The following is a 230,686-nucleotide window of genomic DNA, read 5'->3' as shown; positions in this document are numbered from 1 at the left end:
GCGCACCGGGCGTCGCGGCCCGGTCACCTTGGTCGCCTGCGGCGGCTACGTCGCGACGCTCATCTTGGTGTTCTCACTGCCGATCATCGCCTCGCCGTCGCAGTACGCGGTGGTGGCGACGCTGTTGTTGATCGCCTTCTCGACATCGCAGACCGCGATCAGTGTGATGCAATTCGCCCGCGCCTCGGAGATGAGCACGACGCCGCTTGAACTGAGCAGCCTGCTGTCGCTGTCCACCGTGGCGGCGCAAGTGCTGTCCGTGATCTGCTCCATCCTGGCACCGATGCTGGTGGTCTGGGCCGGCGGCGGCGCCACCGGCTACGCCGGCATGGCTGCGCAGCTGGGCGCGCTGGTGGCGATCGCCATCCTGATCTTTGTGTTTTCCACCCGCGACGTCCCGGTGCGCGCCACCGCGCCGGACGCCGCCGCGCTGTCGCTGACCGCCTCGCTGCGCGCCACCTCCGACAATCGCTCGTTCTTTTACCTGATCGCCTTCGTCGCCTGCACCAACGCCGGCGCCGCCGTGATCTTCGGCTTCCTGCCGTTCGCCAACCGCTATGTGCTGGGCGGCGACAACGGCAGCCTGGCGGTGCTGGAGGGCGTGCTGGGCATCTCGGTGCTGGTCGGCATGTTGTTCGCGCCCGGCTTCGTCAAGCGCTTCGACATCATCGCGTCCATGCGTAAATGCAACGTCGTGGTCGGCGGCATGATGGCGCTGTTGTTCGTCGCCAGCTTCGGACCGCTGTGGGGCACCTGGCTGGTGATCGCCGGCGTCGGACTGGCATCGGGCGTGATCGGCGTGTTGGTCCAGACTGCGACCCTGAGTTCCACCCGCACGCCGCTCAAGGGTGGCGTGGTGGTGGCGATCGGCTTCTACCTTGGCATCATGCTAGCCGGCATGAAGATCGGCAACTCCGCCGGCAGTTTCGCCTCCGGCCAATTGTTGGCGCTGATCGGATTCATCCCCGGCGGCGCAACGCAAGCGGACGCCACGCTGGTCTGGCTGCGCGCCGGCTATACCCTGCTGCCGCTGATGTTCGTGATCGCGGCCGGCTTGTTCCTGACACGGGTCTGGCTGCCGAAAGAGCAAGCCGCATCCGCACCGACGCTCGCCGCCGGCGCGGCCTGATTCCAACACATCATCCAGGAGAACCGGCTCATGCCACGTATTCGCATCACCGCAGCAACGCTGTCCTTCATCGCAGAAACTCATCCGGAAGCGCCGGCGACCGTCGCCGCGTTTCTACAACTGCTGCCGTACCAGCAAAAGCTCATTCACGTCAAATGGAGCGGTGAAGGTGTATGGGTGCCGCTGGGCGACTTCCAGCTGGGCGTGGGATTCGAAAACCACACCCGCCATCCATCGGCCGGCGACCTGCTGTTTTACCCCGGCGGCCACAGCGAAACCGAAATCATCCTGGCCTACGGCGGCTGCAGCTTCGCCAGCAAGATGGGGCCGCTCGCTGGCAACCATTTCCTGACCATCGTCGAAGGCCGCGAACAATTGAAGGAGCTCGGGCGCAAGGTGTTGTGGGAAGGTGCCCAAGACGTACGATTTGAACTGGAGTGAAAGACATGGAAACCTTGGCGGCGGGCATCGAGTGGCAACTGCGGGTCGACCTGGCGGCGGCTTGCCGGCTGGTGGCCTTACATGGCTGGGACGACCTGATCTTCACCCACCTTTCGGTGCGCATACCCGGCCCGGAACATCATTTCCTGATCAATCCGTACGACTTGATGTTCGAGGAAATGACCGCCTCCGCGCTGGTCAGGATCGACATGCATGGCAATGCCGTCGGCGCTACCGCCGCCATGGTCAATCCCGCAGGTTTCACCATTCATTCCGCCTTGCACATGGCGCGTGAGGACGCGCATGCGGTGATCCATCTGCACACCCGTTGCGGCCAGGCCGTATCGGCGATGCGCGACGGTTTGCTGCCGCTGACGCAGACCGCGATGATCGCCGCGCATGATCTCGCCTATCACGCCTATGAAGGCATCGCCACCAACCATGACGAACGCGCCAGGCTGGCGGCCGATCTTGCCGATCGCCACAGTATGCTGTTGCGCAATCACGGCACGCTGAGCGTTGGCGCCAGCATTGGCGCCGCGTTTCTGCGCATCTACCTGCTTGAGCGCGCGTGCGAGGCCCAGGTGGCGGCGTTAAGCGCGGGGCGCGAACATTTGCTGGATCCGGCGCCCGGCATCGCCGAGCTGGTGCGGGACCAAAGTCCCGCGCCCGCGATGGAGGCCCTGGCGGCGCGGCTGGCATGGCCGGCTCTGCGGCGCAAACTGGATCGCCACAACCCCGGCTACGCCGTTTGAATCTCGCGGCGGATATCGAGGAAAAGCGCTAAGCCACCATCGCTTCGACACGCAATGACCACGCCCCTGCGCGGCAAGCGAGACCACCAGGCGCGCAAGCGTATATCCCGGCAGTTGGCGTAGTGCCAAAAAAACCTGCCGCTTCGTCTAATGCTGAACATCACTTGCTTAGCCCATAAAGCTGACCTATAATCCTTTTAGCCCTAAGGGAAGAACCCTAAAACAATAAAAACCAACCAACTGGAGACGAAATGTCGATTGCCGAATTTGCCGCGCGTACCAAGCCGGACACCAACCACCAAGACGCCGGCGCCCGCGACCAGGCTGCGGACACCGCCTACCGCAAGGTACTGTGGCGGCTGATGCCGTTCCTGATGCTGTGCTACATCGTGTCGTTCATCGACCGCTCCAACATCGGCTTCGCCAAACTGCATTTCATCGCCGACCTCAAACTCAACGACGCCATCTACGGCGTCGGCGCCGGCATCTTCTATGTCGGCTACATCCTGTTCGAAGTCCCGAGTAACATCATGCTGCACAAGAACGGCGTACGCCAGACCCTGCTGCGCATCATGATCCTGTGGGGCATCTTCTCGACCGGCATGGCGTTCATGCAGAGCGCCAACCACTTCTACATCATGCGCTTCCTGCTCGGCGCCGCCGAAGCCGGCATGTTCCCCGGCATGCTGTTGTACCTCACCTACTGGGTGCCGCTGAACCGCCGCGCGCGCTTCAACGCCCTGTTCACCGCCTCGATTCCGCTGGCCGGCATGCTGGGCGGCCCGCTGTCGGGCTGGATCATGCACGCATTCGATGGCATGGCGGGCCTGAAAGGCTGGCAATGGCTGTTCCTGATCGAAGGCTCGCCAGCCTGCCTGCTCGGCGTGTTCGCCTGGTTCTACCTGCAAGACGGCCCGGCCAGCGCCAAATGGCTGACGCAGTCCGAGAAAGACATCATCGCCCAGGATCTGGCGGCCTCCGGCGCCGTCAAACGTGAAAAGGGCGAACATTCCTTCCTCGACGCGCTGCGCGATCCGAAACTGTACTGGCTGTGCGGCATGGGCATCGCGGTGCTGGTCAGCACCGGCGGCATCTTCTTCTGGCTGCCGACGGTGATCCGCAAGTCCGGCATCGACAACGTGATGACGATCGGCCTGCTGTCGGTGGTGCCGTTCGTGATCGCGCTGGTGGTCCAGTACCTGAACGCCCGCCACTCCGACCGCACTGGCGAACGCCGCTGGCACGTGGCCATTCCCGCCATTATCGCCGCCATCGGCTGGGGCAGCATGCCATCGGTGCAGGCCAGCACGCCGCTGTCGCTGCTGATGCTGACCCTGGCCACGGCCGGCACGCTCGGCCTGACCGGCCCGTTCTGGACGCTGCCGTCCTCCTTCCTGACCGGCAAGGCGGCCGCCGGCGGTATCGCCCTGCTCAGCTCCGCCGCCGGCCTCGGCAGCGTGTTCAGCCCGATGCTGGTCGGCTGGCTGTCGTCCACCACCGGCAGTCTGGCGATCGGCCAATACTACTTCGCCGCCTTGATGCTGTTCGGCGCGGTCACCCTGCTCATCGGCGTCAAGCCGGAAGCGCTGGTCAAGCCGAAACCGGCCCAGTAATTTATATCATTTATACGGAATCCTTCATGAGTGCTTTGACAGCGCAAGATCTGATCGGCGTCATCGGCGCCGGCGCGATGGGCAGCGGCATCGTCCAGGTGGCGCTCAACGCCGGGCACCGCGTGGTGCTGTACGACGCGGCACCGGCCGCCGTCGAACGCGGCATCGCCTCCATCGACACCGCCTACCGCCGCTTGCTGGAAAAGGGCAAGATCGACGCCGCCACCCACGGCGACCGCATGGCTCGTCTGAGCGCCGGAGCGCAATTGGCCGACCTGGCCGGCGCCAGGCTGGTGATCGAGGCGATCGTCGAAAACATCGACATCAAGGCGAGCGTGCTGGCCGAAGTCGAAGCGCTGTTGCCGGCCGACGCCATTATCGCCACCAACACCTCTTCGTTGTCGGTGACGGCGATCGCGGCCCGCCTGAAGCGCCCGGCACAGGTGGCCGGCCTGCACTTCTTCAATCCGGCCCCGGTGCTGCCGCTGGTCGAAATCATCTCCGGCAAGGCCACCGCGCCCGCCGTGGCCGACACACTGTTCGCCACCGCGCTGGCCTGGAAGAAAGTGCCGGTGCGCTGCGCCTCCACGCCGGGCTTCATCGTCAACCGCGTGGCCCGGCCGTTCTACGGCGAAGCCCTGCGCCTGCTGGGCGACCGCGCCGCCGACGTCGCCACCCTCGACGCCATCCTGCGCGACTGCGGCGGCTTCCGCATGGGCGCCTTCGAATTGATGGACTTGATCGGCCACGACGTCAACTACGCCGTGACCAAATCCGTCTACGACGCCATGTACCAGGACCCGCGCTACAAGCCGTCGCTGCTGCAAAAGGAGCTGGTCGACGCCGGATGGCTGGGCAAGAAAAGCGGCAACGGGTTCTATAGCTATGCGCCGGATGCCGCCAGGCCGGCGCCGACACTGGCGCAACCTGCGCCTGCGCCCACGGGTATCTTGGTCACCGGCACACTGGGCGTCACCGCCCCGCTGCTGACGCTGGCCCAGGAAGCCGGACTGGCCGTGCGCCACGACGCCGCTCCCGGCCCCGCGCTGTGGACCGTGGACGGCGTGACGCTGGCCCTGACCGACGGCCGCCCCGCCACCCAACGTGGGCTGGACGCCGTGTTCGACCTGGCCGGCGATTACGCCAAGGCCGCCACCATCGCCATCGCGCTGGCGGACCAGACGCCGGACGGCGCACTGGCCGCTGTCGCCGGATTCTTCCAGGCGCTCGGCAAGCAGGTCATCGTCATCGACGACGTGCCGGGGATGGTGGTGATGCGCACCGTCGCCATGCTCGCCAATGAAGCGGCCGACGTGGTCCAGCAAGGCATCGCCAGCGCCCGCGACTGCGATCTGGCGATGGTCAACGGCGTCAATTATCCACGCGGACCGCTGGCCTGGGCCGACGCGATCGGACCTGCGGTGGTGCACACCGTGCTGCTCAACCTCGCCGCCGGTTACGGTGAGGACCGCTATCGCAGCGCGCCGCTGCTGGCGCGCCGCGCGCTGACCGGACAACCCTTCCACGGAGCAGCGGCATGACCCAGGAAACCATAACACCGGTATCGTGGCAAACCGCCGACGGCGTCGCCGTGATCACGATCGACCGCCCGCGCCGGCGCAACGCGCTGAACCTCGAAGTCAAGCATCTGTTGACGCAGGCCGTGCTGGCGCTCGACGCCGATCCGGCGGTCCGCGTCATCGTCCTGACCGGCGCCGGCGGTTATTTCGTCGCCGGCACCGACATCGACGAGATGGCCGCAATGACGCCGACCAGCCACACGCTGGACGCCACCGACCAGGTGTTCACCACCCTGCGCGGCTGCCGCAAGCCACTGATAGCGGCGGTCGAAGGCTACGCGCTGGGCGGCGGCTGCGAACTGGCGCTGGCGTGCGACATGATCGTCGCCGCCGAAGGCGCCCGCTTCGGCCAGCCGGAAATCAAGGTCGGCATCATGCCGGGCGCGGGCGGCACCCAACGTCTGCTGCGAACCATCGGCAAATACCAGGCGCTGCGCATGATGCTGACCGGTGAACCGATCACCGCGCGCGACGCCTTCGCCTGCGGCCTGGTCTCGGAACTGTGCGCCGACGGCGCGGCGCTGACCCAGGCCATGGCGCTGGCGCGCAGCATCGTCGCCATGCCGCCGCTGGCGGTGCAGGCCATCCTCGACGTGGTGCAGATGGGCCAGGACGCGCCGCTGGACACCGCCCTGCTGCTGGAGCGCAAAGCGTTTCAATTGCTGTTCGATTCGGACGACCAGAAAGAAGGCATGCGCGCCTTCCTGGAAAAGCGCCCGGCCGAATTCAAAGGACGCTGAACCAGATAAAAGTCAAAAAACCAGTTCATCAACTTAATGGGTGATAATAGCAACATTGATGTTTCCCCCAATTGAGAGGATGTGATGAAAGCAGCTCAGGTCACGACCGCAGCAATCGATTTCAGTCGCAGCGCGGCGTCGCGTTATGTGCAGTTGGCCAGCCTGTTCCGGCGCCGGGTCGAATCCGGACAATGGCAGGTCGGCGAACAAATCCCGACGGTAGACGAACTGGCCGCCGAATGCCAGGTGGCCCGCGCCACGGTACGCCAGGCGCTTGACTTGCTGGAAGACGAGAAGCTGATCGCGCGCTATCGCGCCAAGGGCACTTTCGTCATCGGCAAGCCGCAGGAGCAGTTCTGGTGCGAGGTCGCGTCGGACTGGTCGGGCCAACTGATCGCGCCCGACGGCGTGACGATCGAGATCTTGACCAAGCAGGAACGGCTGGCGCCCAATCCGCCCGATCCGATGGTGGGCACGATGGCGCCGTTCTACCAGCACTGGCGGCGACGCCACTGGCGCAACGGCAAGCCGTATTACCTGGGCGACGTCTACATCGACGAGCGCCTGTGCGCAAGGATCGCGCCGGAATCGTTCGAGACCAAGACCTCGATGCGTATCCTGCGCGAGTTGCCGGGGCTGGAAATCGCCGAGGCGCACCAGACGCTGACGCTCGGTTCGGCCGATCCGGATCTGGCGGAGCTGCTGCAACTGCCGCTGAACGCGCCGGTGGCGCATGTGGCCCGGACCGCCGTGGACCGCGATGGCTGCCTGGTGTTTGTCGGACAAGGAATTTACCGGGGCGACGTGGTGCGCCTCGACATTAAACTGAAGTGACGGGAAGGGACACGCAGTGACCTCCCTGCCGTTACTTTTCATCGAATAACTGAGAAGGAAATGGCATGAAACTTCACTGGTCCCCCCGCTCGCCGTTCGTGCGCAAGGTCATGATCGTCCTGCACGAAACCGGCCTTGACGCCAGCGTCACCCGCATCCGTTCGGTGGCCGCGATGGCCACGCCCAACCCCGGCCTGATGGTCGACAATCCGATCAGCCAGATCCCCGCCCTGGTGCTGGACGACGGCACGCCGCTGTACGACTCGCCGGTCATCTGCGAATACCTCGACACGCTGCACAGCGGCGCCAAATTCTTCCCCGCCGCCGGCCCCGCGCGCTGGCTGGCGCTGCGTCGCCAGGCGCTGGCCGACGGCATGACCGCCATCCTGCTGCTGTGGCGTCAGGAACGCATGAAAACCGAGGCCCAGCAATTGCCCGAGTGGCTGGCCGCGTTCGCGGTCAAGATCAACGCCGGCATGGCCAGCCTGGAGCTGGAGGCCGAAGCGCTGGCGCGCGACGGTTTCGACATCGGCCACGTGAGCGTCGGCTGCCTGCTGTCCTACCTGGACTACCGTTTCGCCGATCTTGACTGGCGCGCCGGCTATCCGCAACTGGCGGCGTGGCATGCGAGCTTCGCCGCGCGCGCTTCCGCCGTCGCCACCATGCCGGACGACGCCCAAGCCTGACCGGCCGCCCGCGCCTTCAACTCATCCTCTTTACCGCATTCAGGAGTACATCATGGCTGGTCCGCTTTCCCATATCAAGGTGCTCGATCTGTCGCGCATCCTCGCCGGCCCGTGGTCGGGCCAGGTGCTGGCCGATCTCGGCGCCGATGTCGTCAAGGTCGAACGTCCCAAGGTCGGCGACGACACCCGTAGCTGGGGTCCACCGTTTCTGAAAGACGCCGAAGGCGTCGACACCCGCGAATCCGGCTACTACCTTTCCGCCAACCGTGGCAAGCGCTCGGTGACGGTCGACCTGAACACCGCCGAAGGCCAGGAAATCGTGCGCGCGCTCGCGCTGCAATCCGACATCCTGCTGGAAAACTACAAGGTCGGCACGCTGGCCAAGTTCGGACTCGACTACGCCTCGCTGAAGGCGATCAACCCGGGCCTAATCTACTGCTCGGTGACCGGTTTCGGCCAGGACGGCCCGAAGGCCGAAAACGCCGCCTACGACTTCATGATCCAGGCCATGGGCGGTTTGATGAGCGTGACCGGCGAGATGGACGACCTGCCAGGCGGCGGGCCGCAGAAAGTCGGCGTGCCCATCGTCGACCTGATGACCGGCATGTACACCTCGGTGGCTGTACTGGCCGCGCTGGCGCGCCGCGCCGAGACCGGCCTGGGCGATTATATCGACATAGGCATGCTCGACGTGATGGTCGGCTCGATCGCCAACCAGGGCATGAACTATCTGGTCTCCGGCAAGACGCCCAAGCGCAACGGCAACAAGCACCCCAACATCCAGCCGCAGGACGTCTTCGCCTGCGCCGACGGCTACATCGTGCTGGTGGTCGGCAACGACGGCCAGTTCGCCAAGTTCTGCGACGTAGCCGGCAAACCCGAATGGCCGCTCGACGAGCGCTTCGCCACCAACGGCGCGCGGGTGCGCAATCGCGGCGTGCTGCTGCCGATGATGGAGGCGCTGTTCCTGGAAAAGCCGATGGCCGCGTGGGCCACCGAACTGGATGCGGCCGGCGTGCCATGCAGCCCGATCAACACCATCCCGCAGGTGTTCGAGGACGAACAGGTCAAGCACCGCAAGATGCTGATCGAACTGCCCCACCCGACCGCCGGCAAGGTGCCGCAGATCCGCAGCCCGATGCGCTTCAGCGAAGCGGAACTTGAATTCAACAGCGCGCCGCCGCTTCTGGGCCAGCACACCAGCGAAGTGCTGGCGGAAATCGGCTTCGACGCCGACCGCATCGCCCAGCTGGCGCGCGACGGCATCATTTAAAAGAGACTAAACAATATGGCACGTATTTCCTTTCCAACGCCGGACACCATGAACGCCGAACAGCGCGCGGTGTACGACGACATCGTCAGCGGCCCGCGCGCGCGCCTGGTCGGGCCGCTGCGCGCGGCGCTGCACAATCCTAAGCTGGCCGACCGCTGGCAGAAAATGGGCGCCCTGCTGCGCTTCGGCACCAGCATCGCGCCACGCCACAGCGAACTGGCGATCCTGGTGACTGCGCGACGCTGGAACAGCCAGCTCGAATGGTATATCCACGCCGAAGCGGCGCAGAAGGCCGGCCTGCCGCAGAACATCATCGACGCCATGCTGGTGGCCGAAGCGCCGGTGTTTGCGGACGCCGGCGACGCCGCCGTCTACGAATACGCGCGCCAGCTGCTGCAACAGGGCGTGGTCGACGAACCGGCCTACCAGCGCGTGCTGGGCCTCTTCGGCGAAGCCGGCACGGTGGAGCTGACCGCGATCGTCGGCTACTACTCGATGGTCGCCATGACACTCAACGCACACCACATTCCATTGCCGGACGAAGGCGCGGTCGCGCCGCTGCATCCGGTCGCCGGCAACTCCGCGACGGTGCTGACATTGCTTCCGCAGGCGGCGGCATGAGCGCGCCCATGGAAACCGTCGCGCCGCGCATGCCCGGCGCGCCCGCTCACACTCTGCCGCCGGGCGCCTGCGACAGCCACGCCCACGTGTTCGGACCCTACGACCGCTTCCCGCTGGCGCACGCGTCGAGCTACGCGCCGCCGCTGGCGCCCGCCGCGCTGCACCGCGAAATGCTCGACACCATCGGCGCCGCGCGCGGCGTGCTGGTGCAGCCGGCGCCGTATGGCACCGACGCCTCGGCCCTGCTGGACGCCATCGCCCAAAGCGAAGGCCGCCTGCGCGGCATCGCGGTAGCCGATGAGCAAACCTCCGAAGCGCAATTGCAGGCGCTGTACGACGGCGGCGTGCGCGGCCTGCGCTTCGTCGAAGTGCGCGCGCCGAACGGCACGCCTTACGCCGGCAGCGTCGGTGTCCACCAGCTGCTGCAGATGGCGCCGGCGATGCGTCGGATCGGCCTGCACGCGCAATTGTGGGCGCCGATCGAGGCCTACGCCGATCTGCTGCCGCAGGTGCGCGCCGCCGGCGTGGAGGTGGTACTGGATCACATGGCCTGCATCAAGACCGAGCGCGGCGTGGCCGACCAAGCCTTCCAGGCGGTGCTGGAGGAGCTGAAGCAAGGCGGCGTCTGGGTCAAGCTGACGCTGTGCCGGGTCTCGACCCAGGCGCCGGGCTACCCCGACGCGCGGCCGTTCTTCGATGCGCTGCTGGCGGCCGCGCCGGAGCGCCTGCTGTGGGGTTCGGACTGGCCGTACGTCCGCATGGGCGACCAGTCGCCCGACGTGGGCGCACTGCTCGACCAGCTGGTCGAATGGGTGCCGGACGCCGCCACCCGCCAGCTGATCCTGGTCGCCAATCCCGCCGCATTGTACGGCTTCCCCGCCATGAAGGAATGAACATGACCGACTACACCCAATTGCAGTTCCGCCTCGAAGGCCACGTCGCCGTGCTGACGCTCGACAGCCCGCCGGTGAACGCGCTGACCCGCATCCTCAACGACGAACTGACCCACGCCCTCGACGTGATCTCGGAGACGGCGGATATCCGCGCCGTGGTGCTGACCGGCGCCGGCAAGGTGTTCTGCGCCGGCGCCGACCTGAAAGGCCGCGCCGAGAACATCAAGCATCCAGGCGACATGATGGCCCATGCGCGCCGCACGCGCGAATGCTTCCATGCGATCCGCGAATGCGCCAAGCCGGTGATCGCCGCCATCAACGGCGCCGCGCTCGGCTCCGGCCTGGCGATGGTGGCCTCGTCCGACATCCTGATCGCGTCCGAACGGGCGTCGCTCGGCCTGCCCGAAGTGGACGTCGGCCTGCTGGGCGGTTGCAGCCATGCGATGCGCCTGTTCAGCCACTCGCGCCTGCGCCGCATGGCGTTGACCGGCTACCGGGTCGGCGGCGAGGAACTGTACCGGCTCGGCATCGTCGAAGCCTGCACCGCGCACGACGACCTGATGCCGCAGGCGTTGGCGCTGGCCGCGACGATCGCCGCCAAGAGCCCGGTGTCGACCCGCATGAGCAAGCATACGCTCAACGTCATCGAAGATATGAGCCTGCGCGACGGCTACCGCTACGAGCAGGATATGACGGCGGCCATCGGACTGACCGAGGACGCGCGCGAAGCGCAGTTGGCGTTCAAGGAAAAGCGCACCCCGGTGTTCCAGGGTCGTTGAGTTCTTACCGCGGCAAGCCGGCGATCCATCCGATGATGGCGTCGGCCACCGCCGCCGGCTGCTCCGGAAACAGCGCATGACTCGCGTTGGGCACCAGCACCACGCTGGCCTTGCATCCCAACGCATCCGTGACTTCGCTGCGGCTGGCGGGCGGACGCCAGGGATCCTGAGCCGCTTGCAAATCCAATACCGGCGCATTCGCCGTCGCCGACCAGATTGAACGGGGCGGCACTTGCGCCGCGCTGCGGTAGGCGCCGGCCAAAGCTGGATACCAACCATCGAGCCAGGCGTGAGGATCTCTGCCGGGCGCGAAGAACGCCAGCCGCAGCGCGGCCAGGCGCACGATCTCCGGCATGGCGGCGTCCGCAGCGCAATCCAGCGCCGCCGGCAAGGCGGGATCGATCACCGCGCTCGCGGCGGCGGCCATGACCACGCCTCTCACCAATTCTGGATAGTTGCGGTCCGTTACGCGCGCCACGTAATGGCCGTAGGCATGGCCCACCACAACCGCGCGGCCACCGCCGAGAGTGCGCACGGTCGCCGCGACGTCGGCCGCCAGCGCGTGCAGCGTCAAGCCATCGAGACTGCCGCTGCTGGCGCCGATGCCACGCGGCTGCGGACGCAGCACCCGGTGCCCGGCCGCCGCGATGCGCGCAGCCACCACATCGAAATCATCGCTGCCACGTTGCGACGACGGCAGCAGCACCACCGCATCGCCCTCGCCTTCGACGATGACATCGATGCATCCGTCCACCATCACGCGTTCAGGCATAGCTCACGCCGCATCCCGCGCCGTCCGGCAGCGTGATGGCGCCATCGATGACGGGCAAGGCGGTGAACGGGTCGTCTTGCAGATGCAGGTGTTCGGACAGCTCGCAATCATAAGGCAGGTGCTTGATACATGCCGCCGCGTGCAGGGCGGTCGCCTGCAGCAGCGCCGGGCCGAACGTGGCGCCGACGCGGCAGGCTACGTGACCGCTCTCGCAGATCGCGACGGCGGCGGCGAAATTGCGCAAGCCGCCCAGTTTCGCGACTTTCAGATTGATGACATCGACCACGCGCTCGCTCACCAGGCGCAGCACATCGGCCACGGTCAGCGCGCTCTCGTCGGCTTCGATCGCCACCGGCAGCGTCGCCGTCAGCATTTTCAGCCCGGCCCAGTCGGCGGCCGGCACCGGCTGTTCGATCAGCGCGATGTCATGCCGCTCCATGCGCGCAAAGGCGGCGATCATCTGCTTGGCGCGATAGGACTGGTTGGGGTCCAGCGTCAGCCGCACTTCCGGCCCGACGGCGGCGCGCACTTCCGCCACGCGCTGCACGTCCTGCGCCGCATCGCCGGAGAGTTTGAGTTTCAGCTGACGGTAGCCCTGACCGGCCAGCGCGGCCGCGTGCGTCGCCATTTCTACCGGGGTCTTGATCGGCACGATGCGTGCCTGACGGACGCCTGTGTGCAACGCCCCGCCCAGCAGCACATGCAATGGGACGCCCAACTGGCGCGCCAGCAGATCGTGCAAGGCCATGTCGATAGCCGCCTTGGCGGAACTGGCGAAGCCGAGACGCGCATCGACCTCCCGCATGATCTGGCCGAGGTCGGCGGCGGATTGTCCGACCAGCGCCGGCAGCAGGAACGCCAGCGCGGCCTGCACGCCGGCGCCGACATCGGTAATGGCAGGGATCGCGTGAGCGTAGCCAAGACCGATCCGGCCGTCGTCATCTTCGAGCCGCACCACCCAGCCGTCGAGACGGGGCACGGTGGCGCGCGCGAATTTCCAGCTTGGGTCGCTGAGCGCCTGCCCGCAAGGCAGCACGGTGGCGGAAACGATATGCGTCATCAGAACAGGTGGCGCATGCCGAGGTTGAAGGCGCGGTTGCCCGAGCCGATATCGATCGCGGAATTCACCGTGTAACCGGCGCCGCTGTGGTTGTCGATATGGCCGTAAGCCACATACAGGTCGGTGCGCTTGGACAGATTGTACGAGTAGCCCACCGCCAGCAAGGTGGCGTCTTGATTGGGCTTGCTGCGATCGTCCTTGTGGACGGCCGACAGGATCACACGGCCCAAACCTACCGGCACGGTGGCGCCGATCAGTACGTCGTTGCTGGCGGTGCTGAGCACCGGCGCGACCTTGTAGCCGTAAGCGTTGGCGCTCGGCAGCTGCGCGCTGTTCAAGCCACGGTTGATGCCGTAAGCGAAGAACATCTTGACCGCTTCAAAGTCATAGTTCATCGCCATCAGGATGTTGCGCGCCGAGCCGCCGTTCTTGATGACGGCGGTGTCGTTGCTGCGCCAGGCATAGCCGAGACGTGCATTGAGCTTGCCCTCCGAGTAGCCAAGCGCGGCGCCGGCCGCGCTGCCCGCGCTGACTTCTCCGGCCACCTCGCCGGCGCCGTACAGCGCTTCGGCGAACACGCCATGCGACTTGGGCGTAACGTATTTGACCGAGTTGTTCACCCGGGCGCCCGAGTTGGCGAAGACCGCCGAGAACACTCCGGCCAGACCGGCCGCGAACGGATCGGCGACGCCGGCCATGATCAGGTAGTTCGGCGTGTACTGACGGCCCAGCGTGAGCGTACCGAGACGCTTGCTGGATAGCCCGACATAACCCTGGCGTCCGAACAGCAGTCCGCCCTGCCCCAGCGCGCCGGTATCGGCCTGGAAGCCGGATTCGAGCAGAAATATCGCGCTGTTGCCATCGCCAAGATCTTCGTAGCCCTTGAAGATGATGCGCGAGCCGTTTTCGACGCCGCTGGTGATTTTGTTGACCGAACCGGCCGCGCCGCCAGACTCATGGACCAAGCCCAAGTCGACCATGCCGGACATGGTCACGCCCGACTGGGCCGAGGCGAAGTTGGACATCGAAGCCATCGCGCCAAGCGCAAATACGAATTTTTTCAAGCTGTCTCCTTGTAAAGGTCATTATGCTGACCTATTGATTTTATGAGACTTTAGGCTGCTTGAAAGGGACTGTCAAGCGCAATATTTTTCGATGTGTTCTTTGCGCGCGCGAAGCCAAACGCCCCTTTCTCGCCGCCGGCGTGGAAGAAGACTCCGTTGTGAAACCGGTGCTGAAATATGTTACCGACCACATCACCGACCCGTTGAGCATCGACGATATCGCGGACGGCATCGGCATCAGCCGGCGATCTTCCGTTGAAGGCGCTTCCGCAGCGCCGACACACCGCTCGACCAAGCCGCATATCACGCCCCGCCCCAGGTGGTCGCACCCTCATGTCCCGAAATCGACCGTAATGGCCCCGAAACGATGCTGTTAGGAATTCTCTTTGCGCCGCTTCGCACAGATACTGAATTCATCGAGGCCCGGATTCATCCACAACATCCTGGGCTTCCAACGTACCGCCAAAAGGAAGGCTCATCATGATGCTGCAAACCCAAAAAACCTCGTTCCTCTTCGGGGACAATGTCCCTTACATCGAGGACCTCTACGAATCCTATCTTGCCGATGCCGGTTCGGTGTCCGACGAATGGCGCAGCTACTTCGGCGCGCTGCAAACGGCGCCGGCGGTCGACGGCAGCGACAAGGCCGATGTCGCCCACAATGTCGTGATCGACAAGTTCGCGGCGATGGCGCGACGTGCGCGGCCTTGCTTCGAGGGCGCCGCGATGGCGCTGGCGCGCAAGCAGGTCGCGGTGCAATCGCTGATCGCCGCCTACCGCGTGGTCGGCACCCGCCAGGCCGACCTCGATCCGCTGCGCTGGAGTCCCGGCCACCCGCTGGCGGAATTGACGCCGGCCTTCTACGGCCTGGACGAAACCGACATGAATGCCTCGTTCAGCACCGCCGACACCTACTTTTCCGACGCCGAGACGCTGCCGCTGAAAGAAACGGTGGCCGCGCTGCGGCAGACCTACTGCGGCACGCTGGGCGCGGAGTTCATGTATCTGGCCGACGCCGCGCAGCGCCAGTGGTGGCAGATGCGCCTTGAGTCGGCCAGGTCCAGGCCCAACCTGTCGGCCGAACACCGCCGCCGCATCCTGCAACGCCTGACCGCCGCCGAGGGCCTGGAAAAATATCTGCACACCCGCTACACCGGACAGAAACGCTTCTCGCTCGAAGGCGGCGAATCGTTGATCGTGCTGCTGGATGAACTGATCCAGTACGGCGCGGCCAATGGCCTTAAGAGCGTGATACTCGGCATGGCACATCGCGGCCGCCTGAACGTATTGGTGAATACAGTGGGCAAGCCGGCGCGTGCGCTGTTCGACGAGTTCGAGGGCAAGACCGCGCACCTGCTGCCGGCCGGCGACGTCAAATACCACAAGGGCTACAGCGGCAAGGCCGTCACGCCGGACGGCGAAGTCGACGTGGTACTCGCCTTCAACGCCTCGCACCTGGAAATCGTCAACCCGATGGTGCAAGGGATCGCCCGCGCCCACGCCGAGCTGCTGGGCGAGCACGGACAGCGCGCGGTACTGCCGGTCGAGATCCACGGCGACGTCGCGATCTCGGGCCAAGGCATCGTCATGGAAACCATGAACCTCAGCTACACCAAAGGCCACGGCACCGGCGGCACGGTGCACATCGTGGTCAACAACCAGATCGGCTTCACCACCTCCGATCCGAGCGAAACCCGCTCCACCTTCTACTGCACCGACATCGCCAAGATGATCGAGGCACCGGTACTGCACGTGAACGCGGACGATCCCGAGGCGGTGGTGATGGCGGTGCAGTTGGCGCTCGAATACCGCACCACCTTCGGGCGCAGCGTGGTCATCGACCTGGTCTGCTTCCGCCGCCACGGCCACCAGGAGCAGGACACACCGGGCATCACCCAGCCGCTGATGTACCGCTCGATCGCCGGCCATCCGGGTGCGCGCAGCATCTACGCGCAAAAGCTGGTGGCCGAACGATTGCTCACCGCCGAACAGGTGGCCGAATACGAGAGCGCCTATCGCGAGCATCTGGCGCGGCAGGCCGATGCCGAAGACGCGCCACACGTGGCAGCGCCGGCGGCGACTTCCCGTGCCGCCTACGTCGCGCCTCAGCTGGAAGACATCCGCCACCTGGCGCAAGCGCTCACGGTGGTCCCGGAGGCCTACACGCTGCACCCGTTGGTCGGCAAGGTGATCTCCGCGCGCCGCGAGATGGCCGCCGGCGCCAAGCCGCTGGACTGGGGCATGGGCGAACACCTCGCCTTCGCCAGCCTGTTGGCGCAGGGAGTGACCGTGCGCCTGAGTGGGCAGGATTGCGAGCGCGGCACCTTCAGTCATCGCCATGCGGTGCTGAACAACCAGAACCGGGCAGTCCGCCACGAAGGCAAGTACACGCCGCTGAACCATGTCGCGCCGAAGCAAGGCGTGTTCACCGTGAATAACTCCATCCTCTCGGAGGCGGCGGTGCTCGGCTTCGAGTACGGCTATTCCAGCGTGCGCGAGGACGCGCTGGTGATCTGGGAAGCGCAATTCGGCGACTTCGCCAACGGCGCCCAGGTGGTGATCGACAATTTCATTTCCGCCGCCGCCGCGAAATGGGGCCAACAAAACGGACTGACGATGTTCCTGCCGCATGGCCAGGAAGGCGCGGGCCCCGAGCACGCCTCCGCGCGATTGGAGCGCTATCTGCAACTGTGCGCGCAAGAGAATATCCAGGTGTGTCAGCCGACCACCCCGGCGCAACTGTTCCACATGCTGCGTCGCCAGGCATCGCCGCTGGACCGCAAGCCATTGGTGGTGATGACGCCCAAGTCGCTGCTGCGTCACGCGGAGGCCGTGAGCAGCCTGGAAGAACTGGCAAGCGGCGGCTTCAAGGAAGTGCTGCCCGATGCCGGCGCCGCAGCGCAAGACGCGGCGATCGAGAAGGTCATCGTCTGCTCGGGCAAGGTCTACTTCGACCTGGTCGAGCAGCGCCGCGCGAACAAGGCCGACAGCGTCGCGATCGTGCGGCTGGAACAACTGTACCCCTTCCCCGCCGCCGCGCTGGCGCAGGAGTTGGTGCGCTATGTCAACCTGCGCAAGGTGGTCTGGTGTCAGGAAGAGCCGCGCAACCAGGGCGCATGGAAGGTCATCGAAGAAGACCTGCGCACCGTGCTGCCACCCGCCGCCACGCTGCATGACGCCTGCCGCGAGGCCAGCGCCTCCACCGCGCCTGGTTACGCGTCGCTGCACCTGGAGCAGCAAGCGCGCCTGGTCGACAACGCGTTCGGCGCGTAGAACCCACATCCCTTTTTAGACGAGAACATCATGTCCATTTTAAAAGCAAACAACATCAACCACCTGGTCGGCGATTTCATGACACTGTACGAACAATGGGAAGACGTCCCGTCGCGCTTCGCGTGGGAGTCGCTACAAGCCTTGGCGCAGGAAGGCGCCCAAGCCTACAACGAGGGATATGGACCGTCGTTCCATATCCTGACCTTCGACGGCTACCCGCATGGCGAATTCCACGAGCGCTTCCTCGGCTATCTGCTGGACGCCGGTTTCGATCCCTTCAAGATGGTGCAGGACGCATCCGGCACAAAGCTGATTGCGGTCTTTGGACACACAGGCCTGGCGGAAGCCGCGCTGGATAATCCGTATTCGGCGCGGATGCAAGCGGCCCTGGAGCGCATCGCACCGGAGGAACTGGCCTTATGACGCCCTAAATCGCGGCAATTAGAATTGCCCTCACGGCGCGCGGTAGAACTCAATTTCAACGATGGACAGCACGCCCTTCGGCGTCCGGTTGGCGCCGGTATCGGTGATCGCCTGGTTGGCCACCTCGGTCAGCTTGATGGCGTTGCCCTCGTCCGCGGCGCCGTTCAGGGTCACCTTCACGCTGCTGCCGCGCCGGGGCTTGAGCGGCAGCGTGACATAGCCCAGGCTCTTCGGCGTCATGCCGTTGTAGACCTCGACCCCGTCCACCGCCACGCTGATCGGATAGCTGCGCTCGCGCCAGCCGGACAGCTTGAGGACGATTTCCTTCAGCGTCGCCGCCTCGGCCAACTCGTAGGTGATGGACGGCGCGCCCTCGCCCGGCCGGCTGGCCCAGGCGGTCGTCTCGTCATCGTCGTAGGACTTGCCCGCATCGGCGGCGTTGCTGGCCGCTTGCGCCGACTTCACCGGCACCGCCACCCGCGACACCGTGAACGACGGCGTCGCCGGCGTCGGCCCGCGCTCCAGATTCAGCGGCAAACCGTCCGACGGCAGCTGCGCGGCCAGCCCACCGTGCACCGCCACCGGCCGCGATTCCAGCGTCAGCGCGGCCGGCGCCAGACCGGCGGCGCTGGCGCGCAGCGTGATCGTGCCGGCCTGCGTGGTGCCGCGCAGCAGCACGCGATTCACGCCGCCCTCCACCGGCAGCTCGCGCGCCAGCACGAAGTTGTCCGGTCCCTGCGCGATACCGCCCCGCCATTCGGCCGGCCCCTGCACATCGAACTTCACGCTGTCCAGCGCCAACGGATTGCGGCGCCCTTGCACGTCCACCACCTCCACCTGCACCAGCGCCACGTCGGCGCCATCCGCTTGCAGGCCTTTCGGCGACACCGTCGACGTCAGCCGCAACGCGACCGGCGCTCCGGCCGTCTCCAGCACGGCTTCGGACACTTTCCGGCCGGCGGCGTCATAGCCGACCGCCTTCAACTCGCCCGGCTGCCACGCGACCTGATCAAGGCTGAACAGGAAGCGCTCGCTCTGGCGGCACTCGCCCAGCGGCTTGCCGTTCAGGTACAGCTCGACGCGCTCGGCGCTGGACACCACCGTCACCGTCTTCACGGTGCCCGGCGCATAGTTCCAGTGGCCGAGGATATGGCTGCGCTGCCGTTCGACATCGACCCAGCCGTCCCACATCACCTGATGCGCGTAGAAGCCGTCCTTCGGTATGCGCATGGCGTCCACTTCACCGCTGCGGCGATAATTCTCGGCGCCGCGATGGTGCGTATTACTGTCGGAGAAGATGATGTTCACGCCGCCGCTGGAAACGCGCGTGCCGGTGCCAGGCCTTTCGCGCCAGTAGTCGTACCAGCGCTTCACGTCCTCGATCGCGTGGCTGTCCTGATTGCGGTTGTAGGTGCTGGCATCCTGCCCCTTGTGCTGCGGGCCGTCGCCATCCCGATGGAACGGCGGCGTCAGATCGTCCCAGAACTTGCGCGCGCCCTCGTCGCGCGAATACTCCATCGCCCACATCGGGATGCGCGCGCTCTTATTGATATATAACATTTCGCCGCCATACTCGGCCACCGCCTGCAACGGCGCGCTGAGCATTTCCCGGCTGCCCGAGGCGCGGCCGCCGTAGGGATCGAAGCGGTCGCGCAAGTCCTTCATCTGCGCCATGTGGGCCTGGCTCACGCCCCGGTTGCCGCTCTCGTAGAATATGATGCTGGGGTTGTTGCGGTTGTAGATGATGGCGTCGCGCATCACCTCCAGCCGCTGCTCCCAGCGCCGCCCGCTGACATCGGCCTCCGAGTCGCCGGCCGGCATCGCCTGCATCAGGCCCAGGCGATCCAGCGATTCCACGTCCTGCTTCCACGGCGTGATGTGCATCCAGCGGATCAGGTTGGCGTTGCTGGCCAGCGCCAGGCCGTTGCTGTAGTCGCTGAGCCAGGCCGGCACCGACATGCCCAGCGCCGGCCATTCGTTGGAGGTGCGCTGCGCGTAGCCCTTCATCTGCAGCACCCTGTCGTTCAACCGGACCATGCCGTGGCTGAATTCGGTCTTGCGGAAGCCGGTGCGCGTGACGACACGGTCGACCGCCTTGCCGTCGACTTTGAGCGTGGTCTCGACGTCGTACAGATAGCCGTAGCCCCAGCTCCAGAACTTCAGCTTGCCGACCTTGGCGCTGGCCTTGGCCACGATGGTGGCGCCGGCGGCGACGCGCTGCGCCGGCGCTGCGAATCGCGCCACCTGCTTGCCGTCCGCGTCGCGCAACAGCACTTCATAGGTGAAGGTGGCGGCCGTCGCGCGCTCGTTGCGCACTTGCGATTCGGCGCTGATGGTGGCGCGCTGGCCGGTGATGTCGAATTCGCCGGCGTGAACATAGACGCCGGTCGTGCCCAGCGTCGAGTACAGCGGCAAGGTCTGGTACAGCTTGTCGGTCACGTGCAGGCGCACGTTCTTCGGCAGCCCGCCGTAGTTGGCGTTGAAGTTCTTGTCCGACCATTGGTAACGCTGGTCGGTGGCCGCTTCGCGATAGTCCCAGCGATTGTCGGTCCTGACCGCCACCACATTGTCGCCCGCGACCAGCGCGTCGCCCAGGTCGAAGCCGAAGGCGGTGATGCCGTTCTCGTGCAGCCCGAGGCGCTTGCCGTTGACGTACACCTCCGCCGCCTGGCGCGCACCCTCGAACTCGATGAAGACTTTCCGTCCACGCGCCGACGCCGGCAGCGTGAAGTGCTTGCGATACCAGGCGATGCCGGTGCGATGTTCGGTGATGTCCTTGGCGAACGCGTCGTCCTCGTTCCAAGCGCGCGGCAGCGTCACCGCCTGCCAGCCGCTGTCGTCGAAGCGGACCTGGGCGGCATCGGCAGGATCGGCCACCGCCAGGCGCCAGCCCGGATTGAAGTTGTAGACCTCGCGCGCGGATCCCGGGATGGCAACGATGGCCAGCGCCAGCGCGGCCAGGGCCAATGAAAGTTTTATCTTTAATCGCAAAAGTGATCCCCGGTTGGCTGGCGAAGCGCTAATATATTAGGTACGTACAGGATCGGCTACCCTGTAGGCCCATTCAATCATCACGTTGACTCGAGTCGTCAGCGGCCGGCGGTTGGCGCCAAGATCCCTTATGCTAATATACCAGCAGCCTCAGACAACTCCCGCACCATGAGCGAAACCACACTTCCCGGCAGCTTCCACCTCGACCGATCCCACAGCGTATCGTTGCAAGTCTATGAGCACCTGCGCGAATTGATCGTCACCTTGAGCCTGCCGCCGGGCGCCACTTTGTCGCGCGCCGAGCTGGCGGGCCACTTCAATGTCTCGGTCACGCCGGTGCGCGACGCGCTGTCCCGCCTGGACGAGGAGCGCCTGGTGGAGGTATTTCCGCAGCACGTGACGCGGGTGCGCGCGGTCGACCTGGAGTCGGCGCGCGAAGCGCACTTCCTGCGGCTGTCGGTGGAACTGGAGGTGGTGCATCTGTTGGCGCAGGAGCCGAACCCGGCGCTGGCGTCGCTGTTGCTGGGGCTGATCGCGCGCCAGCAGGAATATCTGAAGCGGGACGATCTGGCCAACTTCAGCGCCATCGACCTGGAACTGCACAAGACCATGTACCAGGCGGCCGGCATTCCCAATCTGTGGCAGCGCATCCGCTCCGGCAGCGGCAACCTGGACCGCTTGCGCCGCCTGCACCTGCCGGTCAACGGCAAGGCGCAATCGATCCTGCAGCAGCACACCGAAATCGCCTACGCCATCGCGCGCGGCGATCCGGTTCAGGCGCAGGCGTGGGTGCGCAAACACTTGTCGGGCACCTTGTCGGAACTGGACGCCCTGCGCAGCCGCTATCCCGACTTTCTGCTGCCGATTCAGTGATCGGCGCCGGCTAGCGCGACAGTGCGTTGGAAGGAATCGGCTTTTCCGACCTGAACGGCACCGCAGGCAGGCCGGCGCGATTCACCAGGTTGGGCTGCGCCGCCTCATGCCAGGCGAAGCGCACCGACACCGGCCTGTCAACCGCGCCGCTGCGGACGACGATGCCGGCGCCGTCGATGGTGGCCAGCGCCGGCTGAAACCGTCCATCGTCGCCGGCGATCTCGAACCAGTCGAGCGGCTTGCCGTCGCGCGACGCCAGCCCGTCCGCGTGATCGAATTTCAGCACCGCCTTGTCGCCGACAATCTCGATCGACCGATACGTCGGCCCGAACGGTTCGATGCCGCCCTGGCCATAGCTTTTCGCCAGCGCCAGATTGGCCAGCCGCAGTCCCACCGACCGCTTGTCGCGCGGGTGGATGTCGCGCAGGTCGTCGACCAGGTCGGTGGTGACGATCATGGCGGTGTTCGGGATCCGCAGCGCCTGCGCCTGCGCTTCCCACAGCATGGGCTCCGACTCGGCCCCGTGCAGCAGATGCGCGGGCCGCACCACCGAATACAAATGCGGCGCCACCTGCACGTAATAAAACGGGAAATCGGCCCGCCATTGCCGGCGCCAGCCCTCCACCAGCGCCGCCATCCGGGGCGTGTAGGCGGCGCCGTCGTCGTTGTCGATAATATTCGATTCGCCCTGATACCACAGCACGCCCTTGATGGCGAACGGCGCCAGGCCGGCGATCATGCCGTTGTATAGCACCGAATCGCCGGCCGGCGCCGCTGCTTCCTTACCGGTCGCCGGCGGCGTCCACAATTCGATCCGCGTGCCGCCCACGCTGGCGTCGATCAGGCCGACCGGCTGCTTCAACGCTTGCTGCACCCGCCGTCCGAAGTAATAGGCGGCGGCGGAGAAGCGTGACTCCACGATGGTCGCCGGCGAGCACCGCACCCAGCTTCCCTTGACATCGCCGGCCGGCTGCTTCTGCGCATTGCGCGCCACTTTGAATAGCCGTAGCTCGGGATGGTCGGCGGCAGCGATTTCCGCCTCGGCGCCGAAAGTCGGCAGTTGCCCCTTCTGTTCGCCCAAGGGCTTCTGCATATTCGACTGGCCCGACGCCAGCCACACCTGCCCCAGCAGCACGTCGGTGACGATCAGCTCGTTGCTGGCCCCGCGCACGCGCATCACGGTGGCGGCGGGCGCGGCATCGGCAAGATTGAATTCAACGCGCCAGTTGCCGTCCGGCGCGGCGCGGGTGCTTTGACTGTAGCCCGCCACTGTCACCGTCACCTGTTCCTGGGGCGCCGCCCAACCCCACACCGGGACGCGTTCCGCGCGCTGCAACACCATATGGTCGGAGAGGATGGCGGGCAGCCGGACCTCCGCCTTCAGGGAAAACGGGCACAGCAACAGGATGAGCAGGAGACGTTTCATATTGATATATTAGCGTTGCAGCCGCCCCCCTCGCGCATCAACTTGATGATTGTTTCGCCGGCCTCACCAATTCCTGAGAGTCCTCCGCAGCCTCGTAGTAATCACGAGATTGATTATAGGAACTCCAATACGCCACTAAAATATCAGTCGCTCATCACCTATAAATAAAACCTCTGGAGACCACATGACCACGATCGTTTACGCCACTGCGCTGGTAGCCGCAGCCGCAGTCGCCTTGCCCGCCGCCGCGCAACAAACCAGCGCCCCCAACGCGGAGGAAGGATTACAGAGCGTGGTCGTCACCGCGCAGAAGCGCGCCCAATCGATGCAGGACGTCCCTGTCGCCGTCAGCACGGTCGACGCGCGCGCGATCGAGAACCAGCAGATCGTCGACTTCAGCGACCTGACCCGCGTGTCGCCCGCGCTGACGATCAACCAGAATCCGAACAACAACAATATCTCGCTACGCGGCGTCGGCACCTTCGCCTACAGCCCGGGGATCGAATCGGCGGTGTCGGTCATCGTCGATGACGTGCCGGTGATCCAGCAACTGCAAGCGTTCTCCAACCTCAGCGACGTCGAACGGGTGGAGGTGCTGCGCGGACCGCAGGGCACGTTGTTCGGCAAGAACTCGTCGGCGGGCCTGATCAACATCGTCACCAAGTCCTCGGCCGAAGCGCTGGAAGGCCACGCCCAGCTCACCCTGACCAGCGACCATGAGCGCCGCGTCGAAGCCGGCTTGTCCGGTCCGCTGAGCGAACAGCTCGGCTACCGCATCAACGCCTACGCCGGCCAGCGGGACGGCGAAATCAGGAATCTGGCCAACGGCACCGACCTCAACGGTGACACCAACAAGGGCGTCCGGCTGCGCCTCGACTTCAACCCGTCCACCACCCTGCGCGGCAGGCTGATCGCCGACTACAGCAAGCGCAACATCGAAGGTCCGGTCACCACGCTGCTGGCGGTGCCGGCCGGCGCCAGCCAACAGAACAAGGCGCCGCTGGCGCCGGCGCTGGCCGGCATCCAGCCGGGCCCGGACAACCGCAACGTGCGCATGGACGACCCGGGGTTCTCCAACACCGAAAACAGCAGCCTGAGCGGCACGCTGAACTGGAAGCTCGAAGACCATACCCTGACCTCGGTCAGCACCTACCAGAAGTGGAACTACCGCTTCCTGACCGACTACGACGGCAGCACCGTCGACCTGCTGGCCGCGCTCACCAGCGGCGCGCGCCACGGCGGCGTGACCCAAGGCGGGCCAAGCAACGCCCACATGTTGACCCAGGAGCTGCGCCTCACGTCCAACGGCGAAGGCGTGTTCAACTACCTGGGCGGCCTGTACTACTCGAATTCCAAGATCGAACGGTCCTTTATCCGTGGCCCCGTGCTGTCGGTCGCCAACTGGAAAGCGCTGGCCGGCAACGAGAGCATGGCCGCGTTCGCGCAAGCGGACTACAAGCTGACCAGCGCCACCCGCATCAACGCCGGATTGCGCCTGAACCGCGAGACCATCGACGTCGATTACACCAACAGCGTTCCGGCCACGCCGGTCAACTACGTGGGCACCCACCGCGACGACGCCGCGACCGGCAAGCTGGCGTTGCAACACGACCTGGCGAAGGCGGTGATGATCTATGCCTCCTACGCCACCGGCTACAAGGGCGCCGGCTACGACATCTCCACCGGCTTCGACGCTTCGCGTGTCCGCCTGCCGGTGGCGCCGGAAACCTCCAAGGCCTATGAGCTGGGCGTGAAAAGCCGCTTCCTGCAGAATCGCCTGCAAGTCAACGCCACCGTCTTCGATACCGACTACGACGATTTCCAGGCCCAGTCCAGCCGGCTCGACCCGGTCACCAACCTGACGCAAAACGCCCTGACCAACGTCGGCAAGTTGCGCACGCGAGGCGTGGAACTCGAAGTGACGGGAAAACCGATCAATACCCTGCTGCTGGAAAGCTCGGTCGGCTACGTCGACGCGGTCATCAAGGACTACCCGCGCGCGAACTGCTATCCTGGCCAGACCGTGGCGCAAGGCTGCGTCGTCATCGGCAACGCGTCGGTGCAGGACCTGGCCGGCAAGCACCTGGCCAACGCCCCGCGCTGGAAACTCAACCTGGGCGGCACCTACAACTTCCCGCTCGGCGAGAGCGGCTACAGCGGCGTCGCCAACCTGAACTACCAGTACCAGTCGGCGGTGAACTTCGACCTGCTGAACAATCCGCTGCTGGAGCAAAAAGGCTACGGCATCGTGAACGGCAGCATCGCACTCAACGACCCCTCGCATTCGTTCAAGGTGACGCTGTACGTGAACAACCTGTTCGACAAGACCTACGCCTCCTTCATCGGCGACAACTACAACTTCTACAGCGGCTCGCACGTCCTGACGCAAACGCTGGCGCGCAACTCGCAGCGCTACGTCGGCCTGCGCGTGAAGTACGAGTTCTAACCGGCGGGCCGACGATGAAAAAGATCTTCTACGCGATCTTCACGCTGCTGCTTCTCGCGCTCGACTCCGCGCCCGCGTGGGCGGACGACCTGCGCCCGCCCTTGCTGCTGACCGGCTCTCTCCAGCGGGACAACCAGGAGTTGTCGGGCGCCTGGACCTATTCCAAGGATCTGTACCGCACCGGGCTCACCGACATCAACGGCTGGGTGGCCAAATCCCGCATGCAGCGTTACCGCGACGTCAACGTCGCGCAGGAAGAGGCCAAGGGCGGCGCCGGCTTTTTCGAGTTCGACATGGACCGTGGCCCCGTCATGACCATACCCGGCGCCTGGAACGCGGCGCAACCCGAACTGCGCTACTACGACGGCCTGATGTGGTTCCAGCGTAAGTTCACGCCGCGCGAGCTGAAAGGCGGACGGGCCTTCCTGCGCTTCGAGGCTGTCAACTACCGCGCCTACATCTACCTGAACGGCAAGGAAGTCGGACGGCACGAAGGCGGCTTCACGCCGTTCGTGGTCGAGGTCAGCGGCGCCCTGCGCGACGGCGAGAATCGCCTGACGGTCGGCGTCGATTCGCTGCACGACGCGCAGACCATCCCGACCCAGATCACCGATTGGGACCTGTACGGCGGCATCACCCGCCCGGTGCGTCTGATCTACACCCCGGCCACCTTCATCGACGACGCCACGCTGCACCTGGAGCGCGACGGCCGCATCGCCGGCGCGCTCCAGTTGAACGGCCCCAACGCCGGCGGGCAAACGGTGACGGTCAAGATCGGCAACCTCGCCAGCGCCAGTGTGACCACCGACGCGCAGGGACGCGCCGCGATCTCGCTGCCGGCGCCGCGCGGACTGCAACGCTGGTCGCCCGACAGCCCGACCTTGTACGACGTGCAGTTCGCGGCGAACGGCGACGTGCTGCGCGACCGCATCGGCTTCCGCACCATCGCCGTACGCGGCAGCCAGATCCTGCTCAATGACAAACCGATCTTCCTGCGCGGCGTCTCGATGCATGAGGAAGAGTTCGGCCCCAACCCGGCGCGCAACATGACCGAGCAGGCGGCGCGGGCATTGCTCACCGAGATCAAGCACAATCTGCATGGTAATTACGTGCGCCTGTCGCACTACCCGCATTCGGAAACCACGCTGCGGCTCGCCGACGAGATGGGCTTGCTGGTGTGGAGCGAAATCCCGGTCTACTGGACAGTCGACTGGGACAATCCCGCCGTGCTGCGCAAGGCGTTGTCGATGCAGGCCGAGACCGTGTACCGCGACCGCAACCGCGCCTCGGTGATTCTGTGGAGCGTGGGGAACGAGACGCCGGTGTCGGCGCCGCGCACGCGCTTCCACGCGGCCATGGCGGCCAACGTCCGCGCGCTGGATCCGACCCGCCTGATCAGCGCGGCGCTGCTGGTGGAGCGGCACAAGACCGGCAACGAAGACGTCACCACCATCCAGGATCCGCTGCTGGACCAGCTCGACGTCTTGGCGGTGAACACCTACGCCGGATGGTACGGCGACGACGCGCTGGCCGACCTGCCCGGCATGAAGTGGGACCTGCCCAAAGACCGCCCGCTGATCCTGTCCGAATTCGGCGCGGATGCGCTGGCCGGCTATCGCGATGCGGGCATGAAGAAATTCACCGAGGAATACCAGGCCGAGTACTACCGCAACACGCTGGCGATGGCCGCCAGGATCCCCACGCTGGCCGGCATGTCGCCGTGGGTACTGAAGGACTTCCGCTCGCCCCGGCGCGAACACCCGCTGTTGCAGAACGGTTGGAACCGCAAGGGCCTGTTGTCCGAGACCGGCGTCCGCAAGCAGGCGTTCGGGGTGCTGGCCGACTTCTACCTGCACATGGGCGGCAAGACCGGCCAGTAGAGCGCCCGGTCAGCGCTGGAAGGCGCCGATGTTCGCCCTGACGAACTGCTCCACGGTTTGCGGCGCCTGGCCGGTGATGTCACCGATCACGCAATCGACCCCGGAGAAGATGCCGTTCTGGTAATCGACCGCGATGGCCAGGAAATGCTGGATGATGTGGGCCGGCAGCTTGAACTTGTTCAGGTGCTCGCGGTACTCCTCCAGCGTGGCGGGGCTGTAGACGATGGGTCGGTCGAGGATGCGGCTCAGCTCGGAGGCAAGCTCCTTCTGGCTGAACTCCACCGGGCCGTACAGCGGGTAAGTCTTGCCGACGTGACCCGCCGGGTCGGTCAGGATGGCCGCGATCAGGCGGGCCTGGTCTTCGGCGGCGATCGGCGCATGGCGTCCTTCGCCGAGCGGCATGGCGATCCTGCCCTCTTCGACCAGCAGGCCGCGCACCCAGGGGAAGGTCAGCCATTCGCTGAACAAGGTCGGGCGCAGATGAACGGCGGGAACGCCCGACCAGTCCAGCACCCGTTCCGCGATCCAGTGGTCACGGGCGGCGTGGCTCTCGGAATCGTCGCGCGCGGAAATCTGCGACATGCTCACCACCATATCCAGACCGGCGCGCTGCGCGGCATCGGCGAAATACGCCGTGGCCTGGATAAAGCCTGGGCGTACCGGATAGCACAGGTAGGCGGCCGATACGCCGTCCACCGCCCGCAGCACGTCGTCGTGGTTCAGCAGGTCGCCGACAACAATCTCGGCGCCGGCCTGGCGCAACGATTCGCTGCGTTCGTCGATGCTGTGCACCATCGCGCGCACGGCATGTCCGCCTTTGAGCAGCTGGTTAATTGTGTGGACACCGGTTTTGCCGGTTGCGGCGGTAATCAGATATTTACGTTGTTGCATGGCGTTCCCTAACTGTGCATATGCACATAATTGTGTAAAAAAAATGGACCTTTTAAATCAGACTGAGACGCCGCCGAACATCGTCCAACAGCTCGGCAGCGTCGGCCGGATCGGACATGAGGCGTGACATGGTCATGGCGCCGACCATCGCCGCCATGGCGAACCCGGCGTCTGAACGGGCATGCGCCGTGCCCTCCTGGGCCAGGCTCCCGGCCATCACCGCCACCAGGTCGTCGAAGCCTTGCGCGGCGGCAGCGCGCGCGCGGTCGTCGGCGCGCACCAGTTCGCTGCCCATGCCGGCCAGCGGGCAGCCGCCGGCGCGGTCGTCGCGATGTTCCATCGACAGGTAGCTGTCGACGATGGACATGAAGCCCTGCCGGCCACCCGCCGCGGAATCCTCCTTGAAGCGCGCGACCAAGCCGTCGATGGCGCTGCTGCACGCCTCCGCCACCAGTTGGTCCTTCGATTCAAAGTGTTTGTAGAAACCGCCGTGCGTCAGGCCCGCCTTGGACATCAAGGCGATCAGCCCGGTCGCCGAAATGCCGTTGAGGCGGAACTCCTCCGCCGCGACATTCACGATGGTCTGTCGCGTTTCGGCTGCATCCGCCTTCGATTTCCTCATGATCTCCGACTCCGTTTGGCATTCAGTATTTGGATTATAGTTATAATCCAAATGAAGTCAAGGGCGAAATCAGGATTCGCCGCTGCCGGGCGCAAAGCGCTGCACGTAGTCCTTGGGGCTTAGCCCAATGCGCCGCACGAACGCCTTCCTCAGCACATCGACGCTGTTGTAGCCGCAGCGCCGCGCGATCTCTTCCAGCGACTGGCCGCCGAACTCCAGCGCCCTGCTCACCGCCTCCAGGCGGACATCCTCCACATATTTTGCCGGCGTCGTGTTCAGCTCGCGCTGGAAGGTGCGGATCAGCGTCCTTACGCTGGTCGCCATGTGGTCGGCCAGGATCTCGACGGTCAGGTCGGACTCCAGATGTTCACTGATCCACAGGCACAGCGCGTCCAGGCTGGAGCTGGGTGTTTGCTGCGATTGCAGCGAGACGCTGAACTGCGCCTGGCCGCCGGGCCGCCGCAGAAACAGCACCAGATTTTTCGCCACCGCCAACGCCGCCTCGTCGCCCAGATCCTCGCTGACCAGCGACAGCGCCAGGTCGATCCCGGCCGAGATGCCGGCCGACGTGTAGAGGTTGCCATCCTTGACCCAGATCGGCGCGGGGTCGACCCGGATCAAAGGATAGGCGTCGGCCAACTGTCGTGCCATGCCCCAGTGGGTGGTTGCCTTGCGTCCGTCCAGCAAGCCGGTCTCGGCCAATACAAAGGCGCCCACGCAGATGGAGCATATGCGCCGTATATGCCGCGCGCGCTTCCTGATCCACGCCACCGCTTCGGGGTTGAGGCGGTTGATGGCGGCGAAGCCGGTCGCGACGATCAACGTATCGATGGGTTTGCCGGACTCGCGCTCCTGCGCTAGGGTGCGGTGGCCGCGCAATTCGATCCCGGTTTCGCTTTCCAGATAGAGCTCGGCACCTGCCGATACCAGCTCGACCTGATACGGTTGGGCGGCCGTCTGGCTCAGGCGGTTGGCATAGGCGAAGACTTCCGCCGGGCCGATGACGTCCAGCGCATCAACCGGCGGCAGCCCCAGGATCACCACACGCTTTTTAGATTTCATCCTCAACTCCCATTTTATTTTGGCACAAATCATCGTAAAACAGTCATTTTAGCCAATTTGATTGTCCCTACAATGGGTTTCATCAACCAACCCTTTCCAGGAGATGCATCATGAGCGCACCAGTCACGATCGGCGGCATCATCGCACCGGACACCGCACTGACCCGCAAGGCGGCGGACCTCGTCACCAAGGTACACAACAAGGCGATGCAATACCACGTGCATCGCTCGTGGTGGTTCTCCGACTTCATCGGCAAGAAACGCGGCCTGAAATACGACCGCGAGGCGCTGTACCTGGCGTCGGTGCTGCACGATTTAGGGCTGACCGAACAATTCACGCGTGAGCACCGTTTCGAAGTCGACGGCGCCGACGCCGCCAGCGAGTTTTTGATAGCCAACGGCTATTCGGAGCGGAAAGCGGAACTGGTCTGGGATGCGATCGCGCTGCACTCCAGCGCCGGCATCGCCGAACGCAAGGCGCCGGAAATCGCCCTGCTGCACTTCGGCGCCCACGTCGACATCTTCGGCCTGCGCCTGGAGGAAATCACGCCGTCGCTGGTGGACGCCACGCTCGCGCTGTATCCCCGCCTCGGCATGAAGCAGGCGTTCCAGGCGGCGGTGGCCGAGGTGACCCGCAAGAAGCCGCACCACGCGCTGGGCACGGGTTTGGCGGACGTCGGCCGCCGCCACATACACGGCTTCGACTGCCCCAACATCTGCGACCTGATCGACGCCGCCCCGTTCGAGAGCTAAGCAGGCCACCACATGAACCCAGTCCTGGTCACCATCCTGCTGGCTACCACCTTGGCCGGCGTCGTCAGCATCACGGCGGCGGGCGTGCTTTCATTCACGCTGCTGTCCAAGGTGGTGGAACGCATGGCAAGCGTGTCGGTCGGCATCATGCTGTCGACATCCCTGCTGCATGCGCTGCCGGAAGCCTTTGAATCGCAGGCCAGCGCGCAAAGTCTGTTCGCCACGCTGCTGGGTGGTTTGCTGGCCTTCTTCCTGCTTGAGAAGGTCGCGATCCTGCGCCAGCCGGAAGCGCCACGGCACGGCAAAGCAGGATGGCTGATTCTGGTCGGCGACGGACTGCACAACTTCACCGACGGCATCATGATCGCCGCCGCGTTCCTGGCGAATCCAGGACTGGGACTGGCGACCGGCCTGGCCATCGTCGCGCATGAGATTCCAAAGGAGATCAGCGACTTCGTCGTACTGCTGAATGCCGGTTACTCGCGCCGCCGCGCCTATGTCTACAACTTGCTGGGTAGCTTGATGGGCGTGGCCGGCGGCCTGCTGGGCTATTACACGCTCGACCGCGCCAGCAGCCTGATCCCCTATGTACTTGTGTTTGCATCGTCCGGCTTCCTCTACATCGCGCTCAGCGACCTGATGCCGCAGATGCAGCGTCGGACGACGTTGCGCGAGTCGCTGCCGCAAGTGTTGCTGATCGGGGCGGGAATGGTGATCGCCTTGACCTCTTTTTTAACTAACTAACCAACTAATGGAGTAAGAAATGACGACTAACTACAGCGAATATGAGTTCCGCACCCAGCCATGGTTCGACCAGGATAACTTCGACGGCTTTAACTTCGCCATCCCGATGAAGACCATGGTCATCCACTGCTTCGACCCGCGTGCGGCCGAGATCCCGCAAGCGATCGCGGCGCACTTTCCGGACGAGGTCTACCCTGGTGAAAACGTGCTCGACGAAGCAGGTAACCGCATCGGCCACACACGCACCCTGTTCGCGGTGTCGAACGCCGGCGGCCGGGCGTTCTCGGCGCTGCAATCGGTAGCGACGATGGAGTACCTGTTCCACGTGCAGAACGTCATCGTGGTCCACCACTCCTTCTGCGGCGCGACCGGCTTCCGGCCGGAGCAACTGCTGGAACACTTCCACCACCACCATCACGCCGACCTCGCGCCGCTGATCGAACAAGGCAGCCAGGCCATCCTGAACTTCGAGGACTCGGTCAAGCACGATGTCGCGCTGCTGCGCAACAGCCCCGCCGTGCCGAAGAACGTCAAGCTGTACGGCTTCTTCTACGAAATGAACAGCGGCACGCTGACCGAGATCGTGCGCGATATTCCAGTTTGAATGCATAGCCTTTGGAGGACACGCTCATGATCGCAGGTATCACCATTCCGGACAGCCCCATCGCGCGTCAAGCCGGCGCGCTGGCGCGATCCGTTTCCAACGACGTGCTCTACAACCACGTCATGCGCTGTTACTTCTTCGGCATGCTGTTCGCGAAACAGGAAGGCACGCCGGTCGACGAGGAACTCATGTTCCTGTCGGCGGTGCTGCACGACCTGGGCCTCACCGACCACGCGCCGGGCCCGCACCGCTTTGAAATCGAAGGCGCGCTCGTCGCCCGCGAATTCCTGGTGGGGAAAGGCGTCTCGGCCGAGCGGGCGCAAAGCGTCTGGGACAACATCGCGCTGCACACCTGGGATATGAACCACTTCCGTGGCGACACCAGCCGGCTGATGCAGCTGGGCCTCGCCTATGAAGTCTCGGGCGGCCAGGGCGCCACGCTGGCGGCGGACGACGTCGCCGAAGTGCTCAAGCATTACCCGCGACTGCACTTCAAGCGCGAGTTCAACAACATGCTCAATCACGAATACGACACCAAGCAGCCCTATCCGCACTGGTTCCACATCTGCTCCCGCGTCGCCCACAACCGTGCTCCGCTGACGATCGTCGACGCGTCAACGGTGCTCGCTTGGGCGCCGTTCGACGAATAATCTCATCAGGATTAATATGACCACCCTATTCTCACCCTTCAAATTGGGCCGCTACACGCTGCCGAATCGAATCGTCATGGCGCCGATGACCCGCGCACGCGCGATCGATCTGCGCCCGAACCTCGACACCGCCATCTACTATCAGCAGCGCGCTTCGGCGGGCCTGATCATCAGCGAAGGCGTTCCCATTTCCGAGGAAGGCCGTGGCCAGGCATACACGCCCGGCATCTACAACCCCGCGCAGGTCGAGGCCTGGCGCAAGGTGACCCGCGCGGTGCATGAACGCGGCGGACGCATGTTCGCCCAGCTGTGGCATGTCGGCCGCGCATCGCATACCTCGCAACAGGTCGGCGGCCTCGCGCCGGTCGGCGCCTCCGACCTCAAGGGTGAAAACGTCTACACCTGGGTGGTGGGAGACGACGGCGTCGCCGGAATGGTGCCGCAGAGCCAGCCGCGCCAGCTGGCGACCGAGGAAGTGGCGCGGGTGACGAGCGACTTCGTGCACGCCGCGCGCTGCGCGCTGGAGGCCGAGTTCGACGGCATCGAACTGCACGGCGCGAACGGCTATCTGTTCGAGCAGTTCATCAACGCCAGCGTCAACAACCGAAGCGACCGATACGGTGGATCGATCGCGAACCGGCTGCGCTTCACCCTTGAGACGGTCGACGCGGTGGCCGCCGCCATCGGCGCCGACCGCGTGGGCATACGCCTGGCGCCGTTCGGCCGGTTCAACGATATGCGCCCGTTCGAACAGGAGCGCGAGACCTGGCTCGCGCTCGCCAGCGAGCTATCGAAGCGCAATCTGGCCTACGTCCACCTGTCCGATCAGGAGACGCTGGGCGAGCAAGGCATTCCGCAAGGATTTGTGGCCGAATTCCGCGCCGCCTACGCCGGCACGCTGATCCTGGCCGGCGGCTACGACAAACAGCGTGGCGTCGCGGCGCTGGACGCCGACAAGGCCGACCTGATCGCCATCGGCCGCGCATTCATCGCCAATCCCGACCTGGTGGAACGGATGCGGCACGACTGGCCGCTGGCGGAGCCCGACCGCGCGACGTTCTACGGCTTGGGCAATCACGGCTACACCGACTACCCAGCCTATCAGCTCACTCCGCAAGCCTGATCCAGCGCGAGCCCTGGCGGTTGCTCTCCATGGCCGCGTCCATAAACTTCAGGCCGGCGACGCCATCGTCCACATCCGGCATGCCGAGCGTCAGCTCCGGCACGGCCTGGGCGGCATCACTGGCGTGGATGCGCGCGGCGGCGTCGCGGTACAGTTGCGCGAACGCCTCCAGATAACCCTCCGGATGGCCGGATGGCACACGGGTCGCCGCGTCGGCAGCGGCGCTGCGCACCCGGCCGCGCGTCAGGCGCTGGGCGCTGCCGCCTTGCGGCGTCAGCCACAGCTCATTCGGATTTTCCTGCTCGAAGCTGAGGGCGGCCTTGGTCCCGTACACCCGCAGGCGTAAGCCGTTTTCGCAGCCTGTCGCCATCTGGCTGCTCCACAGCATGCCGCGCGCGCCGTTGGCGTAACGCAGCATCACCTGCACGTGGTCGTCCAGCCGGCGCCCCGGCGTGAACGCATGCAACTCGGCCAGGATCTCATTCGGCAGCATGCCGCTGACGTAGCCCGCCAGATGATACGCATGGCTGCCGATGTCGCCCAGGCAGCCGTTCGGCCCGGCGCGCAGCGGATCGTTGTGCCAATTGTCGCGCTGGTATTCCTCGCTCTGGTTGGCCGGCTCGGCCAGCCAGTCCTGCGGATACTCCACCTGCACCAGCCGCACCTCGCCGATCTCGCCCGCCGCCACCATAGCGCGCGCATGCCGCACCATCGGATAGCCGGCGTACACATGGGTCAGCGCGAACACCTTGCCGCGCTCGCGCGCCAGGGAGGCCAGCGCCACGCCCTCGGCCAGCGAAATCGCCAGCGGCTTGTCGCAGATGACGTGGATGCCGGCTTCGAGGAACGCCGTCGCCATCGGCGCGTGCAGGTAATTCGGCGTGACGATGGCGACCGCGTCGATGCCGTCCGGCCTGGCCGCCTCGGCGCGCGCCATGTCTCGGTACTCGGCATAGCTGCGCGCCGGATCCAGGCGCAGGCCGGCGGCGCTGGCGGCGGCCCGCTCGGCATTGCTGGACAGGCTGGCCGCGACCAGCTCATAGCAATCGTCCAGCCGCGCCGCGATGCGGTGCACCGAGCCGATGAAGGCGCCGTCGCCGCCGCCCACCATGCCCAGTCGTAGTCGTCGTGGTACGCTCATATCAGTTCTCCAGGCCCATCAGCGCGCGGACCTGTTGCAGGTCCGCGCCGCTGCCGGCAAAATCGTCGAAAGCCCGCTCGCCCACACGGATGATGTGGCTGCGGATGAAGTCCGCGCCTTCGCGTGCGCCGTCCTCGGGATGCTTCAGCGCGCATTCCCATTCCAGCACCGCCCAGCCCGGATAATCATACTGCGCCATCTTGGAGAAGATCGCCTTGAAGTCGATCTGCCCGTCGCCCAGCGAGCGGAAGCGGCCGGCCCGTTGCTGCCAGCCCTGGTAGCCGCCGTACACGCCCTGCCGCCCGTCGGGGCGGAACTCGGCGTCCTTGACGTGGAACGCCTTGATGCGTTGGTGATAAATGTCGATGAAGGCCAGGTAGTCCAGCTGCTGCAACAGGAAATGGCTCGGATCGTACAGGATGTTGGCGCGCTTGTGGCCGCCGACCGCCGCGAGAAAGCGGTCGAAGGTCACGCCGTCGTGCAGGTCCTCGCCGGGATGCAGTTCGTAGCAAAGATCCACGCCGGCATCCTCGAAGGCGTCCAGGATCGGCAGCCAGCGGCGGGCCAGCTCCGCGAACGCTTCCTCGACCAGTCCTGCCGGACGCTGCGGCCACGGATAAATGTACGGCCAGGCCAGCGCGCCGGAAAAACTGACGTGCGCCGCCAGCCCGAGCCGCCGCGAAGCGCGCGCCGCCAGCATCAGCTGATCGGTGGCCCAGGCCTGGCGCGCCGCCGGATCGCCACGCACGTGCGGCGCGGCGAAGCCGTCGAACAAGGCGTCGTAGGCCGGATGCACCGCCACCAGCTGGCCCTGCAAGTGGGTCGACAGCTCGGAAATCTGCAGGCCATGCGCGGCCAGCATGCGGGTCACGTCGTCGCAATAGGCCTGGCTGTCGGCGGCTTGCGCCAGATCGAACAGGCGCGGATCGCACGGCAGCTGGATCGCTTGATAGCCGAGGCTGGAGGCCCAGCCGGCCAGGTTCTCCAGACTGTCGAACGGGACGTCGTCGCCCATGAACTGCGCCAGGAAGATGGCCGGTCCCTTGATGGTTTTCATGCTGGGCTCCCGCTTAGTACGGCGAATCGGCGAAGTAGAACTGCTTGGCGTTGTCACGCGTAATCAGCACCGACGGGATGATGGTCTTGGCCGGCAACGCCTCGCCTTTCAGGCGCGCGGTGGCGGTCATCTTGATCGCATCGTAGATGAACTTCGGCGAATACGACACGTCGGCCTGGATCAGCTTGTCGCCGTCGATGATCTTCTTCACGGCGCTCTTGGAGCCGGCGCCGCCGAACACTTCCTTGATGTCGCTGCGCTTGGCTTGCTCGATGGCTTTGACCACGCCGATGGCCATGTCGTCGTCGGCCGCCCAGACCGCGTCGATCTGCTTGAAGCGGGTCAGGTAATCCTGCATGACCTTGAAGGCGTCGTCGCGGTTCCAGTTGCCGTACTTGGTGTCCAGCACCTTGATGCCGGGGTGCGCGCGCAGCTCGGCGTTGAAGGCTTCGACCCGTTCGTTGTCCAGCGTGCTCGGCATGCCGCGCAACACGACGATATTGCCCTTGCCGCCCATTTTCTTGCCCAGGTATTCCGCCGGCAGCTTGCCGAAGGCGGAGTTGTCGCCCGCCACGTAGGCGTTCTGCGCCGCCGGATTGGTCAGGCCCCGGTCCACCACGGTCACGTAGACGCCTTTGTTCTTCAACTGCGTCACCGGCTGCGTCAACGACGCCGATTCCAGCGGGAAGATCACCAGCGCGTTGATCTTGTTCACCACCAGCATGTCCTGCAGTTGGTTGGCCTGCTCCGGAGTGCTGCCGGCGGTCTTGATGATGATCTTCAAGGTCGGATTGGCCGCCTCAAGCTCCTTCTTGGCCTGGTTGGCCCACCAGACGATGCCGCCGGTGAAGCCGTGGGTCGCGGTCGGGATCGCCACGCCCAGCGTGATTTTCTCCGCCGAGGTCGCGGAGCCGGCGGCGAACGCCAGCAGGCAGGCGCCGACAATACGTTTGAATGTGATCATTGATGTTCCTTTGATTTAAAAAAATTAACGGCGGCCGCGCTGCATGTAGGCGACGGTGATGATGACCACGCCCTGCACGGCGGCGTTCAGGTGGACGCTGATGATGCTGGTCAGGTTGACGATATTGCCGATCACCGACAACAGGATGGCGCCGATGACGGTGCCGATGATGCGCCCGGAACCGCCCTTGAGCGAGGTGCCGCCGACCACGACGGCGGCGATCGCCTCCAGCTCCCACAGGATGCCGGTGGTCGGCGTGGCCGAACCCAGGCGCGGCACATACAGGATGGTGGCGATCGCCACGCAAACCCCCAGCAGCAGGTAGGTCAGCAGCTTGATCTTGTCGACGCGGATCGCGGCATAGCGCGCCACCTGCTCGTTCGAGCCAATGGCCTGCACATGCTGACCGAACGCGGTGCGGTTCAGGATCACGGCGCCGCCGGTCGCCACCAGCAGAAACACCAGCACCGGCACCGGCACGCCGAACAGGCTCTGGTAGTAGACCGGGCTGTAGACATCGGCCACGGTGCTGTCCAGCGTCAGCGCGCCGCCGTCGGACAGCCAGGTCAGCGTGGCGCGGAAGATGCCCAGCGTGCCGAGCGTGGCGATGAATGGCTCGATGCGGCCGCGCGTGACCAGCACGCCGTGCGCGCCGCCCAGGATTCCGCCGAGCAGCAGCGCCAGCGCGCAGCCCAGCAGCACCGTGGGTAGCGGCCCCAGCGGCTGCGCCGCGCCGGCCAGCGCGTTCATCATCATGATCATCGCGCCGGCGATCAGCGCCGCCATCGAGCCGACCGACAGGTCGATGCCGCCGGAGACGATCACGAAGGTCATGCCGACCGCGATGATGCCGATGAAGGCGGTGCGGGTCAGCACGTTCATCAGGTTGTCGATGGTGGCGAAGTCCGGGTTCAGCAAGCCGCCCGCGATGCACAGCAGGATCAGCGCGGCCACCGGGCCATAGCCCCGAAAACGCTCCAGCGACGGCTTGGGCAAAAGTACTTTAGTGGTGGGTGTCGGTTGCATGGGAAATCAATTCTTCTTCGGTGAGATGGTCGTGGTCCAGCATCGCTTGCAGCTTGCCGCCGTGCAGGATCGCGACGCGGTGGCACAGGCCGATCAGTTCAATCAGTTCGGACGAGATGACGATGACCGCCCTGCCCTCCGCCGCAAGGCGATGGATCAGCTGGTAGATATCGCGCTTGGCGCCGACGTCGACGCCACGGGTCGGCTCGTCCAGCACCACCACGCGCGGATCGCTGTGCAGGTATTTCGCCAGCGCCAGCTTCTGCTGGTTGCCGCCGGACAGCGCGCCCGCCTTGCAGTCGACGTCGCGCAGGCGGATGCCGAAGTCGGCGATCGCCCGGTCCAGCGCGGCGCGGCCGCCCTTCAGGTCCAGCCACGGCGTGGCGTCGCGCTCCAGCGTCATCATGGTGAGGTTTTCGCGCAGGCCGAGCTCGACGTGAAGGCCCTTGCCCTTGCGGTCCTCGCTCAGATAGGTCAGGCCGTGCAGCATGGCCTGGCGCGGGTTGCGGATATCCACCGGCACGCCGCCGATCTCGATCAGGCCGGCGGTGCGCGGACGCAGTCCGAGCAAGGCTTCGAAGGCTTCGGTGCGGCCGGCGCCGACCAGGCCGCCGAAGCCGAGGATTTCGCCGGCGCGCACCTCGAAGCTCAGCTCTCGCACCCAGCCGGGCACGCTCAGGCCCTCGACCTTGAGCAGCGTCCCCGCGTCCGGCGCGGGTGGCTGCTTGGCCAGGAACATGTCCGACACGTCGCGGCCCACCATCAGGTTGGCCATCTGGTGGCGGTCGATGTCGGCGGTCAGCGCGCGGCTGACGTAGCGGCCGTCGCGCATCACCACCACTTCATCGGTGTTCGCCTCCATCTCGTCCAGTTTGTGCGAGATGTAGACGATGGTGACGCCTTCCGCCTTCAGTCGCGCCATCAGCGCGAACAGCTTGCGCGTTTCGCCGGACGACAGGCTGGCGGTCGGCTCGTCCATGATCAGCAGACGCGCCTTGCGACTGAGCGCCTTGGCGATCTCCACCAGTTGCTTCTCGGCGACGATCAGATCGGCCACCCTGGTGTCGGGACTGATATCCAGTCCCACCTGTTCCAGGCAGGCGGCGGCGCCGGCGCCCATCGCCTTCAGATCCAGCAGCCAGCCGGCGCTCTGCTCATGGCCCAGGAAGATATTCTGCGTCACCGTCAGATGCTCGGCCAGGTTGAACTCCTGATGGATCAGCGCGATGCCCAGCGCCTCGGCCTGGCGCGCGTCGGCGAAGCGCTGTTCGACGCCGTCGACCAGCAACTGGCCGCTGGTCGGCGCCTCGTAGCCGGCCAGGATCTTCATCAGGGTCGACTTGCCAGCGCCGTTCTCGCCCAGCAGCCCGTAGACACGGCCCGGCTCCAGCGCGAAGTCGACCCCGTGCAGCACCCGCACCGGGCCGAACTCCTTGACGATGTGTTGAAAACGGACGGACAAACTCATGGCGCCCTTACTGCGCCGGCATCTTGGCCAACACCGCTTGCAGGCCGCGCATCGACGCCGCCACGGTTTCCAGCTGGCCCATGCCGTTCGGATATTCCTCCTGCTCGATGATGATCCACTCGGTGCCGCCGACGCTGCGTACCGCCTTGGTCAGGCCGGTCCAGTCGGTGCGGTCCTGGCCGATGATCGGCGTGCCGTCGGTGCCCTTGAAGAACTTGGCCTTGTAATGCGTGGTCACGGTGCGGCCCGGATACTTCTTCACGTACTCGACCGGGTCTTTGCCCGCGTAAGTGGTCCAGCCGACGTCCTGTTGCAGGATGAAGTCCTTGGGCGTATTTTTCGCCAGCAGATCCCAGTTGGTCTCGTTCTTGGCGCCCAGCATTTCCTGCTCATGGTTGTGATAACCCAGCTTCATGCCCTGCCCGCCCAGCTTGACCGACAACACGCTCAGCTGCTTGGCCAGATCGTTGGAACCCGCAACGCTGCCGCCGCGCTTGTCCATCGAGATGATGAGGCGGCTGCAGCCCAGCGCGCGGTAGAAGTCGGTGGTGGCCTTGAAGTTAGCGTCTTCCAGCTTATCCACGTGCATGTGGGCGCCGGCGCATTGCAGGCCGGTTTTCTTCATGAAGGCGCTCAGTCCCGCCGGATCGGCCTGGTACTTGCCGAACTCGCCCGCGAACTCGACGCCCTGGAAGCCCAGCTTGGCCAGCTTGTCCAGCGTGCCTTCGAAGTCTTGCTTGATCTCGTCCTTGACCGACCACAGCTGCACCGCCAGGCGCGGATTGGTGGCGGCCTGGGAGGCTGCCGCCGCCAACATCAGGATCATTGCCAGGGCGTTGCGTTGGTATGTTTTCATTGTTTTTCCTTAGAGTTTGCCAAGCTTGAGTTGTTCGACCGCGTAAGCGCAGGCGCGGGCGGTGATCGCCATGAAGGTCAACGACGGGTTTTGCCAGGCGCCGGAACACATGCTGGCGCCGTCGGTCACGAACAGGTTCGGCACGTCGTGCGACTGGTTGTGGCCGTTCAGTATCGAGGTCTTGGGGTCGCGCCCCATGCGCGCCGTGCCCATTTCGTGGATCGACAGGCCGGGCGCCCATTCCTCCACCGTCTTGTTGGATTTCTTGACGTCCTTGACGCCCAGCGACTCCAGGATGTTGGCGGCGGTGTCGGCCATGTCCTCGCGCATCTTGACCTCGTTGGCCGAATAGGTACAGTCGATGTGCAGCTGCGGCATGCCCCATTTGTCTTTCTTGGTCGGATGCAGGCTGACCATATTTTCATAGCGCGGCAGCATTTCGCCCTGGCCGGACAGGCCGAAGTGCCAGTCGCCGGGCTTGCGCAGCATGGCTTTGTAGTCCTTGCCGAAGCCGGGTTTGTAGCCGCGTTGCCAGCCTTCGCGCGTGGCGCTACCCGCCAGCGCGTAGCCGCGCAGGAAGTCGGGATGCTGATCCAGCACGTTGCGGAAGCGTGGGATGTAGGGTGCGGTCGGACGGCGGCCGGAGTAATAGTCGTTCTCGAAACCCTCGACGCGGCCGGACGCGCCGGAACCGAACAGATGGTCCATCAGGTAGTGGCCCAGCACGCCGGAGGAATTGCCCAGGCCAGTCGGGAAGGCCTCCGAGGTCGAGTTCAGCAAGACCTGCGTGCTGCCGAGCGTCGAGGCGCACAGGAACACCACTTTCGCGTGGAACTCGCGGGTTTCCATGGTCTCGGCGTCGATCACCCGCACGCCGGTGGCGCGGTTGGTCTTGGCGTCGTACAGCACGCTGTGCACGATGGCGTTGGTGGCGATGCTCAAGCGGCCGGTGGCGGCGGCCGCCGGCAGGGTCGAGCTTTGAGTCGAGAAATACGCGCCGAAGGAACAGCCGCGATGACACATGCTGCGCGCCTGGCAGGCGCCGCGCCCCATTTCCAGATGTTTCTCGGTCGGCTGGCTCAGGTTGGCGCAGCGGCCCATGATCATGCGGGCCGGCGCGAAGGCGGCGTCGAACTTCTTCTTCATCGCGGCTTCGACGGTGTTGAATTCGAAGGCCGGCAGGAATTCGCTGTCCGGCAGCACCGCCATGTTTTCCCGCGCGCCGCTGATGCCGACGTGGCGCTCGACGTGGCTGTACCAGGACTCCAGGTCCGCGTAGCGGATCGGCCAGTCGGTGCCGTGGCCGTCCTTGGCGTTGGCGCCAAAGTCGAGGTCGCTCCAGCGGTAGGACTGGCGCGCCCACATCAGCGACTTGCCGCCCAGCTGATTGCCGCGTATCCAGCTGAACGGACGGCCGTCCGGGGTGCTGTAGGGCATGTCGCGGTCGTTGTTGAAAAACTGCTTGGTGTGATCGTCGAAGGCGTAGCACTTGCGTTGTTCGGCGAACTGTTCCTGCGCCAGTTTTTCCTCGACCTGGCCACGGTTGGGCAGCGTCCAGTCGTCGACGCCTTCGCCAATGTAGTCCGTGCGGTGCTCGACCGGACGGCCGCGCTCGACCATCAGCGTGCGCAGGCCGCGCTCGCACAGTTCCTTGACGGCCCAGCCGCCGGTGATGCCGGAGCCGACCACGATGGCGTCGAATACTTCGGCGCTTTGCTTGATATAGGCGCTCATGTCAGATCGCCCAGGTGCGGGTGTTTTTGCGCAGCGGGACGTTGCCCTTGTAGCCTCCGGGCACCGGCAGATAGGCCAGCTCGCGCGTCGAGCCGGCTTCCGAGGTGTAATAGGCGAACAGGGTGTACGACTTCAAGCGACGGAAAAAGCGTTGGTCCTCGGCGTTGAACGGCGCCTTGCCCTCGTCGAGCGCGTGCAGCAGCGCGATACGCCGGGGGGACGGCAGCGCGCGGAAGCGTTTGCCGGTTTCAGCCAACGCCACCGCGTCGACGCGTTCCAGTCCGGCGATGAAGCCTTGCTGTTCCAGCTGGGTCGCGCAGGCCAGCAGCATGTGGTCGATGGTGCGGTGCGCGCCGACCGCCAGCGCGCCCGGCGTGTCGGTGGCGGGAATGATGTGCTCGGCCAGCACGCCGGTCAGCGCCAGCGCGTCGGCCGACAGCAAGCCCGCCACCGCCGGCGTTTTGCCGGCGGCCGCCAGCGCCGCCAGGGCGTCGCCGGATAAAGCCAGGCCGCACAGGCCGGCCATTTTGATGAGAGCGGATCTGCGTCCGTCGATCTCTCGTTGTGTTTGCAACATGTCTCCTCCAGGATTACTAGTGTCAACTACTCCTTCGGACCGCCCCCGCCCGCCCGGAGGCCAGCAGAGACAGCTGATACTGCTTGGGCGTGATGCCAACCACGCTGCGGAAAATCTTGGTGAAATAACTCTGGCCGCCAAAGCCGGTCTCGACCGCGACGCGCGCGATGCTCTGGGTGCCCGGCAACAAGCGGCACGCCTCGTGGATTTTCATGCGCAGGATGTATTGCTTGGGCGTCAGCGAAAAATGCTGCTTGAACTTGCGCTCGAAGGTCGACAGCGACATGCACGACAAGCTGGCGAGATGGTCGATGCCGATGTCTTCGGTCAGGTGCGCTTGCAGGTATTCGATGCAGCTCTTGAACACGTGGAATGGCGCGATGGCTTCCTGCGAGCGTTGCGCATCGCGGCTGAAGCCCTCGACGCCGACGATCTCGCCGTGACGGTCGCGCAGCGGCGCCTTGGTGGTGAACAGCCAGCTCAGCACGCCGTTGTTACCGTCCAGGACTTCCAGCTTGTTCTTGACGGGCGCGCCGCTTTCCATCACCTGCAAATCATCGGCGCGGATGCGGTCGGCGATATCGCGCCGGAAGAAGTCGTGGTCGGACTTGCCGATGATGTCCTTGACGCTGGAAAGGGAATGCTGCTCCTGCAACAGGCGGTTGCCCCATACAAACTGGCCGGCCCGGTTCTTGGCGAAATAATAAGTGTCCTGCAAATCGTCGAACAGGACGCTGGGAGTGGAGATGCCGTGACGAATGAAAAAATCGGCGCACTCGGAAGCGGACTCGGCCGGAGCCGCGCCGTTGCGGGCACGCGATTTTTGGTGGTTTTCCGTTGCAGGATCGGCGGTGGCCACCACCATGCCCATCCTGATCATCCTCGTGCTCATCGCAATTCGCCATTCGCTAGTCTGGCGAGAATGGTAGCATCGACAACACTGCCGAAGTAGTAAAAAATCGGAAAAATTTATAACAAAATCGGCAAGCCCCGAGAAACCAGTCAGTATCGGCCGATTGGCAAATACAAGTCGCGCTGATGCTGTCCTGCGCGTCGACGCAGATAATCATCCAGCGCGGCGAGGAAGCGCCGTGATTCCTGATCAGGCCTGGCGTTTGAGCTGAATGACTTTTGGCGCGCGATATTGTTCGATCAGCGCCGGCCATTCGGCATCGAGCCGGTCCAGCGCCGCCAGTTTGATGTGGCCGTAGCCGCGCACCTGGTCCGGCGTCTGCGCCAGCTTCAACGCCGCCTGCTTGTTATCGGCGCGCAGAGTCGCCGCCAGCTCATCCACCAACGCCAGATAACGCGCGCGCAGCAGGCGTTCGCGCCGGCGTTCCTGGGTATAGCCGAACACGTCCATCGGCGTGCCGCGCAGCGCCTTGAATCTGGCCAGCACGCCGAACGCCGGCAGCATCCATGCGCCGAAGGTCATCTTGGCCGGCACGTTCGATCCGGGCTTGCTGCGCGCCAGCAGCGGCGGCGCCAGATGGAAGGCCAATGTGTAATCGCCGTCGAACTGCGCCGCGATCAGCGCGCGGAACGCCGGGTCGGCATGCAGGCGCGCCACTTCGTACTCGTCCTTGTACGCCATGACCTTGAACAGATTGCGCGCAACCGCCTTCGCCAGCAGCCGGCGCGAGTCACCGCCTTCGATCTCGACCTCCTTGCGTTCGATCGCCGCCACCGCTTGCGCGTACCGCGCGGCGTAGCCGGCGTTCTGATATTTGGTCAGGAAATCGACCCGGTACGCGATCGTCTCCGCGAGCGACTTGGGCGCGGCGAACTGCACCACTTTCTGCGCCGGCTGGCTCAGCCGATCCAGCGCCGACGCATCGGCGGCCGCCAGCCGGCCCAGCATGAAGGCCCGCTTGTTCATGTCGACGGCGACGCCATTCAATTCGATCGCCCGCAGCAGCGCCGGCAGGCCGACCGGCACCAGCCCCGCTTGCCATGCAAAGCCCATCAGCAGGATGTTGCCGCCGATCGGATCGCCCAAAAAGCGCGCGGCGGTCGCCTGCGCGTCGAGCTGGCGCAGATTGCCCGCGCCGGCCGCCGCCGCCAGTTTCTCCAGCAGCCCTTCCTTGTTGATGGACGCATCGCGGTCGCGGGTGAATTCGGCGGTCGGAATCTCCCGCTCGTTGGCCACCACCATTGTGTGCCCGCGACGCATCACCGACAGACTGTCGGCCATCGCCGCCACCACCAGGTCGCAGGCGAACACCGCGTCGGCCTGTTGCAGGTCGATGCGCACCTGGTTCAGCCGCGCCGGCGAGGCGGCGACGCGCACATGCGACATCACCGCGCCGCCTTTTTGCGCGAAGCCCATGAAGTCCAGCGTCGAAGCGCCCTTGCCCTCCAGGTGCGCCGCCATGGTGATCAGCGCGCCGACGGTCACGACGCCGGTACCGCCCACGCCCGCCACCAGGATCTCGAACGGTTTGCCCAGCGCCGGCGCGGCCGGCACCGGATACGCCGCCAGCGCCCGCTCCAGATCGTCCAGCGACAGCTTGACGCCGGCCGGCTTCTTCAGCGCGCCGCCCAGCACCGACACAAAACTCGGGCAGAATCCTTCGACGCAGGAATAATCCTTGTTGCAGGACGATTGCTCGATCTGCCGCTTGCGGCCCAGCTCGGTTTCCAGCGGCAGGATCGACATGCAGTTCGACTGCACGCCGCAATCGCCGCAGCCTTCGCACACCGCCGGGTTGACCACCATGCGGCGCGCGGGATCGGGAAACACTTCCTTGCCCGGCTTGTTTTTCTTGCGCCGGCGCCGCTTCTCGGACGCGCAGGTCTGGTCGTACACCAGCACCGTCACGCCGGCGACTTCGCGCAGCATGCGCTGGATGGCGTCGAGTTCGTTGCGGTGATGGACGGTGACGCCGGCCGGCAGCACCACGTCCTCGTAGTTATCCGGCTGATCGGTGACCACCACCACTTTCTTCGCGCCCTCGCTGGTGACCTGCCGCACGATCTGCGGCACCGACAGGCTGCCGTCGACGGGCTGGCCGCCGGTCATCGCCACCGCATCGTTGTACAGGATCTTGTATGTGATGTTGGCGCGGGCGGCGATCGCCTGGCGGATGGCCAGCGAGCCCGAGTGGTAGAAGGTGCCGTCGCCCAGGTTCTGGAACACATGCGGCTCGCCGACGAAACGCGAGGAGCCGACCCAGCTGACGCCCTCGCCGCCCATCTGCGACAGGTAATTGGTGTCGCGCTTCATCCAGGTGGCCATGAAGTGGCAGCCGATACCGGCGTAGGCGCGGCTGCCTTCCGGCACGCGCGTCGACGTATTGTGCGGGCAGCCGGAACAGAAATACGGCGTGCGCTTGACCGCGTCGGCGCCGTTCGACAGCAGCTCGGCGGCGCAGAAATCCGGCAGCCTGCGCGCCAGCTCCAGTTGCGGAAACTTCGGCGCCAGCCAGCGCACCAGCGCCGGCGCGATGCGCGAAGGCCGCAACTCGCCCAGCGCCGACAACAGCGGATGTCCGTCGCTGTCGGTCTTGCCGATCACCTGCGGGCGCGTCGCCTGCGGCAGGTTGTAGAACAGGTTCTTGATTTGTTCCTCGATCACGGCGCCCTTCTCTTCGACCACCAGGATTTCCTTCAGGCCGGCGGCGAAGGCGAACAAACGGCTGCGCTCCAGCGGGAAGGTCAGGCCCGGCTTGTACAGGCGGACGCCCAGCCGCTCCAGCGATTCCAGCGTCAGGCCCAGCCGCTCGATGGCCTCGACCAGATCGAGATACGCCTTGCCGGCGCCGACGATGCCGATAACGGCGGCCGGCGCGGCCACCACCAGGCGGTCGATGGAGTTGGCGCGGGCGAAGGCCTGCACCGCCTCCAGCTTAGCCGCCAGCCGCTGCTCCAGCGCCAGTCCCGGCAGATCCGGCCAGCGGTTGTGCAGCCCGTCCGACGGTGCGACGTAGTCGGTGGGCGTGACGAAATGCGGCAACGGCGGCAATTCGACCACGGCGCCGCCCTCCACGGTTTCCGAGATCGCCTTGAAGCCGCTCCACGCGCCGGAGAAGCGCGACATGGCCCAGCCGTACAAACCGAACTCCAGATATTCCTGGATGTTCGCCGGGTTAATCACCGGCATGCTCCAGGCGATCAGCGCCCGTTCGCTCTGGTGCGGCATCGACGACGACACGCAACCGTGGTCGTCGCCGAGGATGACCAGCACCCCGCCATGCGGCGACGAGCCATACACATGCCCATGCTTCAAGGCGTCGCCGGCCCGGTCGACGCCGGGACCCTTGCCGTACCACATGCCGAACACGCCGTCGACCTTGCGGGTCGGATCGGCCTCCACCTGCTGCGAGCCCATGACGGCGGTCGCGCCCAGCTCCTCGTTGATCGCAGGCAGGAATTCGACTTGATGCCGTTGCAGCAGATCCTTGGCGCGCCACAGCTCCTGGTCGACCGCGCCCAGCGGCGAACCGCGATACCCGCTGACGAAGCCCGCCGTGTTCAGGCCGCTCATCTGGTCGACGATTTTCTGCATGCACAGCAGGCGGACCAGCGCCTGGGTGCCGGTCAGGAAGACCCGTCCGGTGGCGCGCGTCAGGTTGTCGTCGAGTGCGTAGTCGGGATCCGCCAGCGCCGGAGCGGCGGGCATGGGAATGGGAGCGTTCATGAAATTGCGGCCTCGTTATGTTCTTAGAGATGACAGGATATGTCGCCATAAGCGAAAAATTATTCCTATTTATCTCCACCACGAAGCTAGAATGGCAAGATCATTTCGAATATCACGGAAAATAATGAAAAACACTTCTCTTGATGCCGCCTCGGTAAAAATCCTCGCCGAACTGCAAAAAAACGGCAGGATTTCGTCCAATGAACTGGCGGAAAAAATCGGCATGTCGGCCAGTCCGTGCTGGCGGCGGCAGAAGGAGCTGGAGGAAAACGGCTACATCGTGCGCTACACGGCGCTGCTGGATCGCCGCAAGCTGGGCCTGGCGGTGGTGTGCCTGCTGCACATTTCGCTGTTGCGCCACGCCGAGGGCGTGGTCGAACAGTTCGAGGAGGCGATGCGGCTGCGGCCGGAAGTGATCGAGTGCTACGAGACCACCGGCTCGTCGGACTACATGGTGAAAGTGGTCGTGGCCGACATGGACGCCTACCACGACTTCCTGCACAACGTGCTGGTCAAGCTGAACGGCATCTCGCAAATCAACACCAGCGTCGCGCTGCGCGAAGTGAAGTACGACACCGCAATGCCGCTCTAGCGGATTTGGTTCGTTGCGCTTACTGGCTCAACGCTTGTTCCAACACCCCCAACGCCTCCTCCAGCAATGCGTCGGAGATGGTCAGCGGGAACAGGAAGCGGATCACGTTGCCGTAGACGCCGCAAGACAGCAACAGCAAGCCGTTGGCCAAGGCATGCGCCTGAACCTTCCTGGTGAACGCGGCATCGGCTTGTCCGCTGGCAGGATCGCGGAACTCGACCGCCACCATGGCGCCGACGCCGCGCACTTCGGCGATGTGCGGCACCTTCGCCGCCAACGCGCGGAGCCGCTCGCTCAGCCGCGTGCCCAGTTCGACGGCGCGCGCGCACAAGCCCTCGTCGTCGATCACATCCAGCACGGCGTGGGCGGCGGCGATGGCCAGCGGATTGCCGCCGTAGGTGCCGCCCAAGCCGCCCGGCGCCGGCGCGTCCATGATGTCGCTGCGGCCGCACACGGCCGACAGCGGCAGTCCGCCGGCCAGGCTCTTGGCCATCGTCACCAGATCGGCCGCCACCGCGTGGTGCTCCATGGCGAACAGCTTTCCGGTGCGGGCGAAGCCAGTCTGTATCTCGTCGGCGATCAGCACGATGCCGTGCTCGTCGCACAGTCGCCGCAGCGCCGACATCAGTTCGCGCGGCGCGACATGAAAGCCACCCTCTCCCTGCACCGGCTCGATGATGATCGCGGCGACGCGTTGCGGCTCGATGTCGCATTTGAACAGCGTTTGCAATGCGGTCAGTGCGTCAGCGGTGGTGACGCCGTCCAGCGCCGTCGGGAACGGCACGTGGTAGACCTCTCCCGGAAACGGTCCGAAGCCCTGCTTGTACGGCACCACCTTGCCGGTCAAGGCCATGCCCATCAGCGTGCGGCCATGAAAAGCGCCTGAGAACGCCACCACGCCGGGGCGTCCGGTATGGGCGCGGGCGATCTTGACGGCGTTTTCCACCGCTTCGGCACCGGTGGTAAAGAAGGCGGTTTTCTTGTCCCACTCGCCCGGCGCCAGCGCGTTGATGCGCTCGGCCAGCGAGACGTATTCCTCGTACGGCACGATCTGATAGGCCGTATGCGTGAAGCGTTCCAGCTGGGCCTGCACGGCGGCGATGACGCGCGGGTGGCGGTGCCCGGTGTTCAGCACGGCGATTCCGCTGGCGAAGTCGATGAAGCGCCGTCCTTCGACGTCCCACAGCTCGGCGTTGAGCGCACGCTCGGCGTAGAAGTCGCACATGACGCCGACACCGCGCGGGGTGGCGGCGTTTTTACGTTGCTGGATTTGTTCGTTGTTCATAGGTTTTCCTTGGTTGTGTAGGTTTAGACGCCGAGCCGGTCACGCAGGCTGTACCAATAGGCACCCAGCGCCGTCAATGGAACGCGCAGGCTGCGGCCGCCGGGAAACGGCAGGTGCGGCAAGCGCTCGAAGGCCGCGAAGCCTTCGGCCTGGCCGCGGATGGCGTCGGCCATCAAACGGCCGATCAGATGGGTGAAGGTGACGCCATGGCCGGAGCAGCCCTGCGAATAAAAGATGTTGTCGGACAGCTTGCCGACTTCCGGCAGGCGCGACAGCGTCAGCGAGAAATTTCCAGTCCACGCGTAGTCGATCTTGACGTCTTTCAGTTGCGGGAAGGTGCGCCACATCTTCGGCGCGATGACCGAGGCGATGTGCGCCAGGTCGCGCGCGCCGTAAATCACGCCGCCGCCGTAAATCATGCGCTTGTCGCCGGACAGGCGGAAATAATCGAGCAGATAGTTATTGTCCTCGACGCAGCAGTCGGCCGGCAGCAACTGGTCGGCCAGCCCGCCGAGCGGCTCCGTCGCCAGCACCTGGGTACCGCATGGCATCGACCGGCTGGCCAGCTTCGGTTCCAGGTCGCCGATGTAGGCATTGCATGCGACCACCACGAACCTCGCCCTGACCTGGCCGCCCGCCGTGTGCACCACCGGTTCGGCGCCACGCTCGATGCGGGTGACGGCGCTGAGTTCGTGGATCACGCCGCCGTTCCGCTCCACCGCCGCCGCCTCGCCCAGCGCCAGGTTCAGAGGATGGAAGTGCCCGCCCGAGGCATCGACCAGGATCGCGCGATAGCGGTCGGATTGCACGAACTTTCCGATTTCCCGTGGATCGTCGGTCAGCGTCAGATGCCGGTTGCCCCACTTTTCCCACAGCGCCTTGTGCTCCTCCAGCTGTCCCGCCTTCTTGCTGGTCATCGCCGCATAGACGCCGCCGTCCTTCAGATCGCATTGGATGTCGTATTTCGCCACGTTCGCGCGCAGCAGCGCGGCGCCTTCGAACATCATTTCGGCCAACGGCCTGGCCACCTCCTTGCCGTAGCTGGATTCGATGACATCGATGTCGCGCGAATAGCTGTGCACGATCTGGCCGCCGTTGCGGCCGGACGCGCCCCACCCCACCCGCGCCTGCTCGAGCACGACCACCTTGTAGCCGGCTTCGGTCAGGTGCAGCGCGGTGTTCAGGCCGGTATAGCCGGCGCCGACGACGCAAACGTCGCAGACGGTTTCGCCGAGCAGCGGCGGCCGCGACGGGGCCGGATTGGCGGATGCCGCATAGTAGGACTGGGCGTGCGAGGTGCTGGTCATTGTGAAATTATTCTTTCGGTCGAAAATGTGTCAGGATGAGCGCAGGGCCGCGCGCTGGCGGCACGCCGCGCCGAAGGCTTCGAACAAGCGCACCGACTGCGGATTGCCGGCCGCCTCCCATTCCGGGTGCCACTGCACCCCGAGCGTGAACTGGGCCAGGCCCGGCAGATGCACCGCTTCCACCACGCCGTCCTCCGCATAGGCGAGCGGCTCGACGCCGGCGCCGAGGCGGTCCAGTCCCTGTCCGTGCAGCGAGTTGACCGCGAACGCTGGCTCCCCGATCAGGTCGGCGAACCAGGTGCCGGGCACGGGCCGCACCTGGTGCGCGGCGCCGTATTGCACCTCCGGGGAGGCGTCCGGCGTTTCACGGTGGTCGGCGATGCCCGGCAGCGCGTACAGTTTCTGGTGCAGGTCGCCGCCGCGCGCCACGTTCAGTTCCTGCATGCCCCGGCAAACGCCGAAGAACGGCAGCCCCATCTCCAGCCCCAGCCGGATGATGGCGATATCGACCAGGTCCCGCCCCTGGTCGAGCTGCTTGTCGGGCGTAAGATTGTCCTGCGCGTACAGCACCGGATCGACATTGCTGCCGGCGCCGGTCAGATAAATGCCGTCGACCATGGACAGGTACTGGGCCACATCGTCCGTGCCGAAACAGGTCGGTATCAGCAGCGGCACGCAGCCGGACAGCTCCACCAGCGGGCGCATATACTTGTGGGTCATCACCTGATAGTCGTGATCGTTGCGCCGTTGCAGGCCCATCGACATCAGCACGACCGGCTTGGTGTTCGGCGCCATCATTGGTTCGACGGGAAGTTGAACACGGCTTTTTCCTGCACGCCGCTGGCCGGCCAGCGCTGCGTGATGGTCTTGCGGCGGGTGTAGAAGCGCACGCCGTCGGGGCCGTAGGCGCCGAGGTCGCCGAACAGGGAGCGTTTCCAGCCGCCGAACGAGTGATACGCGACCGGCACCGGCAAAGGCACGTTGATGCCCACCATGCCGACCTGGATATGGTCGGAGAAGTAGCGCGCGGCCTCGCCGTCGCGAGTGAAGATGCAGGTGCCGTTGCCGTACTCGTGGGCGTCGATGAGGTCCATCGCCTGTTGCAGCGTCTGCACGCGCACCACGCCCAGCACCGGGCCGAAGATCTCCTCCTGATAGATTTTCATGCCTGGCTTGACGTGGTCGAACAGGCACGGCCCAAGGTAGTAGCCGTCCTCGCAACCCGGCTCGACGGCCACGCCGCGCCCGTCCACCAGCAGCAGCGCGCCCTCGGACACGCCCTGCGCCACGTAGCCCGACACCTTGTCGAAATGTTGGCGCGTCACCAGCGGCCCCATGTCGACGCCGGCCGCCGTGCCGGGTCCCACCTTCATGGTCGCGATTTGCGCCTTCAGGCCGGCGATCACCGCTTCGGCCGTGGCGTCGCCCACCGCCACCATCAGCGGCACGGCCATGCAACGTTCGCCGCAGGAGCCGAAGGCGGCGCCCATCAGCGCGTTGACAGCGTTGCCGATGTCCGCGTCCGGCATGACGACGGCGTGATTCTTGGCCCCGCCCAGCGCCTGCACCCGTTTGCCGTGGGCGCTGCCGGTGGCATATACATATTCCGCGACCGGGGTCGAGCCGACGAAGCTGACGGCCTGCACGCGCGGATCGGAGAGCAGCGTGTCGACCGCCTCCTTGTCGCCGTTGACGACGTTCAGCACGCCCGGCGGCAAGCCCGCCTCGAACGCCAGCTGGGCGATGAACAGCGTGGAAGACGGATCGCGCTCCGAAGGCTTGAGCACGAAGGTGTTGCCGCAGGCGACCGCAAGCGGCCACATCCAAAGAGGCACCATCGCCGGGAAATTGAACGGCGTGATGCCGGCCGCCACGCCCAGCGGCTGGAACTCGCTCCACGAATCGATCGCCGGCCCGACGTTGCGGCTGTGTTCGCCCTTCAGCAGTTCCGGCGCGTAGCTGGCGTATTCCACATTCTCGATGCCGCGTTGCAGTTCGCCCATCGCATCGCTGAGCACCTTGCCGTGCTCGTTGGTGATGAGTTGGCAGATATGCTCCGCGTGCTGCTCCAGCAGCTGCTTGAGCTTGCTCATCACCCGCGCCCGCTTCAACGGCGGCGTATTGCGCCAGGCGGGAAACGCCCGATGCGCGGAGGCGATGGCGGCCTCGACGGTGGTCTTGTCGGCCAGTGCGACCCGCCGTTCGACGGCGCCGGTGGCGGGGTTGTAGACGTCCTGCGCGCGCTCGCCGCCGGAAATGAGTTCGCCGTCGATGAAGTGGCCGATGGTGTGTTTGTTTGGCATAGTCATATTGTCGAATGATAGATCAAGCGGTGGCGTTGAGGGCGTCGCCCAGGGCGTTGACCAGGGAATCGATCTCGGCGCGGCTGGCGATGAAAGGCGGCGCGAGCTGGATCGTGTCGCCGCCGCAACGCACGTAAAAGCCTTTTTCCCAACAGCGCCTGGCGATCTCGATGGGCCGGCGCGCCGGCTCGCCCGGCAGGGACGCGATCGTGACGCCCGCCGCCAGGCCGTAGTTGCGGATGTCTGCCACATGGCGCGCGCCGCGCAAGCCGTGCACCGCATCCTCGAAATGCGGAGCCAGCGCTTGCACCCGTTCGATCATGTTCTCGCCGACCAGCACATCGAGCGCCGCCAGAGCTGCCGCGCAGGCCACCGGGTGGGCCGAATAGGTATAGCCGTGCGCGAACTCCACCATGTAATCGGCGCCGCCGGCGTGCATGAAGGTGTCGTAGATATCCTTTTTGGCCAGCACCGCGCCGAGCGGCTGCGCGCCGTTGGTCACCTGCTTGGCCAGGTTCATGATGTCCGGCGTCACGCCGAAGGCCTCGGCCGCCGTGTAGGCGCCGATGCGGCCGAAGCCGGTGATCACTTCATCGAAGATCAGCAGGATGTTGTGCGCGTCGCAGATCTCGCGCAGCCGCCGCAGGTAGCCCGCCGGCGGAATCACCACGCCCGCCGATCCGGAAATTGGTTCCACGATCACCGCCGCGATGTTGGAGGCGTCGTGCAGTGCGATCAGATCAAGCAGCGCGTCCGCCAGCTCCACGCCGTGCTGCGGCAAGCCGCGCGAGAACGCGTTCTCCTTCAACAGCGTGTGCGGCAGATGATCGGCCTGTACGCCCTGCCCGAACAGCTTGCGGTTGCCGCCGATGCCGCCGACCGAGATGCCGCCGAAGTTGACGCCGTGGTAGCCCTTTTCCCGCCCGATCAGCAGCGTCTTGCTGGCCATGCCCTTGGCGCGCCAGTAGGCCCGCGCCATCTTCAGCGAGGTGTCCGCCGACTCCGATCCCGAACCGGTGAAGAACACGTAGTCCAGGCCGGCCGGCGTCAATTCCTTGAGCCGGTTGGCCAGCGCGAACGACAGCGGATGGCCATGCTGGAAGGCGGGCGAATAATCGAGCGTAGCGATCTGGCGGCCGACCGCTTGCGTGATCCGCGCGTTGCCATGGCCCAGCCCCGTGCACCACAGGCCGGACAGGCCGTCGAACACCTTGCGTCCATCCGAGTCGGTGTAATACGCGCCTTCGGCGGCCACAATCATGCGCGGCTCGGCCTTGAAGCTGCGGTTGCCCGAGAACGGCATCCAGTGCGCCTCAAGCCAGGCGGCGTCGGTCCGGTGCATCTCGTTTGTATCCATATTTTCTCCTTGCGATAAATGTTGTGCGACGGTCCTACAAGAGGTCCCGCATTCTGTGGTACAGCATGCCCAGCACCAGCGACGGCGTGCGCAAGGCCGCGCCGCCGGGAAAGCGCCGATGCCGCAGCCGCGCCAGCAGATCGAAACCGCCGGCCTGGCCCGCGATGGCGTCCGCCGCCAGCTTGCCCGCCATGCCGGTCAGCGCCAGGCCGTGTCCGGAGAAGCCCTGCAGGTAGTACACATTCTTGTCGACCCGGCCGAAGTCCGGGGCGCGGTTCATGGTGATGTCGACGAAGCCGCCCCAGGCATATGGCACCGCCAGGTCCGCCAATTGCGGGAACACCGCCAGCATGCGCCGCCGCATGCTGGCGGCCAGATTGATCGGGGTGGCGCCGCCGTAGCTGGCGCGGCCGCCGAACAGCACGCGGTGATCGGCCGTCGGGCGGAAATAGTCGAGCGCGAAATTGTTGTCGCACACGGCGGCGCGTTGCCGCACCAGCGCCGCCGCGCGTTCCGGGGCCATCGCCTCGGTGGCGATGATGTAGGTCCCGACCGGCATGATGCGGTCGCCGATGCCAGGCGCCACCGCCGTGCCGAATTCGTTCAGGTAGACATTCCCCGCCAGGACCACGAAGTCGCAGGCCACCTCGCCATGCGCGGTGCGCACCACAGGCTGCGCGCCGCGCTCGATGCCGCTCACCGGCGACTGCTCGTAGATGAGCACGCCGGCCGCTTGCGCCGCCCGTGCCAGCCCCAGGCAGTATTTGAGCGGATGCAGGTGCCCCGATTGCGAATCGAACACGCCGGAATGAAAGCGCTCGCTGGCGATCCAATCGCCGATGTCGCGCGCGCCCACGGTCTGCATTCGATAGCCGTAGCGGTGCGCCAGATGCTCCGCCGACTCGGCCAGCGCGCGCCCCTTGCGGGCATTGACGGCCAGGTGCAGGTAGCCGGGCGAATAGTCGCAATCGATCCCGTGGTCGGCTATACGCCGCTGCAACAGATCGAGTCCGTCCACCGATATTCGCCAGGCCTGCCGCGCGTCCTCGGCCCCGAGCTGTGCGCCGATCTCCTCGTCGTTGGCAAAGCCGACGATGACCTGGCCGCCGTTGCGGCCCGAGGCGCCCCATCCGGCGGCGCGTGCCTCCAGCACGGCGACCGACAGGCCGCGCGCGCGCAGTTCCAAAGCCGCCGACAGACCGGCCAGCCCCGCACCGACCACGCACACATCGACCTTTACCCGTCCCGCCAGCGGCGCGTTGACGGGCGGGCGAACCACGCTCGCCTCATAAAACGAGTGTTGCGTCAACGAGAAGTCGCGCTTGAGCAGCGTTGAGCCGAACATAAAAATCCTTGTCTTGGGTGTCAGCCGACCTGTATCCAGGTCGTCTTCAACTCCGTGTACTTGTCGAAGGCGTGCAGCGATTTGTCGCGGCCGTTGCCGGATTGCTTGTAGCCGCCGAAGGGCACCGTGATGTCGTCACCGTCGTACTGGTTGACATGCACAGTGCCGGCACGCAGCGCGCGCGAGGTCCGGATCGCCTTGCCCAAGTCCGAGGTCCACACCGCCGCCTGCAGCCCGTACGGCGTGGCGTTGGCCTGCCGCACCGCCTCGTTCACGTCGCTGAAGCCGAACACCGACAGCACCGGCCCGAAAATTTCCTCGCGCGCGATGCGCATGCCGGCGTCGACCTGGTCGAACAAGGCCGGCTCGATGTAGTAGCCGCCGCTGCCGGCGCGCGCCCGCGCTCCGCCGGCCAGCAAGCGCGCGCCATCCCGCTTGCCTTTGTCGATGTAGCCGAGCACCGTCTCCAGCTGGGTGGCGTCGACGATGGCGCCCATCACGCTGGCCTCATCCAGCGGGTCGCCCGGCTGGAACGACGGCAGCAGGTCCAGCGCCTTTTCAAGGAAGCGGTCCTTGATCGACTCCTCGACGAACAAGCGCGATGGCGCGTTGCAGCTCTCGCCCTGGTTGAAATAGATCGAGCCGATGGACGCCGCCACCGCAGCGTCCAGGTCCGGGCTATCGGCGCAGACGATATTGGCTGATTTGCCGCCCAGCTCAGTCCACGCGCGCTTCAGGTTGGAGCGGCCCGCCATCTGCAGTATCTGCTTGCCGACCCCGGTGGAGCCAGTGAAGCCGATGCAATCGACGTCCATATGCAGCGCCAGCGCGGCCCCGGCCTCATGTCCATAGCCTGGCAGCACGTTGAACACGCCGGGCGGCAGGCCGGCCTCCAGTGCTATCTCAGCCAGCCGCAAGGCCGTCAGCGGCGATTTCTCGGACGGCTTCAGCACCACGCTGTTTCCAGCCGCCAGCGCCGGCCCGATCTTCCACGCGGCCATGATCATCGGATAATTCCATGGCACGATAGCGGCCACCACGCCGACCGGCTCGCGGGTGATCAGCGCCAGGCTGCTCTCCGCCGTAGGAGCGATCTCGTCGTACACCTTGTCGACCGCCTCGCCGTACCAGCGCAGGCAGTCGGCGCTGGACTTCACATCCACGCTCAGGCTGTATTGAATCGGCTTGCCCATGTCCAGCGTTTCGAGCAGCGCCAGTTCCTCGCCATACTGCTGCACCAGGTCGCCGAAGCGGATCATGACGCGTTTGCGCCGCGCCGGCGCCATGCCGGACCAGCGCCTGTCCTCGAAGGCGGCGCGCGCGGCCGCCACCGCCAGATCCACATCGGCGCCGTCGCAGCGCGCCACCGCGCCGAGCAGACGGCCGTCGACGGGCGACAGATTGTCGAAGCGCTCTTCACCCTTGGCCCATACCCGCTCGCCGTCGATGAAGGCGCGACCGTCGATCGCCAGCGTCTGTGCTTTTTTATGCCATGTCATGCCGAGCTCCCTTCAATGTCAAACATGCAGCAACAGGTGCTCGCGTTCCCAGGGGCTGATCACGGTCATGAATTCCTGGTGCTCCAGATCCTTGATGGCCGAGTACACATCCACGAACCGTTCGCCCAGCACGCCGCGCAGCTGGTCCTCGGCGCGCAAGCGCTGCAGCGCTTCCGGCAAGCCCTGCGGCAATTCCACCTGCAAGTCGTAGGCGCTGCCGACCATCATCGGCGCCGGCTCCAGCTGTTCCGTCATGCCGAGGTAGCCGCAGGCGAGCGTGACCGCCAGCGCCAGATAGGGATTGGCGTCGGCGCCGATGATGCGGTTCTCGACGCGCCGGTCCTCCACCCCGGACTCCGGCACGCGGAATCCGACGGTGCGGTTGTCCATGCCCCACTGGATGTTGATCGGCGCGGCCGTGTGGCGCACGATGCGCCGGTAGGAATTGACATACGGCGCGACAATGGCCATGGCCGACGGCATGTAGCGCTGCAGGCCGCCGATGTAATGCTTGAAGATCGGCGCCGCCGAACCATCGGCCGCGCTGAAAATGTTGCGGCCGGTCTTAGTATCGACCACGCTTTGATGCACATGCATCGCCGATCCCGGCTCGCCGGCCATCGGCTTGGCCATGAAGGTGGCGTACATATCGTGCTTGAGCGCCGCCTCGCGCAAGGTGCGCTTGAAGAAAAACACCTTGTCCGCCAGGCTGAGCGGATCGCCGTGCAGGAAGTTGATCTCCATCTGGCCGGCGCCGATTTCATGGATCAGCGCATCCACGTCGAGATTCATCAGATCGCAGTAATCGTAGATGTCCTCGAACAGGGGATCGAACTCGTTGACGGCATCGATGCTGTAGACCTGGCGGCTGGTTTCGGCGCGGCCGCTGCGGCCGATCGGCGGCTTCAGCGGCAGGTCCGGGTCGATGTTTTTCGCCGTCAGGTAGAACTCCAGCTCCGGCGCCACCACCGGACGCCAGCCCCTGTCGGCGTACAACTTGAGCACGCGCCGCAGCACCGAGCGCGGCGCGAAGTCGACCAGCTTGCCGTCGGCGAAATAGCAATCGTGGATCACCTGCGCGGTCGGATCGGTGGCCCACGGCACCATGGTGATGGTGGTCGGATCGGCCTTGAGGATCATGTCGCGGTCAGTGGTCGAGATGGCGCGGTCGTAGCCGGGGTTTCCGGTCGGGTAGTTGCCGGTGACGGTCATGCCCAGCACAGCCTCGGGGATGCGCATGCCGCGCTCCTGGGTGAATTTGGCGCGCGGCAGGATTTTCCCGCGCGCGACGCCGGTCAGGTCGGGGACCAGGCACTCGATTTCCGTGACCCGTTTTTCATTCAGCCACTGGTCCATGTCGGCGTAACTAAAGTTTTCGCGAATTGCCATAAAGTCCCCTGATTTAAGCCTTGCTGTCCACCAGCGCCGCGCAGGCGCGCGCGCACAGCGTCACGCCTTCCCGTATGACGGATGCCCGCCAAGCGGGGTCGGACGGTATGAAAGCTTCCCGATATTCCGCCTGCGCCTGCTCGAAGGCGGCGCCGGTGGCAGCCTGGCGGCGCATCCACGCCATGCCCAAGTGGACGCGCTGCATGCGGCGCCGCTCCAGCGTACCGAACTCGATGGCGGTGGCGGACACCGCGCAGCCGGGCAGCACCTCGGCGAACGCCTGTATCATCAGACCCTGATAGGTCGCCAGCGCGGTGTGGGTGGAGCCGGCGCCGCTCAACGCCGCCTCGCCCCATATCGCGATGGCGCGTTCGCGGCCAGGGGTGCCGGGCGCGTCCTGGTTGATCATGAACGGCATGCCGTAGGGGCCGATGCCGGTGTGCAGGTCGGCCAGCACGCAGCGCTTGGCGTTGCCGAGGTGGCGTTGCAGCACCTGCCGCAACGCCAGGTTCGACCATTCCGATTGGGCGCCGCCGTAGAAAATACCGTCCGCATGCAGATACTGGCCGCCGTTGAAGGCGGTCGAAAACGCTTGCTCGCCGACCCGCGCGCGATAGGCGTCCATCGCGGCGAACACGCGCGCCAGTTCGGCCTCGCTCCAGTCTTCCAGCATCAATTGCGGATGCAGTTCGGCGTAGCCGCTGTTGACCGGCGCAGGCGACTGGAAATCGATGAAGTTGCGATTCAGGTCGACGTTGTTTTCGGTGCCGCGCTGCCAGTGGGCGAAGCCCCATGGATTGACCGCGTGTATCAGCAGCACGGCGGAGCCGGCCGGCAGCGTGCCCGGGCCTTGTTCCCGCAACCACGCCGTTTGCACGGCCGACCCGGCGTAGCCTTCGATGCCGTGGGTGCCGCTGGCGATCACCAACACATCCCGCGCATCCGGATCGCCGAAGCGCAGCGCATCCATCCACAACGGCGCGCCATCGGGGCCATCGAGAGGATGGCGCAGGCTGTCGATCCGGCCGCCGCGCAGTGCGGCGGCATCCAGCAAGGCGGCGCGCGCCTGTTGATAGGTGGCGGCGAAGCCGTCGATTGATTCGGCGGCGCTGGGCGTGCCGGAGTTGGTTTTTTGAGTCGTCATGCAGCCGATGTTAGGCGGGTCGGCAAGGACAGGCAATAGCCGTTCCGGGCTATTCGGCGTCGGTTAACTAACGTTGCGTGGGGGCCTGGTAGCGCGCCAGCGGATCGATGTCGGTGTCGGGTTCGGCGAACGGTATGCATTGAATGAACAGCGAAAACAGTTCGGCTTGCGAGCTCGTCTCAAGCTTGTGGTGAATGCTTTTGCGCTGGTTGCGGATGGTGCCTTCGGCCGTGTGCAGGCGCGCCGCCGTCTGCGCCGACGAGTACCCGCTGAGCATGTAGAACACCACCTCCCGCTCGCGCTTGGTGAGCAGCGAGGCGCCGAAATTGTCCATCGTCGACTGCACCTGCCGGTGCACCAGGCGGTCGGTCTCGCTGGGCGGCTGCGGCGTCGCCAATTGATGATGGCGGCGCATGGCGGCGAACAACAGCGGCAGCGCCAGGCGCACCCGGGGCAGCTCGGCGGCGCTGAACGGCGGACTGCCTTCTTCACGCCCGAGACAGAACGCGATCGAGTGGCGCTCGTCGATGCGCCACAGGATGTCGATGGTGTCGATCAGATGGGTGTTGTGGAAAAAGCAGCGGTAAAACTCGCTCTGATAAAAATCGTCCGGCACGTAGGAGGCCATCGCATACGCGCCATCGGCCTGCCCCCGCTGGAACATCTGGTAGACCGGATCGAGCGCGTAGGGGCCGTCGAGGTAGGCGGTTTCACGCGCGCCACGATGGCGCGCCGCGTCGGCCTGCACCGACAGGTAGCGCGGCCGCTGCTCGACCGAATAGGCCAGCACCACGCCCATCTCGGCGTCGACCAGGGTGCGCAGGAAGCCCAGGGCGGCGCTATAAAAGCCCGCTTGACCCACACCGCCGGCCAGCGCGGCGAGCCCGCAGATGCCCTCGATGTCGAATGTGAGTGTGGCGGCGGGTGGGAGCGCCGGATCGGAGGAATCGGGCGTCATGTCAGACTTGGTCATCGTATCGGTGTGGTAAGAATCACGCATGTCCCCGGCGGGATATATCTAATGCTTTCGTAACAGTTATAACATAGTTCCATGCGTTGCGGAATGCCCGGAGCGGGGCAAAACCGGACCTGACACTCTCTCAATAAAATGGAGTACCACATGGCCTTTAGTAAGTCATCCTCTCGCGGGGTTCGCCGTTTATCGATGCTGACGGTTGGTGCCGCCATCGGCATTTCCGCCACAGCGCAAACCTCGGCGCCGACCGATGCGCAGCCGGAGGCCAAGCCAGGCGTCGACCAGGTCGTGGTCACCGCCGCCAGGCGTTCGCAGCTGCTGAGCGATGTCGCCGGCTCGGTGACCGCCATGAGTGGCCTCAAGCTTGAACAACTGGGCATGGAGACGGCGGAAGATGTGTTCAAACTCAGTCCGGGGGTGCAGTTCAACAAAGGCAACGCGGACGGCGCCTTGTACAGCATCCGCGGCATCGGCACCAACACCTCGTCGGACAACGTTGTCTTCGGCCAGGCGCCGACCGGCATCTACATCGACGACATCCCGTTCACCGATCCCTACGTTTTCATCTCCTCGCCCGACATCGCGCCGTTCGACCTGGAACGGGTGGAGGTCCTGCGCGGCCCGCAGGGCGCGCTGTATGGCTCCTCGTCGCTGGGCGGCGCGGTACGCTACCTGTTCAACAAACCCAACCTGGACAACACCGAATTCAGCGTGATGAGCGGTTTCTCCAGCGTCGCCGGCGGCGGCAACGGCTACACCGCGAACACCATGGCCAACCTGCCCTTGTCCAAGGGCGTGGCGGCGCTGAGGATGGTGCTCACCAGCCGCAAGGACGCCGGTTATGTCGACAACCTCGGCACCGGCCGGAACGACATCAACGCCAACCGCGCAGACGCGGGCCGCGCCATCCTCGCTTTGAAGCCGATGCAGGGGCTGGACATCACGGCAACCTATATGACGCAGCGCAGCCGCCAGGACGGCACCAGCGCCGTCAGCCCTTCGGCCGACAGCCTGACCGTCGACACGCCCACCGACGCCCACGTCAAGTCCCGCGTGACGCTGGCCGACGTGCAGGTGAACTGGGAGCGCAACGGTCTGCGCCTGACCTCCATCACCGGCTACCAGACCAAGCGCCGCGACCAGGTCAACGACGTCAGCTATCTGCTGGTGCCGGACTTCACCATGTATGGCGGCATCGAGTATCCCAACGTCGACCGCGCCATCAACGACGAACCGCGTCATTCGAATTCGTTCACCCAGGAATTCCGCCTCGCCTCGGCGCATCCGGACCGGCTGGACTGGCTGATCGGCGCATTCCATCAGAAAGCGAATTTCTTCCGCGGCCAGAGCATCACGCTGCCCGGCGCCAACGATCCGGAGAACCTGCCCGGCGACGAATATTTCGCCACCGTGCGCACCGGTACGGCCGTTGAAAATTCGCTGTTCGCCGACCTGGACTGGAAAGCGACGCCGCAATGGTCGCTCGGCGCCGGGGCGCGCTACTTCAAGACCAAGGTCGATTTCGACCGCTCCAACTACGGCGCCCCGTTCACCCATTTCAGCGACAGCGACAACGGCGTCACGCCGAAATTCAGCACCCGCTATGCCTTTACGCCGGCCGTATCGGTGTATGCCACGGCATCGCGCGGCTACCGCTTCGGCGGCATCAACACGGTGGGGCTGCTGCCCTATAAGTCGGACTCGCTGTGGAACTACGAAACCGGCGTGCGGCTGCAGCCCAACCGCGATCTCAACCTCAGCCTGAGCGGCTTCGTGCTTGACTGGAAGGACATCCAGGTCTCCAGCGCCGACAGCAACGGCTTCGTCATCATCTCCAACGTCGGCAAGGCCAAGTCGACCGGGCTGGAAGCCACGTTCGGCTGGCGCGCCAGCCAGGCGCTGCGGATCAACGGCAGCCTGGCCTACACCGACGCCACGATCAGATCCGACTTCGTTTCCGCCTCCGGCGTCGCGGTCGACTCCGGCACCCGTCTGCCGGGCGTGGCCAAGCTGCAAACCACGCTTGACGGCAGCTACAACTTCGCCGGCCCGATGGACACGCAAGGCACCTTCACCACGGTGCTGCAGTATGTCGGTTCGCGCCGCGCGCAGATGGACGCCGGCCTGGTGCTGCCCGGCTATACCACCGCCGATCTGCGCCTGAACATCAGGAAAGACAATTGGGAACTGAGCGCCTACGTGCAGAACGCCGCCGACAAGCGCGGCCAGTCGTCGGCCGCGCTGAACTATTCCACCTATCTCAATCCCGGCACCGTCAACTACACCGAGTGGTATCCGATCCGTCCGCGCACCGTCGGCATGAGCTTGCGCTATGACTATTGAGGCAAGCGCGCACAAGGGCCGCATCAATCCGATGGCGACGCTGCTGGTGCTGACGCTGGTGAACGCGATGGCGCAGTCCGGCGGCACGCTGCTGGCGGCGGTGCTGCCCTTGATCAAGGACGAGTTCGGATTCTCGGACGGTCAGCTGGGGCTGTTGACCGGCTACGGCTCGGTGTTGTCGATGGCGCTGCTGGCCTTGCCGATCGCGCACTGGGCGGGACGCTACGGCGCCTCCACCATGCTGGCCGTCAGCATGATGGTCTGCGGCGTCGCCAGCGCCTTGACGGCCGGCTGCGGCGCGCTGTGGCAGTTGATCGCCACGCGCCTGGTGTCCGGCGTCGGTCCGGCGGCGGCCTGGCCGCTCGGCCAGGCGCTGGTGAGCGAACTGTATCCGCCCGAGCGGCGCGCCGGCGCCATGGCGACCTACACCGCCGGCGATTTCCTCGGCAACACGCTGCCGCTGGTGGTGGGCGGCTGGATCGCCGTCAAGTTCGGCTGGCGCACCGCTTTCATCAGTTTCGCGGCGATGATCGTGCTCACCGCGCTGCTGCAACGTTGGCTGGTGCCGAATCCTCCCATGATTTTGCCGACATCGGCGCCGGCCAAGGCCGCGGAAGCGACGCGCTGGAGCGCCGGCCTGCGCGCGCTGTGGCACGAGCGCGGCTTCGTGCAGATCACGCTCGGCTTTTCCTGGGCCTCGTTCGCGGTGTCGGGCCTGTCCAAATGGATGCCGAGCTTCTACAACCGCGAATTCGGCCTGGCGCCCGACGAGGCCGCGGCGTTCTTCGGCGGCGCCTACGCCGGCGGCGCGCTGATCGGACTGTTGCTGGGCGGCCTGCTCGGCAACCGCATCGGCGCCGACCGGCCCAACCGCATGCTGGCCTTTTGCATGGGAACCTATGCCTTGACCTTTCCCTGCATCCTCGGCGTGCTGTTCGCGCCCAACCTGAAGTTCGCCTTCGTGGCGCACGTCGCCGCCACGGTGTTCGGCGCCATGCCCAACGGACCGGTGCTGGCGATGCTGCACACCACCGTGCCGCGCCACCTGCGGGTGCTGGGCGCCTCGGTGTTCCTGCTGGTGCTGACCATGCTGGGCGACGGCGGCGGACCGCTGTTGATCGGCTTGTTCAGCGATCTGCTGCAACCGCGCTTCGGCAACGAATCGCTGAAGTACGCGATGCTGATCGTCAAGCTGTTCGGCCTGATGTTGTTCGTCCATTTGAGCCTGGCCTGGCGTAGCGCGCGAAACCAGCGCCGCCAGGACCTCGCCTCCCCTTTCACCATATTGAATCCGAAAGACACACTATGAGCGTGCCGCTGCACTCCGCCATTTTGCCGCAAGACCATTTCGACATAAAACTGCCTTCCGATCCGAAGATTTCCCCGGATGGCCGCTTCATCGCCTATACCCGCACCCGCGCCGATGTGGCCAGCGACAGCTGGATCGCCGAACTGGCCGTGATCGACCGCGAGTCCGGCGTCCGCCACGAATTGGGACCCGCCGGCCAGCCCTGCTGGGCGCCGGACAGCAAGCGCCTCGCCTTCGTCCCGGCCACGGAGGGAGCGCCGACGATCGCGCTTTGGCACGCCGGCACGCTGGCGCGCAGCGTGGTGGTCACGCTGCCGCAGCAAGCGGGCAACCTGTCCTGGTCGCCGGACGGCCGCCTGCTGGCCTTCGTGAGCCGTGTGGCCGAAGCGCCGGCGGCCGTCTCCGGTGTGGAGCCTGCGGCGTGGGAGCACCTGCGTACCCCGGCCTGGAGCGCTCCCGGCATCTATAGCGACCAGCTGGTGCGCCGGGTCGAAGGCATCGACGGCGAGATCGCCGACGGCTACCACCATATCTTCCTGCTCGACCTCGATACCGGCGCGACCCGGCAGCTGACCGATGGGCCTTACCAGCACGGCGGCCCGCTCACCGGCGTCACCAAAATGACGCTGGCCGGCCACATCTCGTGGACGCCGGATGGCCGCCACATCGTCATGTCGATGCAGCGCCCGGCGCCGCAGTCCGGCGTCTACGACCCGAAAACCACCATCGCCGCCGATGTCTACGAGTTCGCCGTCGGCGACGGCGCGGTACGCCAATTGACCGATTTCGGCGGCCCGGTGTGCCAGGCCAGCGTCTCGCCGGATGGCCGGTGGATCGCCTTCGTCGGCTTCCGCAACGAGATGAAGTCGTTCCACACCAACCTGCTGTACCTGATGCCGCGCGCCGGCGGCCCGGTGCGCGCCCTGCCCCATCCAGCCGAGATGGAAGTGCATCAGCAATTCCAGTGGCTGCCGGACAGCAGCGGCCTGCTGCTGCTGCTGCCGGACGCCGGCGACGGCTGCATCGCGCGGGTATCGCTGGACGGTGAATGGCGCACGCTGACGCGCGACGTCGGCGGTTCGGCCGCCAGCGGCTACGTGCTGTATCAGAAGGGATTTTCAGTCGCCCGCGACGGCCAGATCGCCTATCTGCGCGGCGCCGCCGCGCGTACCGACGAAGTGGCCGTGCTGGCCGCCGATGGCGGCGCCGGGCCGACGCTGAGCAACGAATCCGACTGGCTGGCGCAGCGCGCCGTGGCGCCGGTCGAGGCGATGTGGCTGGAGACCAGGCCGGGCGGTCCGCGCTGGCAGGCATGGATGCTGCGTCCCGCCGGCGCCCCCGCCGACGAGCAATTGCCGCTGATCGTCTGGTTGCACGGCGGGCCCTACCTGGCCTGGTGTCCGCATTTCGCACTGATCCCGCAAATCTGGGCGGCGCGCGGCTACGCGGTGCTGATGATGAACCCGCGCGGCTCGCTCGGCTACGGCGCGGCGTTCACGCAAGAACTGCAGCACGACTTCCCGGGACAGGACGACCTGCTGATCCTCGACGCCGTCGAGGCGGCGGTGGCGCGCGGCGGCATCGATCCGCACCGGGTGCACCTTGCAGGTGAATCGGCGGGAGGCGTGCTGACCGGCTGGCTGCTCGGCCACAGCCAGCGCTTCGCCTCGGCCTCGGTGATCTACGGCGTGCTGGACTGGACCAGCCAGGTGCTGGCGGTGGACCGGCCGGACTACTTCCCCTTCTACTGGCTGCCGGGCGCGCCGTGGAAGCCGGGCATGCAGGAACAATACTGGGCGCGCTCGCCGCTGTCGCTGGTGGACCGGGTGCGGACCCCGACGCTGGTGCTGTGCGGCGAGCGCGACTGGCGCACCCCGGTGGCGCAATCCGAGATGTACTACACCGCGCTTAAACTGTGCGGCGTCGACGCGGCACTGGTGCGCTACCCGGACGACAACCACAGTTTCGAATGGCACCCGAGCCATTGGATGGACCTGGTCGAGCAAGTCGACCGCTGGATGCGCGGGCATAGTCCTGCGCCGGCGGTCAAGCCATGAAGAAGAACTACATCAACGGCCGCTGGTCGGACGCCGTCAGCGGCGCCAGCCGCGGGATCGTCAATCCCGCCAACGGCGAAGTCATCGCCCTGGTGGCCGACAGCGGCGCCGAGGACAGCGCACTGGCGGTGGCCGCGGCCAAGGAGGCGTTCTACGGCGCCGGCGCGTGGCGCCGCATGAGCGGACCGAACCGGGCCGAGCTCCTGTATGCCGTCGCCGACACCATCAAAGCCAGGACCGAGGAACTGGCGCTGCTGGATACCGTCAACAACGGCAAGCCGCTGCGCGAGGCGCGCGCCGACGTCGCCGACGCCGTCGCCTGCTTCCGCTATTACGCCGGCCTGATCGGCAAGCCGCAGGGCGGCGTGTACGAGGTCGGCGACGGCTTCGGCGCCATGCATGCGTATTGCCTGCATGAGCCGATAGGCGTCTGCGCGCTGATCACGCCGTGGAATTATCCGCTGCTGATGGCGGCGTGGAAGCTGGCGCCGGCCCTGGCGGCGGGCAACTGCGTGGTGTTCAAGCCCAGCGAGCTGACGCCGCTTTCCGCCGTGCTGCTGTTTGAGATCTTCGACGCGGTCGGGCTGCCCGCCGGCACCGCCAACCTGGTGCTCGGCGACGGCCCCGGCGCCGGCGCGGCGCTGGCGGCCAGCCACGACGTCGACATGATCACCTTCACCGGCAGCACGCGCACCGGGCAAAGCATCGCCGCCGCCGCCGTCGGCAACCTGAAGAAGGTGGCGCTGGAACTGGGCGGCAAGTCGCCCAACCTGATCTTCGCCGACGCGGACCTGGAAGGCGCGGTCGAATGGGCGATGATCGGCATCTTTTTCAATCAGGGAGAGGTGTGTTCCGCCGGTTCGCGCATCCTGGTCGAAGCCAGCATCAAGCCGCGCTTCGTGGCGCGCCTGGCCGAACGGGCCAAGGCCATGACCATCGGCGACGGCAGGCATGACCCCGACATGGGCGCGCTGGCCTCGGAAGCCCAGATGAACAAGGTGCTCGCGGCGATCGGCGCCGCGCGGCAACAAGGCGCGACGCTTGTGTGCGGCGGCGAGCGCTATATTGAAGGCGACTGCGCGCGGGGATTTTTTGTGCGTCCCACCATCTTCGACGATTGCACCGGCGCGATGGACATCGTGCGCGAGGAGGTGTTCGGCCCGGTGGTGACGATCCAGGGCTTCACCACCGAGCAGGAAGCGATCGCCATGGCCAACGATACGCCATACGGCCTGGCCGGCGGCGTGTTCACCAGCGACGGCGCACGCGCGCTGCGCGTCATCAAGGAACTACGCGCCGGCGTCACCTGGATCAACTGCTACAACCCGACCTTCAACGAGGCGCCATGGGGCGGCTACAAGATGAGCGGATACGGCCGCGACCTCGGCGTGCACGGCATGGCCGAATACCAGCAGGTCAAGCAGGTCAACATCAATCTACAACCAGGCCCGGTCGGCTGGTATGCGCAGCGGTGAGTCTATCCATGCAAGCAACAGTCTTCGAACGTTCGCCCCCTACTCCGTCGGCCATCCGCTTCTCGCTTGAGGGCGCCGTCGACGGCTCCTTCTGGCTTGCCGACCTGCCGCCCCGTGAGCCCTTCCCGCCCTACCAGGGCGAGCACGAGGTCGACCTGGCGATAGTCGGCGGCGGCTACCTGGGCCTGTGGACCGCCATCCTGGCAAAGGAGCGCGATCCGCAGCGCGGCGTCGTCGTGCTGGAGGCGCGGCGCGTCGGTTGGGCCGCGTCCGGCCGCAACGGCGGTTTTTGCGAAGCCAGCCTGACCCACGGTGAAGAAAACGGCCGCAAGCGCTGGCCGGAAGAATACGCGCAGCTGGAGGCGCTCGGCTTGCGCAACCTCGACGAGCTGGAGGCCACCATCGCGCGCTACAACATCGATTGCGACTTCGAGCGCACCGGCTGCCTGACGGTGGCGGTCGAGCCGTACCAGGACGAGCAGTTGCGTGGAGAAGACTATCTGTCCATGGAGGCCATCCGCGCCGAAGTGAACTCGCCCACCTATTTGTCCGGCCAATGGGACAGGCATACCACCGCCATGCTCCACCCCGGCAAACTGGTGGCGGAACTGGCGCGCGTCGCCACCGGGCTCGGGGTACGGATCCATGAGCACTCCGCCGTGGACGCGATCGCACCAGCCAGCCGCGCCGATCAGGGGCGCATCCGCCTGAGGACGGCGGCCGGGTCGCTGTCGGCCACGCGCGTCGTCCTGGCGACCAACGTTTTCCCATCGCTGCTGCGCCGCTACCGGCTGCACACGGTGCCGGTGTACGACTATGTGCTGATGACCGAGCGGCTCAGCCCGGAGCAACTGCGCAGCATAGGCTGGCAACATCGCCAAGGCATCGCCGACATGGCCAATCAATTTCATTATTACCGGCTCAGCCGCGATAACCGTATCCTGTTCGGCGGCTATGACGCAGTGTACCGTTACGGCAAAGCGGTCGACGACGCCTACGATCTGCGGCAGGCATCCTTCGAGCGCCTGGCGAGCCATTTCTTCACCACCTTCCCGCAGCTCGACGGTCTGAAGTTCAGCCATCGCTGGGGCGGCGCGATCGACACATCGACGCGCTTCTGCGCCTTTTTCGGCTCCGCGCGCGGCGGCAACATCGCCCACGCGGCGGGCTTCACCGGACTGGGCGTGGGCGCCACCCGCTTCGCCGCCAACGTCCTGCTCGACAAGATCGACCGGCTCGACACCGAACGCACCCGGCTGCGCATGGTGCGCGAGATGCCGCCGCCGTTCCCGCCGGAGCCGTTCGCCTTTCTCGGCATCCAGGCCACGCGCTGGTCGATGGACCGCGCCGACCACAACGGCGGCAAGCGCAACCTGTTCCTGCGCGCCATGGACGCCGTCGGGCTGGGGTTCGACTCATGACGACCTTCTTCGAACTCGCGGGCAATCTGGTGGTGCAGGCGTCGGCCGTGACGCTCGATCATGCGTCGCCGCCGGCAGGCAAGATACTCGCCGGCGAGCCGCGTATCGGCACCGCCGTGCTTGGCGCCATGGGCGACTACGCGATCGGTGTCTGGGAGATCACGCCTAGCGTGACAACCGATATCGAAGCCGATGAATACTTCATCGTCCTGTCGGGCGCGGCGACGGTGAGCTTCGACGACGGCTCGCCCGCGCTGCGTTTGAGCGCGGGGTCGGTCGGGCGGCTGGCGGCCGGCACCGCCACCATCTGGAACGTCACCGAGACACTGCGCAAGATCTACATCGCCTAGCTATCAAAGAAAGAAACGGCATGATTCATTTCAAACAGAAGTTGCAGGATCCAACATTGCTGCGCCAGCAGTGCTACATCGACGGCGCGTGGCTCGACAGCGGCGCCACCCTGGAGGTAAGCGACCCGGCAAGCGGCGCCCCGCTCGGCACCATACCGGACATGGGCGCCGAGGAGACGGCGCGGGCGATCACCGCCGCCAATCTTGCCTGGCCGGCCTGGCGCAAGAAGACCGCCAAGGAGCGCGCCGCCTTGCTGCGCGGATGGCACGACCTGATGCTGCGGCACGCCGACGACCTGGCGTTGATCCTCACCACCGAGCAGGGCAAGCCGCTGGCCGAGTCCAGGGCGGAAATCGCCTATGCCGCCTCGTTCATCGAGTGGTTCGCCGAGGAAGGGAAGCGGGTGGCTGGCGAAACACTGGCGTCGCCATGGCCCGACCGGCGCCTGGTCGTCACCAGGGAACCGGTCGGCGTGTGCGCCGCGATCACGCCGTGGAATTTCCCGTCCGCGATGATCACGCGCAAGGCCGGCCCGGCGCTGGCGGCGGGCTGCTGCATCGTCGTCAAGCCGTCCGAGTTGACGCCCTACTCCGCGCTGGCCTTGGCGGTGCTGGCGGAACGCGCGGGCATTCCACCCGGGGTATTCAATGTCGTCACCGGCTCCGCGCACGCGATCGGCGGAGAGCTGAGCGCCAACCCGGCGGTGCGCAAGCTCAGCTTTACCGGTTCCACCGCCGTCGGCCGGATACTCATGGCCCAGAGCGCGGCCACGGTCAAGAAGGTATCGCTGGAACTGGGCGGCAACGCGCCATTCATCGTGTTCGACGACGCCGACCTGGATGCGGCGGTCGAGGGCGCGATCGCCGCCAAATACCGCAATTCAGGCCAGACCTGCGTTTCCGCGAACCGGCTGTATGTGCAGGACGGCGTCTACGACGCCTTCGCCGCCAGGCTGGCCGACGCGGTGCGCAAGCTCAAGGTGGGCGCTGGCACCGAGCCGGGCGTGACGCAAGGCCCGTTAATCGAGGAGAAGGCGGTGCGGAAGGTCGAGGCGCACATCGCCGACGCGCTGTCGAAAGGCGCCCGGGTGTTGGTCGGGGGGCGGCGCCATGCGCTCGGCCATGGTTTCTTCGAGCCCACCGTGCTGGCCGACGTGGCGCCGGACATGCTGGTGGCGACCGAAGAGACCTTCGGTCCGCTGGCGCCGCTATTCCGTTTCAAGGAAGACGCCGAGGTGGTGGCGATGGCCAACGATACCGAATTCGGTTTGGCCGCCTACTTTTATTCGCGCGATATCGGCCGCGTCTGGCGCGTCGCCGAAATGCTGGAAACCGGCATGGTCGGGGTCAATACCGGCATACTCTCGAATGAGATCGCGCCGTTCGGCGGCGTCAAACAATCAGGCTTCGGCCGCGAGGGTTCGCGCCACGGCATCGAAGACTACCTGGTCATCAAATACATTTGCCTGGGCGGCATCTGACCGGGGCGCTTGGGCAGCGACCGCTCCAAGCGTCCGCTAAGCCATCAAGGCGCGGCGCCTGGCCTCGGCCACCGCATCCTCGCGCTTGTTGACCTCGAGCTTGCCGAAGATGGATTTCAAGTGCTGCTTCACCGTTTCCGGCGACAGCATCAGCGTCTTGGCGATCATCTTGGTGGTCTGGTCCTTGGCCAGCTCGCACAGCACGTCCAGCTCGCGGGGCGTGAGTCCGGCGGCGGCGTTGGAGCGCACCCGGAAGCGCGCCTCCCATGCCGCAACCACCCGGCCGGCCCATGCCGCGGCCGGGCCGCCGTCCTGTTCCGCGACCAGGCGCAGCTGCGCCGCCAGGTCCGCGCCGAAGCCGAGGAACATCTGCACCGCGCCGCACTTGCCCGCCATCGACAAGGCCGCCAGCAGATCGGCGCGCGCAGCCGTCGCGTCGCCGCGAAGCCGCGCGACCCGGTTGCGCATCAATAGAGCGGTGATCTCGGCCAGCCTGAAGCCGCCGCTTTGCGCCAGTTCCAGCAGGGTCGCCGCGCACGCCGCCGCCGCGTCGACATCGTCCGCTTGCAGCCGCAGGAAAAAGCAGGCCCGCGCCAGCGCTTCGACTTCCGACCACGGCAGCGCGAACGGCTGGTGCGCCAGCCGCCAGGCCGCTTCCAGCTTGACGCTGTCGGCCAGCCGCAGCGCCTGCTCCACCGCGCCCGACGACAACGCGACTTCGATCTGCGCGGCGGCCGCCACCATGCCGAGGTGCGGCAGGCTTTCCTCGAAGGCGTACAGGCGCGCCGCTTCCAGCAATTCCAGCGCCTCGGCCGGCTGTCCCAGCGCCGCCGCGCACATCGCCGGGTCGACCATCAGGCCGATGTGGATCTCGAACATATTGAACGATTCGGACGGCATGATGGCGGCGAATTCGTCGCGCGCCCGCTCCAGCTCGCCGCGCTGGAACAGGATACGGGCTTGCAGCACCGTGGTGATCTGCCCCAGGAACTGGGTGCGGAAATTGACGAAATTGGCGTCCTGCCGCAGCAGGTCGTCGATGATGCGCTCCGCCAGCTCCAGCTCGCCGCGCGCGTAGGCATTGCGCGCCTGGTACATCCAGACGAAGGGCTGGGTGTTGCCGAAGTCGGCGTTGGCGTAGACGTGACCGATCTCCAGCGTGCGCCGCTCGCAGCGCTCGACCGGGCCGTAGCGGTGCAGCATGGTGATCTCGATCGCCAGGCACAGGCACAGCACCCGCGTGTCGGCGGCATAGCGGTGGCGCGCGATCTGCTTGGCGGAGGCGATCACCGGCCAGGGGAAGAACTCCACGCTTTGCTCGGAGCCGAGCAACAGCATCATGCAGCGCGCCATCTCCAGATCGAGCAGGATGCGCTCGTCCTGGCCGGCGTCGGCATCGCCGACCAGCCGTTCGATGCGGCCGAATTCGCTGGGATTGGCTTGTCCCAGCGCCACCTGCTGTCCCAATTGCAGCAAGCGCAGCCGTGGATGGCGCTGGATGGTGGTCGCCGGCAGCTGCTGCAACAGCGCCCGCACCCGCAACGCGCCTTCGTTGACCAGCAACAGGATGGCGCCGGCCTGTTCGATCATCGACGCCGCCCGGTCCAGCCGGCCGCCGGCCACCGCGTGCTCCACCGCCGCGTAGACCCGGCCGGTGTCGGCCAGATGCTGGGCGGCGCGCAGGTGCAGCTCGGCGCGCAGGCCGGGCCTGGACAATTCCAGCGTGTCGATCAGATAGTCGCGCAGCAGCGGATGCAGGCGCGCGTGCCAGTTCGATTCATCCACCACCACGATCGGCTTCAGCGCGTGCAGGCGCTGGATCAGGCCGAGACTGTCGTCGCGCCGGCGCACCGCGTTGGCGGCGGCGACGTCGATCGTCACCAACACAGCCACCTCGGCCAGGAAGGCGATGATGTCGGCGTCCAGCGTCGAGAACACTTCCTCGGCCAGATAGTCGAAGATCTGCCGGCGCGGCATCTTGACCCGCGCGTCGACCACCCAGTCGGCCTGCCAGCCGCCGGCCGCGCTCAGCCGCACCAGTTGCAGCGCGAACGGCCAGCCGTCGGCGTAGGCGGCGACCTGGTGCACCGCTTTGCCGGGCAGGTAATCCTGCAGCAAGGCGCGGGTTTCGTCAAAGCTGAAGCGCAGGAACTCGGCGTCGATCAGCCGCACCTTGCCGGCCAGCTGCATCCGGGTCAGCGGCAGATTCGGCAACTCGCGGCTGGCCATCACCAGGCTGACATTGGGCGGCGCCGCCAGCGCGATGGCGTCGATCAATTCGTCCACGCCGGGACACGACGCGGCCTCGTATTCGTCGAAGAAGATCGCCAGCGGTTCGGTGATGCTGGCCACCCAGGCCGCGACGTCGGCCACCAGCCGGCCGCTGTTGTGGCTGGCCAGCTGGCTGGCCGCCAGCGCCCCCAGCAGGCTGGCGCAGAAAATGTCCGGATCGCCGTCGCCCGCCTCGCAGTTGAGCCAGGCGGTGCGCATGCCGCGCTGCCCCAGCCGCCGCGCCAGTTGCGCCAGCAGCGTGGTCTTGCCGAAGCCGGCTGGCGCCACCACCACCGTCAGCCGCGCGGTGCTGGGCGGCGCCGACAGGATGCGTTCGATCAGGCGCTCGCGCCATACCGCGTCGTCGATGTGCACGATGGGCTGGAATTTGCGCGCCAGCGGCGCATCGCTGCGGACATCGTTCGGCGGGAGGGAATCGGTCATGGCTGGGCGTTGGCTATCTGTTTTCGAAATGTAACACAAACCATCTAAACCGTTTACGACGCCCCCGGTTGCGGCGGGTTTGTCGCCATCCCCCCCGAAAATCGGCCCCCCATCCCCCGCCGTTGGCGTTGCGCCGCGCTGCCGCCGCACGCACACTGTACTGAACAACAACGCCATTCAATCACCGGGAGCAGTCAGATGAAGCACTTGGACCGCAGCACGCACGATCGTCAGCCACGTCACTCCACCCCGCCGCCCGACGCCCGGCGACGACGCCTGAAGCCGCTGCCGCTGGCCATCGCGCTGGTGTTGGGCGGCGGCCAGGCCTGGGCCCAGACCGCGCCGGACGCCGCCGACGATGGCCAGCCCAAGCTGGAAACCATCGTGGTCAAGGCGCAGCGCCGTGCCGAACGCCTGCAGGACGTTCCGGTGGCGGTCAAGGCGTTCTCGGCGCAACAGATCGAGGACGCCGGCATCAAGAACACCGAAGACTTCATCGCCATGACGCCCAACGTCTCCTTCGATAACTCCTTCACCTACGGCAATTCCTTCGTCGTCATCCGTGGCGTCACCCAGGTCAACAACGCCGATTCGCCGGTGGCGGTGGTGGTCGACGGCGTGCCGCAGAACAACCAAAAGCAGCTGAAGATGAATCTGTTCGATGTGCAGAGCATCGAGGTGCTGAAGGGGCCGCAAGGCGCGCTGTACGGCCGCAACGCCATCGGCGGCGCGATCAACATCGAAACCAAGCAGCCGCGCGACAAGTTCGAAGGCTTCGCCGGCGTGGAGGTCGGCAACGGCGGCGCCAGGCAGGTGTCGGCGGGCATCGGCGGCGCGCTGGTTGAGGATCTGGTGATGTTGCGCGTGGTGGGCCAGAGCAAGCAGGCCGATGGCTTGATCGGCAACACCTACCTGAACCAGAAGGTCGACCAGCTCGACCACGACAACGCGGTGCGCGCCACGCTGACCGTCAAGGCGGCCAGGGACGTCAATCTCGATTTCCGCATCGGCGTCACCGACTTCGCCGCCGGCGCCGTGTGGGACAGCCAGATCAACCAGCCCGGCACCGCCGGCAACCCGAACGACATCCGCGACCCGCGCAGCAGCCTGCTCGGCAAGTCCGACGGCAAGACCACCGACGCCAGCTTCAAAGCCGAGATCGAGACCGGACTGGGCGTGATCAGCGCGATCACCGGCTACACCAAGCTGACCGAAAACTACCGCGGCGACATCGACTTCAGCAATCCGATCGACCATCCGGGCGGCTTTTCCGGCTTCGGCTTCCAGCTGGGCCAGGGCCAGAACCTGGAAACCCGGATGCTGAGCCAGGAGCTGCGCATCACCTCGCCGTCGCGCGAGCGCTTGCGCTGGATCGCCGGCACCTATTACCTGAAGACCAAGCGCACTTTGCAGACCCGCGCCTTCCTCGATACCGACGGCAGCTTCGACCAGTACAACGAGGCGGCCAAGCTGCTGATCAACAAGAACGAAAGCAACGACAACACCGCCTACGCCGGCTTCGGCCAGCTCGACTACGACCTGGCCGGCGACCTGACGCTGTCGGGCGCGCTGCGCTACGACCGCGACAACCGCGACCAGACCGACCAGGCCACCGGCCTGCACCGCAAGCGCGATTTCTCCAACTGGCAGCCGAAGCTGACGCTGACCAAGAAACTCAACCCGAACGCGCTGGCATACCTGACCTACAGCACCGGCTTCCGCTCGGGCGGCTTCAACGGTCCGGACCTGCCCGACTTCGGCGCCGAAAAGCTGGCCAACTACGAAGCCGGCGCCAAGACAACGCTGCTGGGCGGCCGGCTGATCCTGAACGGCGCGCTGTTCTACTCGAAGTCGAAGAACTTCCAGTATTTCTATGTCGACGCGCTGACCGCCTCGCAGGTGATCGCCAACATCGACAAGGTCGACATCAAGGGCGCCGACATCGACTTCCGCTACCTGCCGCTGCGCGAGCTGCAACTGGACGGCGGCATCGGCGTCACCGACAGCACGATCAAGGAAAACCGTGTCGAGCCCGGCAGCATCGGCAACCACACGCCGAAAAACACGCCGTTCAAGGCCACGCTCGGCATCCAGTACGGCGCCGCCGTCGGCGCCAACCTGAAGGGCATGGTCCGCTTCGATACCGAATATCGCGGCAAGAAGTACTGGCACGCCGACAACGTGGCCGTGTCCGATCCGCTGACGCTGCTCAACCTGCGATTCAGCATCGGCGAAGCCAAGGACCAGTGGCGCGTCGGCGCTTACGTGCGCAACCTGGCGGACAAGCGCTACTACGCCGACTACACCTCGGCCAATTATTCCGGCCTGAGCTACGGCGCCGGGCAGCCGATGGACATCGGCTCGCTGGCCCAGCCGCGCACCTTCGGCCTCGAGGCCAAGTTCCGCTTCTGACGTTTTCATCCCCGTGACCACAAGGACAGATCCATGTATCGAATAGGAATTGACGTGGGCGGCACCAACACCGACGCCGTGCTGATGCGCGACGGCCAGGTGGTGCAAGCCGTCAAGGCGCCCACCAGCGCCGACGTGACCGGCGGCGTGCTGCAGGCGCTGCGCGACCTGGTGCAAGGCGCCGGCGTCGAGTACGCGTCGCTGCGCGCCGTGATGATCGGCACCACCCACTTCACCAACGCCCTGGTGGAACGACAGCACCTGGCGCCGGTCGGCATGATCCGGCTGGCGCGGCCGGCCAGCACCGGCATCCCGCCGCTGTCGGGCTGGCCCGAGGACCTGCTGGCGGCCGGCCGCCTCGACTGCCGCATCGCTGGCGGCGGCTACGAATTCGACGGCGCGGTGCTGGCGCCGGTGCAAGGCGAGGAGATCCGCGCCATCGCCGCCGAGTTCGCGGCGGCGGGGATCCGCAACATCGCCATCTCCGGCGTGTTCTCGTCGATCAACGACGCCCAGGAACGCGAGGCGGCGGCGCATGTGCTGGCGGTGCTGCCACAGGCGCGCGTCACGCTGTCGTCAGAGATCGGCCGGGTCGGGCTGCTGGACCGCGAAAACGCGGCGATCCTGAACGCCGCGCTGGGCGACCTGGGCGAGAAGACCATCAACGCGCTGCGCGCGGCGTTGCGCGAAGCCGGGGTCGAGGCGCCGTTCTACATCACGCAAAACGACGGCACGCTGATGGACGCCGAACGCGCGGCGCGCTTCCCGATCCTGACGGTTGCCTCAGGTCCGACCAACTCGATGCGCGGCGCCGCCTTCCTGTCCGGCTGCAAGGACGCGATCGTGGTCGACATCGGCGGCACCACCTCCGACGTCGGCGTGCTGGTCAACGGCTTCCCGCGCCAGACCGGCACGGCGGTTGAAGTCGGCGGCGTGCGCACCAATTTCCGCATGCCGGACGTGTACAGCCTGGGCCTGGGCGGCGGCACGCTGGTGGCGGACGATTACCAGACCATCGGCCCGCACAGCGTCGGCTTCCGGCTGCGCAGCGAGGCGCTGGTGTTCGGCGGCCGCACGCTGACCGCGACCGACATCGCGGTGGCGGCGGCCGGCGGCATCGACGGCATCGGCGACCCGGCGCTGGTGGCCGATCTCGATCCGGCGCGGGTGGCGGCCTGCCTGGCGCGCATGCGCTGCATGATCCTGGCCGCGATCGACCGCATGCGCACCTCGGACCAGCCGCTGCCGGTACTGGTGGTGGGCGGCGGCAGCGTGCTGCTGCACGGCACGCTGGGCCAGTTCGAACTGCGGCTGCCGCCCCACTTCGCGGTCGCCAACGCGGTCGGCGCCGCCATGGCCCAGGTCAGCGGCGAGGCCGACCGGGTGCTGCGGCTGGCCGACATCGGGCGCGACGCCGCCATCGCGCAAGTGCGCGCCGAGGCCCAGCAGAAGGCGCTGGAGGCCGGCGCCACGGCGGACAGCCTGGAGCTGGTCGACATCGAGGACGTGCCGCTGGCCTACATGCCCGGCGACGCCACCCGGATTCGGGTGCGCGTGGTCGGCAACCTGCAAACGACAAGCTGAGAGGACCATCCATGCGTATCATAGAAGTGCAAGACCTGGAAGCGATCGCCCTGGGCGGCGCGGTGTACGGCACCGGCGGCGGCGGCGATCCCTATCTGGGCAAATTGCTGGCGCAGCACGCCATGCGGCTGCACGGCCCGGTGACGCTGATCGACGTCGACAGCCTGGACGACGACGCGCTGGTGATCTCGGTGGCCGGCATCGGCGCCCCCACGGTGCTGCTGGAAAAGCTGCCCAACCTGGAACAGGTGCTCAACAGCTTGGCCGCGCTGGAATCCTTCCTCGGCCGCAAAGCCACCGCGCTGATGTCGGCCGAGGTGGGCGGACTCAATTCGACCATTCCGTTCTGCGCCGCCAGCGTGCGCGGCCTGCCGCTGGTCGACGGCGACACCATGGGCCGCGCCTTCCCCGAGATCCAGATGACGCTGTGCACGCTGCACGGCATCGCCGCCTCGCCGCTGGCCCTGGCCGACGAGAAAGGCAACGCGGTGATGGTGGATGCGGTCAGCAACAAGTACACCGAGCGTTTCGTCCGTTCGATCACGATGGAGATGGGCGGCTCGGCGCTGGGCGCGATGTACTCGATGGACGGCAGGCAAGCCCGGCAGGCCGTGGTCCGCGGCTCGATCGGCAAGGCGCTGGCGACCGGCCGCGCCATCTTCGAGGCGCGCGCGCGCCACGCCGATCCGGTCCAGGCGGCGCTGCTGGCCACCGGTGGCTTCCTGATCCACACCGGCAAGGTGGTCGACGTGCAGCGCGGCACCGACGGCGGCTTTTCGCGCGGCCAGGCCCGCATCGTCGGCCTCGACGGCTTCGACGGCGAGGAACTGAGCCTGCTGTTCCAGAACGAATTCCTGCTGGCGCGGCGCGGCGAGCAGGTGCTGGTATCGACGCCGGACCTGATCGTGCTGCTGGACCTGGAGAGCGGCGAACCGGTCACCGGCGAACTGCTGCGCTACGGCCTGCGAGTGGCGGTGCTCGGCATTCCCTGCGTCAGCCAGTGGCGCAGCGCGGCCGGACTGGAGCTGGTCGGGCCGCGCTATTTCGGCTACGACGTCGACTACGTGCCGGTCGAGCAGCGCCACATGAGCCGCGACGAGACGGTCGCCTGAGCGGACCTCGCTTCCTTTCCTCACTTATTCCGGGACTCCCATGAACGACTCCTCACCCGCCGCGCCCATGCTGAGCTGGCTTGGCCTGGCCACCATCTGGTTCGGCGGCATGATCAGCATCCCCTCGCTGCTGATCGGCAGCACCCTGATCGCCGGCCTCGGCTTCTGGGACACGCTGCTGGCGGCCGCGATCGGCTGCGCCGTGGTGGGCACCTACATGAGCCTGGAAAGCATCGCCGCCGTCGAGCAGCGGCGCGACACGGTGGCGCTGGCCGCCAGCGCCTTCGGCGGCAGCGGCGCGCGCATCGTGGTCGGCCTGGCGCTGGGCATCTCGCTGCTGGGCTGGTTCGGCGTGCAAAGCGCGCTGGCCGGCGCCTCGGCCGCGCGCATCCTGCAGATCTCGCTGGGCTGGAGCGTGGCGCCGCAACTGGCCTCGGTGGCGCTGGGCCTGTTCATGATGCTGAGCGCCGCGTTCGGCTTCAAATGGCTCAAGTGGCTGAACTACCTGGCCGTGCCGTGCAAGATCGCGCTGGTCGGTTTCGCGGTGTACATGGCGCTCAAGGCGAACAGCTTCGCCGAGGTGGCCGCCTACCGCCCGGCGCCCGGCGCGCGGATGGACATGATGACGGCGGTCGGCATCGCCATCGGCTTCTTCGCCGTCGGCGGCGTGATCGCGCCCGACTATGCGCGCCACGCCAAAGACCGCCGCGCCGCCGTGCTGGGCTCGCTGCTGGGCCTGATGCCAGCCGCGCTCGGGCTGGCCGCCTGCGGCGCGATGCTGGCCATCTTCCAGCACACCTATGACATCGTCGACATCTACGCCCGGCTCGGCATGCCGCTGCTGGCGCTGTCGGTGCTCATCCTGGCGACCTGGACCACCAATGTGATGAACGCGTATTCGTCCGGGCTGGCCATCACCCAGGTGCTGGGCTGGCCGGACAGCCGGCGCCGCCTTGCCACGCTGCTGGCGGGCAGCGCCGGCGCGTTGCTGGCCGGCGCCGGCATCCTCGACAACTTCATGGGCTTTTTGATGGTGCTGACGGTGACGATCCCGCCGATCGCCGGCGTGCTGGTCGGCGACTACTGGCTGGCGCGCAGCTTCGTCCGCGACGGCCACCGCGCCTTCCGCTGGCAGGGCCTGCTGGCCTGGAGCTGCGGCGTGGCGGTGATGCTGCTGGCCAGCCATCCGCTGAAGAATGTGCTGGGGATCGTGGTGTCGGCATTGGCGTATTGGGCCTTCACCGCCCTGTCCCGCCATCGGACCCCGGGGCCGCTTCCGACCCGGCCCTGACTGCGCCGGCGGACTTAGCGGCCCGCCGCACCGGCCAACGGCCGCGCCGTCACCCCCTCCGAGGTAATGACCACCGGCCGGATCGTGCCATCCTCGTTGAAGTACAGATGCTCGATCGCCAGCTCGCGATGGTTGCCGTCGACCTCCGTCAGCGGCCGGCGGTGGTAGGCGATGTACCAGTCATCGGTGCCTGGGATGTTGACGATGGAGTGGTGGCCGGCGCCCTTGGCCACCTTGCTGTCCTGCTGCAGGATCTTGCCGATCCGCTTGAACGGCCCGAACGGCGACGAACTCATCGCATAGGCCACGCTGTATCCCGGCCCGGTCCACTCCCCCTCCGACCACATGAAGTAGTACATGCCCTTGCGCTTGGCCATGAACGGGCCCTCGACGTATTCCGGATCCGGCGTGATCTCCTTGAAGGTGCTGCCGTCCGCGAAGGGCTGCACACTGAGCAGGTCCGGCGCCAGCTTGACCACGTTGGCGTGCTTCCAGCCGCCGTAATACATGTAGAACTGCCCGTCGTCGTCCTTGAACACCATCTGATCGATCGGCTGGGCGCCATTGTGGATTTTCCCGACCAGCGGTTTTCCCAGCGCATCCTTGAACGGTCCCTGCGGCCGGTCGCTGACGGCCACGCCGATGCCGCCCAGCTGATCGTTGCTCTTGATGTCGTTGGCGCCGAAGAACAGATAATATTTTCCCTGGTGCTCGATCGCCGACGGCGCCCACACCGCATACGCCGCCCACGACACGTTCTCCACGTCGAGCACGTGCGGGTGCTTGGTCCAGTGCACCAGATCCGGCGACGAGAACGCATTGAAGAAGGTGATCTTGAGGAAAGGCGCCCAGATCAGCTGCGATTGCGCGCGCATGCGCTGCTGCTCGGGCGTGAAGCGCTGCGACACATCGGGCGTGCCGTAGTCGGCCGAATAGGTCGGATAGATCCAGTATTGTCCATTAAAGATACGAATTTCCGGGTCGGCATACCAGCCCGGGACGATGGGATTGGCCGCGTGCGGCGTGGCGGCCGCACCCGTGAGGCACAATAAAGCGACAAAACGGGATAAACAGTTTGTTTTTTTCTTCTTCAGCATCGACTTTAATCTCCGGATGTATGGCGGCGCACCTTGGATAGCCGAAATCCAACGCACAATCTCATCATGGAAAAACCACCGTCACGTTTGCTCAATAATACCCCAGCCCCGGACAACCGGCGTCCGACCTTGATCCGGCGTCGCGACATGAAGATGGCGCGCTCGCCGCACGCCTATGTGCGCGGCAATACGGCGCAATACTACGACTGGCTGCATTCGCTGCCGGGGCAACGCTTGCCGCGCGGCCCTGAGATCTGGATCTGCGGCGACTGCCATGTCGGCAATCTCGGCCCGGTCGCGGCGGCGGACGGCACCGTCCAGCTCCATCTGCGCGACTTCGACCAGACCACGATCGGCAATCCCACCCACGACCTGATCCGGTTGGGACTGTCGTTGGCGAGCGCGGCGCGCGGCTCCTCGCTGCCCGGCATCGTCACTTCGCACATGCTGCAGCATATGCTGCTCGGCTACCAGCGCGCATTTTTCCCCGGACATGAAGAGATTTTCGCCAAGCCGGCCGTGGTCAAGGCTTCCTTGCGCGAGGCGCAGCTGCGCTCGTGGAAGTCGCTGGCGCGCGACCGCGCCATCGATGGCCGTCACGCCATCCCGCTGGGCAAGAACTTCTGGCCGATCAGCCCGACCGAACGCGCGGCGATCGAAGAAATGTTCGCCGACCCGGCCATCCTGACCACCATCACCGGCAACGATGTGCCGGATACGACACAGCGGCCGGCGGTCGTCGACGCCGCCTACTGGGTCAAGGGATGCAGTTCGCTCGGCTTGCTGCGTTACGCGGTGCTGGTTGAATTCAACGGCAAGCGCCGGCTGCTGGACATCAAGGAAGCCGTCGCCGCCACCAGCCCGCGCTACCCCCGCGTCAGCATGCCCCGCGACAACGCCAAGCGCGTGCTGCAGGGCGCCAGCAGCCTGACGCCGGCTTTGGGCGGGCGGATGGTGGCGCGACGCTTCATGGAGCGCGGCATCTTCATCCGCGAGCTGATGCCGCAGGACCTGAAGCTGGAAATCGAACAACTGAGGATGGAGGATGCGGTGCTGACGGCCAGCTATCTGGCCTACGTCGTCGGCCGCGCGCACGCGCGCCAAATGGACGCCGGCACGCGCTCGATCTGGCTGACCGAATTGCTGGCCAACCCGGCGAAGTCCACCGGGACACCGCAGTGGCTGTGGAACAGCGTGGTCCAGCTGGTGGCCAGCCACGAGGCGGGCTATCTGGAGCATTGCCGCAAATACGCGCAGTCCGAGTGACGGGAATGTCCCGGCTTCCGCAACTCAGTCAACCGCTGAGTCGTCTGCGGCGGCCCTGCCGTCGTTATACAGCTTCAGACTCGCGCGTCTGCACAGCAGCTGTCGCAACTCACCAAGCTGACCGACCCCGAGCGCCGCCAGCAGGCCGGTGCACACCGCCAACTCGCAGGGCGACGCATCTTCGCACTGCAACGTGTTGAGTCTATCCAGCAACCGGATGGAGATCTCTATCTGCGACGTTTGCCCTATGGCGCTCACCATCAGCAATCCGGCATCCAGCGCCTGGTCGAAAACAGCCGATTCAATATGTTTTCCCGACATGCCAATCCCGCTCCTCGAATACAGATTAGCACAACTTTCCGGGAATTAAATTGAAGTTGCATGTCCGTGCCGAGGCCGCCACACATCGTTGCGGTATTAAGACATTGCTTGCGGCGGGCGGCGATCCAGCTCAGCTTTTTCCAGCGCGGCGGCGCGTTGACAGCACCTTGGCGATGGTCGCTTCCCGCACTTCCCGATGATGCGCGGGACTCGACAGCACTCGTAGAGCGGTCTGGTGTGCGACACCGGCATCGGACATGCGCTCGATGGCGGGACCGACGCCGTCGACGGTCGCGATCACCACTGCTTCGTCGATGACCTCAGCCGGTCCGTCTATTCTGCGCTCGTATTTTTCCCCATCCGCCGGGGTCGCGGTCTTTTTCGGAATCATTTTCCGCTCCTCAAACCACACAGTTTATTCCTTGCACATTTGCGCTCGGTGCGACAACTCACGCAATTCGGACTGCGCTGCCTATTTGCCGTGCGGCGGCGCGTTCTGACACAGCAGTTCGAAGCGCGTCAGCACCTCGTCGAACGCTCTGCGGGCGGCCGGCACCAGCCCGGCGATGTAGGTGAAGCCGTGCGTCAGGTGCGGGAATTCGATCAATTCGCACCGCACGCCGGCCTTGCGCAGGGAGGCGGCATACATGACGGCCTGATCGCGCAAGGGATCGACGCCGAGCACCACCACCAGCGCCGGCGGCAAGTCGGAAAAATCCGCGCTGGCCGACGGCGAAACGCGCCAGTCGGCGGCGGTTGCCCGCTGCACATACGCGTCCATGCACGCCTCCATCACCGCCGTGCGCAGGCCGGGATCGCGGTCGGCGAGATAGGAACCCGCCTTGCGCGCGCCGCCGCGCAAGTCCACCACCGGATACAGCAGCAGTTGCGCGCGCAACGCCGGCAGCGCGGCCGCCGGACGTCCCACCGCTTGGCGCGCCTCGTCGCGCAGCGCGATGGTGACGGCGGCGGCGAGATTGCCGCCGGCGCTGTCGCCGGCGATCACCACCCGCTCCGGATCGCCGCCGAGTTCGACGATGTGCGACAGCACCCACCTTGCGGCGGCCAGCGCATCGTCGTAGGCGGCGGGGAACGGCTGCTCCGGCGCCACCCGGTAGCCGCACGACACGACGATGGCGCCGAGGTGGTGGCAGATCTTGCGCACGGCGGGATCGGCCGTATCGAGATCGCCCACGGTCCAGCCGCCGCCGTGAAAATAGATCACCGTCATCGACGGCGCGCCGTCCGGACGATAGACGCGCACGCCAGCCGCGCCGGCGCGCTTGCCGATGCGATGCTCCTCGATTGTCTTGACCCAGGTGAGCGCGCCGGCCACGACGAACGACTCCGCCCTGGCCTTGTTGGCCGCGCGCGCCGCCGGCCAGTCGACCGGCGTTGGAAAATCATCCGGCAGCGAGCGTTGCAGGCGCAGCAGATCGGCATCCAGGCTCATAGTTGACCTCGCTTAAAAATGATAGCGCACACGCACGCCGACGGTACGCGGCGTCGGACCGGCGATGAAGCCGGGGCGGCGGATCGACCACGGACCATGCGCGTCGCCGAGGTTCTGGCCGTAGAGCTCGGTCTCATAGCGGACGCCGCGCAGACCGATATTGCCGTCGAACAGATTGAACTCGGCGGTGGAGGCGCCGCCCTGGTTGAGGCGCGAGGCGATCCGCGCGGCCGAGGCGTTGCTGTAGAACGCCCAGGCGGCATTGAGCGGCGTGGTGTAGCCGATGTCGACGCGCGCCGTGTACTTGGGCGTATTGATCAGCTGCCCGCCATCCCTGACCACCGCGCCGATACCCTGCGCCACCAGCGGATTGACGCGGTCGTAGGTCGACCAGTTGCGGTCGCCCGACAAGCCCAGGCTCAGGCCCTTCAACGGCTCCCACTGCAGGCTGAAGTCGAGCCCCTTCATGGTCGCGTCGCCCAGCGTGGCGTTGGCCGACAGGCCGATGCTGGTCGCCAACCCGGATTGAATATTCGTGTACAACAGCCGGTAGGCGTTGAATTCGTACGTCAGTCGGGAGCCGCGTAAGGCGCCCTTGATGCCGACTTCCAGGTTCTTCATGCGGTCCGGCGCCAGCGCCTGGTCGACGATGATGCCGTCGGCGCGCAGCGCCGCCACCTGCAATGGCGCCTGCACGATGCCGCCACGGAAGCCGGTGCCGGCGTTGAAGTAGACCGTCATATCGCGGTCGGGGTGATAGGCCAGGTTGGCGCGCCAGGTGGTGACGGCGGGCTTGGCGCCGCCGGTGGTGGTGCTCGGCGCCGGGGTGACGGTGGTGCCGAGGAAGCTGCGGTCGTCGCGGTAACGGCGCAAGCCCAGCAGCGGCACCAGCTTGCCGCCGAACAGGTCGTAGCTGACCTCGCCGAACACCGAGGTGTTGCGGGTGCCGATATTGGTCGAGCCGATGGTGTTGATGACCGGGACCTCGAAATCGACGTCATAGCCGATGTCGCTTTCCGCGTTATTGTAGTACAGCCCGCCGACCCAGTGCAGCGGCCCGGCGGCGGTGGACGCCAGCCGCAGTTCCTGTGTCACGCTGTGGCCCTTGAAGCGGTTGAACAGCCGGCCGTTGCCGACGATCGGCGCCAGCAGCCCCGACAGGTTGGACAAGTCGAAGCTGGTGTAGCCGGTCGCGCTGGTCAGGTTGGCGAAGCCGAGATCGTATTCGACCGACACGCCGTACAGGTCGTTGGAGGATTTCTCGTAGCCGTCGACGGCCCCGTAGTTGGCGAAGTACGCCGGCGACACCGACGCCATCTCCTGCGTGTAGTCCTGCTTGCCGCCGAAGTGCATGTATTGCAGGCGTACGCGCAAGTCTTCGTTGGGCAACCACAGCAGCACGGCGCGCGCGTCGCCCTTGTGCATCTTGTTGGCGTCGGTGGCGCGCGGCGCACCGGTCGGCGCGCCGGCGTACACGTCGGCCCAGCCGGCGCGGAAATCGCCGCCGCCGCTGAGGCGCAGCCCCAGTTTGCCCTCGATCAGCGGGATCGACACGGCGGCCGCCGCGCCGTAGCTGGCACCGCTCGATCCCTTGACGTTGGCGACATAGGTTTCGGCGTCGCCGGTGACCGCCTTCAGGCTCGGGTTCCTGGTGCGGAAGATCATGGTGCCGCCCATCGCGCCCTGCCCGTACAAGGTGCCGTACGGACCGCGCAGCACTTCGACCTGCTGGATATCCATCAGGCGCAGCGGCGGCGCGATCTGCAGGTTGGGCGTGACGAACGGCGTGTCGTCGACGTAGTAGCCCAGCATCGCATCGCCGGCGCCGCCGCCGCTGCCGGAGCCGCGGATCGAATAGGTGCGGTTGAATTCGCCGAGCTGCTCGCTTTGCGAAGCGCCGGGCACGGCGGTGATCAGGTCGTCGAGCTTGTACACGTTCTTGGCCGCAAGCTCCTTCCCGGAGAACGCCTGCACCGACATCGGCGCCTCGACCAGGATCTGCGGCTGTCCCTTGTTGGCGGTCACGTACACCGTCTGCGCGGCCGGTTCGGGATCGGCCGTCGCCGTCGTATCGGCCGCGTGGGCCGGGAAACACAGGGACAGCAGCGAGGCGCAGCTCGTCAGCATCGGTTTGGTGGTCATTTCCGTCTCCATCTTCTAAGCGTTATTGGTTCGCGCGTTGACGCGCGAAGAAATAATAGGCTGGCCGCCGCGCCGGCCCGCCCCCTTGATGGGGGGGCCGGCCACGGCGCGCCTACGCGAGAAGGGACAGGGAACGGGCGCGGATCACCGCCAGCTGGCGGTTGTTGACACCGAGCTTGCCAAACAAATTCTTCAGATGCCACTTGACCGTTTCCGGTCCGATGCTGAGGGTCTGGCCGATGGCTTTGTTGCTGAGGCCGCGCTCGATCAGCACCAGAATGTCGAGCTCGCGCTTGCTCAGCGATTCAAGCAAGGCCGGCGGCGCCGGCGCGGCCGCCTCCTCCGCGGCGGCGGGCGCCTGGCCGCAGGAGGCGATCAGGCGTTCCAGATAGTCGTCGGCGACGCCCGCCGCGCGGCCTTCGCCGCCGTCGCGCAGCAGCACCAGCATCGGCAGCACCCAGTCGCCGCCGTCGACCAGGCTGCGGCCCAGGCCGAGCTGCTGCCCGATCAGCAGCGCCTGCGCCAGCGCGGCGCGCGCCTGCCGGTCGTTGCCGGCCTGGCGCCGCGCGATGGCCAGCAACATGCAGGCGCTCAGCACATGCGGCCCCTTGGCGATCGCCACGATGTCGAGCACGATCGCCTCGAAGCCATCCAGGCTGTCCGGCGACAGCGTCGACACGGCCTTGTGAAAGGCCACGCCGACCGCCGCCAGACGCCCGCTGAGCCAGCGGGTCGAACGGATCTGGCCGCTCTGCGGCGTGCGCACGATGGCGTGCATGCGTTGCGCCAGCTGCGCCACGCGCTCCGGCTGCGACTGCCAGCACATGCGCATCAGCTCGATACTGGCGTGCACCTCCAGCCGCACCATGGCGCGTTCGATTGCAAACAGCCGCAATCCTTCGTTGAGTTCGATGGCGTTGGCGCGGTTGCCGCTCGCGTGGCGCGCCCACGACAACGCGTACACGCCCTGTTCCAGGAAATCGGTCAGGCCGACCTGCTCGATCAAGCCCATGCGGTTGGCCATCAGGATCTCGACCTCGTCGAAGGCGCCGCGCTCGTAGGCCAGGCGCGCCAACGGCACGCGCGCCAGCGCGGACGCCACCGATTGCGCGCCCAGCTCGCTGTCGGCTAGTTCCAGCGCGCTCAGCCATTGCTGCCTGGCCTCCTCGGGACGGCCCTCGCAGAACCAGTTCCAGCCGAACATCACCAGCTGGAAGGCGCGGCGGAAGGTGGTGACGCACGGCAGATAGTCGCGCGCCGCCGCAAAGTGGCCGCGCCAGGTGTGGTTGACGCTGCCGGCCACCTTGAGCACGTCGCACACCCATGGGCTGGCGACCGCCTGCGTGCCCTGCCACGGTGCCAGGATGCGGTCGATGCCGTCCGAATCGTCGCGCACATAGGCCAGGTTGGCGCGCACCGCCATCATGTCCATCGCCAGCGCGCCGCTGCCGTCCGCCAGCCTGGGCTGGATCGCTTCGATCTCGGCCAGCAGGGATTCGACCTGGTCCACCCGGCCGTTCAGCATCAGCGCCCACGCCTGCGCCAGCAGCAGGTGCACGCCGTGGCGATGCGGCCCCTGCGGCAAGCGGTCGATCAGGTTTTGCAGCGACAGGTAGTCGCCGTCGCGCACCAGCTCCATGGCGCAGCGCTCGGCGATCTCCAGCGCGCGCATCTCGTCGCCGGAAGCGATGGCGTGCCGCACCGCTTCGTTCCACAGGCCCTGGTCGGCGAACCAGGCGCAGGCGCGGCCGTGCAAGGCGCCCAGTTCGTCGCCGAGGCGGGTCTTGGCCTGGGCGCGCAGGAAGGCGCCGAACAAATGGTGGAAGCGGAACCACTGCCCCTGTTCGTCGAGCGGCAGGATGAACAATTGGCGCAACTCGATCTGCGCCAGCAGGCCGGCCGCGTTGTCGCCGCCCGTCAACGCGTTGCACAGTCCGGCGCAGAAGCGGTCCGAGACCGAGACCCGCAACATGAAATCCACCAGCTCCGGCGGCAGGCTGTCGAGCACTTCGCCGCGCAGGTAATCGCTGACCGAGCGCGCGTCGCCGCCGAAGGTGGCCAGCGTCTGCGCCAGCGTGCGCTTGCCGCGCAGCGCGATGGCGATCATCTGCAGCCCCACCACCCAGCCTTCGGTGCGGTCGTGCAGGGTCACGATGTCCTGGCCGTCGACCTGCTCGGCGCCGGCGCCCTGCATGAAATCGCGCACCTCGCCGAAGCTGAGCGCCAGCTCGAAGGCGCCGAGCTCGCTCACCTGGTCGGCGGCGCGCAGCCGCGTCAGCCGCATCGGCGGCACCGAGCGCGCGGCCAGCGCCAGCGAAAAATTGGCCGGCGCGCGGGCGATGAAATCGCTCAGCCAGTCGTGGATCTCCTGCGCCTCGACGAAATGATAGTCGTCGATGATCAGCACCAGCGGCTCCGGCCAGGCGTGGATCTCGTTGATCAGCGTGGTCTGCAAGTCTTCCGGGCGCACCCGCTGGCTGTAGCGGCTGGCCAGCTCGATCACCTCGTCGCCGATGCCGGGACAGACGCGATTGATCGCGGCGGCGACGTAGGCGATGAAAGTGAGCAGGTCGTCGCGGTCGTCGTGATCGAGGCTGAGCCAGGCGGCCTTGGTGCCGCCAAGTTGCAAGGCCTGGTGCCACTGCAACAGGCAGGCCGACTTGCCGAAGCCGGCGCCGGCGTGGATCAGGCTCAGGCGCGCGCGCGGCGGCACGCCCAGCAGCGTCAACAGGCGCGCGCGGTGCACCCAGCGTTTGCCGCTCGGCGGCGGCGCGATCTTGGTGCGCCGAAAAATAATTCCCGGTTCGGCCGGAAGCACGGACGTGGACATGGTGTTTGACATCGATATCATCTTGGTACAGCGCCTTGCCCACGGCGAGTCAGCATTAAACGAACGCTACGGCATTCGGCGAGAGGCGTCAAGTTGACTCGCAGTTACGGACTGTAGACCTCCCGCGCCGCCGAATCCCCCCCCATGCGTGGGGGGGTGGCGCAGGCGCACGCCATGTAAGGTTCAGTCATTCACTTTCAGGAAAACACACCATGAAGCAAACCGCATGCGTCGCGGGCGTCGCGATGATCCCGTTCACCAAACCCGGCGCCAGCGCGCCCTACCACGAGATGGGCGCCGCCGCGATCCGCCTGGCGCTGGCCGACGCCGGCATCGGCTACGCGTCGGTGCAGCAGGTCTACGCCGGCTATGTCTACGGCGACTCCACCTGCGGCCAGCGCGCCGTCTACGAAGTCGGCATGAGCGGAGTGCCGGTCTTGAACGTCAACAACAACTGCTCGACCGGCTCCAGTGCGCTGTTCCTGGCGCGCCAGGCGATCGAAAGCGGCGCCGCCGAATGCGTACTGGCGGTCGGCTTCGAGCAGATGCGGCCGGGCGCGCTGGAGACCCACTGGAACGACCGTCCCAGTTCCTTCGGCCGCTTCGACGACCTGTGCGAACAGATCGCCGGCGGCGAAGGCTTGCCGCTGGCGCTGCGCTATTTCGGCGGCGCCGGCGCCGAGCACATGCAGCGCTACGGCACGCCGATGGAAAGCTTCGCCAAGATCCGAGCCAAGGCCAGCCGCCATGCGGCGCACAATCCGATGGCGCTGTTGCGCAAGGTGGTCTCCACCGACGAGGTGATGCAGGCGCCTGTGTTGTGGCCGGGCGTCATGACGCGGCTGATGGCCTGCCCGCCCACCTGCGGCGGCGCCGCGGCCATCCTGATGTCGGAAGCGTTCGCCCGCAAGCACGGCGCGCGCAGCGACGTGCGCATCCTGGCCCAGGCCATGACCACCGACCGGCCCGCCACCTTCGACACCCGCTCGATGATCGACCTGGTCGGCTACCGCATGGGCGCCGAGGCGGCCGCCATGGTGTATGAACAGGCCGGCGTCGGCCCGGACGACATCGACGTGTGCGAGCTGCACGATTGCTTCGCCCACAACGAGCTGATCACCTACGAATCGTTGGGCTTTTGCCCACCCGGCGGCGCCGCCCAGTTCATCGACGACGGCGACAACACCTACGGCGGCAAAGTCGTGACCAATCCGTCCGGCGGCCTGCTGTCGAAAGGCCATCCGCTGGGCGCCACCGGCCTGGCGCAGTGCTACGAATTGACCCAGCAGTTGCGCGGCCGGGCCGACGCGCGCCAGGTCGGCGGCGCGCGGCTGGCGTTGCAGCACAACCTCGGCCTCGGCGGCGCCGCCGTGGTGACGCTGTACGGGAAGGAAGCGCGATGATCGACCGCAAACACATCGGCAAGATCCTGCCGCCGGCGGTGCTGGACATCGAAAGGGGACGGCTGCGCTTTTTCGCCAAGGCGATCGGCGAGACCAACCCGGTCTACCTCGACGAGCGCGCCGCCGTCGCGGCCGGCTATCCGTCGCTGCCGGCGCCGCCGACCTTCCTGTTCGCCGCCGAGCTCGACGCGGACACCTTCCTGCCGGCGCTGGTCGAGATGGGCGTCGACCTGGGCCGCGTGCTGCACGGCGAGCAGCAGTTCACCTATCTGGCGCCGGTGTGCGCCGGCGACACCGTCACCGTCCGCTCCACCATCGCCGACATCTACGACAAGAAGAACGGCGCGCTGGAATTCCTGGTCAAGGAATCGACGGTGAGCAACCAGCACCAGGTCACGGTGGCGACCATCCGCGCCATCATCGTCATTCGACACTAAGGACAGCCATGCACAACTCCCCCTTCGCCGGCGCCGTGGTCGGCGACCTGCTGCCGCCGCTGACGCTGCCGCCGCTGGACCGCGCCACGCTGGCCCTGTTCGCCGGCGCGTCCGGCGACCACATGCCCTTGCATATCGATACCGACTTCGCGCGCAAGGCAGGCATGCCGGACGTGTTCGGCCACGGCATGCTGTCGATGGCCTACCTCGGCCGCCTGCTGACCGGCTGGGCGCCGCAGGCGCGGCTGCGCCGGTTCGACGTCCGCTTCGCCGGCATCACCCACCTGGGCAGTATCATCACCTGCAGCGGCACGGTGGCCGCGATCAGCGAACAGGACGGCGAGGTGCTGCTGAAGGTGCTGCTGCAGGCGCGCACCGAGCACGGCGACGTCAAGACCATCGGCGAGGCGGTCGTCGCCCTGCCGGCCTGAATCCAACATCAACCCCTTTGAAAGCACGCATCATGAAAACACTGGACGGTAAAGTCGCCCTCATCACCGGTTCCGGACGCGGCATCGGCCGCGCCATCGCGCTCAAGCTGGCCTCGCACGGCGCGCGCGTCGTGGTCAACGACCTCGACCGGCAGCCGGCCGACGACGTGGTCGCCGAGATCCAGGCCGCCGGCGGCGACGCCGTGGCCTGCGTCGGCAGCGTCACGGCCACCGATTTCGCCGAGCGCTTCATCAAGACCGCCGTCGACCACTACCAGGGCATCGACATCATCGTCAACAACGCCGGCTACACCTGGGACAACGTGATCCAGAAGATGTCCGACGAGCAGTGGTACGCGATGCTCGACTGCCACCTGACCGCGCCGTTCCGCATCCTGCGCGCCGCCCAGCCGGTGCTGCGCGCGCTCAGCAAGGCCGAGGCCGAAGCGGGCCGCGAGGTCTATCGCAAGGTGGTCAACATCTCCTCGATCGCCGGCCTCGGCGGCAATGCCGGCCAGGCCAACTACGCCGTGGCCAAGGCCGGCATCACCGGCATGACCAAGACCCTGGCCAAGGAATGGGGCCGCATGAAGGTCAACGTCAACACCGTCGCCTACGGATTCATCCGCACCCGCCTGACCGAAGCCACCGCCGGCGCCAGCGCCAGCGTCGAGATCGAAGGCCGCGAGATCAAGGTCGGCATCAGCCCCGAGCTGGTCAAGATCATGGACGCGCAGATCCCGCTCGGGCGCGGCGGCACGCCGGAGGAGGCGGCCGGCGCGGTCTACCTGTTCTGCCTGCCGGAATCGAACTATATATCGGGCCAGACCCTGGTCTGCGGCGGCGGCTTTACGCTCGGCTAGCATCACACATCACCGGAGACCATCATGCTGGAACACTACCAACCCGCCTGGATGTCGGCGGAGCACACCCTGCTGGGCGACAGCGCGCGCCGCTTCACCGCCGAACACATCGCGCCCAACGACGAGCGCTGGCGCCAACAGCACCGGGTCGACCTGGAGACCTGGAAGACCGCCGGCGCGCTGGGGCTGCTGCTGGCCGACGTGCCCGAAGCCTACGGCGGCATGGGCGGCGACTTCGGCCACGAGGCGGTGATCTACCGCGAACTGACGCGCGCGGCCGAATTCGGCTTCACCGGCGGCCGCGCGGTGCACGCCATCGTGGCGCACTACATCCTGCACTGCGGCACCGAGGAGCAGAAGCACAGCTGGCTGCCGCGCATGGCGGTCGGCGAAGCCATCGGCGCCATCGCCATGACCGAGCCGGGCGCCGGTTCCGACCTGAAGGGCGTGCGCACCCGCGCCGAGCGGCGCGGCGACAAATACGTGATCAACGGCGCCAAGACCTATATCTCGAACGCGCTCAACATGGGCGTCCTGATCGTGGTCGCGAAGACCGATCCGCACGCGGGTTCGAAGGGCATGTCGCTGATCCTGATGGATCCGCGCGACACGCCCGGCTTCTCGGTCGGCCGCGTGCTGGACAAGGTGGGCATGCCGTCGCAGGACACCTGCGAACTGTTCTTCGACAATTGCGAAGTGCCGATTGAGAACGTGCTGGGCGGCGTCGAGGGCCAGGGCATGTATCAGCTGATGGGCCAGCTGCCTTACGAGCGCGCGGTGCTGGGCCTGATCGCCTCGGGCTACAGCGAGCGCGCGCTGGCGCTGACGGTGGACTACACCAAGGACCGCAGCGCCTTCGGCAAGCCGCTGTTCGAGCAGCAGAACAGCCGCTTCAAGCTGGCCGACATCGCCACCACGGTGGCCGTCGGGCGCGTGTTCAACGACTTCATCATCGGCCAGTGCATCGCCGGCACGCTGGATAGCGCCACCGCGTCGATGAACAAGGTGTGGAGTTCCGAGGCGCTGGGCGACGTGGTCGACCAGTGCGTGCAGCTGTTCGGCGGCGCCGGTTATATGAACGAGTATCCGATCGCGCGCATGTATGCCGACGCGCGGGTGATGCGCATCTTCGGCGGCGCCAACGAAGTGCTGCGCGAGCTGATCGCCCGCGACCTGTAGCCGCCATGCCGGCGCGCGGACGTGCCTGCGCGCCGGCCTTTTTCATCGCACGCGGCGCCCCTCGTTGCGCCAGAACGGTTCGCGCAGGCTGGTCTTCAGCACCTTGCCGGCGCCCGACAGCGGCAAGGCCTCGCGCAATTCCACGCTTTTCGGACACTTGTAGCCGGCGATCAGCTCGCGGCAGTGCGCGATCAGCTGCTGCGGCGTTGGCGCCCGGCCCGGCCGCGCCACCACCACCGCGTGCACCATCTCGCCCCAGCGCGCATCCGGGATCCCGATCACGGCGCACATCGCGACATCGGGATGCTTGGCCAGCGCGTTCTCGACCTCGGCGGAAAAAACGTTTTCGCCGCCGCTGACGATCATGTCCTTGACCCGGTCGACGATGAACAGATAGCCGTTCTCGTCCATGCAACCGGCGTCGCCGGTGTGCAGCCAGCCGTCGGCGGACAGCGCGAGCCGCGTTTCATCGGGTTTGTTCCAGTAGCCGCTCATCATGTTGGGGCCGCGCGCGACGATCTCGCCCACGCAGCCCGGCGCGACCGGATCGCCGCCGGCGTCCAGCACGCGCACCTCCACCGCCATGCCGGCGCGGCCGCAGGAACGCAGCAGGCCGGCGGCCGCGCCTTCCCTGCCGTGCTGCTCCGGGCCGAGGATGGTGACCACCGGCGACATCTCGGTCTGGCCGTAGGCCTGGGTCAGGCGCAGGCCGGGCAGCATCGTCAACAGGTCGCTCAATACCTGCTCCTGGATCGGCGAGCCGCCGTAGGCCAGGTAGCGCAGCGAGCCGAGCTTGGCGCGGCTGGCGTCGGGATGCTGTACCAGCATCTGGATCATGGTCGGCACCAGCAGCGTCGCCATCACGCCGTGGCGCGCGATCGCTTCGATCACCGCCACCGGATGGAAGGCGGGTACGATCACATGGGTGGCGCCCAGCAAGGTGGCGGCGTAGCCGAACGCCATGTCGGCCAGATGGAACATCGGCGCCGCGCGCAACATCACCTCGCCCGGCTCGCCCACCTCGCCGGCCATCAAGGCGATCTGGCTGCTCCAGAAGGCGGAATGGCTGAGCATGACGCCCTTGGGAAAGCCGGTGGTGCCGCCGGTATAAAAGATGCCGAACAGCTGGTCGCCGCCACGGCGCGCGTCGGCCAGCGGCGGCGCGGCGGCCAGCAAGGCCTCGTAGGACAGCATCCCCGCCGGCGGCTCGCCGTCGCCGGCGTACACCAGGTGGGTGATCGAGGGCGCCTCGGCCCGCAGCGCCGGGGCCATGGCCTTGAAGCTGTCGTCGACGATCAGGATCTTGCTGCCCGAATCGGCCAGCGCATACGCGTTTTCCTTCGCGCTCCAGCGGGTATTGCAGGGATTGAGCACCGCGCCGGCCCAGGGCACTGCGAACAGGTATTCGAGATAGCGATCCGAGTTCAGCGCCAGCATGGCGACCCGGTCGCCCTCCTCGACGCCGAGCAGGCGCAAGGCGCCGGCCAGGCGTGCGACGCGGTCGACGAACTGATCGACCGTCTGTTGCCGCTCGCCGTGGATGGTCATCGGGCGCTCGGGGAATTGCTGTAAATTGCGGTGTAATACTTGTGTTATGTACATGAAGGTCTCCTTGTCTCCGGCGCAAGTATAGGCAGGATGACCGGCGCGGCTCCCCCCCCGGTAGGGGGGCGGGGCCGGATCAGCGCGCTTCCGTCACACGCTCGACCGGCAGGATCTCGGGCACGCCCTCGAACTCGAGCCAGAAGCGCTCGCCCATGCGCCACACCCGGATCGCCGGGCAGCACAGGCGCAGCCTGCGGTGGCGCACCGCGCTCTGGCGCCACACCTGGCCGTTGGTCAGGCGGAACACCGTGGTGCCGTCCCAGCCGTGGCAGGTCCCGTCCAGATCGCTCTCCGTCACCAGATCCAGCACCGGGTGGCGCGCCCTCGCCTGCATGCGTTGCGCCATGCCTGGTCAGCGCGCCGGGGCCGGACGCACCGGCGTGAACACCAGGTCGGCGAAGTCGAAGCTGGTGTCGGTGTCGTCCGAGAGCGGCGCCAGCCGCATGCGCTCGATGCCGCCGTCAGGGTTCAACGAGAACGTCACGTAGGCGTCGGCGTTCAGGCTGCGCTCCTGCCAGCGGACGATGAAGGTGTCGTGCCGCAAGTGCTCCAGCTCGCCCGTCATGTCCGGGGTGCGGCTGAAGCTCAGCAGCTGCTTGCCGCCCACGGTCTTGACCACGGCGCCGCCATACCACGGGTCGCGGTACTCGCCGTCGTAGCCGGCCCGCGCCAGCGACGGCGGCGCCTTCGCGCCACCTTCGGGCTGGCCGCGCGCCGGCTCCTGCTCGCGCGACGCCGCCGCGGCCTCGCCGACCGCCGCGATCCAGTCGCTCGGCGGCAGGCCGAGATAGTGGTCCAGCAGCCGGTAGCGCAGCGCGTTCAGCGCCGGGCCGCTCTCGGCGTTGGTCATGATCGCGATGCCCAGCCTGGCCGACGGCGCCAGCACCACCATCGAATACGCGCCGAACTGCCAGCCACGGTGCGAGGCCAGCTTCACGCCCTTGTAGTCGTTCAGTTCGAAGCCCAGGCCGGAGGCCGCGAAGTTGGCCCGGGTGGCGGCCAGCTGCGGCTTCGGTTCGTTGACCCGGATCGGCGTCTGTGGCGTCCACATCTCGCGCGACTGCGCCGCGCTGAACAGGCGCCGCTCTTTGCCGTCCGCGCCCGGCGCAGCGAGCTTGCCGGCGTCGAGCAGCAGCGTCATCCACTTGGCGATGTCCTCGGCGCTGGTGCTGATGCCCATCGCCGCCGCCGCGTTCGCCATCGGCTGCCGCTTGACGACGCCGAGCTTGCCGTCGATGCTGGCGTGCGGCGCGGCCTGGTCGGCCACGCCGGCGCTCTCGGCCAGGCTGGTGGTGGTGCGGGTCATGCCCAACGGCGTCAGGATGCGCTCGCGCACCGCGTCGCCCCACGGCTGGCCGCGCTTCTCGGCGACGATCTTGCCCGCCACGATGTACGGCAGGTATTCGTAGGTGTAGCGGCTGCGGAAGCTGAACGCCGGCTTGATGTAGCGCAGCTGGTGGATGATCTCGTCGACGCTGAAGGTCGAACTCGGCCACCACAGCAGGTCGCCGGCGCCGACGCCCAGGCCGCTGCGGTTGCTCAGCAGGTCGCGGATGGTGATCTCGCGCGTGACATACGGGTCGTACATCTGGAAGTCCGGCAGATGTTTGGTGACCGGATCGTCCCAGCCCAGCTTGCCTTCGTCGACCAGCATCGCCAGCATCGCCGCCGTGAAGGCTTTCGAGTTGGCGGCGATCTCGAACAAGGTCTGGGCGTCGACCGGCGCGGCCTCGCCCAGCTTGCGCACGCCGAAGCCGCGCGCGACCATCACTTTGCCGTCCTTGACCACGGCGATGGCGATGCCCGGCACGTCGAACATCTTGCGCACGCGCTCGACGTCGGCTTGCAGTTCGTGCGGTACGGCCGACGCGACTTCGGCCGCCACCGGGCCGGCGCAGCCGAAGACGAGCAACAACGCGCAGGCGAGGCGCGTGGGAGAGCAAAGCTGCTGGCGTTGTTGCATGGTCTAGCGTCCTCTGAATGATGTCATGGGCGAATATTACTTTACCTTCAGAAGCGGTAGTTGACTTCCGCCCCCAGCGTACGCGGCGTGATCACGCCGGCCGCCAGCGGGTTGGCGTCGAGCGTCAGCGAGCGCGACTTAATATACGTCATGCCACGGCTGTTGCCGAGGTTTTTGCCGTACAACGACAGGCGCCAGGCGCCCCGCTCCAGGCCGGCGCTGAGGTTGAAGGTCTGGAAGGTCTGCACATCGACCGGCGCCCGGCCGCTGAAGTCCGAACGCCGCTTGCCGGTGTAGTCGACGCTGCCGCCGACCGAGGCCAGCCAGCCGGCCGCCGGTGTCCAGCGGTAGTTGGCGCCAAGCGAGGTGGTGATGGTCGGCACGAACGGCAAACGGTCACCGCTGAGGCCGCCTGCGGCGGGCGCGTCGTCGTCCAGCACCGCCCGGGTGTAGCCGCCGGTGGCGCGCAGCGACAGCCCGGACACCGGGTAAAAGATCAGCGACGCCTCGGCGCCTCGGCTGGTGGCCTCGCCGCCGTTGACGAAGTAGGCGTAGCCCCGGGCGCTGGTCTGGATCTGGATGTCCTTCCAGCGCGTGCTGAACAGCGCGCCCTCGAACGACACCTTGCCGCCGGCGAACACCGCCTTGTAGCCCACTTCGACGCTGGTCAGCGTGTCGGGTGAAAACGTCTGGCGCGCATCGACCACGGTGGCCGGCGGCACCGCGTTCGGACCGCCGGCGCGGTAGCCGGTGGCCATGCGCGCATACAGCACGTCGACCGGCGACGCCTTGTAGCTGGCGGTCAGCAGATAGGTCGATTTGTTGTTCTTGGCGCCCGAGTTGAAGCTAAGCGGCTCGCCCACCAGCAAGCCCTGATAGGCCTGCTGATACTGCTGGTCGTCCTTGCCGTGCCGCACGCCCGCCTGCAAATCGATGGCCGGCGTCAACGCATAGCTGGCGTTGGCGAACAGCGAATATTCCTTGTACTCGGAGACGATGGCGGCCCGGACGATCTCCGGCAGCGGATACGGCGCGCCGGTGGTGGTCGAGAACGGACGCGGCGTGGGGATCAGCGTATTGCTGTCCTCGTGGGTGAAGTACACGCCCGCCTCGTATTGCAGACGCTCGTCGAAGGCGTTGGCGCGCAGGCGCAGCTCCTGCGACAAGCGCCGGGTGCCGGCGGAATGATCGCCGACGATGCCGAGGTCGGGAATGCCGAAGCCGGCGCCGACGATGACGCCGAATCCGTAGGTGTTGTCGGTCGTGGTCTGGGTCTTGATCTTTTGCCAGGTGGTCGAGGAGACCAGGTCGAACGGCCCCACCTCGCCGTTCAGCGTGATGTTGGCGACGTCCAGATGGGCGTAGGAGCCTTCCGGCGCGAAGGTCTGCTGCTGGTACTTGCCGTACAGCGGCCGCAGAGTCTTGGCGTCGACGTCCTCCATCGCGGTGCCCTTCGCATCGACTTTCTGCGTCAGCGCGAAGGCGTTCAGCTTCCATTGATTGGTCAGCATCCAGGTGTAGGCGACGCGGCCGCCGGAGACCTTGGACTGGTTGATGTCCTTGCCGCCCCGGGTGGTGTCGATGAAGCCGGCATCGCTGCGGCGGAAGGCGGAAAAGCGCAGCGCCATCGTGTTGTCCGCGAACGGCACGTTGAGCGAGGCGCGCGCCGACGAACCGTTGCCGCCGCCGTCGACCTGGCTGCCGCCCAGCGTGACGCTGCCGCGCAGCTGGCGCAGGTCCGGCGGCGCCGTCACGTAGCGCACCATGCCGCCCATGGCGCCGGCGCCGTACAGCGTGCCTTGCGGGCCCTTCAGCACCTCGATGCGTTGCAGTTCGGCCGGATCGATGTCGGGCGTGATGGTGCTGCCCATGGTGTAGGCGTTGACCGAGCCGATCGGCGCCTCGTCGATGTAGAAGGCGGTGGTGGCGGCGGAATCGGCGACGCCGGTGGTGATGCCGCGCAGCGTCACCTGGGTGAAACCCTGACGGAACGACGAGATCGACAGGCCGGGCACCGAGGCCACGTAATCCTCCAACCGCACCTTGCCTTCGCGCGCCAGGCGCTCGGTGTTGATGCTGGCGACCGAGCCCGGCACTTCGAGCGCGGCCTGCTCGCGCTTTTGCGCGGTGACGATCACCTTGTCGATGGCCAGGTCGGCGCCGGCCTCCTGCGCCGCCGCCTGCGGGAACAGCGTGCACAGCATCGATGCGGCGGCCGCCGTGGCGGTCAGGTTGTAGCGGACAATCTTGTTCATGTGGGGTCTCCAGAATTTATAGTTATGGGTGAAAATTTACGAGCCCGGCGTGAACCGGTTGAGCCATTCACGCATCCGCGCGACGGTGGAATGCGCGAACGGTGACGACGGCGTCATCAGATAGCCGTGCAGCGCGCCGGTCTCGCAGGCCGAGGTCACCGTGCCGCCGTCGGCCGCCAGCTGGTCGGCGAACGCCTGGCCCGAGCCGCGCAGGCTGTCGAATTGCGCGTTGACGATGAACACCGGCGGCAGGCCGGCCAGCGAACCGAGTCCCGGAAAGGCGTACGGGTCGCTGAGCGCGGCGGGGTCGCCCACGTAGTTGAGACAGGCCGCCATCACGAAGTCCGCGTCGGCGAAGGCCTTGACGCTGCGCTTGCAGTGGGCCTCGTCCTCCGGCGCCAGCTTGGGCAGGACGGCGTGCAGCAGCGGATACACCAGCAGCAGCGACGCCGGCATCGGCCCGCCCTGGTCGCGCAGGCGCTTGGCGACGCCCGCCGACAGATTGCCGCCCGCGCTGCCGCCGCCGAGGTGGAGCGCGTCCGCGTCCACCCCCAGCATCTGGGCGTTGGCCGCCGCCCAGTTCCAGACGGCCAGCACATCGTCGGACGGCGCCGGATAGTGCACGCCGTTGAGCGCCTTGCGGTAAGTCATGGTCAGCACCGGGATCCCCTGCGACGCCAGCTCCAGCGCCACCCAGTTGGCTTCCGCGCAGTCGAGGCCGCCGCCGGTGAAGCCGCCGCCGTGGATCCACACCAGCGCCCTCGACACCGGCAGCGCCGGATCGCGGTACAGCCGCATCGGCACGCGGCCGGCGTCGGTGTCGAGGCCGAGGTCGGTGACCGTCACCGCTGCCAGCGCGGGAAAGTCCTCCTTCAACGCGGCCGGTATCGCGGCCCAGCCGAAATGCAGCGTGGGGTCGCAAATCGCCAGCGTGCGGAAGTAGTCGTGGAACTTCGGGATGGCGGCGTCGACGTGGGTGCGCATCATGCGGCGCCGCAGTTGCGCCGGCAGCAGCGTCAGCAGTTTGAGCAGATAACCCGCCAGCGCGAAACGCAAGCGTCCGCGCGGCGCCTTGACGGTCGGAGCGGTCGGAGCGGTCGCCATGGCCTAGCCCGCCGTCCGCGCCAGCGCGGCGATGATGCGCGCGTGTTCGCGACGGTCGATGCGGTACAGCAGCAGCACCGGCAGGATCAGCAGGAACAGCAGGCCGTGCGCCGGCCCCCACAGCATCCCCAGCAACTCGATCCCATCGGCCGACAGCTGCGCCGCGCCGCCCTCCGCCTGGACGCCCTTCAAGCCGGCCGCCGACAACATCACGCCCGCCAGCAGCGAGCCCAGCCCATTCGCCGCCTTGGTCGCGAAGATGAGCGAGCTGTAATACAAGCCCTCGCAGCGGGTGCCGAAGCGGTACTCATGCTCGTCGATGGCGTCGGCCACCATCGACTGCATGGTGATGAACAACAGCGACGAGCAAAAGCCGAACACCAGCGTCATGGCGCAGACCACGCCGATCGGCGGCACCGCCGCGAACCACTGCAGCTTGGCCAGCAGCGGGAACAGTCCCTGCACCACCGCCAGCGTGACGAAGCCCATTGCCATCGCGGTGCGTTTCTCGACCGCGCGCAACAGCAGCAGCGCCAGCGGTATGCCGAACAGGAAGCCGGCCTGCAGCGTCAGCACGGCCTGCTGCGTCTGCGCCGTGGTCAGGCGCCAGTAATACTGATAGGCGTACAGGTTCAGCGCTTGCAGGCTGCCGGCGATCACCAGGCAGAACAGGCAACTGAGGAACAGCACCACGAACGAGTGATTGCGGAACAACTCGCGCACATCGGTCACGATCGAGCCGCGCGGCGCCTTGGTCGACGCCAGCGCCGCGCCTGCCGACTGCGGCATCTTGCGCACGCCGAGCATGCAGGTGGCGCCGGTCACCAGCACCACCGCCGCCAGCAGCAGGCCCAGCCAGAAATAGGCGCCGGCGCTGGACATTTTGGCCGGCGTGTCGAAGATGTAGTTGAAGGCCGGCACCGCGCAGGCGACGGCGGCGACAAAGCTGAACAGCGCGCGATAGGCGGCGATGGTCGATCGTTCGCCGTAGTCGGTGGTCAGTTCGGCGGTCATCGCCGCGTAAGGCAAGGCGAACAACGAGGTCCCGACCCGCAGCACGATATTCACCGACAGCGCACAGGCGATGGTGAAGCTGCTTCCCCATCCGGTGGGCATGGCGAACAAGGCGAAGCCGGCCAGGCACACGATGGGCAGCGCCGCCGCCATGAACGGCAGCCGGCGCCCCCAGCGCGAGCGCAGGCGGTCCGACCATGAGCCGATCAGCGGATCGGCGACGGCGTCGACGCACAGCGAGATGAACAGGATGGCGCCGGCCGTCGCGGGGGCGATGCCGCAGACATTGGTCAGGTAGTACAGCAGGAAGGTGGCCGCGACGAAGGCCACCGCCGTCTCCACCGACTGGCCGCTGCCGACGATCATTTTTTGAAGCGTGCCGAGTCGCTGCCCTTGTATTACCGTCTCCGGGCGCGCACTTTTTTGTGGTTGGCTCATCAGTCGATTCCATCGCCGATCGCGGCGAACTTGGCGAAGCGCAGCAGCACCTCGTCGAAGGCGGTCGCCGCCGCAGGCACCAGCGCGGCGATGTACGAGAAGCCGTGGGTCAGGTGTGGAAATTCGATCACCTCGCAGGCGACGCCGGCCTCGTGCAGCCGCGCCGCATACTCGACGCCCTGGTCGCGCAAAGGATCGACCGTCAACACCACCATCATCGCGGGCGGCAGGCACGACAGGTCGTCGGCGGCCAGCGGCGACGCGCGCCAGTCGTCAAGGTGTTCGTCGCCAACATAAGCCGAGATGCACTCGCCGATCATCGGCGCCGGCAGCGTCGGATCCAGGTCGGCCAGGAAGGACGGCGCCTCGCGCGCCGCCAGACGCAGATCGACGCCAGGGTACAGCAGCAGCTGGCCGCGCAACGCCGGCAGCGGCGGTTGCAGCGTCGCGATCGCCTGCCGCCGTTCGTCGCGCAACGCGATCGTCACGGCGGCGGACAGGTTGCCGCCGGCGCTGTCGCCGGCGATCACCACGCGTTCCGGGTCGCCGCCCAGCGCCTCGATATGCGCCAGCACCCAGCGCGCCTGCGCCAGCGCGTCGTCATAGGCGGCGGGGAAGCGATGCTCCGGCGCGCGCCGGTAGGTGCAGGACACCACGATCGCCCCCAGGCCACGGCAGATCCTGCGCACGGTGGGATCGCTGCCGTCGAGATCGCCCAGGGCCCAGCCGCCGCCATGGAAATGCACCACCGTCATGGTGGGCGCGACTTCCGGCCGGTAGACGCGCACCTCGATCGGGCCCGCCGGGCCGCCGAAGCGATGCGTCTCGACCGACTTGACCGGGGTCGGGCCGCCCGCCCCCACCAGCATCGGCTCCATGGCCTTGCTGGCGGCGCGGACCGCCGGCCAGTCGATGGGGACTTCAAAATCGGAAGGAATCGCTTGCAGCACGCGCTGCAGTTCCGGATCTAAACTCATATGCTGCCTTTCACATTGATGGCCGAAGTTGCATCCAGGGCAAATGCCTGCATGCGTTAAGGAAATGATAGAGGTGGGGAGGAGCGGCTCCCCCCCCTTGATGGGGGGTCAGGCCAGGTCGCTGAAGCGCGGGGCGGCGTTGCCGAACAATGCGCCGGCGGCGTTGGAGGCGAAATTGGCGCGCGCCACGTTGTGCGGGTGGCGCGCGGCCTCGGCCAGGCTCAGGACCGGTGCGAAGCAGGCGTCGGTCCCCTCCAGCAGCTCGCACCACGCTTGCCGCGTGCGCTGCAGGAACAGCACCCGCAAGCGCCCCTTGAGCGCCGGCCAGGCGGCGCGGTCGAATTGCGCGGCGGGATCGATATCGGTGAGTTGCAATTTTTCCAGCAACAAGGCATAGAATGGCGGCTCGAGCGCGCCGATGGTGATGAAGCCGCCGTCGGCGCAGCGATACACGTCGTAGAACGGCGAGTCGTGGAACAGGCCGGCATTTTCACCGCCAAGCTGGCCGGCGGCCTCTGCCCATTGCGCAATGCCGCCGACCATGGCCATGATGTCGACGATGGCAGCGTCGACCACCTTGCCCTTGCCGGTGCGGCGCACCTCGAACAAGGCGCAGGCGATGCCGAACGCCAGCCCCAGCGCGCCGGCGCCGTCGCCGGCCACGGCCGGTGGCAAGATCGGCACCGCGCCGCGATGGGCGGACACCGCCAGCGTCCCGCTCAGCGCCGCGTAATTCAGATCGTGGCCGGCCGTTTGAGCCAGCGGGCCGCTCTGCCCCCAGCCGGTCATGCGTCCATACACCAGGGCGGGATTATGCAGCGCCAGCGCGGCCGGCCCGAGTCCGAGGCGTTCCATCACGCCGGGGCGGTTGCCCTCGATCAGGGCGTCGGCGCCGGCGGCCAGGCGCAATGCCTGCTCGCGTTGCGCGGGGTCCTTCAGGTCGAGCACGAGGCGGGTCTTGCCACGGCTCCATTCCAGGTCGGCGGCCCCGAATTGCGCCTGCAACTTGCTGGATGCCGGCCGGGCGATGACGGTGACCCGGGCCCCCATCCCCGCCAGCATGCGGCCGCACAGGGGGCCGGGGCCGATCGCCTCGAATTCGACGATGTTCACGCCGTGCAAAGGTCCGCTCATGGTGTTCCTTCGGTTCGCTTGACCAATGGCTATTTGGCTGGATTGGTTTTCAGGGACAGCACGCTGCCGTTGGCCGAGTACTGCATCCGGCGCGTCATGGACTTCGACAGCCGCCACGTGCCGGCGGTCTGGGTCCAGGTGTCGTCGGAGGTGGCGGCCAGTTCGAACGTCATTTTTTTACCGAGCAGGCTTTTGGTCGTCGTCACCAGCAAGCGCTGCACCACGTGCGCGGTCGCGCCGTCCAGCGTCAACGACACGACGGTGCTGTCGAGCTTTCTGTTGCCGTCCTCGGGGAGCGCGCCGATCTCCTCGAGTAACTTTCCGGCGGACCGTGGCTTGCCGGCGACGTCCTCGCCGTCGAAGTCGGGCGTCAGCATGGCGCTGACTTCGGCGGTGTTCCGCGCGTTCATCGCCGCATTGAATTTGGCGTACAGCGCGGCGAAGGTCGTGGCGGTGGCGGAAGCGTCGTCGGCGCCATGCGCGGTCAGGCAAAGGATGGACAACAGACAGGCCAGCGCGGCGTTTTTTACAGGCGTCATGATGGGGGGCGGCACCGCTGGCGGCATCCGCTGTTGCAGGGATCAGGCTTGCAGTCTAGCCGGCCGTTTCCGCGCAAAGCCCCCCAATACGGGGGGCTGCGCCTTCGACGCACGGAAAGCAAAAAGCTCGCCGAAGCGAGCTTTTATAGGCGGGGCGGTGGCCGCCCCTCTCTGCCGTGCGGCGCGCTACAGCGCGATATCCGGCACTTTTTTCGGTTCGACCGGTTGCCCGACGGGAGCGCTGCCTGCGACGACTCCCTCCAGACTCGGCGATGCTATCGCGAGTTGCAAGGTTTCGGCGGTGGTCGCCCACGTCGTCGCCAGCAGCTCCGGGTTCTCGTTGAGCTTTTTGCCATAAGATGGCACGATCTCGCGAATCTTGGACTGCCAGGCCTCGGACTTGACGCGATCCGGGAAGACCTTCTCCAGCAGCGACAACATGATCGCCGGCGAGGTGGAGCCGCCCGGCGACGCGCCCAGCAACGCGGACACCGAGCGATCCGCCGACACCACGACCTCAGTGCCCAGCTTCAGCACGCCGCCCTTGTCGGGCATGTTCTTGATGATCTGCACGCGCTGGCCGGCTTGCCACAAGCGCCAATCCTCGTCCTTCGCTTCCGGCATGTAGCGGCGCAACGCCGCCATCTTGTCTTCCCGCGACAACTCCAATTGCTGCGCGAGATACTTCACCAGCGCAAACTCGTGGGCGCCGACTTGAAGTTGCGGAATGATATTGGACGGCGTGGTGGCCTTCGCGATGTCGAAATACGAGCCATTCTTGAGGAATTTCGTCGACCAGGTGGCGAACGGGCCGAACAGCAGCACGGTCTTGCCATCCAGCACACGGGTATCCAGATGCGGCACCGACATCGGCGGCGAACCGGTATCCGCCAAGCCGTAGACCTTGGCCAGGTGGCGCGAGGTGATGGCGGGATTATCCGTCACCAGGAACTCGCCGCCGACCGGGAAGCCGCCATATTGCTTCGCTTCAGGAATGCCGGACAACTGCAGCAGCGGCAAGGCGGCGCCGCCGGCGCCGATGAAGATGTGGCGCGCATCGATGGTCTGGATCTTCGAGCTGTCCTTGATGTCGAACGCCGACACGCGCCAGGAGCCGTCGCCGTTGCGCGTGATCGAGCGCACTTCGTGGCCGGTGGTAATCTGGCTTCCCGCCTGGCGCAGATGCTGGTAGAACTGGCGGGTGATCGAGCCCAGGTTGACGTCGGTGCCGAGCGGCGAACGGGTGGCGGTCACCATCTCGTCCGGCTTGCGTCCCTCCATCATGATCGGAACCCATTCGGTGATCTTGGCCGGATCGGTGGTCATTTCCATGCCGGCGAACAGCGGCGATGCCTTCAACGCGGCGACGCGCTTGCGGATGAACTCGCGGTTCTCCTTGCCGAACACCAGATTCATATGCGGCGTCGAATTGATGAATTCACGCGGATTGCCCAGCACGCCCTTGCGCACCTGATGCGACCAGAACTGGCGCGAGATCTGGAAGTTCTCGTTGATGCCGATCGCCTGGGTGATATGCACTTCGCCCTTGTCGTCCATCGGCGTGTAGTTGAGTTCGCAGAGCGCCGAGTGTCCGGTGCCGGCGTTGTTCCAGCCGTTCGAACTTTCCTCCGCAACTTTATCCAGGCGTTCGAACACTTCGAAGGTCCACTTGGGTTCCAGCTCGGACAGATAGACACCGAGCGTCGCGCTCATGATGCCGCCGCCGATCAGCAGCACGTCGACCGAGCGATCCGCCTTGTCGGCACGGAACTGGCCGCCGAAGAATACCGAGTACCCGCCCCATACGGCAGCAGCGCCCACGGCGGCTCCGATAAACTTGCGTCGGGAGAAGCGCTTGCCGCCTGCTGTGTTGTTATTTGCTTGACTCATGGGGATTACCTTCAGAAGAAACTACTGTTTTGCGTTGATTAAGATTTTTTCCAACGCTTGTTTGAACGCCACTGCTTCCTGTTCGCTGAACCCGGTCAACAGCTTCCCATAGACCTGGTTGATGCCCTCGGTGATCGGCTGGTACAGCGCCGCGCCTTTCTCGGTGAGGGTGACATTGACTTGACGGCGGTCGACCAGGTCCCGCTCCTTGCGGATGATGTCCTTGGCCTCCAGCCGATCGAGCAACCGCGACATGGGACCGGCCTCGATCCCGGCCAGCTGGCAAAACTCGTTGACGGTCCGTGCGTTTCCCCGCATCGCGTTGATCACCACGACAAATTGCGACGCGGTCAGGTCGAGCGGCTGCATCTCTTTATCCAACGCCGAGAAAAGCGCATTGCGGACCTGGTTGATCAGGTAGCCGAATTGCCCGTTTTGCAGCTCTTTAAGTGTTTGCATGGGTTGAATTATATTTGCTTAGGCAAATATAATCAAGCCCGCCACGCGCAACAGGCAAGCGGTTGCGATGGATTGCCGCGCGCGATTGCATTTCACGCGCGACCGTATACGCTGTGAATTGGTCGCAGGCCCGGCGTGGCCTGCACACAAGCAACCCAGCATTGCATTGGCGCGAACCAGGGAGGCACCATGACAGCGATTGTGCGCATCGACGACGAAGTCATCGACACCGACAGTTTCATCCGGACGCTCAAGCTCAGCGGGCAGTTCGAGGGCCTGATCGAACAGCTGGTGCGCGACAAGCTGACAGTGCGGGCCGCGAAGAAACAGGGCTTGCAGCTGTCCCCCGATGCGGTCCAGGAGCGCGCCGACCAGTTCCGCCGCAGCCAGGGCCTGCACCGCGCCGCCGACATGAATCATTACCTCGACATACTTGGCGTCACGCTCGACGAATTCGAACTTTTCATCACCGACGGTTTGTACCAGGAAAAAATGATGGCCATCGTCTGCAGCGATGCGGCGGTCGAACAATATTTCAAACTCAACTCGCCCAAATTCGACAGCGTCGAAGTGAGCCATATCGTGCTCGATACGGAAGGCAAGGCGAAGGAGATGATGTCGGTGCTGGCCGACGACCCCGACAGCTTCGCCGAGATGGCGCGCGAACACTCGATCGGCGATGCCCGCGAGCGCGGCGGAATGATCGGCAAAATCCTGCGCGGCTCGCTCAAGGCCGACATCGAGGCGCGCGTGTTCAACGCGGTCGCGGGCGAGCTGCTCGGCCCCTTCGCCTCGCCCGACCGCTCGTTCTACGAAATCTTCGCCGTCAACGCGAAGTGTCCCGCCACGCTCGATGAGGACACCTCCGCCGAAATCCGCCGGCTGCTGCGCGAGGGCTGGTTGCAGGCACGCGCGCAGGAGCACCTGATCGAAGCCTGCCCGGCCAGGTAATCCCGGCGGCGCCCAGACATGGACCCACTACCGCAAACCCACCCTGTCGCCGAGTTCCTGGCGACGGTGGAAATCCTGTCGCCCTTCACACCCGACGAACTGGCGCGGATCGCCGATGCGGCCGAATCGCGTTTCTACGCCTTCGGCGACACCATTTGCAAGGCGGGCGAAGCGGCGGCCGGACTGTATGTGATCCGCTCCGGTTCCGTACGCGTATTCAGCGACGAGCACGGCAAGGAAGCGAGCATGGGCGTGCGCAAGGCCGGCGAAGTGTTTGCCGAGATCGCCATGCTGCGCGACCATCAACATGAAGTGTCGGCGCGCGCCTCGGTGAAGACCGAATTGCTGTTCATCGCCCGATCCGCGTTCGAACCGGAGCTGGCCCGCAATCCGGTCGCCTTGCAATTCATCAGCAATTACGTCGCGATCAGTTCGGCCGGCGGTCTGGTGGCGCGCCTGTTCGACCTGCGCGGCAAGGTGAGCCAGTCGGAACTCGAGGAGTTCGTGCGCAGCGTCGGCGTCAAGCGCATTGCGGCGGGAAAGGAAATCCTGCAACAGGACTCGCGCGACGATCGCCGCCTGTATGTGGTGCGGCAAGGGCAAGTGCGGGTGGTCTACCACGACGCCGGCAGCGAGTACGTGCTGGCCACGCTGGGTCCGGGTGAAATCTTCGGCGAGAAGGCATGCCTGATGCGCCAGGAACAGATGGCGTCCGTGGTCGCCACCACCGACACCACCTTGCTGGTGTTGCCGGAAAAGACCGCGCACGTCATCCTGGAACGCAACGAGAAGCTGCGCGAGGTGATCGAGGAGCGCATCCGCTTCGTCGAGCGCGAGCTGCACCGGCAAAAAAGACTGGCCGAACGGCGCAAGCGGCCATTGCTGCTCGACCTGCAATCGACGCCAGAGGGCGACGAAAAAATCCTCAAGCGCTTCGCGCTGGTCGAACAAGCCGAGGAAATGGATTGCGGCGCGGCCTGCCTTGCCATGCTGTGCCGGCATTACGGCATCAACATGACCTTGGGCAAACTGCGCGAACTGGCCAACGTCACGACTCAGGGCGCCACGCTCGACAGCCTGGCGCGCGCCGGCGAGTCGCTCGGCTTCAGCACGCGCGGCGTGCAGTGCACCTTCGACGCCCTGAAGGGCTTCGAACTGCCGTTCATCATCCACTGGGAAGGCTACCACTACGTCGTGGTGTACGGCATCTCGGCGCGCCAGGTGTGGGTGGCCGATCCCGCCGTCGGCTTCAAGAAGATGAGCGTGGAGGAATTCGAGCGCGGCTGGAGCGGCACCTGCCTGGTCTTCACGCCGGGACAGGAAATGGTCCAGCTGACCGCCGCGCGTTCGCCCTGGCTGCGCTTCGTCGGCTACCTGGCGCCGTACAAGACCATCTTGTGGCATCTGTTCCTCGCCACCTTTGTCATCCAGATGCTGGGAATTGTTCCCCCCATGATCATCCAGAACATCCTCGACGGCGTGGTGGTGCACCACAATGTCAGCCTGCTGCACCTGCTGATCACCGGCCTGGTCATCGCCACCGTGTTCACCCAGCTGATGTCGACGGTACGCGCCCACCTCGCGAACTACATGGTGCGCAACCTCGACTTCTCCATGATGTCACAGTTCTTCAAGCATACGATGTCGCTGCCCTACTCCTTCTTCGCAAAACGAAAGACCGGCGACATCATGGCGCGGTTCCAGGAAAACCAGACCATCCGCGCCTTTCTGACGGAGTCGACCGTCACCACCGTGCTCAACCTGCTGATGGTGTTCATCTATTTCACCATCCTGTTCCTGTACAACGTCAAGCTGACGCTGCTGCTGATCGGCTTCGTGATTCCGATCATGGCGGTGACGGTGGTGGCCACGCCGCGCATCAAGGACTACGCGCGCGAAGTCTTCACCGCCTCGACCGACGCGCACTCGTTCCTGATGGAGGCGCTGGGCGGCATCGAGACCATCAAGGGCATGGGCAGCGAGCGGCCGGTGCGGCTGAAATGGGAGAAAAAATACGTCAAGGCGCTGGAGGTGCAGTACCGTTCGCAATCGTTCAATATCCTGGTCGGCCTGGGCAGCCAGCTGCTGCACGCCGCCACCACCATCGCGATCCTGTGGGTGGGCGCCGACCTGGTGCTGGCGCGCGAACTCTCGATCGGCCAGCTGATCGCGTTCAATGCGCTGATGGGCAGCGTGCTGGCGCCGCTGATGGGCCTGGTGGGCCTGTGGAGCCGTCTGGCCGACGCCACGGTGGCGATGGAACGGCTCGGCGACGTGCTGGACATCGAACCGGAGCAGAAACCGGCGGACCTGGCCTCGCGCGTGGTGCTGCCCGACCTGCAGGGCGAGATCAAGCTCGACGGCATGTACTTCCGCTACGGCGACGGCGATACGCCCTATGTGCTGGAAAACATCAGCGTCGACATCAGGCCGGGCGAACTGGTGGCGATCGTCGGCCGCAGCGGATCGGGCAAGACCACGCTGGCCAAATTGCTGGTCGGTTTCTATCCGCCCACCGAAGGCAAGATCATCATCGACGGCTACGATATGAGCGTGATCGACAAGGATTACTATCGCGCGCAGGTCGGCTACGTCATGCAGAGCAACCTGCTGTTTTCCGGCACCATCGCCGAAAACATCGCCAGCGGCGACGACAGCCCGGATCGGCGCCGCATCGAAGAAGTGGCGAAGATGGCGGACGCGCACGCCTTCATCAGCAAATTGCCGCTGGGGTACGAGCAAGTCGTCGGCGAACGCGGCGTCGGCCTGTCCGGCGGCCAGGTTCAGCGGCTGTGCATCGCCCGCGCGCTCTATCACGATCCGCGTCTGCTGGTGTTCGACGAGGCCACCTCCGCGCTAGATACCCAGTCGGAGAGCAACATCATCGGCAACATGCAGGCAATCCTGGAGGGCCGCACCGCGGTCATCATCGCGCACCGGCTCAGCACCATCATGCGGGCCGACAAGATCATCGTGCTGTACGAAGGTGCGATCGCCGAAATGGGACGCCATGAGGAATTGCTGGAACGGCGCGGCATGTATTATGAACTGGTGCAGAAGCAATTGAGCGCGGCATGAAACTGTTCAACCAAGGCATTCCCCGTGGTTCCGCGATGTCGTATGCGGCGCTGCTTGAAAAGATTGAAATCCTGCGCTCGACCTTGCGCTGGGCCACGACGCTGCAACGCGACGATATCGAGAAGCTGCTGCGCCAGGCCAACGTGCTGCGCGACGATGTGATGCAGCTGTCGCACAAGGAGCGCTTCGTGCAGGCGGTCGGCGCCGAGCCGGGGCCGGCGAAGTCCACCGGGGAGCGGCGCCAGGCGCTGCTGGCGCGCAGCTTTGTGTTCGAAGGAACGTTCGGCGACAACCCCAGGTTGCTCGATGCGCTCGAGATCGCCGAAAAAGCCGCGCCCACCGATCTGCCGGTGCTGGTCGACGGCGAAAGCGGCACCGGCAAGGAACTGATGGCGAAGGTCATACACGCCAACGGCTCGCGCGCGGACAAGCCCTACATCTCGGTCAACTGCGGCGCCATCCCCGACAGCCTGCTCGAGTCCGAGCTGTTCGGGCACAAGAAAGGCGCGTTCACGGGCGCCGCGACCGATCGGCGGGGCAAGTTCGAGAGCGCCCACCACGGCACCATTTTCCTCGACGAGATCGGCGAGCTGCCCTTGCCGGGACAAGTCAAGCTGCTGCGGGTGCTGCAATCGCACGAGATCCAGCGAGTGGGCTCGGACGAAACCATATCGGTCGATACCCGGATCGTGGCGGCGACCAACAAGAACTTGCGCCGCCTGATCGAGCAAGGGCTGTTTCGCGAAGACCTGTTCTACCGGCTCAGCGTCATCCATCTCACCCTGCCGCCGCTGCGCGAGCGCAAGGATGAGATCCCCTTGCTGATCGCGTATTACTGCGACGAGGCGGCCGAAGCGCTGAAGCGCCGGCCGGTCAAGACCACGGCGCGGCTGCGGGACTTCCTGCTCGGCTACGCTTATCCGGGCAACATCCGCGAACTGCGCAACATCGTGTACCGCATGTCATGCCTTGCCGGCGAGACTGCGGACTTGTCGCATCTTCCCGAGGATATCCGCCCGGCCGCCGCACGTGGGCAGGTGCAGCCTGCCGCCGTCGCCCTGTCAATGAGCGAAGCGAAGCGCATCGCCAGCGACGAAGCGGAGCGCGCCTGCCTGGAACGGGGGCTGCAGGAAACCAGCGGCGCGGTCGCGGAGCTGGCGCGCCGCTGGGAGATGAATCGCTCGCACCTGCAGATCCTACTGAAAAAGCACGGCATGCATTCGAAGGATTTTCGCAAGGAGGCCTAGCCGCAAGCCGGCCGCCGATGGTTCACAGCGCCGGATTGAGCATCGTCTTGTCGCTGCAGACGTCGTCCGCCCGCGCGACCACCACCGAGATGTTGTCGCGCCCGCCATTCGCCAGTGCCTTGGCGATCAGCTCGGCCACCGCCGCGCCACAATCGCCTGTGGCCAGCGCGTCGGCGATGCCTTGCTCGTTCACCGGATTGCTGAGGCCGTCGCTACACAACAGGAACAGATCGCCATCGCGCACCGGCAAGCTACCATGTTCGATATCGATGGTGTCGGCGGCGCCCAGCGCCCGGGTGATACCGTTCGGCACCGGCGCATCGGCACGCAGCGCGGCGCCGCGCGCCCTGAGTTCCTCGGCCTGGCTGTGATCCCGGGTCAGCTGCTGCAACCGTCCGTTGCGATACAGGTAGATGCGGCTGTCTCCGGCCCACAGGTATCCCGCTTCGCCCCCGTACGCGAGCAGGACCACGACGGTGCTGCCCATCATCGTGACCTTGCGCGCCGCCGCCTCCGCGCGCAATTGTCCATTCACCGAGCGCAGCTGCTCAAGCGCAACGGCGATCGATTGCCGCAGGCCGGCCGGGCCGGCGGCCGGCAAGGTGTCGAGTGCGGCGATCACCATGCGGCTGGCGACATCGCCGTAGGCGTGGCCGCCCATGCCATCGGCGACCGCCCACAAGCCGCGTGCCGCATGCTCCAGCAAGCAGTCTTCATTGCGGCTACGCACCAGTCCAATATCGGTGCGTGCCGCCGACGTCCAGCGAAATTCGGGCTCGAATGTCATCCTCTGGCCTCGCGATCCGCTTGCCCCCTACTGCGGCTGAAAGCGATTGTTTACACTGCTTTCGTCGACCTTGACGGCGACGTCGGCATTCGATCCGGTGTTGAGCACCGAAACCATTTGGTACTGGTTGATCATCTGGTCCGCGTAATTATTGATCTGGTAGAAATTCACCACCGGCGCAAAGCTCGGCGCATCGGAGAACGGCGTGATCCAGCCGTAGACCCAGGGTGCGCCGCCGGCGCCGCGCAAGCGCGACATCGCCTGGCGGTCCAGGTCGCGATTGACGGATAGGTCGTTGATCGTAATGGTAGCCATATTGAACTCCCTCGCGTCGGCAGGAAAAAATGGAGGCCTGGGCAGGCCTCCTCAGTTTAGAACATCTTTGGGATGACTGCGCTGTTGAATCCTGTCTGCGCGGCCGCCAGGTTGACGGTCGGGCCGGTAAAGCCGGCGCCGATCGAACCGTTGTTGTTCAACACGTTGAGGTCCACGTCCTGAACCTGCACCAGGCTCTGGTTGATTTTCAGGTCGACGCTCACATCGCGTGCCCAGCCGTGGCCGCCGCGTACGGCGCACATTGCATGCTGGTCGAGGTCGGTCGTGCATGGCAGATCGTTCAGTGTAATGAGGGACATGATCATTCTCCTTTGGGTTAGCGGTGCGCGCATCACAGGCGGACGATGTTGTTCTGGCCGTTCTGCGACGTGGTATTGGTCGCGTGCACGCCGTCCAGGAATGCCGAGCCGTTGGCGGTGGCGGTCACGACGCTTTGCATTTGGACCAGCTCTTGCGTGGCGTGGATCGACGCATCGAAGCTTGGCGCGTAGGTCAGATCGCCGAGTTTGTAGTAAGGCGAGTTCATCGCGAAGCCGCCGCGGACAGTTGTCATGGCCTTCGCGTCCAGCGCTTCGTTGCGGGCCAGGTCTTTGATGAGGATGGTTTTCATGGTGATGCTCCTTAGGTTTGAGGTTGGTTGTCGAGGCATTTCAGTGCGCTCGCTTACCATTCAGCAGAAACCGTGCCACTCTCCCCTGCACCACGCAAACCTTTGAATTTCAAGGCTATTCTCGAATATCCCGGCTAGGCGACGAAGGATGACGGCGGCGGGAAGTTGGGACGGGTCCAACAGAAATTGAGTGACTGTTCGGCCGTGTGCAACTCCGCATGTGGTGCCGGCCATGGAAGCAAAAACGCCGTCCAGTGTGAACAGGACGGCGTGTGGGAGACGGTCATTGATTACTTCGGCGGCGGCCGTCTGGGCGTCGCCTTGGGCGCGATATTGACCAGGCGATTGATGCGCAAGGCATCGCGCCGCGTGACCGCTGCGCCCACTCGGAAGCGCGAGCCGCCGGAAATCTCCAGCATCGCCTGCCGGTCGAGTTCAACGTTTTCCTGCAAATCCTTGATGACGATAATTCCCATGATGACTCCTCCAAAGGCAATGGTCCGGCCGAGCCATTGGATGGCGTGGCCGGACCGTTGAGAACACGATCAGATAACATGGTAATCCTCGTGCCGCGCGACGCAAGCACCGAAGGCCCGCAAGCCTTCGGCGCCGCGCCGTCATCAGCCGAAGATGTTGTTCTGACCGGACTGCGACGTGGTGTTGGTCGCATGCACGCCGTCCAGGAAGGCCGAGCCGTTGGCGACGGCGTTGGTGACGTTCTGCATCTGCGCCAGGTTCTGGGTGGCGTGAATCGAAGAGTCATACGAAGGTGCGTACGACACATCACCGATCGTGTATTTCGGCGAATGCATCGACCAGCCGCCGCGCACTGCAGCCATTGCTTTGCCGTCCAGTTCTTCGGTACGGGCCAGGTCTTTGATGGTCAGGGATTTCATGGTATTTCTCCTTAAAGGGGCTTCAACGGCAGCGGTTAAAAATCAGAGGGCATGTCCGGACTTCCATTCTGCGGCGGCGTACTGCACATCGTAGCCGCCGAACGAGGCGCCGATGACGCCATTGTTGTTGAGCACGTTGACGCCCACTTGCTGCACCTGCATGAACTGCTGGTTGAGTGCGACGTTGACGTTCACGTCCGGCACGAAGCCGGCGCCGCCGCGCACCGACGACATCGTGGCCTGGTCCAGCGCAGTGCTGCGCGATAAATCCTGAATCTTGATCGACGACATGGTGTTCTCCTTGAACGGTAAGCTGCGATGTTTAGCCGATGATGTTGTTCTGGCCGTTTTGCGAGGTGGTGTTGGTGGCGCTCACGCAATCCAAGAAGGCCGAGCCGTTGGCGACCGCGTTGGTGACGTTCTGCAATTGCGCCAGGTTCTGGGTGGCGTGGATCGAAGAGTCGTACGAAGGTGCATACGACACATCGCCGATCGTGTATTTCGGCGAGTTCATCGACCAGCCGCCGCGCACTGCAGCCATTGCTTTGCCGTCCAGTTCTTCGGTGCGGGCCAGGTCTTTGATGGTCAGGGATTTCATGGTGTTTCTCCTTAAAGGTTTGGTTTGGGTTGGTGAGCATTTCGTTGCGCTCACTGGGTATAGAGCAGCTACCGTGCCAGCTTGCCGCGCACCTCGCAAGCCATTGATTTAAAAAGAAAAGCGCAATAAACCATTGGTATTTTTTAACTTCCACCAGCGTCGGTGGTTCGGTGCAATCCAACTGTTTTTTAAGCGCTGTTGGGGCTTCCCCAACGCGGTGTCTTTCTTCCTCCGACTTCAATGACGAAGCCAAAAGGTCCAGCCCAGCCATCCGGAGATGGCTGGGCTGGACCTTTTGCGGTGCGAAGAATCGCGGCGCTGCTTAGCCGATGATGTTGTTCTGGCCGTTTTGCGAGGTCGTGTTGGTGGCGCTCACGCAATCCAGGAAAGCCGAGCCGTTGGCGACGGCGTTGGTGACGTTCTGCACCTGTCCCAGGCTTTGGCTGGCATGGATCGACGCATCGTAGCTCGGCGAATAATCCACGTTGCCCACTTTGAAGCCTGGCGCCTGCAGGCACCAGCCGCCGCGTACTGCTGCCATTGCTTTGCCGTCCAGTTCTTCGGTGCGGGCCAGGTCTTTGATGTTCAGGGTTATCATGATGGTTCTCCAATGTAGAAAAATAAGGTTCAGGCTCAAGCGCCGAAGATGTTGTTCTGGCCGGACTGCGACGTGGTGTTGGTCGCATGCACCCCGTCCAGGAAAGCCGAGCCGTTGGCGACCGCATTGGTGACGTTCTGCAACTGCGCCAGGTTCTGGGTGGCGTGAATCGAAGAGTCGTACGAAGGTGCATACGACACATCGCCGATCGTGTATTTCGGCGAGTTCATCGACCAGCCGCCGCGTACTGCAGCCATTGCTTTGCCGTCGAGTTCTTCGGTACGGGCCAGGTCTTTGATGGTCAGGGATTTCATGGTGTTTCTCCTTAAAGGTTTGGTTTGGGTTGGTGAGCATTTCGTTGCGCTCACAGGGTATAGAGCAGCTACCGTGCCAGCTTGCCGCGCACCTCGCAAGCCATTGATTTAAAAAGAAAAGCACAATAAACCATTAGTATTTTTTAACTTCCACCAGCGTGGGTGGTTCGGTGCAATCCAACTGTTTTTTAATCGCTGTTGGGGCTTCCCCAACGCGGTGTCTTTCTTCCTCCGACTTCAATGACGAAGCCAAAAGGTCCAGCCCAGCCATCCGGAGATGGCTGGGCTGGACCTTTTGCGGTGCGAAGAATCGCGGCGCTGCTTAGCCGATGATGTTGTTCTGGCCGTTTTGCGAGGTCGTGTTGGTGGCGCTCACGCAATCCAGGAAGGCCGAGCCGTTGGCGACGGCGTTGGTGACGTTCTGCACCTGTCCCAGGCTTTGGCTGGCATGGATCGACGCATCGTAGCTCGGCGAATAATCCACGTTGCCCACTTTGTAGCCTGGTGCCTGCATGCACCAGCCGCCGCGTACTGCTGCCATTGCTTTGCCGTCCAGTTCTTCGGTGCGGGCCAGGTCTTTGATGTTCAGGGTTTTCATGATGGTTCTCCAATGTAGAAAAATAAGGTTCAGGCTCAAGCGCCGAAGATGTTGTTCTGGCCGGACTGCGACGTGGTGTTGGTCGCATGCACCCCGTCCAGGAAAGCCGAGCCGTTGGCGACCGCATTGGTGACGTTCTGCAACTGCGCCAGGTTCTGGGTGGCGTGGATCGAAGAGTCGTACGAAGGTGCATACGACACATCGCCGATCGTGTATTTCGGCGAGTTCATCGACCAGCCGCCGCGTACTGCAGCCATTGCTTTGCCGTCGAGTTCTTCGGTACGGGCCAGGTCTTTGATGGTCAGGGATTTCATGGTGTTTCTCCTTAAAGGTTTGGTTTGGGTTGGTGAGCATTTCGTTGCGCTCACTGGACATACAGCAGGGACCATGCCAGCGCGCGCCAGGTGGCCATGCCGACTTTCAAACCATTGATTTTTAAGTGAAATGCATGACAGACATTGGCAAGCCGACACGCCGCTGATGGGTCGCGAGTACGGTCATTCCCAACTGTTTTTGGAGCACTGTTTGCCCGCTCCCAACTCCCGCGCCGCGTTACGCGCGGTGGTCCTTGATCATCATGGTTTTCATGCTAGTCTCAACAAAGTGTGTCGGGATTTGAATGCGCGAAGTCGTTGCACGGGAGGGGACCCGGGAAGAGATGGACAATCTTACTCATGCCATTCGCCAGCTACAAAGCGGCGCGTTGGGGCGCACGGAATTTTTTGTCGAACTGGACCGCGCGCTCGCGACAGCGCCCGGCAGCGCCGTGCGCCTGCTCGAGGTGCTCAGCCAGGAACAGGCGCGCCTGCCCTTGTCGCCCGAACTCTACGAGGAAGTGCAGCACCATATCGAACGGACGATGCGCGCACGCCAGCGGGCCGAAGGCGACGATACCTTCGTGCGGACCAAGCCCGTGGACCCGGCCGCCTTCTCGCCGTCGCCGCGCGACGATCCCGACGACCCGCAAAGCGAGCCGGAACGCATGAAGGCGGTCGGCGACACGCTCAACGGCCGCTTCGTGCTCGAGGAGTGCATCGGCTTCGGCGGCATGGGCACCGTGTACAAGGCGCTGGACCTGCGCAAGCTCGAAGCGTCCGACCGCAAGCCCTACATCGCCATCAAGGTGCTGAACGTCCAGTTCCGTGGACACCCGAAGTCGCTGATCGCGCTGCAACGCGAGGCGCGCAAGGCGCAAACACTGGCTCATCCCAACATCGTCTCGGTCTATGATTTCGACCGCGATGGTCAGGTGGTGTATCTGACGATGGAGTACCTGAGCGGCAAGTCGTTGAGCCAGATGTTGCGCGCGCCGAACTTCGCCGGCCTGCCGCTGGCCGAGGCCATGCGCATCGTCGACGGCATGGGCAAGGCGCTGGCCTACGCCCACGAACGCGGCTTCGTGCACTGCGACTTCAAGCCGGGCAACGTCATCGTCACCGACAAGAACGTGGTCAAGGTCATCGATTTCGGCATCGCGCGCGTGTTCCAGAAAGCCGAAGAAGAAGTCGACGTCACGGTGTTCGACCCCGGCAGCTTGGGCGCGCTCACGCCTGCCTACGCCAGCCCCGAAATGCTCGAGCACCGCGAACCCGATCCGCGCGACGACATCTACGCGCTGGCGTGCATCACCTACGAATTGCTGACCGGGCGCCATCCCTACAACCGGATGTCCGCACTGCAAGCGCGCGCCTCCGGCATGAAGCCCGCACCGCCCGCACAGATCGGACGGGCCGGCTGGCGCGCCCTGAAGTGCGGCCTGGCCCTGGACCGCGCCACCCGCACCCCGACCGTGGCACGCTTTGTGAAAGAAGTCACCGACCAGGATCACGGCAAGCGAAGATTGACGCTGGCGGCGTCAGTCGGCGGCGCATGCGTGCTCGCCCTGGCGGGCGTGGCGGCGTGGCGCGATCTCGGGCCGGAGCGCGGCGGCGATGCGTCGCGGGCATCGCCGCCCGCGCAGCAACAGTCGGCCCCGGCGGCGGACTCGACGCCGGCCAGCACATCGGCCCCGGTTGCCGCGTCGCCGATCCCGACCAGCGACGCCGTGGCCACGGCCTTGGCGGCGATACCCTGCTCCGCGCTGCTGGCATCGGCCAACGGCAGCGCGCTGCGCGTCGAGGGCTACCTGGCCAAGGATGCCAACCGCGCGCGCCTGCGCGAGACGCTGACGGCCATCCCCGGCGTATCGACGGTGGCGCTGGATGTGCAGCCGGTGACGGAACCAAGCTGTGGCGTCATCAGCACCTTGGGACCGTACTGGGTGGCTCACCGGCGCGCCGGCGGCGGCGCCAGCATCCGCCTGGCGGTTCCGAACGCGCGCCCCGGCAACGTGCTGACCGAGGGCGACGCGCTGATGGTCGACATCACCACCGCCGGCGCCGACTCGTTCGCCGCAGTCGACTATTTCGAGGCCGATGGCAATGTCGTGCATCTGCTGCCCAACACCAAGGCGCGCGACAACCGCGCCCCCGCTCGCTACACCGCCACCATCGGCGGCCTTGGCAACTGGATGATCGGTCCGCCTTTCGGCAACGAGATCGTCGCGCTGGTCACGACTGCGGCGCCCCTGTTCGACACCCTGCGTCCCGAGACCGAGCCCGGCGCCGACTACCTGCGCGCGCTGGAACAGCGCCTGGCGCGCGCGCGCAACGGCGGCGGCGACATTGCAGTCGACTTTGTGCAGATCAGCACCCGCGCACGCAAGCGCTGAACCTATCGGCTATCCCGCGCGACCCGAAAACCGTTCTGACTATGGCGCACGCTGGCATCGTATTTGAACCGCGACGACGACACCATATAGGCCGCGCCTTCCCGCCACGAGCCGCCGCGTATCACGCGCACGCTGCAAGCGGGCGCATCCCACGCCTTGGCGTCGGACGGCGCGTCCTTGTACGAGTTGTGCCAGCAATCGGCAACCCATTCCCACACGCTGCCGCTCATGTCATACAAGCCCCAGGGATTCGGCGCGAAGCTGCCCACCTTGCCCGGCGCTTCGGCACGCCACGGCGACCCGCAATCCTTGCAGTTCGCCTTGCCTGCGGCCATCTGCTCGCCCCACCAGTAGCGCGTGCTGGTACCGGCGCGCGCCGCATATTCCCACTCCGCCTCGGTCGCCAGGCGGTAGGGCTTGCCGCTTGTGGCCGCCAGCCATTTGATGTAGACCTGCGCGTCGTCCCAACTGACGTCGCGCACCGGCGCGGCCGGCGACGGATTGGATGCGGCGGACAAGCGCGGACAAGCATTGGCATCGGCGCAGGCATTCCACTGCGCCACCGTCACCTCGTATTTGCCGATCGCGAACGGCGCACGCACCGAGACCGCATGCGCCGGCTTCTCGCTCACGTCGCTCGAATTGCTGCCCATGGTGAACGATCCCGCGGGAATGGATAGCAGAACCGGGCAAGCGGGGCAATCGGTGATCTCGGCGCCCGCCTTCGCAGGCGGCGCTGAGGCGGCGACGGCCGGCGCGACAACGGCCGGCGCCGCCGCTTTCGCTTCGGGCTTGGACGCGGGAACTGGCGCCGGTTCGCGCGCGGCCGTTGCCGGCGGCGTCGCTGGACCGCTCGCCTTGTTGGCTGCGGCAGGCTCGGCCGGCGTCGCACCTTTTGCCCCGGCGGCGCGCAGGCGGTCGATGCGCGCCTGCGCCAGCGCGACGAATTTCCCTTTCGGATAGGACTTGAGATACGCCTCGTAATCGCTGGCGTGGGTGCTGTCCTTGATCGACTCCCAGAACGTCATTTCGAATTGCTCGGCGCTGTTTTTCGGCACCACGCCGGCAAGCAACACGGGACGCTCCAAGCGGCCGGACTGCCCGCCGGCAAAGGCGCCGTTCGATGGCGCGGCGGTTGCCAGCGCGATGCAAGCGATGAGAAATTTATGTGCCACGACCCGCTCCCGGTGACCGCTGCAATCACGACGAATACGCCTTGTGGTTTCATACGGAGTGTGGCAGATTTAGGTCTACACAGTCGCACGATGTAATGAAATTATTCACGCAAATGGTTCTTGCCCGCAGACACGCGGGGAAAGGCGCCGCTATGCGCAACAGGATCTTACAAGCTGCATTGCTGGCCGCGTTGCTGCCGGCCGTTCCGGTCTATTCGGCGCGCACGCCGGCGGCGGAAAACGCCCAGGTGTATTTCATCTGGCCGTCCGACGGCGCGGTGCTTAGCGGCGGAAAGTTCTGGGTGCGCATGGGCTTGCGCAACATGGGGGTCGCGCCGAAAGGGACGGATGTGGCGCGCACCGGCCACCACCACCTGATCATCGATGCCGACCCGCCGGCGATGGACGAGCCGATTCCGAACGATCGCAACCACCTGCATTTCGGCGCCGGCGAGACGGAGGCGCGGGTCGAACTGCCGCCTGGTAAACACACGCTGCAGTTGCTGCTTGGCGATATGAATCACATTCCGCACGATCCTCCGGTGCAGTCGAAGAAAATCACCATCACCGTGCTGTGAGGCCGGCTTCGATCAAAAACAAGCAGGAACGAAGGGAGCATTCGATGCGCAATTCACTCGCAGCCGCAGCCATCCTTGGCGTGTTGTGGTCCGGCGCCGCACTGTCCGCCGCCGACGCGCCGCCCAACGCCTACTGCTACATCGGCTGGCCCAGCGACGGCGAGGTGATCGCCGCCGGCAAGCCATTCAAGGTCTGGTTCGGCCTGCGCTACATGGGCGTGGCGCCGAAGGGCGTGGCGTTCAAGCACACTGGCCACCATCACCTGCTGATCGACACCGACCTGCCCAACGCCGACGAACCGATTCCGAACGACCGCCAGCACCTGCACTTCGGCGCCGGCGAAACGGAAACGATGCTTGAGCTGCCACCGGGAAAACACACCTTGCAGCTATTGCTTGGCGACGAGAACCACGTCCCGCACCATCCCTTCGTCAAGTCGAAGAAAATTACGATTACCGTGAGATGACATGGACACGCCACTGGCAATCGCAGCGACCGGCAGCGCCGTTTCAGCCTATCTGGAACTGATCGGCACCGCGTCGGCCAAGCCGGTCGTGCTTCCGCTGCACGACGAGGCGGTGGTCGGACGCGATCCGCAGGACGCGCTCGCGTCCGACAAATTCGTGTGCGTACCGGAAGAAACCATCAGCCGTCGCCACGCGCGCATCCGCCGCCGCGGCGCCTGCTACTTCATCGAAGACCTGCATTCGCGCAACGGCACCTTCGTACGCGGGCAGCGCCTCGCACCCGGCGCCTGGCACCCGCTGCACGATGGCGACGAACTGTCGCTGTCGTCGGCGCAGATGGTGTTCCATTCGCTGGTGATTCCCGCGCGCGACAGCATGCCGCCGGTGATCACCAGCTCGGTCGATGCGACCCGCTACGCCGCACCGCACGACGCCCCGGCCAGCGCCGCGCCGAGCGACCTGGAAATCTCCGTGCTGCGCTTGCATGCGATGGCGCAGGTGAGCATCGCACTGGGCGCCGTGACCGACCGCGCCACCCTGATCGAACGGATCATGAATTTCATCTTCGACCTGTTCCCGGCGGCCGAACGCGCCTTCATCCTGCTCAAGGAAAGCGAGCGCGACCCGCCGAAGCCGGTCGCCGCGCGGCGCCGCGACGGCAGCATGCAGGATCCGGCCACGATCCGCATCTCGCACACCATCGTCGACGAGGTGCTGAACAAGAAGCGCGCGATCCTGTCGACCGATACCCTGTCCGACCGCCACTATTCCTCGCAAGACTCGATCGTCGCCCAGGCCATCCTGAGCGTGATGTGCGTGCCGCTGATTATCGGCGACGAGGTCCTGGGCCTGATCCAGGTCGACACCTCGACCGACCCGTTCGCGTTCAGCGCCGCCGACCTGGAGATCCTGACCGGCGTGTGTGCCGAAACCGCCGTCGCACTGAAGAATTTTCAGCTCTACGCCGACATCAAGGGCTTGCTGGACGGCTTTGTCAGCGCCTCGGTGCAGGCGATCGAGGAACGCGACCCGGTCACCGCCGGCCATTCCTTCCGCGTCGCCGAATACGCCGACCGGCTCGCATGCGCGCTGGACCGCTCGGACGATCACGAGCTACGCCGCATCACCTTCACCCGCGAGCAACTGCGCGAAATCCACTACGCCGCCCTGCTGCATGACTTCGGCAAGGTGGGCGTACGCGAGCACATCTTGCGCAAGGAGAAGAAGCTGCATCAGGCCGACATGCGCCTGCTCGAACAGCGCTTCCGTTACGCCAGGTCGTGCCTGGAACGGCAGGCGTGGCGCGAGCTGGTACAGCAGCATCTGCGGGAACAGCTGGGGCTCGATGAATTCCGCCGGCGCAAGGACGGCATCGAGCGCGACCTGCGCATCGAAGCGGCGCGGCTCGACGCCTTCTTCGCCACGATAGTCGCCGCCAACGAACCCGCGATCTCGGCGGGCGCCGCCGCGCCGCAGCTGCGGCCGATCCGCGAGTATGCATGCCACCACGCCGATGGCGAACCGTTCCATCTGCTGGACGACGACGAACTGGCGGCCCTGAGCATCCCGCGCGGCTGCCTGACCCCCGACGAACGACGCCAGATCGAAGACCACGTGGTCGACTCCTATTCATTCCTGATCCTGATCCCCTGGACCCGCGAGCTGGCGGGCGTGCCGGCGATCGCCCATGGCCACCATGAAAAACTGGATGGCTCCGGCTACCCGATGGGACTGAAGGGTAGTCAGATCAGCATCCAGACCCGCATCCTCACCATCAGCGACATCTATGACGCCCTGACGGCGCGCGACCGCCCCTACAAGCAGGCGGTGCCGGCGGAACACGCGCTCGACCTGATGGATGCGGAATGCCGCGCCGGCCACCTCGACCCGCGCCTGTTCAAGGTGTTTGTCGATTCACGAGGATGGGAGCCGCCATGCGCCGCTTGAGCACGCCGATCGCCTTGTTTGCCGCAGCGCTGCTGGCCGGCTGCGCCGACGTCAGCCAGCAACCCTACCAGCAGCCCACGGTGCCCGCCAAGGCCGGCTGGTCGCAGAGCCAGGCGCGGCCGGTCTCGGCCAGCGACACCATCACGGTCGATTGGTGGAAGCAATTCCAGGATCCCTATCTGAACGGGCTGGTGGACCAGGCCGCCAACGGCAACTTCGACCTCAAGGTGCTGGCCGCGCGGATCGGCGTGGCGGGCGCCGAGATCGGCGAAGCGCGCGCCGGCGCCCTGCCGACGCTGGACGCCGGCGCCGGCGCCAGCTTCGAAAAAAGCACCGGCCAGAATTTCCGCAAGCAATACAATCTCGGCACCCAGGTCAACTGGGATATCGACATCTGGGGCAAGGTGGAAAAAGGCGTGCAGGCCCAGACCGCCGAATACCAGGCGACCGAAGCCGAATGGCGCGCCGGCTACCTGAAGCTGGCCGCCGACGTCGCCACCACCTATTTCCAGATCCTGCAATTCGACGAGCAGATCGACCAGCAGCAGAACACCCTGGCCAAGAGCGAGCAAATCCTGTCGACCTACCGGACGATGGGCGGAAGCGGCTTGCTGCCGCAGACGCGCGTGATGCAACAGGGAGCCGAGGTCAACCGGCTATCGAACGACCTGATCGAATTGCGCCGCCTGCGCGCACTGGCCGGCAACGCGCTGTCCACGCTGGTGGCGGTGCCGGCCGGCGACTTCGTCGTGCCCAAGGGCTACCTGCAGCGACGCGTGCAACTGCCGCTGGTGCCGGAGGGGCTGCCCTCGCAGCTGCTCAAGCGCCGGCCCGACATCGTCGCCGCCGAGTACCGGGTACTGGTCGCCTACGAGCTGGTCGGCCAGGCCAAGCTGGCGCAGCTGCCTTCGATCAGCATGACCGGCCACGGCGGCACGGCCAGCTTCGCGCTGGGCAGCCTGCTCAAGTCCTTCACCGTCGGCCTGCTGCCGAGCATCAACTTCCCGATCTTCGATCCCAGCGTCAAGGCCCGCATCAAGACCAGCGAGGCGCGCACCCAGGTCGCGGAACAGCAATATCGCGCCACCGTGATGGCCGCCTTCGAGGAAGTCGAAAACGCGCTGGTCAACCTCGATGCCCACCGGCGCCAGCGCACCGAATTGCAACAGCAGGCCGAGCAGCTGCGCACGGTGTCGGTTCAGATCGAGGCGCAGCTCAAGGAAGGGCTGGTGTCGCAGCTGGATGTGTTCGAGTCCGAGCGCTCCCTGCTGTCGGCCGAACTGGCCTTGCTGGCGAACCATCAGCAGATCCTGTCGGACACGGTGACGCTGTACAAGGCGCTGGGCGGCGGCTGGGCACCGGTAGATGTGCGCCATGCGTCCGGCGATTGACAGCGATGGCGGCCATGGGATCGCCGAGGCCAAGCCCGCCGGAGACCGGCAGCGCATGATCGTGCTCCAGCCCATCGTTCCGGCCGATCTCGCCGAGATCCGCATCGACGGCAGCCTGTTCGCGGTCGGCCGCAGCGAAGCGCCGTTCGACACCTACCCCGCCGAGGTCGTGGCCGATCTGTCGCGCCGTCATGCGCGCGTCTTCTGCGAAGGCGGCGCGGTCTATCTTGCCGACCTCGACAGCAAGAACGGCAGCACCGTCAACGGCGTGCCGCTGCGGCAAACCATCGCCCGTCTCGGCGACGGCGACGAAATCGGCTTCGGGCGCGCCCTGTCGTTCAGGTTGAAACTGGTGGACGGCGGACCGGCGCCGCCGCCGACGGCCACGCTCGCCAGCCTGATGCTGCTTCCCGAGTCGGACGAGCACGGGCTGCAGCCGATCATCGTCACCGAATTTCCCTTCCTGATCAGCAAGACCGACCATGCCTTCGCCCGCTACCAGGACAGCTTTCCCCACCAGGTGAATTACCTGTCGCGGCGCCACGCGCACATCTTCCTCCAGCAGGGCCAACCGCAGATCGAAGACCTCGGCAGCACCAACGGCACTTTCGTCGATGGTGTACGGCTGGACGAACATGCCGTCGCGCTGGCGGAGGGCAATATCATCGCGTTCGGCGGCCATCATTTCGTCTACCGGGTCAGCGCCCAATGGGACGACCCCACGGTGGATCCGACCGTGACGCGCTACGCCCGCGCGGCCGCGCCGGCCATCGATGCCGACAAGACCACCTTCGTCGCGGCGGCCGATTCATTCCTCGACATCTTCTGTGTCGAGCCGGCCCCGGAACCCGAGCGCGATGACAGCGCCGAGCCCGCCGCCAGCGCACCATCGCATCCCAAAGGACAGCACGCGACCTTCCTCGCGGAATTGAGATCGCTCCTCGGCGGCGCCGGCGGATGGGTGCAGCGGGTCGCGCTGGCCGCGCTGGCCGCGCTGGTCGTCGTGTCGCTGGCGATGTACGTCTCCGGTGCGCCGGAGCGCGACGCGCAGCAAATGCTCGCCGACGGCGACTATGCCAAGGCAGCCGTGATCGCCACGGAAGCCCTGGCGCGCGATCCGGACAACGCCGCGCTGCGCAACCTGTCGACGCAGGCGCAACTGAAAGCCAACGTCCCGGCATGGGGCGCGTTGCTGAAGTCCCGCCAATTCGACCGGGCGGCGGCGGTGGTGGCGCGCATGCGCCAGTCGGCGCGCCAGAACGGCGAACTGCAAGCGCTGGTGGACGAGCTGGCGTGGATCGGCGACATCGAGAAATTCGTCGACGCGCGCGGCGGCGCGCAGGCGGCGTCGGCCGGCGCGGCCGACGCCGCCCGCATCAAGCTGATACTCAAGCAATGGGACGACAACACCGAACAACATCAACGCGCGTTTTCCACCATCTCATCGTACGTACCCGAATATCGCGACATTTATGCCGGCACGCTCAGCCACGTGCGCAAGCTGGCCTTGTCCGCCGGAGGTCTCGACCATGAACAAAAGTCTCCTTAAACCATTGACGACGGCGCTGGAGGACCACAGCGCCGAAGGCATCTCGATCCTGACGGCCGAACCGTGGCGCTTCACGCGGGCGGTGGTCTACACCATGGTCGCACTGGTGCTGGTCGGGCTGGCCTGGTCCTTCTTCGGCCACGCCGACGTGCTGGTCACCGCGCCCGGCACGCTGGTGCCCGCGTCCGAAGTGCGGCGGCTGTATGCGCCGATCGACGGCGAGCTGTCCAGCATCTACATCGCCGAAGGGCAGCCCGTGCTCAAGGGCGACGTGGTGGCCAGGCTGTATGCGCGCGGCGCGATCGAAGCGGCCAAGAACGCGCTCGAAGCACGGCTCAGGCTTGAGGACGCGGAACGCGAATGGAAGGAGTTCCCCGAAAAGAAGGCACTAATGGAACGCCGGGCCGCCGCGCTCAAGGAAGCCACCGAAGTTGAAGCGCGCCAGCATCAACGGCGCCTGGCGGAAGGCACCAGCAAAGTCATCGCGGGCCAGCAAGCGCAAGTGCAGGAGGCGCGCACCAATATGGACGACGCCAAGCGCGCGCGCGACGCCGCCAAGGACGAGGCCGACAAGTACGCGCGTCTGTTCGCCATGTCCGGTGGCGGCGGCGTGTCGCAGTTGCAGGTCGAAGGCAAGAAGCAAGCACTGCTGGCCGCCGAAAACGCGATGCGCGTCGCACAAGCGCGCTTCAGCGAATTGAGCGCACGGCAAAGCCTCGAATTCACCCAAGCCAAGTCGCAGCTGGAGACCAGCGGGCAGGAGCTGACCAAATTGCGCTTGCAGTCCGAATCGGCGGACCGGGAAGTCGCCAACGCCGAGGACAAGCTCAAACTGCAAGTGCAGACGGCGCGGCTGGTGGCGGACGCCGCCGCGCGCATCAAGTTCGAGAACATCGACAAGGACAACTTCCTGCTGATCGTCGCCCCGGTGGACGGCGTGATCACCGACGTGACATCGACCCAGCCCGGCGACAAGATCCAGGCCAACTCGCCGCTGGGCGGCATCGCACCGAAAGACGCGCGGCCGATCCTGAAAATCGAGATCGCCGAAAACGACCGGGGATTCCTGCGCGAAGGATTGGCGGTGCAAATCAAATTCAACGCGTTTCCTTATCAACGCTATGGGCTGATCAAAGGAACCTTGCAATTCATTTCGCCGGCCACAAAGGTGTCGGCGCTCAGCAAACAGGCGGTGTATGAGGGACGCATCGCGCTACAGCAAGATCACTACCGCATCGGCGATACCTCCTACCCGCTACGCTACGGCATGGCCGCCGTGGCCGAGATCGTAGTGCGCGAGCGCCGCATGATCGATCTGGCCTTGGACCCCTTCAGGCAGATCGGCGGTTAGCGGTCCCAATGCGCGCCGAAACGGAGATGCCACCAGCTCCAAAACAGCGTGGTCCGCTACTACTACGCCGTTTTCGCGCTGCTGGTGATAGTGTTGACTGCGGCACGCGTATGGGGCAAGCTGCGCGAACTCCGAGACCCACCGGCGTCCCGCAATGCCAGTCTGTACACCGTTCGCATGAAGCGACGCGCCGAATTAGCGGCAGTAGGCGCGCTGTTGGCCTTCATCGTGCCATATTTTCAGCAAGGACTGGCCTTCGACCTGCTGGTCGCTGACCAGCGCCTGCAGCGTATTGGTCCCATCAAGGAAAAAATCAACGCCGCGCTCCCTCCTGATTTTTGCCAGGCCCTACCCTACCGTCAGCTGGGGTGCGCAGCCGTCGCCAAGGATCTCGACCTGCTCGGCCGGAAAATTGCGTACGGACCCGAAGCCGACGTGGCTACAATCGTCGACAGGCTGAGCAACACGCTGCTCAACGGGTTCAGGATCAAACAAGATGAAATGATCCACGGCGAACTCGTCGGCGTCGTCCAGAGTCTTCACAGCCTCGTCATTGAAGGCGGGATTCTGCCGGCGCTGCTGCCCTTCCTGCAACTATTGTCGCTGCTGTTTGCCGGCTACGCCTTCTCGTCCAAGGTCGCGTTGGCTTGGCACGAAGTCGATAAGGAGAAAGCCAGGCAGAAGAAAGCGAAGCAAGAAGAAGCCGAGAAGGCCGAAAAAGAAAAGGCGGCCGCCGACCTGGCAGCGGAGCAAGCAACTGCCTTGTCAAGTGCCGCAGCAGTCACACTCGGCGAGGCTACTGCCGTCGTCGACGATCACGAATTGCAAGCTGCGACGTCATCCCACCAAGAAAACCACTGACCGATCCGCGCCGCGAAAGGACCGGCCTTGGTGTGCTGAACTACTGCGAATCGCCCTTGGCCATCTGGCCGAACACTTCGTCGCGCCGCACCCAGGCATGAAACAGCGCAGCACCAAGGTGCCCCAGAATGGTCAGGAAGAGCAGATATGCCAGCGCGCCGTGCAGCGGACGCAGCAAACCATATGCCTCCGCGCTATGCGGCACGATGGCTGGCAAGTGCATGCCGCCGAACATGGGGATCGGATAGCCGCCAGCCGACAACATCGCCCAGCCGATCACCGGCATCGCCAGCATCAGAGCGTACAACAGCCAGTGCGACGCATGCGCGGCGAATTTCTGGATAGCCGGCAGGTCGCTCGGCAGTGCTGGCGTCGGCCGGGTCAGGCGATTGACGAGGCGCACGATGGCCAGCAACAGAATCGCAATGCCCAGCGGGCGATGCAATGCCAGCAGTTGGGTCCGGTACTGCAGTGACACCACCATGCCGGCACCCACAAACAGCATGGTCACAATGGCGATGGCCATGGCCCAGTGCAGCAGCCGGGCAAGAAGATTGAAGTGCTGTGGGCGGTTCATCGGGCGCTCCCGTTCTGGCCAATAGGATGGGCGAATTTGCCTTCGCTGATCTCGCGTTCGCGGCGGTTGAAGGACACCGAGTACGCCGCAGAACGGGCATGCAAAATCGGATCCGCACTGCCGACAATGCCGTCCGGAAGTATCAAGGGGTCGAAATTAAGGTCGCGGCAAGGACCACTCGCCTGCTCTTCGGCATGCACCACGGTCAGGGTACCGATGGTGGTCTCCGGCCTGGTGTCGGGCCACGCCTTCGACGGATCCGTGATCGGATCGCCAGGCGCGGCGAATTGCACCACCATGTCCCAGATCAGCGGACGCGAGGCAAGGCGCCGGTCCAGGTCTTCCATCAGAAAATTGGGATCCGCCGCCTTCAGCTGCTCGGGGCTCATCGCCGCGAACGGCAGCCGCGGACGCATCGACCAGCGTACCATCCGGTCGGTACCGGCCGCGTCCGTCAAGCGGAAAGCGTTCACGCCGTTGAACCGCGTACTGCCCAGACTGTCCGACCGGGGCGCTGCTTTGGCCCAGGCCAGGAACGCGCCGATCTCCGGATTCGCGGCCAGCACCGCCTTCATCTTCTCCGGATCGGGCTTGCCTGTGGCGGGATCGGGTTTGCCGGCCTCGTTCATCGCCTGAAATGCCTGCGGCGTGGCTGTGGCAAAGAAAGGGAAACTGTTCATCGCGATGCGCCACTCCTGGCCGTCGTCCGTCTTGAGCTGCACGGCCATCCCGCGCACCGGCGAAGCGCCGTCCGGCGCATAGGGGTTGTTGGAGGAAGCGGAAAAGCGGCCGATGACGGCGATCGACGGCTGAGAGAACGCGCGGGCCTTCGACAGCTTGGCCGCGTCAGGAGTCGGCGCGAACGTACCGGCAAAGCAGACGCCCTTGCTATGCGCACGCCGGAATCCCTGAGCTTGAGCGCCCGAGGTCTCGGCGAAGTCCATCATTTTTTGTGGTGTCAGCTGATGGTTGCCGAACCAGCCACCCACCCACGCGAACAGCGCGGCGATAACGGCCAGTATTAAGGCAATAGGCAACAACAACAGCATGGAACCGCGGCGCGGATCGGGAGTGGGCATATCGGTCTGGCTTTCGTTGAGTTGATGGCTGGCGACAGGAATTGTGTTGTCAACAGGATCATAGCGCGTTTCCATCCCCGGCTACCCGATACCGGCGCATGAGTGCGCTAAAATGACCGCTGTTTTTAATAATGTAAAACTGATGAACGACGAAAAAGCCAGCTCTCACCGCCCTATTTCCGCCAGCGCCTTTTTGGTGCTGGCACTGAGTGTAAATATTCCCTTAGCACAAGCAACGGACTCACCGGAAGCGCCGCCGGCGGCGGAGGTGACAGAGGTCAAGCTCGACACGGTAACCGTGCGGCGCGGCGACCTGGAGCAAACGGTCGACGCCATCGGAAAATTGCAATTCCACCGGTTCGCGGATGCGAATGTCCAAGTCGCCGGCCAGATCAAAAATGTACTGTTTGCAGTCGGCGACGCGGTGCAGGAAGGCAAGCTGGTGATGGAGATCTCGCCTGCGATCCGCGCCAACCAGATGGAGACTAATCGCGCTCAAATGGCGCGGCTGCGGGCCGAACTGGCGGACCAACAGGCCCAGACCGACTTCGCCGAGTTGCAATTCAAGCGCCAGACACAGCTCAAGGCACAAAATGCCACCCGCGAGGAAAGCTTTGAATCGAGTCGCATGAGCTTGTCTTCGGCGCGCGCCCGGACGGACGCCATCAACGCGCAGATCCAACAGCTGGAGGCGACGCTGAAATTCGATGAAGAAAGCAGCCGGCACACGCAGGTGCTCGCGCCGTTATCGGGGACCGTGGTGGCGGTGAACGCGCGCCCCGGGCAAACGGTAGGCGTCGGCCAGGCGGGCTTGCCTTTGATGCGCATTGCCGATCTGTCGCAAATGACGGTCCAGGCACGCGTGGCGGAGATCGATGTGACGGGCCTGCGGCGCGGCATAACCGCCAACTTCCAGACGCCCGGTTATCCCGGCCGCACCTGGTCGGGCAAACTGCGCCAGGTGCTTCCGGTACCGGCCGAGGGAACGGGCGAGCAAGGCAAGCAGACTTTCTACAACGTTCTGTTTGAAGTCGATAATCCGCAACAGGAACTCATGAGCGGCATGACGACGCACGTGCAATTCATCGTCGCCCAGGCCAAGGATGCGTTGCTGCTGCCGGCCAATTTGCTTGGCACGCGTGATGCGGCGGGAATGTATCAGGTTTCTGTGGTGAACCTCGACCGGCGGATCGTGGCGCGTAAAGTGAAAATCGGCTTGCGCACCGCTCAGCAGGCACAGGTGCTCTCCGGGCTGGAGGCGGGCGAGCAAGTGCTGGTCGGTCCGGTGCCGGCACCGGCGCTGCAGCCCAAGCCAGCGGCGGCGGTGGGTAAGCCATGAGCCAACGCACTGCGCACTGCGGCTTGACTCTGGCTTGCGTACCGCGCGCGTCCATGCTGGCGGCGAGCCTCGCCGGCGTTTTGCTGGCCGGGTGCGCGCACAAGATTCCCGTGACTGAAGTGGTGCCGGCAGTTGAATTGCCGGCCGGCTGGTCGCAGGCCGGCAAGCCGGGCCAGCAGGCATGGCCGGATACCCACTGGTGGAAACGCTTCGGTAGCGACGAGCTGAGCCAACTGGTGCGCGAGGGGCAGGAAAGCAATCTGGAACTGGCCGCCGCGCTGTCGCGGGTTCGCCAGGCGGCGGCGCAGGCGCGGATTGCCGGGGTCGCGCTACTGCCATCCGTCGATGCCTACGCCGGCGCCAGCCGGGATCTGCCGCTCGCGGGCAATCACAACGCCAACGTTTCGTCGAGCGGCTTGTTGCAGGTGTCTTATGAACTTGATTTTTGGGGCAAAAACGCTGCCAGCGTTACCGCAGCCGAGGCATCTCTCCGTGCCAATTTCTACGATCGTCAGACCGTTGCCCTCACTGTCACCAGCGGTATCGTGTCGACTTATCTAAAACTGTTGTCGCTGCACGACCGTCTCGACGTGGCGCGCGAGAACGCCAGGACAGCGGAGCATGTGCTGTCGCTGGACGAAGCGCAGAGCAGCGTCGGTGCCGCCACGTCGGTCGACCTGGCACGTCAACGTTCCGCAGTCGCCAGCCAACATGCCGCCATCCCCGATTTGCTGCAGCAGCAGCGCGAGGCGCAATCCGCGTTGGCGATCTTGCTCGGCCGGTCGCCGCAAACTTTCAGCATCAGCAATAGCGGACTCGCCACCATCGGCTTGCCCGACGTGACGCCGGGCATGCCGTCCGAGTTACTATCGCGGCGCCCCGATATTCAGCGGTCGGAAGCGCTGCTGGCGGCCGCCAGCGCGAACATCGACGCAGCGCGCGCGGCATTGTTTCCCAGCATACGTCTGACTGGTTCGACGGGCACGCAAAGCAGCGCCTTGAGGTCGCTGCTCAACGCACAGAATTTGTTCGCGAATGTCGGGGCGTCGCTGGTAGCGCCGATTTTCGATGGCGGGCGTCTGCGGACCGAGCGTGATCTTGCCATCGAACAAAAACAGGAACTGGTGCAGACCTATCGCTCGACCGTCCTCGCAGCTTTGGCGGAAGTGGATACCGTGCTGGGCCAAATCAACAGTCTGGACGAGCAGCGTCGGTTGAAAGAGGTGGAACTGGAGCAGACACGTCTTGCGTTCAATTTGTCGGAGATCCGCTACAAGGCCGGAGCGGAAGACTTGATGACTGTGCTCGATACCCAGCGCAACCTGTCGGACCTGCAAAATGAGCTAGGACTACTGAAACTCAAACGCCTGCAAGCCACGGTGTCGCTCTACAAAGCTCTAGGCGGAGGCTGGCAGGCTGGCTGACCGCCGATGAATCTGCAAATGATGCGTTCAATGGCCTGCAGCATATGGGCCAGATAGTCCACAAAGCGCTGGCGGTCCCTGCTCAAACCATCAAAAGCCGCGAAAGCCAGCCTGTAGCATCACAAACTTCGAGCGACAATCGATCCCGTCGCATCAATGCGTCGCCAACAGATGTGTTATCAATGAACGATATCTCACAGGCGTTGGCTGAATACGGCCAAACTAGCGACTCTTTTGGAGGTTTAACGCCCTAATCGCCGCGCTTGCCCGGGCGTTCGTTTTCTGGGCCGGCTTCATGCAATATCAGGCGCTACGCGAAGCGCAACAAGACGCTGGCAGGCGCACAAAATAAAACGACAAGCCAAGGCGGCAAGCATGGTTGCCCAGCGCGCAGGCGATCCAAGACTTACCTGTTCTCGATGGGCCGGTCAGCCTGAACGCACCGAGTGCATCGATGCGGTCAGTGAGAACAGGTGGCGGCGTTGGTTAGTAGTTCTGCTAGCAACGGCGCATGCTTTTTTGTATGCACATGGCGTGGACTTCCGTGACATCGGCGGCATCTAATGCCCAGCATGCGACAAGCAGGGTCGCGGCGAGTTCCGCGTCCAGATCTTCTGGTTCTCTACCGACGGTACCGGCCAGAGCTGCACTAATCGACTCGGTCAATTCATCTCGGATGGCCCGAGCACGTGCCTTGAGTGTTTCGCGGGCGTTGATCGTCTCGATGAATTTCCTACTCCCGTCGAAGAAGCGAATATAGGACTGTCGTTCCCTAACGATGCGATGGGCAAACAGGCGAAGCGCCTCGAGCGGCGCAACATCGCGACCGCGGGTCTGCAACGCGGCGTACATGTCTATGCGTGCTGCCTCGTCAAGATCGAAAAACATGTCCTCCTTGCGAGCGAAATGGTTGAACACTGTTTTGCGGCCCAAGTCGGCGGCCTCCGCGTGGTCGAAGCCGCACTAAATTTAAACTAGAAAGGCACCGTCGCCATCGTCAAGATCGTCGCGCAATCTCCATTGAACGCCAGATCGACGCGCCAAGTTTGGTCAGGCGTCCAGTGCCGGGTGGAAAGCGTAATGACTGTCGACCGATCCGGTATGCCGCTGGCATCGAGCCGAAGCGGCGCAGCCAGCACTTCTTCAACCTCCCGCCGGTTCACGCAACCATTCAGCGTCAGGCGCAAGTAACCTGTTTCAGCAGAACCCTTTTTCTGCGAATTTGCGCGCCAGCGCATTTCGGCATGGTCTCCCACGGCTATGCAATCAGTATGGCCTTGCTGGTCCGCGCACTTTGCACTTCCCATTCCCGCAGCAAAATTCCGGTTGACCGAAAGTGGGTCGAATGGAGCTGGTTCTGCCATCCACAATACCGCCGCTTGTAAGGGTTGAGCCCCAGCATTAAGCGATATAGTCGCGGCAAAAGAAAGTAGACAATATGCGGAAAACATTAAGGTTGCTGAAAACTGGCGCATTGAAAGGCCCTTCACGTGAGTTCCGTGCTGCTGATTCCTACACTACCGACTTTTGGCCTACCGTACTCGTCGTACAGTCCGCTGGCAACGTTCGAGTTAAACGGAACTGCATTGACGACCACGTTATTCCAGCCCCAATCCCATCCGCCGCCATCACCTGGAATCATTTTCATGTTGTGATGAAGAATATACCGTCCTTTAAGCCGCCCGGCCCAAAATGAACGATCTCCGACGGCGATATGCTGTACGTTGATCATGCCCACGCCATCAACTGAGACCACTCTCTCCCACCCGCAACGCGTAACGTCTGCCTCATCGAATCGGACCGCAACAAACTCCCCCAGCAATTGCGATGGATTCCGCGTACCACAACTCCAACTGCTGAACGCAGGCTTTCCTCGTCTGCCAATTCCAACTCGTCGCCAACGTGGACTTCTCCAGCTGTTTTACCGCACGGCAGAATGGATTCAATTTCAACACATCCACCCGAGTAATCACCCGCCGAATCACCGTAAAACGCCGGTATGTAATTGGTCGGCTCCGGAGACCAGTTGCTCAGTGCACTATTTGCTGCAGCCTGATAGCCAGAGTCTTGCGAGAAATATGTACCGACTGTTTGCGCTGCCGTGCCGAAAACGTCAGCGGCTGTTGAATTAAGCGCGCTTGCGACCGCTGAGTTGGATTTCGAAAACAGGTCATTGATGTTAGAGATTCGCGTTACGCGGAAAGCTCCCCGTTATCGCGGACCTCAGCCGTGATACCAGCGCCAAATATCGACGATTCGCCCTCGCGGGGGAAGAACCATTGCTTGAACTCCGTGGCGGTTTGGACATAGCTGAATGCGATCGTGTCTCTGAAGTCGTATACCCAGCGGCCGACTTCGTGCACGAGTATTTCCGCGTACGCTTGATCGTATGAAACCCCGGTAACGTTAGCCGTGGCCTGCACATCGCGGTCAATCATGTGGATGGTATTTGTCGTCCTGTCGAAATGCGAATTTTGTGAAGTGGAACCATAAATTACCTGAACATGATTGCCGTCAACGACTAACACCTTCTGACCGGAATATTCTCTCCTTCGCCATACCATCACCCCGATAAAATCTCAATAAAATCAATAACTTGGCGAAGACCCCTTCCTAATTTAGACACGGGAAAAGGCGACGAATTTCCCGAAAATACCATCAGCACACCGACCGTTTGGGTCGGTAGAAATTATTGAGTAAATTCAGTCACTTAGAGCTAAAATGACCATCAGGTATACCATCACGAACTCGGCCGACGCTGATGGTATTCATTGCCTTCCATCATTACTTGCAAATCGTCGTACCATCATGATGGACCATCAAATCAGCTCGCTTGGCGTTGCATGAGCTTGCCAAAATCGGCGGCCCCAAAAAGAAAAAGCCCCTGAAAATCAGGGGCTTAATCTCATCCATTTGCCAGACAGCGCCAGCCGGCGCAGGCTACGGAATCATTCCCACTCGATTATTAACGTGGCACCCAAGCTATTGATTTAAATAAGAATTTCAAAAAGAGCCAACCGCAATACCATCAAAAATACCATCAATCGGGAGCGTGCGAGTACGTTCTGTAAAACCAGAAATTTACGCTCAAGCCAAGCTGGAAACGGCATCCTGTACCCGACCATACAGCCCGGGAAGATCGGTGTGAATGGTCGTCCATACAATCTCGTAATCAACCTTGAAATATCCATGGGCAACCGCGTTGCGCATCTGGTAAGCAAATGCGAGAGGCAATTCCGGATGCTGGGCTGCAAATTCTGGATAATGCCGTTGAACGTTATTACTGGCTTCACCGAGGATTTCCAAATTGCGTATCACCGCATCCTGTACCAGTTCGTTTTGAAGAAAGGCTACCTCATCCAGTAGTTCGGTATAACGGGTGATACGTTCAATTGCCTGCAGCATATGCGCCAGATAGTCCTCCAAGCGCTGTCCGTCCTTGCTCATACAGCGACGGCCTCGGCCAGGACAGCGGCGCGAAACTTCTCAGGTAGCGCCTTCGGCGTCAGTACATCAACTGGCACGCCTAGCAGTTGCAGCAGTTCATGCCTAATGGCGCCAATGTCAAACAGCGTCGTCTCGGGTGTCGGGTCGACCAGAATGTCCAGATCGCTGTGTTCGGTATCACGGCCTTGCGCCACTGAACCGAATACCCGAGGATTGCACGCGCGATACCGTTCCACGATCTTGCGGATCGCGGCGCGGTTGGCTTGAAAAGCGTCCGATGGTTTCATGACTGCGAGGAGTATCACTAGATGATGGATAAAGCCGATTGTAGCATCGGTAAAGCTTCGCCACCTGACTGCGACGCAATGAATCCAGACGCCCATCGCTTCATCACTAACTCAACAAGTGGTTCGCAGCAACGTCAATGAAAAATCTGAAAAACGGCTTTGCAGGCCGTTTATCATCTATAAAAATCAATGACTTAGAGGTTTGCCACACTTTTCACCGCACCAGTCCAATCTTTTTGAGCGTTTTGATCGCCGGCAAGCCTCAGCAATAAATGGCAGTATCTATCGCTCATTAGCAACTGAGTGTCTGCACCGCCCCTAACGGAACCGTGTCGCGAGTCGCGAGAATACTCCGCCAACACTATGCCTTGCGGCGCTCAGCCACTCTTCACAAGCGCTCAGCGTCTAGCCCGCTCTGACCTGCCCTCAGCAGTTCATGGAGCGGTATGGCGCGGAAAAGCGGCAGCAGGCGGAGTCGCTGTGCCTCGATGCCGCGTTCGACCTCCCCCAGAAACACGCCACACAGATCCACCAATTCATCCATCCGTTGGCCATTCAAGCCCACCACACGAATGTGCCAGCAACTGACATCGGTCAACCTTCTTCCGCCACCCGGTCGACGCAATAATTCAAGCGCAGCTGGTTGTATTCATAGCTGTTGACGGCACGGGCGACATGTTTGTCGCGGTAGGCCAACAGATAATCATGCACCTCCCGTTGTCGGGGATCGAGCAACCCCAGGACGGGTTGCCCAAGTCGAGCGCACACACCGATAAGGAGCGGCCGGCAGTATTTCACCACCATCGCGATGAACAGCGCATCCCCCATCGATTCGCAGGGGATAGACCAGATACCAATTGTCGCAGTTGACCAAGAGTGGGACAAGCGCGGTTGGCATCGGTCAGGACTTGCTAGGCACGCTGTAGTCGCCGCCTATCGCCTAGGCCACGCCTTGGTCGAACCGGCGTGCGGTAGTTTTCGCAGCGTCTGAAGTTCTCCGCGCCCCTACCCAACTATAACCTCACTGATTTGGTATACAGGCTTGATCGCCGTGAAATTCTGAATGTCGCCATTCAACTCCTCCGCGTGCTGCGCCAGGGCTTGTTCAAAATCCGCCACCGATTCGCTGAAAATATGACACATGCCGATATAGATAGGCGCACTGCCGGCAACGCCGCCCGACAGGCCCCTATCAATCGTGTATGCAAACCCTAGTCTTGCCTTCACCAGCGGCATATGGACGTTGCAATAGTAATCATGATCAAAACGTACACCAGGCTCGTTTGCATACATTACACTGACTTTAATCATCCTACTCTCCGGAAGGAGCGCCCTATTCGAGCGCTCCAGACATTGAAATTATTGCTTATAAACTGCGGCGAATTTCTTGGCGAAAGTTTCGATAGACGTGCCGGAATAGGTAGCCTTCGAACTCACGTAGTGCTCGAACAATCGGCCGCTATCGAGCGTCTCAAACATCTCGACGTAGTCGTTGGCGGCACCTTTCGCGAAGCCGTAGCTAAGCAACACGTTACGGAAGTCCTCTTTCGGTACGCGCAGCCATTTCAAGTCGGGAATGCCGATTTCTTTGCCGATCAGCGTGGCGATTTCGTCGGTGCCCGATTCATCGCTGACGATGTAGCGGAAAGAATGGCCCTTGATGCCGGCGGTCAGCGCTTGCGCCGCAGCGCGCGCGATGTCTTCGGGGTCCACCACAGTAAAGGTGCCGTCTGGGATCTCGAACATATTGCCCATGTGGCCGGCCGTCTTGATCAGATCAATCGACAACAGTAGGTTGGTGTAGAAGTAGCCAGCGCGCAGATGCAGGATATTGACGCCATCCAGCGTGTTGAGGACTTTCTCCGCCAAGCCCATGCCGCTGATGGCGCCTGCGTCGTCCAGACGATGGGCGCCGTAGCTACTCAGGAAGACGGCATTGGTCACGCCAGTGGCCTGAATAGCAGTCTTGAATCCTTCAGCGAAAACGATGCTCTCCTTTTTCTGATCGTCCGAATTCCACATCGGCGGCAGCATCAGATAGACCCCGTCGGCACCCTTGAAGGCGTCAGTGAGGAACGCCACATCGTGCAGGTCGCCGATCGCCGCTTTAGCGCCCTTGGCGACCAGCGCCTTTAAATTGTCCGGGTTGCGCCCAACCACGGTCACGTCATGCCCTCCCTGCAACAGCATTTCAGCCAATGGTTTGGAGACATTGCCCGCGCTGCCAGTAATTACGTATTTCATTTCAAGTCCTTTTTTGAGTTGCTGCAATATGCAGTTGAGGCCGATGTAGCGCGGACGCTTCCCGACCGAATGGAATCGGACTCGCGTCCGTCCTGATGAAGCGATTATGGCGATGGGATCGGCGTAGATAGATGCGCGCCATCCCACAAGACAATTTAATTAAACAAACAATCGCCCGCCGTCTGTGGATTCTCCAGCCGCGCAAAACGCAATCTGTCGACGCTCCGCGGTCAAGCGACGCCAGCGAAATCTGAAGCTTGGTACACCGGATAATCGGTGTAGCCAACATGAGTCCCTCCCCAGAATGCCTCACGGTCATATTCGTTCAGCGGCAAACGGTGCTGCAGGCGATACGGAAGATCAGGATTCGATGCGAAGAAGCGGCCGAACGCCACCAAGTCGGCATCGCCCTTGGCCACGATCGCCTCGGCACCATCACCGTTGAAGCCACCGGCCGAGATGATCGGACCACTGAAGGATTGACGCATGAACTCGGATGCCACCGGCAACTGGTGCTCATCCAGCGTTTCGACGCCCTTCACGCGCGGCTCGATGATGTGCAAATAGGCCAAGCCGAATTTGTTCAGCTGCTGCGCCGCGTAACTGAAGGTCGCCTCCGGATCCGAGTCGAAAATCGAGCCCCACTGCCCACTCGGCGACAGGCGCACGCCGACGCGGTCCGCACCCCATACGGAAACCAAGGCCTCGACCACCTCCAATAGAAAACGGGTGCGCTTTTCACGCGTGCCGCCGTATGCGTCGGTGCGTTTATTCGTGCCGTCTTGCAAAAAGGTATCTGCCAGATAGCCATTGGCCGAATGCAGCTCGACGCCGTCCAGGCCGGCGGCCTTGGCGCGGATGGCAGCGTTGCGGTAATACTCGATCACCATGTCGATCTCATCGACGTCGACAGCGCGGTGCGGAGAAGCGGGCACCCAGCCATCCTGCGTCAGCACGTTGGTCTCGAACGGCACCACCGATGGCGCGATCGGCAACGGGCCGCCGGTCAGGTCAACGTGCGACTGGCGGCCGTCATGGCCCAGCTGCATGAACAGCACGCCACCTTTAGCGTGTACCGCGTCGGCGATTTTGCGCCAACCTGGCATATGGCTGTCTTCGTAAATGCCGGGCGCGCCGAGGTAGCCACGGCTGTCATAGGAAACATGGGTCGACTCGGTGATGATCAGGCCTCCGGCAGAGGCGCGCTGCGAATAATATTCGACCATCAGATCGCTGGGACTGTCGTCCGGATTGGCGCGTAGGCGCGTCGTCGGCGCGTGCACCACTCGGTGCTGCAACGTGTAGCGGCCGAGCTGGAACGGCGAAAAAAGCTTGGACAAGGGGATACTCCTGTGTGGAAATGAGCAAATTGCCTTATCCAATAATAGGGACGCTTCCCCTCGCGATAAAGAGTCCACAGTTCCTAACATCCCGGACAACAATGGCTGCAATGCCAAGGATAGGTCCCGCCGCCTCTGAGTCAGAACATCGCCGCCGCATAGCGGCGGCGATGCCACCATGCTCATCACACGAAGCCGCTGCTAATACGCGCCACCCCAACCGCCCCCCAAAGAACGAATCAGTGCAACGGTGGTTTCGGCACGACTGCCACGCAGCTGCACGGCGCTGCGTTCCACCACGCTAAGGTTGCGCTGGGAGTCGAGCAGATCAAGATAGCTGGAACGGCCGGCGTCATACAGCTTCTGTGCGAGGACAGCTGAGCGGCGTGCGGAAGTGACAGCGCCTTCGATCTGTTCGGCCTGGCCAGCCAGAATGCGCAGGCCGGCGAGATTGTCCTCGACGTCTGCGAAGGCCACCAGCACGCTTTGGCGGTACGCTCCAACCGATTCCTCCAAGACAGCTTCGCTACGCCGAATATTGGCCTTGTTTCTACCGCCATCAATCACGGGCATCGACATAAGCGCTCCTAACACCCAGGAGCGACTGCTCCACCTGAACACATCGGCGAAGGTGTCGGACAGGCCACCGCCCTGTGCGCTGAGGTTGAGCGCCGGGAACATGACCGCCCTGGCCACGCCTATGCGCGCGTTTGCGCCCACCATGGCGCGCTGCGCGGCGACGATATCGGGACGGCGCTCGAGCAGCGTCGAAGGCAAACCCGCAGGAATCAGCGGCAGGAACGCGCCATCGAGCAAAGGATTCACATCGACGGCGAAATCGCTTGCCGGCTTGCCCAATAACACCGCCAGCGCGTGCTCGTTGGTGACTCGCTGCTTGCGTAGGCCGATGGTTTCGGCGCGTGAAGTGGACAGTTCCGTGAGCGCGCGGGACAAGTCGAATTCACCAATATCGCCGAGCTCGAAACGGCGCCGATTGACCTGCACACTCTTCTCCCGCAGGCTCACAGCCTCGGCCAGGGTGACTAATTCCGCATCCGTTTCACACAATCGGAAATAGGTGCGCGCCACATCGGCCTGAAGTGACAGCAACACCGACCGATACGTCGCCTCGCTGGCGGCGGCGTCGGCGGTCGCGGCGCCGACGCCCGACGCGACCCGGCCAAACAGGTCAACCTCGTAGCTGGCCGTCAGATTCGCTTGGTAGATGGTGCTTGGATTGACCTTGGCGCCTTTGGGGTAACCGAGCTCCAGCGGCGACGGTTGGCTGCGCCGCGCTCCCGCGTTGACGCCGACTTGCGGAATCCGGTCTGCCTTGGCGATACCGGCGATGGCGCGCGCCTGTTTCACGCGTGCCGCCGCCACGGCCAGGTTTTGATTGGCCATGGTGGCGGCGTCAATTAAGCCGCTCAGCGCTGGATCGTTGAAGGCCAGCCACCATTCGCCGCGCGGTTGTGCTTCGGCCGGCCGTCCCGGTTTCCAGCGCGTCCCATCGGCCGCCGTCATTTCGTCGGTCGCCGCACCTGACTCCTTGAATGCGAACGGCGTATCGACCGCAGGCAGTTTGAATTCCGGCGCCGCGCAGGCGGTGAGCATCAGCGCCGCCAGCAACGGCGTAACGCGTTTTGACATAGAAATAGTTGTCATCGTATTTTTCATGTTGGTGAACTTTTTACAAATCCCCGGCATAGGCGCCGGGGTGGTTGCCAACCGCGTGGCTACAGCGCGCCGGATTCCGCCTTCGGTCCGATGTGCTCCGCCGTGAGCTCGGCGAAGGCAGCATCGGTTTCGTCTATGCCATGTAAGTGCGGAGCATGACCATGTTTGTCGATCAGCCGCTTTGCGCCCCCCAGCCTGCGCAGCAACACATACAGCACTGGCACCAGCAGCAGCCCGAACACGGTCACGCCCAGCATGCCCGAGAACACGGCCACACCGATCGCATGCCGCATCTCCGCGCCCGCCCCGCTCGACGTCAGCAGAGGAATGACACCCATGATGAAGGCCAGCGATGTCATCAAAATCGGACGTAGTCGCAAGCGGCTCGCCTCAATTGCAGCCTGAACGATAGTCCGCCCCTGCATTTCCAGCTCCCGCGCGAACTCCACGATCAGGATGGCGTTTTTGGCGGACAGCCCCACCAGCACCATTAGGCCGATCTGCGTGAAAATATTGTTATCGCCGCCCGTCAGCCATACACCCAGCAGCGCCGCAAGAATACTGACAGGCACGATGAGTATGATCGCCAGCGGCAGCGTCAGACTTTCGTACTGCGCGGCCAGGACCATGAAGACAAGCAGCACGCTGATCGGGAACACCCACATGGCCGTGTCGCCGGCGAGCTTTTGCTGATAGGTCAGGTCGGTCCACTCCATCTTGATGCCCCTCGGCAGCGTCGCGGCGGCGATGCGTTCAATGGCCGCCTGCGCCTGGTCGGAGGAATAGCCCGGTGCGGGACCGCCGTTGATATCCGCGGCGGTGTAGCCGTTATAGCGGACCACCATTTCCGGACCGAAGGTCGGTTTGACTGTGACCAGTGAAGACAGCGGCACCATGTCGCCGTCGGCGTTGCGAGTCTTGAGCGCTCCGATATCATCGGCATCAGAGCGGAACGGCGCATCGGCTTGGACCCGGACCTGGTACACCCTGCCGAAGCGATTGAAGTCGTTCACATAGGTCGAACCCAGATACACCTGCATAGTTTCGAACACATCCGTCACTTTGACCCCTAGCTGCTTTGCCTTTACGCGGTCGAACTGCACATCCAGTTGCGGCACGTTGATCTGATAGCTTGAGAACAACGGCCCCAGCTCCGGCGCCTTGGCCGCCGCTTTGATAAAGGCATTGGTGGCGTCGTTCAATGCGGCATAGCCCAGCGAGCCGCGGTCTTCCAGTTGCAGCTTGAAGCCGCCCAGTGTGCCCAGGCCCAAGACTGGCGGTGGAGGAAATACACCGATATATGAGCCCTTTATCGCGTTGTACTTGGCCGACAGATTATCGGCAATCTGGTTAGCGGATACACCCAAGCGCTTACGTTCCTCAAAACTTTTCAAGATGACGAACATGATTCCGGTGCTGGACGAGTTGGCGAAACCGTTGATCGACAGGCCTGGAAACTGCGCCAGCGACTGGACGCCGGGCTCATTCATCGCGATCTCACCCATCTGGCGAATCACCGCCTCGGTGCGATCGAGCGAAGCGCCGTTCGGCAACTGGGCCATGGTGATGACGTATTCCTTATCCTGCGCCGGCACAAACCCGCCGGGAACCACTTTCCCCATCAGGATGGCACCGCCCAGCAAAACAACGTACAGCAGGATCATCGAAAACTTGCGTCCGATGACGGCGGTGACTCCCTTGCCATAAGCATGAGAGCCGCGATCGAACAAGGCGTTGAAGCGCCGGAAGAAGCCGCCAAGCACGCGGTCCATGGCACGGGTGAGCCAATCCTTCGGCTCATGATGCCCTTTCAACAGCAGCGCGGCGAGTGCTGGCGACAGCGTCAAGGAATTGAAGGCGGAAATTACCGTAGAGATGGCGATCGTCATCGCGAACTGCTTGTAGAACTGGCCGGTCAGGCCCGACATGAAGGCTAGCGGCACGAACACCGCCACCAACGTCAACGCGATGGCGACGATGGGACCGCTGACCTCGCGCATCGCCTGGTAGGTGGCCTCGCGCGGCGACAAGCCGATGGATAGATTGCGCTCGACGTTCTCGACGACGACGATGGCATCGTCGACCACAATACCGATAGCTAGCACCATTCCGAACAGCGACAACGCATTGACTGAATAGCCAAATCCCAATAATAGAGAAAACGTCCCGATGATGGAAATCGGCACGGCCAGCAAGGGAATCAACGATGCACGCCAGGTTTGCAGGAACAGGATCACCACCAACACCACCAACGCGATAGCCTCGATCAGCGTATGGATTACCGCGTCGATACTAGCGCGCACAAAGCGCGTCGGATCGTAGACGATGCGGTACTCCATGCCAGTCGGCATGTCGAGCTGCATCTCGGCCATCGCCTTATTGATGGCGGCGGCGATCTCCAGCGAGTTGGCACCGGGTTGTTGGAAAATCCACAGCGCGACCGCCTGCTGATTATTGATCAGAGCGCGCAAGCCGTATTCCGAGGTGCCAAGCTCGACCCGCGCGACATCCTTCAGGTAGGTCACACCGCCGTCGGACGAGGTGTTCAGCACGATGCCCTGGAATTCCTCCTCGGTCTGCAGTCGGCCTTGGGCATTGACGTCGAGCTGCAGCGGGACGCCGGGTGCTGGCGATGCGCCGATCACGCCGGCCGACACCTGCACGTTTTGCTCGCGAATCGCCCGGACCACATCTGTGGCGGTCAAGCCGTGCTGCGCTACTTTTTGTGGATCGAGCCAGACACGCATCGAATAGTCGCCAGAGCCCTTCAGCTGGACGTCGCCGACGCCAGGGATACGCGATAGACGGTCGCGGATGTTGATCAGCGCATAGTTACGCAGATACTTCATGTCGTAACGGTTGTTCGGCGAGGTGACGTGCACCACCAGCGTCATCGTCGACGATGCCTTGATGGTGGTCACGCCCAATCGCTGGACGTCTTCCGGGAGGCGTGGTATCGCCTGCGAGACGCGGTTCTGCACCAGTTGCTGCGCCTTGTCTGGATCGGTGCCAAGCTTGAAGGTGACGGTGGTGGTCATGTTGCCGTCGCTGTTGGCCTGCGACTGCATGTACAGCATGTCCTCGACACCGTTGATTTGCTCCTCGATCGGCGCGGACACCGTTTCGGCGATGACCTTCGGATTGGTACCTGGGAATTGTGCGTGTACCAGGACCGAAGGCGGAATGATCTCGGGATATTCCGAGATCGGCAGCTTGAACACGGCGATAATGCCGCCCAGTAGAATAAGCACCGACAGCACACCCGCAAAAATCGGACGGTCGATAAAGAACTTGGAAATGTTCATGTTATTTTTCTTTCTTGCGTGTTACGACGGATTTTTATCCGCGTTGGAGGGAGTGCCGCCGGTCATCGCCACCGTCTTCACCTTGACCTGTTCGTTCGGTCGCGCCCGCTGAAGGCCGTTGACGATGATCCGCTCGCCAGCGGTCAACCCAGATTCGATCACGCGCAGACCGTCATGCAAATTGCCGGTGCGCACTTCGCGGTACTGCACTTTGCCCGAGCGATCCACCGCCATGACGAATTTTTTGTCCTGGTCGGTGCCGATGGCGGCATCATCCACCATGATCGCGGCATGCGGAGTGCCACCACCCACCCTGACACGCGCGTACAGCCCCGGCAACAAGGCGCCGTCGGCGTTGTCGAATCGGGCGCGGACGCGGATGGTGCCGGACTTGGTATCCAAACGGTTATCGATGGAATCGACCTTCCCGCTGCGTGAGTAAGCCGCCTCGTCGGCCAAGCCCAGTTGCACCGGCACGTCGGCCTTGCCGCCATGGCGCAGGTAGCGCAAATAGGTCTGTTCATCGACCTCGAAGGCGGCGTAGACCGGTGAGACAGCAACGACCGTTGTGAGCAATGGTGCGTTGGCCCCGGCCGAAACAATATTCCCGATGGTCATTTCCGCGCGCGAAACGCGGCCCGACACCGGCGCCACGATTCGCGTGTACGCCAGATTGATCTGGGCAACCTCTAGCGCGGCCTGGGCCGCCTTCAAATTCGCCGCCGCCTCCTGCGCCGCATTGTGCGTCTGGTCGTAATCGCGCTTGGCGATGGCATTGTCGACCAACAGACGGTCGGCCCTGACCGCATCGGTAGCGCTATAGCCGCTGCGCGCCTGCGCCGCCGCCACCTGCGCCGCGGCGCGGTCCACCTCGGCCTTGTAAGGACGCGGATCGATGGTGAACAACGCCTCGCCCTTCCTGACAAAGGCACCATCGCTGAAGTGCACCGCGACGATGGTGCCGCCCACCAACGGCCTGATCTCCACCTTGTCGATGGCTTCGATACGCCCCGAATAGCCTTGGTAGTCGGTGATCTTGGACGCCACCACCTCGGCGACATCGACTTCCGGTGCGCTTGCGGTCGGAGCCGCTTGCGCTCCGGCGTCGGCGCCGTACATGACGGCGCCGGTGCCGGCGGCGCCGATAATCAACGCCACCGCCAAAGCGACAGCGCTACGCTTGTGTATGAAATGCATAATAAAACTCCTTAATATTGAGAAAGGCCCGTTTGCGGGGCAGGACGTAAAGGTCGCGCTCGCGCCAACCGCCTAGTGAAGAAAGCAGCGACATCGGCAAGGACTGCAGGATTGCTCTGCATGGCGTCGTGCGTGGTGGTTCGGTGACGCACAACTTCGGTTGGTACGCCGGCGGCGATCAGCGCCACCGCGTACTCCTCCGCCTCACGCCGCAGCGGATCGAGTTCCGCAGTGACGATGAAAGCCGCCGGTAGCCCCGCCAAACGATGCGATTCGAGCGGTGCCACATACGGATGCCAGCGCTGCAGCGGGTTGGGTAGATAGGCGCGGTAAGCACGTGCATATTTGCTAAGGTCGCGTTGATCGTTGTCGCTCGTCCCCTGAACGCCCCCGAAGAAGAAGCGGGTCATGCCGGGGTCCAGAAGCGGTGCTAGCAACGCCTGCGCGGAGATCGTCACCAATCGTCGGTCACGTGCCATGCTCGCCAAGCCGGTGGCGACATTGCCACCGGCGTCGTGGCCGGCGACACCGATGCGTCGCTTGTCGGCGCCATGGCCGCGGGCATTGGCGAAGGCCCAAAGCAACGCCAGGTAACCATCCTCCAGCGCTGCGGGAAAAGGAAACAGCGGCGCCAGCGAATAGGCCACAGTAATCACCCACGCGCCGGTATCTGTCGCGATAGCGCGTGCGGCAAGATCGGCCGCGCAAAGCGAACCGGCACAGAAACCGCCACCGTGAAAATACAGCACGATGGGCAGCATCCGCGCGCCGAGACACCGATAGGTGCGTAGCATGATCGGCTGCGCATAACCCGCTATCGACACGTCTTCAATGTGCAAGACCACATCCGGTTTCGCCGGCATAACTGTTTCAGGCGCTTGGCGCCTGCCCCACTGAGTTGCAATGGAATACAGTGTAGGGACGTGACAGCCTCAGATAAATGGCAAGAACGACGCAATACAATTCACTATTTCTAAATAATGAAAGGGTTCCGGGACCACCGGCGAAGCGCCGACGTCCCGTATAATCCGATGCTGGTGTCCGCGTCGCGTCGCGACGGCGCCGCCCCGAGCAGGAGTGCACGATGGACCGTTTGCAAGCAATGAAAGTGTTTATCCGTGTCGCCGAAAGTGGCAGTTTTTCGCGCGCCGCCGACATGCTATCGATCCCGCGCGCGTCGGCCACCATCGTCATCCAACAGCTGGAAGCGCACCTGAAAGTGCGCCTGCTACAGCGGACCACGCGCCGCCTCAGCCTTACGACTAGCGGCGCCGCCTACTACGAACGTTGCGTGCGGATCTTGGCGGATATCGACGACGCGGAAAGCGCCATCGACATGACGTCCCAGAGTCCCCGCGGCAAGCTGCGCATCGATATGCCGACCTTGCTCGGCAGGCTGATCGTCATGCCGGCGCTGTTCGAGTTCATGGCGCAGTATCCCGACATCGAACTGATGGTCGGCTTCGGCGACCGTCCCGTCGACCTGATCCAGGAAGGTGTCGACTGCGCCATACGCATCGGGGTTCTGCAAGATTCGACGTTGGTGGCGCGCCGTCTGGGCGACTATCAGGCGGTGACGGTGGCCAGTCCCGCCTACCTTGCCCGGAACGGCGTACCGTTGACGCTAGCGGACTTGGACAAACATGTCGCCGTCAATTATTTTTGGGGCCGCCACGGTCGCCTGATGGAGATGACCTTCGTCGTCGATGGCCACAGCACCAGCATGAAGATTCCAGGCGCACTCGCGGTCAACGACACGGATGCATACATGGCCGGATGCCTACGTGGAGCAGGCATCATCCAGGCACCGCTTTGTACGGCTGCGGAGTATCTGCAGTCAGGGGAATTAGTCGAACTTCTGAAACAATGGAAACCGATGTCGATGCCGATATCGGTCGTCTATCCACAACACCGCCACCTCTCGCCGACTCTACGCGTTTTTGTCGATTGGGTGGCGGAGCTGTTTGAAAACCATCCGCTGTTGCAGCAATCTGCACAGAAGCGCGCTGCCGCGAATAAAAAACCGCACGTGCGCAGCATCGCGGTGGCGGAGACGGCGGGCAGCTAGCGCCCTTGGCGAGGTGGTTCGATCGCCTTGCCGCGCCGGGGTATGGGACGCGCCGAATCCACCAGCAAAGGCTGTTGCGCCACCATTAGAGCGGCCTCGTCGGCCAATACATGGACCGCCTCATTGAGCACGATATCCTTGGTCTTCTTGGCCGCAGCTTCAGCCGCCAATTCGACAAATAAAGAACGCTCATCGCCTTGCAGGCCGTCGTCCGTACGATACTTCTCCCCCGCCATTTTTTCCCGCGATCGCAAGCGCGCGACCTGTTCATCGCGTTCCCTACGGCGGACCGTTTCGTTGAGCGAGATGACGTTCGCCTTCCTCAACTTGCCCTGCAATGCGAGGTCTTCTTCCAGATAGCGGTAGGCCTTGTCGGAGGCGGTGCGCGCCAGGTGCTGCCTATCGAGCGTCATAACGACAGGCGTCAGATCGCCGGCGGGCACGAATGGCAGCGGCTTCAGCGTAGTCCATGGTAAAGCGTTGTCGTAGCTTGACTCGCCGAACGTCTCGTCGTCCGCCAGCGGCAGCAGCCTGATGTCTGGCACCACGCCCTTTAATTGGGTGGTGCCGCCGTTCACGCGGAAGAATTGAGCGATGGTCATCTTCACCTCGCCCATACGCGGCTTCTGCCCCTGTCCGAAACGATCCAGACCGATCACGGTTTGCACTGTGCCTTTGCCGAAACTGGTGGTACCCAGTATCAGACCCCGTCCATAATCCTGGATCGCCGCCGCGAAAATCTCGGACGCCGATGCCGAACCACGATTGATCAGCACGCCCATCGGTCCGTCCCAGGCCATGCCGGGCTTGGTATCGCTGGAGACATTGATGGAACCGTCGGCATTTCGCTGCTGCACCACCGGCCCCTTGTCAATAAAGAGCCCGGTCAAATCGACCGCCTCATCCAGCGAACCTCCTCCATTATTGCGCAGGTCCATCAAGATACTGTCTACCTTGGCCGTCTTCAGCTCTGCCAACAGCACAGCGACATCGCGCGACGCGCTTTTGAAGTTCTTGTCGCCGTTGTGCCGCGCCTGGAAATCCTGATAAAACGCCGGCAGGGAGATAATGCCGATGCGGCGCTTGCCAGCGCCTTCACCTGACTCCACTATCGACTTCTTGGCCGACTGCTCCGCCATGGAGATGGTGTTCCTTACCAATGGTACCAGGATGTGTTTGCCATCCTGCCCCGCCTGCGCTGGTAGAACCTCCAACCGCACCGTCGAGTTCTTTTTTCCCCGCACCAGCTCCACGACATCGTTGATGCGCCAGCCGATGATCTCGGCAATTGGTCCTGAGGTTCCCTGCCCCACGCCGACGATGCGATCGCCGATATGCAGTTTGCCCGACCTCGCCGCAGGACTGCCGGGTACGATATTGCGGATCACGGTGTAATCCTCCCTGGTTTGCAGGGTACAGCCTATGCCTTCCAGCGACAGGCGCATGTTGAAGTCGAATGCCTCCGCGACGCGCGGGCCAAGGTAATTGGTGTGCGGTTCAACCGACACCGCATAGGCATCGATGAATATTTGGACCACATCCTCGCTGTCCATTTTGTGGATCCGAGTCACATAGTTATCGTAACGTTTAAGCAGTGTGTCGCGGATGGCCTTGTCGTTCTTTCCCGCCAACCGCAGCCTCAGCCAGTCGTTTTTCACCCATTTGCGCCATAGCTCATGCAAGCCCTCCTCGCCATCGGGCCAAGCCTCCTTTTCCCGATTCAGTTGAACGCTTTCGTCGACTGAAAAATCCAGATCCGTTTTCAGCATGCTACGGGCATAATCCATGCGTGCCTCGAAACGCTGTTGGTACAATGCGTATAGCGCAAAAGGAACCGCCAGATCGCCATGTGAAGTCGCCTCGCCAAGAGTGGGACTGCTTTTCAAGTAAAGATCAACGTCAGCTTGGGAAAACAGCAGCCGCTCCGGATCCAGAGCGTCGAAGTAGCGACGCATGATTTTCTCGGACATGGCCGCGTCCAGCGCCATGGGCCGGTAATGGTAGCGCGACAGGATGCGGGTGCTCCAGACAGCGGCGGCGGACGCCGACGCGTCCGGCGACAGCGTGACGCCGGGCCGCAGCGCGTCGCCCTGCGCCGCGCTCCAATGCATGCTCACCGCCAGTATCAAAGCGGGCATTAACGACTTTTTCATAAGCTTCCAATGAGTTCCCAAAAATCCTCCCGACTACACCGATGTATTCGTCCCGATCAATTTTGATGGGCGACAAGCCATGTGTCGATCGCCGGCAGACGTTCGCTGCGCACCTTGATGCGGTAGCGAATGCTGGCCATCGCCGTATCGACATTGCGCCGCGCCTCTTCAGGCAGATTGGCTTTTGCATAGGCGTCAAGCTTGCCAAGCATCGCCGGATCTGCCGTTCCTTCGGCCAAGCTTGGGAAGTAGCGAATCACGGCAGTGCTGTCGATCTTGGCGTTGACCTCGGGCAGATGCGCGAGCGCGAAGTCGAACGCCTGGTCCGGATGCAGTGCGGCGACCCGCAAGATCATTTGCGGACTGTTTGTGGCGCCAGGTTCATCGGTCAGGGCCAGCTCCAGCGCGAGTTTGGACAGACGCGGGTCGATAGACGACGACAGCAAGTCGTAGAACTGGTCCTTGATCAGCTGCGATGTCTCGGTGCGGGCCGCCGCATGCAGACCGTCCCAAGTCGCCGCATCTGCGTGGCGCGCAACCACGCGCAGAATGGTCTTGCGCAACGCCACCGGCACCGCTGTGGGGTCTTCGGCTCGGGCAGCGTAACGTCGGCGCGCCTCGGCGATGACCAGCGGATCGCCCAAGTCGCTGAGCGTGCCGATCAGGCTGGAGCGAAGGATCGCATACGGTTCCGGCTCGCCCTGTCGCGCGGTCCAGCCGAGCTGCGCCAACTTCGGCGCCAGGCGCGCGATCGCGTACGAAGCGAACTTCCGCTGGCGCGTCGGGTCGGCTTCATAGTGGTCATTGATCGCATCAAACACGCCGGCGATTTTGCTCCAGATCTGGGTGTCGGCGTCCAGCGGTGTGCCGCTCGCCAAATCGAGGAAGCTTGAAGCGTCTTGCTCACCAGCCAGTCCCAGCGACCAAGCGTCCGACATCAGTCCCAATTGGTCGATCGGCGCCAGGGTACCGAATGCAGTCGCCAACTCGGTGAAGGCGCGCTGCGCGTACAGTGTGCGGTAATAGCCACTCTGGCCGGAATTCACCAGCAGCGGGCCGCAACCATCCAGGTGCAACGTCACCTTGCCGTCGCTCAGTAACGCACGCATGGTCGCGCCGCCGATAGTCTGAACGACCACAGGCACCCGCCAGGACAGCGGCGCTTTCTGCGGTTGATCCTGGCTAAATTCCCCCTGCGTCAGCGTGACGGTGGTAGCGCCGTCGGCGCAGACAGCATCGCCCACACTGATCATTGGAATGCCCGGCTGTAGCGTAAAGTCGTGTGCAATGGCGGTTATCGGCTTGCCAGCCGCTCTTTCGACGGTTTTCCAGAGATCGTCCGATACTGTGTTGCCGTAAGCGTGATCCTTCATATATGCGCGCACGCCTTCGCGCCACGCATCCGGACCGACATACGCCTCGAGCATCCGTATCACCGACTCACCTTTTAAATAGGTTATGAAATCAAACGCGGAACTGGCCTGTTCAACAGTCTCGATATGCTGGACCACGGGATGGGTGGTGGCGATAGCATCGAGCTGCATCGCCGATTCGCGCACCCGGACGCTCGACATCGCGGTATTCCACTCAGGATGGAGCTTTGCCGTGGTACGGTTTTCCATCCATGAAGCGAAACCTTCGTTGAGCCATAGCTCATCCCACCATTGCATGGTCACCAGGTCACCGAACCATTGGTGCGCCATTTCATGCGCCAGCGTTTTAAATACCGACTGCTTGTCGGCTTGAGTCGAAATAGCGGGATTGAGCAACATCGCGTACTCGAAGGTGAAAATACCGCCCCAGTTTTCCATCGCGCCGAAAAACTGGCTGCGGCCGGGCGCCGCGACGTTATCTAGCTTCGGCAGCGGATAGCGCACACCGAAATAATCGTTGTACTCGGCGAGTACGGATTTCGTGGACTCCAATGCGAACTGCGCCTGGCTCAGCGCACCCTTTTGGGTGACGACGCCGATCTCGGTATCGTCGACCTTGGCGGTGGCGCGCTCAAATTGGCCAAGGCCAAAAAACAGAACATAGGTCGCCATCCTGGGCGTGGTGGCGAACGTAACGCGTTTACGTCCGTCCCCGAGGTCGATGCTGCTGGCGGCAGGCATGTTGCTGACGGCCATATCGCTGGTCGGCACGGTAACGTCGAGCGCGAACGTTGCCTTGTAGTTCGGTTCGTCCCATGACGGCACCACGCGACGCGCGTCGGAATTCTCAAACTGAGTGTACAGCGCCCGCTGGTGCCCCTCTTTATTGTCGTAGTCGAGCGAGAAAAGGCCGACCGGCTGGGTGCCGATCTTTCCCGCGTACTCGAGCGCCAACCGGTGACGGCCCCTGCCTACTGGTTTGGCGAAGGTGAAAGTAGCGATCTGCCGCGCGGTGTCAAGAACGATATTGCTGGCGATCACCGGCGATTGAGTGCCCTCATCCAGCAACGTAGCGCTGCTAAAAGCCAAGCCTGCGGCGTTGAGCGTAATGCTGCTGCTTAATTCCTTGAAGTCCAGCGTGATGACGGTTCTGGCGACGAAGGTACCGGCCTTGGCGTCCGGCGACAAGGACACCGCGTAATGGCTGGGTACGACATTGCGCGGTAGTTGCGTCGTAATCGGCGCGGCGGTGGGAGTGGCAGCGCTCGCGTAGGCAGCGGGGGCAGCGCACATTGCGATCATGATGGTTGCGGCGACGGAAATAATACTGCGATGCATTTGCTACCCTTTGCAAGAAATCAAATGAAAAAGATGCGACCGGTGCCTGTTCGATTGTGGCTGGGCGAAGCCATGCCGAAGCGGGCAAGGAATATTACTGGCAATGCGGATCAGGATTGATACGGCTCCGCTCCGCACTGTTCGGACAAAAAGTTCCATCGCTTCTTGTATACGTTTGACCGGGACCATGATCGCGTCACAGGCAATTTTCCCGGAAGTTCGCGGCGGCCTATCGCTGAGACCGCAGCGTCACCGCAGATAAATCAACGCCCCGTCCGCTTCAGCGGCCGGGGCGTTTTTCACCGACTCAACCCGCAGTGTTCGCGGCGGAAGCGGTCCGCAATCCGCGCCGCTGCACCATGGTCCGCAGCAGTACATAGAACACCGGTGTCAGGAACAGGCCGAACAAGGTGACGCCGAGCATGCCGCAAAATACAGCGACGCCCATGGCGTGCCGCATCTCGGACCCGGCGCCGTTCGAGTACACCAACGGCAACACGCCCATGATGAACGCGATCGATGTCATGAGGATCGGCCGCAGACGCAGGCGGCAAGCTTCTAATGCGGCCTCCACCACGGATCGTCCATGATCCTCCAACTCCCGCGCGAACTCCACGATCAGGATCGCGTTCTTCGACGCCAGTCCCACCAACACGAAGAGTGCGATTTGGGTGAAGATATTATTGTCGCCGTGGCTCAGCTTGACCCCGGTCAGCGCGCACAGGATCGACATCGGCACGATCAGGATCACCGCCAGCGGCAAGGTCCAGCTTTCGTACTGTGCCGCCAGCACCAAGAACACCAATAGCACGCACAACGGGAATACCAGGAACAGCGTATGCCCGGAGAGAATGTCCTGATATGCCAAATCCGTCCATTCGTATCCGATACCCACCGGCAGTACTTCGGCGGCAATGCGTTCCAGCGCCGCCTGCGCCTGACCGGTCGAAACGCCCGGCGCCGGGCTGGCGTTGAGGTCGGCCGCGACAAACGCGTTGTAGCGCTGCACCCGGTCGGGCCCATAGCTGTCGTCGACATGCAGCAACGACGACAGCGGAATCATCTCACCGGTAGTGCTGCGCACTTTTAACTGAGCGATCGCATCGGCACGGGAACGAAACACGGCATCGGCCTGGACCCGTACCTGATAGGTCCGGCCGAACTCGTTGAAGTCGTTGACATAGACCGAACCCAGGTTGACCTGCAGTGCCTGATAGATCGCCGCCAGCGGCACATCCAGTTGCTTGGCCCGGTCGCGGTTGACATTGGCGAACAGCTGCGGCACGTTGATTTGATAATTGGTGAAGATGCCGGCGAATTCAGGCGCTTTGCGCGCGCGCGCCAGCATGGCCTGGGTCGCCTTGTACAGTTCGTCGTAGCCGAGATTGCCCCGGTCCTCCAGCATCATCTTGACGCCCCCGATGCTACCCAGGCCGCTGACCGGTGGCGGCGGCACCATCAGGATCGACGCCTCCTGGATGCTGGTCATGCGCTTATTTAGCGTGGCGGCGATCGCCGCGCCGGAGCGCGCCGGATCGCGACGCTCCTCGAATGGATCGAGCAGGCTGAAGCTGACAGCCGAGTTGCTCGCCAAGGTGTAGCCGTTGATCGACATTCCGGGAAACTGCACCGCTTCCTTCACGCCGGGAACCGAAGCGGCGACCTCGGCCACACGCCTTACAACACTTTCGCTGCGGTTCAGGGTCGCGCCTTCCGGCAGGCGAACGATGCCCACCAGATATTGTTTGTCCTGCAACGGCACAAAGCCCGCAGGAACCAGCTTGAACATCACGGCGGCACCGGCGACCAGTACCGCGTACACCACCAGCGACGCGCCCTTGCGAGCCACCAGCCCGCGCACACCGTGTTCATAGCGAGTCGATGTTTTGCCGAACGCCCGGTTGAACCAGCGGAAAAAGCGGCCAAACATCAGTTCCATCACACGCGTTGCACGGTCCATCGGCGCATCATGCGGTTTGAGCAAGGCGGCCGCCAGAGCCGGCGCCAATGTCAGCGAACTGAACGCAGAAATCACTGTGGAAATTGCGATGGTCAGCGCGAACTGCTTATAGAACTGTCCCGACAAGCCAGGCACGAAGGCGATCGGTACGAACACGGCACACAGCACCAGCGCGATCGCGACGATGGGGCCGCTGACCTCGCGCATGGCCTGCAACGTCGCGTCGCGCGGCGACAGTCCGGCGGCGATGTTGCGCTCGACGTTTTCGACCACCACGATGGCGTCGTCCACCACAATACCGATCGCCAGCACTAAGCCGAACAGCGACAGGGTATTGATCGAAAAGCCGAAACCCAACATCACGGCGAAGGTGCCGACCACCGACACCGGCACCGCCAGCAGCGGAATGATCGAGGCCCGCCAGGTTTGCAGGAACACAATCACCACCAGTACGACCAGCGCGACCGCTTCCAGCAATGTGTGGATCACCGCCTTAATCGATTCGCGCACGAAACGTGTAGGATCGTAGACCACGCGATATTCCAGACCAGGCGGGAAGGATTTGCTCAACGCGTCCATCTTGGCGCGCACGTCTTGCGACAGTTGCAGCGCGTTGGCATTGGGCGCCTCGTAGATGGCGATGCCGACGGCGGTGCGATTGTTCAGCAAGGCGCGCATATCGTAGGAGTTCGCCCCCAACTCGATGCGGGCGACGTCGCGCAAGCGCGTTAGCGCGCCATCGGCCCCGGCTTTCAGGCTGATGGCACCGAACTCTTCGACCGTCTTCAACCGCCCTTGGGTCTTGACCGTCAGCTGGAAATCGCTGCCAGCGTTGGGCGAGGAACCGATCACGCCTGCCGCCACCTGCACGTTTTGCTCGCGGATCGCGGCCACGACATCGCCGGCGGTCAGGGCGCGCTGCGCCAGCTGCTGCGGGTCAAGCCAGACCCGCATCGCGTAGTCTCCCGAACCGCGCAACTGCACCTCACCCATGCCGGTGATGCGCGCGAGCTGGTCCTTAACGTTGATGACAGCGTAGTTGCGCAGGTACTGCTCGTCGTAGCGCTGGTCGGGCGAAACCAGATGCACCACCATGGTCAGGCTGGGCGAGCTTTTCACGGTAGTTACGCCGAGTTGGCGCACCTCTTCCGGCAACCGCGGTAAGGCGCGCTGGACCCGGTTCTGTACCTGGGTCTCCGCCTGCTCGACGTTGGTGCCTATTTTGAACGTGACGGTCAACGCCATCGCGCCGTCGGTGGTGTTCTGAGACGACATGTAGAGCATGTTCTCGACGCCGTTGATCTGCTCCTCCAGCGGCGTGGCAACGGTCTCGGCAATCACTTTGGGATCTGCGCCCGGATATTGCGCCCGCACCACCACCGAGGGCGGCACGACGTTTGGATATTCGGAGATTGGCAGCTGAAAGATGGACAGCAGGCCGGCCACGAAAATCACAATGGACAACACCGCGGCGAAGACCGGCTTGTCGACAAAAAACCTGGAGATGTTCATGGCTTGTTCTTCACTTCTATCATGTGGGCGAGCGTCGCGATAGCGATCTCGGCAGGTGTTTTACTGCCAATGGCGAGTCCTATCGGACCGTGCAGGCGAGCCAGTTGTGCATCGCTCAGGTCGAATTCCCGAAGCCGCTCGCGGCGGCGCGCGTTGTTGATATGCGAGCCGATCGCGCCAACGTAGAAAGCATCCGATTTCAGCGCCTCCATCAATGCCAAGTCGTCCAGCTTGGGGTCGTGGGTCAACGCGACAATGGCGGTGCGGGCGTCGGGGCGCATTTCCAATACCGCGTCGTCGGGCATGGTGTGAATCAGTTCGACCCCATCCACATGCCAGTTGTCGCGGTATTCTTCGCGCGGGTCGCACACTGTCACGCGATAGTCCATGCCACTCGCCACTCGCGCAAGAAAGCGCGACATGTCGCCGGCACCGATAATCAGCAGGCGCCATTGCGGGCCATGCACCAGCGTGAGGAGATCTCCGTCACGGCTGATTTGCGCGCCCGGCGCGGCGGGTGCGAGGTTCACCTCGCCGGTGGCCAGGTTCAGGCTGCGCGCCACCATCTGGTGCGCCGCCAGTTGCGCCAGTAACTCGCCGATACCGCTCGCCGCGCTCAGCGGCTCGATCGCCAACTCGATGGTTCCGCCGCAAGGCAGGCCAAAACGATGTGCCTGATCAGCGCTGATACCGTAACTGACCAGTTCCGGAGCCAACCGGGTCAATCCCTCGGCGCGCACCTTGGCGATCAAATCGTCCTCGATACAGCCACCCGAAACAGAACCGACAACGCTGCCGTCGTCGCCGACGGCGAGCAACGCGCCGGGCGGCCGAGGACTCGACCCCCACGTTTTAATCACGGTCACCAACTCGCAGCGCCTTCCCTCGGCCACCCAGCGCGCGCACGCGTGCAGCACGTCCATGTCCATACTGTCCATACATTGCCCTTTGCATGCCGGCCTGATTGCGCCAGCGATCCGCTCATCAAGCCGTACATGCTACGGGCTGACCGCGCGCGGGTAAATGGTGGCGAGGGCGCAACTTAGCGGACAGAATAGTCCGCAGTCGATTCCCAAGTGGGAACTGGAATGGCTGCGGCAACGCGTGGATGAAGTTTCGTCCGATTGCGGAAGTTGGAGTCCGAACAGTTCCTCTCCCCACACCATTTATATTGCCCCGACGCGGGCCTATATTGTCGGCAGGGCAAACAAAACGCAGCAGCGTACGTCGCTGCCCAACCTATCGTATCCAACCTGGAGTACCAAGAATGAACCAGCACCGCACCCTGAACTTCCCCGCCAAATCAACCTTCATGGCCCTGGCCGCGACCGCAGCAACGCTGCTGGCAGCGCCATCGTGGGCGGCGCCCACCCAGCTGCAAGAGCAGCAAAGCGTGGAAATCTCGGCCTCGCCCGACAAAGTCTGGGGCATCATCAAGAACTTCAACGACCTGACCTGGGTGGCGGTGGTGAAGGCATCGAACGCAACCAAGGGCAACACGATCGGCTCGATCCGCACCCTGGAAATGGGCGGACCGAAACTGACCGAGGAGCTGGTGCAGTACAACGCTTCCGCGCACAGCTACACCTACGCGATCCAAAACACTGCGGCCAATCAGCAAGTCGTTCCACTGAGTGACGTCAAGGCCACCATCAGTGTCGCGCCGGGTAAGGACGGTGGCAGCAAGGTGACCTGGCAGGCGGCCTTCCATCGCGTCGATCATTCCGACACCCCCGCCGCCGGTCATGACGACGCCGCCGCGAAACAGACGATGAACGGCGTGATCGGTGGCGGACTGGCCAGCCTGAAACAAAAAGCAGAAGTGAAGTAACACCGCGTCACCAGATTACGGGAGGCGGGCGTTTCTTCGCCGGCCTCCTTGTCCCATATTCGTATGCAAGGATTTCAGATGTCAAAATTAATGTCCGCCGTCAAACTCGGCAATATCGAACTGGCGCACCGCGTGGTGCTGGCGCCGCTGACCCGTATGCGCGCCGAAGCGAACGCCGTGCCGGGCGACCTCATGGCCGAATACTACGCACAGCGCGCCTCCGTATGTGGTTTGCTGATCGGTGAAGCCACCATCGCCGCGCCCAATGGCAACGGCTATTTGGGCGCACCCGGCTTGTATCATGACGATCAAATCGCCGGATGGCGCAAAGTCACCGACGCCGTCCACGCCAAGGGCGGCATGATTTTCCTGCAGCTATACCATGCCGGCCGCCAGTCCAACAGCCAGCTTCAACCCGATGGCGGTCGTCCCGTAGCACCCTCGGCGGTGGAACATGGCGGCATGGCGTACACCGAGTCCGGCTGGGTGCCGAATACCCCGGCGCGCGCGTTGGAGACCAACGAGATCTCGGCTCTGGTCGAAGCCTTCCGCCTCGCCGCCAAGCGCGGCCTCGCAGCCAACTTCGACGGCGTCGAAATCCACGCCGCCAATGGCTATCTGTTCGACCAATTCCTGCAAGACGGCAGCAATAAACGCACCGACATGTATGGTGGATCGTTTGAAAACCGCAGCCGTCTGCTGCTGGAGACCACAGAAGCACTGATCTCGGTCTGGGGTAGCGACCGCGTCGCGGTGCGCATTGGCCCGAGCGGGAACTGGGGCGATATGTCCGACAGCGATCCCGATGGCCTGTTCACCTACCTCGCCGCGCAGCTGGACAAGCTTAATTTGGCCTACTTGCACCTTATCGAACCACGAGTGCTGGGCAACGTCGACGACGAGACCAAGGACCAGAATCCGGTGGCGGCGCAGCTGATCCGCAAACACTATCGCGGCACCATCATCGCCGCCGGCGGCTTCGATGGCGCGAAAGCTGAGGCCATCGTGCAATCGGGCGATGCCGACCTGGTGGCTTTTGGACGGCATTTCATCGCCAATCCGGATCTGCCGGAGCGCCTGCGCAATCATTGGCCGCTGAACGACTATGACCGGGACGCGTTCTTCGGCGGCACGGCAGCGGGCTATACCGACTACCCGTTCTACCGCGCCGACGCGGCATAACGGAGCTGTCGTGAGCGCGCTGTTTTCCCCATACCAGCTGGGACGATTGGCCATGTCCAACCGGATCGTGGTCTCACCCATGTGCCAATATGTCGCCGAGGATGGCCGCGCCACCTCCTGGCACCTGGTTCATCTGGGAGGTCTGGCCGCGTCCGGAGCAGCCGCGCTCGTGATCGAGGCGACCGCCGTGGAGGCGGCGGGACGCATCACCCCGGGCGACCTCGGTCTGTGGGACGCCACCACAGAGGCGGCCCTGCGTCCGGTCGTCTCGGCCATACGCGGCGTATCCGGGATCAAAGTGATCCTGCAACTGGGCCACGCCGGCCGTAAAGCGTCCAGCGATGCGCCGTGGGATGGGGGCCGGCAGCTGGTTCCCGCCGTAGGTGGCTGGACGCCCAGCGCGCCCTCGGCCTTGCCGCATGAGGAAACCGAATTGCCGCCGATCGCGCTCGACCGACGCGGCATGCTGCGCATCCGAGACGCCTTTGTCGCCTCCGCCGTACGGGCGGTCAGCTTGGGCGTCGATGGCCTCGAACTGCACGCGGGACACGGGTACCTGCTGCACCAATTCCTCTCACCGCTGGCTAATCAACGTACCGATCGCTATGGCGGCTCCCTGGATAACCGCATGCGCTTCCCGCTGGAGGTGTTCGACGCCGTGCGGGAAGCATTGCCGCTCGCCATGCCGCTCGGCATCAAGCTGTCCGCCACCGATTGGATCGACGGTGGCTGGGACCTCGACCAAAGCGTGACGCTGGCGCGCGAACTGAAACGGCGCGGGGTCGATTGGATCAGCGTCTCGTCAGGCGGCATCTCACCCAAGCAGAACATCGTCGCCGGCCCTGGCTACCAAGTGCCCTTCGCGCGCCGCATCGGCATCGACGCCGGCGTTACCACCATCGCGGTGGGGCTGATCACGGAGCCTCGCCAGGCCGACGACATCATCGCATCCGGTGCCGCTGACTTCGTCGCGCTGGCGCGCGCCATGCTGTACGACCCGCGCTGGGCTTGGCACGCCGCGGCCGCACTAGGCGCCACCGTCGAAGCGCCCCGCCCCTATTGGCGTGCGGCGCCGGCCGCGCACGCGCAGCTGTTTCACAACACCCGCTTCGGCAGCCGCTGATGCGGCAGACCTTCACTCACCATTTAGGAAAATAATATGGTCACCCTGAACATCAATGGCAAGCCACGAAAATTCGATCTGACGGGCGATGTGCCCCTGCTGTGGGCACTGCGCGACGCCGCTCACCTGACCGGCACCAAATTCGGCTGCGGCATGGGGCTTTGCGGCGCCTGTACCGTTCACCTCGACGGCGAGCCGGTACGCTCCTGCCAGTTGCCAATTTCGGCTGCCGCCGGCAAGCACATCACCACCATCGAAGGATTGCAGGCGACCGAGATCGGCCGCGTCACGCAAAAGGCATGGCTCGACAGCGAAGTGGTGCAGTGCGGTTACTGCCAATCCGGCCAGATCATGTCGGCCGCAGCCCTGCTGGCCAAAACGCCGCACCCGACCGACAGCGAAATCGATGCCGCGATGGCCGGCAACATCTGCCGTTGCGGCACCTATCCGCGCATCCGCGCGGCGATCAAGCAGGCGAATTCCGCCAAAGGAGCATAAGCATGGCCATCCGTCACTTCATCACCGGCGCCGCCGAGGACACTCCTTCGCCGTCGCGCCGCGGCTTCTTGAAGGCCGCCGGCGCCGCCGGCGGCGCCTTGATGGTGGGCTTTTGGGCCTTGCCGGAATCGATCGCCGCCGGGATCAATCCCGCCGTCGATTCCTATGTCGCGAGCGCCTTCATCACCATCGGTGCCGACGACAGCGTCACACTCACCATGGCCAAAGTTGAAATGGGCCAGGGCGCCTATACCGTGCTGCCGATGCTGATCGCCGAAGAACTCGAGGTCGACCTCGACCGCGTTATCCTGCGTCATGCCCCGCCGGACGCCAAAGTCTATGGCCTGCCATTCGGCGACCAATTCACCGGCGGCTCGCTGACCATCCGCACCTTGTGGGAGCCAATGCGCCAGACCGGCGCCGCCGCGCGCATGGTGCTGATCCAGGCCGCCGCCAATGACTGGAAGGTCGACGTCGCAGAGTGCTACGCCGAACACGGCGCCGTGATACATCGCCCTTCCGGCCGCAGCGTGCGCTACGGTCAACTGGTGACCGCCGCTGCAGCCTTGCCGGTGCCGCAGAAGATCGTGCTGAAACCAGCCGACCAGTTCAAGCTCGTGGGCACGCCGGTCAAGCGCCTCGACGCCAAGGACAAAGTCAATGGTGTGGCACAGTTCGGCATCGACGTGCACTTGCCCGGCATGTTGGTGGCGTCGGTAGCCGCCAGCCCTGTGTTCGGCGGCAAGCTCAAGTCGGTCGATGACCGCAAGACCCGCAAAATGCATGGCGTGCGCCAGGTGGTGCGCCTGGATAACGCCGTCGCGGTGGTGGCGGACAACACCTGGTACGCCCGCAAGGGCGTCGAAGCCCTGAAAGTGGTTTGGGATGAAGGCGCTAATGCCAATCTCAGCACGGCGGACCTGCGCGCCCTGATGACGGCGGCGCTCAAAAAGCCGGGAGTGGTGGCGCGCAACGACGGCGACGCCCTGAAAGTACTGGCGTCGGCCGGGCAGACGATAGAACGCACCTACATCAATCCGATGCTGGCCCACGCACCGATGGAACCACTCAACTGCGTGGTGCATGTCGGTCCCGACAGCGCCGAAATTTGGGTCGGCACCCAAGCGCCGGCCCGCGCCCGCGACGCCGCCGCCAAGGTGTTGGGCATGGCGCCGGAAAAAGTCACCTTGCACAACCACTTGATCGGCGGCGGCTTCGGCCGGCGTTTGGAGGTCGATTACGTCGAGCAAGCGGCCGCGATCGGCCGGCAGGTGAAGGGCCCGGTCAAAGTGGTGTGGACGCGCGAAGAAGACATCCAGCACGACGTTTTCCGTGGCGTGTACGCGCATACGGTGTCGGCCAGCGTCAATGCCGAGGGCTTCCCGGTCGCGCTGTACCACAAGTTCGCCGGCCCCTCGAATTTGGCGCGCTGGGCGCCAGGATGGATGACCAAGGAAGGTGTGGACGTCGATGCGGTCGACGGCTCAATCAACTTCCCTTATTCCATTCCCAACATGCGCTCGGAGTTCCGCACCGAAGACGGCCCGGTGCCGACCGGCTTCTGGCGCGGGGTCGGCCCGACACGCAACGTGCCGACGCTTGAAAGCTTCATCGACGAGCTGGCATACAAGGCCGGCAAGGATCCGCTGGCGTACCGCCTGGCGATGCTGGATAAACATCCGCGCGCGCGGCATGTGCTGCAGCGGGCCGCAGAGCTGGCCGGCTGGGGGACGCCGCTGCCGAAGGGACAGGGGCGCGGCATTGGACTGCTGTACGCGTGGGACACCTACGTGGCGCAAGTGGTGGACCTAACCGTCAGCGACAGCGGTGAAATCAGCGTTCAACGCGTCGCCTGCGTGACCGATTGCGGTATTGCCGTCAATCCGGACACCGTAGTGGCACAACTGCAAGGCGGGATCAACTTCGCGCTGACCGCAGGCCTGTACAGCAATATCACCATCAAAAACGGCCGCGCCGAGCAAAGTAACTTCCACGACTATCGCCTGCTGCGCATCAATGAAGCACCGGCCATAGTGGTGGAAGTAGTCAAGAGCGGCGAATCCCCGGGCGGCATCGGCGAACCTAGCGTGGCCAGTCTGCTGGCCGCCTTCCTCAATGCCATCCATGCGGCCACCGGCAAACGGCTATATGAACTGCCCGCGACGCCAGAGCTGATACAGCAAAGCCGCGCGGCGTAAAAGAAGCGGTCCATCCGGACCGCGCAATGTCCTTTTAATTGGAGATTCAATGAGCAATCAAAGCGAGAACCCGACCATCAAACTAGGCGGTGACCTGACGGTGAGTCGCCTGGGCTACGGCTCGATGCGCAATACCGGTGCCGGCATCTGGGGCGACCATGCCGACCGCGACAGCCAGAAGCGGGTGCTGCAGCGCGCCGTGGAACTGGGCGTCAATTTCATCGATACCGCCGATAGCTACGGTCCAGGCAGCAGCGAAACCTTGATCGGAGAGGCGCTGCACCCCTATGCCAAGGGAACCATTATCGCCACCAAAGCTGGCTTGGTGCGTACCGGCCCGAATGAGTGGTTTCCCCTCGGCCGGCCAGAATACCTGGTCCAGCAGCTACATCTGAGCCTGCGCCGGTTGCGCGTGGAGACCATCGACCTTTGGCAGTTGCACCGTGTGGATCCGCTGGTGCCGATCGAGGAATCGTTGGGCCCTATCGTTGACCTGCAGCGACAGGGCAAGATCCGCCATATCGGTTTGTCCGAGGTGAGTGTCGCCGAAATCGAACGTGCGCGCAAGGTGGCCAATATCGTCTCGGTGCAAAACGAGTACAACCTCGGCAACCGCAAATACGAGGACGTGCTGGCGTATTGCGAAGAGCACGGTATCGCGTTCATCCCTTGGTTCCCAGTGGCGGCAGGCAGCCTGGCGCAAGCCGGCGGACCGCTGGACTCGCTGGCGGCGACGCACGGCGTGAGTGTCGCGCAACTGTCGTTGGCATGGCTGCTGCAGCACAGCCCCGTGTTGCTGCCGATCCCCGGCACGTCGTCCATCAAACACCTGGAAGAAAATATCAAGGCACAGGCGTTGAAGCTCTCGGCCGGGGAGTGGAAGGAAGTCGAGGCGCTGGCCCCTGCCATCAAGCCCTACTACTAGGCAATGGCGCGGTTCCCGCTGCCCGCCGTGCGGAGCATCTCGCTTCGCGCACAGGCGGAATCGGATCTTGCACGTGATCCAGATTGCCCCGAGGCTCTGGATGCCAAGCTAAATTACGCGTAGCCTTGCCCGACATATTGAGGCCGCGTACAAAAAAATGCACCGTCTGGCATCGGCGGGGCATCCTCCTGTCGGTTTCGCCGTGCATAGGGGTGAGAGCTAGTCCCATATTTCCGACAGGCGCACTCGGAACTTCGCGTAGATAGAATGCTTGCATCTGAATTGAATTATGACTATACTTTGAAAATACAGTCATAATTTAATTGAGGCGAATCATGCGGTATGAAAAAGGTCGGAAAGATGCCACGCGGCAGCACATCGTGCAGACCGCTTCACGTCGTTTTCGCGCCGAGGGTGTCGAAGCCGTTGGGCTGGCCGGGCTGATGCGCGACGCCGGCCTGACGAATGGTGCCTTTTATGTCCATTTCGACTCCAAAGAACATTTGGTGCAAGAGGTACTGGTGGACGCCCTGGATCGTCGACTCGAGGCAATGATTCAAGCCAAATCGCATGGCGCGGGGCTGGATGACGCGATTCGCGACTACCTCAGCCCGCGTCAGCGCGACCTGCCGGACCAAGGCTGCCCGACGGCCGCGCTGGCTGCGGAAATCGCCCGGCATCCCCACGAAACCCGCAAATTGTTCACCCAAAAAATCGACGATTTCCTCGATTTTATTGCTGATAATTTATCGGATGGCGATATCGAGGCCCGACGCGGGCAAGCTGCGGCGCTGTTCGGCATGATGGTGGGCACCCTTCAACTTGCGCGCGCGGTCAATGACGACGCGCTCTCGGACCGAATACTCGAAGGCGGTATCGCCGCCGGACTTGCGCTCATCGGCGCCGATTGAAGATCCTGATTGGCCGGCCTGCGTATATCAGGCGAGTTTCGGCCTTTTTTTTCATCCAATGACATTACGGTCATACTTCAATAACTGGGCCTCATATGCACCCGATAAACCGCCTCATCGCCAGCAAGAAACTGACCCTGTTCGCACTTGCGGCAGGCATTCTGATCGCCACGCTCCCGAACGCCCGCGCCGACTATACACCCCAGCAAACGGAAACACAGCAGACCGCCAAGACCCAGTTTATTGAAGCCAAGGGAGTGCGCTACGCATATCGTCGATTTGGCAAGGCAACTGGAATTCCGTTGGTATTTCTGATTCACATCCGTGGCACCATGGACGACTGGGATCCCGCGGTGATCAACGGGTTCGCACGCGACCGCCCAGTCATCCTGTTCAGCAACGCCGGCCTGGGCTTATCCGGGGGCGAAACGGCGGACACCATTGCCGGCATGGCCGCGCATGTGACGAACTTCCTTGACGGGTTAAATCTGGCCAAGGTCGACCTGCTCGGCTTCTCAATCGGAGGATTCGTCGCCCAGCAGGTCACGCTGGATCGACCGGATTTGATCCATCGACTGATCCTCGCGGGGACATCGCCGCAAGGCGGGGTGAACACTCAGGGCTTTTCTCCGGAAACGGCGAAACACGCGGGAATCGCCAATCCCAAAGTCGAAGACCGCCTGTATCTTTTTTTTGGCCAATCTGAGTCGAGCATGAAGGCCGGCTGGGAATTCGCCAAGCGCTGGAAGGAACGGAGCACCGACCTCGAACCGCCTGTGACCATGGCGCAGTATCAGCGCCAACTCAAGGCCGGCATCGCGTGGGGCGTGAAACAAGAGACACCTTACGCCCGACTGAAGGAGATCAAGCAGCCGGTGTTGATCGTCAACGGCAACCACGACGTCATGCTTGACTCCGTCAATTCCTATGTGATGTACCAGAATATCGCGAACGCCAAGCTGATCATGTATCCCGATTCGGGGCATGCCGCACTGTTTCAATACGCCGACCAGTTCGTCGAGGACGCCACACGCTTTTTGAACACTCCCGACCATTAATCGCTATCACTTCTATCGAGACCTATTCATGAACACTCTAACCGCTTCCTCCATCGCATCCGATTTTCAGACGGAAAAAACCCGGCTCTCCTTGTACTACCCGGTTTGCTATTTGCTGTTCGGCGGCCTCGCCTTGCTATTGATGCCCCATTTCTCGATGTCCTTGATGCTCTCGAACGGTGACTACGGCGACATCTTCCCACGCTACATCGGGACGATGAGCCTGGGCCTGGGCATATTGGTGCTGCAAATCGTGCGTCACCGGGTCGCTGCGCTGTACACCACGCTGATCTGGGTGCGGGTTGTATTTTGCGCTTGTTATATCTATTTTTACCAGCAGTCCGCAGATCCCTTTTTCTTGACGATGCTGGGCATGGTCGGACTAGGCGCCGCCGCCACTAGCGTCGCCTGGCTCAATCGCCCGAATCGCCGCACCTGAAGCACGTCCCCTTTCAACAACCATTTCCAACAAAGGCATGAACATGAACATTAAAGACTCCGTAATTCTTGTGACGGGCGCCAACCGCGGCCTGGGTCTGGCCTTGACCAAGGCGTTGCTGCAGTCGGGTGCGCGCAAGGTCTATGCGGCGGCCCGCGATCCAGCCACCATCACGCTGGCTGGCGTTCACGCCATCCGACTCGACGTCACCGACGCAGCCAGCATCGCCGCAGCGGTCGCGGCCTGCCCCGATCTGACGATACTGATCAACAACGCCGGCGTCGCCTTGCCCAGCAGTCTGCTGGGCGCCGATGCTGCACGCTTGGCGCGTCAACATCTGGACACCAATTTGTTTGGCCCACTTGAGCTGAGCCAAGCCTTCGCCCCGGTGTTGGCCAACAACAGGGGCGGCGCGATCGTCAATATCCTGTCCGTGCTGAGCTGGGTCACCATGCCGGGTAGCGCCGCCTACAGCATATCGAAAGCCGCCGCCTGGGCGATGAGCAACGCCCTCCGCACCGAACTGCGCGGCCAGAACACCCAAGTGCTGAGCGCACACATGGGGTATATGGATACCGACATGACGCGCGGACTGGACACGCCGAAGTCCGATCCGGCGGTCATCGCCGAGCGCATCTTGCGCGCGCTGGAATCGAATCAGCACGAAGTCCTGGCCGACGAGTTTACCGGCCAGGTGAAGCAAGGGTTGACGGCGCCACGCAGCGTCTATCTCGGCGCGGAATAAGGAGAGAACATGAAAACCATCGTCTTACGCGAACATGGCGCAGTGGACCGCTTGCTGCTCGAAGACACGCCGATCCCGCGGCCGGGACCGGGCCAGGTATTGATCAAGGTGGAGTCCGCCAGCGTCAACTACGCCGACATCGTACGCCGCCGCAACGACCCCTACCCTCTGCCCACAGTGCTGCCGGCGGTATTGGGCGGCGAGGTGGCCGGCACAATCGAATCCGTGGGCGACCCTACGATCTCGCTCGCCATCGGCACGCGTGTGTTCGCATTGCTGCCAAATGGCGGCGTCGGCGGATATGCACAGTATGCCGTAGCCGATCTGGCGAGCGTGATCCCTATCCCCGCCGAGCTGGACTTCGATAGCGCCTGCACCCTGGTGGTGGCGGGGGTGACCGCCTATCAGACCCTGAAACAGGCGGGGCGAATTCAACCTGGCGACAGTGTGTTCATCCCCGGAGCGGCCGGTGGCGTCGGTGCCTATGCCGTGCAGCTGGCGCGCCTGCTGGGAGCCGGTACGATCATTGCCAGCGCCAGCACGGCGGAAAAACGCGAACAGGCCCTGCGGCTTGGCGCTGACCACGCGATCGACTACACGGACGCCGATTGGCCACAACAGGTCCGCGCACTGACCAATGGCCGCGGCGCCGATGTGATCTTGGAAATGGCCGGCGGCACCTCATTCAACCAGAGTTTAAGCGCGCTCGCGCCATTCGGACGGCTGGTGGTCTACGGTACCGCCAGCCGCGAGCGGTCCAACTTGGTACCCCAGCAGTTGCTAGGGCCATGCCAGTCGGTGGTGGGCTACTACGTCGGCGCGTGGTTCGCGGGACAGCCGCAACGTTCGCTTGAAGCCTTCCATACCCTCGCCGGTTATCTCATCGACGGGCAGATCAACGTGGAAATCGGCGCACTGCTGCCGCTGCGTGACGCGGCCGTCGCGCACACCATCATCGAAAACCGCCAGGCGAGCGGAAAGATCGTATTGAAACCCTGGCTGGACTGACGAGGAAGCTATGATCGATATCAAGAAAAAATGGGCGCTGGTGACCGGGGCCTCGAGTGGAATCGGTGCCGAGTTCGCACGGCTACTGGCACAACGCGGGGCGAATCTGGTACTCGCCGCGCGCAGCACTCCGGCAATGGAAACGTTGGCCAATGAACTGCGCTCCCTGCATGGCGTCGACATCGTTGTCGAACCGATCGACCTGGCGCAGTCGGGCGCCGCTTCGGAATTATCGCGCCGGCTGGCCAGACAAGGTATCGTGATCGACATCCTCATCAACAATGCTGGTTTCGGCGTGTTTGGCGACTTTCATCAGCAGCCGATCGAACGTACACTCGAGATGCTGCAGTTGAATATCACCAGTTTGACCGAACTCACGCATTTGTTCGCCGCACAAATGGCAGATCGGGGTGGCGGCCATATCCTGCTGGTGGCGTCGATTCTCGGCTATCAAGCCACGCCCGGCTACGCCGCATACGCCGCCAGCAAGGCCTACGTGCTCCAGTTTGGCGAAGCGCTGCACGTCGAACTGGCTAGTCGCAATGTTTGCATCACGGTGTTGTCGCCGGGCGTGACACAAACCGCGTTTCTTTCAGTGTCGGGGCAGGCATCGACCAGGTTCCAGCGGGTGATGATGATGGCGCCGCACGCCGTGGCGGCGGAGGGCCTGGCCGCCTTGCTGGCGCGGCGGACCGTCATCATGCCGGGCTTCGCCAATCGCCTGATGACATTGATGAACAGAATCGCGCCGCGCGCGCTGCAAAGCCGCATTGCGGGTTTCCTAATGACGCACTGACGCGCCGCCCGCTCAGCCCAGGCCTAAAAACGTCCTCAAGCTGATTGGTTCGCGCCCGGTGACTTTGCTGAAACCGTCGGTAATCGCCGCCGTCGCATGGTGTCGAAAGGCACGGTATAGCGTCTTGCCGTAATCCGCGCTTTCATCGGGCAATCCGCGTTCGGCATAGGCCTGTGCCAATTGCTCTTCGCTGATCGGTGTGTAAGAAATTTTCCGGCCCTCTTTTTCACTGAGCAAGGCCGCCACTTCAAAATGATCCAACGCTTCGGGACCGGTCACAATGTATTCCCCACTCAATTCCTGGTGCAGTACTTCGGCGACGAAAAGTGCCGCGTCGGCGCCAGCAATAAGCGCGGACTTGCCATGGCCGGTGGCCAGTCGCAATTCGCCTTGCCTGACCATGGGGCCATAGAAGCCCGTGGTGTAGTTGTCCATGAAGAAGCCGGCACGAACGATGGCAAATGGCAATCCGCTGCCGGCGACTTTCCGCTCGATCTTTCTTATCGGCAGTGCTGCAAGCGTCTCGCCCGTCATGCCGGACAAATAATTACCAGAGAGATACACAATGCGCGCTAGGCCATGCTCGGCAGCCGCTTCGATCAACGGAACCAGTTTCTCGTATACGAGGCCGTCGAGCGGAGGGCCGATCAAGACCAGATAGTCGATGCCCTTGAACAGCGCAGGAAAATCGTTGACGCCGTCAGCGTCGTAGGCTCTGATTTCGACGCCCGTAGGCAGCGATAGCTGAGCGGGATTTCGCGAGGTCGCCACCACGTTATAGCCTTTGTTCAACAAGGCATGTACGCAATTTCTACCCGCGTTACCACTTGCGGCCGTGACCAAAACAGTATTCATAATTACTTTCCTTTCTTTAACCGGTAATACTTCGAAGACTGTACATACTCTATACCTCGCCCCCAAATAAGCCATAGCGGATCGGTTTCAAAACATAACCATTCGGTCAAATACGGAAAACATATGAATACAGTTAATCAATGGCTTAAAACCGTCCGTTCAGAAGACGCGATTTTTGCTCGCACTAGAATATCGGGCGGGTGGGGATTCGAGATGGAACGTCAAGATGCGATAACATTTCATTTTGTCGCCGAGGGGCACGCATATGTACAAGTCGAGACGCAGCCACCGATCATGCTGCACCCCTATGATTTAGTAATGTTTCCTCGCGGCGAGCCGCATAGAGTCATGCATTGCGAGGACGGAGCCACGATTCCATTGCGACAATTCATCGCCTCCGGCAATGATCTCTTTGGCACGCTGAGCGGCGATACTACGATCGTCTGCGGAACGGTAAGGGCGGCACGGATTGCAAAAATAGCGAGCCAAACATTGCCGCAAATGTTGATCCTGCGCGGCGGCCCTGAGCGTCAAGCACGCGCTATCCTGGAAACCCTGCGCCTGCTGGGCGATGAGATTGAAAGCGATGCGGGCGGCGACGAGATTGTGCTAAATAACCTGCTGTCCAATCTCTTCGTTTACGTACTGCGAACACAAGCTCCAGACGCTGCAAGGCTGAACGACGGTCGGCAGTCCCCAGCTGCAAGGAAGCAGATCCTACGCGCCGTTGAATGCATCCACAGCGATCCCGCCACGCCGTGGGACGTCGATGGTCTATCCGGAGTGGCGGGACTGTCGCGCACCCGCTTTATCAGGGAATTTCGCCAGTTGACCGGAAAATCGCCCCACCAATATCTACTGCATCGGCGCATGGAATTAGGAGCGCAGTTACTGGAGAACACGACGCTGCGCCTGGCCGAGATCGCCGTGCGGGTGGGCTACCGCTCCGAGTTCTCATTCAGCCGCGCCTTTAAGAAACTCTGCAAAGTATCACCGTCTCACCTCCGGGCGGGGCGCAATTTATTATTGCGGAACGATTTGTCGCAATAGAACGGACATAAGTGGCGGCTGCGGTGCTTATGCACGCGATTAAAATGGAAGTATAAAAATATTACCCATGTGCCAGTTGAGGTCATCCTTCCCCTAGCCTATTTTTATGAAAAAATAATATGAAACTTGCGAAAAAAATTCTTCAATCGGCATTTATCTGCGCCAGCATTCTTCCTTTGGCCCACGCTGAAATAAATTATGTACCACTGGAATTCCGGCAAGTCTCCGGCCTGAGGCCTTTTGTCTACGCCGAGATGAATCACCACCGTTTTCAACTGATGGTACACGCCCAGGCGGGCTTCTATGCGATGACTACCCACGCCAATGCCGCGCTGATCGGATTGAAAAATCTCGAGAACAAGGAGCAGTACGGTATCGTGGCACCGGGCAAGGTCAGCACCTTGGGGCGCTCCACCGAAAATCTGGCGCTGCTGGAGGTTGGCAAGGATTCAGTGACGAACGTGAAGCTTCTTGTCTTTGAAGTGCCGCAAACAGAAGGAGAGATGCATGGAATGCTGGGAATTCGATGGCTGCGCGATCGCAAGGTAATCATCGATTATGATGCCGGCCGCCTCGCTATTCCCAGCTCCCCGGCGGACACCGCCGCCGAGGACCAACGCTTGGTCGCTCGTGGATACGTTGGACACAAAATGCAATGGGACGGCGAGCGAGGCGGGTTTGTGATCACTGGAACCGTCAATGGCGTCCCCGCCCAGTTCGTGGTCAACTCGGTAGCCCAGAGCCAGCTGGATACGGAGTTCGCCGAACGCGCCAAGATCCAGGCTGGCCCCCAAATCTCCGAGTATGGAGGCCCCAAGGGTGCTGTAGGCAAAGTGTTTTTGAGTAAAAAACAAGTGCCAACCACTGTCGATGGTCAAGCCACGAACCCGTTCCAGCCCGAGATCTTTGACGCATACGCTTATGAAGGCTTGGCCAGGCCGCCGGCCGGCAGCCTGTCGCGCAATGCGACGATCGGGGCAGAGTTCATGCTGGCCAACCAGGCGATTATCGACTTCGGTAGCGAAATGCTGTTCCTTCCTACCCGCTGAGCGGTGATCATTCGCGCGCGGCGGGCAGTGTAGCCACCGCGCGCGAAACAGCCGGCGCGCGTGCGCCGGCTGCGCTGCCTGAATCACACCTCGACAATGATTTTACCGAAGTGCTGATTTTTCTCCAGATAGCGATGCGATTCGACCACATCGCCAAACTGGAACGTCTTGGCGATAATCGGCTTGAGTTTGCCGCTCTCGATGCCGGCAAAGATATAGTCCGCCGCGGCTTTTTGACGCACCGGGTTGGTCGTGATGCCGAACAGGTTGAAACCGCGAATCACCGGCTGTTTCAGAATGATGCTCAGCAGCGGCAGCGGGGTGGGTTCCTCGCTCAGCGCGCCGTAGACGAATAACGTCGCGCCTGGCGCCATTGCATCGATCAAGGTCGGGAAGTACGAACCGCCGACTGGCTCAAAGACCAGATCCGCGCCCTTTCCGCCCGTGATGCGCTGTACCTCGGCCACCAGGTCCTGCTCCTCGGTCGCGATCACGTACTGCGCTCCAGCGACGAGCAATTGTTCGCGCTTGGCGGAAGTACGCGTCAGCGCAATGGATACGCCGCCGGCCAGGTTGGTGACCTGGATAGCACCGAGGCCAACCGCGCTCGACGCTGCGGGAATCAAAACGGTCTGGCCTGCGGAGAGCGCCTTGCTTTCGACCAGCGCGCCGTATGGCGTCACAAACATATTCCATATTGCGGTCGCTTGGTTGAACGAGAGCGACGCGGGGAATTTGACCACCGCGTGGGCCGGCGCATTCACCAATTCACCGTACAGGCCGTAGTCGTTTTGCGAGAACGCGGGCATGGTGCTGACTTGGTCGCCGACGGTGATCCCCGTGACATCGGCGCCCACCGCCGCGACCACGCCGGATACCTCATAACCGAGACGCGCAGGAAGATTTACTTTCTCCACGTAGATGCCGGTGCGCCACATCGATTCCGCGCGGTTCAGTCCGATCGCCTTGACGGTGATCTGCACCTCGTGCGCGGCCGGCGCCGGAACCACGATGTCACTGATCGTCAAGACTTCAGGACCGCCATACTGAGTAAAACCAACAATTTTAGACATGCTATTTTCCAATCAAATAAGAATTCATAAAAAAAAAGAACAGGCGCTCGCGCGCTGTTAATCTTCAACACTAAGCGGCGAAAAACTGATTGGGTGGCCGTGGCAACCCCAGATTTTCACGCAGCGTTGTCCCCTCGTATTCGGTACGGAACAAGCCGCGCCGCTGGAGTTCCGGCACCACGAGATCAACGAAGTCATCCATTCCACCGGGGAGATAGGGGAACATCACATTGAAGCCGTCGGCGCCCTCCTCCATTAGCCATCGCTCCATCTCGTCGGCGATGCTTTGCGGCGTGCCAATCAATTCCAATAGACCGTAACTGCCTCCGACGCATTGCGCCAGCTGGCGCACAGTCATATTTCTTTCTCTCGCCATATCGACCAGCGCCTGGCGCGATCCCTTTCCGTCGTTGGTTTCCGGGATCGCAGGCAAAGGTCCATCCAGGTCAAATAGCGAAGCGTCCGTGCCTAGCCGTACGGACAGTGACGCAATGCCCGAAGCCGGATCGACCAATGCGTCCAACTGCTCCTTCTTGCGTCGCGCTTCTTCGACAGTGGCGCCGACAACGACAAAGGCCGCCGGCAAGACTTTGAGGTGATCGCGTTGACGGCCAAGCAGCACCATGCGACCTTTCACGTCGGCGTAATAAGCCTTGGCGTCACGCAAATTATTGGCGTTGGTGAACACGACTTCCGCCGTCTCGGCGGCGATCTGTCGCCCCGCATCAGACGCGCCAGCCTGGACGATCACCGGCCACCCCTGAATCGGACGGGCGATATTGAGTGGCCCGCGCACCGAGAAATGTGGCCCTTTGTGACTCAACACGTGCAGCTTCTCCGGGTCGAAATAGACTCCGCTTTCCACGTCTCGGACGAAGGCATCGTCGGCCCAGCTATCCCAAAGCCCAGTCACGACGTCGAAAAACTCACGCGCCCGCGCGTAACGACGACCATGTTCGACGTGTTGCTCCAAACTGAAATTAAACGCCTCGTGCGGATTGGCCGAAGTGACCAGGTTCCAACCAGCGCGACCGCCGCTAATGTGGTCCAGCGCCGCGAACTTGCGGGCCACATGGTAGGGCTCGTTATAGGTGGTCGACGCCGTCGCGATCAGTCCCAGCTTGCTGGTGACGGCGGCGAGCGCCGGCAGCAAGGTCAACGGGTCGAACGAGGTCACGGTGGCGCTGCGCTTGAGCGCCTCGATTGGCATGTTCAACACAGCCAGATGATCGGCCATGAACAGCGCATCGAAACGGCCGCGCTCAAGCGTCAACGCGGCTTGGCGATAATGCGCGAAGTTGAAATTCGCGTCGGGCCAAGCGCCAGGAAAACGCCAGCCACCGCCGTGAATCGAGGTCGGCCGCATGAACGCTCCCAAACGAAGTCGTCGATCCGTGCTCATGCTTCCCCCCGTGGCGCGGCCAAGGCCGCCATTCGGGGCGAAAAACGCAGCACCACAAGTCCGGTTAAAATTTCACGCATCAAATTCCCCTTGGATTAAACTTCCGGCGCCCGCCGAAGAAGGGCGCCGGCCGCGACACGGCAAACGACCGGTCGCGCCACAACCGATGCTTACTTGCTGGCCAGGAATTGCGTTACGTGTTTGACGAACTGTTCCGGGTACTGGTACTGCGAACCATGGTTGGCATCCGGATACAGGATCAGGGTGGCGTTCGGCAGATACTGCTGCAGATAGTAGGAGTTGATCGTTGGGACGATGATGTCGTTGCTACCGTTCACCACCAGCACAGGCTGCTTGATCTCCTTCAAGTAGGCGAACCGCTCGCCGACCGGTTGACCCCATTCGCCGATGGCGGCCATCTGGTTGGTCGCGACGCTGGCGTTGGGCTGCGTGTCGCGGTCTTGCTTGCGGGCGCGGTAGCGCTCAAGGAACTCCCGGCCCTTGGCTTGGCTGGCGGCCGACTGGGTGAAGAACACGTCAAGCCAGAGCTCATCCGCCACGGCGCGTTTCTTACCAAACACGGCTTGGGCCTCCGCCGACATGCCCTGCATGCCGTCGCCGTTACGTGGCGCGATACCCACCAAGATCACACGGCGCACCATCTCGGGACGCGCTTGCGCGACCAGCTGAGCGATGCCGCCACCCATCGAGAAGCCCAGGATGTCGATTTTCTTCAGGCCCAGCGCATCGATGAACGCGATGCCGTCCTTGGCCATCGCGCCGTAAGTGGTCGGCACTTCGCCCTCGCTGCTGGCGACGCCGCGATTGTTAAAGATGATCACCTCGCGGTCCTTGGCGAGGTTATCGACGACGGCCGGATCCCAGTTGTCCAGGTTGCCCGAGAAGTGCTGGAAAAACACCAGCGGCAGCGCGGCGCCGACCTTGCCGAAGCGACGGTACGCGAACTTCGTGCCGTCGACGTTGACGAACTGGGTATGGACGTCGACCGCGTGGCAGCTCTCGCAGGTTTTGGAGGCGGCGGCGTCCGAAGGGGTGGCGGCTTGGGTGGTGATCACACTGGCCATCAGCATGCATGCGGCATAGAACGATTTCATTTTTTTCCGATCAAATATCATGATAAAAACAGGCGGAGGATGTTCCGCCCTGTCCTTGGACTTAGTCAGCCAGGAATTGGGTGACGTGCTTGACGAACTGCTCCGGATATTGGTATTGCGAGCCATGATTGGCGTCGGGATACAAAATCAGCGTGGCGTTCGGCAAGTGTTGCTGCAGGTGGTAGGAATTAATGGTCGGAACGATGATGTCGTTGCTGCCGTTTACCACCAGCACAGGCTGTTTGATTTCCTTGAGGTAAGCAAAACGTTCACCCAGCGGCTGGCCCCACTCGCCGATGGCGGCCATCTGGTTCGGCATCACCGTGTCGTTGATCGGCACGTCGCGGTCAATTTTGCGCGCGCGATAGCGTTCGAGAAATTCGCGGCCCTTGGCCTGGCTCGCCGCCGACTGGGTGAAGAACACATCAAGCCAAAGCTCGTCGGCCACTTCGCGCTGTTTCGAGAACACCGCCTGCGCTTCCGGCGTCATGGATTGCATGCCGTCGCCATCACGCGGCGCGATGCCGACCAACACCACTCGGCGCACCAGATCGCCACGTTCCTGCGCCACCAACTGAGCGATACCGCCACCCATCGAGAATCCCAGGATGTCGACCTGTTTCAGGCCCAGCGCTTCAATGAAAGCGATGCCGTCTTTGGCCATCGCGCCATACGTAGTCGGGACATCGCCCTCGCTGCTGGCGACGCCGCGATTGTTGAAGATAATGACTTCACGATCCTTGGACAGGTTGTCGACGACGGCAGGATCCCAATTATCCAGATTGCCGGTGAAGTGCTGGAAAAAGACCAACGGCAGCGCCGCGCCGGCCTTGCCGAAACGGCGGTACGCGAACTTGGTGCCTGCGACATTCACAAATTGGGTAGGCGCATTTGCCTGAGTATGACTGTTCATAATTTTCCTCAATCAAGTTGATATTTAGGGGACTCCAGCGCCGCTGGAAACTTTCGCGGCGCCATCGGATGAGTAAATTATGTACGACCATATTATTTCGGTCAAGTAAAATATGGTTGTCCGTATTATTTCTTGAAGTTCAACTTTGAAAGCTATTGCGCCGTGTCTTCCCAGGCGGCGCGGCCGTCCAAGGGCGTCGCGGGGTAATTTCGCGTCGTTCAAAACATAGCGCGCGGTGATTGAGGATTTTTTTTCGCAAGTGTTCGGACTCCGCGAGGAGTCATGAGTGGCGCGGAAACCGCGATAATTTCAGTAACACGATTGCTGTTTGCAATAAACATGACTGTATCAGGAAAAGAAATGTTGTTAAATAACATGCAAACTCATCATATCAGCCACCCAATCAGCACCGGCGACAGGAGTAAGTTGCCCTCTTCACGCCCGCCGGCGGCCATGTGGGCCTCGGCAGCCTTAGTTGCTGCGGTATTTATGCTATCCAATTCGGCAACGCCGCTGTATGAGCATTGGCAACGCGAATTCGGCTTTTCCCCGGGAACGTTGACGCTGATTTTCTCCATGTATATCGTGGGACTCATCGGCAGCTTACTGTTCGCTGGGCAGATTTCCGATCGTTACGGACGCCGCCCTGTGTTGATTCCCGGATTGCTGATCGGTGCAATGGGTAGTTTATTGTTCGCCAACGCCGCTTCAGTCTTGACTCTGTGCGTGGCGCGCATGGCGAGCGGCGTTGCCGTCGGAGTCATTGTTTCGGCGGGCATGGCCGCCGTGGCCGACCTGGGCGGCGTGCAACACCGGCGGCGTGCGGCGCTGGCAGCCTCGGTCTCGATGGTGCTCGGCGCCGGCCTTGGCCCCCTATTCGCCGGAACCGTTGCCCACCTGTGCCGCGATCCGGCCTGGCTGGTCTTTACGATTGAATTTGTCATTCTATTATTGGCGCTGCTGCTGGCCTGCCTTCTGCCATTGCCACGGGTTCATTCCGCGCACGGCACCGGTGCACGTCTATGGGTGCCGACGATACCCCGGGTAAACCGCGCCCATCTGGCTTGCGGCATGGCCGTATTCGGCCCAGGGATCAGCGCCACCGCGTTCATGCTGGCGCTTGGCCCGACGTTACTGACAGAGTTGACTGGCGCGCATAATCCTTTGCTGGCCGGAGGCATAACTTGCCTGATGTTTTTCAGCGCCGCCTGCGTGCAGTTTTTTGTACGCGGACTGTCGCCACAAAGGATCCTCACCCTTGGCGCGATTAGCGTATTGTTGGCGATGTCGGCGTTATTGTTTTCCATCCAGATGTCCATGATGCCGGCGATGATCGCATCCGCGCTATTGGCCGGCGCTGGACAGGGACTTGGCCAGCTCGGCGGCTTCACTTTAATCAGCCTTCACGTCGCGCAGGCTCGTCGCGCTGAAGCGAACGCCCTGCTAAACATTGGCGCCTTTGGCTTGGCGGGTGTGTCGACAATCACCGCCGGATACTGGATCAATATTTATGGTCTATCCGTGGCGGTCACTTTGTTCTCGCTGGTGATGGCATGCCTTGGCGTCGCCGGGGCCTATCTGATCCCGAAGCTACTGGATCTTCCGCGTCCACAAGTTCGATCAACATAAATACGTCCATACATATTTATTTAAGCCATGATACTATGTTCGTACATACCAAATCCAGCCGTCCAATGCGTCGCGCGAAATTCCTTCATCAGTCATACCTCATCGTTGAATACAGAGCCACAAATGTCCAGATCGTCAAACCGTGAAAAAATTTTGGTCGAAGGTATGCGCGTCGTGCTTCAGCATGGCTTGGGCGGGGCAAGCGTGCGAGACATTGTGCAGGCGGCCGGTGTTCCCCAAGGCTCGTTCACCAATCATTTCGTGTCGAAAGAAGCATTTGGCCGGGAGTTGCTTGACATCTACTTCGAGAATATCCGCTCGGTGATTGACGACACACTACGCAACAACGCCGTGCGCCCTCTCACTGGGCTGCGTAATTTCATCAGCGCCAACCAGATGCGCTTGGAACGTGATGGCATGCAAAATGGTTGCTTGTCGGGAAACTTCAGCGCGGAGGCCATCGATCAAAGCGAAGGAATCAGGTTGCAGCTCATCGTCATTTTCAATGAGATCCGTAATTCGGTCGCGTATTGTCTTCGGCGCGCCGTCCGCGAAGGTGCAGTGCCTGTCGACATAGCCTGCGATGACTTGGCCGGCGCCGTTGTCGGGGGGCTGCAGGGCGCCATTCTCTTATCAAAGGTGCAGCGCAACGCGTCGGCGATCGAACAATTTGAATACGTGCTTTTCTCATTGGTACTCCAGCGCCCCGATTTGCTAACGAAGTCGCCCACTTGACAAAAACTATGTATGGATGTATTGTTTTCCCATGGCTAAACCAACAAATCGGGATAAGATCCTCAGTGAGGGACTGAAGGTTGTGCAACAGTACGGCTTCGGTGGCGCGAGTGTGCGCGACATCATACGGGCCGCCAATGTGCCCCAAGGGTCGTTTTCGAATCACTTCGAGTCGAAGGAAGCCTTTGGTGTAGAGATCCTGGATCTCTATTTTGCCGGTACGCGCGCAGTCCTGGACGACACGCTTTGTAATGACAATCTTCCCCCCCTAGCTCGACTGCATGCGTATCTGGATGCGAACAAGAACCGCCTGGACCGGGATGGCATGGAGAACGGCTGCCTGCTGGGCAACCTCGGTGGCGAGGCCGTCGACCATAGCGAATCCATCCGCCTCAGGTTGGCGGACATCTTTGCGGAGGTACGTCAGGCCTTGGTATATTGTCTAAACGAAGCCATCAGGCTCGGCGACGTGCCGGGATCTATGAATAGCGAGGATGTCGCGGAATTTATTGTTGGCGGCCTACAGGGCGCTATCCTCATGGGCAAGGTTCAGCGCAGCCCCGTCCCCGTTGAACGGTTCGAGCAGATTCTTTTCTCAATGATTCTGGGCCAGCCCACTTCTTTGACGTCGTTCGACGCCACCCACACCGCTGCGGCGTAGTAGTCCGATGCTGCCAAGTTGACAGGAACGCTGAGCGTTCCCGTTCTGCTTATCCCGATATTTTTGTCTCGGTAATCGAGTCCACGCGATCCGGATAGAAGGCGACGTGATCCTTTATCTCCGCCACGGCGGGATATGGCGACTCATAGGTCCACACCGCATTGAGCGCACGTTCGCCAGCGGCGGGAATGCTGTAATACGAACACTCACCCTTGTATGGGCAGTAGCTGGCATGGGCCGAAGACTCAAGCTGCGTCAAGTCCACGTCCTTGCGCGGAATGTACTGCACCGCCGGATACGCCGCCTCGCGCAAAGTCAACGCATTGATACTGTCGGCAATGATACGTCCGCCGGCGATTACCACCACCCGCGCCGTATTACGTTCAATCTCGATCGGGTGATCTGGACTTGGAATTTTGATGGTCTTGGTTTCCATTTTAGCTTTCTTCAGGTTGGATTGGTTTAAGGCAAAATACCGCGAATTCGGGAGCGCCGCTGAGCCACTGTCGCTCCAAACGCCAGCCTGCGGAATTGGCAAGCGCCTCGAATGATTCACGAGTGAATTTATGTGAGTTTTCGGTATGCAGCGATTCCCCGGCCTTGAAGGTGAACGGCAGCCCCGCCGCATTCACGATCTGACCAACTCGGCTCACCAGATGCATCTCCATCCGGTTGAACGCCGGATTCCACCGCGCGACGTGGTCAAAGGCGTCCAAATCGAAATCGCCGCCCAACTCACGGTTTATCCGCGCTAACAAGTTTTTGTTGAATTGTGCCGTCACCCCTTGCGCATCGTCGTAGGCGGCGACCAGGATGGCCTCGTCCTTCACGACGTCTGCGCCGATGATCAACATGCAGTCGGAACCCAACAGATGGTACGCGGATCTCAGGAACTCGACGGCCTGCTCCGGTAAAAAATTCCCGATAGTCGAGCCCGGGAAAAAACCGATCTTCGGCAACTGCGCCACTGCCGTCGGCAGCGACAACTCGGCGGTGAAATCCCCGGCGAGCGGCGCCAGAAGCAGGTGCGGATAATCGGCCGTCAGGCGCTCTACGGCCTTCGCCAACGCATCGGCGCTGATATCGATCGGCACATATGCGGCGATCTGTGGCGCGGCATCGAGCAGCAGGCGGGTCTTGTCGCTCGCGCCGCTGCCAAACTCGACCAGAACGCCGCCGTCCGGAATGCCGGCGGCGATCTCCGCCGCTATCGAGCGCAGCAGCGAGGTTTCGGTCCGCGTTGGATAGTATTCCGGGGTAACGCAGATCGCCTCGAACAAATCGGATCCAACGGCGTCATAGAAATATTTTGGCGAGATCGATTTCGGTCGGGCGGACAGCGCGGCGATAACATCGGCGGCAAACTCGCGATTGTCGGCGACCTCCACCGCATCGCTTCGCAGGTCGCGCGCCAGCCGGACGCTGGAGAACATCCAGCGCTGCTGAGGTCTATAGAAATTCCGATAGGTCGGCCGCACATGCTCCGCCGGAGTGACGCTGGCGCCACCGCGCAGCACCATCTGGCTACTCATGAATTTCCCATTGTATTCGCCGACGGCGCCGGGGCTGGCTCGGAATCCGGGATAGGCGGAGTACGCGCTTTGCGTCCACTGCCAACCAACGTCATCTTGCTGCTCCAGCACGCCGGCGATGGCGGCGACCTCCCATTCGGCTTCGGTAGGGAGCCTGGCGCCCGCCCACTCGGCATAGGCTGCCGCCTCGAAATAGCTGACGTGCATCACCGGTGCGTCCAGCTCGATGGGCTGCCGCCCCGCCAAGGTCATTTGCAGCCAGGTAGTGCCCCGCCGCTCCCAATAAAAAGGGGCCTCCCAACGCTGGGCCTGCACTTCGGCCCAGCCGTCGGCCAGCCACAAACCCGGACGCGTATAACCGCCGTCCCGAATGAAAGCCAGCCATTCGCCGTTGGTGACGAGACGGTCACTGATCTCAAAGCCTTGCAACCAGACAGGATGCCGTGGCGCCTCGTTATCAAAAACGAATCCGTCACCATTCGCGCCCTGCTCCCGCAGTCCCGGCGCCAACGTCCTGAAGCGGCCTTGCCGCCCCGGCGACGGGCGTGGCCAGCGCACGTCATAGGCCGGCCTCAGCGGCGACTGGCTGAACAGATGAAGCACATCCATCAACATCAGCTCCTGATGCTGCTCTTCATGGGCGAAACCCAATGTGACCAGCGCGCGCAATTCACTGCTTGGCATCATCCGCAACAGTGCCCGCATGTGAGTGTCGACATGCTCGCGATATTCAAAGACTTCATCTGCCGAGGGCCGGGTGATCAGACCGCGCTGCGGACGTGGCTGCCGCGGTCCCAACGCCTCATAGTATGAATTGAACAGAAACGCGTATTGCGGGTCGAATTCCACATAGCCCGGAGCATGATTAAGCAACAAAAACGTCTCGAAGAACCACGTCGTATGCGCCAGATGCCATTTGGCTGGACTGGCGTCCGGCATCGATTGCACCACCAATTCTTCTGCGCTGAGCAATCGCGCAAGCGCTTCGGAGCGAGAGCGAATCCGCGAGTATCGCCTCTGCAGATCTTCATCGGAATTGAAATCGGAATCGAGTGGTTGGGATATGCGTCGAGCGCTTACCAAGGGATTATTCATGATGGATTTATTTTTAATATGTACGAACAGAATTTGACGTGACGAACTCAAGAAGCCTATCGCTAAGTTTGATTGACAGCAAAAATACGGACGTACATAATAGCATACAATGAACAACACTTAGGCGCAACGCCAGCCCATGAAAAACCTCCCTACGCGCGACCGACTCCTGACCGAAGGACTGCGACTTATACACGAGCAGGGCTTCGGCAACACGACCATTTTTCACATCGTAAAGGCCGCAGGCGTATCCGCTGATGCCTTTGACGAACACTTCGCATGCAAGGAGGATTTCGCGTTGCAAGTTTTGGATGTCTATTTCGCCAACGGCCGCGCAACCGTTGATGCGACGCTGCGCAACGATGACCTCCCGCCGCTGGACCGGTTGCGCCAATACCTGGCGCTCAACTTGGCCCATCTGGATCGGGACGGCATGCGCAACGGCTGCCTCTACGGCAACTTCGCGGCGGAAGGTAGCGACTACAGCGATCTCATCCGTCATCGGATCACGGAAATTTTCGAATACGTCGCGCAGTCGATCAGCTACTGCTTGCGCGCGGCGGCGCAGACGGGAAAATTGCGCCCACGCCTTGAATACGACGAAGTCGCCAACTTCGCGGTCGCGTCGCTGCAGGGAGCAATTCTGCTGGCGAAGGCGCAGCGAAGTCCCGTCCCCGTGCTGCAATTTGAACGCTCGTTGTTTTCTTTGATATTGGCTTAGATCAACAGCACTCCCCAGGAGCCTCAAACCCGGCCGCCTCCGCCGCTACCCAACGTCTCCTCTGACAGGATGAGATGGCATTGAAATAAACTATGTACCTCCATATTTTATTTGACACAAGCAATACGGTCGTACATACTTATTGCAATGCGTAATGATACGCAGCCCACTCAAACTGACATTTAAGGATGTACATGAACAACCCCGCCACCACTCCAGTAGTACTGATCACCGGCGCATTGACCGGTATTGGACGCGCCACCGCTGTAGCCTTCGCCCGCGAAGGCGCACACCTTGTTGTTTCCGGTCGCCACGACGATGCTGGTCAAAAACTGGCGATCGAGCTGCGCGAGCTGGGCGCTCAAGCTGAGTTCGTCAAAGCCGATGTCCGCAACGACGACGAAGTACGCAACCTGGTCGATCAAACGGTGGCGCGCTTCGGCCGCCTCGACATCGCGGTCAACAACGCAGGCACCGAGGGTCAGCCGGGACCAATCACCGAGCAGACAGCTGACAAATTCGCCGCCACCTTCGACACCAATGTCTTGGGAGTTTTGCTTAGCCTGAAACACCAGCTGCGCGTAATGCAGCCACAGGGCAAAGGTAGCATTGTCAACATCTCCTCGGCATTCGGCAAAATCGGTGCACCCGGCGCCTCAGTGTACGCCGCCAGCAAGCATGCGGTTGAAGGACTGACCAAGTCGGCAGCATTGGAAAGTGTGTCGTTCGGCGTGCGCGTCAACGCGGTGGCGCCCGGCCCGATCCAGACCGGGATGCTGGATCGCTTCGCCGGCGGTGAGGAAGTGAAAAGCTATCTGGCTAACGGGCTCCCAATGAAACGCCTCGGCGAGGCCAATGAGATTGCCAATGCGATTATCTTCGTCGCATCCGATACGGGATCCTATATCACTGGCCAGTCAATCAGCGTTGATGGTGGCCGCACCGCGCTGTAATCAGAAACCCACGCCCGTCCGCAGTGAATCACTACGGACGGGCAATCGATTCAAACAGACAGCCAAAAAGTTACTTCGTCCTTTACGGATGTTTTTGTCCGATATCTTCGTCACTCGGGCCCATTTTTCTAACGTGCGAACTAGCCTAGTATTCCTCGCCTGAAGTCCCCGATATCGAAGTCAACTTTTTGGAGAAAATTTATGGTTAACACTATCACCAACCCCGGCACAGGCAATGCAAAAATCCGCGTCGGCATCATCGGCGCGGGCAACTGGGCCGAGTACGGGCATATCCCATCGCTCAAGCTGTTGCCGGATTATGAACTGACCGCCGTGTTCAGCCGGGACGACAACAAAGCCAAGGACCTGGCGCAACGCCACGGCTTCAAATATGCGGTGACATCGCTGAAAGAGCTTGTGGAACACCCGGAAGTCGACTTCGTCCTGGTTCTGACGCCGGCGCCGCAGCACGAGGAAGGCATTCGCGCCGCGATCGCTGCGGGTAAAGACGTCTATTGCGAGTGGCCGCTGACGCCCAAGCGCGCATTATCGGCAGAGCTGATGGAGCTCGCGGAAGAGGCCGGCGTCCGGCATATCGTAGGCCTTCAACGTCGCCTCGGCCCTGACTACCGTTACGTACGGCAGCTACTCGCCGACGGTTACATCGGTGACCTGCGCTCCGTTCGGCTGCACATCAGCGTCGAGTATTTCAAGCAGCTCCGCATGGCGGCACTGTATTACACCGTTCCAGAAGCAAACTTTTCCAGCCTGCTGTCCATTTACGGTGGTCATTTCCTTGACGTCTTGTTCACCCATTTTGGTTTCCCGGTCACGATGAACGCGCTGACGGTGAATCAGTTCAAGGAAATTACCATCGCGGAAACCGGTGTCACCCAGGCACACACTTCTCCGGACCAGGTTGTGCTGAGTGGCACCTTCTCCAATGGTGCTGTGCTCTCCGTGCACCTGGAAGCCGGCAAGCTGAATAACTATGGACTGCAGTTGGACCTCACAGGCAGCAAAGGCGACCTGAAAGTTTATAACTCTAGTAGTTTCGGCGACACGTTCAATGTCATTGAAGGCGCACAAGGCGAAGGCCAGCCACTGAAGGTACTTCGAGTGCCGGCTGAATATAACTGGCTGCCCGCGACTGACATGGGCGGCAGCGCCGTCGAGTTGGCCCACCTTTACGCGGCCTACGCACGCGACGTGCGGGAACGCACAGCGCTGGCCCCCACTTTCCGCGACGCGCTGAAGATGCACGACGTCATCGAGGCAATCGACGCGTCGAACCGCACCGGCACCCGAGTAACGCTTACGTAGTCACACCAGAAGACTGGCGCTGGTTAAGCCTAAGTCTTCTGGGCGTGCTCACAATTGATGCAAAAAGAGACCTAATTTATGGACAGTCTAAGTGGAATTTCGATATTCGTCAGAGTTGCGGAAATTCGCAGCTTCACCGAGGCTGGCCGCCTTTTAGGTGTTTCGTCGTCCGCAGTAGGGAAAAGTATCGCCCGCATCGAGGAGCGCCTGAAGGTCAGGCTATTCCACCGCAGCACGCGCAGCATAACGTTGACTACCGAGGGAGCATTGTTTCTCGATCGCTGCCGCCGCATACTTAGCGAGGTGGAGGCTGCGGAAAACGAGTTGTCGAACGCGGTCACTACGGCCAAGGGCAAACTGCGCATTAGCCTCCCACAACTGACCAGTTTTCTGATGCCCGTGCTCGAAAGGTTCATTGCGCAACATCCCGAGATTGAACTCGACATCGACTTGTCCGATCGCATGGTCGACGTCATCGAAGAGGGCTTCGATCTCGTGGTGCGAACCGGCGACCAGCCCGACTCGCGACTAATTTCCCGCCGCTTGGGAACATTTCCGCAAGTGCTCGTCGGGGCCGCGTCTTACTTCAAAAAACACGGTATTCCGAGGCGACCAGGTGAACTCAGTGAACATGCATGTCTACTACACCGCTTCCACGGCAGTGGAAAACTGGAGCCCTGGCCCCTACACTACCCCGACGGCGAATCAGTGCCAGTTTTACCGGTTGCCGCCATCAGCAACACCATAGAGGCGGTCAGTTATCTCGCACAGAAAGGGCGCGGGATAGCGCTCCTACCGATCTTTATGGTCAGTGACGGATTGGATAGTGGCGAGCTACTAACCGTTCTCGATGAATACATGGACCAGAACATCACCGTAAGTATGCTGTGGCCCGAGACGCGCTACGCGTCCCCTAAACTTAGGGTCTTCATCGATTACCTAGGTCAAAACCTGGGAAATTAATCAGACCTACATGTAGCGACTTGCATTCGAAAATCGACCGACCTGCGTACATCGGCTTTTTGGACCGAAATTAACAGCCTCCAGCGCGTACTTCAAACCCGAGATAACTGCGAATGAACCTGCAATCATCCGGATCGACCAGCATTACAGCGGCATGAACCGGAATTAATTGCGACTGGCCGGGCCACCGTGAGGCGAGCTTTAAATTGGCAGGCCGGCTGCCAGCATGCGTTCACGGATCTCGGCCGTGCGCTTCGGTTCGAGCTGTTTACAGAACATTGCGCGGATCTCCGCTGCTCTGGCGTCGAACTGCTCGGTCATGTCCTTGAGCCGGTAGCCGTGGCGCGCCAGGGTCGGCTCCAGATCGTCGAGTTGGCGCGACATGATCGTATTCACAAATTCTGCAGTGACGGTTTCTCTTCCGTCTGGTATCCCGCTTCGAGGGCCAAAGTCAGATGCAACTGAACCGTCAGGGCGTGCGTAGCTTGGCGGCCAACATGTCGATCGCTTCAGCTGTAAAAATATCGGCCGGCTCGGCCTCGCCGCCGGTGCTGGCGGCAAGCAGCCAATGGATGTAGTCGCGCTGGCTCCCAACAATGCCGTCCAGATTGAATACGTCGGTACAGTAGTCGATTTTTTCCATCGTCGGTCGGCGCAGGCCGTTACGCAGTTTGGGATGGCCAGCTAGGATGACCGACACCCGGCCGCCGACGTCCTCTACGACCTCCATAAGGCGCTTGAGGCCGATGAGCGTGTGGCCGTTCAAGTCGTGCGCTTCATCGATGAACATTGCAGCCGGCCGCTTGCCCTTTTTCACAAGCTCCTGCAACTCGCGCTCGCGCCGTTCTTCCTGTTTCGGGATCTGCACCTGCTTATCCTGCGACAGGTCGTAGTAGAGTGCTGCGATCAGGGTCGCCAGGGCGACTGGTCGGTTAGTCGAGCCAAGAGGAAGGCAGGGCATATGCGGAAACGAAACTAGCCCCACTCCCCTTCTTACGTGCCGAATGCAAAAAGGGCAGCCACAACGGCTGCCCTTCAACATACTGGAGCGGGAGAGTCTCGAACTCTCGACCTCAACCTTGGCAAGGTTGCGCTCTACCAACTGAGCTACTCCCGCTTGGAGTTTTGGAGCGAGGATCGGAGTCGAACCGACCTACACGGCTTTGCAGGCCGCTGCAAAACCGCAAAAAGGCCGCTTACTGACTCAATAACGCCTTGATCCAAATCGTGAACGCCATTAATAATTCAACGCCGAACACAAGGAAAATCCAATATTTTCCTTTAAATTCATGGACTTATGGCGGACTCCTCACTCCCACTCGATGGTCGCCGGTGGCTTGCCCGAGATGTCGTAGACCACGCGGTTGATGCCGCGCACTTCGTTGATGATGCGGTTCGACACCTTGCCCAGCAGCGCGTGCGGCAGGTGCGCCCAGTGCGCCGTCATGAAGTCCTGCGTCTGCACCGCGCGCAAGGCCACCACGTATTCGTAGGTGCGGCCGTCGCCCATCACGCCCACCGATTTAACCGGCAGGAACACGGCGAACGCTTGCGACGTCGCTTCGTACCAGTTGGTCGGCACGCTGTCCTGGTCGAAGCCTGGAACAACCACCGGCTCGTACGGCGTATTGCGCAACTCTTCGATGAAGATGGCGTCGGCGCGGCGCAGCAGGTCGGCGTAGTCCTTCTTGACTTCGCCGAGGATGCGCACGCCCAGGCCCGGACCCGGGAACGGGTGGCGGTACACCATGTCGTGCGGCAGGCCCAGCGCGACGCCCAGCTTGCGCACTTCGTCCTTGAACAGTTCGCGCAGCGGCTCCAGCAGCTTGAGCTTCATGGTCTCCGGCAGGCCGCCCACGTTGTGGTGCGACTTGATGGTCTGGCCCTTCTTGCCCTTGCCGGCCGATTCGATCACGTCCGGATAGATGGTGCCCTGCGCCAGCCATTTGGCGTTGACCAGCTTGCCCGATTCGACCTGGAACACTTCGACGAATTCGCGGCCGATGATCTTGCGCTTCTGCTCCGGATCGGTGACGCCGGCCAGGTGGCCCATGAACTGCTCTTCGGCGTCGACGCGGATCACTTTGACGCCGAGGTTCTTGGCGAACATGTCCATGACCATCTGGCCTTCGTTCAGGCGCAGCAGGCCGTGGTCGACGAACACGCAGGTCAGCTGGTCGCCGATGGCGCGGTGGATCAGCGCGGCGGCCACCGACGAGTCGACGCCGCCGGACAGGCCGAGGATCACGTCGTCGGTGCCGACCTGGGCGCGGATCTTCTCGACCGCTTCCGAAATGTAGTCGGGCATGTTCCAGTCCGATTTGCAGCCGCAGATCTCGTGCACGAAGCGGCCCAGGATGGCCTTGCCCTGCACCGTGTGCGTCACTTCCGGGTGGAATTGCACGGCGTAGAAACGCTTGTCCTCGTCGGCCATGGCGGCGATCGGGCAGCTCGGGGTGCTGGCCATCAGCTTGAAGCTCGGCGGCATTTCCAGCACCTTGTCGCCGTGGCTCATCCAGACCTTCAACATGCCGTGGCCTTCGTCGGTGACGAAGTCGTTGATGCCGTCGAGCAGCTTGGTGTGGCTGCGCGCGCGCACTTCGGCGTAGCCGAATTCACGCACCAGGCCGTTCTCGACCTTGCCGCCCAGCTGCGCCGCCATGGTCTGCATGCCGTAGCAGATGCCCAGCACCGGCACGCCCAGTTCGAACACGGCGTCCGGCGCGCGCGGCGCGTCGCCTTCCAGCGTCGAGCTGTGGCTGCCCGACAGGATCACGCCGGCGGCGCCGTAGTTGCGGACGAATTCGTCGCTGACATCGTACGGGTACACTTCCGAGAACACGCCGGAGTCGCGCACGCGACGCGCGATCAGCTGGGTGACCTGGGAACCGAAATCGAGAATGAGGATTTTAGAGTGCATGGAGTAAGCCGATGAAGATGAGAATATAGAAAAACGCCGGCGGTAAGCGCCGGCGTTGCAAGGGTCTTAGTCGCCGGAACGGTAGTTCGGCGCTTCCTTGGTGATTTGCACGTCGTGCACGTGCGATTCGCGCATGCCGGCCGAGGTGATCTCGACGAATTCCGCCTTGTTGCGCAGTTCGTCGATGGTGGCGCAGCCGCAGTAACCCATCGATTGACGCACGCCGCCGACCAGCTGGAAGATGATCGCCAGCACGCTGCCTTTGTACGCGACGCGGCCTTCGATACCTTCCGGTACGAACTTGTCGGCCTTCATGGTGGCGTCCTGGAAGTAGCGGTCGGCCGAGCCGTCCGACATCGCGCCCAGCGAGCCCATGCCGCGATACGACTTGTACGAACGGCCCTGGTACAGGATCACTTCGCCCGGCGCCTCTTCGGTGCCGGCAAACATCGAGCCCATCATCACGGTCGACGCGCCGGCGGCCAGCGCCTTGGAGATGTCGCCCGAGAAGCGGATGCCGCCGTCGGCGATGCAGGGCACGCCGGTGCCTTCCAGCGCTTCGGCGACGTTGGAGATCGCGGTGATCTGCGGCACGCCGACGCCGGCGACGATACGCGTGGTGCAGATCGAGCCAGGGCCGATGCCGACCTTGACCGCGTCCGCGCCGTATTCGACCAGCGCCTTGGCGGCGGCGGCGGTGGCGATGTTGCCACCGATGACGTCGACGTGCGGGAACTTGGTCTTGATCCATTTCACGCGGTCGAGGATGCCTTGCGAGTGGCCGTGCGCGGTGTCGACCACCAGCACGTCGACGCCGGCCGCGACCAGCAGCTCGATGCGCTCTTCATCCTTGGCGCCGACGCCGACTGCGGCGCCGACCAGCAGCTTGCCCTGCGAGTCTTTCGACGCCAGCGGGTGCTCGGTGGATTTCTGGATGTCCTTCACCGTGATCAGGCCGCGCAGTTCGAACGCATCGTTGACCACCAGCACGCGCTCCAGGCGGTGCTTGTTCATCAGGCGCTTGGCTTCGTCGCGGTCGGCGCCCTCGGCGCCTTCCTTCACGTACACCAGCTTTTCGCGCGGGGTCATCTTGGCGCGCGCCTCGGCGTCCAGTTCCTGCTCGAACCGCAGGTCGCGGTTGGTGATGATGCCGACCACTTCCTTGCCTTCGACCACAGGGAAGCCGGAAATACCATATTGCTCGGTCAGCTTGATGACGTCGCGGATCTTCATGGTCGGCGGAATCGTGATCGGATCACGCAGCACGCCGGCCTCGAAACGCTTGACGCGCGCCACTTCGCGCGCCTGATCCTTCGGATTCAGGTTCTTGTGGATGATGCCGATGCCGCCCTCTTGCGCCATGGCGATGGCGAGACGGGCTTCGGTGACCGTATCCATCGCGGCGGACAGCAGCGGGATGTTGAGGCTGATATTTCGGGTCAGGCGAGTCTTGAGGGACGTATCGGCAGGCAGAACGTTCGAGTACGCTGGGACGAGAAGCACGTCATCGAAGGTGAGTGCTTTTTGAAGTAGACGCATAGTATTTCCTATAGGCGCAAAGCGGCATTATACAGGAAGAAACGCTCAGCGTCGTAAACCTCCCCAAACTTCCTGCAGCCCGCCAAAACATTTCCACGAAGACATGACTAATATTGTTTTGACATTGCACAATACATTTTCTATAATCAACTCCATGCTAGCGCTGGCAACTATCCGGTTATCGCCTGGCTGACAATAAAGGGGATCTCACATGAAAAAAATAGCTTTGATGGCAGTGGTGGCGCTGGCAGCGTTCAGCGCCCAAGCGGATACGATCACCGGCCTGCACAACACCGGCTCCGGCACCGGCACCGACGACTATTACCTGGTCGACGGCCACGCCGCCTACATCACCACCAGCGGTTCGTTCCCGTTCGGCTACTGGACCGAGAACACCGGCACCTCGAAATGGCTGACGCCGACGTCGGCCCAGGGCGCGACCTTCGATCCATCGTCCGATGGCACCTACACCTGGACCCTGAACTTCAACCTGGGCGCGCAATACAACGCCAGCACCGCGTCGTTCAGCGGCCACTTCGGCGCCGACAATTCGGCGATCGCCTACCTGAACGGCGTCGAGATCGGCACCACCGGCGGCTTCGGCGCGGCCGACTTCAGCAGCTTCACGGCCGCTTCGGGATTCCATACCGGTAACAACGTATTCTCGGTGGTCGTCACCAACTTCGCCCAGAACGGCGGCAACCCGACCGGCCTGCGCGTGGAGTTCGATCAGTCGAGCGTCGCCGCAGTACCGGAGCCGGAAACCTACGCCATGCTGCTTGCCGGCCTGGGCATGCTCGGCCTCGCCGCGCGCCGCCGCAAAGCCAGGTAATTCCCGCCTCACCGACCACCTCCGAGCGGAGGTGGTCGCCCCGCCCTGTGCGTGTCCATTGACAGTTGCCGTAAATCATGGCGAAATCTGGTACACGAATAGGAGCGACACCATGACATCCCGAAGCAACACCGTTCCTCTGCGCGCCCTGGCTGGCGCCCTGCTGCTGGCCGCCTGTCCGCTGGTGCTGGCCCAGTACATGTGGCTGGATGACAAAGGCGTCAAGCAGCTCTCCGACCGCCCGCCGCCGCCCAACGTGCCGGCCAAGCGCATCCTGAAGGCGCCCGGCAAGCCGCTGTTCAATCCCAACGCGCCGGCGGAAGCCGAGACCGAGCCGGCGCCGGCCGCCGAACCGAAGCGCCCGCCGACGCTGGCCGAGCGCAACGCCGACTTCAACAAGCGCAAGACCGACGCCGCCGCCGCCGAGAAAAAGGCCGGCGAGGATGCCCAGCGCAAGGCCGATATCGCCGCCAACTGCGACGGCGCCCGCAAAAATCAGCTGGCGCTCGACCAGGGTGTCCGCCTCAGCAGCTACGACAAAAACGGCGAACGCGGCGTCATGACCGACCAGGAACGCGATGATTTGCGCAAAAAGACGCAGAAAGTTTTGGCTGAGTGCAAATAGCCACTCTCCATTCGGCGGCAAGCTGCCGTATGATATCGCTATCAATATCCCTGGATAAGTATTACTGATGACCAAGACACAAACGGGCAAGAGCCGCGCCAGCGGACGCATCACCCTGGCCATGGTGGCCGAGATGGCGGGCGTGGCGACGATGACCGCGTCGCGCGCGATCACCCAGCCGGACATGGTGTCGCAGGCGCTGCGCGACCGGGTCGACAAGGCCGTGGCCGAACTGGGCTACGTGCCCAACCGCGCCGCCCGCGCGCTGGCCTCGTCGCAGTCGAAGGTGATCGCGGTGCTGGTGCCGTCGCTGTCGAACGCGGTGTTCACCGAGGTGCTGGCCGGGATCCAGGACGCGCTCGACGCCGACGATTACCAGATCCTGATCGGCAATACCCGCTACTCCGACAAGGAAGAGGAAAAGCTGATCGGCACCTATCTGCAATCGAATCCGGACGGCATGCTGCTGTCGGGCCTGAGCCACAGCCCGCGCGTGCAGCAGATCCTCACCACCTCGCGCGTGCCGGTGGTGTCGATGATGGACATGTCGACCGATCCGACGCAGATGACGGTGGGCTTCTCGCAGTTCCAGGCCGGCCATGCGATGACGCGCTACCTGATCGACAAGGGCCACAAGCGCATCGGCTTCATCGGCGCGCAGCTGGATGAACGGACGCTGCGCCGCGCCGAGGGCTATCGCAAGGCGATGCAGGAAGCCGGCCTGGCCGACGCCAGGCTGGAGGTGATGGTGGCCGAGCCGTCCACCATCGCGCTCGGCGCCGAGCTGGTGGGCCGCATGCTGGCGCAGGCGCCCGATTGCGAGGCGATCTTCTGCTGCAACGACGACTTGGCGCACGGCGCCATTTACCAATGCCAGCGGCGCGGCATTCCGGTGCCGTCGCAGCTGGCCATCTGCGGCTTCAACGACCTGCCAGCTTCGGCATGGATGAATCCGTCGCTGACCACCATCGGCACGCCGCGCTACCGCATCGGTTTCGAAGCCGCGACGCTGCTGCGCGCGGTGATCAAGGGTGAGGATCTGCCGACCCGCCAGATCGACCTCGGCTTCACCTTGATGGCGCGCGAGAGCGCATAGACCCCGGGCTGCGGCTGCTGCGCCGCAGCATCAAATCTTGTTTACAAATTCCGCCAAGCGGTTACACTGCACCCAACACTGTTAGCGCTATCATTTAAGGCAATATGAGTAATCAACTGTGCTGGGTCATCATGGGCGTCAGCGGATCGGGCAAGAGTTCGGTCGGGCTGCAACTGGCGACGGCGCTGGGCGTCCCCTTCATCGAAGGCGACACCTTCCATTCCTACGCCAACGTGGCCAAGATGTCGGCCGGCGTGCCGCTGACCGACGCCGACCGCGCCGATTGGCTGCAGGCCCTGCACGGCCAGATCCACGAGGCGCGGCAACGCGGCGCGGGCCTGGTGCTGTCGTGCTCCTCGCTGAAGCGCCGCTACCGCGACCTGCTGCGCAGCGCCGATCCGGAACTGCGTTTCGCCCACCTGGCCGGCCCGCGCGAGACCATCGCCGCGCGCATGGCTGGACGGGCCGACCATTACATGCCAACCTCGCTGCTCGACAGCCAGTTGGCGGCGCTCGAACCGTTGCAGGCCGACGAAGCGGGCATCGTGCTCGACATCGCGCAGCCGACGGCGGAACTGGTGCGCGAAATTTTGAACTACCGGGCTCTCTCCGGGGTGGTACCGCCGCGCTGATACAGACAGCGCTCCGCCCCGTTCGGGCAGTGTGGCCTTGGTTGCACTGCCTGTTTTTACATGTGTTTGAAAGCGATCGTGGAAAAAAAACTCACCTGGCGTGAAAAAGTCAGCTACGGCGTCGCCGATATGGGCTTCAATTTTTATTGGACCAATATCGCGACCTTCCTGCTGATTTACTATACCGACGTCTTCGGCATCTCGGCCGCCGCCGCCGCCTCGATGATGTTCACGATCAAAATCATCAACGCCTTCACCGATCCGCTGATCGGCGCCGCCGCCGACCGCACCTCGACCCGCTTCGGCAAGTTCCGCCCCTACCTGATCTGGGTGCCGGTGCCGCTGGCCTGCGCCGCGATCCTGACCTACACCACGCCCGACCTGACGCACGACGGCAAGATCGTCTGGGCCTACTGCACCTATCTGCTGATGATGGTCTGCTACACCTGCATCAACATTCCGTACAACGCCTTGTCCGGCGTGCTGTCGTCGGATCCGCAGGAGCGCTCCACCGTCAACGGCCTGCGCTTCATCTTCGCCTTCGCCGGCGGCACCCTGGTCACCGCCGCCACGCCGGCGCTGGTGTCGTGGCTCGGCTCCGGCGACGACAAGCGCGGCTGGCAGCTGACGATGCTGGTGTGGAGCGTGTTCGCCTCGATCCTGTTCGTGCTGACCTTCATGAATACCCGCGAACGCATCCAGCCGGCGCCGACGCAAAAGTCCAACGTCTGGCAGGACATCCGCGACCTGTCGCAGAACCGTCCCTGGGTGGCGCTGTTCTTCCTGGCGCTGATCATCATGATCACCATCACGCTGCGCACCACCAGCGCCGCCTACTACTTCAAATACGTGGTCGGCCGGCCGGAACTGATGCAGGGCTTCGTCCCCGCCTACATGATCTCGGCCGCCGTCGGCGCCTCGCTGACGCCGTTCATGACCCGCTTCATCGACAAGCGCAAGCTGATGATGATCCTGATGACCATCACCGCCATCCTGTCGTCGGCCTTTTTCTTCGTGCCGAAGGACCAGGTCACGCTGATGTTCGCGCTGCAGATCGGCATGGGCCTGGCGCTGGGGCCGAAGTCGCCGCTGGCCTTCTCGATGTACGCCGACACCGCCGACTACAACGAATGGCGCACCGGCCGCCGCGCCACCGCGATGACCTTCGCCGCCGCCACCTTCTCGCAGAAGCTGGGCACCGCGATCGCGGTCGCGGTGATCGGCTGGCTGTTCACCCAGCTGGGCTACGTGGCCAACGTCACGCAGTCGGCCGGCTCGCAGGCCGGCATCCTGTGGCTGATGTCCTTCATCCCGGCCGCGTTCGCGGTGCTGGCGGTGATCATCATGTTCTTCTATAACCTCGACAACACCAAGCTGATTCAGATCCAGGCGGATCTGGAGGCGCGCAAAACCACTTAATAACGGAGATCGTTTCATGTTACGCCCCACCCACAATGGCGACCGCTACGAACTGACCAGCCCCACGGCGATGCCGCGCGCGGCGGGCTTCCTGTGGAACCAGAAGATGATGATACAAGTGACCTGCCGCGGCTACGCCACCGCGCAGTTCATGCAGCCGGAACCCGCCAAGTACGCCTACGCGCCGAACCTGGAGGCCAAGACTTTCATGCAGCCGGAGCAGAACTACTACGCGCATCATCCGGGCCGCTTCTTCTACATCAAGGACGAGGAAAGCGGCGAGCTGTTCTCCGCGCCGTACGAACCGGTGCGCGCGCCAGTCGACAGCTACACCTTCTCGGTCGGCAAAAGCGACATCGCCTGGACCATCGAGCACCTGGGCCTGCGGATCGAGCTGAATCTGAGCCTGCCGACCGCCGACGTGGTCGAACTGTGGTCGCTGCGCGTGACCAATCTGTCCGGCCGCGCGCGCAAGCTGAGCGTCTATCCCTACTTCCCGATCGGCTACATGTCGTGGATGAACCAGTCCGGCGAATACCGCGCGGACCTGGGCGGCGTCGTGGCCAGCTGCGTCACGCCGTACCAGAAGGTGACCGACTACTTCAAGCAGAAGGACTTCAAGGACAAGACCTACTTCCTGTGCGAGGAAGCGCCGCTGGCGTGGGAAGTACAGCAGATGGCCTTCGAAGGCGAAGGCGGCCTGCACGCGCCGTCGTCGATCAGCGCCGAACAAATGGGCAACAGCGACGCGCGCTACGAGACCCCGACCGCCGCCGTGCAATACCGCCTGGCGCTGGCCGCCGACGAAAGTCACGACTACCGCTTCATCTTCGGCCCGGCCTTCGACGACGCCGAGATCAAGGCGGTGCGCGCCAAGTACCTGAGCGCCGCCGCCTTCGCCGCAGCCAAGGCCGATTACGCCGGCTACATCGCCGGCGGCCGCGGATGCCTGCAAATCAACACGCCGGACCAGGAGCTGGACAACTTCGTCAACAACTGGCTGCCGCGCCAGGTGTTCTACCACGGCGACGTCAACCGCCTCAGCACCGATCCGCAGACCCGCAACTACCTGCAGGACAATATGGGCATGAGCTTCATCAAGCCCAGCGTGATGCGCGCCGCCTTCCTGCACGCGCTGTCGCAGCAGGAAGCCAGCGGCGCCATGCCGGACGGGATCCTGCTGATCGAAGGCGCGGAACTCAAATACATCAACCAGGTGCCGCACACCGACCATTGCGTATGGCTGCCGGTCGCGCTCAAGGTCTATCTCGACGAGACCAACGACTACGACATCCTCAACGAGGACGTGGTCGGCCACGAAAGCGGCATCGCACTGACCGTCTCCGAACGCGTCAGCAGCGCCATGGACTGGCTGCTGCAAGCGCGCGACCATCGCGGCTTGAGCTACATCGCGCAGGGCGACTGGTGCGATCCGATGAACATGGTCGGCTACAAGGGACGCGGCGTCTCCGGCTGGCTGACCGTGGCCACCGCCTATGCGCTGAACCTGTGGGCCGACATCTGCGAGAAAGCCGGCGCCAGCGCCTCGCTGGCCGAAAGCGCGAAGCACTTCCGCGCCGGCGCCAGCGCGGTGAACAAGGCCGCCAACGCGCATCTGTGGGACGGCGAATGGTTCGCGCGCGGCATCACCGACGACAACGTCACCTTCGGCATCAGCAAGGATGTCGAAGGCCGGATCTGGCTCAACCCCCAGGCCTGGTCCATCCTGGGCGGCGCGGCCGGCGAGGCGCAGCGCGCCAGCATGCTGACGCAGGTGGACCAGCAGCTGTCGACACCCTACGGCGTGCAGATGTTCGCGCCGCCGTTCAGCGCGATGCGCGACGACGTCGGCCGCGTGACGCAGAAGCATCCGGGTTCGGCGGAGAACGGCGCGGTCTACAACCACGCCGCCATCTTCTACATCTACAGCCTGTACACCATCGGCGAGAGCGAACGCGCCTATCAGCTGCTGCGCCAGATGATCCCGGGCCCGGACGAGGCCGACTACCTGCAACGCGGCCAGCTGCCGGTGTTCATCCCGAACTACTATCGCGGCGCGTACAAGGAATACCCGCGCACCGCCGGCCGTTCCAGCCAGTTGTTCAACACCGGCACGGTGTCGTGGGTCTATCGCTGCTTCATCGAGGGCCTGTGCGGCTTGATGGGCGACGGCGACGCGCTGCTGGTGAAGCCGCAACTGCCGAAGCACTGGGACGGCATCAAGGTGGTGCGCGAGTTCCGTCATGCCACGTTCAACGTATCGATCCAACGCGCCGACGTCGCCGAGATCCAGGTTTCATGCGATGGTAAACGTTTGACTGATGCGCGCGTCACCGGTATTGTGGCGGGCGGAGCATATGCGCTGGACGTTCTGATCCCGCGCTGACCGATCAATTCAAAATTATAAGGACACGGCAAAAGTATGAAGAAGCGTCTCTGGCTGTCATTGGCACTGGTTTATCCCCTCATGTTAACCGGCGCCGCGCACGCCGCGGACGACAGCAAGCCCTGGCTGAACGCCAGGCTGTCGCCGGACGCGCGCGCCGACCAGCTGGTCAAGGCGATGACGCTGGATGAAAAAATCCAGACCGTGTTCGCCTACTTTTCCACCGAGTTCACACCGAAGAAATTCGAGCAGCCGAAGGAAGGCCGTCCCGATTCGGCCGGCTACGTGCCGGGCATCGCCCGCCTGGGCCTGCCGCCGCAATGGCAGTCGGACGCCGGCGTCGGCGTCGCGACCCAGGCGGTGTCGAAGAAACCGTATGAGCGCACTTCCCTGCCGTCCGGCCTGGCCACCACCGCGACCTGGAATCCGCAACTGGCGTTCGCCGGCGGCGCGATGATCGGCAGCGAGGCGCGCAGCAGCGGCTTCAACGTGCTGCTGGCCGGCGGCGTCAACCTGATGCGCGAGCCGCGCAACGGCCGCAACTTCGAATACGGCGGCGAGGATCCGCTGCTGGCGGGCGTCATGGTCGGCGAGCAGATTCGCGGCATCCAGTCCAACCACATCATCTCGACCGTCAAGCACTACGCCGTCAACGACCAGGAGACCAACCGCAATCACGTCAACGTCAAGATCGACGACGCACCGGCGCGCATGTCGGACCTGCTGGCGTTCCAGATCGCGATCGAGCACGGCAAGCCGGGCTCCGTGATGTGCGCCTACAACCGCGTCAACGGCGACTATGCCTGCGAAAACGACTATCTGTTGAACCAGGTGCTGAAGCAGGACTGGGGCTTCCCCGGCTTCGTCATGTCCGACTGGGGCGCGACCCACTCGACCATCCCCGCCGCGTTGAACGGCCTGGATCAACAGTCCGGCTACCCGTTCGACAAGTCCGCCTATTTCAACGAGGCGCTGAAGGAAGCCGTGGTCAATCGCCACGTGCCGGAAGCGCGCCTGAACGACATGGTCAAGCGCATCACCCGCACCATGTTCGCCAACGGCGTCGTTGAGCATCCGGTGGCGGCGCCGACGTCGGCCAGCGCCGGCATCGACTTCGCCGCGCACGGCAAGGTGACCCAGGCGGATGCTGAAGAATCCATCGTCCTGCTGAAGAACTACGACAATCTGCTGCCGCTGAAAGCCGGCGTACGTTCGATCGCCGTCATCGGCGGCCATGCCGACGTGGGCGTGCTGTCCGGCGGCGGTTCGGCGCAGGTGTATCCGATCGGCGGCTCGGCGGTGCCGAACGAGGGTCCGACCCACTTCCCGGGTCCTATCGTGTACCACCGCTCGTCGCCGATGCAGGAGCTGGCGGCGCGCAGCAAGGCCAAGATCAGCTACAACGACGGCAAGGACCTGGCGGCGGCGGCCAAGCTGGCGGCGTCCAGTGATGTCGTCATCGTGTTCGGCAACCAGTGGCTGGCCGAGAGCTTCGATGCGCCGGACCTGAACCTGCCGGGCCAGCAGGACGCGCTGATCGCCGCCGTGGCCAAGGCCAATCCGAAAACCGTGGTGGTGCTGCAGACCGGCGGCCCGGTGGTGATGCCGTGGCTGCATAACGTCGGCGCGGTGGTGGAGGCCTGGTACTCGGGCACCAGCGGCGGCGCGGCGATCGCGCGCGTGCTGTCGGGCGAAGTCAATCCGTCCGGCCGCCTGCCGGCCACCTTCCCTGCTTCGGTGGCGCAGCTGCCGCGCCAGGTGATCGACGGCGACGGCAAGACCAAGGATGAAAACATCCTGGAAAAAGTCAGCACCGACTACAACATCGAAGGCGCGGCCATCGGCTACAAGTGGTTCGACCTGAAGGGCCACAAGCCGCTGTTCCCGTTCGGTTACGGCCTGTCGTACACCAGCTTCGCCTACTCGGACTTGAGCGCGAAAGCCGGCGCCGACGGCGTCGAAGTCAGCTTCACCAGCAAGAACACCGGCAAGGTCGACGGCAAGGCGGTCGGCCAGGTGTATGTGTCCAAGGTGGGCGGCGGCTGGGAAGCGCCGAAGCGTCTGGCCGGTTGGGACAAGGTCGCGCTGAAGGCCGGCGCCAGCGGCAAGTCGACCGTGCGCATCGATCCGCGTCTGCTGGGCATGTACGACAGCGCCAGCAAGACCTGGAAGGTCGCCGGCGGCGATTACGTCGTCACGCTGGCCGAATCGGCCGGTGCGACGCCGGCCGCAAGCGTCAAGCTGCATCTCGACGCCAAGACCGTCAACGTCAAGGGGCAGTAAGCCCTATTCGGGCGCCGACAGGGCCGCGAGCAGCGGCCCGTTGGCTTGCCTGGCGAGGCGCTTGACGGTGGCGTCGTCGAAGTATTTGGCGTACAGGGCGGGCAGCACCTGCTCGCTCACCATGGTCTTCAACGCCGCCGCATAGCGCATGCGCGCGGCGGTCGACACGGTTTTCTTCGACAGGTAGACGCCGGTGAAGCGCGGCGTCGCTTCCGGCAGCGTGATCACCGAGGTGCGGTCCTTCAGGTTCCCGCTTTTCAGATATTTGGTGTAGATCGGCGGCGTGGCCAATGTGCCGTCGGCGCGGCCCATTTCCAGCTTGCCGAACACCGTTTCGAAATCATTCACCACTTCCAGCCGGCCGGCGGCGGCCAGCAACGACAGCTGCGTTTCGACGGCGGCGTCGTAGTTCATGCCGCGCGTGACGTTCAGGCGTCCGGTGCCGCGCGCGACGAAGTCGCCCAGGCTGGTGTAGGGCCGACCGGGCGTGTTCGACAGCACCAGATCGTATTGCAGATAGGCGTATGGCAGGTAGCGGGCGTAGACATCGCGCTCGGGCGTGCGCAGCGCGGCCATCGTCATATCGATGCGTCCGGCCTCCAGCTCGACGAACAGGCGTTGGCGCGGAAACCACAGGAATTCGAACTTGCAGCCGGTGCGGCGCGCGATCTCGTTGACCACGTCGACCGAGATGCCGCCGATCTTGCCGTTCGCTTCGCGGAACGAGGAATAACCAAGGTCGCTCAGGCCAACGCGCGTGACGGGCGGGCATTCGGTGCCGGCGTGCGCGCCGGACAGGCTGACCCACAAACCGGCAATCACGACTATGCGGGTGTGCTTGCTACGTCTCATTTTGGTCTCGTGGTGGCGATGAAGTAAGTGTATCTTAGGTTGATCGTTCCCGGCGAGGAAGAGGCATTGCGGCAAGATCACTTTGCAACAATGCAAAGCGGCGCGGCTTGGAGGCGGCACAATATACACTGCCGCCAGGGGACCGATATGCGACTGACTCCAATCAAACAACTTGAACTGCAGCGCGCGCTCGCCGACGCGGGGGGCGAGGTCATCGTCCCACCGCCGGCACATGGCGTGGCGCCGTCGCTCGCACCGGCGGCCGACGCCGACCTGATGATCGTGCAGCGCCGCGACAGCGGCTGCATCCAATTCGGCTTCCCCTCGCCCGGGCGGACGCTGGTGCCGGAGGCCTGGCGCGGCGCGCAGTGGATCGTGCGGGCGGCCTTGCGCGCCAGGGAGCGGATGACGCAGGCCGCCATCGAGGCGGTCGAAGCGCACAGCAAGCCGGAAGGCCTGGTCAGCCTGCGACACGGCCCGGGCGCGCCGCAGGCGCCGGTCCCCGCTGCGGAGCTGGCGGCGGCGCGCGGCCGCAGGGTGCTGTTGCTGGTGCACGGCGTGTTCAGCTCGATCGAAGGCGCGTTCGCCGATCTGGCAGGCGACGCTGGGCTGCACGAGCTGCTGCGGCGCTACGACGGCCGTGTGTTCGGCTACAACCATTGGACCATCGCCAAGACGCCACAACAAAACGCGCTCGACCTGCTGGCGCACATCCCGGCCGACGCCGGCTGGGAACTCGATATCCTGTGCCACAGCCGTGGCGGACTGGTGGTGCGCTCGCTGCTGGCCGATACATCCGACGACGCGATGCTGGCCGCCATCGCACGTCAGCGGCGCGGCCGCATCACGCTGGTCGACAAGGTGATGTTCGTGGCGGCCGCCAATCAAGGCTCGCCCTTGGCGGAACCGGAACAATTGCGGCATTTCCTCAACGTGGCGGCGATGCTCGCATCCTTCAGCGGCGGCATGGCGCTGGACGTGGTGATCGGGCTCGCGCGGATGGTGGTGTCGCTCGGCTTCGATCGGCCCAGCGTGCAAGCATTGGCGAGCGGCTCGGCACTGGTCGCGGCCTTGAACCGCAGCGGCACCCTGCTGGACGGCGCACACACCGCATACGCCCGAGCCAATTTCGATTTCGGCGAATCGCCGCTGGAGCGCACCGGCGCCCTGATCAACCGCGCGCTGATGGCTTCGACCGACAACGACGTCGTGGTGCCCTACGCCACCGCGCTGCTACCCGACGCGCGCGACAACCATGTACTCAGCTTCGGGACGCCGCAGCACAAACAACACGAAGTCTGGCACACCGAATTCTTTAAGCAGGAGGCGCTGCAGCGTTTTCTGCTGCGGCATCTGGCTTAGGCTTGCGGCGGCGGCGGGCGTTTTTGGGGTCGGCGATCAGGGGGCGGTAGATTTCGATGCGGTCGTGCTCGCGCAGGACCGTGTCCAGCGTTCTTTTCTTGGCGTAGATGCCGACCGCCATCGCGGCCAGGTCGATACCCGGCACTTCCCGCAACACGCCGCTGAGCGCGATCGCCTGCTCGATGGTCGTGCCGGCCGGCACCCGCAGCGCGCGCAGGAATTGCGCCGCGTCGCTGGCGTAGCAGACCTCGATGTTGAAGGTCTCAGCTGCCATACACGGTTTCCGCCCGCTTGCAGAAGGAATCGACCATGCTGTTGGCGATCATGCCGAACACCGGCCCCACCAACTGCTCCAGAATCATGTTGGAAAACTCATAGTGCAGGTCCAGCTCGATCTTGCAGGCGTCCTCGCGCAACGGCTTGAAGGTCCAGACGCCGTCCAGGGTCTTGAAAGGACCGTCCACCAGCTTCATCTTGATCAAGGTGGACGGCGTGTTTTCGTTGGCCGTGGTGAAGCTTTGCTTGACGCCATGGTAGTTGATGCCGACGCTGGCGACCACCGTGTTTTCACCCCGCTCGCGAATGTCGACGCCCCCGCACCAAGGCAGGAATTTGGGATAGTCCTCGACCTTGGCGACCAGATCGAACATCTGCTGCGCGCTGTAACCGAGGAAAACTGATTTGTGTACTACTGCCATTGTCTAACCATTTGCTATAGTGTTGGATTATTGGCGTGCCTGGGCGCGCAGCAGTAGTTTAACCGATACCAACACATGACCATAGCCGACAACAAAAAAGCCTTTTTTGACTACTTCATCGAGGACCGCTACGAAGCGGGCATCGTGCTCGAGGGTTGGGAAGTCAAGGCCATCCGCGACGCCCGGGTGCAGATCAAGGAAGCCTACGTCACCATCAAGGGCGACGAGCTGTACCTGTTCGGCGCCCACATCAGCGCCCTGCCGACCGCCTCCACCCACATCAGCCCGGAAGCGGTGCGCACCCGCAAGCTGCTGCTGCACCGCTCGGAGATGGACAAGCTGATCGGCAAGGTGACCCGCTCCGGCTACACGCTGGTGCCGCTGAACCTGCACTACAAGGGCGGCCGCGTCAAATGCGAGATCGGCCTGGCCAAAGGTAAGAAAATGCACGATAAACGTGCCACAGAGAAAGATCGCGACGGCAAGCGCGAAGTCGCCCACGCGATGAAGACCAACGTCCGCTAGAAAACTGTTGCGCATGCTGTACACAACCCGGTCCCGCGCCGGGTTTTTTATGCGCCGGAGAATTTCTAACTAGAAACATCCATGCTAAACTGAGAGCAGGATGATTTTACATTCGCGGCCCGGCCATGGGCGCGGATCGGACAGTGACTTTTGACGACGAGGCAATGATGGCGCTGAAAACTGCAACGGCTTTGGTGGCCGGAATACTACTCGCAGGATGTGCGTCGCGCTACACGCCGACTCCGCTGCCGGCCAATTTCCCGGTCGCGAAGCAGGCCAAGCTGCAAGCGGCCGGGCACTGGGGCGTGATCGTCGACGATATCGAGAAACGCATCGTGGCCGAGCTCAAGAAAAGCCCGCCGCGTCCGGTGTTCATCGCCGAAGCGCGGGATCCGACGCCGTTCCAGCGCGCGCTGGCGACCCAGCTGACCACGTCGCTGGTCAACGACGGCCACACCGTCTCGCGCAGCCCCGCCGGCTCGCTGCGGGTCGATCTGGACGTGCAGGCGCTGACCTTCGCCGCCGACCGCCCGCAATACCGCAACCACGGCCAGCTGGCGTCGCTGGGCGCCGGCATCTGGACGACCCGCGACACGCCGGTCAAACTGGAAGTCGCCTCCTCCGGCGGCGCGCTGGACACGCGCGACACCTGGAACGCCCAGTTCGCGCCCGGCGAGACGCCGAAGACCGAGGTCATCGTCACCGTCTCGGTGTCGGACCAGTACCGTTACGTGGCGCGCAATACTTCCGCCTACTATGTGGCCGATACCGATCGCATGCTGTACGGCATCATCGATCCGCTGCCGCAAGAACCTCAATTGACCAGGATCTTCAAAGTCCGTGGAGACATGTAAATGATGCAATCCCTGGCCCGCGTCGCCCTGCTGGCATTGCCGCTGCTGTTGGCGGCCTGTTCCTCCACGCCGAAGAGCGACGAAGGCAATTACGCCACGATTTCCTCCAACCAGTTTATCGACGCCAACTACAAGGCGGCCGATTCGCTGATGCGCCAGCTCAGCGGCAAGCTGATGGCCGACAAGCCGCTGATCATGGCCACCATCGTCAATATCGATGCGCTGGAGCAGACCACCACCCTGGGCCGGCTGGTGTCCGAGCAGCTGTCGACGCGCCTGTCGCAAGGCGGCTTGAGCATGCTGGAGATGAAGTTGCGTAACAGCGTCTACCTGAAACGCAACCAGGGAGAGCTGATGCTGACCCGCGAGATCGGCGAAGTGGCCACCAGCCACAACGCGCAGGCGATCGTGGTCGGCTCCTATGCCGAGACCAGCGACATGGTGTTCATCAACGTCAAGGTGATCCAGCCGAACACCAACTTCGTCATGGCCGGCCAGGATTATGTGCTGGCCAAGGAAGCCATCGTCCGCTCGATGTTGCAGCGGAATTAAAGCAGCAGCGGCAGCACCTCGGTTGCCGACGCCTCCACTTTCAATCCGATCAGGTCGTCCGCCCGGGTTTTGCCCAGGTTGATGGCTGCGATCGGCTTGCCCGCCGCAGCCGCCAGCTTGCAAAAGCGGTAGCCTGAAAATACCATCAACGATGAACCGACCACCAGCAAGGCGTCGGCCTGCTCCTGCATGCGCAGCGCGGCGGCGGTGCGCTCGGCCGGGATATTGTCGCCGAAGAAAATGACGTCCGGCTGCAGGGTGCCGCCGCAGGCTTCGCAGGACGGCATGTGGAAATCCTGCAAGGCGTCCAGTTCGATTTCGGCGTCGCCGTCGGGCCGCGCTTCGGGGACGATTTCGCCGCCGGCGCCGCCGCTCGCGGCCAGCGCCGGATTGGCCGCCGTCAGCCAGGCCTGGATCGCGGCGCGTTCATAGCTGGCGCGGCAGTCGAGGCAGATCACGCCGTGGATGTTGCCGTGCAGTTCGATCAAGTTGCGGCTGCCGGCACGCTGGTGCAGGCCGTCGACGTTTTGCGTGATCAGCGCGGCGATGCGGCCGGACGCCTCCAGCTCGGCCAGCGCGCGGTGGCCGGCGTTGGGATCGGCCTGCGCCAGCGTCGGCCAGCCGGCCATGCTGCGCGCCCAGTACCGGCGCCGCACCGCCTCGGATTTGCGGAAATCCGGCCCCTGGATCGGCGTGCGGCCACGGCGGACGCCTTCCTTGTCCCGGTAATCGGGAATGCCGGAGGCCGTGCTCAGGCCGGCGCCGGTCAGCACCAGCACGCGCTCGTGGCGTTGAAGAAAGTCGTGAAGTTGGTCTAATTGAGGATTCATGGTGTGCATGGTAGCCGAATCCCGGTGTTAGCATGCAAGGCTCAAATAATTTCCGGATTTGTAGAACCGTTTGTAATCGGCAAGGTATTAACGGTGAACAATGGAGGATGTGGATGGCGTTGACGACCTCGGATCAGGATGAGGTGCAGTTGTTGGGCAGAATCGCTGCCGGGGATAAACACGCCTTCGAGGCGCTGTACCGGGCGTATTTTCCGCGTTTATCGCGCTTTATCGGCCGCATGACGCGCAGCGCGCCGCTGATCGAGGAAGTGGTGAACGACACCATGTTGGTGGTGTGGCAAAAGGCCGCCAGCTTCGACGGCAGTTGCAAACCGTCCACCTGGGTGTTCGCGATCGCCTATCGCAAAACGTTGAAGGGGCTGAAGGCCAGCGACGAGCCGATCGAGTCGGACGCCGCGCTGTACGAGGACGAGGCCGGCAACCAGCCGGAACAGGCGTTCGGCCGGCAACAGTTGCAGCACACCGTGGCCGCGGCGCTGGACCAGTTGCCGGTGGCGCAGCGGGCCGTCATGGTGCTGACCTATTATCATGACATGGCTTACGCCGATATCGCCGACATCGTCGAGTGCCCGCTGAACACGGTCAAGACCCGCATGTTTCACGCGCGGCACCGATTGAAGGATTTGTTGTGGAACGAAAGAGAGAGCAGTCAATGAACGGGCGCGTTTTTAGAATCGATATCCCGGCGCACCAGGCGGTGCAGGAATTGCTGCCGTGGTACGCGAACGGACAGCTGGCGCCGGACGAGGCGCGGCGGGTGCACGAACATCTGCAAGGCTGCGCGCAATGCCGCCGGGACCTGGAATGGGAGCACGGCATGCACGCCGAGGCGGCGCGGGCGCAGGACGAGACGCCGGCCGGGCTCGACATGGAAGCGGCGCTGGGGCGGCTGATGCCGGCGCTCGGGCCGCAGGAGCGCGACGGCGCGGCCGGTGTTCGCCAGTCGGCCGGGCAAGCGGCGCCTGACAGCAGCGGCTGGACCCAGGCCGACGGCCAGGCGCCTGAGCAGCCGGAAGCCGATGGCAAGCGCGCGACCGGCGTGCGATGGTGGCGCGCGGCGGCGGCCAACCAGCCTTCGTGGCTGCGCTGGGCGATGGCGGCGCAGTGGGTGGTGATCGCCGGCCTGGTGGCGCTGCTGGTGCGTCCGGGCGGCGAGCCGGCCGACTACCGCGTGCTCGGCTCGGGCGTGGCGGCGGGCGGCAACCTGGTGGTGGTGTTCCAGCCCAACACCAGCGAGCGCGAGTTGCGCCGCATCCTGCAGGCACAGAACGCCCGCGTCGTCGACGGCCCGACCGTCACCGACGCCTACCTGATCAACGTCCCGGCCGCCGGCCGCCACCAGGCGCTGCAATCGCTGCGCGCCGAGTCCGCCGTCAAGCTGGTCGAGCCGCTGGATGGAGGTAGCACGCCGTGAACACTTTCCGCATGCGCGTGGCGACGCTGCTGGCCTGCATGGCCTGTCTGGCCTGTGTGGCGGCGCTGGCCGTCGGCACGGCGCGGGCACAGGAGCAGCCGGCGCCCCGGCAAGCGCCGCCGGCCAGCGCTAGCCACGAGTCGGACGAGCATCAACTGCTGGTCATGCTGCGGCTGCCGGCGGCCCACTACCGGCCGGACGCCAGCTACGGCGGTCGCTACCTGGACGACAGCGGCCGCGCCGCGCGGCGCCGCCGCGCCGAGGAGCTGGCGCGCCAGCACGGGCTGACGCTGGTGGACGACTGGCCGATGCCGGTGCTGGGTCTCGATTGCTACGTGATGCGCTATCCCGACCACGAAAGCGCCGAGCACGTCATCTCGCTGTTGACCCGCGACGCGCAAGTGGAATGGGCGCAGCCGGTGGCACGCTTCAGCGGCATGGCGCAGGGCCAGGCACAGGAGCCGGCCAAGGCGGCCGCCGCCAACGCCGCCAATGCCGCCAACGCCTCCGCCGCCGAGCCGCTGTACCCGGTGCAACCCGCCGCGCGCTACTGGCATGTCGCCGAGCTGCACCGCTACACGACCGGCCGCGACATCAAAGTGGCCGTGATCGACAGCGGCATCGACGCCACCCATCCCGACTTGCAGGGGCAACTGGCGGTGAACAGCAACTTCGTCGACGCCGGACCGACGCCGCCCGAAAGCCATGGCACCGCCGTGGCCGGCATCATCGCCGCGCGCGCGGGCGGCGGCGGCATCGTCGGCGTGGCGCCGCAGGCGCGGCTGATGGGCCTGCGGGCCTGCTGGCAACTCCCCGACCAGGCCACCCGATGTAACAGCTTCACGCTCGGCAAAGCCATCAACTACGCGATATTAAACGGCGCCAAGGTCATCAACCTCAGCCTGTCCGGTCCGCCCGACAGGCTGTTGGACCGTCTGCTGGACGTGGCGCTGGAGCGCGGCATCGGCGTGGTCGGCGCGATCGACGCGCAGGCCGGCGGCCCGGCCTTCCCCGCCAGTCATCCCGGCGTGCTGGCGGTGGCCTCGCAGGCGCGCGGCGGCCAGGGCGCGGCCGGCGCGACGCTGCCGGAGCACCCGCTGCTGGCGCCCGGCAACGACATTCCCACCACCGCGCCCGGCGGCCGCTGGGCCTTCGTCAACGGCAGTTCCTATGCGGCCGCGCATGTGTCGGGCATGCTGGCCTTGTTGGGCGAATTGCAGCCGGGCGTGTCGCCCGCACAATTGCGCCGCCTGCTGCAACCGGCCGAAGCGCTCAACGCTGGTAACATCGACGCATGCGCCTCCATCTCCCGCCTCGTCCGCAATTGCGATTGCGCCCGCGCCTACTCGCAACGCGGCGCCGTTCCGTGAGCCCACCGTTGCGGGCGCTTGCCTGCCTGCTGTTGTTGCCGCCGCTGTACGCCGGCGCCCAGGTCGACCTGACCGGCAGCGTCTCGCTGCAATCGGAATACCGCTACCGCGGCCAGACCCCGGGCGGCCATGGCGCGGTGCCGCAGCTGACGCTCAATCTTGACGGCGCGGGCGGCTGGTATCTGGGCGGCTTCGCCAGCGCCGTCACCATCGGTGACCTGGACGGCTACAAGCTGCAAGGCTACGCCGGCTACGCGCAGCGGCTGCGCTCGGGCTGGAGCTGGGAGCTCGGTTGCAGCCACATCGGCTATACGCAGCTGCACGTCAACGACTTCCAGGAATGCTACGGCGGCCTGTCCGGCGAGCGCTTCAGCTCGCGGCTGTACTACGCGCCGCGCTACCTCGGCTACCCGGCGCGCGTGCTGTACGGCGAAGTCAACCTGTTCTACCCTATCCATCCCAGCTTCAACCTGATCGCCCACGCCGGCCTGCTGCACAGCCTGAGCGCCGGCGTCTGGCCCGGCATCCCCGCCAACTCGCGCTACGACGCCAGGCTCGGCGTCAGCATCCCGTTCGGCGACTGGACGCTGCAAGTGGCGCGCGAACACGGCCAGGACGACGGCATGCGCTACCGCGCCTATCCGGTGCATCCGTCCAAGGCCTGGAGCATGAGCGCGACTTATTCGTTCTGACTTTTGGAACCGCGCGGGCGCGGCAGGGAATTAACAGCGCATCAACCCGCCGATCCGAAAGGAGACCGCCATGCGCACCGTTCCATCCCTCATCATTGCCGCCACCCTGACCGCCTGCGGAGGCGGGGGCGACGACATGCCCGTCACGCCCACGCCGCCCGTGGTCAGCAGCACCCTGTTCACCAGCACCAGCCTGGTCGCCGACGCCGGCGCCGCCGCCGCGCACAGCGACGCCAAGCTTATCAACCCCTGGGGCATCGCCTTCAATCCCACCGGCTTCGTCTGGGTCGCCAACAACGGCAGCGCCAGCTCCACGCTGTACGACGGCAACGGCGTGCCGCAATCGCTGGTGGTGGCCACGCCCGCCGCGCCGACCGGCATCGTCTTCAACGGCGGCAGCGACTTCAAGATCAGCCAGAACGGCGTGACCGCCGCCAGCCCGTTCATCTTCGCCGGCGAAGACGGCAGCATCTCGGCCTGGTCGCCGACCGTCAACCGCAACAACGCACTGACTGCCGTCGCCGCCCCGGCCGCGCCGGTGGTCTACAAGGGGCTGGCGATCGCCGCCTACAACGGCGCCAATTATCTGTACGCCACCGATTTCCATAACAACCGCATCGACGTGTTCGACGCCGCCTTCCACCGGGCGACGCTGCCGGGCGGCTTCCAGGACAGCTCGCTGCCGGCCGGCTATGCGCCGTTCGGCATCCAGGCCATCGGCGACCGGGTCTATGTCAGCTACGCGCAACGGGCCGCCGCCGGCGATGACGACGTCAAGGGCGCGGGCCTGGGTGCGATCGATGTGTTCGATACTGCGGGCAAGCTGGTCAAGCAGCTGGTGCGGGGCGGCGCGCTGAATGCGCCGTGGGGCATGGCGATGGCGCCGTCCAACTTCGGCACCTACAGTGGCAAGCTGCTGGTCGCCAATTTCGGCGACGGCAAGATCAACGCCTACGACCCCGAAACGGGCGCCTTGAGCGGCACCCTTGGCAAGGCCGGCGGCGCGGCGCTGGCGATCGATGGCCTGTGGGGCATCGCCTTCGGTCCCGGCGTCAACAGCCAGCCGACCAATACTCTGTTCTTCACCGCCGGCCCGGGCGACGAAGCACATGGCCTGTATGGACGGATTGATATGATGTGATGCAACAAAGATCAGAAAGTGACAAATGTCTCTGGTGGATGCTCGATTGCCAATATACAATTTGCATGTCTTTTGAGAAATGCAATTTTCCAATCAACAACAACACCGGGATGCCAAAATGAAAACCACGAAAATGATCAAATCCGTCATCGCCGCCGCCCTGCTGGCCGCCGGCAGCGCCTACGCCACCCCGGTGGTCAACCTGATTCAAAACGGCAGCTTCGAAGACAAGACCCAGGCCAACGGCACTTGGGACATCTACAGCGGCCTGGACCATTGGACCGCCGCCGCCCCAACCGGCGTCGAAGTGCGTCACAACGTGGTCGGCACGGCAGCGGACGGGGTCAACTTCGTCGAACTGGACACCTATGCCAATAGCTCGATCACCCAGGCGTTCCAGACGGTGGCGAGCCAGAAATACACGCTGACCTTCCAGTTCCAGAACCGCGACGGCGTGGCGACCTCGTCGCAAGGGCTGGATGTCAGCTGGGGCGGCACCACCTTCGCGTCGGTGGACAGCCTGCTGTACGGCAACTGGGAAACCCGCAGCTACACGCTGATCGGCAACGGCACGATGCAAGCGCTGACCTTCAGCGCCCACGGCAGCAGCGACGGCCTGGGCACCTCGCTCGACAACGTCTCGGTGACGGCAGCCGTGCCGGAACCGGAAACCTACGGCATGATGCTGGTGGGCCTGGCCGCGATCGGCTTCGTCGCCCGCCGCCGCAAAGCCGCCAAGTAAGTGAATGGCGGGGTCAGTTCCGGCAACGTGCCACAGGCTCAACCGTAGCGATCGCTACGGTTGAGCCTGTGGCACGTTGCCGGAACTGACCCCGCCCTACAGCCTGGCGCGCAGGTCTTCGACCGAGGCGCGCCAGGCTTCGTAGTGCTCGCTGTCTTCCCATAGCGCGCGCAGCTCGGAGTCGTCCGACAGGATGCGCTCCAGCGCGCGCGACGCCTTATCCGCCAGATCGGCGCGCGGCTTGGCCTTGGCCTTGCGCGCGTCCACCCATTCGTCCACCAGCGCGCTGTCCTCGCCGCGCTCGCCGCCCTTGCCTTGCAGCCGCGCCAGCACTTCGATCGCCACCAGCGCTTCGGCCGCGAACGGCGCCTCCAGCTCGCCGGCGCCGGCGTCCAGCGCGGTGTCGAGGGTATCCTCGATCGCGTCCATATTGCTCGTCTCGTGCAGATCCTGCGCCCAGTCCTGCGCGTAGTCGTTGCCGAAAGCGTCCACCGCCCATGTACCCATGCCCTGCTCCTTATGCTTTGGCGGGCTTGACCAGCGGCGCGTCTTTTTGCGACTTCACCACTTGCATCGCGGTCGCGATCAGGCCGCTCATCTCGCCCAGATTGGCCGGTATGATAATCGAATTATTGGTCTTGGCCAGCTGGCTGAATGCGCCGACGTATTGCTCGGCCACCTTCAGGTTGACCGCGTCCTCGCCGCCCGGCTCGCGGATCGCGGCGCCGACCTGACGCAGCGCGCTGGCGTTGGCTTCGGCCAGCGCGACGATGGCGGCGGCCTGCCCTTGCGCGCGGTTGATCGACGCCAGCTTGTCGCCTTCGGAGCGGGCGATCTGCGCCTGGCGTTCGCCGTTGGCGATGTTGATCTGCTCCTGCTGGCGGCCTTCCGAGGCGGCGATCAGCGCGCGCTTCTCGCGCTCGGCGGTGATCTGCGCCTGCATCGCGTGCAGGATCTCCTTCGGCGGCGTCAGATCCTTGATCTCGTAGCGCAGCACCTTGACGCCCCAGTTGGCGGCCGACTCGTCGATGGCGTTGACGATGGCGGTGTTGATGTGGTCGCGCTCTTCGAAGGTCTTGTCCAGCTCCATGCGGCCGATCACCGAACGCAGCGTGGTCTGCGCCAGCTGCGTGATGGCGGCGATGTAGTTCGACGAGCCGTACGAAGCGCGCATGGCGTCGGTGATCTGGAAGTACAGGATGCCGTCCACCTGCAATTGCGTGTTGTCCTTGGTGATGCAGACCTGCGGCGGCACGTCCAGCGGGATCTCTTTCAGCACGTGCTTGTAGGCGATGCGGTCGACGAACGGGATCACGATGTTCAAGCCCGGCCCCAGCGTGGCGTGGTACTTGCCCAGCCGCTCCACCACCCAGGCGTGCTGCTGCGGGACGACGTTGATGGTCTTGAAGACAAACACCAGCGCCAGGATGAACAATATAAAGGTGACGTTGCCGAAACTGATATCCATGAATGCTCCCCGTGTGATTGATCTTAAGCCGCGACGATCAGGCGGCTGCCGCGCACTTCGCGTATCGTGTACTGCCCCGGCGCAGGCGTAGCCCCCGGCTGGAGTTCGACGTCCCACAGCGCGCCGCGATACATGACGCGCGCCGCGCCGTCCTGCCACGCCGGCACGTTGACGGTCTGGCCGATGTCGAGATTGACGTTGGGATCGCGTCCGGCGTCGCTGCGCGCGGCGACCAGTTTGCCGAAGCGGCTGCGGCGCAGCAGCACGGTGGCGGCGACGCCGATCACGGCGGCCGTCAGCGTCTGCGTCGCCAATCCAAAGCCCAGCAGCGCGGCCAGCACGCCGGCGCCGAGGCCGATGGCGATCATCAACAGGTAGAAGGTGCCGGTGAACAGCTCAAAGATCACCGTCACGCCGGCGGCGGCAAGCCAGTAGCTCCAGTCAGCCATGATGTACTCCTCTCGTTTGAAAATGCAAAAACCCCCGCGTCCCGGTGCGGGCTGCGAGGGTTTTTACTGCGGGGCAGATGGTTTTGATAGAGTTATTTGCAACTAAATTCGATAACTCCAGTCTAAACCATTTTCCGCTTGCGTCAATACTTTATTATTTTTGCAGCGCCGCCAGCTTCTGCCAGGTGTCGATTACCGAGTCCGGATTCAGCGACATCGATTCGATGCCCTGCTCCATCAGCCACACCGCGAAGTCCGGGTGGTCCGACGGCCCCTGGCCGCAGATGCCGATGTACTTGCCGCGCTCGCGGCAAGCCTTGATCGCCAGCGACAGCAAGGCTTTCACCGCCGGGTCGCGCTCGTCGAAGTCGGCCGCCAGCAAGGCCATGCCGGAGTCGCGGTCCAGGCCCAGCGTCAGCTGGGTCAGGTCGTTGGAGCCGATCGAGAAGCCATCGAAATGGTCGAGGAACTCGTTGGCCAGGATGGCGTTCGACGGCACTTCGCACATCATGATCAGACGCAGGTCGTTTTCGCCGCGCACCAGGCCGTTCTTGGCCAGCAGGCCGACGACTTTCTCAGCCTGGCCCAGGGTCCGCACGAACGGCACCATGATCTCGACGTTGGTCAGGCCCATGTCGTTGCGCACGCGTTTCATGGCCAGGCATTCCATCTCGAACGCGCCGGCGAAATCGGCCGCCAGGTAACGCGCCGCGCCGCGGAAGCCCAGCATCGGGTTTTCCTCGTCCGGCTCGTAGCGCGAACCGCCGATCAGCTTCTTGTACTCGTTGGACTTGAAGTCCGACAGGCGCACGATCACCGGCTTCGGCCAGAACGCGGCCGCGATGGTGGCGATACCCTCGGCCAGCTTGTCGACGTAGAAGGCTTTCGGCGAGGCGTGGCCGCGCGCGACCGACTCCACCGCTTTCTTCAAGTCGGCGTCGATGTTCGGGTATTCGAGAATCGCCTTCGGGTGCACGCCGATGTTGTTATTGATGATGAACTCGAGACGCGCCAGGCCGACGCCGGCGTTCGGCACCGACTGGAAGTCGAACGCCAGCTGCGGGTTGCCGACGTTGAGCATGATCTTGGTGGCCAGCTTCGGCAGTTCGCCGCGCGCCACTTCCGAGACTTCGGTTTCCAGCAGGCCGTCGTAGATCTTGCCTTCATCGCCTTCGGCGCAGGACACGGTGACGAAGGTGCCGTCCTTCAGCACTTCGGTGGCGTCGCCGCAACCGACGACGGCCGGCACGCCCAGTTCACGCGCGATGATCGCCGCGTGGCAGGTGCGGCCGCCGCGATTGGTGACGATGGCCGAGGCGCGCTTCATCACCGGTTCCCAGTTCGGGTCGGTCATGTCGGCGACCAGCACGTCGCCCGGCTGCACGCGTTCCATGTCGGCCGGATCGTGGATCACGCGCACCGGACCGGCGCCGATCTTCTGGCCGATGGCGCGGCCGGAGGCCAGCACCGTGCCGGACGATTTCAGCTTGAAGCGCTGCTGCACGTCGGTCGCCTTCTGCTGCGACTTGACGGTTTCAGGACGCGCCTGCAGGATGTACAGCTTGCCGTCGCGGCCATCCTTGCCCCACTCGATGTCCATCGGACGGCCATAGTGGTTTTCGATGATGACGGCGTACTTGGCCAGCTCCACCACTTCCTCGTCGTTCAACGAGTAGCGGTTGCGCAGTTCGACCGGGACGTCGACCGTCTTCACCGAGCGGCCGGCCTTGGCCTCGTTGGTGAATTCCATCTTCAGCAGCTTGGAGCCGATGTTGCGGCGGATGACAGGCGATTTGCCTTTTTCCAGCATCGGTTTGTGGACGTAGAATTCGTCCGGATTGACCGCGCCCTGCACCACGGTCTCGCCCAGGCCGTAGCTGGAGGTGACGAACACCACGTCCTTGAAGCCGGACTCGGTGTCGATGGTGAACATGACGCCGGCCGCGCCCAGGTCGGAGCGGACCATGCGCTGCACGCCGGCCGACAACGCGACTTCGGCGTGGGTGAAGCCCTTGTGCACACGGTAGGAGATGGCGCGGTCGTTGTACAGCGACGCGAACACGTGCTTCATCGCGTCCAGCACGTTCTCGATGCCGACCACGTTGAGGAAGGTCTCCTGCTGGCCGGCGAAGGACGCATCCGGCAAATCTTCGGCGGTGGCCGAGGAGCGCACAGCGAACGACATCTCGGTGCTGGAATCGGCCACCAGTTTATCGTAGTAGGTCTTGATTTCCTCGGCGAGGCGCGGCTGGAACGGCGTTTCGACGATCCACTGGCGAATCTCGGCGCCGGCCTGCGCCAGCGAGCGCACGTCGTCGATGTTGAGGTCCGCCAGACGGTCGGCGATGCGCTCGGCCAGCGGCTTGCCGCCGTCGATGCTGAACGACAGGAAGTCGCGGAACGCTTGCGCGGTGGTGGCGAAGCCGCCAGGCACGCGTACGCCCGCCTCAGCCAGTTGGCTGATCATTTCGCCCAGGGAGGCGTTCTTACCGCCGACCGATTCGACATCGGTCATGCGCAAGTGTTCGAACGATGCGACATAGACCGCGTCGGCTGAATTTTCCTGCTGCTGCTCCTTCAATGCTGCGTTAGACATAGTGACACCTTTTTGATGATAGAAATCTTCCAGCGAGGCGCAGACTTGTTTCTTGTTATTCTGGTCGTCGTGCAGCACAATCTTACCTATGGCGATCATTCTACAGCCTGTTGCTCAAATTGACGATTCACAATCCTGACAGGCTCCTCTACATGACTCAAGAACAACGACCCTCCCTGCCGAGCGCGGCCCGCACCGTGTTTTTCGTCTCGGACGGCACCGGCATCACGGCTGAAACCTTTGGTCACTCGGTGCTGACCCAATTCGAACTGCGCTTCCGCCAGGTGCGGCTGCCGTTCATCGATACGCTGGACAAGGCGCACGACGCGGTGCGCAAGATCAACGAGGCGTTTGCTACCGACGGTCAACGGCCGATCATCTTTTCCACCCTCGTGAAAACCGAGTTGTCGGACGTCATACGCGCCTGCAAGGGCATGTATATGGACATGTTCCAGACCTTTGTTGCACCACTGGAACAGGAACTGGGGGTCAAGTCGACCCACACCATTGGGCGTTCGCACAACATCGTCGACAGCGAGGAATACAAGAACCGCATCGAGGCGATCAACTTCTCGCTGGCGCATGACGACGGGCAGTCGCACAAGAACCTGTCGTCGGCCGATGTGATCCTGGTCGGCGTCTCGCGCTCGGGCAAGACGCCGACCAGCCTGTATCTGGCGATGCAGTACGGGATCAAGGCGGCCAACTATCCGCTGATTCCGGACGATTTCGAGCGCGGCCGCCTGCCGTCGTCGCTGTACGAGTTCAAGTCGAAGATATTCGGATTGACGATCACGCCGGAGCGGCTGTCGGAGATCCGCAACGAGCGGCGCGCCGGCAGCAAGTACGCGGCGCTGGAAAACTGCCGCTACGAGGTCAACGAGGCGGAGATGATGATGAAGCGCGAAGGCATCCGCTGGCTGTCGTCGACCACCAAGTCGATCGAGGAGATCTCCACCACCATCCTGCAGGAGATCAAGCCGAACCGACGCGAATATTAAAAGAAGTGCTGCCAGTCGGCCAGCCAGGCCGGGAATTCCTCCAGCGGCATCGGCTTGGCGATGTAATAGCCCTGGGCGTAGGTGCAGCCCAGGCCTTGCAGGAAGTCCCAATCCTGTTTGGTCTCGACGCCGACCGCGACCGAGCGCCGGTCCAGGCTGCGCGCCAGGCCGAGACAGGAGCGCAGCACGGTGCCGATGGCCTGCTTCTTGGAGGCGCCGTCGACGAAGCTGCGGTCGATCTTCAGCTCCGAGAACGGGATGCGCGCCAGCAGCTGCAGGTTGCTGCGGCCGGTGCCGTAGTCATCGATCGCCAGGCCGAAGCCCTTCATCCGCAGCCGCAGCAGGCGCTCCAGGAAATGCGGATCGGTGGTCAGCACCGCCGACTCGGTCATCTCGAAGGTTATATAGTCCGGCATGATGCGATGCCGCGCCAGACACGCCCCGATCTGGTCCATGAACTGCGGATGCGCCAGCGTGCCCTGGTCGACATTGATCGAAAACGAAATCGGTATCCCCTGGTCGTGCAGCGTGCGGCAGGCGGCGACCGATTTTTCGATCATGCTCCAGTCGAGGAAATCGATACGCTTGTTCTCCTCCAGCGCCTGCATGAACGAGGCCGGGCCGAGCACGCCGTACAGCGGATGGCGCCAGCGCGCGAACATCTCCAGGCCTTTGACCTGGCCGGTCTCCAGCTCGATCTTCGGCTGGAAGAAGGGATCGAACTCGCGCGCCTGCAAGCCCTGCCCCACTTCGGCGAACGATAGCGGCTTGTCGGCCGCGCGCGCGGCGGGCTTGTCTGCGGGCGCCACGTAATGGGTGATCAACGCTTCGAGGCGGGCGCCGATCACCGGCTTGCCGATCGCGCCCAGCACGTTGATGCCATAGGCGTCGGCCATGCTTTCGACCGAGAACAGCACCGCATTGGTCTGCGCGCCGACGATGATGATGCCGGCGCGGCAGCGCGCGTCGGCCAGGCGGCGGATCAATTCCAGCGCGTCCATGCCGGGCAGGGCCAGGTCGATGATGGCGATGTCCACGGCGGGCGTGATGCCGGCGCTGAAGTGGCGCAGCGCGGTGTGGCCGTCCGGCGCCTGCGTGATGCGGCCGACGCCGAGGTGCACCAGGATATCGGCCAGCGCGTGGCGTTGGACCTGATCCCCCTCGGCCACCAGAAAGTGCAACTGCGCGATATCCATGTACGGCTCCAATGACAGATTAAGCTTGATTCTGCCTTACTTGTTCGAAAAAGCATACCGCCGCGCATGCGGCGACGTTCAGCGACTCGACCTGGCCCAGATGCGGAATCACCACCTGGTGGGTCGCCATCGCCAGCAGGTCGTGCGCCACGCCCTGCCCTTCGTGGCCGAACAGCCAGGCCACCGGCTGGCGCAGGTCGACGTCGTACAGGCGCTGCGTGGCGTAGCCGCTGGTGGCCAGCGTCTGCACCCGGGCTTCGCGCACCAGCGCGGCCAGGTCGACGTTTTCAAAGATATCGAGCACGAAGTGCGCGCCCATCGCCGCGCGCAGCACCTTCGGCGACCAGCAGAACGCCGAGCCGGCGCTGCAATACACCTGGGTGATGCCGGCCGCCGCCGCGCTGCGCAGGATGGAGCCGACGTTGCCCGGATCCTGCACGCCGTCCAGCAGCACCGCCGATACCGACAACGGAGCGGTCACGGCGCGCTCCGGCGTGGCGATCAGGAACATCACGCCGACGCCGTGTTCGACCTGGCTGACGGCGTTGTACAGCGCGTCCGGCAGTCCCAGCACGTGCGCATGTTTCGCTTCGAGCTGGCCGACGATGTCCATCACTTCGGGATTGAGCAGCGCCGATTCGCTGACCACGCATTGCTCCGGCATGCCGCGCAGTTGCAGATACGATTCGCACAGGTGGACGCCGTCGAGCAGCGTGCGGCCGGCCTTGCGGCGCGCCGACGAACTGCCGGCCAGCTTGACCAGTTCCTTGTATTGCGCGTTGTCGCGCGAGGTGATGGTCTTCACAGGCTCACCTCCAGCAGCGCGCGCACCGGCGCGAACGAACGGCGGTGCACCGGCGACGGTCCGTGCTCGCGCAGGCGCTCCAGGTGCAGCGCGGTGCCGTAGCCTTTGTGCTGGTCGAAGCAGTACTGCGGATACAGGGTGTGCAGGTTCACCAGCGCGGCGTCGCGCGCGGTCTTGGCCAGGATCGACGCGGCGGAAATCGCGTCGACCTTGTCGTCGCCGCCGATGATGGCGATGCTCTGGATCTTCATCACCGGGCAGCGGTTGCCGTCGATCAGGGCCAGCGTCGGCACGGTCTTCAGCGCCTCGACCGCGCGCCGCATCGCCAGCATCGACGCCTGCAGGATATTGAACTTGTCGATTTCCTCTTCCGACGCCTCGGCGATGGCCCAAGCCAGCGCGTGCGCCTTGATCAGCGGCGCGAGCATATCGCGCTTGGCTTCGGTCAGCTTCTTCGAGTCGCGCAGGCCTTCGATCGGGCGCGAGACGTCGAGGATGACGGCGGCCGCGAACACCGGGCCGGCCAGCGGCCCGCGCCCCGCCTCATCGACGCCGCAGATGATTTCATCGAGCGAGGATGGCAGGTCGTCGAACAGGCCGGATTGTTGGTTTTTCACGTTGATACTCTTATCTGTTAATGACGCGCAGCACCGCCGCCGCGCTCTCCACCGCGCTGTTGCGCAGCAGGCTGTGATGCATGTCGGTGAAGCGCTGCGCCAGCTGCAAACGGTGCGGCACGTCGCTCAGCTGCTTCCACATCGCGTCGCACAGCGCTTGCGGATTGGCGGCGTCCTGCAGCAGCTCCGGCACCAGGAACTCGCGCGCCAGGATGTTCGGCAGGCCGATCCACGGCTGGTAGCCGAAGTGGCGCAGGATCTGCCATTCCAGCGCCATCATGCGGTAGGCGATCACCATCGGCTTCTTGAACAGCGCCACCTCCAGCGAGGCCGTGCCGGACGCCACCAGCACCGCGTCGGCGGCGGCGATCGCGGTGTGCGACTGGCCGTCCAGCAGCTGGATCTCGACGTCCTGCAGGCCGGCTTGCGCCACCAGCTCCAGGAAGTAGGCGCGCTGACGCTCGCCGGCCATCGGCGCGACGAACTTCAGCGAACGGTCGCGCTGCTTCAGCAGCTTGGCCGCGCCGACGAAGGCCGCCGTGTTGTACTTCAGTTCCGACATGCGGCTGCCCGGCATGATGGCGACCACGTTGGCGTCGTGCGGCAGGCCGAGCGCGGTGCGCGCGCCCAGCTCGTCCGGCACCATCGGCACCAGCTCGGCCAGCGGATGGCCGACATAGCTGACCGGCACGCCGGCCTGACGGTAGATCTCTTCCTCGAACGGGAACACCACCAGCATGTGCGACACGGCCCGGATGATCTTCTTGATCCTGCCGCCGCGCCAGGCCCAGATCTGCGGTCCGATGTAGTGAATGGTCGGAATCCCGGCCGCCTTCAGCTGCTCTTCCAGCCCGAGGTTGAAGCCCGGGTAGTCGGCGCCGATGAAGGCCGCCGGCCGCTCCGCCAGCAGGCGGTCACGCAGTTCGTTCTGGATGCCCTTGATTTCGCGATAGCGCGGGATCACGGCCAGCAGGCCGCGCACCGTCAGCTTGTCCATCGCGTAGTGCGATTCGAAGCCCTGCGCCATCATGTGCTCGCCGCCGATGCCGTGGAAGCGCGCGTCCGGCAAATGCGGCCGGAGGCCCGACAACAGCCGCGCCGCCAGCAGGTCGCCGGACGGCTCGCCGGCCACCAGCGCGATCGAGGCCGGCAAGTTAGCGGACGATGCCACGGCTGGCGGTGCCGAGGAAGTCGCGCATGGCACGGATGTGCAGCGCCACGTCGGCCGGGCTGGACTCTTCTTCGGCGATCAGCGCCGCCTTGGCCTCTTCCAGCGTCAGGCCGGAACGGTAGATCAGCTTGTACGCGGCGCGGATGCCGTTGATCTGCTCGCGCGTGAAGCCGCGCCGTTTCAGGCCTTCGATGTTGACGCCGTGCGCCTGCGCCGGATTGCCGTTCAACAGCACGAACGGCGGCACGTCCTGCGTCAGCGAGGTGCTCATGCCGACGAAGGCGTGCGCGCCGATCTTGCAGAACTGGTGCACGTTGGCGAAGCCGCTCATGATCACCCAGTCGCCGATCTCGACGTGGCCGGCCAGCTGCGCGTTGTTGGAGAAGATCGTGTTGCTGCCGACCTGGCAGTCATGCGCCAGGTGGACGTAGGCCGAAATCCAGTTGTCGTTGCCCAGCGAGGTCACGCCCTTGTCCTGCACCGTGCCGGTGTTGAAGGTGCAGAACTCGCGGATGGTGTTGCGGTCGCCGATGGTCAGGCGGGTCGGTTCGCCGGCCCACTTCTTGTCCTGCGGCGCGGCGCCGATCGACGAGAACTGGAACAGCTTGTTGTCGCTGCCGATGGTGGTGTGGCCTTCGATCACCACGTGCGGACCGACCACGGTGCCCGAGCCGACGACGACATTGGGACCGATGACGGTGTACGGGCCGACTTCGACGCTTTCGTGGAGTTCGGCCCGAGGGTCGACGATGGCGGAGGCGTGGATCTTGGCCATGATTACTTCCCTGGCGCCTGACTGGCGTCGGCGACGTTACGGATGGTGCACATCAGTTCCGCTTCGACCGCGACCTGGCCGTCGACGCTGCCGACCGCCTTGTATTTCCAGATGCCGCGCGCGTTGCGCAGGATCTCGATGTCCATCTTCAGCTGGTCGCCGGGGCCGACCGGGCGCTTGAAGCGCGCGTTGTCGATGCCGACGAAGTAGACCACCGAATTCTCGTCCGGCTTGATGCCCATGGTCTTGAACGACAGCAGCGCCGCAGTCTGCGCCATCGCCTCGATCATCAGCACGCCCGGCATCACCGGCTTGTGCGGGAAGTGGCCGTTGAAGAATTCTTCGTTGACGGTCACGTTCTTGATGGCGGTGATGGACTTGCCCTCTTCGTACGAGAGCACGCGGTCGACCAGCAGCATCGGATAGCGGTGCGGCAGGTAGGACTTGATCTCGCAGATGTCCATGGTCTTGATGTCGGTAGTGGTCATGATTCGTCTTCAGTTCGTGTTTTAATGGTTTTTTCCAGCGTGCGGATTTTCTCGCGCATGGCCGGCAGGTTGCGCACGATGGCGGCCGATTTTTCCCAGTCGGCGTTTTTCGCCAACGGATAGAAGCCGGTGTACTGGCCCGATTCCAGGATGGAGCGCGACACCATGCTGCCCGAGCCGACGTGCACCTTGTCGGCGATGGTCAGATGGCCCAGCACCATGGCGGCGCCGCCGAAGGTGCAGTACTTGCCGATCTTCGCGCTGCCGGCCACGCCGACGCAGCCGGCCATCGCCGTGTGCGCGCCGATGTGGCAGTTGTGGCCGATCTGGATCTGGTTGTCCAGCTTGACGCCGTCCTCGATGATCGTATCGGCCAGCGCGCCGCGGTCGATGGTGGTGTTGGCGCCGATGTCGACGTCGTCGCCGATCATCACGCGCCCGGTCTGCGGGATCTTGATGTAGACGCCGCCCTCGTTGGCGAAGCCGAAACCGTCGGTGCCGATCACCGCGCCGGAATGAATGATGCCGCGCGCGCCGATCTGGCAATACGCGTGGAAGGTGACGTTGGCGAACAGCTGGGTGCCGTCGCCGATCACCGCCTCGCGGCCGATGAAGCAACCGGCGCCGATCACCGCGCCCTCGCCGATCACCGCGCCGTCCTCGATCACCGCGCGCGGGCCGACGTGGGCGCTGGCCGCGACCTGCGCGCTGTCGGCCACCACCGCCGTGGCGTGCACGCCGGCCGGCGGCACGATCGCCGTCAGCGCGGCGAAATACTGCGCCGCGCGGGCGAAATACACGTAGGGGTTGTGGGTGACGATGCGCGCGCCGGCGTAACCGGCGGCGATATAAGCGTCGTCGGCGGCCGACACGATCAGTGCCGCCGCCTGGCTTTGCAGCGCCTGCGCGCGCAGTTTGCTATTGCTGAGAAAGCTGATGTGCGAAACGCCGGCGTCCGTCAATGGCGCGATCCCGGTCACTTCCAGGTTCGCGTCTCCCATCAACTGCCCGCCCAAGCGTTCGACCAATGCTCCTAGTCGAGTGCCCATCGGGGGTCCAATCTATGTTTATTTATCTTTGTCCAACGCCGCCAGGACCTTGTCGGTGATGTCGATGCGCGGGCTGGCCCACACCGCGTCCTGCAACACGATATCGAAGCCTTCCACGCTGGCCATCTGCTTGATGATCTTGGTGGCTTTTTCCGAAATCGCCTGGCGCTCCTCGTTGGTGCGCTGGTTCAGATCCTCGCGGAACTCGCGCTGGCGGCGCTGGTATTCCTTGTCCAGCTCAAACACGTCGCGCTGCCGCTTGATGCGGTCCGGCTCGGCCAGCGTCGGCGCGTCCTTCTCCAGCTTTTCCGACGCCGTTTTCAGGCGCAGCCCCATGTCCTGCATGGCTTTCTCGCGGCTCTTGAATTCCTCGGCCAGCTTCTCGCCGGCCAGCTTGGCCAGCTTCGATTCGTTGTAGATGCGCTCGGGACTCAGCCACGCGATGCGCGACGCCGAGGTCTGGGCCTGCACCGGCGCCAATGAACACCAGCCCAATGCAAGCACGGCAAGATATTTGGACACGCTAGCGGATGCAATCTTCAACTTATTTCTCCGAGGCAAAAAATGGTCATTCAACACCGGCATCAGAAGCCGCTACCCATCTGGAACTGGAAGCGTTCCAGGCGGTCGCCTTCCTTGACGTTCAAAGGCTTAGCATAACTCAACTTGAGCGGACCGACCGGCGAAATCCAGCTGATGCCCAAGCCTGTCGCGTAGCGCAGCTCGGAATAACGCATCTTCTGGCCTTCCTGGTAGACCTGGCCGCCGTCGAGGAAGGCGAACCAGCGCAGGCTGCGGTCCTGGCCGGAACCCGGGAACGGCATCTGCAGCTCGGCGTTGCCGATCAGGCGCGAGGAGCCGCCCAGCGCATCCTGGTACACCGGATCGACCGCGCCCAGCGAGGAGCTCAGGTAGCCGCGCACCGAACCGATACCGCCGCCGTAGAAGTTCTTGAACACCGGGTACTTGCTGTTGCCCAGGCCGTGGCCGAAGTCGATCTCGCCCTTCAGGGCCAGCGTCACTTTCGGGAACAGCGGCTTGTACCACTGGTGCTCGTACACGGCGCGGTAGTATTTCTGCTCGCCGATGATGTCGAGTTCGATGTTGGCGCGCTGGTAGCGGCCGATGGTCGGCGTCAGCGCCGAGTCGCGGCTGTCGCGCGCCCACGCCGCCGTCAGCGGCACGGCGTTGGTCGAGGCAGTGCCGATACCGTCGGCGCGGCCGGTGATGGTCGACACGTATTCGCGGAAACGGGTCGGCGAGGTCTGGTCGGTGGTGATCTTCGAACGTTCCAGGCCGATGCCGAAGAACACGGTGTCCACTTCCGAGAACGGCACGCCGTAGTTGATGCGGCCGCCCTGCTGCTTGATGGTGTAGGAACCGATGTTGAGCGCCGGCGGCTGCTGCGTGCGCAGATAGATCTCGTAGCCGCGCGACACGCCGTCGTCGGTGTAGTACGGGTCGGTCTGCGAGAACGAAATGGTGCGGCTGTACTTGGACGTGTTCAGCTCTAGGCCGACGGTGGTGCCGGAACCGGCGAAGTTGGCCTGCTGGACCGCCGCCTGGAACGAGAACTTCTCCGACTGCGAGAACGCGCCGCCGATCTGGAAGTTACCGGTCGGTTTCTCGACCACGGTCAGGTTGACGTCGACCTGGTCGGAGGTGCCCTGCGCTTCCGGCGTGTCGACGGTGACGTCCTTGAAGTAGCCGAGGCGGTCGACGCGGTCGCGCGACAGCTTGATCTTGTTGGCGTCGTACCAGGACGACTCGAACTGGCGGAACTCGCGGCGGATCACTTCGTCGCGGGTGCTGGTGTTGCCGGCGATGTTCATGTGGCGCACGTAGGCGCGTTTGCCCGGATCGATGAAGAAGGTGAACGCCACTTCGCGCTTGGCGCGGTCGATGTCCGGGTTGGCGTTGACGTTGGCGAAGGCGTAGCCGAAGGTGCCGAGGCGGTCCGAGATCAGCTTGTTGGTCGCGGTCAGGCGCGCGCCGGAATACACCTCGCCGCGGCGCAGCAGCACCAGCGTGCGCAGCTCCTCTTCGCGGCCGAAGGTCTCGCCTTCGAACTTGATGTCGGAGACCTTGTACTTCTCACCCTCGGTGATGTTGATGGTGATGTAGATGTCCTTCTTGTCCGGCGTGATCGACACCTGGGTCGATTCGATGTTCATCTCGATGTAGCCGCGGTCCAGATAGAAGGACTTGAGCGACTCGATGTCGCCGGTCAGCTTGGTCTTGGAATACTGGTCGGCCTTGGTGTACCAGCTGAACCAGCCGCCGGTGTTCAGGGCCAGCTGGTCGCGCAGTTCCTTGTCGGAGAATACCTTGTTGCCGACGATGTTGATCTGCTTGATCTTGGCGACTTCGCCCTCGTCCACCGTGAAGGTGATGTTGACGCGGTTGCGCTCGATCGGGGTGACGGTGGTGACCACCTTGACGCCGTACAGGCCGTGCGACAGGTACTGGCGCTTGAGTTCCTGCTCGGCGCGGTCGACCGACGCCTTGTCGAAAATCTTGGCTTCGCCGACGCCGATGTCCTTCAGCGCCTTGACCAGGATGTCCTTCTCGAATTCCTTGGTGCCGACGAAATCCACTTTGGAGATCGACGGACGTTCTTCGACCAGCACCACCAGCACGCCGTTGTCGGCTTCCAGCTTGACGTCCTTGAAGAATTGGGTGGCGTACAGCGCCTTGATGGCGATGATCGACTTGTCGTCGTTGAAGGTCTCGCCGACGCGCACCGGCAGATAGCTGAACACCGTACCGGCTTCCGTACGCTGGATCCCCTCGACGCGGATATCTTTGATGACGAAGGGTTCGATGGCCATGGCGCGGCCGGCGCACAGCGCCAGGACAGCGGCGCCGATCAGGCTACGGCGAAAGGAAGGTGAAGTGATACGGTCAGAATATAATTTCATTGGGGTTATTCAATGGCTAAATCAACGAGAACTACACAGTACTGCTACAGCAGCCGGGCGACGTCATTAAACACCGCCAGCAGCATCAAGGTCAGTAATAAACCCATGCCCAGGCGTTGCGCTATTTCGCCTACGCGCTCCGGCACAGAACGCCCAGTTAAAACTTCCAGCGAATAATACAGCAAATGCCCCCCATCCAGAACGGGAATCGGTAGTAAATTCATCACGCCGAGACTGATGCTGATGAAGGCGATAAAGCTCAAATAGCTGGCCACGCCCATCCGTGCGGTCTGGCCGGCATAATCGGCGATGGTGATCGGTCCGGTGACGTTCTTCAGCGAGGCTTCGCCGGTGATCATCTTGCCGATCATCTTGAGCGTCATGGCGCAGGTATCCCAGACGCGGACCACGGCCTTGCCGACCGCCGCCACCGGGGACGATGGCACGCTGATCATATCCGGCTGCAAAGCGACGTAAGCGCCGATCTTACCGACTGTTACAGTTCCTTTAGCCGTTTTTGCTTGTTCCGCCTGCGGCGTCACCGCCAGCGTCATCGGCTGGCCGTCGCGCCGCAGCGCGATCTGCAGCGTCTTGCCGGCCGAGACGCGCATGATGTCGATGAAGGCGATGCCGTCGGCGACGGCCGCGCCGTCCACCGACAGCAGCAGGTCGCCGGCGCGCAGGCCGGCGCGTTCGGCCGCGCCGCCCGCCACCACCTGCTGCACCAGCGGCGCCGGACGCGCCACCGCGATGCCCAGCTCGGACGGCACGTCGCCCTCCAGGTTCAGCGTCGCCAGCGCGGACGCCGGCAGCACGAAGGTGAAACGGCCCTGGCCCGCGCGCTCGACGGCGACGCGGGCTTCGGTCTTGTCGACGGCGGCCTGGATCAGCTGCCAGCGCAGCTCCGACCACACGCCGACCGGCTGGTCGTTGATGGCGGTGACCACGTCGCCGCCACGCAGGCCGGCGCGCCACGCCGGCGTGGCGTCGGCCGCGACGTCGACGCCGCGCAGCGCGATCCTGCTGCTCGGTTCTTCGACGCCGTGCATGTACAGGCCGGTGAACAGGATGATCGCGATCAGGAAGTTGGCCAGCGGGCCGGCGGCGACGATGGCGATGCGCTTCCAGACGTTCTGCCGCGTGAACTCGCGCTGCAGTTCGGCCGCCGGCAGGGCCGACAGATCGCCTTCGCGCGCGTCCAGCATCTTGACGTAGCCGCCCAGCGGCAGCGCCGAGATGGCCCATTCGGTTTGATCGGGGCCGACGCGGCGCGACCACACCACCTTGCCCATGCCGACCGAGAAGCGCAGCACCTTGACGCCGCACCAGCGCGCCACCAGGTAGTGCCCCAGTTCGTGGAACACGATCAGGGAGCCCAGGCAGACCACGAAGGCCAGGACGGTTTGCAGGAAGTTCATCTGGACAGTCCGGCGATATGGGTGTCGGCGGCGGCGCGCGCGGCGGCGTCCTGCGCCATCACCGCTTCGATGCTGTGCGCCGCGCCGTGCGGCAGCGCATCCATCACGTGCGCGATCACGCGGTCGATCTGGCGGAAGCCGATCTTCAGGTCGAGGAAGGCCTGCACCGCGACTTCATTGGCGGCGTTCAGCAGCGCGGGCGCGGTGCCGCCGGCGCGCAAGGCGTCGAAGGCCAGCGCCAGGCACGGGAAGCGCTTGAAGTCGGGACGTTCGAACTGCAGCGTCGCGATCTGCGTCAGGTCCAGCTGCGCCACGCCGGAGGCGATGCGCTCCGGGTAGGCCAGCGCGTGCGCGATCGGGGTGCGCATGTCCGGGTTGCCCAGCTGCGCCAGCACCGAACCGTCGACGTAGGACACCATCGAATGGATCACCGATTGCGGATGGATCACCACTTCGATCTGCTCGGCCGGCGCGCCGAACAGCCAGTGCGCTTCGATCACTTCCAGGCCCTTGTTCATCATCGTGGCCGAGTCGACCGAGATCTTGCGGCCCATCGACCAGGTCGGGTGCTTGCAGGCCTGGTCGGGCGTGACCGCGTCCAGCGTCTCGACGTCGCGCGTCAGGAACGGGCCGCCGGAGGCGGTCAGCAGGATCTTGGCGACACCGGCGCCCTGCTCGCGCACCGCCGGCACCTTGCCGCCGAACTGCGGCATGCACTGGAAGATCGCATTGTGTTCGCTGTCGATCGGCAGCAGCACCGCGCCGGCTTCGCGCGCGGCGTCGATGAACAGCTGGCCGGACATCACCAGCGCTTCCTTGTTGGCCAGCAGGACCTTCTTGCCGCCGCGCGCCGCGGCCAGCGTCGGCGCCAGGCCGGCGGCGCCGACGATGGCGGCCATCACGGTGTCGACTTCGGGCGCGCTGGCGATGGCGCACAGCGCGGCTTCGCCGTAATCGACTTCGGTGGCGACGCCGGCGGCGCGCAGCAATGCCGTCAGTTGCGCGGCGCCGGCGGCGCTGCCGACCACGGCGCGCGCCGGACGGAATTGCACGCACTGCGCGGCCAGCTCTTCAACCCGGGTTTGCGCCGACAGGGCGTAGACCGAATAGCGCTCGGGATGACGGGCGAGCACGTCCAGCGTGGACACGCCGATCGAACCGGTGGCGCCAAGGATGGTGATGCGTTGCATAGTGATTTCTTTCAGAGCCAGGTATCAGAGCCACGCCCCGATCAGGGCCGCCAGCGGCAGCACGGGGATCAAGGCGTCGATACGGTCAAGCACGCCGCCGTGGCCCGGCAGCAGGTTGCTGCTGTCCTTGATCGCGGCGCGGCGCTTGAGTTGGGATTCGAACAGGTCGCCGATCACCGACGCGGCGACCACGACCAATAGTGCCAGCAAGGTCAGCGCCCAGCCGAAGCGGGCCTGCAGCTTGTAGGCGAAGGTGTCTTGCAGCCATGGCGCGGTGTCGTGCGCCAGCAGGATCGAGAGGGAGGCGATGACCAGCACGGCGACGCCGCCGCCGATCGCGCCTTCCCACGATTTGCCCGGCGAGATCGTCGGCGCCAGCTTGCGCTTGCCGAAGGCCTTGCCGGAGAAGTAGGCGCCGATGTCGGCGATCCACACCAGCACCATCACCGACAGCAGGTACAGCGGCGATTGCAGGTACAGGCCGACGATGGCGAAGAAGCAGGCGAAGATGGCGAAGCTGAAGGTGATCGCCATCGACCAGTTGGCCGCGCCCTTCAGCGGCGGCAGGCCGAGGCCCAGCGACGGCGCGTAACGGATCAGCCACAGCAAGGCGGCCACGCCGTACAGCGCGGTGACCGCGCCCGGCTTGGCCGAGTACATCAGCACCACGAACAGCACCGCGGCCAGCACGCCGGCGACGCGGGCGGCGGTCGCGCCCAGGCCGAACAGGCGCGCGCCCTCCCAGATGGCGGCGCCGACGAACAACGTGACCACAAAGGCGAACGCTGGGAAATAGTTGAAGAACAGGACCGGCAGCAACACCGCCAGCAAGATCACAGCGGTAATAATCCTAGTTTTCAGCATCAGGTTTTTTTCTCGGCCAGTTGCGCGCCGGTGCGGCCGAAACGGCGTTCACGGTGCTGGTAGGAGGCGATCGCCTCGTCGAGGCACTCGATGGAAAAATCGGGCCAGTAGGTGTCGGTGAAGAACAGTTCCGTGTAGGCCAGTTGCCACAGCAGGAAGTTGGAGATGCGCTGCTCGCCGCCGGTGCGGATGAACAGGTCGGGCTCGGGCGCGTAGGCCATCGCCAGGTGCGGCGCCAGTTGCTCCTCGCTGAAGTCGGTGGCGCCGGGGTGGGCGGCGACCATCTTCGCCACCGCCTGCATGATGTCCCAGCGGCCGCCGTAGTTGGCGCAGACGGTGACGGTCATGCGGGTGTTGCCGGCGGTCTTGCGCTCGGCGGCGGCGATCATGGTTTGCAGCTTGGCGTCGAAGCGCGACAGGTCGCCGACGACTTTCAAGCGGATATTGTTGGCGTGCAGCTTGGCCACTTCGCGGTCGAGCGCGGTCACGAACAGGCGCATCAGCAGCGACACTTCCTCTTCCGGACGGCGCCAGTTTTCCGAGCTGAAGGCGAACACGGTCAGGTATTCGACGCCGCGGCGGGCGCAGGCCTCGACCACGGTGCGCACCGCTTCGACGCCCTTGACGTGCCCGGCCACGCGCGGCAGGAAGCGCTTGGTCGCCCAGCGGCCATTGCCATCCATGATGATGGCGACATGGCGCGGCACGTTGGGCGCGTCGGGAACCTCGGTGGTCGAA

Annotated in this window: 206 protein-coding genes, 2 tRNA genes and 1 pseudogene (2 of these 209 cut by a window edge); 94 read left to right on the top strand and 115 right to left on the bottom strand. The window is 64.0% G+C overall.

Annotation, left to right across the window (positions count from 1 at the left end; all coding sequences use genetic code 11):
• From GW587_RS13300 to GW587_RS13245, 12 genes are all read left to right on the top strand, one after another.
• Positions 1-1,129, top strand: the 3' portion of a protein-coding gene (locus tag GW587_RS13300) for an MFS transporter (RefSeq protein ID WP_166103470.1). 221 nt of this gene lie to the left of the window's left edge; only the last 1,129 of its 1,350 coding nucleotides appear in the window; the start codon falls outside the window, past its left edge; the stop codon is at positions 1,127-1,129.
• A 30-nt stretch (positions 1,130-1,159) separates the two neighbouring features.
• Positions 1,160-1,570: a DUF3830 family protein gene (locus GW587_RS13295; protein ID WP_166103467.1), complete on the top strand. Its 411-nt coding sequence runs from the start codon at positions 1,160-1,162 to the stop codon at positions 1,568-1,570.
• 5 nt (positions 1,571-1,575) lie between these two features.
• The gene (locus tag GW587_RS13290; RefSeq protein WP_166103465.1) at positions 1,576-2,325 is read left to right on the top strand and encodes a class II aldolase/adducin family protein; all 750 of its coding nucleotides are present in this window, start codon (positions 1,576-1,578) and stop codon (positions 2,323-2,325) included.
• Positions 2,326-2,576: 251 nt separating this feature from the next.
• The gene (locus GW587_RS13285) at positions 2,577-3,938 is read left to right on the top strand and encodes an MFS transporter (protein WP_166103463.1); all 1,362 of its coding nucleotides are present in this window, start codon (positions 2,577-2,579) and stop codon (positions 3,936-3,938) included.
• Between the two features lie 26 nt (positions 3,939-3,964).
• Complete coding sequence (locus GW587_RS13280; protein ID WP_166103460.1) at positions 3,965-5,479, top strand: 3-hydroxyacyl-CoA dehydrogenase; 1,515 nt, start codon at positions 3,965-3,967, stop codon at positions 5,477-5,479.
• Complete coding sequence (locus GW587_RS13275) at positions 5,476-6,258, top strand: enoyl-CoA hydratase-related protein (RefSeq protein ID WP_166103458.1); 783 nt, start codon at positions 5,476-5,478, stop codon at positions 6,256-6,258. The genes GW587_RS13280 and GW587_RS13275 overlap by 4 nt, the downstream gene beginning before the upstream one ends.
• 84 nt (positions 6,259-6,342) lie before the next feature.
• Positions 6,343-7,092, top strand: coding sequence for a GntR family transcriptional regulator (locus tag GW587_RS13270; RefSeq protein ID WP_166103456.1), 750 nt, complete (start codon positions 6,343-6,345; stop codon positions 7,090-7,092).
• A gap of 65 nt (positions 7,093-7,157) precedes the next feature.
• Positions 7,158-7,778, top strand: coding sequence for a glutathione S-transferase family protein (locus tag GW587_RS13265; protein ID WP_166103454.1), 621 nt, complete (start codon positions 7,158-7,160; stop codon positions 7,776-7,778).
• Positions 7,779-7,830: 52 nt separating this feature from the next.
• Positions 7,831-9,051 (top strand): CaiB/BaiF CoA transferase family protein, encoded by a 1,221-nt coding sequence (locus GW587_RS13260; protein ID WP_166103452.1) that lies wholly within the window; start codon positions 7,831-7,833, stop codon positions 9,049-9,051.
• A 15-nt stretch (positions 9,052-9,066) separates the two neighbouring features.
• On the top strand, positions 9,067-9,672 hold the full coding sequence (locus GW587_RS13255) for a carboxymuconolactone decarboxylase family protein (RefSeq protein WP_166103451.1): 606 nt from the start codon (positions 9,067-9,069) through the stop codon (positions 9,670-9,672).
• The gene (locus tag GW587_RS13250) at positions 9,669-10,565 is read left to right on the top strand and encodes an amidohydrolase family protein (protein WP_166103449.1); all 897 of its coding nucleotides are present in this window, start codon (positions 9,669-9,671) and stop codon (positions 10,563-10,565) included. The genes GW587_RS13255 and GW587_RS13250 overlap by 4 nt, the downstream gene beginning before the upstream one ends.
• Before the next feature lie 2 nt (positions 10,566-10,567).
• Positions 10,568-11,344, top strand: coding sequence for an enoyl-CoA hydratase/isomerase family protein (locus tag GW587_RS13245; RefSeq protein WP_207393472.1), 777 nt, complete (start codon positions 10,568-10,570; stop codon positions 11,342-11,344).
• A gap of 4 nt (positions 11,345-11,348) precedes the next feature.
• On the opposite strand, the gene GW587_RS13240 is transcribed toward GW587_RS13245, so the two are convergent.
• Genes GW587_RS13240 through GW587_RS13230 form a run of 3 tightly spaced genes read right to left on the bottom strand, consistent with a single transcriptional unit; the run spans position 11,349 to position 14,240 of the window.
• Positions 11,349-12,116 (bottom strand): alpha/beta fold hydrolase, encoded by a 768-nt coding sequence (locus GW587_RS13240; RefSeq protein ID WP_166103445.1) that lies wholly within the window; start codon positions 12,114-12,116, stop codon positions 11,349-11,351.
• Positions 12,109-13,176: a mandelate racemase/muconate lactonizing enzyme family protein gene (locus GW587_RS13235; RefSeq protein WP_166103443.1), complete on the bottom strand. Its 1,068-nt coding sequence runs from the start codon at positions 13,174-13,176 to the stop codon at positions 12,109-12,111. Before GW587_RS13235 ends, GW587_RS13240 begins: the two co-directional genes overlap by 8 nt.
• Positions 13,176-14,240: a porin gene (locus tag GW587_RS13230; RefSeq protein ID WP_229259430.1), complete on the bottom strand. Its 1,065-nt coding sequence runs from the start codon at positions 14,238-14,240 to the stop codon at positions 13,176-13,178. The genes GW587_RS13235 and GW587_RS13230 overlap by 1 nt, the downstream gene beginning before the upstream one ends.
• Before the next feature lie 480 nt (positions 14,241-14,720).
• Between GW587_RS13230 and GW587_RS13225 the strand changes: the two genes are divergently transcribed.
• Positions 14,721-17,513 carry a 2-oxoglutarate dehydrogenase E1 component gene (locus tag GW587_RS13225; RefSeq protein ID WP_166103442.1) on the top strand — a complete coding sequence of 931 codons (2,793 nt, stop codon included), beginning with the start codon at positions 14,721-14,723 and terminating at the stop codon, positions 17,511-17,513.
• A 30-nt stretch (positions 17,514-17,543) separates the two neighbouring features.
• Positions 17,544-17,936 carry a hypothetical protein gene (locus tag GW587_RS13220; protein WP_166103439.1) on the top strand — a complete coding sequence of 131 codons (393 nt, stop codon included), beginning with the start codon at positions 17,544-17,546 and terminating at the stop codon, positions 17,934-17,936.
• A gap of 30 nt (positions 17,937-17,966) precedes the next feature.
• Here the strand turns inward: GW587_RS13220 and GW587_RS13215 are convergent, their stop codons facing one another.
• Positions 17,967-20,903, bottom strand: coding sequence for a glycoside hydrolase family 2 protein (locus tag GW587_RS13215; RefSeq protein WP_207393471.1), 2,937 nt, complete (start codon positions 20,901-20,903; stop codon positions 17,967-17,969).
• A 192-nt stretch (positions 20,904-21,095) separates the two neighbouring features.
• Between GW587_RS13215 and GW587_RS13210 the strand changes: the two genes are divergently transcribed.
• Entirely contained in the window at positions 21,096-21,800 is a 705-nt protein-coding gene (locus GW587_RS13210) for a GntR family transcriptional regulator (RefSeq protein WP_166103437.1), read from the top strand.
• A 10-nt stretch (positions 21,801-21,810) separates the two neighbouring features.
• Here the strand turns inward: GW587_RS13210 and GW587_RS13205 are convergent, their stop codons facing one another.
• On the bottom strand, positions 21,811-23,226 hold the full coding sequence (locus tag GW587_RS13205; protein ID WP_166103435.1) for a sialate O-acetylesterase: 1,416 nt from the start codon (positions 23,224-23,226) through the stop codon (positions 21,811-21,813).
• Positions 23,227-23,410: 184 nt separating this feature from the next.
• Between GW587_RS13205 and GW587_RS13200 the strand changes: the two genes are divergently transcribed.
• Positions 23,411-25,672 carry a TonB-dependent receptor gene (locus GW587_RS13200; protein ID WP_229259429.1) on the top strand — a complete coding sequence of 754 codons (2,262 nt, stop codon included), beginning with the start codon at positions 23,411-23,413 and terminating at the stop codon, positions 25,670-25,672.
• Positions 25,673-25,686: 14 nt separating this feature from the next.
• Positions 25,687-27,552 carry a glycoside hydrolase family 2 protein gene (locus tag GW587_RS13195; RefSeq protein WP_166103432.1) on the top strand — a complete coding sequence of 622 codons (1,866 nt, stop codon included), beginning with the start codon at positions 25,687-25,689 and terminating at the stop codon, positions 27,550-27,552.
• A 9-nt stretch (positions 27,553-27,561) separates the two neighbouring features.
• Here GW587_RS13195 and GW587_RS13190 read toward each other — a convergent pair whose 3' ends face one another.
• The 3 genes from GW587_RS13190 to GW587_RS13180 all read right to left on the bottom strand — a co-directional run bounded on the left by GW587_RS13190 (position 27,562) and on the right by GW587_RS13180 (position 30,127).
• Positions 27,562-28,443: an NAD(P)H-binding protein gene (locus GW587_RS13190; RefSeq protein ID WP_166103429.1), complete on the bottom strand. Its 882-nt coding sequence runs from the start codon at positions 28,441-28,443 to the stop codon at positions 27,562-27,564.
• 52 nt (positions 28,444-28,495) lie between these two features.
• Positions 28,496-29,020: a TetR/AcrR family transcriptional regulator gene (locus tag GW587_RS13185; RefSeq protein ID WP_371875587.1), complete on the bottom strand. Its 525-nt coding sequence runs from the start codon at positions 29,018-29,020 to the stop codon at positions 28,496-28,498.
• 114 nt (positions 29,021-29,134) lie between these two features.
• The gene (locus tag GW587_RS13180) at positions 29,135-30,127 is read right to left on the bottom strand and encodes a GlxA family transcriptional regulator (RefSeq protein WP_166103424.1); all 993 of its coding nucleotides are present in this window, start codon (positions 30,125-30,127) and stop codon (positions 29,135-29,137) included.
• Between the two features lie 110 nt (positions 30,128-30,237).
• Here GW587_RS13180 and GW587_RS13175 point away from each other — a divergent pair, with 110 nt between their 5' ends.
• Genes GW587_RS13175 through GW587_RS13155 form a run of 5 tightly spaced genes read left to right on the top strand, consistent with a single transcriptional unit; the run spans position 30,238 to position 34,000 of the window.
• Positions 30,238-30,879, top strand: coding sequence for an HD domain-containing protein (locus GW587_RS13175; RefSeq protein ID WP_166103421.1), 642 nt, complete (start codon positions 30,238-30,240; stop codon positions 30,877-30,879).
• Between the two features lie 12 nt (positions 30,880-30,891).
• Positions 30,892-31,623: a ZIP family metal transporter gene (locus GW587_RS13170; protein ID WP_166103418.1), complete on the top strand. Its 732-nt coding sequence runs from the start codon at positions 30,892-30,894 to the stop codon at positions 31,621-31,623.
• Between the two features lie 19 nt (positions 31,624-31,642).
• The gene (locus GW587_RS13165; RefSeq protein ID WP_166103415.1) at positions 31,643-32,227 is read left to right on the top strand and encodes a carbonic anhydrase; all 585 of its coding nucleotides are present in this window, start codon (positions 31,643-31,645) and stop codon (positions 32,225-32,227) included.
• Positions 32,228-32,253: 26 nt separating this feature from the next.
• On the top strand, positions 32,254-32,877 hold the full coding sequence (locus GW587_RS13160; protein ID WP_166103412.1) for an HD domain-containing protein: 624 nt from the start codon (positions 32,254-32,256) through the stop codon (positions 32,875-32,877).
• 16 nt (positions 32,878-32,893) lie between these two features.
• Complete coding sequence (locus GW587_RS13155; RefSeq protein WP_166103410.1) at positions 32,894-34,000, top strand: alkene reductase; 1,107 nt, start codon at positions 32,894-32,896, stop codon at positions 33,998-34,000.
• On the opposite strand, the gene GW587_RS13150 is transcribed toward GW587_RS13155, so the two are convergent.
• From GW587_RS13150 to GW587_RS13105, 10 genes are all read right to left on the bottom strand, one after another.
• Positions 33,984-35,141: a Gfo/Idh/MocA family protein gene (locus GW587_RS13150; protein WP_166103407.1), complete on the bottom strand. Its 1,158-nt coding sequence runs from the start codon at positions 35,139-35,141 to the stop codon at positions 33,984-33,986. The two genes, GW587_RS13155 and GW587_RS13150, sit on opposite strands and share 17 nt — an antisense overlap.
• A gap of 1 nt (position 35,142) precedes the next feature.
• On the bottom strand, positions 35,143-36,198 hold the full coding sequence (locus GW587_RS13145; protein WP_166103404.1) for a sugar phosphate isomerase/epimerase family protein: 1,056 nt from the start codon (positions 36,196-36,198) through the stop codon (positions 35,143-35,145).
• A 13-nt stretch (positions 36,199-36,211) separates the two neighbouring features.
• Positions 36,212-37,162 (bottom strand): substrate-binding domain-containing protein, encoded by a 951-nt coding sequence (locus tag GW587_RS13140; RefSeq protein WP_166103402.1) that lies wholly within the window; start codon positions 37,160-37,162, stop codon positions 36,212-36,214.
• Positions 37,163-37,186: 24 nt separating this feature from the next.
• Positions 37,187-38,188 (bottom strand): ABC transporter permease, encoded by a 1,002-nt coding sequence (locus tag GW587_RS13135; protein ID WP_166103399.1) that lies wholly within the window; start codon positions 38,186-38,188, stop codon positions 37,187-37,189.
• Positions 38,166-39,656, bottom strand: a complete 1,491-nt coding sequence (locus GW587_RS13130; protein WP_166103397.1) for a sugar ABC transporter ATP-binding protein — start codon at positions 39,654-39,656, stop codon at positions 38,166-38,168. The genes GW587_RS13135 and GW587_RS13130 overlap by 23 nt, the downstream gene beginning before the upstream one ends.
• 7 nt (positions 39,657-39,663) lie before the next feature.
• A complete protein-coding gene (locus GW587_RS13125) occupies positions 39,664-40,512 on the bottom strand; it encodes a sugar phosphate isomerase/epimerase family protein (protein ID WP_166103395.1) in 849 nt (282 codons plus the stop codon).
• A 9-nt stretch (positions 40,513-40,521) separates the two neighbouring features.
• Positions 40,522-42,246: a GMC oxidoreductase gene (locus tag GW587_RS13120; protein WP_166103393.1), complete on the bottom strand. Its 1,725-nt coding sequence runs from the start codon at positions 42,244-42,246 to the stop codon at positions 40,522-40,524.
• 1 nt (position 42,247) lies between these two features.
• On the bottom strand, positions 42,248-42,823 hold the full coding sequence (locus GW587_RS13115; RefSeq protein ID WP_166103390.1) for a gluconate 2-dehydrogenase subunit 3 family protein: 576 nt from the start codon (positions 42,821-42,823) through the stop codon (positions 42,248-42,250).
• Positions 42,824-42,845: 22 nt separating this feature from the next.
• Positions 42,846-43,715, bottom strand: coding sequence for an AraC family transcriptional regulator (locus tag GW587_RS13110; protein WP_166103387.1), 870 nt, complete (start codon positions 43,713-43,715; stop codon positions 42,846-42,848).
• 210 nt (positions 43,716-43,925) lie between these two features.
• Entirely contained in the window at positions 43,926-47,462 is a 3,537-nt protein-coding gene (locus GW587_RS13105) for an indolepyruvate ferredoxin oxidoreductase family protein (RefSeq protein ID WP_166103385.1), read from the bottom strand.
• Positions 47,463-47,586: 124 nt separating this feature from the next.
• Between GW587_RS13105 and GW587_RS13100 the strand changes: the two genes are divergently transcribed.
• On the top strand, positions 47,587-48,054 hold the full coding sequence (locus GW587_RS13100) for an Lrp/AsnC family transcriptional regulator (protein ID WP_166103382.1): 468 nt from the start codon (positions 47,587-47,589) through the stop codon (positions 48,052-48,054).
• A 19-nt stretch (positions 48,055-48,073) separates the two neighbouring features.
• Here GW587_RS13100 and gabT read toward each other — a convergent pair whose 3' ends face one another.
• From gabT to GW587_RS13050, 10 genes are all read right to left on the bottom strand, one after another.
• Positions 48,074-49,339, bottom strand: coding sequence for a 4-aminobutyrate--2-oxoglutarate transaminase (gene gabT, locus GW587_RS13095; RefSeq protein ID WP_166103379.1), 1,266 nt, complete (start codon positions 49,337-49,339; stop codon positions 48,074-48,076).
• Between the two features lie 23 nt (positions 49,340-49,362).
• A complete protein-coding gene (locus GW587_RS13090) occupies positions 49,363-50,646 on the bottom strand; it encodes an NAD(P)/FAD-dependent oxidoreductase (RefSeq protein ID WP_166103375.1) in 1,284 nt (427 codons plus the stop codon).
• A gap of 30 nt (positions 50,647-50,676) precedes the next feature.
• Complete coding sequence (locus GW587_RS13085) at positions 50,677-51,444, bottom strand: gamma-glutamyl-gamma-aminobutyrate hydrolase family protein (RefSeq protein WP_166103373.1); 768 nt, start codon at positions 51,442-51,444, stop codon at positions 50,677-50,679.
• On the bottom strand, positions 51,441-52,955 hold the full coding sequence (locus GW587_RS13080) for a CoA-acylating methylmalonate-semialdehyde dehydrogenase (RefSeq protein WP_229259428.1): 1,515 nt from the start codon (positions 52,953-52,955) through the stop codon (positions 51,441-51,443). Before GW587_RS13080 ends, GW587_RS13085 begins: the two co-directional genes overlap by 4 nt.
• Before the next feature lie 16 nt (positions 52,956-52,971).
• Complete coding sequence (aptA, locus tag GW587_RS13075) at positions 52,972-54,306, bottom strand: omega-aminotransferase AptA (RefSeq protein WP_166103367.1); 1,335 nt, start codon at positions 54,304-54,306, stop codon at positions 52,972-52,974.
• A gap of 34 nt (positions 54,307-54,340) precedes the next feature.
• On the bottom strand, positions 54,341-55,651 hold the full coding sequence (locus GW587_RS13070) for an NAD(P)/FAD-dependent oxidoreductase (protein WP_166103364.1): 1,311 nt from the start codon (positions 55,649-55,651) through the stop codon (positions 54,341-54,343).
• Between the two features lie 20 nt (positions 55,652-55,671).
• Positions 55,672-57,150, bottom strand: coding sequence for an aldehyde dehydrogenase (locus GW587_RS13065; RefSeq protein WP_166103361.1), 1,479 nt, complete (start codon positions 57,148-57,150; stop codon positions 55,672-55,674).
• An 18-nt stretch (positions 57,151-57,168) separates the two neighbouring features.
• The gene (locus GW587_RS13060) at positions 57,169-58,539 is read right to left on the bottom strand and encodes a glutamine synthetase family protein (protein WP_166103359.1); all 1,371 of its coding nucleotides are present in this window, start codon (positions 58,537-58,539) and stop codon (positions 57,169-57,171) included.
• A 13-nt stretch (positions 58,540-58,552) separates the two neighbouring features.
• Positions 58,553-59,683 (bottom strand): M14 family metallopeptidase, encoded by a 1,131-nt coding sequence (locus GW587_RS13055; RefSeq protein ID WP_166103358.1) that lies wholly within the window; start codon positions 59,681-59,683, stop codon positions 58,553-58,555.
• A gap of 67 nt (positions 59,684-59,750) precedes the next feature.
• On the bottom strand, positions 59,751-60,656 hold the full coding sequence (locus GW587_RS13050; protein ID WP_166103356.1) for a helix-turn-helix transcriptional regulator: 906 nt from the start codon (positions 60,654-60,656) through the stop codon (positions 59,751-59,753).
• Between the two features lie 192 nt (positions 60,657-60,848).
• Between GW587_RS13050 and GW587_RS13045 the strand changes: the two genes are divergently transcribed.
• From GW587_RS13045 to GW587_RS13015, 7 genes are read left to right on the top strand one after another with little or no spacing between them, the layout of a single operon-like run.
• Entirely contained in the window at positions 60,849-63,002 is a 2,154-nt protein-coding gene (locus tag GW587_RS13045; RefSeq protein ID WP_166103354.1) for a TonB-dependent receptor, read from the top strand.
• The gene (locus tag GW587_RS13040; protein ID WP_166103353.1) at positions 62,992-64,311 is read left to right on the top strand and encodes an MFS transporter; all 1,320 of its coding nucleotides are present in this window, start codon (positions 62,992-62,994) and stop codon (positions 64,309-64,311) included. The genes GW587_RS13045 and GW587_RS13040 overlap by 11 nt, the downstream gene beginning before the upstream one ends.
• Positions 64,308-66,368: an alpha/beta hydrolase family protein gene (locus tag GW587_RS13035; RefSeq protein ID WP_166103351.1), complete on the top strand. Its 2,061-nt coding sequence runs from the start codon at positions 64,308-64,310 to the stop codon at positions 66,366-66,368. Before GW587_RS13040 ends, GW587_RS13035 begins: the two co-directional genes overlap by 4 nt.
• Positions 66,365-67,843 (top strand): aldehyde dehydrogenase family protein, encoded by a 1,479-nt coding sequence (locus GW587_RS13030; protein WP_166103350.1) that lies wholly within the window; start codon positions 66,365-66,367, stop codon positions 67,841-67,843. Before GW587_RS13035 ends, GW587_RS13030 begins: the two co-directional genes overlap by 4 nt.
• An 8-nt stretch (positions 67,844-67,851) precedes the next feature.
• Entirely contained in the window at positions 67,852-69,264 is a 1,413-nt protein-coding gene (locus tag GW587_RS13025) for an NAD(P)/FAD-dependent oxidoreductase (protein ID WP_166103348.1), read from the top strand.
• Positions 69,261-69,614 carry a cupin domain-containing protein gene (locus GW587_RS13020; RefSeq protein WP_166103347.1) on the top strand — a complete coding sequence of 118 codons (354 nt, stop codon included), beginning with the start codon at positions 69,261-69,263 and terminating at the stop codon, positions 69,612-69,614. The genes GW587_RS13025 and GW587_RS13020 overlap by 4 nt, the downstream gene beginning before the upstream one ends.
• Positions 69,615-69,634: 20 nt before the next feature.
• Positions 69,635-71,095, top strand: coding sequence for an NAD-dependent succinate-semialdehyde dehydrogenase (locus tag GW587_RS13015; RefSeq protein ID WP_166103344.1), 1,461 nt, complete (start codon positions 69,635-69,637; stop codon positions 71,093-71,095).
• Positions 71,096-71,131: 36 nt separating this feature from the next.
• Here GW587_RS13015 and GW587_RS13010 read toward each other — a convergent pair whose 3' ends face one another.
• Positions 71,132-73,810, bottom strand: coding sequence for a helix-turn-helix transcriptional regulator (locus GW587_RS13010; RefSeq protein ID WP_166103342.1), 2,679 nt, complete (start codon positions 73,808-73,810; stop codon positions 71,132-71,134).
• 198 nt (positions 73,811-74,008) lie between these two features.
• Between GW587_RS13010 and GW587_RS13005 the strand changes: the two genes are divergently transcribed.
• Genes GW587_RS13005 through GW587_RS12990 form a run of 4 tightly spaced genes read left to right on the top strand, consistent with a single transcriptional unit; the run spans position 74,009 to position 80,209 of the window.
• Positions 74,009-76,222 (top strand): TonB-dependent receptor, encoded by a 2,214-nt coding sequence (locus GW587_RS13005; RefSeq protein ID WP_166103340.1) that lies wholly within the window; start codon positions 74,009-74,011, stop codon positions 76,220-76,222.
• Positions 76,223-76,255: 33 nt separating this feature from the next.
• Positions 76,256-77,806: a hydantoinase/oxoprolinase N-terminal domain-containing protein gene (locus GW587_RS13000; protein ID WP_166103337.1), complete on the top strand. Its 1,551-nt coding sequence runs from the start codon at positions 76,256-76,258 to the stop codon at positions 77,804-77,806.
• Between the two features lie 11 nt (positions 77,807-77,817).
• Positions 77,818-78,918, top strand: coding sequence for an S-methyl thiohydantoin desulfurase family protein (locus GW587_RS12995; RefSeq protein WP_166103335.1), 1,101 nt, complete (start codon positions 77,818-77,820; stop codon positions 78,916-78,918).
• A gap of 40 nt (positions 78,919-78,958) precedes the next feature.
• Positions 78,959-80,209 carry a cytosine permease gene (locus GW587_RS12990; RefSeq protein WP_166103332.1) on the top strand — a complete coding sequence of 417 codons (1,251 nt, stop codon included), beginning with the start codon at positions 78,959-78,961 and terminating at the stop codon, positions 80,207-80,209.
• A gap of 14 nt (positions 80,210-80,223) precedes the next feature.
• Here GW587_RS12990 and GW587_RS12985 read toward each other — a convergent pair whose 3' ends face one another.
• Positions 80,224-81,258 carry a glycoside hydrolase family 43 protein gene (locus GW587_RS12985; protein ID WP_229259427.1) on the bottom strand — a complete coding sequence of 345 codons (1,035 nt, stop codon included), beginning with the start codon at positions 81,256-81,258 and terminating at the stop codon, positions 80,224-80,226.
• Positions 81,259-81,372: 114 nt separating this feature from the next.
• On the opposite strand from GW587_RS12985, the gene GW587_RS12980 reads away from it, so the two are divergent.
• Entirely contained in the window at positions 81,373-82,572 is a 1,200-nt protein-coding gene (locus GW587_RS12980; protein WP_166103326.1) for a DUF2252 family protein, read from the top strand.
• 24 nt (positions 82,573-82,596) lie between these two features.
• Here GW587_RS12980 and GW587_RS12975 read toward each other — a convergent pair whose 3' ends face one another.
• The 5 genes from GW587_RS12975 to GW587_RS12955 form a co-directional block, all read right to left on the bottom strand.
• Positions 82,597-82,893: a hypothetical protein gene (locus GW587_RS12975; protein WP_166103323.1), complete on the bottom strand. Its 297-nt coding sequence runs from the start codon at positions 82,891-82,893 to the stop codon at positions 82,597-82,599.
• A gap of 130 nt (positions 82,894-83,023) precedes the next feature.
• Positions 83,024-83,284: a hypothetical protein gene (locus GW587_RS12970; RefSeq protein ID WP_166103321.1), complete on the bottom strand. Its 261-nt coding sequence runs from the start codon at positions 83,282-83,284 to the stop codon at positions 83,024-83,026.
• Positions 83,285-83,365: 81 nt separating this feature from the next.
• The gene (locus GW587_RS12965; protein WP_166103318.1) at positions 83,366-84,346 is read right to left on the bottom strand and encodes an alpha/beta hydrolase; all 981 of its coding nucleotides are present in this window, start codon (positions 84,344-84,346) and stop codon (positions 83,366-83,368) included.
• A 12-nt stretch (positions 84,347-84,358) separates the two neighbouring features.
• Positions 84,359-86,488 (bottom strand): TonB-dependent receptor, encoded by a 2,130-nt coding sequence (locus GW587_RS12960; RefSeq protein ID WP_166103316.1) that lies wholly within the window; start codon positions 86,486-86,488, stop codon positions 84,359-84,361.
• Positions 86,489-86,600: 112 nt separating this feature from the next.
• Positions 86,601-89,318, bottom strand: coding sequence for a winged helix-turn-helix domain-containing protein (locus GW587_RS12955; protein ID WP_166103313.1), 2,718 nt, complete (start codon positions 89,316-89,318; stop codon positions 86,601-86,603).
• Between the two features lie 212 nt (positions 89,319-89,530).
• Here GW587_RS12955 and GW587_RS12950 point away from each other — a divergent pair, with 212 nt between their 5' ends.
• The 5 genes from GW587_RS12950 to GW587_RS12930 are packed head-to-tail and all read left to right on the top strand — an operon-like array spanning position 89,531 to position 93,631.
• Positions 89,531-90,721: a lipid-transfer protein gene (locus GW587_RS12950; RefSeq protein WP_166103311.1), complete on the top strand. Its 1,191-nt coding sequence runs from the start codon at positions 89,531-89,533 to the stop codon at positions 90,719-90,721.
• Positions 90,718-91,158, top strand: a complete 441-nt coding sequence (locus tag GW587_RS12945; RefSeq protein ID WP_166103308.1) for a MaoC family dehydratase N-terminal domain-containing protein — start codon at positions 90,718-90,720, stop codon at positions 91,156-91,158. The genes GW587_RS12950 and GW587_RS12945 overlap by 4 nt, the downstream gene beginning before the upstream one ends.
• 8 nt (positions 91,159-91,166) lie before the next feature.
• Positions 91,167-91,589 carry a MaoC/PaaZ C-terminal domain-containing protein gene (locus GW587_RS12940; RefSeq protein WP_166103306.1) on the top strand — a complete coding sequence of 141 codons (423 nt, stop codon included), beginning with the start codon at positions 91,167-91,169 and terminating at the stop codon, positions 91,587-91,589.
• A 32-nt stretch (positions 91,590-91,621) separates the two neighbouring features.
• Positions 91,622-92,452: an SDR family NAD(P)-dependent oxidoreductase gene (locus tag GW587_RS12935; RefSeq protein ID WP_207393470.1), complete on the top strand. Its 831-nt coding sequence runs from the start codon at positions 91,622-91,624 to the stop codon at positions 92,450-92,452.
• A gap of 24 nt (positions 92,453-92,476) precedes the next feature.
• Complete coding sequence (locus GW587_RS12930) at positions 92,477-93,631, top strand: acyl-CoA dehydrogenase family protein (RefSeq protein WP_166103303.1); 1,155 nt, start codon at positions 92,477-92,479, stop codon at positions 93,629-93,631.
• Positions 93,632-93,673: 42 nt separating this feature from the next.
• Here the strand turns inward: GW587_RS12930 and GW587_RS12925 are convergent, their stop codons facing one another.
• The 11 genes from GW587_RS12925 to GW587_RS12875 form a co-directional block, all read right to left on the bottom strand.
• On the bottom strand, positions 93,674-95,233 hold the full coding sequence (locus GW587_RS12925; protein WP_166103300.1) for an acyl-CoA synthetase: 1,560 nt from the start codon (positions 95,231-95,233) through the stop codon (positions 93,674-93,676).
• Between the two features lie 79 nt (positions 95,234-95,312).
• Positions 95,313-95,534 (bottom strand): hypothetical protein, encoded by a 222-nt coding sequence (locus GW587_RS12920; RefSeq protein ID WP_166103297.1) that lies wholly within the window; start codon positions 95,532-95,534, stop codon positions 95,313-95,315.
• Between the two features lie 54 nt (positions 95,535-95,588).
• Positions 95,589-97,199 (bottom strand): serine hydrolase, encoded by a 1,611-nt coding sequence (locus GW587_RS12915; RefSeq protein WP_166103295.1) that lies wholly within the window; start codon positions 97,197-97,199, stop codon positions 95,589-95,591.
• Between the two features lie 47 nt (positions 97,200-97,246).
• Positions 97,247-99,454, bottom strand: coding sequence for a TonB-dependent receptor (locus tag GW587_RS12910; protein WP_166103292.1), 2,208 nt, complete (start codon positions 99,452-99,454; stop codon positions 97,247-97,249).
• A 36-nt stretch (positions 99,455-99,490) separates the two neighbouring features.
• Positions 99,491-100,558: an alpha/beta hydrolase gene (locus GW587_RS12905; protein WP_166103290.1), complete on the bottom strand. Its 1,068-nt coding sequence runs from the start codon at positions 100,556-100,558 to the stop codon at positions 99,491-99,493.
• A gap of 3 nt (positions 100,559-100,561) precedes the next feature.
• Positions 100,562-102,010, bottom strand: a complete 1,449-nt coding sequence (locus tag GW587_RS12900; protein ID WP_166103287.1) for an MFS transporter — start codon at positions 102,008-102,010, stop codon at positions 100,562-100,564.
• Positions 102,010-102,987 (bottom strand): alpha/beta hydrolase, encoded by a 978-nt coding sequence (locus GW587_RS12895; protein ID WP_166103284.1) that lies wholly within the window; start codon positions 102,985-102,987, stop codon positions 102,010-102,012. The genes GW587_RS12900 and GW587_RS12895 overlap by 1 nt, the downstream gene beginning before the upstream one ends.
• Positions 102,988-103,095: 108 nt before the next feature.
• A complete protein-coding gene (locus GW587_RS12890) occupies positions 103,096-104,121 on the bottom strand; it encodes a CaiB/BaiF CoA transferase family protein (RefSeq protein WP_166103282.1) in 1,026 nt (341 codons plus the stop codon).
• A gap of 29 nt (positions 104,122-104,150) precedes the next feature.
• Positions 104,151-104,660 carry a nuclear transport factor 2 family protein gene (locus GW587_RS12885; protein WP_166103279.1) on the bottom strand — a complete coding sequence of 170 codons (510 nt, stop codon included), beginning with the start codon at positions 104,658-104,660 and terminating at the stop codon, positions 104,151-104,153.
• Between the two features lie 186 nt (positions 104,661-104,846).
• Positions 104,847-106,550 (bottom strand): malate dehydrogenase (quinone), encoded by a 1,704-nt coding sequence (gene mqo, locus GW587_RS12880; protein ID WP_166103277.1) that lies wholly within the window; start codon positions 106,548-106,550, stop codon positions 104,847-104,849.
• Positions 106,551-106,571: 21 nt separating this feature from the next.
• A complete protein-coding gene (locus GW587_RS12875) occupies positions 106,572-107,009 on the bottom strand; it encodes a MarR family winged helix-turn-helix transcriptional regulator (protein WP_166103274.1) in 438 nt (145 codons plus the stop codon).
• A gap of 189 nt (positions 107,010-107,198) precedes the next feature.
• Here GW587_RS12875 and GW587_RS12870 point away from each other — a divergent pair, with 189 nt between their 5' ends.
• The 3 genes from GW587_RS12870 to GW587_RS12860 are packed head-to-tail and all read left to right on the top strand — an operon-like array spanning position 107,199 to position 112,285.
• The gene (locus GW587_RS12870) at positions 107,199-107,960 is read left to right on the top strand and encodes a peptidylprolyl isomerase (RefSeq protein WP_166103272.1); all 762 of its coding nucleotides are present in this window, start codon (positions 107,199-107,201) and stop codon (positions 107,958-107,960) included.
• Between the two features lie 18 nt (positions 107,961-107,978).
• Positions 107,979-111,038, top strand: coding sequence for a peptidase domain-containing ABC transporter (locus tag GW587_RS12865; protein ID WP_166103269.1), 3,060 nt, complete (start codon positions 107,979-107,981; stop codon positions 111,036-111,038).
• Complete coding sequence (locus GW587_RS12860) at positions 111,035-112,285, top strand: sigma-54 interaction domain-containing protein (RefSeq protein ID WP_166103266.1); 1,251 nt, start codon at positions 111,035-111,037, stop codon at positions 112,283-112,285. The genes GW587_RS12865 and GW587_RS12860 overlap by 4 nt, the downstream gene beginning before the upstream one ends.
• Before the next feature lie 22 nt (positions 112,286-112,307).
• On the opposite strand, the gene GW587_RS12855 is transcribed toward GW587_RS12860, so the two are convergent.
• The 12 genes from GW587_RS12855 to GW587_RS12800 all read right to left on the bottom strand — a co-directional run bounded on the left by GW587_RS12855 (position 112,308) and on the right by GW587_RS12800 (position 117,336).
• On the bottom strand, positions 112,308-113,072 hold the full coding sequence (locus GW587_RS12855) for a PP2C family protein-serine/threonine phosphatase (RefSeq protein ID WP_166103263.1): 765 nt from the start codon (positions 113,070-113,072) through the stop codon (positions 112,308-112,310).
• A 27-nt stretch (positions 113,073-113,099) separates the two neighbouring features.
• Complete coding sequence (locus GW587_RS12850) at positions 113,100-113,387, bottom strand: hypothetical protein (RefSeq protein WP_166103260.1); 288 nt, start codon at positions 113,385-113,387, stop codon at positions 113,100-113,102.
• Between the two features lie 56 nt (positions 113,388-113,443).
• A complete protein-coding gene (locus GW587_RS12845) occupies positions 113,444-113,707 on the bottom strand; it encodes a hypothetical protein (RefSeq protein ID WP_166103258.1) in 264 nt (87 codons plus the stop codon).
• 32 nt (positions 113,708-113,739) lie between these two features.
• Positions 113,740-114,018: a hypothetical protein gene (locus GW587_RS12840; protein ID WP_166103256.1), complete on the bottom strand. Its 279-nt coding sequence runs from the start codon at positions 114,016-114,018 to the stop codon at positions 113,740-113,742.
• Between the two features lie 290 nt (positions 114,019-114,308).
• Positions 114,309-114,494: a hypothetical protein gene (locus GW587_RS12835; RefSeq protein ID WP_166103253.1), complete on the bottom strand. Its 186-nt coding sequence runs from the start codon at positions 114,492-114,494 to the stop codon at positions 114,309-114,311.
• A 144-nt stretch (positions 114,495-114,638) separates the two neighbouring features.
• Positions 114,639-114,914, bottom strand: coding sequence for a hypothetical protein (locus GW587_RS12830; protein WP_166103251.1), 276 nt, complete (start codon positions 114,912-114,914; stop codon positions 114,639-114,641).
• Between the two features lie 42 nt (positions 114,915-114,956).
• Positions 114,957-115,205 (bottom strand): hypothetical protein, encoded by a 249-nt coding sequence (locus GW587_RS12825; protein WP_166103248.1) that lies wholly within the window; start codon positions 115,203-115,205, stop codon positions 114,957-114,959.
• Between the two features lie 31 nt (positions 115,206-115,236).
• Positions 115,237-115,512: a hypothetical protein gene (locus tag GW587_RS12820; RefSeq protein ID WP_166103246.1), complete on the bottom strand. Its 276-nt coding sequence runs from the start codon at positions 115,510-115,512 to the stop codon at positions 115,237-115,239.
• 322 nt (positions 115,513-115,834) lie between these two features.
• Positions 115,835-116,110 (bottom strand): hypothetical protein, encoded by a 276-nt coding sequence (locus tag GW587_RS12815; protein ID WP_166103243.1) that lies wholly within the window; start codon positions 116,108-116,110, stop codon positions 115,835-115,837.
• A gap of 35 nt (positions 116,111-116,145) precedes the next feature.
• Positions 116,146-116,424: a hypothetical protein gene (locus GW587_RS12810; protein WP_166103238.1), complete on the bottom strand. Its 279-nt coding sequence runs from the start codon at positions 116,422-116,424 to the stop codon at positions 116,146-116,148.
• Positions 116,425-116,746: 322 nt separating this feature from the next.
• Complete coding sequence (locus GW587_RS12805) at positions 116,747-117,022, bottom strand: hypothetical protein (protein WP_166103241.1); 276 nt, start codon at positions 117,020-117,022, stop codon at positions 116,747-116,749.
• A gap of 35 nt (positions 117,023-117,057) precedes the next feature.
• On the bottom strand, positions 117,058-117,336 hold the full coding sequence (locus tag GW587_RS12800) for a hypothetical protein (RefSeq protein WP_166103238.1): 279 nt from the start codon (positions 117,334-117,336) through the stop codon (positions 117,058-117,060).
• A gap of 344 nt (positions 117,337-117,680) precedes the next feature.
• Between GW587_RS12800 and GW587_RS12795 the strand changes: the two genes are divergently transcribed.
• On the top strand, positions 117,681-119,732 hold the full coding sequence (locus GW587_RS12795; protein ID WP_166103236.1) for a serine/threonine protein kinase: 2,052 nt from the start codon (positions 117,681-117,683) through the stop codon (positions 119,730-119,732).
• 2 nt (positions 119,733-119,734) lie between these two features.
• Here GW587_RS12795 and GW587_RS12790 read toward each other — a convergent pair whose 3' ends face one another.
• Entirely contained in the window at positions 119,735-120,907 is a 1,173-nt protein-coding gene (locus GW587_RS12790; protein WP_371875586.1) for a formylglycine-generating enzyme family protein, read from the bottom strand.
• A 152-nt stretch (positions 120,908-121,059) separates the two neighbouring features.
• Here GW587_RS12790 and GW587_RS12785 point away from each other — a divergent pair, with 152 nt between their 5' ends.
• From GW587_RS12785 to GW587_RS12755, 7 genes are read left to right on the top strand one after another with little or no spacing between them, the layout of a single operon-like run.
• Positions 121,060-121,485, top strand: a complete 426-nt coding sequence (locus GW587_RS12785) for a DUF4399 domain-containing protein (RefSeq protein WP_166103233.1) — start codon at positions 121,060-121,062, stop codon at positions 121,483-121,485.
• Positions 121,486-121,529: 44 nt separating this feature from the next.
• Entirely contained in the window at positions 121,530-121,952 is a 423-nt protein-coding gene (locus GW587_RS12780; RefSeq protein ID WP_166103231.1) for a DUF4399 domain-containing protein, read from the top strand.
• 1 nt (position 121,953) lies between these two features.
• On the top strand, positions 121,954-123,900 hold the full coding sequence (locus GW587_RS12775; RefSeq protein WP_166103228.1) for an HD domain-containing phosphohydrolase: 1,947 nt from the start codon (positions 121,954-121,956) through the stop codon (positions 123,898-123,900).
• A complete protein-coding gene (locus GW587_RS12770; protein ID WP_371875585.1) occupies positions 123,876-125,291 on the top strand; it encodes an efflux transporter outer membrane subunit in 1,416 nt (471 codons plus the stop codon). The genes GW587_RS12775 and GW587_RS12770 overlap by 25 nt, the downstream gene beginning before the upstream one ends.
• Complete coding sequence (locus tag GW587_RS12765) at positions 125,275-126,840, top strand: FHA domain-containing protein (protein WP_166103223.1); 1,566 nt, start codon at positions 125,275-125,277, stop codon at positions 126,838-126,840. Before GW587_RS12770 ends, GW587_RS12765 begins: the two co-directional genes overlap by 17 nt.
• Positions 126,821-128,191 (top strand): beta-barrel domain-containing protein, encoded by a 1,371-nt coding sequence (locus tag GW587_RS12760; protein ID WP_166103221.1) that lies wholly within the window; start codon positions 126,821-126,823, stop codon positions 128,189-128,191. Before GW587_RS12765 ends, GW587_RS12760 begins: the two co-directional genes overlap by 20 nt.
• Positions 128,192-128,239: 48 nt before the next feature.
• Positions 128,240-129,052, top strand: coding sequence for a hypothetical protein (locus GW587_RS12755; RefSeq protein ID WP_166103218.1), 813 nt, complete (start codon positions 128,240-128,242; stop codon positions 129,050-129,052).
• Between the two features lie 40 nt (positions 129,053-129,092).
• Here the strand turns inward: GW587_RS12755 and GW587_RS12750 are convergent, their stop codons facing one another.
• Positions 129,093-129,629, bottom strand: a complete 537-nt coding sequence (locus tag GW587_RS12750) for a cytochrome b (protein WP_166103215.1) — start codon at positions 129,627-129,629, stop codon at positions 129,093-129,095.
• On the bottom strand, positions 129,626-130,783 hold the full coding sequence (locus tag GW587_RS12745; protein WP_229259425.1) for a catalase family peroxidase: 1,158 nt from the start codon (positions 130,781-130,783) through the stop codon (positions 129,626-129,628). The genes GW587_RS12750 and GW587_RS12745 overlap by 4 nt, the downstream gene beginning before the upstream one ends.
• 67 nt (positions 130,784-130,850) lie before the next feature.
• Here GW587_RS12745 and GW587_RS12740 point away from each other — a divergent pair, with 67 nt between their 5' ends.
• Positions 130,851-132,047, top strand: a complete 1,197-nt coding sequence (locus GW587_RS12740) for an efflux RND transporter periplasmic adaptor subunit (RefSeq protein ID WP_166103212.1) — start codon at positions 130,851-130,853, stop codon at positions 132,045-132,047.
• On the top strand, positions 132,044-133,471 hold the full coding sequence (locus GW587_RS12735) for an efflux transporter outer membrane subunit (protein ID WP_229259424.1): 1,428 nt from the start codon (positions 132,044-132,046) through the stop codon (positions 133,469-133,471). Before GW587_RS12740 ends, GW587_RS12735 begins: the two co-directional genes overlap by 4 nt.
• Positions 133,472-133,774: 303 nt before the next feature.
• Here the strand turns inward: GW587_RS12735 and GW587_RS31845 are convergent, their stop codons facing one another.
• The 7 genes from GW587_RS31845 to GW587_RS12700 form a co-directional block, all read right to left on the bottom strand.
• Positions 133,775-133,903 carry an ATP-binding protein gene (locus GW587_RS31845; RefSeq protein WP_207393486.1) on the bottom strand — a complete coding sequence of 43 codons (129 nt, stop codon included), beginning with the start codon at positions 133,901-133,903 and terminating at the stop codon, positions 133,775-133,777.
• A gap of 66 nt (positions 133,904-133,969) precedes the next feature.
• Positions 133,970-134,359, bottom strand: coding sequence for a hypothetical protein (locus GW587_RS12725; protein WP_166103210.1), 390 nt, complete (start codon positions 134,357-134,359; stop codon positions 133,970-133,972).
• 86 nt (positions 134,360-134,445) lie between these two features.
• The gene (locus GW587_RS12720) at positions 134,446-134,961 is read right to left on the bottom strand and encodes a hypothetical protein (RefSeq protein ID WP_166103207.1); all 516 of its coding nucleotides are present in this window, start codon (positions 134,959-134,961) and stop codon (positions 134,446-134,448) included.
• Positions 134,958-135,203, bottom strand: a complete 246-nt coding sequence (locus GW587_RS12715; RefSeq protein ID WP_166103205.1) for a hypothetical protein — start codon at positions 135,201-135,203, stop codon at positions 134,958-134,960. The genes GW587_RS12720 and GW587_RS12715 overlap by 4 nt, the downstream gene beginning before the upstream one ends.
• 460 nt (positions 135,204-135,663) lie before the next feature.
• Entirely contained in the window at positions 135,664-135,999 is a 336-nt protein-coding gene (locus tag GW587_RS12710; RefSeq protein WP_166103202.1) for a hypothetical protein, read from the bottom strand.
• 559 nt (positions 136,000-136,558) lie between these two features.
• Positions 136,559-136,918 carry a HepT-like ribonuclease domain-containing protein gene (locus tag GW587_RS12705; protein WP_166103199.1) on the bottom strand — a complete coding sequence of 120 codons (360 nt, stop codon included), beginning with the start codon at positions 136,916-136,918 and terminating at the stop codon, positions 136,559-136,561.
• Positions 136,915-137,205 carry a nucleotidyltransferase family protein gene (locus GW587_RS12700; RefSeq protein ID WP_166103197.1) on the bottom strand — a complete coding sequence of 97 codons (291 nt, stop codon included), beginning with the start codon at positions 137,203-137,205 and terminating at the stop codon, positions 136,915-136,917. The genes GW587_RS12705 and GW587_RS12700 overlap by 4 nt, the downstream gene beginning before the upstream one ends.
• 137 nt (positions 137,206-137,342) lie before the next feature.
• Between GW587_RS12700 and GW587_RS31645 the strand changes: the two genes are divergently transcribed.
• Entirely contained in the window at positions 137,343-137,477 is a 135-nt protein-coding gene (locus GW587_RS31645; protein WP_267878079.1) for a hypothetical protein, read from the top strand.
• 322 nt (positions 137,478-137,799) lie between these two features.
• Here the strand turns inward: GW587_RS31645 and GW587_RS12695 are convergent, their stop codons facing one another.
• From GW587_RS12695 to GW587_RS12660, 8 genes are all read right to left on the bottom strand, one after another.
• Positions 137,800-138,033 (bottom strand): hypothetical protein, encoded by a 234-nt coding sequence (locus tag GW587_RS12695; RefSeq protein WP_166103194.1) that lies wholly within the window; start codon positions 138,031-138,033, stop codon positions 137,800-137,802.
• Between the two features lie 177 nt (positions 138,034-138,210).
• Positions 138,211-138,516, bottom strand: a complete 306-nt coding sequence (locus GW587_RS12690) for an EthD family reductase (RefSeq protein WP_166103191.1) — start codon at positions 138,514-138,516, stop codon at positions 138,211-138,213.
• Between the two features lie 48 nt (positions 138,517-138,564).
• Positions 138,565-139,449 carry an NmrA family NAD(P)-binding protein gene (locus tag GW587_RS12685; protein WP_166103188.1) on the bottom strand — a complete coding sequence of 295 codons (885 nt, stop codon included), beginning with the start codon at positions 139,447-139,449 and terminating at the stop codon, positions 138,565-138,567.
• Between the two features lie 230 nt (positions 139,450-139,679).
• Positions 139,680-140,789: an alkene reductase gene (locus GW587_RS12680; RefSeq protein WP_166103186.1), complete on the bottom strand. Its 1,110-nt coding sequence runs from the start codon at positions 140,787-140,789 to the stop codon at positions 139,680-139,682.
• A 201-nt stretch (positions 140,790-140,990) separates the two neighbouring features.
• Entirely contained in the window at positions 140,991-142,466 is a 1,476-nt protein-coding gene (locus GW587_RS12675) for an efflux transporter outer membrane subunit (protein WP_229259423.1), read from the bottom strand.
• 59 nt (positions 142,467-142,525) lie between these two features.
• Complete coding sequence (locus GW587_RS12670; protein WP_166103183.1) at positions 142,526-145,771, bottom strand: efflux RND transporter permease subunit; 3,246 nt, start codon at positions 145,769-145,771, stop codon at positions 142,526-142,528.
• Positions 145,772-145,792: 21 nt separating this feature from the next.
• A complete protein-coding gene (locus GW587_RS12665; RefSeq protein ID WP_166103180.1) occupies positions 145,793-146,968 on the bottom strand; it encodes an efflux RND transporter periplasmic adaptor subunit in 1,176 nt (391 codons plus the stop codon).
• Positions 146,969-146,979: 11 nt separating this feature from the next.
• Positions 146,980-147,831, bottom strand: coding sequence for an alpha/beta hydrolase (locus GW587_RS12660; RefSeq protein ID WP_166103178.1), 852 nt, complete (start codon positions 147,829-147,831; stop codon positions 146,980-146,982).
• A 221-nt stretch (positions 147,832-148,052) separates the two neighbouring features.
• Here GW587_RS12660 and GW587_RS12655 point away from each other — a divergent pair, with 221 nt between their 5' ends.
• Positions 148,053-149,036, top strand: coding sequence for a LysR family transcriptional regulator (locus GW587_RS12655; protein ID WP_166103176.1), 984 nt, complete (start codon positions 148,053-148,055; stop codon positions 149,034-149,036).
• On the opposite strand, the gene GW587_RS12650 is transcribed toward GW587_RS12655, so the two are convergent.
• The 4 genes from GW587_RS12650 to GW587_RS12635 all read right to left on the bottom strand — a co-directional run bounded on the left by GW587_RS12650 (position 149,033) and on the right by GW587_RS12635 (position 158,310).
• Positions 149,033-151,189 (bottom strand): carboxy terminal-processing peptidase, encoded by a 2,157-nt coding sequence (locus tag GW587_RS12650; RefSeq protein WP_166103173.1) that lies wholly within the window; start codon positions 151,187-151,189, stop codon positions 149,033-149,035. The two genes, GW587_RS12655 and GW587_RS12650, sit on opposite strands and share 4 nt — an antisense overlap.
• 56 nt (positions 151,190-151,245) lie before the next feature.
• Entirely contained in the window at positions 151,246-153,900 is a 2,655-nt protein-coding gene (locus GW587_RS12645) for a M1 family metallopeptidase (protein ID WP_166103170.1), read from the bottom strand.
• Between the two features lie 307 nt (positions 153,901-154,207).
• Positions 154,208-157,372, bottom strand: a complete 3,165-nt coding sequence (locus GW587_RS12640) for an efflux RND transporter permease subunit (protein ID WP_166103168.1) — start codon at positions 157,370-157,372, stop codon at positions 154,208-154,210.
• Positions 157,369-158,310, bottom strand: coding sequence for an XdhC family protein (locus GW587_RS12635; RefSeq protein ID WP_166103164.1), 942 nt, complete (start codon positions 158,308-158,310; stop codon positions 157,369-157,371). The genes GW587_RS12640 and GW587_RS12635 overlap by 4 nt, the downstream gene beginning before the upstream one ends.
• A 329-nt stretch (positions 158,311-158,639) precedes the next feature.
• Here GW587_RS12635 and GW587_RS12630 point away from each other — a divergent pair, with 329 nt between their 5' ends.
• From GW587_RS12630 to GW587_RS12575, 12 genes are all read left to right on the top strand, one after another.
• A complete protein-coding gene (locus GW587_RS12630) occupies positions 158,640-159,203 on the top strand; it encodes an SRPBCC family protein (RefSeq protein ID WP_166103162.1) in 564 nt (187 codons plus the stop codon).
• A 78-nt stretch (positions 159,204-159,281) separates the two neighbouring features.
• Complete coding sequence (locus GW587_RS12625) at positions 159,282-160,385, top strand: alkene reductase (protein WP_166103159.1); 1,104 nt, start codon at positions 159,282-159,284, stop codon at positions 160,383-160,385.
• Between the two features lie 10 nt (positions 160,386-160,395).
• A complete protein-coding gene (locus GW587_RS12620; RefSeq protein WP_166103156.1) occupies positions 160,396-161,508 on the top strand; it encodes an NADH:flavin oxidoreductase/NADH oxidase in 1,113 nt (370 codons plus the stop codon).
• A gap of 36 nt (positions 161,509-161,544) precedes the next feature.
• A complete protein-coding gene (locus GW587_RS12615) occupies positions 161,545-162,006 on the top strand; it encodes a (2Fe-2S)-binding protein (RefSeq protein ID WP_166103154.1) in 462 nt (153 codons plus the stop codon).
• Positions 162,007-162,008: 2 nt separating this feature from the next.
• On the top strand, positions 162,009-164,204 hold the full coding sequence (locus tag GW587_RS12610) for a xanthine dehydrogenase family protein molybdopterin-binding subunit (protein ID WP_166103151.1): 2,196 nt from the start codon (positions 162,009-162,011) through the stop codon (positions 164,202-164,204).
• Positions 164,205-164,253: 49 nt separating this feature from the next.
• Positions 164,254-165,129 carry an aldo/keto reductase gene (locus GW587_RS12605; protein ID WP_166103149.1) on the top strand — a complete coding sequence of 292 codons (876 nt, stop codon included), beginning with the start codon at positions 164,254-164,256 and terminating at the stop codon, positions 165,127-165,129.
• A gap of 335 nt (positions 165,130-165,464) precedes the next feature.
• Positions 165,465-166,040, top strand: a complete 576-nt coding sequence (locus GW587_RS12600) for a TetR/AcrR family transcriptional regulator (RefSeq protein ID WP_207393468.1) — start codon at positions 165,465-165,467, stop codon at positions 166,038-166,040.
• 95 nt (positions 166,041-166,135) lie between these two features.
• Positions 166,136-167,098, top strand: a complete 963-nt coding sequence (locus GW587_RS12595) for an alpha/beta fold hydrolase (RefSeq protein WP_166103147.1) — start codon at positions 166,136-166,138, stop codon at positions 167,096-167,098.
• 28 nt (positions 167,099-167,126) lie between these two features.
• Entirely contained in the window at positions 167,127-167,537 is a 411-nt protein-coding gene (locus GW587_RS12590) for a hypothetical protein (RefSeq protein WP_166103144.1), read from the top strand.
• 43 nt (positions 167,538-167,580) lie between these two features.
• Positions 167,581-168,282 (top strand): SDR family oxidoreductase, encoded by a 702-nt coding sequence (locus tag GW587_RS12585; protein WP_166103142.1) that lies wholly within the window; start codon positions 167,581-167,583, stop codon positions 168,280-168,282.
• A gap of 9 nt (positions 168,283-168,291) precedes the next feature.
• On the top strand, positions 168,292-169,290 hold the full coding sequence (locus tag GW587_RS12580) for a quinone oxidoreductase family protein (protein ID WP_166103140.1): 999 nt from the start codon (positions 168,292-168,294) through the stop codon (positions 169,288-169,290).
• Between the two features lie 10 nt (positions 169,291-169,300).
• Complete coding sequence (locus GW587_RS12575; protein ID WP_166103138.1) at positions 169,301-170,086, top strand: SDR family NAD(P)-dependent oxidoreductase; 786 nt, start codon at positions 169,301-169,303, stop codon at positions 170,084-170,086.
• A gap of 12 nt (positions 170,087-170,098) precedes the next feature.
• Here the strand turns inward: GW587_RS12575 and GW587_RS12570 are convergent, their stop codons facing one another.
• Positions 170,099-170,941 carry an NmrA family NAD(P)-binding protein gene (locus tag GW587_RS12570; RefSeq protein ID WP_166103135.1) on the bottom strand — a complete coding sequence of 281 codons (843 nt, stop codon included), beginning with the start codon at positions 170,939-170,941 and terminating at the stop codon, positions 170,099-170,101.
• A gap of 123 nt (positions 170,942-171,064) precedes the next feature.
• Between GW587_RS12570 and GW587_RS12565 the strand changes: the two genes are divergently transcribed.
• Both GW587_RS12565 and GW587_RS12560 read left to right on the top strand, forming a co-directional pair.
• Positions 171,065-171,991: an AraC family transcriptional regulator gene (locus tag GW587_RS12565; protein WP_166103132.1), complete on the top strand. Its 927-nt coding sequence runs from the start codon at positions 171,065-171,067 to the stop codon at positions 171,989-171,991.
• A gap of 119 nt (positions 171,992-172,110) precedes the next feature.
• Complete coding sequence (locus tag GW587_RS12560) at positions 172,111-173,040, top strand: hypothetical protein (protein WP_166103130.1); 930 nt, start codon at positions 172,111-172,113, stop codon at positions 173,038-173,040.
• A gap of 83 nt (positions 173,041-173,123) precedes the next feature.
• Here GW587_RS12560 and GW587_RS12555 read toward each other — a convergent pair whose 3' ends face one another.
• The 4 genes from GW587_RS12555 to GW587_RS12540 form a co-directional block, all read right to left on the bottom strand.
• Positions 173,124-174,113, bottom strand: coding sequence for a zinc-dependent alcohol dehydrogenase family protein (locus GW587_RS12555; RefSeq protein ID WP_166103127.1), 990 nt, complete (start codon positions 174,111-174,113; stop codon positions 173,124-173,126).
• Positions 174,114-174,183: 70 nt separating this feature from the next.
• On the bottom strand, positions 174,184-175,515 hold the full coding sequence (locus GW587_RS12550; RefSeq protein ID WP_166103124.1) for an LLM class flavin-dependent oxidoreductase: 1,332 nt from the start codon (positions 175,513-175,515) through the stop codon (positions 174,184-174,186).
• A 170-nt stretch (positions 175,516-175,685) separates the two neighbouring features.
• Positions 175,686-176,630 carry an alpha/beta fold hydrolase gene (locus GW587_RS12545; RefSeq protein WP_229259421.1) on the bottom strand — a complete coding sequence of 315 codons (945 nt, stop codon included), beginning with the start codon at positions 176,628-176,630 and terminating at the stop codon, positions 175,686-175,688.
• A 61-nt stretch (positions 176,631-176,691) separates the two neighbouring features.
• Entirely contained in the window at positions 176,692-177,543 is an 852-nt protein-coding gene (locus GW587_RS12540) for an alpha/beta fold hydrolase (protein WP_166103121.1), read from the bottom strand.
• 282 nt (positions 177,544-177,825) lie between these two features.
• Between GW587_RS12540 and GW587_RS12535 the strand changes: the two genes are divergently transcribed.
• From GW587_RS12535 to GW587_RS12525, 3 genes are all read left to right on the top strand, one after another.
• Entirely contained in the window at positions 177,826-179,172 is a 1,347-nt protein-coding gene (locus GW587_RS12535) for an MFS transporter (protein ID WP_207393467.1), read from the top strand.
• A gap of 123 nt (positions 179,173-179,295) precedes the next feature.
• Entirely contained in the window at positions 179,296-179,907 is a 612-nt protein-coding gene (locus tag GW587_RS12530; RefSeq protein WP_207393466.1) for a TetR/AcrR family transcriptional regulator, read from the top strand.
• Between the two features lie 31 nt (positions 179,908-179,938).
• Positions 179,939-180,568: a TetR/AcrR family transcriptional regulator gene (locus tag GW587_RS12525; RefSeq protein ID WP_207393465.1), complete on the top strand. Its 630-nt coding sequence runs from the start codon at positions 179,939-179,941 to the stop codon at positions 180,566-180,568.
• Between the two features lie 49 nt (positions 180,569-180,617).
• Here GW587_RS12525 and GW587_RS12520 read toward each other — a convergent pair whose 3' ends face one another.
• The 3 genes and pseudogenes from GW587_RS12520 to egtB form a co-directional block, all read right to left on the bottom strand.
• On the bottom strand, positions 180,618-181,004 hold the full coding sequence (locus GW587_RS12520; protein ID WP_166103113.1) for a DUF427 domain-containing protein: 387 nt from the start codon (positions 181,002-181,004) through the stop codon (positions 180,618-180,620).
• Between the two features lies 1 nt (position 181,005).
• Positions 181,006-181,956: an L-histidine N(alpha)-methyltransferase gene (gene egtD / locus GW587_RS31840; RefSeq protein WP_371875590.1), complete on the bottom strand. Its 951-nt coding sequence runs from the start codon at positions 181,954-181,956 to the stop codon at positions 181,006-181,008.
• Positions 181,957-181,968: 12 nt separating this feature from the next.
• A pseudogene (gene egtB, locus GW587_RS31835) lies at positions 181,969-183,165 on the bottom strand (ergothioneine biosynthesis protein EgtB); the annotation flags it as partial.
• A 169-nt stretch (positions 183,166-183,334) separates the two neighbouring features.
• On the opposite strand from egtB, the gene GW587_RS12510 reads away from it, so the two are divergent.
• The 4 genes from GW587_RS12510 to GW587_RS12495 all read left to right on the top strand — a co-directional run bounded on the left by GW587_RS12510 (position 183,335) and on the right by GW587_RS12495 (position 187,155).
• The gene (locus GW587_RS12510) at positions 183,335-183,916 is read left to right on the top strand and encodes a TetR/AcrR family transcriptional regulator (protein ID WP_166103107.1); all 582 of its coding nucleotides are present in this window, start codon (positions 183,335-183,337) and stop codon (positions 183,914-183,916) included.
• A gap of 194 nt (positions 183,917-184,110) precedes the next feature.
• Positions 184,111-184,869 (top strand): SDR family NAD(P)-dependent oxidoreductase, encoded by a 759-nt coding sequence (locus tag GW587_RS12505; protein WP_166103105.1) that lies wholly within the window; start codon positions 184,111-184,113, stop codon positions 184,867-184,869.
• Positions 184,870-185,070: 201 nt separating this feature from the next.
• A complete protein-coding gene (locus tag GW587_RS12500) occupies positions 185,071-186,192 on the top strand; it encodes a Gfo/Idh/MocA family protein (protein ID WP_207393464.1) in 1,122 nt (373 codons plus the stop codon).
• Positions 186,193-186,270: 78 nt separating this feature from the next.
• Positions 186,271-187,155, top strand: coding sequence for a LysR family transcriptional regulator (locus GW587_RS12495; protein WP_166103102.1), 885 nt, complete (start codon positions 186,271-186,273; stop codon positions 187,153-187,155).
• A 201-nt stretch (positions 187,156-187,356) separates the two neighbouring features.
• Here the strand turns inward: GW587_RS12495 and GW587_RS12490 are convergent, their stop codons facing one another.
• The 6 genes from GW587_RS12490 to guaB all read right to left on the bottom strand — a co-directional run bounded on the left by GW587_RS12490 (position 187,357) and on the right by guaB (position 191,614).
• Positions 187,357-187,539, bottom strand: coding sequence for a phosphoribulokinase (locus GW587_RS12490; RefSeq protein WP_229259420.1), 183 nt, complete (start codon positions 187,537-187,539; stop codon positions 187,357-187,359).
• Between the two features lie 85 nt (positions 187,540-187,624).
• On the bottom strand, positions 187,625-188,023 hold the full coding sequence (locus GW587_RS30990) for a hypothetical protein (RefSeq protein ID WP_207393463.1): 399 nt from the start codon (positions 188,021-188,023) through the stop codon (positions 187,625-187,627).
• Between the two features lie 176 nt (positions 188,024-188,199).
• Positions 188,200-188,269: transfer RNA gene (locus tag GW587_RS12485), tRNA-Gly, on the bottom strand.
• Positions 188,270-188,283: 14 nt separating this feature from the next.
• Positions 188,284-188,352 (bottom strand) — tRNA-Cys (locus tag GW587_RS12480).
• A 112-nt stretch (positions 188,353-188,464) separates the two neighbouring features.
• Positions 188,465-190,075 carry a glutamine-hydrolyzing GMP synthase gene (gene guaA / locus GW587_RS12475; RefSeq protein ID WP_166103099.1) on the bottom strand — a complete coding sequence of 537 codons (1,611 nt, stop codon included), beginning with the start codon at positions 190,073-190,075 and terminating at the stop codon, positions 188,465-188,467.
• A gap of 66 nt (positions 190,076-190,141) precedes the next feature.
• Positions 190,142-191,614: an IMP dehydrogenase gene (gene guaB / locus GW587_RS12470; RefSeq protein WP_166103096.1), complete on the bottom strand. Its 1,473-nt coding sequence runs from the start codon at positions 191,612-191,614 to the stop codon at positions 190,142-190,144.
• 211 nt (positions 191,615-191,825) lie between these two features.
• On the opposite strand from guaB, the gene GW587_RS12465 reads away from it, so the two are divergent.
• The 7 genes from GW587_RS12465 (at position 191,826) to GW587_RS12435 (ending at position 200,887) form a co-directional block, all read left to right on the top strand.
• Positions 191,826-192,446 (top strand): FxDxF family PEP-CTERM protein, encoded by a 621-nt coding sequence (locus GW587_RS12465; protein WP_166103094.1) that lies wholly within the window; start codon positions 191,826-191,828, stop codon positions 192,444-192,446.
• Positions 192,447-192,558: 112 nt separating this feature from the next.
• Entirely contained in the window at positions 192,559-193,071 is a 513-nt protein-coding gene (locus GW587_RS12460; RefSeq protein ID WP_166103091.1) for a DUF4124 domain-containing protein, read from the top strand.
• A gap of 67 nt (positions 193,072-193,138) precedes the next feature.
• On the top strand, positions 193,139-194,167 hold the full coding sequence (gntR, locus tag GW587_RS12455) for an HTH-type transcriptional regulator GntR (RefSeq protein WP_166103088.1): 1,029 nt from the start codon (positions 193,139-193,141) through the stop codon (positions 194,165-194,167).
• A 104-nt stretch (positions 194,168-194,271) separates the two neighbouring features.
• Positions 194,272-194,799 (top strand): gluconokinase, encoded by a 528-nt coding sequence (locus GW587_RS12450; RefSeq protein WP_229259419.1) that lies wholly within the window; start codon positions 194,272-194,274, stop codon positions 194,797-194,799.
• A gap of 78 nt (positions 194,800-194,877) precedes the next feature.
• Positions 194,878-196,218 (top strand): MFS transporter, encoded by a 1,341-nt coding sequence (locus tag GW587_RS12445; RefSeq protein WP_371875584.1) that lies wholly within the window; start codon positions 194,878-194,880, stop codon positions 196,216-196,218.
• A 16-nt stretch (positions 196,219-196,234) separates the two neighbouring features.
• Entirely contained in the window at positions 196,235-198,604 is a 2,370-nt protein-coding gene (locus tag GW587_RS12440; RefSeq protein ID WP_166103083.1) for a GH36-type glycosyl hydrolase domain-containing protein, read from the top strand.
• Positions 198,605-198,685: 81 nt separating this feature from the next.
• Complete coding sequence (locus GW587_RS12435) at positions 198,686-200,887, top strand: glycoside hydrolase family 3 C-terminal domain-containing protein (RefSeq protein ID WP_229259418.1); 2,202 nt, start codon at positions 198,686-198,688, stop codon at positions 200,885-200,887.
• A gap of 3 nt (positions 200,888-200,890) precedes the next feature.
• On the opposite strand, the gene GW587_RS12430 is transcribed toward GW587_RS12435, so the two are convergent.
• Entirely contained in the window at positions 200,891-201,739 is an 849-nt protein-coding gene (locus GW587_RS12430; RefSeq protein ID WP_166103078.1) for a substrate-binding periplasmic protein, read from the bottom strand.
• Between the two features lie 147 nt (positions 201,740-201,886).
• Between GW587_RS12430 and GW587_RS12425 the strand changes: the two genes are divergently transcribed.
• Complete coding sequence (locus GW587_RS12425; RefSeq protein WP_229259417.1) at positions 201,887-203,101, top strand: esterase/lipase family protein; 1,215 nt, start codon at positions 201,887-201,889, stop codon at positions 203,099-203,101.
• Here the strand turns inward: GW587_RS12425 and GW587_RS12420 are convergent.
• Complete coding sequence (locus GW587_RS12420; protein ID WP_166103075.1) at positions 203,055-203,375, bottom strand: RnfH family protein; 321 nt, start codon at positions 203,373-203,375, stop codon at positions 203,055-203,057. The two genes, GW587_RS12425 and GW587_RS12420, sit on opposite strands and share 47 nt — an antisense overlap.
• A complete protein-coding gene (locus tag GW587_RS12415) occupies positions 203,365-203,799 on the bottom strand; it encodes a type II toxin-antitoxin system RatA family toxin (protein ID WP_166103073.1) in 435 nt (144 codons plus the stop codon). The genes GW587_RS12420 and GW587_RS12415 overlap by 11 nt, the downstream gene beginning before the upstream one ends.
• 75 nt (positions 203,800-203,874) lie before the next feature.
• Between GW587_RS12415 and smpB the strand changes: the two genes are divergently transcribed.
• The 3 genes from smpB to GW587_RS12400 all read left to right on the top strand — a co-directional run bounded on the left by smpB (position 203,875) and on the right by GW587_RS12400 (position 205,730).
• A complete protein-coding gene (gene smpB, locus GW587_RS12410; protein ID WP_166103070.1) occupies positions 203,875-204,324 on the top strand; it encodes an SsrA-binding protein SmpB in 450 nt (149 codons plus the stop codon).
• A gap of 143 nt (positions 204,325-204,467) precedes the next feature.
• Entirely contained in the window at positions 204,468-205,178 is a 711-nt protein-coding gene (locus tag GW587_RS12405; protein ID WP_371875583.1) for a hypothetical protein, read from the top strand.
• Positions 205,179-205,730, top strand: coding sequence for a FlgO family outer membrane protein (locus GW587_RS12400; RefSeq protein WP_166103068.1), 552 nt, complete (start codon positions 205,179-205,181; stop codon positions 205,728-205,730).
• Here the strand turns inward: GW587_RS12400 and GW587_RS12395 are convergent.
• Positions 205,727-206,569 carry an NAD-dependent protein deacetylase gene (locus GW587_RS12395; protein ID WP_166103065.1) on the bottom strand — a complete coding sequence of 281 codons (843 nt, stop codon included), beginning with the start codon at positions 206,567-206,569 and terminating at the stop codon, positions 205,727-205,729. The two genes, GW587_RS12400 and GW587_RS12395, sit on opposite strands and share 4 nt — an antisense overlap.
• A gap of 104 nt (positions 206,570-206,673) precedes the next feature.
• On the opposite strand from GW587_RS12395, the gene GW587_RS12390 reads away from it, so the two are divergent.
• The 6 genes from GW587_RS12390 to GW587_RS12365 all read left to right on the top strand — a co-directional run bounded on the left by GW587_RS12390 (position 206,674) and on the right by GW587_RS12365 (position 211,940).
• Positions 206,674-207,237 carry an RNA polymerase sigma factor gene (locus GW587_RS12390; protein ID WP_229259415.1) on the top strand — a complete coding sequence of 188 codons (564 nt, stop codon included), beginning with the start codon at positions 206,674-206,676 and terminating at the stop codon, positions 207,235-207,237.
• Positions 207,234-207,995 carry a zf-HC2 domain-containing protein gene (locus GW587_RS12385; RefSeq protein ID WP_166103060.1) on the top strand — a complete coding sequence of 254 codons (762 nt, stop codon included), beginning with the start codon at positions 207,234-207,236 and terminating at the stop codon, positions 207,993-207,995. Before GW587_RS12390 ends, GW587_RS12385 begins: the two co-directional genes overlap by 4 nt.
• Complete coding sequence (locus tag GW587_RS12380; protein ID WP_371875582.1) at positions 207,992-209,365, top strand: S8 family peptidase; 1,374 nt, start codon at positions 207,992-207,994, stop codon at positions 209,363-209,365. The genes GW587_RS12385 and GW587_RS12380 overlap by 4 nt, the downstream gene beginning before the upstream one ends.
• Positions 209,362-210,057 (top strand): TorF family putative porin, encoded by a 696-nt coding sequence (locus GW587_RS12375; RefSeq protein WP_371875581.1) that lies wholly within the window; start codon positions 209,362-209,364, stop codon positions 210,055-210,057. The genes GW587_RS12380 and GW587_RS12375 overlap by 4 nt, the downstream gene beginning before the upstream one ends.
• Before the next feature lie 70 nt (positions 210,058-210,127).
• On the top strand, positions 210,128-211,198 hold the full coding sequence (locus GW587_RS12370) for a TIGR03118 family protein (protein WP_229259414.1): 1,071 nt from the start codon (positions 210,128-210,130) through the stop codon (positions 211,196-211,198).
• A 118-nt stretch (positions 211,199-211,316) separates the two neighbouring features.
• Entirely contained in the window at positions 211,317-211,940 is a 624-nt protein-coding gene (locus tag GW587_RS12365) for a PEP-CTERM sorting domain-containing protein (RefSeq protein WP_166103054.1), read from the top strand.
• Between the two features lie 96 nt (positions 211,941-212,036).
• Here GW587_RS12365 and GW587_RS12360 read toward each other — a convergent pair whose 3' ends face one another.
• From GW587_RS12360 to ppsA, 4 genes are all read right to left on the bottom strand, one after another.
• Complete coding sequence (locus GW587_RS12360; protein ID WP_166103051.1) at positions 212,037-212,447, bottom strand: DUF4259 domain-containing protein; 411 nt, start codon at positions 212,445-212,447, stop codon at positions 212,037-212,039.
• 10 nt (positions 212,448-212,457) lie between these two features.
• Complete coding sequence (locus tag GW587_RS12355) at positions 212,458-213,408, bottom strand: SPFH domain-containing protein (protein ID WP_166103049.1); 951 nt, start codon at positions 213,406-213,408, stop codon at positions 212,458-212,460.
• Between the two features lie 23 nt (positions 213,409-213,431).
• Positions 213,432-213,857: an NfeD family protein gene (locus tag GW587_RS12350; protein WP_166103046.1), complete on the bottom strand. Its 426-nt coding sequence runs from the start codon at positions 213,855-213,857 to the stop codon at positions 213,432-213,434.
• A gap of 154 nt (positions 213,858-214,011) precedes the next feature.
• Complete coding sequence (gene ppsA, locus GW587_RS12345) at positions 214,012-216,453, bottom strand: phosphoenolpyruvate synthase (protein ID WP_166103044.1); 2,442 nt, start codon at positions 216,451-216,453, stop codon at positions 214,012-214,014.
• A 152-nt stretch (positions 216,454-216,605) separates the two neighbouring features.
• Between ppsA and ppsR the strand changes: the two genes are divergently transcribed.
• A complete protein-coding gene (gene ppsR / locus GW587_RS12340) occupies positions 216,606-217,454 on the top strand; it encodes a posphoenolpyruvate synthetase regulatory kinase/phosphorylase PpsR (protein WP_166103041.1) in 849 nt (282 codons plus the stop codon).
• Here ppsR and GW587_RS12335 read toward each other — a convergent pair.
• The 13 genes from GW587_RS12335 to uppS form a co-directional block, all read right to left on the bottom strand.
• Positions 217,451-218,650 carry an EAL domain-containing protein gene (locus GW587_RS12335; protein ID WP_166103038.1) on the bottom strand — a complete coding sequence of 400 codons (1,200 nt, stop codon included), beginning with the start codon at positions 218,648-218,650 and terminating at the stop codon, positions 217,451-217,453. The genes ppsR and GW587_RS12335 overlap by 4 nt on opposite strands.
• 19 nt (positions 218,651-218,669) lie before the next feature.
• The gene (locus tag GW587_RS12330) at positions 218,670-219,455 is read right to left on the bottom strand and encodes a TrmH family RNA methyltransferase (RefSeq protein WP_166103036.1); all 786 of its coding nucleotides are present in this window, start codon (positions 219,453-219,455) and stop codon (positions 218,670-218,672) included.
• Entirely contained in the window at positions 219,452-220,072 is a 621-nt protein-coding gene (gene rnhB, locus GW587_RS12325) for a ribonuclease HII (RefSeq protein WP_166103033.1), read from the bottom strand. The genes GW587_RS12330 and rnhB overlap by 4 nt, the downstream gene beginning before the upstream one ends.
• Before the next feature lie 10 nt (positions 220,073-220,082).
• On the bottom strand, positions 220,083-221,243 hold the full coding sequence (gene lpxB, locus GW587_RS12320; protein WP_166103031.1) for a lipid-A-disaccharide synthase: 1,161 nt from the start codon (positions 221,241-221,243) through the stop codon (positions 220,083-220,085).
• Positions 221,227-222,018: an acyl-ACP--UDP-N-acetylglucosamine O-acyltransferase gene (lpxA, locus tag GW587_RS12315; RefSeq protein ID WP_166103029.1), complete on the bottom strand. Its 792-nt coding sequence runs from the start codon at positions 222,016-222,018 to the stop codon at positions 221,227-221,229. Before lpxA ends, lpxB begins: the two co-directional genes overlap by 17 nt.
• Positions 222,019-222,020: 2 nt before the next feature.
• On the bottom strand, positions 222,021-222,506 hold the full coding sequence (fabZ, locus tag GW587_RS12310; protein ID WP_166103026.1) for a 3-hydroxyacyl-ACP dehydratase FabZ: 486 nt from the start codon (positions 222,504-222,506) through the stop codon (positions 222,021-222,023).
• Positions 222,503-223,555: a UDP-3-O-(3-hydroxymyristoyl)glucosamine N-acyltransferase gene (gene lpxD, locus GW587_RS12305; protein ID WP_166103023.1), complete on the bottom strand. Its 1,053-nt coding sequence runs from the start codon at positions 223,553-223,555 to the stop codon at positions 222,503-222,505. The genes fabZ and lpxD overlap by 4 nt, the downstream gene beginning before the upstream one ends.
• A gap of 18 nt (positions 223,556-223,573) precedes the next feature.
• Complete coding sequence (locus GW587_RS12300; protein WP_229259438.1) at positions 223,574-224,035, bottom strand: OmpH/Skp family outer membrane protein; 462 nt, start codon at positions 224,033-224,035, stop codon at positions 223,574-223,576.
• 104 nt (positions 224,036-224,139) lie between these two features.
• Positions 224,140-226,476: an outer membrane protein assembly factor BamA gene (gene bamA, locus GW587_RS12295; RefSeq protein WP_166103017.1), complete on the bottom strand. Its 2,337-nt coding sequence runs from the start codon at positions 226,474-226,476 to the stop codon at positions 224,140-224,142.
• Between the two features lie 44 nt (positions 226,477-226,520).
• A complete protein-coding gene (rseP, locus tag GW587_RS12290; protein WP_166103014.1) occupies positions 226,521-227,894 on the bottom strand; it encodes an RIP metalloprotease RseP in 1,374 nt (457 codons plus the stop codon).
• Positions 227,891-229,084 carry a 1-deoxy-D-xylulose-5-phosphate reductoisomerase gene (gene ispC, locus GW587_RS12285; protein ID WP_166103011.1) on the bottom strand — a complete coding sequence of 398 codons (1,194 nt, stop codon included), beginning with the start codon at positions 229,082-229,084 and terminating at the stop codon, positions 227,891-227,893. The genes rseP and ispC overlap by 4 nt, the downstream gene beginning before the upstream one ends.
• Positions 229,085-229,108: 24 nt before the next feature.
• Positions 229,109-229,948 (bottom strand): phosphatidate cytidylyltransferase, encoded by an 840-nt coding sequence (locus GW587_RS12280; RefSeq protein ID WP_166103008.1) that lies wholly within the window; start codon positions 229,946-229,948, stop codon positions 229,109-229,111.
• Positions 229,948-230,686, bottom strand: the 3' portion of a protein-coding gene (uppS, locus tag GW587_RS12275) for a polyprenyl diphosphate synthase (protein ID WP_166103006.1). The gene runs 14 nt beyond the window's last position; the window shows 739 of its 753 coding nt (coding positions 15-753); its start codon lies beyond the right edge, outside the window; its stop codon occupies positions 229,948-229,950. The genes GW587_RS12280 and uppS overlap by 1 nt, the downstream gene beginning before the upstream one ends.

It is taken from the genome of Duganella aceris, from assembly GCF_011090165.1.
Lineage (GTDB): Bacteria > Pseudomonadota > Gammaproteobacteria > Burkholderiales > Burkholderiaceae_D > Rugamonas > Rugamonas aceris.
The sequence above is the reverse complement of the archived record's forward strand: the minus strand, read 5'-3'. Positions and strand labels throughout refer to the sequence as shown.

Bases quoted from the DNA above. Each gene is read 5' to 3' on its own strand.
- GW587_RS13295 (WP_166103467.1), top strand. From the start codon at position 1,160: ATGCCACGTATTCGCATCACCGCAGCAACGCTGTCCTTCATCGCAGAA.
- GW587_RS13290 (WP_166103465.1), top strand. From the start codon at position 1,576: ATGGAAACCTTGGCGGCGGGCATCGAGTGGCAACTGCGGGTCGACCTG.
- GW587_RS13285 (WP_166103463.1), top strand. From the start codon at position 2,577: ATGTCGATTGCCGAATTTGCCGCGCGTACCAAGCCGGACACCAACCAC.
- GW587_RS13280 (WP_166103460.1), top strand. From the start codon at position 3,965: ATGAGTGCTTTGACAGCGCAAGATCTGATCGGCGTCATCGGCGCCGGC.
- GW587_RS13275 (WP_166103458.1), top strand. From the start codon at position 5,476: ATGACCCAGGAAACCATAACACCGGTATCGTGGCAAACCGCCGACGGC.
- GW587_RS13270 (WP_166103456.1), top strand. From the start codon at position 6,343: ATGAAAGCAGCTCAGGTCACGACCGCAGCAATCGATTTCAGTCGCAGC.
- GW587_RS13265 (WP_166103454.1), top strand. From the start codon at position 7,158: ATGAAACTTCACTGGTCCCCCCGCTCGCCGTTCGTGCGCAAGGTCATG.
- GW587_RS13260 (WP_166103452.1), top strand. From the start codon at position 7,831: ATGGCTGGTCCGCTTTCCCATATCAAGGTGCTCGATCTGTCGCGCATC.
- GW587_RS13255 (WP_166103451.1), top strand. From the start codon at position 9,067: ATGGCACGTATTTCCTTTCCAACGCCGGACACCATGAACGCCGAACAG.
- GW587_RS13250 (WP_166103449.1), top strand. From the start codon at position 9,669: ATGAGCGCGCCCATGGAAACCGTCGCGCCGCGCATGCCCGGCGCGCCC.
- GW587_RS13245 (WP_207393472.1), top strand. From the start codon at position 10,568: ATGACCGACTACACCCAATTGCAGTTCCGCCTCGAAGGCCACGTCGCC.
- GW587_RS13240 (WP_166103445.1), bottom strand. From the start codon at position 12,116: ATGCCTGAACGCGTGATGGTGGACGGATGCATCGATGTCATCGTCGAA.
- GW587_RS13235 (WP_166103443.1), bottom strand. From the start codon at position 13,176: ATGACGCATATCGTTTCCGCCACCGTGCTGCCTTGCGGGCAGGCGCTC.
- GW587_RS13225 (WP_166103442.1), top strand. From the start codon at position 14,721: ATGATGCTGCAAACCCAAAAAACCTCGTTCCTCTTCGGGGACAATGTC.
- GW587_RS13220 (WP_166103439.1), top strand. From the start codon at position 17,544: ATGTCCATTTTAAAAGCAAACAACATCAACCACCTGGTCGGCGATTTC.
- GW587_RS13210 (WP_166103437.1), top strand. From the start codon at position 21,096: ATGAGCGAAACCACACTTCCCGGCAGCTTCCACCTCGACCGATCCCAC.
- GW587_RS13205 (WP_166103435.1), bottom strand. From the start codon at position 23,226: ATGAAACGTCTCCTGCTCATCCTGTTGCTGTGCCCGTTTTCCCTGAAG.
- GW587_RS13200 (WP_229259429.1), top strand. From the start codon at position 23,411: ATGACCACGATCGTTTACGCCACTGCGCTGGTAGCCGCAGCCGCAGTC.
- GW587_RS13195 (WP_166103432.1), top strand. From the start codon at position 25,687: ATGAAAAAGATCTTCTACGCGATCTTCACGCTGCTGCTTCTCGCGCTC.
- GW587_RS13190 (WP_166103429.1), bottom strand. From the start codon at position 28,443: ATGCAACAACGTAAATATCTGATTACCGCCGCAACCGGCAAAACCGGT.
- GW587_RS13180 (WP_166103424.1), bottom strand. From the start codon at position 30,127: ATGAAATCTAAAAAGCGTGTGGTGATCCTGGGGCTGCCGCCGGTTGAT.
- GW587_RS13175 (WP_166103421.1), top strand. From the start codon at position 30,238: ATGAGCGCACCAGTCACGATCGGCGGCATCATCGCACCGGACACCGCA.
- GW587_RS13170 (WP_166103418.1), top strand. From the start codon at position 30,892: ATGAACCCAGTCCTGGTCACCATCCTGCTGGCTACCACCTTGGCCGGC.
- GW587_RS13165 (WP_166103415.1), top strand. From the start codon at position 31,643: ATGACGACTAACTACAGCGAATATGAGTTCCGCACCCAGCCATGGTTC.
- GW587_RS13160 (WP_166103412.1), top strand. From the start codon at position 32,254: ATGATCGCAGGTATCACCATTCCGGACAGCCCCATCGCGCGTCAAGCC.
- GW587_RS13155 (WP_166103410.1), top strand. From the start codon at position 32,894: ATGACCACCCTATTCTCACCCTTCAAATTGGGCCGCTACACGCTGCCG.
- GW587_RS13150 (WP_166103407.1), bottom strand. From the start codon at position 35,141: ATGAGCGTACCACGACGACTACGACTGGGCATGGTGGGCGGCGGCGAC.
- GW587_RS13145 (WP_166103404.1), bottom strand. From the start codon at position 36,198: ATGAAAACCATCAAGGGACCGGCCATCTTCCTGGCGCAGTTCATGGGC.
- GW587_RS13140 (WP_166103402.1), bottom strand. From the start codon at position 37,162: ATGATCACATTCAAACGTATTGTCGGCGCCTGCCTGCTGGCGTTCGCC.
- GW587_RS13135 (WP_166103399.1), bottom strand. From the start codon at position 38,188: ATGCAACCGACACCCACCACTAAAGTACTTTTGCCCAAGCCGTCGCTG.
- GW587_RS13130 (WP_166103397.1), bottom strand. From the start codon at position 39,656: ATGAGTTTGTCCGTCCGTTTTCAACACATCGTCAAGGAGTTCGGCCCG.
- GW587_RS13125 (WP_166103395.1), bottom strand. From the start codon at position 40,512: ATGAAAACATACCAACGCAACGCCCTGGCAATGATCCTGATGTTGGCG.
- GW587_RS13120 (WP_166103393.1), bottom strand. From the start codon at position 42,246: ATGAGCGCCTATATCAAGCAAAGCGCCGAAGTATTCGACGCCATCGTG.
- GW587_RS13115 (WP_166103390.1), bottom strand. From the start codon at position 42,823: ATGTTGCAAACACAACGAGAGATCGACGGACGCAGATCCGCTCTCATC.
- GW587_RS13110 (WP_166103387.1), bottom strand. From the start codon at position 43,715: ATGAGCACGAGGATGATCAGGATGGGCATGGTGGTGGCCACCGCCGAT.
- GW587_RS13105 (WP_166103385.1), bottom strand. From the start codon at position 47,462: ATGAACGCTCCCATTCCCATGCCCGCCGCTCCGGCGCTGGCGGATCCC.
- GW587_RS13100 (WP_166103382.1), top strand. From the start codon at position 47,587: ATGAAAAACACTTCTCTTGATGCCGCCTCGGTAAAAATCCTCGCCGAA.
- gabT (WP_166103379.1), bottom strand. From the start codon at position 49,339: ATGAACAACGAACAAATCCAGCAACGTAAAAACGCCGCCACCCCGCGC.
- GW587_RS13090 (WP_166103375.1), bottom strand. From the start codon at position 50,646: ATGACCAGCACCTCGCACGCCCAGTCCTACTATGCGGCATCCGCCAAT.
- GW587_RS13085 (WP_166103373.1), bottom strand. From the start codon at position 51,444: ATGATGGCGCCGAACACCAAGCCGGTCGTGCTGATGTCGATGGGCCTG.
- GW587_RS13080 (WP_229259428.1), bottom strand. From the start codon at position 52,955: ATGACTATGCCAAACAAACACACCATCGGCCACTTCATCGACGGCGAA.
- aptA (WP_166103367.1), bottom strand. From the start codon at position 54,306: ATGGATACAAACGAGATGCACCGGACCGACGCCGCCTGGCTTGAGGCG.
- GW587_RS13070 (WP_166103364.1), bottom strand. From the start codon at position 55,651: ATGTTCGGCTCAACGCTGCTCAAGCGCGACTTCTCGTTGACGCAACAC.
- GW587_RS13065 (WP_166103361.1), bottom strand. From the start codon at position 57,150: ATGACATGGCATAAAAAAGCACAGACGCTGGCGATCGACGGTCGCGCC.
- GW587_RS13060 (WP_166103359.1), bottom strand. From the start codon at position 58,539: ATGGCAATTCGCGAAAACTTTAGTTACGCCGACATGGACCAGTGGCTG.
- GW587_RS13055 (WP_166103358.1), bottom strand. From the start codon at position 59,683: ATGACGACTCAAAAAACCAACTCCGGCACGCCCAGCGCCGCCGAATCA.
- GW587_RS13050 (WP_166103356.1), bottom strand. From the start codon at position 60,656: ATGACCAAGTCTGACATGACGCCCGATTCCTCCGATCCGGCGCTCCCA.
- GW587_RS13045 (WP_166103354.1), top strand. From the start codon at position 60,849: ATGCTGACGGTTGGTGCCGCCATCGGCATTTCCGCCACAGCGCAAACC.
- GW587_RS13040 (WP_166103353.1), top strand. From the start codon at position 62,992: ATGACTATTGAGGCAAGCGCGCACAAGGGCCGCATCAATCCGATGGCG.
- GW587_RS13035 (WP_166103351.1), top strand. From the start codon at position 64,308: ATGAGCGTGCCGCTGCACTCCGCCATTTTGCCGCAAGACCATTTCGAC.
- GW587_RS13030 (WP_166103350.1), top strand. From the start codon at position 66,365: ATGAAGAAGAACTACATCAACGGCCGCTGGTCGGACGCCGTCAGCGGC.
- GW587_RS13025 (WP_166103348.1), top strand. From the start codon at position 67,852: ATGCAAGCAACAGTCTTCGAACGTTCGCCCCCTACTCCGTCGGCCATC.
- GW587_RS13020 (WP_166103347.1), top strand. From the start codon at position 69,261: ATGACGACCTTCTTCGAACTCGCGGGCAATCTGGTGGTGCAGGCGTCG.
- GW587_RS13015 (WP_166103344.1), top strand. From the start codon at position 69,635: ATGATTCATTTCAAACAGAAGTTGCAGGATCCAACATTGCTGCGCCAG.
- GW587_RS13010 (WP_166103342.1), bottom strand. From the start codon at position 73,810: ATGACCGATTCCCTCCCGCCGAACGATGTCCGCAGCGATGCGCCGCTG.
- GW587_RS13005 (WP_166103340.1), top strand. From the start codon at position 74,009: ATGAAGCACTTGGACCGCAGCACGCACGATCGTCAGCCACGTCACTCC.
- GW587_RS13000 (WP_166103337.1), top strand. From the start codon at position 76,256: ATGTATCGAATAGGAATTGACGTGGGCGGCACCAACACCGACGCCGTG.
- GW587_RS12995 (WP_166103335.1), top strand. From the start codon at position 77,818: ATGCGTATCATAGAAGTGCAAGACCTGGAAGCGATCGCCCTGGGCGGC.
- GW587_RS12990 (WP_166103332.1), top strand. From the start codon at position 78,959: ATGAACGACTCCTCACCCGCCGCGCCCATGCTGAGCTGGCTTGGCCTG.
- GW587_RS12980 (WP_166103326.1), top strand. From the start codon at position 81,373: ATGGAAAAACCACCGTCACGTTTGCTCAATAATACCCCAGCCCCGGAC.
- GW587_RS12975 (WP_166103323.1), bottom strand. From the start codon at position 82,893: ATGTCGGGAAAACATATTGAATCGGCTGTTTTCGACCAGGCGCTGGAT.
- GW587_RS12970 (WP_166103321.1), bottom strand. From the start codon at position 83,284: ATGATTCCGAAAAAGACCGCGACCCCGGCGGATGGGGAAAAATACGAG.
- GW587_RS12965 (WP_166103318.1), bottom strand. From the start codon at position 84,346: ATGAGCCTGGATGCCGATCTGCTGCGCCTGCAACGCTCGCTGCCGGAT.
- GW587_RS12960 (WP_166103316.1), bottom strand. From the start codon at position 86,488: ATGACCACCAAACCGATGCTGACGAGCTGCGCCTCGCTGCTGTCCCTG.
- GW587_RS12955 (WP_166103313.1), bottom strand. From the start codon at position 89,318: ATGTCCACGTCCGTGCTTCCGGCCGAACCGGGAATTATTTTTCGGCGC.
- GW587_RS12950 (WP_166103311.1), top strand. From the start codon at position 89,531: ATGAAGCAAACCGCATGCGTCGCGGGCGTCGCGATGATCCCGTTCACC.
- GW587_RS12945 (WP_166103308.1), top strand. From the start codon at position 90,718: ATGATCGACCGCAAACACATCGGCAAGATCCTGCCGCCGGCGGTGCTG.
- GW587_RS12940 (WP_166103306.1), top strand. From the start codon at position 91,167: ATGCACAACTCCCCCTTCGCCGGCGCCGTGGTCGGCGACCTGCTGCCG.
- GW587_RS12935 (WP_207393470.1), top strand. From the start codon at position 91,622: ATGAAAACACTGGACGGTAAAGTCGCCCTCATCACCGGTTCCGGACGC.
- GW587_RS12930 (WP_166103303.1), top strand. From the start codon at position 92,477: ATGCTGGAACACTACCAACCCGCCTGGATGTCGGCGGAGCACACCCTG.
- GW587_RS12925 (WP_166103300.1), bottom strand. From the start codon at position 95,233: ATGTACATAACACAAGTATTACACCGCAATTTACAGCAATTCCCCGAG.
- GW587_RS12915 (WP_166103295.1), bottom strand. From the start codon at position 97,199: ATGCAACAACGCCAGCAGCTTTGCTCTCCCACGCGCCTCGCCTGCGCG.
- GW587_RS12910 (WP_166103292.1), bottom strand. From the start codon at position 99,454: ATGAACAAGATTGTCCGCTACAACCTGACCGCCACGGCGGCCGCCGCA.
- GW587_RS12905 (WP_166103290.1), bottom strand. From the start codon at position 100,558: ATGGCGACCGCTCCGACCGCTCCGACCGTCAAGGCGCCGCGCGGACGC.
- GW587_RS12900 (WP_166103287.1), bottom strand. From the start codon at position 102,010: ATGAGCCAACCACAAAAAAGTGCGCGCCCGGAGACGGTAATACAAGGG.
- GW587_RS12895 (WP_166103284.1), bottom strand. From the start codon at position 102,987: ATGAGTTTAGATCCGGAACTGCAGCGCGTGCTGCAAGCGATTCCTTCC.
- GW587_RS12890 (WP_166103282.1), bottom strand. From the start codon at position 104,121: ATGAGCGGACCTTTGCACGGCGTGAACATCGTCGAATTCGAGGCGATC.
- GW587_RS12885 (WP_166103279.1), bottom strand. From the start codon at position 104,660: ATGACGCCTGTAAAAAACGCCGCGCTGGCCTGTCTGTTGTCCATCCTT.
- mqo (WP_166103277.1), bottom strand. From the start codon at position 106,550: ATGAGTCAAGCAAATAACAACACAGCAGGCGGCAAGCGCTTCTCCCGA.
- GW587_RS12875 (WP_166103274.1), bottom strand. From the start codon at position 107,009: ATGCAAACACTTAAAGAGCTGCAAAACGGGCAATTCGGCTACCTGATC.
- GW587_RS12870 (WP_166103272.1), top strand. From the start codon at position 107,199: ATGACAGCGATTGTGCGCATCGACGACGAAGTCATCGACACCGACAGT.
- GW587_RS12865 (WP_166103269.1), top strand. From the start codon at position 107,979: ATGGACCCACTACCGCAAACCCACCCTGTCGCCGAGTTCCTGGCGACG.
- GW587_RS12860 (WP_166103266.1), top strand. From the start codon at position 111,035: ATGAAACTGTTCAACCAAGGCATTCCCCGTGGTTCCGCGATGTCGTAT.
- GW587_RS12855 (WP_166103263.1), bottom strand. From the start codon at position 113,072: ATGACATTCGAGCCCGAATTTCGCTGGACGTCGGCGGCACGCACCGAT.
- GW587_RS12850 (WP_166103260.1), bottom strand. From the start codon at position 113,387: ATGGCTACCATTACGATCAACGACCTATCCGTCAATCGCGACCTGGAC.
- GW587_RS12845 (WP_166103258.1), bottom strand. From the start codon at position 113,707: ATGTCCCTCATTACACTGAACGATCTGCCATGCACGACCGACCTCGAC.
- GW587_RS12840 (WP_166103256.1), bottom strand. From the start codon at position 114,018: ATGAAAACCATCCTCATCAAAGACCTGGCCCGCAACGAAGCGCTGGAC.
- GW587_RS12835 (WP_166103253.1), bottom strand. From the start codon at position 114,494: ATGGGAATTATCGTCATCAAGGATTTGCAGGAAAACGTTGAACTCGAC.
- GW587_RS12830 (WP_166103251.1), bottom strand. From the start codon at position 114,914: ATGAAATCCCTGACCATCAAAGACCTGGCCCGTACCGAAGAACTGGAC.
- GW587_RS12825 (WP_166103248.1), bottom strand. From the start codon at position 115,205: ATGTCGTCGATCAAGATTCAGGATTTATCGCGCAGCACTGCGCTGGAC.
- GW587_RS12820 (WP_166103246.1), bottom strand. From the start codon at position 115,512: ATGAAATCCCTGACCATCAAAGACCTGGCCCGCACCGAAGAACTGGAC.
- GW587_RS12815 (WP_166103243.1), bottom strand. From the start codon at position 116,110: ATGATAACCCTGAACATCAAAGACCTGGCCCGCACCGAAGAACTGGAC.
- GW587_RS12810 (WP_166103238.1), bottom strand. From the start codon at position 116,424: ATGAAATCCCTGACCATCAAAGACCTGGCCCGTACCGAAGAACTCGAC.
- GW587_RS12805 (WP_166103241.1), bottom strand. From the start codon at position 117,022: ATGAAAACCCTGAACATCAAAGACCTGGCCCGCACCGAAGAACTGGAC.
- GW587_RS12800 (WP_166103238.1), bottom strand. From the start codon at position 117,336: ATGAAATCCCTGACCATCAAAGACCTGGCCCGTACCGAAGAACTCGAC.
- GW587_RS12795 (WP_166103236.1), top strand. From the start codon at position 117,681: ATGGACAATCTTACTCATGCCATTCGCCAGCTACAAAGCGGCGCGTTG.
- GW587_RS12785 (WP_166103233.1), top strand. From the start codon at position 121,060: ATGCGCAACAGGATCTTACAAGCTGCATTGCTGGCCGCGTTGCTGCCG.
- GW587_RS12780 (WP_166103231.1), top strand. From the start codon at position 121,530: ATGCGCAATTCACTCGCAGCCGCAGCCATCCTTGGCGTGTTGTGGTCC.
- GW587_RS12775 (WP_166103228.1), top strand. From the start codon at position 121,954: ATGGACACGCCACTGGCAATCGCAGCGACCGGCAGCGCCGTTTCAGCC.
- GW587_RS12770 (WP_371875585.1), top strand. From the start codon at position 123,876: ATGGGAGCCGCCATGCGCCGCTTGAGCACGCCGATCGCCTTGTTTGCC.
- GW587_RS12765 (WP_166103223.1), top strand. From the start codon at position 125,275: ATGCGTCCGGCGATTGACAGCGATGGCGGCCATGGGATCGCCGAGGCC.
- GW587_RS12760 (WP_166103221.1), top strand. From the start codon at position 126,821: ATGAACAAAAGTCTCCTTAAACCATTGACGACGGCGCTGGAGGACCAC.
- GW587_RS12750 (WP_166103215.1), bottom strand. From the start codon at position 129,629: ATGAACCGCCCACAGCACTTCAATCTTCTTGCCCGGCTGCTGCACTGG.
- GW587_RS12745 (WP_229259425.1), bottom strand. From the start codon at position 130,783: ATGGAAACGCGCTATGATCCTGTTGACAACACAATTCCTGTCGCCAGC.
- GW587_RS12740 (WP_166103212.1), top strand. From the start codon at position 130,851: ATGAACGACGAAAAAGCCAGCTCTCACCGCCCTATTTCCGCCAGCGCC.
- GW587_RS12735 (WP_229259424.1), top strand. From the start codon at position 132,044: ATGAGCCAACGCACTGCGCACTGCGGCTTGACTCTGGCTTGCGTACCG.
- GW587_RS12725 (WP_166103210.1), bottom strand. From the start codon at position 134,359: ATGTTTTTCGATCTTGACGAGGCAGCACGCATAGACATGTACGCCGCG.
- GW587_RS12715 (WP_166103205.1), bottom strand. From the start codon at position 135,203: ATGATCAACGTACAGCATATCGCCGTCGGAGATCGTTCATTTTGGGCC.
- GW587_RS12705 (WP_166103199.1), bottom strand. From the start codon at position 136,918: ATGAGCAAGGACGGACAGCGCTTGGAGGACTATCTGGCGCATATGCTG.
- GW587_RS12700 (WP_166103197.1), bottom strand. From the start codon at position 137,205: ATGAAACCATCGGACGCTTTTCAAGCCAACCGCGCCGCGATCCGCAAG.
- GW587_RS31645 (WP_267878079.1), top strand. From the start codon at position 137,343: ATGAAAAATCTGAAAAACGGCTTTGCAGGCCGTTTATCATCTATAAAA.
- GW587_RS12695 (WP_166103194.1), bottom strand. From the start codon at position 138,033: ATGGGGGATGCGCTGTTCATCGCGATGGTGGTGAAATACTGCCGGCCG.
- GW587_RS12690 (WP_166103191.1), bottom strand. From the start codon at position 138,516: ATGATTAAAGTCAGTGTAATGTATGCAAACGAGCCTGGTGTACGTTTT.
- GW587_RS12685 (WP_166103188.1), bottom strand. From the start codon at position 139,449: ATGAAATACGTAATTACTGGCAGCGCGGGCAATGTCTCCAAACCATTG.
- GW587_RS12675 (WP_229259423.1), bottom strand. From the start codon at position 142,466: ATGAAAAATACGATGACAACTATTTCTATGTCAAAACGCGTTACGCCG.
- GW587_RS12670 (WP_166103183.1), bottom strand. From the start codon at position 145,771: ATGAACATTTCCAAGTTCTTTATCGACCGTCCGATTTTTGCGGGTGTG.
- GW587_RS12665 (WP_166103180.1), bottom strand. From the start codon at position 146,968: ATGCATTTCATACACAAGCGTAGCGCTGTCGCTTTGGCGGTGGCGTTG.
- GW587_RS12660 (WP_166103178.1), bottom strand. From the start codon at position 147,831: ATGCCGGCGAAACCGGATGTGGTCTTGCACATTGAAGACGTGTCGATA.
- GW587_RS12655 (WP_166103176.1), top strand. From the start codon at position 148,053: ATGGACCGTTTGCAAGCAATGAAAGTGTTTATCCGTGTCGCCGAAAGT.
- GW587_RS12650 (WP_166103173.1), bottom strand. From the start codon at position 151,189: ATGAAAAAGTCGTTAATGCCCGCTTTGATACTGGCGGTGAGCATGCAT.
- GW587_RS12645 (WP_166103170.1), bottom strand. From the start codon at position 153,900: ATGCATCGCAGTATTATTTCCGTCGCCGCAACCATCATGATCGCAATG.
- GW587_RS12640 (WP_166103168.1), bottom strand. From the start codon at position 157,372: ATGAACATCTCCAGGTTTTTTGTCGACAAGCCGGTCTTCGCCGCGGTG.
- GW587_RS12635 (WP_166103164.1), bottom strand. From the start codon at position 158,310: ATGGACAGTATGGACATGGACGTGCTGCACGCGTGCGCGCGCTGGGTG.
- GW587_RS12630 (WP_166103162.1), top strand. From the start codon at position 158,640: ATGAACCAGCACCGCACCCTGAACTTCCCCGCCAAATCAACCTTCATG.
- GW587_RS12625 (WP_166103159.1), top strand. From the start codon at position 159,282: ATGTCAAAATTAATGTCCGCCGTCAAACTCGGCAATATCGAACTGGCG.
- GW587_RS12615 (WP_166103154.1), top strand. From the start codon at position 161,545: ATGGTCACCCTGAACATCAATGGCAAGCCACGAAAATTCGATCTGACG.
- GW587_RS12610 (WP_166103151.1), top strand. From the start codon at position 162,009: ATGGCCATCCGTCACTTCATCACCGGCGCCGCCGAGGACACTCCTTCG.
- GW587_RS12605 (WP_166103149.1), top strand. From the start codon at position 164,254: ATGAGCAATCAAAGCGAGAACCCGACCATCAAACTAGGCGGTGACCTG.
- GW587_RS12600 (WP_207393468.1), top strand. From the start codon at position 165,465: ATGCGGTATGAAAAAGGTCGGAAAGATGCCACGCGGCAGCACATCGTG.
- GW587_RS12595 (WP_166103147.1), top strand. From the start codon at position 166,136: ATGCACCCGATAAACCGCCTCATCGCCAGCAAGAAACTGACCCTGTTC.
- GW587_RS12590 (WP_166103144.1), top strand. From the start codon at position 167,127: ATGAACACTCTAACCGCTTCCTCCATCGCATCCGATTTTCAGACGGAA.
- GW587_RS12585 (WP_166103142.1), top strand. From the start codon at position 167,581: ATGAACATTAAAGACTCCGTAATTCTTGTGACGGGCGCCAACCGCGGC.
- GW587_RS12580 (WP_166103140.1), top strand. From the start codon at position 168,292: ATGAAAACCATCGTCTTACGCGAACATGGCGCAGTGGACCGCTTGCTG.
- GW587_RS12575 (WP_166103138.1), top strand. From the start codon at position 169,301: ATGATCGATATCAAGAAAAAATGGGCGCTGGTGACCGGGGCCTCGAGT.
- GW587_RS12570 (WP_166103135.1), bottom strand. From the start codon at position 170,941: ATGAATACTGTTTTGGTCACGGCCGCAAGTGGTAACGCGGGTAGAAAT.
- GW587_RS12565 (WP_166103132.1), top strand. From the start codon at position 171,065: ATGAATACAGTTAATCAATGGCTTAAAACCGTCCGTTCAGAAGACGCG.
- GW587_RS12560 (WP_166103130.1), top strand. From the start codon at position 172,111: ATGAAACTTGCGAAAAAAATTCTTCAATCGGCATTTATCTGCGCCAGC.
- GW587_RS12555 (WP_166103127.1), bottom strand. From the start codon at position 174,113: ATGTCTAAAATTGTTGGTTTTACTCAGTATGGCGGTCCTGAAGTCTTG.
- GW587_RS12550 (WP_166103124.1), bottom strand. From the start codon at position 175,515: ATGAGCACGGATCGACGACTTCGTTTGGGAGCGTTCATGCGGCCGACC.
- GW587_RS12545 (WP_229259421.1), bottom strand. From the start codon at position 176,630: ATGAAATCGTTCTATGCCGCATGCATGCTGATGGCCAGTGTGATCACC.
- GW587_RS12540 (WP_166103121.1), bottom strand. From the start codon at position 177,543: ATGAACAGTCATACTCAGGCAAATGCGCCTACCCAATTTGTGAATGTC.
- GW587_RS12535 (WP_207393467.1), top strand. From the start codon at position 177,826: ATGAGTGGCGCGGAAACCGCGATAATTTCAGTAACACGATTGCTGTTT.
- GW587_RS12530 (WP_207393466.1), top strand. From the start codon at position 179,296: ATGTCCAGATCGTCAAACCGTGAAAAAATTTTGGTCGAAGGTATGCGC.
- GW587_RS12525 (WP_207393465.1), top strand. From the start codon at position 179,939: ATGGCTAAACCAACAAATCGGGATAAGATCCTCAGTGAGGGACTGAAG.
- GW587_RS12520 (WP_166103113.1), bottom strand. From the start codon at position 181,004: ATGGAAACCAAGACCATCAAAATTCCAAGTCCAGATCACCCGATCGAG.
- GW587_RS12510 (WP_166103107.1), top strand. From the start codon at position 183,335: ATGAAAAACCTCCCTACGCGCGACCGACTCCTGACCGAAGGACTGCGA.
- GW587_RS12505 (WP_166103105.1), top strand. From the start codon at position 184,111: ATGAACAACCCCGCCACCACTCCAGTAGTACTGATCACCGGCGCATTG.
- GW587_RS12500 (WP_207393464.1), top strand. From the start codon at position 185,071: ATGGTTAACACTATCACCAACCCCGGCACAGGCAATGCAAAAATCCGC.
- GW587_RS12495 (WP_166103102.1), top strand. From the start codon at position 186,271: ATGGACAGTCTAAGTGGAATTTCGATATTCGTCAGAGTTGCGGAAATT.
- GW587_RS12490 (WP_229259420.1), bottom strand. From the start codon at position 187,539: ATGTCGCGCCAACTCGACGATCTGGAGCCGACCCTGGCGCGCCACGGC.
- guaA (WP_166103099.1), bottom strand. From the start codon at position 190,075: ATGCACTCTAAAATCCTCATTCTCGATTTCGGTTCCCAGGTCACCCAG.
- guaB (WP_166103096.1), bottom strand. From the start codon at position 191,614: ATGCGTCTACTTCAAAAAGCACTCACCTTCGATGACGTGCTTCTCGTC.
- GW587_RS12465 (WP_166103094.1), top strand. From the start codon at position 191,826: ATGAAAAAAATAGCTTTGATGGCAGTGGTGGCGCTGGCAGCGTTCAGC.
- GW587_RS12460 (WP_166103091.1), top strand. From the start codon at position 192,559: ATGACATCCCGAAGCAACACCGTTCCTCTGCGCGCCCTGGCTGGCGCC.
- gntR (WP_166103088.1), top strand. From the start codon at position 193,139: ATGACCAAGACACAAACGGGCAAGAGCCGCGCCAGCGGACGCATCACC.
- GW587_RS12450 (WP_229259419.1), top strand. From the start codon at position 194,272: ATGAGTAATCAACTGTGCTGGGTCATCATGGGCGTCAGCGGATCGGGC.
- GW587_RS12440 (WP_166103083.1), top strand. From the start codon at position 196,235: ATGTTACGCCCCACCCACAATGGCGACCGCTACGAACTGACCAGCCCC.
- GW587_RS12435 (WP_229259418.1), top strand. From the start codon at position 198,686: ATGTTAACCGGCGCCGCGCACGCCGCGGACGACAGCAAGCCCTGGCTG.
- GW587_RS12430 (WP_166103078.1), bottom strand. From the start codon at position 201,739: ATGAGACGTAGCAAGCACACCCGCATAGTCGTGATTGCCGGTTTGTGG.
- GW587_RS12425 (WP_229259417.1), top strand. From the start codon at position 201,887: ATGCGACTGACTCCAATCAAACAACTTGAACTGCAGCGCGCGCTCGCC.
- GW587_RS12420 (WP_166103075.1), bottom strand. From the start codon at position 203,375: ATGGCAGCTGAGACCTTCAACATCGAGGTCTGCTACGCCAGCGACGCG.
- GW587_RS12415 (WP_166103073.1), bottom strand. From the start codon at position 203,799: ATGGCAGTAGTACACAAATCAGTTTTCCTCGGTTACAGCGCGCAGCAG.
- smpB (WP_166103070.1), top strand. From the start codon at position 203,875: ATGACCATAGCCGACAACAAAAAAGCCTTTTTTGACTACTTCATCGAG.
- GW587_RS12400 (WP_166103068.1), top strand. From the start codon at position 205,179: ATGATGCAATCCCTGGCCCGCGTCGCCCTGCTGGCATTGCCGCTGCTG.
- GW587_RS12395 (WP_166103065.1), bottom strand. From the start codon at position 206,569: ATGCACACCATGAATCCTCAATTAGACCAACTTCACGACTTTCTTCAA.
- GW587_RS12390 (WP_229259415.1), top strand. From the start codon at position 206,674: ATGGCGTTGACGACCTCGGATCAGGATGAGGTGCAGTTGTTGGGCAGA.
- GW587_RS12385 (WP_166103060.1), top strand. From the start codon at position 207,234: ATGAACGGGCGCGTTTTTAGAATCGATATCCCGGCGCACCAGGCGGTG.
- GW587_RS12370 (WP_229259414.1), top strand. From the start codon at position 210,128: ATGCGCACCGTTCCATCCCTCATCATTGCCGCCACCCTGACCGCCTGC.
- GW587_RS12365 (WP_166103054.1), top strand. From the start codon at position 211,317: ATGAAAACCACGAAAATGATCAAATCCGTCATCGCCGCCGCCCTGCTG.
- GW587_RS12360 (WP_166103051.1), bottom strand. From the start codon at position 212,447: ATGGGTACATGGGCGGTGGACGCTTTCGGCAACGACTACGCGCAGGAC.
- GW587_RS12355 (WP_166103049.1), bottom strand. From the start codon at position 213,408: ATGGATATCAGTTTCGGCAACGTCACCTTTATATTGTTCATCCTGGCG.
- GW587_RS12350 (WP_166103046.1), bottom strand. From the start codon at position 213,857: ATGGCTGACTGGAGCTACTGGCTTGCCGCCGCCGGCGTGACGGTGATC.
- ppsA (WP_166103044.1), bottom strand. From the start codon at position 216,453: ATGTCTAACGCAGCATTGAAGGAGCAGCAGCAGGAAAATTCAGCCGAC.
- ppsR (WP_166103041.1), top strand. From the start codon at position 216,606: ATGACTCAAGAACAACGACCCTCCCTGCCGAGCGCGGCCCGCACCGTG.
- GW587_RS12335 (WP_166103038.1), bottom strand. From the start codon at position 218,650: ATGGATATCGCGCAGTTGCACTTTCTGGTGGCCGAGGGGGATCAGGTC.
- lpxA (WP_166103029.1), bottom strand. From the start codon at position 222,018: ATGGCCAAGATCCACGCCTCCGCCATCGTCGACCCTCGGGCCGAACTC.
- fabZ (WP_166103026.1), bottom strand. From the start codon at position 222,506: ATGACCACTACCGACATCAAGACCATGGACATCTGCGAGATCAAGTCC.
- lpxD (WP_166103023.1), bottom strand. From the start codon at position 223,555: ATGGGCACTCGACTAGGAGCATTGGTCGAACGCTTGGGCGGGCAGTTG.
- bamA (WP_166103017.1), bottom strand. From the start codon at position 226,476: ATGAAATTATATTCTGACCGTATCACTTCACCTTCCTTTCGCCGTAGC.
- rseP (WP_166103014.1), bottom strand. From the start codon at position 227,894: ATGAACTTCCTGCAAACCGTCCTGGCCTTCGTGGTCTGCCTGGGCTCC.
- ispC (WP_166103011.1), bottom strand. From the start codon at position 229,084: ATGCAACGCATCACCATCCTTGGCGCCACCGGTTCGATCGGCGTGTCC.
- GW587_RS12280 (WP_166103008.1), bottom strand. From the start codon at position 229,948: ATGCTGAAAACTAGGATTATTACCGCTGTGATCTTGCTGGCGGTGTTG.